Source organism: Streptomyces sp. NPDC079167 (assembly GCF_040686735.1).
GTDB lineage: Bacteria > Actinomycetota > Actinomycetes > Streptomycetales > Streptomycetaceae > Streptomyces.
On the sequence record NZ_JBFBLO010000010.1, the window covers coordinates 57,672 to 286,525 of the forward strand.

At 71.0% G+C, this 228,854-nt stretch carries 202 protein-coding genes, 4 tRNA genes, 1 pseudogene and 1 riboswitch (2 of these 208 cut by a window edge); of the genes and pseudogenes, 84 read left to right on the forward strand and 123 right to left on the reverse strand.

The window, feature by feature from the left end; translation table 11 throughout:
• Positions 1-809, forward strand: partial view of a lipopolysaccharide biosynthesis protein gene (locus AB0P41_RS21605; RefSeq protein WP_365933841.1) — the final stretch only. It extends 1,132 nt beyond the left edge of the window; only the last 809 of its 1,941 coding nucleotides appear in the window; the start codon falls outside the window, past its left edge; it ends in the stop codon at positions 807-809.
• On the opposite strand, the gene AB0P41_RS21610 is transcribed toward AB0P41_RS21605, so the two are convergent.
• From AB0P41_RS21610 to hutU, 10 genes are all read right to left on the reverse strand, one after another.
• Positions 784-1,917, reverse strand: coding sequence for a glycosyl hydrolase (locus AB0P41_RS21610; RefSeq protein ID WP_365933559.1), 1,134 nt, complete (start codon positions 1,915-1,917; stop codon positions 784-786). The genes AB0P41_RS21605 and AB0P41_RS21610 overlap by 26 nt on opposite strands.
• The gene (locus AB0P41_RS21615) at positions 1,914-2,321 is read right to left on the reverse strand and encodes a hypothetical protein (protein ID WP_365933561.1); all 408 of its coding nucleotides are present in this window, start codon (positions 2,319-2,321) and stop codon (positions 1,914-1,916) included. The genes AB0P41_RS21610 and AB0P41_RS21615 overlap by 4 nt, the downstream gene beginning before the upstream one ends.
• A 29-nt stretch (positions 2,322-2,350) precedes the next feature.
• The gene (locus tag AB0P41_RS21620; RefSeq protein ID WP_365933563.1) at positions 2,351-4,270 is read right to left on the reverse strand and encodes a hypothetical protein; all 1,920 of its coding nucleotides are present in this window, start codon (positions 4,268-4,270) and stop codon (positions 2,351-2,353) included.
• 116 nt (positions 4,271-4,386) lie between these two features.
• Positions 4,387-5,211, reverse strand: coding sequence for a polysaccharide deacetylase family protein (locus AB0P41_RS21625; protein ID WP_365933565.1), 825 nt, complete (start codon positions 5,209-5,211; stop codon positions 4,387-4,389).
• Positions 5,208-6,476, reverse strand: a complete 1,269-nt coding sequence (locus AB0P41_RS21630) for a glycosyltransferase family 2 protein (RefSeq protein WP_365933843.1) — start codon at positions 6,474-6,476, stop codon at positions 5,208-5,210. The genes AB0P41_RS21625 and AB0P41_RS21630 overlap by 4 nt, the downstream gene beginning before the upstream one ends.
• Positions 6,477-6,564: 88 nt before the next feature.
• Entirely contained in the window at positions 6,565-7,728 is a 1,164-nt protein-coding gene (locus AB0P41_RS21635) for a GNAT family N-acetyltransferase (RefSeq protein ID WP_365933567.1), read from the reverse strand.
• Positions 7,729-7,848: 120 nt separating this feature from the next.
• Positions 7,849-9,021, reverse strand: a complete 1,173-nt coding sequence (gene hutI, locus AB0P41_RS21640; RefSeq protein ID WP_356709548.1) for an imidazolonepropionase — start codon at positions 9,019-9,021, stop codon at positions 7,849-7,851.
• A gap of 71 nt (positions 9,022-9,092) precedes the next feature.
• Entirely contained in the window at positions 9,093-10,463 is a 1,371-nt protein-coding gene (locus AB0P41_RS21645) for a formimidoylglutamate deiminase (protein ID WP_365933569.1), read from the reverse strand.
• The gene (locus AB0P41_RS21650) at positions 10,454-11,668 is read right to left on the reverse strand and encodes an allantoate amidohydrolase (RefSeq protein WP_365933845.1); all 1,215 of its coding nucleotides are present in this window, start codon (positions 11,666-11,668) and stop codon (positions 10,454-10,456) included. The genes AB0P41_RS21645 and AB0P41_RS21650 overlap by 10 nt, the downstream gene beginning before the upstream one ends.
• A gap of 17 nt (positions 11,669-11,685) precedes the next feature.
• Positions 11,686-13,350 carry a urocanate hydratase gene (gene hutU, locus AB0P41_RS21655; RefSeq protein WP_365933572.1) on the reverse strand — a complete coding sequence of 555 codons (1,665 nt, stop codon included), beginning with the start codon at positions 13,348-13,350 and terminating at the stop codon, positions 11,686-11,688.
• 127 nt (positions 13,351-13,477) lie between these two features.
• On the opposite strand from hutU, the gene AB0P41_RS21660 reads away from it, so the two are divergent.
• The 5 genes from AB0P41_RS21660 (at position 13,478) to AB0P41_RS21680 (ending at position 17,213) form a co-directional block, all read left to right on the forward strand.
• Positions 13,478-14,827 carry an APC family permease gene (locus AB0P41_RS21660; protein WP_365933573.1) on the forward strand — a complete coding sequence of 450 codons (1,350 nt, stop codon included), beginning with the start codon at positions 13,478-13,480 and terminating at the stop codon, positions 14,825-14,827.
• Positions 14,828-15,026: 199 nt separating this feature from the next.
• Positions 15,027-15,431 (forward strand): hypothetical protein, encoded by a 405-nt coding sequence (locus tag AB0P41_RS21665; RefSeq protein ID WP_356709556.1) that lies wholly within the window; start codon positions 15,027-15,029, stop codon positions 15,429-15,431.
• Entirely contained in the window at positions 15,428-16,234 is an 807-nt protein-coding gene (locus AB0P41_RS21670; RefSeq protein WP_356709558.1) for a helix-turn-helix domain-containing protein, read from the forward strand. The genes AB0P41_RS21665 and AB0P41_RS21670 overlap by 4 nt, the downstream gene beginning before the upstream one ends.
• A 38-nt stretch (positions 16,235-16,272) precedes the next feature.
• Positions 16,273-16,740, forward strand: a complete 468-nt coding sequence (locus AB0P41_RS21675; RefSeq protein ID WP_356709562.1) for a roadblock/LC7 domain-containing protein — start codon at positions 16,273-16,275, stop codon at positions 16,738-16,740.
• A gap of 98 nt (positions 16,741-16,838) precedes the next feature.
• A complete protein-coding gene (locus AB0P41_RS21680; protein ID WP_104786472.1) occupies positions 16,839-17,213 on the forward strand; it encodes a hypothetical protein in 375 nt (124 codons plus the stop codon).
• Between the two features lie 10 nt (positions 17,214-17,223).
• Here the strand turns inward: AB0P41_RS21680 and AB0P41_RS21685 are convergent, their stop codons facing one another.
• Together AB0P41_RS21685 and AB0P41_RS21690 are read right to left on the reverse strand one after the other, a co-directional pair.
• Complete coding sequence (locus AB0P41_RS21685; RefSeq protein WP_356709564.1) at positions 17,224-17,793, reverse strand: hypothetical protein; 570 nt, start codon at positions 17,791-17,793, stop codon at positions 17,224-17,226.
• Between the two features lie 107 nt (positions 17,794-17,900).
• Positions 17,901-18,749, reverse strand: a complete 849-nt coding sequence (locus AB0P41_RS21690) for a MurR/RpiR family transcriptional regulator (RefSeq protein WP_356709566.1) — start codon at positions 18,747-18,749, stop codon at positions 17,901-17,903.
• 140 nt (positions 18,750-18,889) lie between these two features.
• On the opposite strand from AB0P41_RS21690, the gene AB0P41_RS21695 reads away from it, so the two are divergent.
• Positions 18,890-19,471, forward strand: coding sequence for a thioredoxin domain-containing protein (locus tag AB0P41_RS21695; protein ID WP_356709568.1), 582 nt, complete (start codon positions 18,890-18,892; stop codon positions 19,469-19,471).
• 28 nt (positions 19,472-19,499) lie between these two features.
• Here AB0P41_RS21695 and AB0P41_RS21700 read toward each other — a convergent pair whose 3' ends face one another.
• Positions 19,500-20,303, reverse strand: coding sequence for a maleylpyruvate isomerase family mycothiol-dependent enzyme (locus AB0P41_RS21700; protein WP_365933577.1), 804 nt, complete (start codon positions 20,301-20,303; stop codon positions 19,500-19,502).
• A 147-nt stretch (positions 20,304-20,450) separates the two neighbouring features.
• On the opposite strand from AB0P41_RS21700, the gene AB0P41_RS21705 reads away from it, so the two are divergent.
• Positions 20,451-20,873: a hypothetical protein gene (locus AB0P41_RS21705; protein ID WP_365933579.1), complete on the forward strand. Its 423-nt coding sequence runs from the start codon at positions 20,451-20,453 to the stop codon at positions 20,871-20,873.
• 308 nt (positions 20,874-21,181) lie between these two features.
• Here AB0P41_RS21705 and AB0P41_RS21710 read toward each other — a convergent pair whose 3' ends face one another.
• Positions 21,182-22,585 (reverse strand): cystathionine beta-synthase, encoded by a 1,404-nt coding sequence (locus tag AB0P41_RS21710; protein ID WP_356709574.1) that lies wholly within the window; start codon positions 22,583-22,585, stop codon positions 21,182-21,184.
• Positions 22,586-22,740: 155 nt separating this feature from the next.
• Here AB0P41_RS21710 and AB0P41_RS21715 point away from each other — a divergent pair, with 155 nt between their 5' ends.
• The 3 genes from AB0P41_RS21715 to AB0P41_RS21725 all read left to right on the forward strand — a co-directional run bounded on the left by AB0P41_RS21715 (position 22,741) and on the right by AB0P41_RS21725 (position 26,327).
• Positions 22,741-23,802: an SGNH/GDSL hydrolase family protein gene (locus tag AB0P41_RS21715; protein WP_356710072.1), complete on the forward strand. Its 1,062-nt coding sequence runs from the start codon at positions 22,741-22,743 to the stop codon at positions 23,800-23,802.
• 119 nt (positions 23,803-23,921) lie between these two features.
• On the forward strand, positions 23,922-25,142 hold the full coding sequence (locus AB0P41_RS21720) for an acetyl-CoA C-acetyltransferase (RefSeq protein WP_356709576.1): 1,221 nt from the start codon (positions 23,922-23,924) through the stop codon (positions 25,140-25,142).
• Positions 25,143-25,487: 345 nt separating this feature from the next.
• Positions 25,488-26,327 (forward strand): hypothetical protein, encoded by an 840-nt coding sequence (locus AB0P41_RS21725; protein ID WP_365933581.1) that lies wholly within the window; start codon positions 25,488-25,490, stop codon positions 26,325-26,327.
• Here the strand turns inward: AB0P41_RS21725 and AB0P41_RS21730 are convergent.
• The 10 genes from AB0P41_RS21730 to AB0P41_RS21775 all read right to left on the reverse strand — a co-directional run bounded on the left by AB0P41_RS21730 (position 26,324) and on the right by AB0P41_RS21775 (position 36,901).
• Entirely contained in the window at positions 26,324-26,644 is a 321-nt protein-coding gene (locus AB0P41_RS21730) for a hypothetical protein (RefSeq protein ID WP_356709580.1), read from the reverse strand. The genes AB0P41_RS21725 and AB0P41_RS21730 overlap by 4 nt on opposite strands.
• A 141-nt stretch (positions 26,645-26,785) precedes the next feature.
• Entirely contained in the window at positions 26,786-27,673 is an 888-nt protein-coding gene (locus tag AB0P41_RS21735; RefSeq protein ID WP_104786490.1) for a Bax inhibitor-1/YccA family protein, read from the reverse strand.
• Between the two features lie 194 nt (positions 27,674-27,867).
• Complete coding sequence (locus AB0P41_RS21740) at positions 27,868-28,356, reverse strand: hypothetical protein (protein ID WP_356709583.1); 489 nt, start codon at positions 28,354-28,356, stop codon at positions 27,868-27,870.
• A gap of 246 nt (positions 28,357-28,602) precedes the next feature.
• A tRNA-Leu gene (locus AB0P41_RS21745) sits at positions 28,603-28,689 on the reverse strand.
• Between the two features lie 249 nt (positions 28,690-28,938).
• A complete protein-coding gene (locus AB0P41_RS21750) occupies positions 28,939-31,347 on the reverse strand; it encodes a glycoside hydrolase family 2 protein (RefSeq protein ID WP_365933584.1) in 2,409 nt (802 codons plus the stop codon).
• Positions 31,344-32,237: an ATP-binding cassette domain-containing protein gene (locus AB0P41_RS21755; RefSeq protein WP_356709587.1), complete on the reverse strand. Its 894-nt coding sequence runs from the start codon at positions 32,235-32,237 to the stop codon at positions 31,344-31,346. Before AB0P41_RS21755 ends, AB0P41_RS21750 begins: the two co-directional genes overlap by 4 nt.
• Positions 32,237-33,181, reverse strand: a complete 945-nt coding sequence (locus AB0P41_RS21760) for an ABC transporter ATP-binding protein (RefSeq protein WP_365933586.1) — start codon at positions 33,179-33,181, stop codon at positions 32,237-32,239. The genes AB0P41_RS21755 and AB0P41_RS21760 overlap by 1 nt, the downstream gene beginning before the upstream one ends.
• A gap of 4 nt (positions 33,182-33,185) precedes the next feature.
• Positions 33,186-34,091 (reverse strand): ABC transporter permease, encoded by a 906-nt coding sequence (locus AB0P41_RS21765; RefSeq protein ID WP_365933588.1) that lies wholly within the window; start codon positions 34,089-34,091, stop codon positions 33,186-33,188.
• Complete coding sequence (locus AB0P41_RS21770) at positions 34,088-35,083, reverse strand: ABC transporter permease (RefSeq protein WP_365933590.1); 996 nt, start codon at positions 35,081-35,083, stop codon at positions 34,088-34,090. The genes AB0P41_RS21765 and AB0P41_RS21770 overlap by 4 nt, the downstream gene beginning before the upstream one ends.
• An 84-nt stretch (positions 35,084-35,167) precedes the next feature.
• Positions 35,168-36,901 carry an ABC transporter substrate-binding protein gene (locus tag AB0P41_RS21775; RefSeq protein WP_365933592.1) on the reverse strand — a complete coding sequence of 578 codons (1,734 nt, stop codon included), beginning with the start codon at positions 36,899-36,901 and terminating at the stop codon, positions 35,168-35,170.
• Between the two features lie 233 nt (positions 36,902-37,134).
• Here AB0P41_RS21775 and AB0P41_RS21780 point away from each other — a divergent pair, with 233 nt between their 5' ends.
• The 3 genes from AB0P41_RS21780 to AB0P41_RS21790 all read left to right on the forward strand — a co-directional run bounded on the left by AB0P41_RS21780 (position 37,135) and on the right by AB0P41_RS21790 (position 41,684).
• Positions 37,135-38,154 carry a LacI family DNA-binding transcriptional regulator gene (locus AB0P41_RS21780; RefSeq protein ID WP_365933594.1) on the forward strand — a complete coding sequence of 340 codons (1,020 nt, stop codon included), beginning with the start codon at positions 37,135-37,137 and terminating at the stop codon, positions 38,152-38,154.
• A gap of 170 nt (positions 38,155-38,324) precedes the next feature.
• The gene (locus AB0P41_RS21785; RefSeq protein ID WP_356709597.1) at positions 38,325-39,092 is read left to right on the forward strand and encodes an ABC transporter ATP-binding protein; all 768 of its coding nucleotides are present in this window, start codon (positions 38,325-38,327) and stop codon (positions 39,090-39,092) included.
• A gap of 60 nt (positions 39,093-39,152) precedes the next feature.
• Complete coding sequence (locus tag AB0P41_RS21790; RefSeq protein ID WP_365933596.1) at positions 39,153-41,684, forward strand: ABC transporter permease; 2,532 nt, start codon at positions 39,153-39,155, stop codon at positions 41,682-41,684.
• A gap of 59 nt (positions 41,685-41,743) precedes the next feature.
• On the opposite strand, the gene AB0P41_RS21795 is transcribed toward AB0P41_RS21790, so the two are convergent.
• The 10 genes and pseudogenes from AB0P41_RS21795 to AB0P41_RS21840 all read right to left on the reverse strand — a co-directional run bounded on the left by AB0P41_RS21795 (position 41,744) and on the right by AB0P41_RS21840 (position 53,691).
• A complete protein-coding gene (locus tag AB0P41_RS21795) occupies positions 41,744-43,048 on the reverse strand; it encodes a cyclopropane-fatty-acyl-phospholipid synthase family protein (protein WP_365933598.1) in 1,305 nt (434 codons plus the stop codon).
• 337 nt (positions 43,049-43,385) lie between these two features.
• Positions 43,386-44,789 carry an NAD(P)/FAD-dependent oxidoreductase gene (locus AB0P41_RS21800; RefSeq protein ID WP_356709603.1) on the reverse strand — a complete coding sequence of 468 codons (1,404 nt, stop codon included), beginning with the start codon at positions 44,787-44,789 and terminating at the stop codon, positions 43,386-43,388.
• Positions 44,790-45,237: 448 nt separating this feature from the next.
• Positions 45,238-46,179 (reverse strand): Ppx/GppA phosphatase family protein, encoded by a 942-nt coding sequence (locus tag AB0P41_RS21805; RefSeq protein WP_365933600.1) that lies wholly within the window; start codon positions 46,177-46,179, stop codon positions 45,238-45,240.
• Between the two features lie 49 nt (positions 46,180-46,228).
• Positions 46,229-46,789, reverse strand: coding sequence for a DUF501 domain-containing protein (locus tag AB0P41_RS21810; RefSeq protein WP_365933847.1), 561 nt, complete (start codon positions 46,787-46,789; stop codon positions 46,229-46,231).
• A gap of 64 nt (positions 46,790-46,853) precedes the next feature.
• Positions 46,854-47,324, reverse strand: coding sequence for a septum formation initiator family protein (locus AB0P41_RS21815; RefSeq protein WP_356709607.1), 471 nt, complete (start codon positions 47,322-47,324; stop codon positions 46,854-46,856).
• Between the two features lie 94 nt (positions 47,325-47,418).
• Positions 47,419-48,705 (reverse strand): phosphopyruvate hydratase, encoded by a 1,287-nt coding sequence (eno, locus tag AB0P41_RS21820; RefSeq protein ID WP_365933602.1) that lies wholly within the window; start codon positions 48,703-48,705, stop codon positions 47,419-47,421.
• Between the two features lie 361 nt (positions 48,706-49,066).
• Positions 49,067-49,765 (reverse strand): transglycosylase family protein, encoded by a 699-nt coding sequence (locus AB0P41_RS21825; protein WP_356709610.1) that lies wholly within the window; start codon positions 49,763-49,765, stop codon positions 49,067-49,069.
• A riboswitch (cyclic di-AMP (ydaO/yuaA leader) is annotated at positions 49,766-49,937 on the reverse strand. It lies immediately after the preceding gene.
• Between the two features lie 290 nt (positions 49,938-50,227).
• Positions 50,228-51,208, reverse strand: a complete 981-nt coding sequence (locus AB0P41_RS21830; RefSeq protein ID WP_356709612.1) for a transglycosylase family protein — start codon at positions 51,206-51,208, stop codon at positions 50,228-50,230.
• A gap of 105 nt (positions 51,209-51,313) precedes the next feature.
• Positions 51,314-51,613: pseudogene (locus tag AB0P41_RS21835) on the reverse strand (cytochrome P450); the annotation flags it as partial.
• A 77-nt stretch (positions 51,614-51,690) separates the two neighbouring features.
• Positions 51,691-53,691: a recombinase family protein gene (locus AB0P41_RS21840; protein ID WP_365933604.1), complete on the reverse strand. Its 2,001-nt coding sequence runs from the start codon at positions 53,689-53,691 to the stop codon at positions 51,691-51,693.
• A 404-nt stretch (positions 53,692-54,095) separates the two neighbouring features.
• On the opposite strand from AB0P41_RS21840, the gene AB0P41_RS21845 reads away from it, so the two are divergent.
• Positions 54,096-55,331, forward strand: a complete 1,236-nt coding sequence (locus tag AB0P41_RS21845) for a cytochrome P450 (protein ID WP_356709616.1) — start codon at positions 54,096-54,098, stop codon at positions 55,329-55,331.
• A 109-nt stretch (positions 55,332-55,440) separates the two neighbouring features.
• On the opposite strand, the gene AB0P41_RS21850 is transcribed toward AB0P41_RS21845, so the two are convergent.
• The 5 genes from AB0P41_RS21850 to AB0P41_RS21870 form a co-directional block, all read right to left on the reverse strand.
• Complete coding sequence (locus tag AB0P41_RS21850; RefSeq protein WP_365933606.1) at positions 55,441-56,436, reverse strand: nucleoside triphosphate pyrophosphohydrolase; 996 nt, start codon at positions 56,434-56,436, stop codon at positions 55,441-55,443.
• Between the two features lie 16 nt (positions 56,437-56,452).
• On the reverse strand, positions 56,453-57,109 hold the full coding sequence (locus tag AB0P41_RS21855) for a SurA N-terminal domain-containing protein (protein ID WP_365933608.1): 657 nt from the start codon (positions 57,107-57,109) through the stop codon (positions 56,453-56,455).
• 170 nt (positions 57,110-57,279) lie between these two features.
• Positions 57,280-58,836 (reverse strand): serine/threonine-protein kinase, encoded by a 1,557-nt coding sequence (locus AB0P41_RS21860; RefSeq protein WP_365933609.1) that lies wholly within the window; start codon positions 58,834-58,836, stop codon positions 57,280-57,282.
• On the reverse strand, positions 58,833-59,513 hold the full coding sequence (locus tag AB0P41_RS21865; RefSeq protein ID WP_365933611.1) for a hypothetical protein: 681 nt from the start codon (positions 59,511-59,513) through the stop codon (positions 58,833-58,835). The genes AB0P41_RS21860 and AB0P41_RS21865 overlap by 4 nt, the downstream gene beginning before the upstream one ends.
• 98 nt (positions 59,514-59,611) lie before the next feature.
• Entirely contained in the window at positions 59,612-61,717 is a 2,106-nt protein-coding gene (locus AB0P41_RS21870; protein ID WP_365933613.1) for an N-6 DNA methylase, read from the reverse strand.
• Between the two features lie 193 nt (positions 61,718-61,910).
• On the opposite strand from AB0P41_RS21870, the gene AB0P41_RS21875 reads away from it, so the two are divergent.
• A complete protein-coding gene (locus AB0P41_RS21875) occupies positions 61,911-62,759 on the forward strand; it encodes a DUF4352 domain-containing protein (RefSeq protein WP_365933615.1) in 849 nt (282 codons plus the stop codon).
• A gap of 73 nt (positions 62,760-62,832) precedes the next feature.
• Here AB0P41_RS21875 and AB0P41_RS21880 read toward each other — a convergent pair whose 3' ends face one another.
• From AB0P41_RS21880 to mfd, 4 genes are all read right to left on the reverse strand, one after another.
• The gene (locus AB0P41_RS21880) at positions 62,833-63,582 is read right to left on the reverse strand and encodes an N-acetyltransferase (RefSeq protein WP_356709630.1); all 750 of its coding nucleotides are present in this window, start codon (positions 63,580-63,582) and stop codon (positions 62,833-62,835) included.
• Between the two features lie 47 nt (positions 63,583-63,629).
• Positions 63,630-63,953, reverse strand: a complete 324-nt coding sequence (locus tag AB0P41_RS21885) for a hypothetical protein (protein WP_356709632.1) — start codon at positions 63,951-63,953, stop codon at positions 63,630-63,632.
• A gap of 34 nt (positions 63,954-63,987) precedes the next feature.
• Positions 63,988-64,629 (reverse strand): HNH endonuclease family protein, encoded by a 642-nt coding sequence (locus tag AB0P41_RS21890; RefSeq protein ID WP_365933849.1) that lies wholly within the window; start codon positions 64,627-64,629, stop codon positions 63,988-63,990.
• 166 nt (positions 64,630-64,795) lie between these two features.
• Entirely contained in the window at positions 64,796-68,326 is a 3,531-nt protein-coding gene (gene mfd, locus AB0P41_RS21895; protein ID WP_356709634.1) for a transcription-repair coupling factor, read from the reverse strand.
• Positions 68,327-68,508: 182 nt separating this feature from the next.
• Between mfd and AB0P41_RS21900 the strand changes: the two genes are divergently transcribed.
• Both AB0P41_RS21900 and AB0P41_RS21905 read left to right on the forward strand, forming a co-directional pair.
• A complete protein-coding gene (locus AB0P41_RS21900; protein WP_365933618.1) occupies positions 68,509-68,748 on the forward strand; it encodes a type II toxin-antitoxin system prevent-host-death family antitoxin in 240 nt (79 codons plus the stop codon).
• The gene (locus AB0P41_RS21905; protein ID WP_356709638.1) at positions 68,748-69,122 is read left to right on the forward strand and encodes a type II toxin-antitoxin system VapC family toxin; all 375 of its coding nucleotides are present in this window, start codon (positions 68,748-68,750) and stop codon (positions 69,120-69,122) included. Before AB0P41_RS21900 ends, AB0P41_RS21905 begins: the two co-directional genes overlap by 1 nt.
• An 83-nt stretch (positions 69,123-69,205) precedes the next feature.
• On the opposite strand, the gene AB0P41_RS21910 is transcribed toward AB0P41_RS21905, so the two are convergent.
• The gene (locus AB0P41_RS21910; protein ID WP_365933619.1) at positions 69,206-71,785 is read right to left on the reverse strand and encodes an FtsX-like permease family protein; all 2,580 of its coding nucleotides are present in this window, start codon (positions 71,783-71,785) and stop codon (positions 69,206-69,208) included.
• Positions 71,782-72,570, reverse strand: a complete 789-nt coding sequence (locus AB0P41_RS21915) for an ABC transporter ATP-binding protein (RefSeq protein WP_356709642.1) — start codon at positions 72,568-72,570, stop codon at positions 71,782-71,784. The genes AB0P41_RS21910 and AB0P41_RS21915 overlap by 4 nt, the downstream gene beginning before the upstream one ends.
• A gap of 392 nt (positions 72,571-72,962) precedes the next feature.
• Here AB0P41_RS21915 and AB0P41_RS21920 point away from each other — a divergent pair, with 392 nt between their 5' ends.
• Positions 72,963-74,552, forward strand: coding sequence for an MFS transporter (locus AB0P41_RS21920; protein WP_365933621.1), 1,590 nt, complete (start codon positions 72,963-72,965; stop codon positions 74,550-74,552).
• Between the two features lie 260 nt (positions 74,553-74,812).
• Positions 74,813-75,112, forward strand: a complete 300-nt coding sequence (locus AB0P41_RS21925) for a WGxxGxxG family protein (protein ID WP_356709644.1) — start codon at positions 74,813-74,815, stop codon at positions 75,110-75,112.
• A gap of 101 nt (positions 75,113-75,213) precedes the next feature.
• On the opposite strand, the gene AB0P41_RS21930 is transcribed toward AB0P41_RS21925, so the two are convergent.
• A complete protein-coding gene (locus AB0P41_RS21930) occupies positions 75,214-76,674 on the reverse strand; it encodes an MFS transporter (RefSeq protein ID WP_356709646.1) in 1,461 nt (486 codons plus the stop codon).
• Between the two features lie 180 nt (positions 76,675-76,854).
• On the opposite strand from AB0P41_RS21930, the gene AB0P41_RS21935 reads away from it, so the two are divergent.
• Positions 76,855-77,310: a MarR family transcriptional regulator gene (locus AB0P41_RS21935; RefSeq protein ID WP_356709648.1), complete on the forward strand. Its 456-nt coding sequence runs from the start codon at positions 76,855-76,857 to the stop codon at positions 77,308-77,310.
• Between the two features lie 27 nt (positions 77,311-77,337).
• Here the strand turns inward: AB0P41_RS21935 and AB0P41_RS21940 are convergent, their stop codons facing one another.
• The 3 genes from AB0P41_RS21940 to AB0P41_RS21950 all read right to left on the reverse strand — a co-directional run bounded on the left by AB0P41_RS21940 (position 77,338) and on the right by AB0P41_RS21950 (position 81,918).
• On the reverse strand, positions 77,338-78,237 hold the full coding sequence (locus tag AB0P41_RS21940) for a cellulose-binding protein (protein WP_365933624.1): 900 nt from the start codon (positions 78,235-78,237) through the stop codon (positions 77,338-77,340).
• Positions 78,238-78,442: 205 nt separating this feature from the next.
• Positions 78,443-80,944, reverse strand: a complete 2,502-nt coding sequence (locus AB0P41_RS21945; RefSeq protein ID WP_365933625.1) for an SUKH-4 family immunity protein — start codon at positions 80,942-80,944, stop codon at positions 78,443-78,445.
• Positions 80,941-81,918: an SMI1/KNR4 family protein gene (locus AB0P41_RS21950; RefSeq protein ID WP_356709654.1), complete on the reverse strand. Its 978-nt coding sequence runs from the start codon at positions 81,916-81,918 to the stop codon at positions 80,941-80,943. Before AB0P41_RS21950 ends, AB0P41_RS21945 begins: the two co-directional genes overlap by 4 nt.
• 237 nt (positions 81,919-82,155) lie before the next feature.
• Between AB0P41_RS21950 and AB0P41_RS21955 the strand changes: the two genes are divergently transcribed.
• Positions 82,156-82,677 (forward strand): YwqJ-related putative deaminase, encoded by a 522-nt coding sequence (locus AB0P41_RS21955; RefSeq protein ID WP_356709655.1) that lies wholly within the window; start codon positions 82,156-82,158, stop codon positions 82,675-82,677.
• Positions 82,678-82,688: 11 nt separating this feature from the next.
• Positions 82,689-83,198 (forward strand): SUKH-3 domain-containing protein, encoded by a 510-nt coding sequence (locus AB0P41_RS21960; protein WP_356709657.1) that lies wholly within the window; start codon positions 82,689-82,691, stop codon positions 83,196-83,198.
• A gap of 5 nt (positions 83,199-83,203) precedes the next feature.
• Here the strand turns inward: AB0P41_RS21960 and AB0P41_RS21965 are convergent, their stop codons facing one another.
• The gene (locus AB0P41_RS21965; protein ID WP_356709659.1) at positions 83,204-84,517 is read right to left on the reverse strand and encodes a histidine kinase; all 1,314 of its coding nucleotides are present in this window, start codon (positions 84,515-84,517) and stop codon (positions 83,204-83,206) included.
• Positions 84,518-84,672: 155 nt separating this feature from the next.
• On the opposite strand from AB0P41_RS21965, the gene AB0P41_RS21970 reads away from it, so the two are divergent.
• The 7 genes from AB0P41_RS21970 to AB0P41_RS22000 all read left to right on the forward strand — a co-directional run bounded on the left by AB0P41_RS21970 (position 84,673) and on the right by AB0P41_RS22000 (position 90,331).
• Complete coding sequence (locus AB0P41_RS21970) at positions 84,673-85,536, forward strand: hypothetical protein (protein WP_356709661.1); 864 nt, start codon at positions 84,673-84,675, stop codon at positions 85,534-85,536.
• Between the two features lie 15 nt (positions 85,537-85,551).
• Positions 85,552-85,623, forward strand: a tRNA-Gln gene (locus tag AB0P41_RS21975).
• Positions 85,624-85,730: 107 nt separating this feature from the next.
• Positions 85,731-87,179, forward strand: coding sequence for a bifunctional UDP-N-acetylglucosamine diphosphorylase/glucosamine-1-phosphate N-acetyltransferase GlmU (gene glmU, locus AB0P41_RS21980; protein WP_365933628.1), 1,449 nt, complete (start codon positions 85,731-85,733; stop codon positions 87,177-87,179).
• A gap of 120 nt (positions 87,180-87,299) precedes the next feature.
• Complete coding sequence (locus AB0P41_RS21985) at positions 87,300-88,277, forward strand: ribose-phosphate diphosphokinase (RefSeq protein WP_033301367.1); 978 nt, start codon at positions 87,300-87,302, stop codon at positions 88,275-88,277.
• Between the two features lie 199 nt (positions 88,278-88,476).
• Positions 88,477-89,055 carry a 50S ribosomal protein L25/general stress protein Ctc gene (locus tag AB0P41_RS21990; RefSeq protein WP_356709665.1) on the forward strand — a complete coding sequence of 193 codons (579 nt, stop codon included), beginning with the start codon at positions 88,477-88,479 and terminating at the stop codon, positions 89,053-89,055.
• 136 nt (positions 89,056-89,191) lie between these two features.
• A complete protein-coding gene (gene pth, locus AB0P41_RS21995) occupies positions 89,192-89,785 on the forward strand; it encodes an aminoacyl-tRNA hydrolase (protein WP_365933631.1) in 594 nt (197 codons plus the stop codon).
• Positions 89,786-89,860: 75 nt separating this feature from the next.
• The gene (locus AB0P41_RS22000; RefSeq protein WP_356709669.1) at positions 89,861-90,331 is read left to right on the forward strand and encodes a hypothetical protein; all 471 of its coding nucleotides are present in this window, start codon (positions 89,861-89,863) and stop codon (positions 90,329-90,331) included.
• Between the two features lie 23 nt (positions 90,332-90,354).
• Here the strand turns inward: AB0P41_RS22000 and ppc are convergent, their stop codons facing one another.
• Positions 90,355-93,084, reverse strand: coding sequence for a phosphoenolpyruvate carboxylase (gene ppc / locus AB0P41_RS22005; RefSeq protein ID WP_356709671.1), 2,730 nt, complete (start codon positions 93,082-93,084; stop codon positions 90,355-90,357).
• Positions 93,085-93,413: 329 nt separating this feature from the next.
• Here ppc and AB0P41_RS22010 point away from each other — a divergent pair, with 329 nt between their 5' ends.
• From AB0P41_RS22010 to AB0P41_RS22020, 3 genes are all read left to right on the forward strand, one after another.
• The gene (locus AB0P41_RS22010) at positions 93,414-94,400 is read left to right on the forward strand and encodes a fatty acid desaturase (protein WP_365933633.1); all 987 of its coding nucleotides are present in this window, start codon (positions 93,414-93,416) and stop codon (positions 94,398-94,400) included.
• Positions 94,397-95,083, forward strand: a complete 687-nt coding sequence (locus tag AB0P41_RS22015) for a TetR/AcrR family transcriptional regulator (protein WP_356709675.1) — start codon at positions 94,397-94,399, stop codon at positions 95,081-95,083. Before AB0P41_RS22010 ends, AB0P41_RS22015 begins: the two co-directional genes overlap by 4 nt.
• Before the next feature lie 91 nt (positions 95,084-95,174).
• Positions 95,175-95,777, forward strand: coding sequence for a Uma2 family endonuclease (locus AB0P41_RS22020; protein WP_365933636.1), 603 nt, complete (start codon positions 95,175-95,177; stop codon positions 95,775-95,777).
• Positions 95,778-95,793: 16 nt separating this feature from the next.
• Here AB0P41_RS22020 and AB0P41_RS22025 read toward each other — a convergent pair whose 3' ends face one another.
• A complete protein-coding gene (locus AB0P41_RS22025; RefSeq protein WP_365933638.1) occupies positions 95,794-96,591 on the reverse strand; it encodes a trans-aconitate 2-methyltransferase in 798 nt (265 codons plus the stop codon).
• Between the two features lie 88 nt (positions 96,592-96,679).
• On the opposite strand from AB0P41_RS22025, the gene AB0P41_RS22030 reads away from it, so the two are divergent.
• Entirely contained in the window at positions 96,680-97,177 is a 498-nt protein-coding gene (locus tag AB0P41_RS22030) for a MarR family transcriptional regulator (protein ID WP_356709682.1), read from the forward strand.
• Here AB0P41_RS22030 and AB0P41_RS22035 read toward each other — a convergent pair.
• From AB0P41_RS22035 to galT, 4 genes are all read right to left on the reverse strand, one after another.
• The gene (locus tag AB0P41_RS22035; RefSeq protein ID WP_356709684.1) at positions 97,136-97,942 is read right to left on the reverse strand and encodes a response regulator transcription factor; all 807 of its coding nucleotides are present in this window, start codon (positions 97,940-97,942) and stop codon (positions 97,136-97,138) included. The two genes, AB0P41_RS22030 and AB0P41_RS22035, sit on opposite strands and share 42 nt — an antisense overlap.
• Positions 97,943-98,251: 309 nt before the next feature.
• Positions 98,252-99,421, reverse strand: a complete 1,170-nt coding sequence (gene galK, locus AB0P41_RS22040; protein ID WP_365933640.1) for a galactokinase — start codon at positions 99,419-99,421, stop codon at positions 98,252-98,254.
• Positions 99,418-100,398: a UDP-glucose 4-epimerase GalE gene (gene galE / locus AB0P41_RS22045; RefSeq protein WP_365933642.1), complete on the reverse strand. Its 981-nt coding sequence runs from the start codon at positions 100,396-100,398 to the stop codon at positions 99,418-99,420. The genes galK and galE overlap by 4 nt, the downstream gene beginning before the upstream one ends.
• On the reverse strand, positions 100,395-101,438 hold the full coding sequence (gene galT, locus AB0P41_RS22050) for a galactose-1-phosphate uridylyltransferase (RefSeq protein ID WP_365933644.1): 1,044 nt from the start codon (positions 101,436-101,438) through the stop codon (positions 100,395-100,397). Before galT ends, galE begins: the two co-directional genes overlap by 4 nt.
• Before the next feature lie 238 nt (positions 101,439-101,676).
• Here galT and AB0P41_RS22055 point away from each other — a divergent pair, with 238 nt between their 5' ends.
• Together AB0P41_RS22055 and AB0P41_RS22060 are read left to right on the forward strand one after the other, a co-directional pair.
• Entirely contained in the window at positions 101,677-103,350 is a 1,674-nt protein-coding gene (locus AB0P41_RS22055) for a sodium:solute symporter family protein (RefSeq protein WP_365933645.1), read from the forward strand.
• 15 nt (positions 103,351-103,365) lie between these two features.
• Positions 103,366-103,653 (forward strand): hypothetical protein, encoded by a 288-nt coding sequence (locus AB0P41_RS22060; protein ID WP_356709694.1) that lies wholly within the window; start codon positions 103,366-103,368, stop codon positions 103,651-103,653.
• 35 nt (positions 103,654-103,688) lie between these two features.
• Here AB0P41_RS22060 and AB0P41_RS22065 read toward each other — a convergent pair whose 3' ends face one another.
• From AB0P41_RS22065 to AB0P41_RS22080, 4 genes are all read right to left on the reverse strand, one after another.
• Positions 103,689-104,384 (reverse strand): LuxR C-terminal-related transcriptional regulator, encoded by a 696-nt coding sequence (locus AB0P41_RS22065; protein ID WP_356710081.1) that lies wholly within the window; start codon positions 104,382-104,384, stop codon positions 103,689-103,691.
• A gap of 245 nt (positions 104,385-104,629) precedes the next feature.
• Positions 104,630-106,507: a PQQ-binding-like beta-propeller repeat protein gene (locus tag AB0P41_RS22070; protein ID WP_365933647.1), complete on the reverse strand. Its 1,878-nt coding sequence runs from the start codon at positions 106,505-106,507 to the stop codon at positions 104,630-104,632.
• Positions 106,508-106,565: 58 nt separating this feature from the next.
• A complete protein-coding gene (locus AB0P41_RS22075; protein WP_365933649.1) occupies positions 106,566-108,416 on the reverse strand; it encodes a PQQ-binding-like beta-propeller repeat protein in 1,851 nt (616 codons plus the stop codon).
• 389 nt (positions 108,417-108,805) lie between these two features.
• Entirely contained in the window at positions 108,806-110,623 is a 1,818-nt protein-coding gene (locus AB0P41_RS22080) for an ABC-F family ATP-binding cassette domain-containing protein (RefSeq protein WP_365933650.1), read from the reverse strand.
• A gap of 147 nt (positions 110,624-110,770) precedes the next feature.
• Between AB0P41_RS22080 and AB0P41_RS22085 the strand changes: the two genes are divergently transcribed.
• Positions 110,771-111,409, forward strand: a complete 639-nt coding sequence (locus AB0P41_RS22085) for a lipoprotein (RefSeq protein WP_365933652.1) — start codon at positions 110,771-110,773, stop codon at positions 111,407-111,409.
• A gap of 56 nt (positions 111,410-111,465) precedes the next feature.
• Here AB0P41_RS22085 and AB0P41_RS22090 read toward each other — a convergent pair whose 3' ends face one another.
• From AB0P41_RS22090 to rsmI, 6 genes are all read right to left on the reverse strand, one after another.
• The gene (locus tag AB0P41_RS22090) at positions 111,466-112,371 is read right to left on the reverse strand and encodes a 4-(cytidine 5'-diphospho)-2-C-methyl-D-erythritol kinase (protein ID WP_365933654.1); all 906 of its coding nucleotides are present in this window, start codon (positions 112,369-112,371) and stop codon (positions 111,466-111,468) included.
• The gene (gene rsmA, locus AB0P41_RS22095; protein WP_356709706.1) at positions 112,368-113,240 is read right to left on the reverse strand and encodes a 16S rRNA (adenine(1518)-N(6)/adenine(1519)-N(6))-dimethyltransferase RsmA; all 873 of its coding nucleotides are present in this window, start codon (positions 113,238-113,240) and stop codon (positions 112,368-112,370) included. The genes AB0P41_RS22090 and rsmA overlap by 4 nt, the downstream gene beginning before the upstream one ends.
• 9 nt (positions 113,241-113,249) lie before the next feature.
• Positions 113,250-113,825 (reverse strand): ubiquitin-like domain-containing protein, encoded by a 576-nt coding sequence (locus AB0P41_RS22100; RefSeq protein WP_365933656.1) that lies wholly within the window; start codon positions 113,823-113,825, stop codon positions 113,250-113,252.
• Positions 113,826-113,953: 128 nt separating this feature from the next.
• Positions 113,954-114,820 (reverse strand): TatD family hydrolase, encoded by an 867-nt coding sequence (locus AB0P41_RS22105; protein WP_356709708.1) that lies wholly within the window; start codon positions 114,818-114,820, stop codon positions 113,954-113,956.
• Between the two features lie 32 nt (positions 114,821-114,852).
• Entirely contained in the window at positions 114,853-115,236 is a 384-nt protein-coding gene (locus tag AB0P41_RS22110; protein WP_365933658.1) for a hypothetical protein, read from the reverse strand.
• A gap of 172 nt (positions 115,237-115,408) precedes the next feature.
• The gene (rsmI, locus tag AB0P41_RS22115) at positions 115,409-116,305 is read right to left on the reverse strand and encodes a 16S rRNA (cytidine(1402)-2'-O)-methyltransferase (protein ID WP_365933659.1); all 897 of its coding nucleotides are present in this window, start codon (positions 116,303-116,305) and stop codon (positions 115,409-115,411) included.
• 53 nt (positions 116,306-116,358) lie between these two features.
• On the opposite strand from rsmI, the gene AB0P41_RS22120 reads away from it, so the two are divergent.
• Together AB0P41_RS22120 and AB0P41_RS22125 are read left to right on the forward strand one after the other, a co-directional pair.
• On the forward strand, positions 116,359-118,125 hold the full coding sequence (locus AB0P41_RS22120; RefSeq protein ID WP_365933661.1) for a phospholipid carrier-dependent glycosyltransferase: 1,767 nt from the start codon (positions 116,359-116,361) through the stop codon (positions 118,123-118,125).
• 121 nt (positions 118,126-118,246) lie between these two features.
• Entirely contained in the window at positions 118,247-119,410 is a 1,164-nt protein-coding gene (locus tag AB0P41_RS22125) for a TetR/AcrR family transcriptional regulator (protein WP_365933664.1), read from the forward strand.
• A 57-nt stretch (positions 119,411-119,467) separates the two neighbouring features.
• On the opposite strand, the gene AB0P41_RS22130 is transcribed toward AB0P41_RS22125, so the two are convergent.
• Positions 119,468-120,676, reverse strand: a complete 1,209-nt coding sequence (locus AB0P41_RS22130; RefSeq protein ID WP_356709717.1) for an oxygenase MpaB family protein — start codon at positions 120,674-120,676, stop codon at positions 119,468-119,470.
• 335 nt (positions 120,677-121,011) lie between these two features.
• Here AB0P41_RS22130 and AB0P41_RS22135 point away from each other — a divergent pair, with 335 nt between their 5' ends.
• The 3 genes from AB0P41_RS22135 to AB0P41_RS22145 all read left to right on the forward strand — a co-directional run bounded on the left by AB0P41_RS22135 (position 121,012) and on the right by AB0P41_RS22145 (position 124,135).
• A complete protein-coding gene (locus tag AB0P41_RS22135) occupies positions 121,012-122,646 on the forward strand; it encodes a penicillin-binding transpeptidase domain-containing protein (protein WP_365933667.1) in 1,635 nt (544 codons plus the stop codon).
• A 131-nt stretch (positions 122,647-122,777) separates the two neighbouring features.
• Positions 122,778-123,287, forward strand: coding sequence for a YbaK/EbsC family protein (locus AB0P41_RS22140; protein WP_356709725.1), 510 nt, complete (start codon positions 122,778-122,780; stop codon positions 123,285-123,287).
• A complete protein-coding gene (locus tag AB0P41_RS22145; RefSeq protein ID WP_356709727.1) occupies positions 123,284-124,135 on the forward strand; it encodes a DMT family transporter in 852 nt (283 codons plus the stop codon). The genes AB0P41_RS22140 and AB0P41_RS22145 overlap by 4 nt, the downstream gene beginning before the upstream one ends.
• A gap of 16 nt (positions 124,136-124,151) precedes the next feature.
• On the opposite strand, the gene AB0P41_RS22150 is transcribed toward AB0P41_RS22145, so the two are convergent.
• The 6 genes from AB0P41_RS22150 to AB0P41_RS22175 all read right to left on the reverse strand — a co-directional run bounded on the left by AB0P41_RS22150 (position 124,152) and on the right by AB0P41_RS22175 (position 129,315).
• Positions 124,152-124,634, reverse strand: a complete 483-nt coding sequence (locus tag AB0P41_RS22150) for a GNAT family N-acetyltransferase (protein WP_356709729.1) — start codon at positions 124,632-124,634, stop codon at positions 124,152-124,154.
• 63 nt (positions 124,635-124,697) lie between these two features.
• On the reverse strand, positions 124,698-125,492 hold the full coding sequence (locus AB0P41_RS22155; protein ID WP_356709731.1) for an SDR family NAD(P)-dependent oxidoreductase: 795 nt from the start codon (positions 125,490-125,492) through the stop codon (positions 124,698-124,700).
• On the reverse strand, positions 125,489-126,649 hold the full coding sequence (locus AB0P41_RS22160) for a serine hydrolase domain-containing protein (RefSeq protein WP_356710084.1): 1,161 nt from the start codon (positions 126,647-126,649) through the stop codon (positions 125,489-125,491). The genes AB0P41_RS22155 and AB0P41_RS22160 overlap by 4 nt, the downstream gene beginning before the upstream one ends.
• 77 nt (positions 126,650-126,726) lie before the next feature.
• Entirely contained in the window at positions 126,727-127,497 is a 771-nt protein-coding gene (locus AB0P41_RS22165; protein WP_365933670.1) for an ABC transporter ATP-binding protein, read from the reverse strand.
• A complete protein-coding gene (cbiQ, locus tag AB0P41_RS22170; protein WP_365933672.1) occupies positions 127,494-128,255 on the reverse strand; it encodes a cobalt ECF transporter T component CbiQ in 762 nt (253 codons plus the stop codon). Before cbiQ ends, AB0P41_RS22165 begins: the two co-directional genes overlap by 4 nt.
• Before the next feature lies 1 nt (position 128,256).
• Entirely contained in the window at positions 128,257-129,315 is a 1,059-nt protein-coding gene (locus AB0P41_RS22175; RefSeq protein WP_365933675.1) for an energy-coupling factor ABC transporter permease, read from the reverse strand.
• 177 nt (positions 129,316-129,492) lie between these two features.
• Between AB0P41_RS22175 and AB0P41_RS22180 the strand changes: the two genes are divergently transcribed.
• Both AB0P41_RS22180 and AB0P41_RS22185 read left to right on the forward strand, forming a co-directional pair.
• Complete coding sequence (locus tag AB0P41_RS22180; protein ID WP_365933677.1) at positions 129,493-129,858, forward strand: SsgA family sporulation/cell division regulator; 366 nt, start codon at positions 129,493-129,495, stop codon at positions 129,856-129,858.
• A 113-nt stretch (positions 129,859-129,971) separates the two neighbouring features.
• Entirely contained in the window at positions 129,972-133,373 is a 3,402-nt protein-coding gene (locus tag AB0P41_RS22185; protein WP_365933679.1) for a S41 family peptidase, read from the forward strand.
• A 191-nt stretch (positions 133,374-133,564) separates the two neighbouring features.
• On the opposite strand, the gene AB0P41_RS22190 is transcribed toward AB0P41_RS22185, so the two are convergent.
• The 4 genes from AB0P41_RS22190 to AB0P41_RS22205 form a co-directional block, all read right to left on the reverse strand.
• The gene (locus AB0P41_RS22190; protein WP_356709745.1) at positions 133,565-133,774 is read right to left on the reverse strand and encodes a hypothetical protein; all 210 of its coding nucleotides are present in this window, start codon (positions 133,772-133,774) and stop codon (positions 133,565-133,567) included.
• Positions 133,775-133,860: 86 nt separating this feature from the next.
• Positions 133,861-134,745, reverse strand: coding sequence for an SDR family oxidoreductase (locus AB0P41_RS22195; protein WP_356709746.1), 885 nt, complete (start codon positions 134,743-134,745; stop codon positions 133,861-133,863).
• Positions 134,742-135,698 carry an alpha/beta fold hydrolase gene (locus AB0P41_RS22200; protein ID WP_356709748.1) on the reverse strand — a complete coding sequence of 319 codons (957 nt, stop codon included), beginning with the start codon at positions 135,696-135,698 and terminating at the stop codon, positions 134,742-134,744. Before AB0P41_RS22200 ends, AB0P41_RS22195 begins: the two co-directional genes overlap by 4 nt.
• Entirely contained in the window at positions 135,695-137,215 is a 1,521-nt protein-coding gene (locus tag AB0P41_RS22205; protein ID WP_365933682.1) for an NAD(P)/FAD-dependent oxidoreductase, read from the reverse strand. Before AB0P41_RS22205 ends, AB0P41_RS22200 begins: the two co-directional genes overlap by 4 nt.
• A gap of 169 nt (positions 137,216-137,384) precedes the next feature.
• Between AB0P41_RS22205 and AB0P41_RS22210 the strand changes: the two genes are divergently transcribed.
• Entirely contained in the window at positions 137,385-138,017 is a 633-nt protein-coding gene (locus AB0P41_RS22210; RefSeq protein WP_365933851.1) for a MerR family transcriptional regulator, read from the forward strand.
• Between the two features lie 60 nt (positions 138,018-138,077).
• On the opposite strand, the gene AB0P41_RS22215 is transcribed toward AB0P41_RS22210, so the two are convergent.
• Positions 138,078-138,893 carry an exodeoxyribonuclease III gene (locus AB0P41_RS22215; RefSeq protein ID WP_356709752.1) on the reverse strand — a complete coding sequence of 272 codons (816 nt, stop codon included), beginning with the start codon at positions 138,891-138,893 and terminating at the stop codon, positions 138,078-138,080.
• A gap of 50 nt (positions 138,894-138,943) precedes the next feature.
• Between AB0P41_RS22215 and AB0P41_RS22220 the strand changes: the two genes are divergently transcribed.
• On the forward strand, positions 138,944-139,432 hold the full coding sequence (locus tag AB0P41_RS22220) for a GNAT family N-acetyltransferase (protein WP_365933684.1): 489 nt from the start codon (positions 138,944-138,946) through the stop codon (positions 139,430-139,432).
• Here the strand turns inward: AB0P41_RS22220 and AB0P41_RS22225 are convergent.
• From AB0P41_RS22225 to galU, 8 genes are all read right to left on the reverse strand, one after another.
• Positions 139,429-140,214, reverse strand: coding sequence for an SAM-dependent methyltransferase (locus AB0P41_RS22225; RefSeq protein ID WP_365933686.1), 786 nt, complete (start codon positions 140,212-140,214; stop codon positions 139,429-139,431). The two genes, AB0P41_RS22220 and AB0P41_RS22225, sit on opposite strands and share 4 nt — an antisense overlap.
• 223 nt (positions 140,215-140,437) lie before the next feature.
• Positions 140,438-140,511: transfer RNA gene (locus AB0P41_RS22230), tRNA-Ala, on the reverse strand.
• Positions 140,512-140,598: 87 nt separating this feature from the next.
• Positions 140,599-141,744, reverse strand: a complete 1,146-nt coding sequence (glpR, locus tag AB0P41_RS22235; protein ID WP_365933687.1) for a gephyrin-like molybdotransferase receptor GlpR — start codon at positions 141,742-141,744, stop codon at positions 140,599-140,601.
• Positions 141,745-141,868: 124 nt separating this feature from the next.
• A complete protein-coding gene (locus AB0P41_RS22240; protein ID WP_356709761.1) occupies positions 141,869-142,498 on the reverse strand; it encodes a GNAT family protein in 630 nt (209 codons plus the stop codon).
• A 17-nt stretch (positions 142,499-142,515) separates the two neighbouring features.
• Positions 142,516-143,040 carry a MogA/MoaB family molybdenum cofactor biosynthesis protein gene (locus tag AB0P41_RS22245; protein WP_365933689.1) on the reverse strand — a complete coding sequence of 175 codons (525 nt, stop codon included), beginning with the start codon at positions 143,038-143,040 and terminating at the stop codon, positions 142,516-142,518.
• Complete coding sequence (gene moaC / locus AB0P41_RS22250; RefSeq protein WP_147963871.1) at positions 143,037-143,537, reverse strand: cyclic pyranopterin monophosphate synthase MoaC; 501 nt, start codon at positions 143,535-143,537, stop codon at positions 143,037-143,039. Before moaC ends, AB0P41_RS22245 begins: the two co-directional genes overlap by 4 nt.
• Before the next feature lie 125 nt (positions 143,538-143,662).
• Positions 143,663-144,973, reverse strand: a complete 1,311-nt coding sequence (gene glp / locus AB0P41_RS22255; RefSeq protein WP_356709766.1) for a gephyrin-like molybdotransferase Glp — start codon at positions 144,971-144,973, stop codon at positions 143,663-143,665.
• Between the two features lie 4 nt (positions 144,974-144,977).
• On the reverse strand, positions 144,978-145,880 hold the full coding sequence (galU, locus tag AB0P41_RS22260) for a UTP--glucose-1-phosphate uridylyltransferase GalU (RefSeq protein WP_356709768.1): 903 nt from the start codon (positions 145,878-145,880) through the stop codon (positions 144,978-144,980).
• Between the two features lie 106 nt (positions 145,881-145,986).
• Here galU and AB0P41_RS22265 point away from each other — a divergent pair, with 106 nt between their 5' ends.
• Positions 145,987-146,580: a 5-formyltetrahydrofolate cyclo-ligase gene (locus AB0P41_RS22265; RefSeq protein WP_365933692.1), complete on the forward strand. Its 594-nt coding sequence runs from the start codon at positions 145,987-145,989 to the stop codon at positions 146,578-146,580.
• Here AB0P41_RS22265 and AB0P41_RS22270 read toward each other — a convergent pair.
• Positions 146,577-149,321, reverse strand: coding sequence for a penicillin acylase family protein (locus AB0P41_RS22270; protein ID WP_365933694.1), 2,745 nt, complete (start codon positions 149,319-149,321; stop codon positions 146,577-146,579). The genes AB0P41_RS22265 and AB0P41_RS22270 overlap by 4 nt on opposite strands.
• A gap of 247 nt (positions 149,322-149,568) precedes the next feature.
• Here AB0P41_RS22270 and AB0P41_RS22275 point away from each other — a divergent pair, with 247 nt between their 5' ends.
• The 5 genes from AB0P41_RS22275 to AB0P41_RS22295 all read left to right on the forward strand — a co-directional run bounded on the left by AB0P41_RS22275 (position 149,569) and on the right by AB0P41_RS22295 (position 154,906).
• Positions 149,569-151,152, forward strand: coding sequence for a potassium/proton antiporter (locus AB0P41_RS22275; RefSeq protein WP_356710088.1), 1,584 nt, complete (start codon positions 149,569-149,571; stop codon positions 151,150-151,152).
• A gap of 312 nt (positions 151,153-151,464) precedes the next feature.
• Positions 151,465-152,745: an MFS transporter gene (locus AB0P41_RS22280; protein WP_356709774.1), complete on the forward strand. Its 1,281-nt coding sequence runs from the start codon at positions 151,465-151,467 to the stop codon at positions 152,743-152,745.
• Between the two features lie 66 nt (positions 152,746-152,811).
• Complete coding sequence (locus AB0P41_RS22285) at positions 152,812-153,159, forward strand: FmdB family zinc ribbon protein (protein ID WP_365933696.1); 348 nt, start codon at positions 152,812-152,814, stop codon at positions 153,157-153,159.
• An 86-nt stretch (positions 153,160-153,245) separates the two neighbouring features.
• The gene (locus AB0P41_RS22290) at positions 153,246-154,094 is read left to right on the forward strand and encodes an S-methyl-5'-thioadenosine phosphorylase (RefSeq protein WP_365933697.1); all 849 of its coding nucleotides are present in this window, start codon (positions 153,246-153,248) and stop codon (positions 154,092-154,094) included.
• Positions 154,095-154,345: 251 nt separating this feature from the next.
• On the forward strand, positions 154,346-154,906 hold the full coding sequence (locus tag AB0P41_RS22295; protein WP_365933699.1) for an RcpC/CpaB family pilus assembly protein: 561 nt from the start codon (positions 154,346-154,348) through the stop codon (positions 154,904-154,906).
• A 49-nt stretch (positions 154,907-154,955) separates the two neighbouring features.
• Here AB0P41_RS22295 and AB0P41_RS22300 read toward each other — a convergent pair whose 3' ends face one another.
• From AB0P41_RS22300 to AB0P41_RS22350, 11 genes are all read right to left on the reverse strand, one after another.
• Positions 154,956-155,183, reverse strand: a complete 228-nt coding sequence (locus AB0P41_RS22300; RefSeq protein ID WP_356709782.1) for a hypothetical protein — start codon at positions 155,181-155,183, stop codon at positions 154,956-154,958.
• Between the two features lie 21 nt (positions 155,184-155,204).
• The gene (locus AB0P41_RS22305; RefSeq protein ID WP_356709784.1) at positions 155,205-155,609 is read right to left on the reverse strand and encodes a hypothetical protein; all 405 of its coding nucleotides are present in this window, start codon (positions 155,607-155,609) and stop codon (positions 155,205-155,207) included.
• A complete protein-coding gene (locus AB0P41_RS22310) occupies positions 155,606-156,301 on the reverse strand; it encodes a Rieske (2Fe-2S) protein (RefSeq protein WP_356709786.1) in 696 nt (231 codons plus the stop codon). The genes AB0P41_RS22305 and AB0P41_RS22310 overlap by 4 nt, the downstream gene beginning before the upstream one ends.
• Positions 156,298-156,900 (reverse strand): 4Fe-4S dicluster domain-containing protein, encoded by a 603-nt coding sequence (locus tag AB0P41_RS22315; RefSeq protein WP_356709788.1) that lies wholly within the window; start codon positions 156,898-156,900, stop codon positions 156,298-156,300. Before AB0P41_RS22315 ends, AB0P41_RS22310 begins: the two co-directional genes overlap by 4 nt.
• Before the next feature lie 7 nt (positions 156,901-156,907).
• On the reverse strand, positions 156,908-159,232 hold the full coding sequence (locus tag AB0P41_RS22320; RefSeq protein WP_365933702.1) for a molybdopterin oxidoreductase family protein: 2,325 nt from the start codon (positions 159,230-159,232) through the stop codon (positions 156,908-156,910).
• Positions 159,229-160,404, reverse strand: coding sequence for an MFS transporter (locus tag AB0P41_RS22325; protein ID WP_356709792.1), 1,176 nt, complete (start codon positions 160,402-160,404; stop codon positions 159,229-159,231). The genes AB0P41_RS22320 and AB0P41_RS22325 overlap by 4 nt, the downstream gene beginning before the upstream one ends.
• A 144-nt stretch (positions 160,405-160,548) precedes the next feature.
• Positions 160,549-161,649, reverse strand: coding sequence for a peptidase C39 family protein (locus tag AB0P41_RS22330; protein WP_365933705.1), 1,101 nt, complete (start codon positions 161,647-161,649; stop codon positions 160,549-160,551).
• A 67-nt stretch (positions 161,650-161,716) separates the two neighbouring features.
• Positions 161,717-163,819, reverse strand: coding sequence for an iron ABC transporter permease (locus AB0P41_RS22335; protein WP_365933706.1), 2,103 nt, complete (start codon positions 163,817-163,819; stop codon positions 161,717-161,719).
• Positions 163,816-164,880: an iron-siderophore ABC transporter substrate-binding protein gene (locus AB0P41_RS22340; RefSeq protein WP_356709798.1), complete on the reverse strand. Its 1,065-nt coding sequence runs from the start codon at positions 164,878-164,880 to the stop codon at positions 163,816-163,818. Before AB0P41_RS22340 ends, AB0P41_RS22335 begins: the two co-directional genes overlap by 4 nt.
• A 71-nt stretch (positions 164,881-164,951) precedes the next feature.
• Complete coding sequence (locus tag AB0P41_RS22345; protein WP_365933707.1) at positions 164,952-165,806, reverse strand: ABC transporter ATP-binding protein; 855 nt, start codon at positions 165,804-165,806, stop codon at positions 164,952-164,954.
• 161 nt (positions 165,807-165,967) lie between these two features.
• A complete protein-coding gene (locus AB0P41_RS22350; protein WP_356709802.1) occupies positions 165,968-166,843 on the reverse strand; it encodes an AraC family transcriptional regulator in 876 nt (291 codons plus the stop codon).
• A gap of 92 nt (positions 166,844-166,935) precedes the next feature.
• Between AB0P41_RS22350 and AB0P41_RS22355 the strand changes: the two genes are divergently transcribed.
• Together AB0P41_RS22355 and AB0P41_RS22360 are read left to right on the forward strand one after the other, a co-directional pair.
• Complete coding sequence (locus AB0P41_RS22355; RefSeq protein WP_365933709.1) at positions 166,936-168,003, forward strand: P1 family peptidase; 1,068 nt, start codon at positions 166,936-166,938, stop codon at positions 168,001-168,003.
• 153 nt (positions 168,004-168,156) lie between these two features.
• Positions 168,157-168,903, forward strand: coding sequence for a DUF6227 family protein (locus AB0P41_RS22360; RefSeq protein WP_356709806.1), 747 nt, complete (start codon positions 168,157-168,159; stop codon positions 168,901-168,903).
• 14 nt (positions 168,904-168,917) lie between these two features.
• Here AB0P41_RS22360 and AB0P41_RS22365 read toward each other — a convergent pair whose 3' ends face one another.
• Positions 168,918-170,492 (reverse strand): MFS transporter, encoded by a 1,575-nt coding sequence (locus tag AB0P41_RS22365; protein ID WP_365933711.1) that lies wholly within the window; start codon positions 170,490-170,492, stop codon positions 168,918-168,920.
• Between the two features lie 61 nt (positions 170,493-170,553).
• Between AB0P41_RS22365 and AB0P41_RS22370 the strand changes: the two genes are divergently transcribed.
• Complete coding sequence (locus AB0P41_RS22370) at positions 170,554-171,534, forward strand: YafY family protein (protein WP_356709811.1); 981 nt, start codon at positions 170,554-170,556, stop codon at positions 171,532-171,534.
• 133 nt (positions 171,535-171,667) lie between these two features.
• Here AB0P41_RS22370 and AB0P41_RS22375 read toward each other — a convergent pair whose 3' ends face one another.
• Positions 171,668-172,669 (reverse strand): sigma-70 family RNA polymerase sigma factor, encoded by a 1,002-nt coding sequence (locus AB0P41_RS22375; RefSeq protein ID WP_365933713.1) that lies wholly within the window; start codon positions 172,667-172,669, stop codon positions 171,668-171,670.
• A 151-nt stretch (positions 172,670-172,820) separates the two neighbouring features.
• Between AB0P41_RS22375 and AB0P41_RS22380 the strand changes: the two genes are divergently transcribed.
• The gene (locus tag AB0P41_RS22380) at positions 172,821-173,399 is read left to right on the forward strand and encodes an N-acetyltransferase family protein (RefSeq protein WP_365933714.1); all 579 of its coding nucleotides are present in this window, start codon (positions 172,821-172,823) and stop codon (positions 173,397-173,399) included.
• On the opposite strand, the gene AB0P41_RS22385 is transcribed toward AB0P41_RS22380, so the two are convergent.
• Positions 173,347-174,129 carry a class III extradiol ring-cleavage dioxygenase gene (locus AB0P41_RS22385; RefSeq protein ID WP_356709815.1) on the reverse strand — a complete coding sequence of 261 codons (783 nt, stop codon included), beginning with the start codon at positions 174,127-174,129 and terminating at the stop codon, positions 173,347-173,349. The two genes, AB0P41_RS22380 and AB0P41_RS22385, sit on opposite strands and share 53 nt — an antisense overlap.
• Before the next feature lie 181 nt (positions 174,130-174,310).
• Here AB0P41_RS22385 and AB0P41_RS22390 point away from each other — a divergent pair, with 181 nt between their 5' ends.
• Positions 174,311-174,823, forward strand: a complete 513-nt coding sequence (locus AB0P41_RS22390; protein ID WP_356709817.1) for a MarR family transcriptional regulator — start codon at positions 174,311-174,313, stop codon at positions 174,821-174,823.
• A 33-nt stretch (positions 174,824-174,856) separates the two neighbouring features.
• Here AB0P41_RS22390 and AB0P41_RS22395 read toward each other — a convergent pair whose 3' ends face one another.
• Together AB0P41_RS22395 and AB0P41_RS22400 are read right to left on the reverse strand one after the other, a co-directional pair.
• Positions 174,857-176,377: an MFS transporter gene (locus tag AB0P41_RS22395; RefSeq protein WP_365933717.1), complete on the reverse strand. Its 1,521-nt coding sequence runs from the start codon at positions 176,375-176,377 to the stop codon at positions 174,857-174,859.
• A 193-nt stretch (positions 176,378-176,570) separates the two neighbouring features.
• Positions 176,571-177,227: a TetR/AcrR family transcriptional regulator gene (locus AB0P41_RS22400; RefSeq protein WP_356709821.1), complete on the reverse strand. Its 657-nt coding sequence runs from the start codon at positions 177,225-177,227 to the stop codon at positions 176,571-176,573.
• A 252-nt stretch (positions 177,228-177,479) separates the two neighbouring features.
• Between AB0P41_RS22400 and AB0P41_RS22405 the strand changes: the two genes are divergently transcribed.
• Complete coding sequence (locus tag AB0P41_RS22405; protein ID WP_365933719.1) at positions 177,480-178,757, forward strand: M6 family metalloprotease domain-containing protein; 1,278 nt, start codon at positions 177,480-177,482, stop codon at positions 178,755-178,757.
• Here the strand turns inward: AB0P41_RS22405 and AB0P41_RS22410 are convergent.
• On the reverse strand, positions 178,744-180,471 hold the full coding sequence (locus AB0P41_RS22410) for a class I adenylate-forming enzyme family protein (protein WP_365933721.1): 1,728 nt from the start codon (positions 180,469-180,471) through the stop codon (positions 178,744-178,746). The genes AB0P41_RS22405 and AB0P41_RS22410 overlap by 14 nt on opposite strands.
• Positions 180,472-180,550: 79 nt before the next feature.
• Positions 180,551-181,396 carry an NAD(P)H-binding protein gene (locus AB0P41_RS22415; RefSeq protein ID WP_365933723.1) on the reverse strand — a complete coding sequence of 282 codons (846 nt, stop codon included), beginning with the start codon at positions 181,394-181,396 and terminating at the stop codon, positions 180,551-180,553.
• A gap of 157 nt (positions 181,397-181,553) precedes the next feature.
• On the opposite strand from AB0P41_RS22415, the gene AB0P41_RS22420 reads away from it, so the two are divergent.
• Entirely contained in the window at positions 181,554-181,991 is a 438-nt protein-coding gene (locus AB0P41_RS22420; protein ID WP_365933725.1) for a helix-turn-helix domain-containing protein, read from the forward strand.
• A gap of 163 nt (positions 181,992-182,154) precedes the next feature.
• Positions 182,155-182,230 (forward strand) — tRNA-Arg (locus AB0P41_RS22425).
• A 413-nt stretch (positions 182,231-182,643) separates the two neighbouring features.
• On the opposite strand, the gene AB0P41_RS22430 is transcribed toward AB0P41_RS22425, so the two are convergent.
• Positions 182,644-183,405, reverse strand: a complete 762-nt coding sequence (locus AB0P41_RS22430; RefSeq protein WP_365933853.1) for a ZIP family zinc transporter — start codon at positions 183,403-183,405, stop codon at positions 182,644-182,646.
• Positions 183,406-183,676: 271 nt separating this feature from the next.
• Between AB0P41_RS22430 and AB0P41_RS22435 the strand changes: the two genes are divergently transcribed.
• The 3 genes from AB0P41_RS22435 (at position 183,677) to AB0P41_RS22445 (ending at position 185,814) form a co-directional block, all read left to right on the forward strand.
• Positions 183,677-184,876 carry a hypothetical protein gene (locus tag AB0P41_RS22435; RefSeq protein WP_356709830.1) on the forward strand — a complete coding sequence of 400 codons (1,200 nt, stop codon included), beginning with the start codon at positions 183,677-183,679 and terminating at the stop codon, positions 184,874-184,876.
• A 10-nt stretch (positions 184,877-184,886) separates the two neighbouring features.
• Positions 184,887-185,474 carry a hemerythrin domain-containing protein gene (locus tag AB0P41_RS22440; RefSeq protein WP_356709832.1) on the forward strand — a complete coding sequence of 196 codons (588 nt, stop codon included), beginning with the start codon at positions 184,887-184,889 and terminating at the stop codon, positions 185,472-185,474.
• A gap of 88 nt (positions 185,475-185,562) precedes the next feature.
• Positions 185,563-185,814, forward strand: coding sequence for a hypothetical protein (locus AB0P41_RS22445; RefSeq protein ID WP_356709834.1), 252 nt, complete (start codon positions 185,563-185,565; stop codon positions 185,812-185,814).
• Positions 185,815-186,118: 304 nt separating this feature from the next.
• Here the strand turns inward: AB0P41_RS22445 and AB0P41_RS22450 are convergent, their stop codons facing one another.
• The gene (locus AB0P41_RS22450) at positions 186,119-186,484 is read right to left on the reverse strand and encodes a metalloregulator ArsR/SmtB family transcription factor (protein WP_365933727.1); all 366 of its coding nucleotides are present in this window, start codon (positions 186,482-186,484) and stop codon (positions 186,119-186,121) included.
• A gap of 104 nt (positions 186,485-186,588) precedes the next feature.
• On the opposite strand from AB0P41_RS22450, the gene AB0P41_RS22455 reads away from it, so the two are divergent.
• From AB0P41_RS22455 to AB0P41_RS22465, 3 genes are all read left to right on the forward strand, one after another.
• Positions 186,589-187,983, forward strand: coding sequence for an NAD(P)-binding domain-containing protein (locus AB0P41_RS22455; RefSeq protein ID WP_365933729.1), 1,395 nt, complete (start codon positions 186,589-186,591; stop codon positions 187,981-187,983).
• A 60-nt stretch (positions 187,984-188,043) separates the two neighbouring features.
• Positions 188,044-188,499, forward strand: a complete 456-nt coding sequence (locus AB0P41_RS22460) for an ArsI/CadI family heavy metal resistance metalloenzyme (RefSeq protein WP_365933732.1) — start codon at positions 188,044-188,046, stop codon at positions 188,497-188,499.
• A 385-nt stretch (positions 188,500-188,884) separates the two neighbouring features.
• Positions 188,885-189,493, forward strand: coding sequence for a hypothetical protein (locus AB0P41_RS22465; protein ID WP_365933734.1), 609 nt, complete (start codon positions 188,885-188,887; stop codon positions 189,491-189,493).
• Between the two features lie 496 nt (positions 189,494-189,989).
• Here AB0P41_RS22465 and AB0P41_RS22470 read toward each other — a convergent pair whose 3' ends face one another.
• Both AB0P41_RS22470 and AB0P41_RS22475 read right to left on the reverse strand, forming a co-directional pair.
• The gene (locus AB0P41_RS22470; protein ID WP_365933736.1) at positions 189,990-191,813 is read right to left on the reverse strand and encodes an MFS transporter; all 1,824 of its coding nucleotides are present in this window, start codon (positions 191,811-191,813) and stop codon (positions 189,990-189,992) included.
• A gap of 213 nt (positions 191,814-192,026) precedes the next feature.
• Positions 192,027-194,822 (reverse strand): D-alanyl-D-alanine carboxypeptidase, encoded by a 2,796-nt coding sequence (locus tag AB0P41_RS22475; protein ID WP_365933738.1) that lies wholly within the window; start codon positions 194,820-194,822, stop codon positions 192,027-192,029.
• Between the two features lie 164 nt (positions 194,823-194,986).
• Here AB0P41_RS22475 and AB0P41_RS22480 point away from each other — a divergent pair, with 164 nt between their 5' ends.
• The 4 genes from AB0P41_RS22480 (at position 194,987) to AB0P41_RS22495 (ending at position 199,393) form a co-directional block, all read left to right on the forward strand.
• A complete protein-coding gene (locus AB0P41_RS22480; protein ID WP_356709848.1) occupies positions 194,987-195,706 on the forward strand; it encodes a GPP34 family phosphoprotein in 720 nt (239 codons plus the stop codon).
• 248 nt (positions 195,707-195,954) lie between these two features.
• On the forward strand, positions 195,955-196,812 hold the full coding sequence (locus AB0P41_RS22485; RefSeq protein ID WP_356709850.1) for a helix-turn-helix transcriptional regulator: 858 nt from the start codon (positions 195,955-195,957) through the stop codon (positions 196,810-196,812).
• A gap of 245 nt (positions 196,813-197,057) precedes the next feature.
• A complete protein-coding gene (locus AB0P41_RS22490) occupies positions 197,058-197,264 on the forward strand; it encodes a DUF397 domain-containing protein (protein ID WP_356709852.1) in 207 nt (68 codons plus the stop codon).
• Between the two features lie 545 nt (positions 197,265-197,809).
• A complete protein-coding gene (locus AB0P41_RS22495) occupies positions 197,810-199,393 on the forward strand; it encodes a sodium:solute symporter family protein (RefSeq protein WP_356709854.1) in 1,584 nt (527 codons plus the stop codon).
• Positions 199,394-199,483: 90 nt separating this feature from the next.
• Here AB0P41_RS22495 and AB0P41_RS22500 read toward each other — a convergent pair whose 3' ends face one another.
• The 3 genes from AB0P41_RS22500 to AB0P41_RS22510 all read right to left on the reverse strand — a co-directional run bounded on the left by AB0P41_RS22500 (position 199,484) and on the right by AB0P41_RS22510 (position 201,659).
• A complete protein-coding gene (locus AB0P41_RS22500; RefSeq protein ID WP_356709856.1) occupies positions 199,484-200,599 on the reverse strand; it encodes an ADP-ribosylglycohydrolase family protein in 1,116 nt (371 codons plus the stop codon).
• Positions 200,600-200,807: 208 nt separating this feature from the next.
• On the reverse strand, positions 200,808-201,281 hold the full coding sequence (locus AB0P41_RS22505; RefSeq protein WP_356709857.1) for a carboxymuconolactone decarboxylase family protein: 474 nt from the start codon (positions 201,279-201,281) through the stop codon (positions 200,808-200,810).
• 102 nt (positions 201,282-201,383) lie between these two features.
• Positions 201,384-201,659, reverse strand: a complete 276-nt coding sequence (locus AB0P41_RS22510) for a hypothetical protein (protein ID WP_365933742.1) — start codon at positions 201,657-201,659, stop codon at positions 201,384-201,386.
• A 131-nt stretch (positions 201,660-201,790) separates the two neighbouring features.
• Between AB0P41_RS22510 and AB0P41_RS22515 the strand changes: the two genes are divergently transcribed.
• Positions 201,791-202,618, forward strand: coding sequence for a helix-turn-helix transcriptional regulator (locus AB0P41_RS22515; RefSeq protein WP_365933744.1), 828 nt, complete (start codon positions 201,791-201,793; stop codon positions 202,616-202,618).
• Positions 202,615-202,833 carry a DUF397 domain-containing protein gene (locus tag AB0P41_RS22520; RefSeq protein ID WP_365933747.1) on the forward strand — a complete coding sequence of 73 codons (219 nt, stop codon included), beginning with the start codon at positions 202,615-202,617 and terminating at the stop codon, positions 202,831-202,833. The genes AB0P41_RS22515 and AB0P41_RS22520 overlap by 4 nt, the downstream gene beginning before the upstream one ends.
• On the opposite strand, the gene AB0P41_RS22525 is transcribed toward AB0P41_RS22520, so the two are convergent.
• Positions 202,806-203,912 carry an alkene reductase gene (locus AB0P41_RS22525; RefSeq protein WP_365933749.1) on the reverse strand — a complete coding sequence of 369 codons (1,107 nt, stop codon included), beginning with the start codon at positions 203,910-203,912 and terminating at the stop codon, positions 202,806-202,808. The two genes, AB0P41_RS22520 and AB0P41_RS22525, sit on opposite strands and share 28 nt — an antisense overlap.
• Before the next feature lie 58 nt (positions 203,913-203,970).
• Between AB0P41_RS22525 and AB0P41_RS22530 the strand changes: the two genes are divergently transcribed.
• A complete protein-coding gene (locus AB0P41_RS22530; protein WP_365933751.1) occupies positions 203,971-204,345 on the forward strand; it encodes a MerR family transcriptional regulator in 375 nt (124 codons plus the stop codon).
• 182 nt (positions 204,346-204,527) lie between these two features.
• Positions 204,528-205,454, forward strand: coding sequence for an SDR family oxidoreductase (locus tag AB0P41_RS22535; RefSeq protein ID WP_365933754.1), 927 nt, complete (start codon positions 204,528-204,530; stop codon positions 205,452-205,454).
• 50 nt (positions 205,455-205,504) lie between these two features.
• Here the strand turns inward: AB0P41_RS22535 and AB0P41_RS22540 are convergent, their stop codons facing one another.
• Positions 205,505-206,389: a hypothetical protein gene (locus AB0P41_RS22540; RefSeq protein ID WP_365933756.1), complete on the reverse strand. Its 885-nt coding sequence runs from the start codon at positions 206,387-206,389 to the stop codon at positions 205,505-205,507.
• A 204-nt stretch (positions 206,390-206,593) separates the two neighbouring features.
• The gene (locus AB0P41_RS22545; RefSeq protein ID WP_365933758.1) at positions 206,594-209,170 is read right to left on the reverse strand and encodes a bifunctional FO biosynthesis protein CofGH; all 2,577 of its coding nucleotides are present in this window, start codon (positions 209,168-209,170) and stop codon (positions 206,594-206,596) included.
• A gap of 120 nt (positions 209,171-209,290) precedes the next feature.
• Here AB0P41_RS22545 and AB0P41_RS22550 point away from each other — a divergent pair, with 120 nt between their 5' ends.
• Positions 209,291-210,067, forward strand: coding sequence for an HAD family hydrolase (locus AB0P41_RS22550; protein WP_365933855.1), 777 nt, complete (start codon positions 209,291-209,293; stop codon positions 210,065-210,067).
• 19 nt (positions 210,068-210,086) lie between these two features.
• Here AB0P41_RS22550 and AB0P41_RS22555 read toward each other — a convergent pair whose 3' ends face one another.
• Positions 210,087-210,827 carry a FadR/GntR family transcriptional regulator gene (locus tag AB0P41_RS22555; protein WP_356709873.1) on the reverse strand — a complete coding sequence of 247 codons (741 nt, stop codon included), beginning with the start codon at positions 210,825-210,827 and terminating at the stop codon, positions 210,087-210,089.
• Between the two features lie 243 nt (positions 210,828-211,070).
• Here AB0P41_RS22555 and AB0P41_RS22560 point away from each other — a divergent pair, with 243 nt between their 5' ends.
• Genes AB0P41_RS22560 through AB0P41_RS22585 form a run of 6 tightly spaced genes read left to right on the forward strand, consistent with a single transcriptional unit; the run spans position 211,071 to position 217,122 of the window.
• Positions 211,071-212,432 carry an MFS transporter gene (locus AB0P41_RS22560; RefSeq protein WP_356709875.1) on the forward strand — a complete coding sequence of 454 codons (1,362 nt, stop codon included), beginning with the start codon at positions 211,071-211,073 and terminating at the stop codon, positions 212,430-212,432.
• Complete coding sequence (locus AB0P41_RS22565) at positions 212,432-214,168, forward strand: dihydroxyacetone kinase family protein (RefSeq protein WP_365933760.1); 1,737 nt, start codon at positions 212,432-212,434, stop codon at positions 214,166-214,168. Before AB0P41_RS22560 ends, AB0P41_RS22565 begins: the two co-directional genes overlap by 1 nt.
• Positions 214,168-214,668 carry a ribose-5-phosphate isomerase gene (locus AB0P41_RS22570; RefSeq protein WP_356709879.1) on the forward strand — a complete coding sequence of 167 codons (501 nt, stop codon included), beginning with the start codon at positions 214,168-214,170 and terminating at the stop codon, positions 214,666-214,668. The genes AB0P41_RS22565 and AB0P41_RS22570 overlap by 1 nt, the downstream gene beginning before the upstream one ends.
• Positions 214,668-215,471 carry a triose-phosphate isomerase family protein gene (locus AB0P41_RS22575; protein WP_356709881.1) on the forward strand — a complete coding sequence of 268 codons (804 nt, stop codon included), beginning with the start codon at positions 214,668-214,670 and terminating at the stop codon, positions 215,469-215,471. Before AB0P41_RS22570 ends, AB0P41_RS22575 begins: the two co-directional genes overlap by 1 nt.
• Entirely contained in the window at positions 215,459-216,253 is a 795-nt protein-coding gene (locus tag AB0P41_RS22580; protein ID WP_365933762.1) for a sugar phosphate isomerase/epimerase family protein, read from the forward strand. The genes AB0P41_RS22575 and AB0P41_RS22580 overlap by 13 nt, the downstream gene beginning before the upstream one ends.
• Positions 216,253-217,122 (forward strand): phosphogluconate dehydrogenase C-terminal domain-containing protein, encoded by an 870-nt coding sequence (locus tag AB0P41_RS22585; RefSeq protein ID WP_356709885.1) that lies wholly within the window; start codon positions 216,253-216,255, stop codon positions 217,120-217,122. The genes AB0P41_RS22580 and AB0P41_RS22585 overlap by 1 nt, the downstream gene beginning before the upstream one ends.
• Before the next feature lie 193 nt (positions 217,123-217,315).
• Here AB0P41_RS22585 and AB0P41_RS22590 read toward each other — a convergent pair whose 3' ends face one another.
• From AB0P41_RS22590 to AB0P41_RS22610, 5 genes are all read right to left on the reverse strand, one after another.
• Positions 217,316-218,800 (reverse strand): penicillin-binding protein 2, encoded by a 1,485-nt coding sequence (locus AB0P41_RS22590; RefSeq protein ID WP_356709887.1) that lies wholly within the window; start codon positions 218,798-218,800, stop codon positions 217,316-217,318.
• A 136-nt stretch (positions 218,801-218,936) separates the two neighbouring features.
• Positions 218,937-219,782, reverse strand: coding sequence for an LLM class F420-dependent oxidoreductase (locus AB0P41_RS22595; RefSeq protein ID WP_356709889.1), 846 nt, complete (start codon positions 219,780-219,782; stop codon positions 218,937-218,939).
• A gap of 78 nt (positions 219,783-219,860) precedes the next feature.
• A complete protein-coding gene (locus AB0P41_RS22600; protein ID WP_365933765.1) occupies positions 219,861-221,429 on the reverse strand; it encodes an APC family permease in 1,569 nt (522 codons plus the stop codon).
• A 359-nt stretch (positions 221,430-221,788) separates the two neighbouring features.
• Positions 221,789-223,711, reverse strand: a complete 1,923-nt coding sequence (locus AB0P41_RS22605; protein WP_365933767.1) for an AMP-dependent synthetase/ligase — start codon at positions 223,709-223,711, stop codon at positions 221,789-221,791.
• A gap of 109 nt (positions 223,712-223,820) precedes the next feature.
• Complete coding sequence (locus AB0P41_RS22610; protein WP_365933856.1) at positions 223,821-225,098, reverse strand: acetyl-CoA C-acetyltransferase; 1,278 nt, start codon at positions 225,096-225,098, stop codon at positions 223,821-223,823.
• Between the two features lie 74 nt (positions 225,099-225,172).
• Between AB0P41_RS22610 and AB0P41_RS22615 the strand changes: the two genes are divergently transcribed.
• Together AB0P41_RS22615 and AB0P41_RS22620 are read left to right on the forward strand one after the other, a co-directional pair.
• The gene (locus AB0P41_RS22615; RefSeq protein ID WP_356709896.1) at positions 225,173-226,495 is read left to right on the forward strand and encodes a 3-oxoacyl-ACP reductase; all 1,323 of its coding nucleotides are present in this window, start codon (positions 225,173-225,175) and stop codon (positions 226,493-226,495) included.
• 4 nt (positions 226,496-226,499) lie between these two features.
• A complete protein-coding gene (locus tag AB0P41_RS22620) occupies positions 226,500-227,345 on the forward strand; it encodes a MaoC/PaaZ C-terminal domain-containing protein (RefSeq protein WP_365933769.1) in 846 nt (281 codons plus the stop codon).
• 13 nt (positions 227,346-227,358) lie between these two features.
• Here the strand turns inward: AB0P41_RS22620 and AB0P41_RS22625 are convergent, their stop codons facing one another.
• The gene (locus AB0P41_RS22625) at positions 227,359-227,979 is read right to left on the reverse strand and encodes a TetR/AcrR family transcriptional regulator (RefSeq protein WP_356710099.1); all 621 of its coding nucleotides are present in this window, start codon (positions 227,977-227,979) and stop codon (positions 227,359-227,361) included.
• Between the two features lie 161 nt (positions 227,980-228,140).
• Complete coding sequence (locus tag AB0P41_RS22630; RefSeq protein ID WP_365933771.1) at positions 228,141-228,344, reverse strand: hypothetical protein; 204 nt, start codon at positions 228,342-228,344, stop codon at positions 228,141-228,143.
• Positions 228,345-228,544: 200 nt separating this feature from the next.
• On the opposite strand from AB0P41_RS22630, the gene AB0P41_RS22635 reads away from it, so the two are divergent.
• Positions 228,545-228,854: the start of an alpha/beta hydrolase gene (locus AB0P41_RS22635; RefSeq protein WP_365933773.1), read on the forward strand. It continues 890 nt past the right edge of the window; the window shows 310 of its 1,200 coding nt (coding positions 1-310); its start codon is at positions 228,545-228,547; its stop codon lies off the right edge, out of view.

Below are 228,854 nucleotides of genomic sequence, written 5' to 3' on the forward strand. Positions count from 1 at the left end.
TCGCCGGCGCCGGCTGGGCGATGCTGATCGCCATGACCGCGGTGGCCGCCGTCTCCGCCCTCGGACTGCGCTCCGCCCTGACCGGACGTACGCCGCGGAGCTCCCGGCGTACGGCGCCGGGTGCCGAGGAGTTCGGGACGGACTGGGCACGGCTCGCGGCGCAGGAGCGGCGGGGGGCGGAAAGGCGGGCGGACGCGGGGCCGGGACGGCGCCAGGTGCTGTGGCTCTGGGGGCTGCTGGTGCTCGCGGCCGGGCTGTTCTGGGTGCCGCTGTCACGCGTGGCGCACTCCGGGCGCACGCGTCCGGCCGGTGCGGAGCTGATCGGCGCGCTGCCACCGGTCACGGTGGCCGCCGGGGTGCTCCTGATCGTCGTCCACACCGCGGCCGTCGCGCTGCACCGCCCCCGGCCCGCGTTGCTGGGCGCCTCGCTGCTGGCGACCGTGGCGGCCCTGCACTCGGCCCCGCTCCTCCTCGGCGTACGGCCGCCCGCCGCCTCACGGGAGTGGCACGGGACGCTCGCCGACGTCCTCGCGGGGGCGCCGGGAGCGGCCACGCCGGAGGCGGTGCTGCGGGTCCTGCCGCTCGCGCTCCAGCTGCTGTGCCTGGCGCCGGCCGTGGTCCTGCTGGTGGCGGCCGGGGCGCACTGGCGGGTCACGGCCGCCGCGGTGTGGGTGCTCGCGGTGGCCGGACGGGTCGCGCAGGACACCTTCGCCGCGGCCGGGCTGCCCGTGTTCTGGGGGCTGTGCGCGGCGGCGGCGGTGGCGTACGGCGTCCGGGTGCGGTTCAGCGGCCGGGCACCGGCTGCTTGAACCAGCCGTCCTGGCCGGCCGTCCGGTAACCCTCCAGGCCCGGCCCCTCGTTGACCGTGAGGTCGCAGCCCTTGCCCGGGACCGCCCGGTTCCAGTGCACCAGCGCCTTGGCGTCGGGCATGGTCCTGGCCACCTCCGGGATCTCCTCGTACCACTCGCGCTGGCGGTCCTCGTCCGCCGGATCGGGCACCGTGGCGAACTCGGCGAACATCAGCGGCTTCTCGGCGCTGATGTGGGTCCGCAGCCACTCGTACGCCGGCCGCTGGCTGCGGTCGAAGTCCTCCCAGTCCGTGGTGTCGTGGCAGGTGAAGTAGTTGTACTGGTCCATGCCGATCCAGTCGACGTAGTCGTCGCCCGGGTAGAGCCGCTCGAAGAGCTTTCCCGAGGGGAGGTAGCCGGAGACCGTCCACACCCAGACCACGTTGTCCACACCGAGCTCCTCGAACCGGTCGTGGAGGTGGCGGTAGGCGGCGACGTACTCCTCGGGCGTGCCCGCGTCGCCGACCCGGGCGTCGACCTCCTGGTCGAAGGAGAAGAACACGCGCTTCCCGTACGCCTTCAGGCGGCGCGCCTGCGGGTCGATGATCTCGCGGTCGTGCTTCCCCGACGCGATGGCCGCCCAGCCGAGCTGGTCCTCGGTCCAGTCGGCGTGATGGGGTTCGCGCCACACCGTGGACTCCCAGGCCAGCATGAGCAGCCGGTCCCGGCCGAGGATCTGTTCGTCGGGGGTCAGGAGCTGTCCGTCGAGGTCGGTGTTCGACATGTCGTGGTAGGTGTACAGGAGGTCGAGCTTCCGGCCGATCTTCTCCTCGAACGCGTACACCGCGTCCTTGAGCGATCCGTTCTCCGCGTGCGGCACATAGGCGCCCCACCAGGCCCCGCACGGCGGGACGAGCGTGGCGGTGGGGGCGCACGTCCCGCCGGGCACCGGGCCGGTGGCGGCGTCGGCCGGGAGGGCTGCGGCGGAGGGCACCCGCTCGTCGCCCGCATCGGAGGAGTCCGTGCCGAACCGGACGGCCAGTCCGGTCAGCAGGGCCACGACGGCGACCAGGGCGAGCACGAGGTACGTACGGGGGCGGCGGTCCTCCCGCGTGCGGTGGCGGGTCACGGGCGCCTCCCGGCACGCTCGACGCCCCGGGTGGCCGCGGGCAGCGGTAGCCCCGGGAGGGCCGCGGCGAGGGTGGTGAACGCGGCGAGGGACACCAGGAACGCGGTCCCCGAGAACCCTTCCACCAGGAACAGCGCGGTGGCGGCGACGACCGCCACGGAGAGCCCGAGGGGCGCGGCGAGCGCGGCTGTTTCGAGGCGGGCGCCCGGCCCGACCGGTCCGGGACGGGGATACAGCAGGGCGAGGCCGGGGCCGAGGCAGACGAAGAGGAGCACGGGGGCCCAGCGCAAGGGCGAGCCCCCCGGCAGCGCGGTCGCGGCGAGCGCCACCCACCCGGAGAGCGCCAGGGCGGCTCTGATCAGGGTCTGCCGGGCGGGGAGCGGCGGTTGCCGGTTCTCGGACACGTGGCTGCCTTCCTGGTCCGGGTCGTGTCTCAGGGGCTGTCGTAGCGCAGGACGACGCCGTGTCCGGTCCGCTCGACCACGTGGAAGAGCGGCGAGGCGGCGAGGTCCCGGGTCAGGGTGTCGAAGCCGCCGGGGGGCAGCAGCCCCTCACCCGCGGTGTAGATGTCCTGGGTGCGCGTGAGGATGACGTAGGCCGTGGTGCCGGGCGGCAGCCGGGTCGAGAGGTAGCCCGCCGGGTCCTTGAGCATCTCGACGTTCTCGGGGAGCTCCTGTTCGGCGAAGAACCAGTGCTCCAGCCGGTCGTAACGGTGCAGCGCCTGCGGGAAGGAGCCGGTGGCGGCCAGGATCAGCGCTCCCTCGGGGGCGCGGTCGATGGTGCGGGTGACGAGCGCCGTCTCGGCGGGCGGGGTGTAGTTCATCTGCTCCTTGCCGTAGTACGACGGCATGAAGCCGGCGAGCAGCGCGGCCAGGGACACCGGCAGCGCGACGGCGCAGATCTTCCGTACGGCCGGCCCGGTCCGGTGCGCCCCGGTGCCCCCGGCGGCCGGGACGAGCGCGGCGGCGGCGAAGAACGCGGCGCCCGGGAGCGCGAACAGGTAGACCCGGAAGAGCATCTCGCCGCCGTAGTCGTTGACCACGAACAGCGGGACGGGCGCGGCGGAGGCCAGCAGCAACGGCAGGGCGCTGTGCGCCAGGCGCCGTCGCAGCAGGAGCGCCGCGCCGGCGAGGACGGCGACGGCCAGCACCATCAGGACGTTGGCCCGCCCCGCGAGCTCGGGTCCGGCCCCGGTGAGCTGTCCGGCGTATCCGGCGCGGGAGTTCTGGGTGAGTTCGCCGAGGGAGTCGCGCAGGGTGCCCAGTGTCTCCATGAAGAGGGGGCGGCCCATGGTGAGGTCCCAGGCCAGCATGATCAGCCCGGCCACGGCGAGGAGCCCGGGGTTGCGGTAGCGGCGGGTGAGGTTGAGCGCGAGCAGGGTGACGCAGAGCATCACCGGGGTCAGCTGGTGCATCGCGTTGACGGCCGCGATCAGGGGCACCAGGACCGCGACGCGGACCGCGCGCTGCCGGGTTCCGGTGGGCTGCGGCACGGCCGCTGCGGCCGGGTCGAGCCAGTCGCGCGAGCCCAGCCGCCCGGCGGAGCCGGGACGCACGAAGTGCCGCCCGGCGGAGCCGGGACGCACGAAGTGCCGTACGACGACCGCGAGTACGGCGAGGTGGAGGAGGAAGGCGAGGCCCTGCGGGGCGAGATAGTCCTGGCCCACCCAGTTGGCGAGCTGGAAGATCCAGACGGCGGCCCACACAAGGCGCCGGTCCTCGCTGAAGGTGCGGTAGATCAGGACCAGGACCGGGATCATCAGCAGGCCGAGGACGACGGGGGCCCAGTTCAGGTAGGCGGTGGCGCCGTCGGTCCCGAAGGCGCGGACGAGCCCGCCGTTGAGCGTGAAGAAGCCGGGCCACTGGTCGTAGGCGGACATGTTGCCCGACAGGCCCTCGTCAGGGCGCAGTTCGCCGTTGGCCAGCAGGTGGTCGATGACCGCGTCGTGCTTGGACGCCCAGGGGTAGCGCTCCGAGTCGTACAGGACGGCGGGGACGCCCTTGAGGGCCATCAGCATTCCGGCGCAGTACAGCGCGGGCCACCACGGGGCGGTGCCCGCCCGGCGGAGGCTGACCAGGAAGCCCGCGGTCAGGACGAGCAGGGAGAGGTAGTAGATGACGGGCAGCCGGTCCAGGAGCCCGTACTCGCCCATCGAGCGGAATCCGATGTACGGCAGCGAGGTGGTCCAGAGTCCCGCCGCCAGGAGTAACGGCAGCCAGGTGAGGACCGCCCAGGGTCTCAGCGCGTCGGGGAGGCCGTGGGGCGCCGCCTCGGGCGACCGTCCGGCAGGAGGCCCCGGCTCGGCGCTCCCCTCCGTGTCCCCCTCGACCGGCGCGGGCACATGCTGTGGCACGGTGCGACTCCCCCCACGGATGTGGTCGCGGCCGTCACGCCGCTGTCCCCTTGAGCGAAGTATAGGAATGAGATTCTGCTTTGTGGCGCTCTCGCCCTTTTTCCTCCGCTCCTACGTCATCCGGCGAACTCCGGCCCCCGCACAGCGGCCCGCCCCCGCCGGTACCACCGCCAGCCCACCGTCGGCAGGGAGTCGCGGAACGGCGCCACGCGCGCGCCCTCGCCCGCCATCCAGCGCTCCACGTCCCGCACGGTGTGGCTCCGCCGCAGGATCAGCCGCGCGATCCGGTACGGCTCGTCCCGGCCGGAGCTCAGCGCGTGCCGGACGGCGACCGCGCTCTCGTAACCGGCGGCGCGGGCGGCACGGCGCACGCGCACGCTGTTGTAACCGTGCGGATAGGCGAGATGAGTCACCTCGTGGCCCAGGACGTCCTCCAGCGCCTTCCTGGAGTCGACGAGTTCCGAGCGCAGGGCCTCGGGGGGCAGGGTGTCCAGCTGGGCGTGGGTCACGGTGTGCCCGCCCACCTCCATGCCGTACTGCTCCAGCAGGGGCGCCTGGGCCAGCCTCATCATCGGCGCGGGCGGCAGCAGGCTGCCCCCGCCCGACCGGGTCAGCGCGCCCGTCGTGAGATACGCGGTGGCCGGCATCGACCGTCCGGCGAGCGCCTCGGCGGTCGGCCCCGGCAGGTCCGCGAAACCGTCGTCGAAGGTCAGGACGACGGGCCGGTCCGGCAGCGGCTCACGCCCCGCGAGATGGGCGACGAGCGCGCCGACCGGGACCGGTGTGCGGCCACAGGCTCCGATCACGTCCAACTGGGCGGCGAACTCCTTCGGCGTGACCGTGAATTCGGCGATCCACCCCGGGGGGTCGTCCATCACCGCGTGGTACAGCAGCACGGGTATCCGGGCCCGTTCGGTCCCTTCGGTTCCGCGCGCCCTCATCTCGTCTCCCAGGGAAGTGACCCGCCACGGACGGCGAACCGCGCGCGTACGTATCCGAGGGGGCCGTACAGCAGACCTCTGCGCTCCAGCCGGGACAGATGTCGGGGCCACGGGTAGGTGTAGGCGCCGTGCGCGCCGGGAACACCGCTCGCCGCGGCGCCGGTGGCACGGGGCGCCGTCATCGTGCGGGCGCGGGCGAGGCCGCGCGGCAGCCGGGCCAGGAGGGACGGCAGCAGGGCGGGCCTGCGGACCAGCAGCGCGGTGAGGCAGGCGGTCAGCCCGGCGCCGTAGCCGTACGCCTGCCCGCAGAGGTCCTCCCAGCGCTCCCGGTGGTGGTGCCAGACGATCGCTTCGGGCGTGTAGTGCAGCGGGTGGCCCTCGGCGAGGAGCCGTACGAACGCGTAGAGGTCGTCGCCGCCCTTGGCCGCGGTGCCGGTCCCGGTGGCGGGGTCGAAACCGCCGACGGCCTTCAACGCATCGCGTCGGAACGCCATGTTGGCGCCGGAGCCGAAGCGCCCCGCGGTGAACGGGAAGAGCGGCTCGTCGGCGGGCGGGTGCGCGGGGTCGTAGCGGCGTGCGGTGAACCCCTTGGCGAATCCGCCGTGGCTCTCCAGCAGGATCTGCGCGGGGGTGCTCAGCCTGGCCGGCAGGATCAGACCCGTGGCGCAGGCGAGCGCGGGATCCTCGCCGAAGGGCCGGGTGAGGGCGCCGAGCCAGTGCGGGTCGGCGACGACGTCGTCGTCGGTGAAGGCGACGATGTCCGCCTTCGCGAGGAGAACCCCTCTGTTGTGCGCGGCTGCCAGGCCGGGCACCGGCTCACAGGCGTAGCTCACCCCCCGGCCGGCGTAGGCGGAGGTGACGAGCTCACGGGTGGCGTCCGTGGCCGGGGCGTTGTCGACGACCACGATCTCGAAGTCCGGATGGTCCTGGGCGAGCAGCGAATCGAGGGCGCGGGCGAGCTGCGCGGGGCGCTCCCGGGTCGCGACGACGACCGTGGCCCTGGGCACCTCCCCGGCCGGAGGCCGCCCCGGGGCGTCCGGGACGTCGATCTCGTCCGCCGCCTGCTCGGCCAGTACGGAGGCCGGGTCGTCGCCCGCTCTGACGCGCCCGACGACCGTGCCGACGGGGCGCCCGCGCAGCCGTACGAGGGCGAAGATCCGCTGCTCCTCACCGGCCGGCGGGCCCAGGGGCGGGCCGCCGGGCGCGGGCCCGATCCGGGCGCCCGTGCCGTCGGCGGCGTCGAGCTCCAGCTCGGCGACGGCCATGCCGGCGAGCCGGCCGATGCCGGGTAACCGCTCCGCGCTCCCCGTCCGTTCGTTCCCGTACGGCATCCGGTCCCCCCGGGTCGTGACGCTATGGACGTTTCGGTTCGCGCAGCCGGCCGGCCCGTTCGAGGCCGCGCTGCGCCAGGCCCGCCAGCCGTGGCCGGTTCCGTACGAAGCCGTGCGCGCGGCGGGCGGGTTCACGGCCGGCCCACTGGAGGGCCGCGCCCAGGCCCGGCCGGACCGAGGCGCCCTCGTACACCGTGAGTTCGCCCGTCTTCAGGGCGTCCTTGTACTCGGCAGCACCGCGCCCCATGTCGAGCATCCCGATGCCGTCGTCCGCCGCGGCCCGCGCCATCCTCAGATGCAGGATCAGGCCCGGGGAGAACTTCGCGAACCCGGGGTCGTACGCCGGGAACCAGCAGGAGAGCACGGTGCGCGAGCGCAGCCCGAAGTGGGCGGCGACGGGCCGGTCACCGGCGTACAGGACGGAGAGCAGGCCCGAACACCCGGGCGCCCGGGTGTGGAAGAGGAACTCCACCAGGTCGCGGATCCACCTCTTCGCGAAGCGGTCGCGGCGTCCGGTCCTGCGGTACTGCGCGGACTTCCACCCCATCAGGGTCCGCAGCACCGCGGGGTCACGCTCGTCGAGGACGAACCGCACCTCCCCGGCGTCGCGGCCGAGCTTGCGCTCCTTGGCCAGGGTGGTCCTGAGGAACTTCGGCGACCGTGCCCGCAGAACCTGCTCGTAGCTCTCGTAACCGTCGCCGACATCGATGACGTACGAGGCGTACGAGCGGGCGGCGTCCGGCCCGAAGAGGCCCTGGCCCTCCTCGAGGTTGTCGAACTCCCACGCGGAGAGCCCGCAGGCCCGCAGCAGCTCCCTCGCGTCCAGCGGAAGGCCGGGACGCAGCACGGCGCCCTGGACGTCGGAGACCCCGAAGCCGATGGCCCGGCCGTGGCCGAACCGGCCCCGCTCGAAGGGGAGGAAACCGGCCGGTCCCACGGATCGCCCGCCGACCGGTCCCACGGATCGCCCGCCGACCGGCCCGGCGGATCGCCCGCCGACCCCGGCTTCCTCGCTGATCAGCGCCACCCGCGCGTGCGGCCGGACCCGGCCGACGGCGAGGGCGAACTCCGGCTCCATGAACGGATGGGCCGGGGCGCCCGACTCGGCCCGGAGCTCCCGCCAGCTCTCGATGTCCCCCGCGCCCAGATCTCCGGGCCTGACCACACGTATGCGCCTGCTGCTCACACGAACCCCCCGGTCCCGCCCCCCTGAGCCACGCTGCCCAGAACGGTACCGGGCGCGGTCACCCGGCGGTAGACAGCCGCGACATCCTGTGACCGACCGGGAATATCGGGTGCGCCGCCGTCACACCGCCCTCTCGCCGCCCCGCCACACGGCCGCCACCAGGGGGACTCCCGGCCGGTAGGCCAGGTGGACATGGCTCGGCGCGTCCAGCATCACCAGGTCGGCACGGGCGCCGGGGGTGATCCGGCCGATGTCGGTGCGGCGCAGGGCGGCGGCGCCTCCGGCGGTGGCGGACCAGACCGCTTCGTCGGGGGTCATGTTCATGTCCCGTACGGCGAGGGCGACGCAGAACGGCATGGAGGAGGTGAACGAGGAGCCCGGGTTGCAGTCCGTGGACAGGGCGACGGTGGCGCCCGCGCCGAGGATGCGGCGGGCGTCGGGCCAGGCCGCCCGGGTGGAGAACTCGGCGCCGGGGAGCAGGGTGGCGACGGTGGAGCCCTGGCCGAGCGCGTCGAGGTCGGCGTCGTCGAGATGGGTGCAGTGGTCGGCGGACGCGGCGTCCAGCTCGACGGCGAGCCGGACGCCGGGGCCGTGGCCGAGCTGGTTGGCGTGGACGCGGGGGTGGAGGCCCCTGGCCTTCCCCGCGGTGAGGACCGTGCGCGCCTGGTCCTCGTCGAAGGCGCCTCGCTCGCAGAAGACGTCGATCCAACGGGCGTACGGGGCGCAGGCGTCCAGCATCGGGCCGGTGACGAGGCCGACGTAACCGTCGGGGTCGTCGGCGTAGTCCGGGGAGACGATGTGGGCGCCGAGGAAGGTGACCTCGTCGGTGTGGCGGGCGGCGACGCGCAGGGCGCGTGCCTCGTCCTCGACGGTGAGGCCGTAGCCGGACTTGGTCTCGAAGGTGGTGGTGCCCTGCCGGAGCGCCTCCGCGAGGTAGCGCGCGACGTTGGCGGAGAGCTCCTCGTCGGAGGCGGCGCGGGTGGCGGCGACGGTCGTGCGGATGCCGCCCGCGGAGTAGGGGCGGCCGGACATACGGGCGTTGAACTCGGCGGTGCGGTCGCCGGCGAACACCAGGTGGGAGTGGGAGTCGACGAACCCGGGGATCACGGCGCGGCCGCCCGCGTCGACGGCGTTGTCGGTGGCGGGTGCTTTGCTGGATTCACCGGTCCAGACGATGCGGTCGCCGTCGATGACGACGGCCGCGTCCTGGATCAGTCCCAGGGGGGTCCCGTCACCGAGGGAGGGGTCGTTGGTGACCAGGTTCGCGATGTGGGTGATGGCGGTCGTCGTCATCCGTGCACAGCTTTCTCTCGGCTCGGGCCTGTTCGCGGCCCGGGTTCACGGTGCGGGGCTCGGCCGTGCGCTCAGGTGTACAGGGCTGCGACGGCCGAGGCGAGCGCTCCGGGCACGTCGTCGACCCGGGTGTGCCGGCCGTCCCGGACGATGTGCCGGCCCGCCACCACGGTGTGCCGCACATCGGCGGCGGTCGCGGCGAATACGGCTGCCTCGGCTGCCAGCCGGGGCACCGGCCCCGCTGTTCTGACGGAGTCCAGCGCGACGGTGGCGAGGTCGGCGGGCGCGCCCGGTTCGAGCACGCCCGCGTCCGGGCGGCCGAGCGCGGCGTGCCCCTCGGCGGAAGCCGCCCTGAGCAGTGCCGCCGCCGTCCAGTGACCCCGGACATGGGTGCGCAGGCGTTCGTTGAGCTCCATCGCCCGAGCCTCCTCGAAGAGGTCGATCACGGCGTGGCTGTCACTGCCCAGCGAGAGGGGGGAGCCCGCGCCCTGGAGGGCGGTGGCCGGGCCGATGCCGTCGGCGAGGTCGCGTTCGGTCGTGGGGCACATGCAGGTGCCCGTCCGGGAGGAGCCCAGGAGGTCGATGTCCTCGGCCGTGAGGTGCGTGTTGTGGATGCCGGTGGTGTGCGGGCCGAGGACCCCGTGGTCGGCGAGGAGCTGAGCGGGGGTGCGGCGGTGGGCGGCGAGGCAGGCGTCGTTCTCCGCGGTCTGCTCGGAGAGGTGGACATGGAGCGGGACCGCCCGCTCCTGCGCCCACTGCGCGACGGTGGAGAGCTGCCCGGCCGGGACGGCGCGCACGGAGTGGATCGCGGCGCCGATCACCACCATGTCGTCGTCACCCTTGAGGAGGGAGGCGCGCTCGGCCCAGGCGTCGGCGGTGGTGTCGGAGAAGCGCAGCTGGTGCCGGCTCGGCTTCTCGCCGAAGCCGGCGGCCAGGTAGGCGGTGTCGAGCAGGGTGATGCGGATCCCTGCGTCGGCCGCCGCCGCGATGAGCGCCTCGCCCATGGCGTTCGGATCGTCGTAGGGCGTGCCTCCGGGCGTGTGGTGCACGTAGTGGAATTCGCCCACCGCGGTGATCCCGGCCAGCGCCATCTCGGCGTACGTGGCACGGGCCAGGTCGTAGTAGGTGTCGGGGGTGAGCCGGGAGGCCGTCCGGTACATGAGTTCGCGCCAGGTCCAGAAGGTGCCGGACCCCACCTGGACGGTGGAGCGCAGCGCGCGGTGGAAGGCGTGCGAGTGGGTGTTGGCCAGTCCCGGGACGGTCAGCCCGTCGAGCACGACGGCGCCGGGCGGCGGTGCGTCGATGCCCGTCCGGACGCCGGCGATGCGTCCGCCGGCCACGTCCAGGAGGACGCCCGGCTCGACATGGGTCCCGAGCCAGGCGTGCGACATCCAGTACGTCGCGGTGACCGGTGTGCCCGTCGGTTGCGTTGTCAGCTGCACGCGAGACCTTCCAGTACGTCGGCGAGTGCCCTCACCCCGGCCACGCAGTCGTCCTCGGCGGCGTGTTCGGCAGGTGAGTGCGAGATCCCGGTGGGGTTCCGTACGAACAGCATGGCGGTCGGCACGGAAGCGGACAAAATACCCGCGTCGTGTCCCGCCCCCGTGCCGAGCACGGGCACGGTGCGGCCACCACCGTCCGGGCCGCGCTTCGCCAGCACCCGGCCGATCTCGTCCCGGAGCGCGTGCTGGAAGTCCACCACCGGCGTGAACGACTCGCGTACGACGTCGAGATCGATCCCGGCCCGCTCGGCGTGCTCCCGGGCGGCCCGCTCGACGCCGCTCACGACGGCGTCGAGAGTGGCCTGGTCGGCGGCGCGTGAGTCGAGCCAGCCCCGCACCAGGGAGGGGATCGCGTTGACTCCGTTCGGCTCGACGGCGATCTTGCCGAAGGTCGCGAGACCTCCGGCGAGCTCCGCCTCGCGCCGGGCCGCGAGCACGGTCTCGGCGTACGGGAGCATCGGGTCGCGGCGGTCGGCGAGGCGTGTCGTACCGGCGTGGTTGGCCTCGCCCCGGAAGTCGAACCTCCAGCGGCCGTGCGGCCAGATGGCCGAGGCGATCCCGACCGGGTCCCCGCTCAGGTCGAGGGCGCGCCCCTGCTCCACATGGAGCTCGACGAACGCGCCGATGCGGGCGAGCCGTTCGGGGTCGGGCCCGATGGCGTCGGGGTCGTACCCCGCGGCCTCCATGGCCTGCGGGAGCGAGACGCCGTCCCCGTCGCGGAGCCGGTGCGCCTGCTCGGCGGTCAGCTGTCCGGCGGCGAGCCGGGAGCCGACGCAGGCCAGCCCGAAGCGGGCCCCCTCCTCGTCACCGAAGTTGGTGATGGCGAAGGGCCGGGTGAAGACCGCTTTCCTGCGGCGGAGTTCGTCCAGGGCGGCGAAGGAGGACACCACGCCCAGAGGTCCGTCGAAGGCGCCGCCGTCGGGCACGGAGTCGAGGTGGGACCCGGTGACCACGGCGTCCCCGGCGAGCGGGTCGCCGAGCCAGGCCCACTGGTTGCCGTTGCGGTCGACCTCGTAGTCGAGCCGGCGCGCCTCGGCCTGCGCCTGGAACCACAGGCGGCACTCGGTGTCGGCGCCGGTCCAGGCGTAGCGGCGGTATCCGCCGGAGGCGTCGCTGCGGCCGACGGGCCGCAGCGAGCGCCACATGGCGTGGAAGGTGTCACTCACGCGGTGCCTTCCTCCCGCATCGGGATGCGCACGCCGCGCTCGTCCGCCACCGACTCCGCGATGTCGTAGCCCGCGTCCACGTGCCGGATGACGCCCATGCCCGGGTCGTTGGTGAGGACGCGGCGGATCTTCTCGCCGGCCAGCTTCGTGCCGTCGGCGACCGAGACCTGGCCCGCGTGGAGGGAGCGGCCCATGCCGACGCCGCCGCCGTGGTGGATGGAGACCCAGGAGGCGCCGGAGGCGACGTTCACCATGGCGTTCAGGAGCGGCCAGTCGGCGATCGCGTCGGAGCCGTCGAGCATGGCCTCCGTCTCGCGGTAGGGGGAGGCCACCGAACCGCAGTCCAGGTGGTCGCGGCCGATCGCGAGCGGGGCGGCGAGGGTGCCGTCGCCGACCATGTCGTTGAACATGTCGCCCGCCTTGTCGCGCTCGCCCTGGCCGAGCCAGCAGATGCGCGCGGGCAGTCCCTGGAAGTGGACCCGCTCCCCGGCCATCCTGATCCAGCGGTGCAGCGACTCGTTCTCCGGGAAGAGGTCCAGGAGCGCCTTGTCGGTCTTGTGGATGTCCGAGGCCTCGCCCGAGAGCGCGGCCCAGCGGAAGGGGCCCTTGCCCTCGCAGAAGAGCGGCCGGATGTAGGCGGGCACGAAGCCCGGGAAGTCGAACGCGCGCGCGTAACCGGCGAGCTGGGCCTCGCCCCGGATCGAGTTGCCGTAGTCGAAGACCTCGGCGCCCGCGTCCATGAAGCCGACCATGGCCTCGACGTGCCTGGCCATCGACTCACGCGCGCGGGTGGTGAAGCCCGCGGGGTCCTTCGCCGCGTACGAGGCCATGTCGTCGAAGCCGACACCGGCGGGGAGGTACGCGAGCGGGTCGTGGGCCGAGGTCTGGTCGGTCACGATGTCGACGGGGGCGCCCTCGGCGAGCATGCGCGGAAGGAGCTCCGCCGCGTTGCCGAGCAGGCCGATGGAGAGCGGACGGCGGGCGTCGCGCGCCTCCACCGCCAGCTGGAGCGCGTGCTCCAGGGAGTCGGCCCTCACGTCCAGGTACTTGTGCTCGATGCGGCGCTCGATGGCGCGCGGGTCGACGTCGACACAGATCGCGACGCCGTCGTTCATCGTCACCGCGAGGGGCTGGGCGCCGCCCATGCCGCCGAGACCGGCGGTCAGGGTGATCGTGCCGGCCAGGGTGCCGCCGAACTTCTTCGCGGCGACCGCGGCGAACGTCTCGTAGGTGCCCTGGAGGATGCCCTGCGTCCCGATGTAGATCCAGGACCCGGCGGTCATCTGCCCGTACATGGTGAGCCCGAGGGCCTCCAGACGGCGGAACTCCTCCCAGTTGGCCCAGTCGCCGACCAGGTTGGAGTTGGCGATCAGGACGCGCGGCGCCCATTCGTGGGTCTGCATGACGCCGACCGGCCGCCCGGACTGGACGAGCATCGTCTCGTCCTGCTTGAGCGTCCGCAGCGTACGGACCATGGCGTCGAAGGACCGCCAGTCGCGGGCCGCCTTGCCCGTGCCGCCGTAGACGACGAGCTTGTCGGGGTGCTCGGCGACCTCGGGGTCGAGGTTGTTCTGCAGCATGCGGAGGGCGGCTTCCTGCTGCCATCCCAGGGCGCTCAGTTCCGTACCGCGCGGTGCCCGTACGGGGCGGGGTCCTGACATGGCGATGCCTCCTCGCGAATGTGACTCTCTTATTCACATCCTGTCCGTCTGAATAGTCCTAGTCAACAGGTGAGGCCGCCGTCTCCCCCGGGCAGGCCTGAACTCATCACTCTCCCGGGGAGGCCCCGTGCCCGCATCGCAGCCCACGACCTCAGCCGGTGAGCCCGCCCTCAAGCGGGCCATCGGCCCCAAGCTCCTCATCCTGTTCGTCATCGGCGACATCCTCGGCACCGGCATCTACGCCACCACCGGAAAGGTCGCGGGCAAGATCGGCGGGGCGCTCTGGCTGCCGTTCCTGATCGGTTTCGTGGTCGCGCTGCTCACAGCGGCCTCGTACGTCGAGCTCGTCGGGAAGTACCCCAAGGCGGCCGGCGCGGCGCTCTACACCCAGAAGGCGTTCAAGGTCCCGTTCCTGACCTTCGTCGTCGCCTTCATGGTGATGTGCTCGGGCCTGTCCTCCGCCAGCGCCGCGGCCCGCGCCTTCAGCGGCGACTACCTCGGCGAGTTCACCGACGCCGTGCCGCCCACACTCGTCGCGATCCTCTTCATCCTGGTGCTGGCGGCGATCAACCTGCGGGGCGTCTCGGAGTCGGTGAAGGCGAACGTCGTCCTGACGCTCGTCGAGCTCAGCGGGCTCGTCGTGATCCTCTCGATCGGCGCCTACGCCGTGTTCGCCGGCGAGGGCGAACCCTCCCGGCTCACCGACCTGGAGACGGGCGGCACGGGATACGCCCTGATCACCGGCGTCCTCGGCGCGACCGCGCTCGGCTTCTTCGCCTTCGTCGGCTTCGAGGACTCGGTGAACATGGCCGAGGAGACCCACGATCCGGCCAGGACCTTCCCGCGTGCCATCTTCGTCGGCGTCGCGGTGACCGGCACCGTCTACGTCCTGGTCGCCCTGGTCTCGTCCCTGCTCGTCGACTCCCGCACCCTGGAGGGATCCAGCGGCCCGCTCCTCGAAGTGGTGAAGGCGGGCGGCGTCGACTTCCCGCCGAAACTCTTCGCCCTCATCGCCCTGTTCGCGGTCACCAACTCGGCACTGATCAACATCATGATGGCCTCACGGCTCTGCTACGGCATGGCCAACGAACGCATCCTGCCCCGCGCGATGGGCAGCGTCCTCGCCGGACGCCGCACCCCCTGGGCCGGCATCCTCTTCGTGACCGTGCTCGCGGTCGGGCTCGTCTCCACCGGCGAGATCGAGGGCCTCGGCGACACCACGTCCTTCCTGCTCCTCTGCGTCTTCGCCGTCGTCAACATCTCCGTACTGGTGCTGCGCAGGGACCGCGTGGACCACCGGCACTTCCGTACGCCGACGGCGCTGCCCGTGCTGGGGGCGATCACGTCCCTGATCCTGGCGAGCCCGCTGGCCGACCGGGCCGGGGACGTCTACATCCGGGCCGGGATCCTCCTCCTGATCGGAATCGGTCTCTGGGTGGTCAACAGGGCGGTGATGCGGGCCCGCGAGAAGGCCTGACGACGGGCGGAGGCGGACCGCCCCGCCACGGAAGGACAGCCGGCCGGACCCGTTCCGGCCGGCTGTCGCGCGTCCACCTGGCTTCCTTTACACGGCCCGCCGCATGTACCTGTGGAAAATGCCAGAACTCCCACCGGGCACACACACGTTGCGTAGCCTCTCCATTACATCCGTACGCCACGTCGGGAGGGATTTCGCGTTGCCCGGGATCGACGAGTGCCTGATCGAAGTCATGAGGCTGCCCGGTGCCCGGGGTGCCTCGGTGGTCGACTGGACGAGCGGGCTCGCGCTCGGCACCATCGGCGAGTCGCCCAACGGGGACCACGAGGCCACGGCCGCCGAGACGGCCGAGGTGGCGAGGATGGCCGCCGAACAGCCGGTCTTCGCCCAGGCGGAGGCACCCGCCGGCTCACCGGGGCCGCCCGCCCCCGCCGTCGAGGACGTCATCGTCACCACCGCCCCCGGCTACCACATCCTCCGTTTCGTCGAGACGGCCTTCGACAGCAGCGTCTTCCTCCACCTCTGGCTGGACCGCGCGGAGGGCAATCTCGCCCTGGCACGCATCCGGCTCGGCGAGATAGCGGAGCGGCTGGTCCTGGCATGAGACCCACCGCCACCGTCCGGCCCGGCGCAGCCGAACGGGCCGCGCCCTCCCCGATGCTGCAGCGGCTCGAGGCGGAGCGCGCCACCGGCGCGCTGATGCGCGACCGCGGCACCCTCTACCTCGCCGACGGCCAGGTCGTCCACGCGGAGAGCCCCGCGACCCCCGGGATCGACGTCCTGCTCACCACGGGCGGGGCCCTGCGCTCCGAGGGCTGGTGGGAGGCGGTCGCCCAGGCGGGCGCCGGACAGCGGGTCGGCCGCTACCTCGTGGACAGCGGCCGGGTCCCCGGCGGCGCGCTGGAGCTCTGCCATCTGGGCGCCCTGTACGACGCGGCGTTCTTCGCCCTGGCCCCCACGCACACACCCGCCCGCTTCCGCTACGGCGTCTCCCACTGGATCGGCCCCGTCCGCCCCGTGCCCGTGCACGCCGTGCAGCGCGAGACGCTCCGGCGCCGGGAACTCCTGGACCGGATCTGGCCGGACGCGCTCACCGACAGCGCGCCGCTCTCCCCCACGGCCCACCCGGTGGACGCCCCGGTCCCGCCACGCCAGCGCCGCGTCCTGGCCCTGGTGAACGGCGAGCGCACGGCCACGGACATCGCCCAGGAGCTGGGCCGCTCGGCCTTCCACATCCTGGTCGACCTGCGCCGGCTCGCCGCCGCCGGCCTGGTCGAAGCGGTCCGCCCCGCCGCAGGGGGCTCCGCACCGGCGTCCGGGCCCGGACGCATCACGCTGCCCGAGGTCACGAACGACCCCGACGTCGCCCTGTTGCGCCGGCTCAGAGACGCATTGGAGGCCTTGTGATACGCGCGCTCAGACAGCGTGCCGGGAGGAGACAGCTGATGGTGCCCGAGGCAGAGGTAAGGGACGTCCTCGACGAGCTCCAGCGGTTACGCGCCCGGGTGCCCCTCCTGACCGGCGCCCTGGCCGCCAGTACGGACGGCATGGTCGTCGCCCAGGACACCCCGGGCATCGAGGCCGAGGGCGTCGCCGCGCTGACCGCCGCCGCACTCGGCGTCTCGATCCGGATGACCGACGCCACCGGACGCGGCGGCTTCCGCGAACTCCTGATCCGTGGCGAGAGCGGCTACATCGCCACCTACGCGGCGGGCTCCTCCGCCGTCCTCACCCTGCTGGCCGAGGACCGCATCAACGTCGGCCGTCTCCACCTGGAGGGCCGCCGCGCCGGGGCACGCATCGGCGAACTGGTCGACGCCTCCCAGGACCGCCCCGACCGCCCCCCGCCGCCCCCACGGCCGCAGCAGTCACGGGCCCTGCCCCGCCGCACCGTCACCCCGGACTCCCCGTGACACCCGCCGCGGCCCGTCACGCACGCGCCACGGACGGAAAGCGCACCACCAAGCAACGGACCGGCCACCGGGCCGGCCAGGGAAAGGAAACGAGCACTATGGCCAACACCGAAGCGTCACTGAAGGATGCGATGGCGTCGATCGAGGGGACCCTCGGTGTCGCACTCGTCGACTACACCAGCGGCATGGCCCTGGGCACCCTCGGCGGTGGCAAGGACTTCAACCTGGAGGTCGCCGCGGCCGGCAACACCGATGTGGTCCGGGCGAAGCTCCGGACGATGGAGCACCTGGGCATCAAGGACGAGATCGAGGACATCCTGATCACCCTCGGCACCCAGTACCACCTGATCCGGCTGCTCAAGACCCGTGGCAGCAACGGCCTCTTCCTCTACCTCGTGCTGGACGGCGGCCGGGCCAACCTCGCGATGGCGCGCCACCAGCTGCGGAAGATCGAGGCGGAGCTGGAGGTCTGAGCCGGCTCTCTCACCGGCGGCGACGCCGCGCCCCACCGGGTGCGGCGTCCCCCGCCACGGGCCCGGTCGTCCGGTAGGCCTTCACGCGCCTGCCCGTGGGCCGTCCGCCCTCCACCCAGTCGGTGCGCACCCAGTACAGGACGTCGTCCCGCCGCTCCCGCTGCCCGATCCGTACGGCCTTCAGCCAGAGGCCGGCGCCGGCCCCGGCCATCACGAGCCCGCCCGCACCGGGCAGCACGTACGCGCTCGCGACCGCCACCAGGAACGCACCGGCCGCCCACCAGCGGCAGCCACGCCGCCGGTTCCGTACGGTCACGTCCCGGTCCTGGAGGAAGTCGCCCCGCCCGGCCCGTGTGGCGCCCTTCACCAGCTCCGCGTACCGCCCGGTGCGCGTGAACGCCACGGCGGCCATGGTCACCAGGAACAGCGCGGCCCCCGCCAGCAGCCCGATCCGCCGGCCGGTGAGCCCCGGGACGAACGCCCCGACGGCCGCCGCCAGCAGCCCCGGCCACCACAGCGGCGCGGCGCCGGCTCTCACGATCACGGCTACCCTCGCCAACGACTGCGCTCCGCGCCCCACGTCCGTACCCCTCTCCCGCCGTCCCCTGTGGACCTTCCGGCGCGGAGATTAGTAGGCACAGATGAGCGACGTCTGAGAAACGGCGGAGGTGCCCGCCCGGGCTCCGGCTACTCGACGAACAGCCCCCGCGCGGCGGCCCGCGCGTCGAACTCCTCCAGCCGGGCCTGCGCCTCGGGCAGGCCGTCGCACATGGCCTCCAGCAGGACCCGCCCCAGCAGCATCGGGGCGCACGCGGTGTCGAATGCCAGCCCGGTCCCCACGGCCGCCGGGATCAGCAGATCGCTGTGGGCGGCGACCGGTGCGAACGCCGAGTCGGCCACGGTCACGACGGTCAGCCCCCGCTCCCGGGCGTACGCCAGCGCGTCCACGACCTCGCGGGGGTGCCGGGGCAGCGCGAAGCACATCAGCGCGCTCGCACCCGCACGCGCCGCGGCGTCGACGCGGTCGTGCAGCATGCTGCCGCCCTCGTCGAGCACCCGCACATCAGGGTGCACCTTGGCGGCGAAGTACCCGAACCCCCTGGCCTGCGAGGACGCGGCCCGCAGTCCGAGCACGAGCAGCGGCCTGGAGCCGGCGAGCAGCCGCCCCGCCCGCTCCACGGGGGCCGGATCGGCGAGCAGTTCGGACAGCTGCCGCAGGTTCTCGATCTCCGCGCGCACCGCCTGCTGGTACTCGTTGAAGCTCTCCTCCACCTCGCCCCCACCGGCCGCCCCCTCCGGGGTGACCTCCCTCAGGTGCCTGCGCAGCGCGGGGTACCCGTCGAAGCCGAGCGCGACGGCGAAGCGGGTGACGGACGGCTGGCTGACCCCGGCCAGTTCGGCGAGCTCCACGCTCGACAGGAACGGGGCGTCGGCCGCCCGTCGCACCATGGAGTGCGCGATCCGCCGCTGGGTGGGCGTGAGCCGCTGCCCCTCGAAGAGCCGCTGCAACCGTGCAGCCGGGCTGCTCCCGCTCATGCTGTCCCCTCCAGAGTTCCGGCGCGCCGGTCCGGCACCGAGGAATCCATTCAGCCAGCAAGCGATCTGAATGTCCATATACAGCCCCTGGCCCGGCCGCTCGCATTGCGGGACCGCCGTCCCCTGCCGACCCTGGGATCATGATCCCAGCCAATACGAGAGGGCCGGGCGGCGTCATCGTCCGCTACGGCGATGCCGAGGCCGAGCACGTACTGAGCGTCTACGCCGACCTGCGCTGCCCCTACTGCAAGCGCATGGAGCTCGACCTCGGAGCCGTGATGGAGCGGGCCGCGGACGAGGGCCGGTTCGCGGTGGACCACCATTTCGCCACGTTCATCGACGACTCCGCGGGCGGCAGCGGCTCCATGGAGGCGCTGGCCGCGCTGGGAGCCGCCGCGGACGAGGGACAGAAGCCGTTCATGCTCTACCTGCGGGCGCTGTACGCCGATCAGCCCAGCGAGGAGGTGGACGCCTTCGCCGACCGGGACACCCTGCTGCGGCTGGCCGACGGGGTCGAGGCGCTGCACACCGACGCCTTCCGGCAGAAGGTGGGTGAGCGCACCTATCTGCCCTGGGCGGCGCAGGTGTCGGCCGCCTTCGGGACGAGCGGCGTCCGGTCCACCCCGACGGTGCTGATCGACGACGCGCCGGTCCCGGTCATCAACTCCATGGGGTACGCGGTCACGCCCGAGGCCTTCCTCGCCGAGGTGACCTCCCGCTGAGCATCCGGGCCGCGCGCACCGCACGGGGTCAGAACACGACGCGGGCCGCGGTCAGCGCGGCCCGCGCACCGGGATCACCCTCCAGCTCCAGAGGGCCGCGCACCGGGCGCCCCGAGACATACCGGGCGAAGTCGACCGCCCCGGCGCGGAGCGTCGCCGCCGGGCTGCCGATACCCAGCAGACGGCGCCCTCCCGCGGGCCCGGCGAGGTCGATCTCCACCGCCGGGCCCGTCCAGGCGAGGGCCAGGTCGAGCACCACCTGGTCCACGATCTCCCGGTCGTGCCCGTCGAGGACCGGCTCGGCCCCGAGGGCGTCGCAGAGGTCCACCCGGTGCATCCAGGTGTCACGGGCCACGAGGACGTTGCCGAGATAGTCCACCGAGTCGTCGGGCAGCGCCTTCGCCTCCGGGTAGAGCAGGCTCAGCCTGACCCTGCGGCGCAGCGGTGCGGGCATGCGGCGCAGGGCGATGAGGGCCTGGGGTGCGAAGTGGGCGAGGGCGCCGATGAGCTCGCGGCCCGGAACGGCCTTCCTGTCCTCGATCTGGGCCTCGTTGTGCCCGTCGAGCCGGCCGAGGAGCGGATGGGTCCGCGCGGCCCGCCGGATCCGGCGGGCCGCGACCCAGGGGCGCGGTACCTCCTCGTACTGGCCGACGGTGTGCGCCAGCATGTCCCGGACGTTCCAGCCGGTACAGACGGTCGGGCGCCGCCAGTCCTCGTCGGAGAGCTCACGGAACGTGGAGAGCGTCGCGCGGAGCTCGGCCTCGTTGACCAGGCGGGCCCGCGTCCCGGATGTCCGGGGGATGGCCCGGGCGGAGGATGTCGTGGTGGCCATGGGCGCGCCTCCCGTCTCCCGTCCTGCGGCACCAACGCTACGCCGACGGGCCCCGGCCCGCCCTGTGTGACGGGCCGCCGAAACAGGGGGACAAACAGGGGGGCTAACCCCACTGACCCCGGCGCCTCCGCTTCGTACCGTGAACGCATGGAAGCCCGTGACCCTGAGCTCAGGCGAGAGCTCGACGCCACCCTGCAGGCCCGCGGCGAGCTGGGGCCGGAGTACGAGTCCGCACTCATCGACTCGTTCCTGGAGAAGGTCGAGCAGCGGCTCGCCGGCACGAACGACCTGCGGGCCAGGCGCCACCTCGCCGAGCAGCAGATGGCCGCCGCCCGGGGCGCCGCCCGCCCCGCCACGCCGGCCGTCGGCACCTTCGGGGAGCGCTTCGGCTTCGGGGCCGTCTCCCTGGTCCTGGCCGTCCCCCTGTCCGCGATCGGCGTCGCCAACGCCGGGATCGAGGGGCTCGTCGTGGCCTGGCTGGGCATCTTCGGCGTGAACGCCGTGCACTCCGCCCGTGCGTGGCCGTGGGGCCGGGGGCAGCGGCGTACCTCGTCCGACTGGGACGGCTGAGGGATGAGACGGGGAAAAGATAGTCGTGGGGACCGCCGCACCCCCGGTCGCCCGGGGGGCGGGACGACGGCGGTCCCCACGAGGGACACGGTCCCGGGTCAGGGCCGGGGGCCGCGTCCTGGCGACGGTGGAGGTCCGGGAGCCGCTCCGTAGTCCGTGTCGCCGTATGTGGTGCCGGCGGGTTTCCCCGCCGACACCCATTACTGTGCCGGAGCCGTGTTAAGCCGGTGCTGCGTCGACGTGTCGCGCTCGTACCGTTTTCGCGAACCCGAGAAACCCGGGCCCGGCACGGCCTTGACGGCAGACCCTCACGCCTTGGGCGCCGCGTCCTTCGCCAGGAACGCCAGCAGGTCCTGCCTGCTCACGACGCCGGTCGGCTTGCCCTCGACGAGGACGATCGCCGCGTCGGCACCCTCCGCACCGCTGAGCACGGCCATGAGGTCCTCGACCGGCTCGCCCGAGCCGACCTGGGGCAGCGGGGCCGACATGTGCTTCTCCAGGGAGTCGGACAGCGTGGCCCGCTGGGTGAACAGCGCGTCCAGGAGCTCGCGCTCCACGACGGAGCCGATGACCTCGGCGGCCATCACGTCCGGGTGTCCCGCGCCCGGCTTCACGATCGGCATCTGGGAGACGCCGTACTCCCGGAGGACGTCGATGGCCTCCCCGACCGTCTCCTCGGGGTGCATGTGGACGAGAGAGGGGAGCGGCCCCTCCTTGAAGTCGAGCACCGCCCCGACCCGGGCGGAGGGGCCGGCGTCCTCCAGGAAGCCGTAGTCGGCCATCCACTCGTCGTTGAAGATCTTGCTCATGTAGCCACGGCCGCTGTCCGGCAGCAGGACGACGACCACGTCCTCCGGGCCGAGACGCCTCGCGACCTCCAGGGCCGCGACGACCGCCATGCCGCAGGAGCCGCCCACGAGCAGGCCCTCCTCCTTGGCGAGCCGGCGGGTCATCTGGAAGGAGTCCTTGTCCGAGACCGCGACGATCTCGTCCGTGACCGTACGGTCGTAGGCGCTCGGCCAGAAGTCCTCACCGACGCCCTCCACGAGGTAGGGGCGCCCCGAGCCGCCGGAGTAGACGGAGCCCTCCGGGTCGGCGCCGACGACCCGCACGCCGTTCTCGCTGATCTCCTTGAGATAGCGGCCGGTACCGGTGATCGTGCCGCCGGTGCCGACGCCCGCGACGAAGTGGGTGATCCGTCCCTCCGTCTGCTCCCAGAGCTCCGGACCCGTGGTCTCGTAGTGCGAGCGCGGGTTGTTGGGGTTGGAGTACTGATCGGGCTTCCAGGCCCCCGGAGTCTCCCTGACCAGGCGGTCGGAGACGTTGTAGTACGAGTCCGGGTGGTCGGGGTCGACGGCCGTCGGGCAGACGACGACCTCCGCCCCGTAGGCCCGCAGCACGTTGATCTTGTCCGTGGACACCTTGTCCGGGCAGACGAAGACGCACTTGTAGCCCTTCTGCTGGGCGACGATGGCCAGGCCCACGCCCGTGTTGCCGCTGGTCGGCTCCACGATCGTGCCACCGGGCTTCAGCTCACCGCTCTGCTCGGCGGCCTCGATCATGCGCAGCGCGATGCGGTCCTTCACCGATCCGCCGGGATTGAAGTACTCGACCTTGGCCAGGACCGTCGCCTGAATGCCTGCCGACACATTGCGCAGCCTGACCAGCGGGGTGTTGCCGACAAGACTGATCATCGAATCGTGGAATTGCACCGTGTACTCCGGGATCTCCGTAATGGTCAGGCAAGAGTATGCGTACGGGCAGGAGATCGGGCCGAGCGATTGAGCTACGCCCTCCACGGGGCAGGTAGTGCTGTGTACGGCTGTACGGCACGGAGGAGGTGGACCGGACTGTGTCGAGAGCGAGGGTGGCGCGGCGGATCGCAGCGGGTGCGGCCTATGGGGGCGGCAGTGTAGGGCTGCTCGGCGCGGCGACGGTGGGGCTGGTGCTGGCCGAGGTCCAGCTGGCGAAACGGCAGGTGGGCGGGGGCAAGGCGCCGGTCCCGCCGAGTGCGGACGGGCGGTACGGGGTGGCGTTCGCCGGCCCCTCCGATCCGTTGCGCTTCGTCCTGCTGGGTGACTCGACGGCGGCCGGCCAGGGTGTACGGAGAGCCGGCCAGACCCCGGGGGCGCTGCTGGCGTCCGGGCTGGCGGCGGTGGCCGAACGACCGGTGGATCTCCGGAACGTGGCCCTGCCGGGGGCCCGGTCGGACGATCTGGAGCGGCAGGTGTCCCTGGTGCTGGCCGATCCGTCGGGGGTGCCGGACGTCTGCGCGATCATGATCGGCGCGAACGACGTGACCCACCGGATGCCGGCGACACAGTCGGTGCGCTGTCTGAGCACGGCCGTACGGCGGCTGCGCACGGCCGGTGCGGAGGTCGTCGTGGGCACCTGCCCGGACCTGGGCACGATCGAGCCGGTCTACCAGCCGTTGCGGTGGCTGGCCCGGCGGGTGAGCCGGCAGCTGGCGGCGGCCCAGACGATCGGCGCGGTGGAACAGGGCGGGCGGACCGTCTCGCTGGGCGACCTGCTCGGTCCGGAGTTCGAGGCGAACCCCCGGGAGCTCTTCGGTCCCGACAACTACCACCCCTCGGCCGAGGGGTACGCGACCGCTTCGATGGCGATGCTGCCGACCCTGTGCGCGGCTCTCGGGCTGTGGCCGGAGTCCGACCACCTGGACGGTTCGCGCCGTGAGGGGATGCTGCCGGTCGCCAAGGCGGCCTCCCGCGCCGCACGGGAGGCCGGCACCGAGGTGACGGCGGCGCGCGCGCCCTGGGCCCTGCTCAAGCACCGCAGGCGCCGGCGCCTGCCCGCCCACACGGACCCGGTGCCGCACGACGGCGCGGGGACGGACGCGGACGGTGGGCCGATGCCGGAGCGCGGGTCGGGTGCGACATGGCGCCGGCCCGGGAACATTCCGGGAAACTGAGCGGTTGCTTAGAAAAGAGGTCCGCATCACATCGCCTGTTGGGTGACCTCAGCTATACGTCCGGGTAACTTCCAAGGCAGTCCAGCCTTCCTGCCTTCCAGCCCTCATGGAGCCGCGTGATGCCCGAAGCCGTGATCGTCTCTGCTGCCCGCTCGCCCATCGGCCGGGCCTTCAAGGGGTCCCTCAAGGATCTGCGCGCGGACGACCTGACCGCGACCGTCATCCGGACGGCGCTGGCCAAGGTCCCCGAGCTGGACCCGAAGGACATCGACGACCTGATGCTCGGCTGCGGCCTTCCCGGCGGCGAGCAGGGCAACAACCTGGGCCGCATCATCGCCGTACAGATGGGGATGGACCACCTCCCCGGCTGCACGGTCACCCGCTACTGCTCGTCCTCGCTCCAGACCAGCCGCATGGCACTGCACGCCATCAAGGCAGGCGAGGGCGACGTCTTCATCTCCGCCGGCGTCGAGATGGTGTCCCGCTTCGCCAAGGGCAACTCCGACAGCCTGCCGGACACGCACAACCCGTTCTTCGCCGACGCCGAGGCACGCACCGCCGCCCGCGCCGAGCAGGAGGGCACGAGCTGGACCGACCCGCGCGAGGAGGGCCTCGTCCCGGACGCGTACATCGCGATGGGGCAGACCGCCGAGAACCTGGCCCGGATCAAGGGCGTCACCCGCCAGGACATGGACGAGTTCGGCGTGCGGTCGCAGAACCTCGCCGAGGAAGCCATCAAGAACGGCTTCTGGGAGCGCGAGATCACCCCCGTGACGACGCCGGACGGCACGGTCGTCTCGAAGGACGACGGCCCCCGCGCCGGCGTCACCCTGGAGGGCGTGCAGGGCCTGAAGCCGGTGTTCCGCCCCGACGGGCTCGTCACCGCCGCCAACTGCTGCCCGCTCAACGACGGCGCCGCCGCACTGGTGATCATGTCCGACACCAAGGCGCGCGAGCTGGGCCTGACCCCGCTGGCCCGCATCGTCTCGACGGGCGTCTCCGGCCTGTCCCCCGAGATCATGGGCTACGGCCCCGTCGAGGCCAGCAAGCAGGCGCTCAAGCGCGCGGGGCTGACCATCGACGACATCGACCTGGCCGAGATCAACGAGGCGTTCGCCGCCCAGGTCATCCCCTCCTACCGTGACCTCGGCCTGCCGCTGGACAAGGTCAACGTCAACGGCGGCGCGATCGCCGTCGGCCACCCCTTCGGCATGACCGGCGCCCGCATCACCGGCACGCTGATCAACAGCCTGCAGTTCCACGACAAGCAGTTCGGCCTGGAGACGATGTGCGTGGGTGGCGGCCAGGGCATGGCCATGGTCATCGAGCGGCTGAGCTGAGCCGCCGCTGAGGGTAGGGGTGGCCTGAGGAACGAAGGCGGCACCTGCCCGCAGCGGAGGCGAAGCGAACGCGACCAGCAATGCGAGCGACTGAGCTGAGCCGCCGCTGAGGGGCCCCGTTGAATCGAGCCGAGCTCCTATCGTGACCGAATCTCCCCCAGGATGTGATCTGTGTCCCGGGGGAGAGTCGTTTCTGCAGGTCACACCAGCCACAGAGCTAAACACCAGGCCCAAAGACCTGTCCAATTCGTGACGTAATGCACTGACAGCAGGCATCGGTACAGGACAAGCTGATGTAGGAAGTCGGGGGTGTCGATTGAAACCGGGAGTATGTCAGTGAGCGCCATGCCGTTTGCCCTGTTGCTGACCACCGCCGCTGCCACGGCCGTCGGCGCCGCCGCTCTGCACGCTGCTCACGGGCTGCGCAAGCAGGTCACGGCCCTGCGCACGGAGCTGGCGGAGGGACGCGGCCCGCACGCGTCCGTGCCCGAGCAGCTGAACCGGAGCGCCGGCACATCCGCCGAGGAGATACGCGCGGCGGTCGCCGACGCGCTCGCCGAGGAGCGGGAGCGGGAGCTCGCCGAGGCCCGTGCCTTCTGGGCGGCCCAGGAAGCACGCGACGCCGCCGATGCCCCGTCCCTGCTGGGCGGGCTCGGTGAGGACGTCCCGTTCTTCATGCCCCGCCAGACCGACTTCGCGGGCCTGGAGGCGATGGACCTGGAAGCGGGTGACGCCCTGGACGAGCTCGCCGAGCTGGCGGAGCTCACCGACATGCCCGAGGTCATCGAATACGCGGAGTACGCCGAGGACTCCCCCGAACTGGCCGCGGCCCGTCGCCGCCACCCGTCACACCCGGACTTCGTCCCCGTACAGACACCCGTCGTCACCGACCATGAGCGTACCGTGAACCGGCTGGAACGGCTCGCGGACACCGGTACGGAGCTCACCGACGTGCGGCCGGGTCCCCTCGGGACGCTCGACGTGTACGTCTTCGCCGACGGCACCACGCTCTGCATGACCCCGGGCCACCGGGAGACCGCCGAGCGGCTCGCCGACTCGCTGCGCTCCGGTGAGCAGCCGGTGCTGCTGGGCGGTTCGGGAGTCTCCGGCGCCTACGCGCTGACCTTCTCGTGCGGCGAGGAGAACGTCTACATCCTCGCCGACCGCGTCATCGCCTCGTTCTAGGGCCTGAACGCCCGCTCCGCCGCCTCCTCGACACACCGCACGGCCTCGTCCAGCTCCTGGGACGAGGCCGTTTCCAGTGCCACGGCCAGGTCCCGCCCGGCGACGGCGAGCTGGTCGCCGACCGCGAATATCCCGGCGTCGGGCATGGTCCTCGGCTCCCGGTCCGGGGCCTCGGCCCGCTGGGCCCGGGCGGACAGCTCCCTCGCCGTCGCCAGGGCCTCGGCGGCCGTACCGCGCTGCAGCCGGCTCTGCGGGGTACTCCGCAGCCGGTCGGCGAAACGGTCCACGGCGGTGATCAGAGGCGTCGTATCAAGCACGCCGTGACCCTACGCGCCCCCGCGGGACGGTTGCCAACGCGCCGGTGCCCGGGCACGGTGCCGGGAACCCCGCGACGACGAAACGGGACGGCCCGCAGGCGATGAGCCTGCGGGCCGTCCCGTCGTCGTCGTGCCTACGGGTCAGTCGTTCCCGTTGAGGATGGAGAGCAGACGCAGCATCTCCAGGTAGATCCACACCAGGGTCAGGGTGAGGCCGAAGGCCGCCAGCCAGGACTCCTCGCGCGGTGCGCCGTAGTTGATGCCGTCCTCGACCTGCTTGAAGTCCAGGGCCAGGAAGCACGCGCCGAGGATGACGCCGATGACTCCGAAGAGGATGCCCAGACCACCGCTGCGGAAGCCGAGGCCGTCACCGCCGCCGAACACGCTGAACAGCAGGTTGACCATCATCAGGAGCACGAAGCCCACGGCCGCGGCCATCACGAAGCCGTAGAAGCGGCGGGTGACGCGGATCCAGCGCATCTTGTACGCGATGAGGACACCGGCGAAGACACACATGGTGCCCATCACCGCCTGCATCACCGTGCCGGGGCTGATGTAGGTGCTGACCGTGCTGGAGATCACTCCGAGGAAGACACCCTCGAAGGCCGCGTAGGCAAGGATCAGCGCCGGCGCGGGCTTGCGCTTGAAGGACTGGATGATCGCGAAGACGAACGCGATCAGGGCCGCGCCGATGGCGATGCCGTAGGACTTGCCGAGATTGGCCTCGTCGACCGGCAGCAGGGCCCAGGAGAGCGCGGCGGTGAGCACCACGGTGCCCAGCGTCATGGCCGTACGCGTGACGACGTCGTCGATCGTCATCGCGCCGGAGCGCGCGGGCGCCTGCGGGGCGCCGTACTGGGTGTCCTGCTGGGCGTAGGGGTTCGTGGCGTACGGGTTCGCGGCGGTGCCCTGCGCGTACGGGTTGGCACCCGCTGCGGGGGCCCCGGCCTGCGGCGCCGCGTTGAAGCCCGCGTAGCCGTTGTCGCGGCTGAACCCCCGTCGCGAGAAGACCGGGTTGCTGCTCCTCATTTCACTCCTCCATGGCCACCTCGCGCGGCCTTGCGTCAAGAGTAATGGGTAGGCAAAAGAATCACCCTAGTACCGGAGGAGGATCTTCATGGGAGCCGGTGGCCGTGATCCCTCCGGTGCGGTACGGAAACACTCGTACCCTCCGGGTGAATCCGCAAAAGGGCGGCGCGGGCTGCGGCCACGCGTGCCGGCTGTCAGCGCTGTCCGTGCACGGCCTTGATGAGGTCCGCGATGGTGGACCGGGCCTCGCCGTCACGCTCCTCGTCGATCGCTTCGAGAGCGGCGGCGGCCGCCTCCCGGACATGGTGCGGAAGCCCTTCGGCCGCCGTGAGGCGGTAGGCGGCCTCACGGCGCGCCGTGCGCTCGGCGGGGTCCACCGCGTCGGGGCCGGCCAGCGGGAAGACGGATGCCCCGTAGGCGGAGATCCCCAGCACCACGGCGTCGCCGATCCCGTCGGCGTACCCGCGCGCGGCGGCCCTCCCCTGGCCCTCCCGAATGCTCGCGATCATGCGCCGGCGGAACAGGACCGCCCCCAGGGCGGCGCCGCCTCCCACGGACAGGGCGCACGCGAAGGCCAGGAACGGACCGTCCCAGGCGAATCCGGTGAACGCCCCCAGACCTGTGAGCGCGACCGTCCATCCGATCGCCGTCCGAGTGCTCATGTGCTCGGGTGTGGTGTCCATGACCGGAGTGTCCCAGCCGGCCGCCCACGCCCCGGCGGGGGGTGCGCGCGTACGCGCACTCGTCTCCGACCGCCGACGAGGCGACCGGGGCAACCGGGGCAACCGGGGCAACCGGGGCAACCGGGGCAACCGACCGGCTACGTACCGTGACGGTACGGAGGGTGTCGCGCCCAGCATGCAATGCGAGGGCCTGGAAGTTGACAGCTGAAGTACCGTGCGGCCGCCCGGGCTCCACCGACCGTGCGGTGGTGCCCGGAGCCGGACTCGAACCGGCACGCCCCCGAGGAGGCAGCGAGGTTTAAGCTCGCCGTGTCTGCATTCCACCACCCGGGCGTGGGCGCGCGGCTCCGCTTTGGCACAAGACCCTATCCGGGGGCGTCCCTCGAACAGCGGAACATCCACTCGATGTTGTCTTATTTTATTGACCGTGTGAGGGACCGTCAGACACCGGGCACCGCATCAGCACACGCCCCGCCCGGTCGGGGGGTACGAACCCCGGCAAACGGGAATGACGGAAAGTCGCCGCACCCGCACGGCCCAATACGCCATGGGCCGCGCCACCGTTCGCCAGGGCCCGCCACCTCAGCGGTCGACGGTGTCGTTGACGCACCGGAGGACCGGCCGCGAGCCCAGCGCCTCCGGGTCCTCCAGCACCGCGCCCGTGACATGGAACACGGCACTCTCACCGGGCAGCAGAGTGACGAGCATGTCGTCCACCTCCGCCGCCGGATCCAGCCGGTCGGGGAAGAGCGCGAGATCGCGCAGCAGGGTCCGCGCCGTCACCGTGACCCGGTAACCGATGCCCGATTCGTCACCCTGGGTGACCGTGGCGTGATACCGCGCCGGCGGCAGCGCGAGCCGGGTGTCCTCCTCGTAGAACTCCACCAGCCGCTGTCCGCCCAGCTCCGCCACCAGCACCTCGCGGGCGCTGTCGTCCGGGTCGGCGACCGCGGACGGCAGGGGCACACGGGTGACGCCCCGGGCCGCCGTGTCCACTTCGACCACCTCCTCGGCCAGGACCTCGCCCTCCAGTGAGCGCCGGGTCAGCCGCAGCGTGCCCTCCCACGGGCGGGCGGAGTCGTTGACCAGGTGCAGTGCCCCGTCCCGTACGGCCATCAGCCGGTCCGCGTACACCGCGCGCAGGGCGTACCAGAGCGGCTTGCGGCGGCCGTCCCCGTCGACGGCCGCCCAGGAAACGACCGGCCAGCAGTCGTTGAGCTGCCACACGACCGAGCCCATGCAGTACGGGCTGTGCGAGCGGAAGTGGCGGATGCCGAAGGCGACCGCGCGGGCCTGGTTCAGCTGGGTGAGCCAGTGCCAGTCGTCGAAGCCGGACGGCTGCGGGAGATGGTCCCCCAGGCCCCGCGACAGCTTGGCGTCGCCGTCCTCCGCCTTCTGGTGGTGGGCGAGCAGCGGGGCGTCCGGGGCGAGCGGGCCGCTGACGGCGCGGCGCAGCGTGGCGTACGCGGGCGGGCCCTGGAAGCCGAACTCGGCGACGAAACGGTGGGCGGTGTCGGCGTAGTGCCGGTAGTCGACCCGGTTCCACACCTCCCAGAGGTGGACCGTCCCCCGGGCCGGGTCGTTCGGGGGCAGCTCCGGGGATCCGGAGTAGGGCGACCCCGGCCAGTACGGACGGGAGGGGTCGGTCTCGGCACAGAGGGCCGGCAGCAGCTCGTGGTAGTAACCGTGGCCCCAGGTGCGGCCCTCCAGCTTCTCCTGCCACCCCCAGTCCGCGTGGCCCTCCAGGTTCTCGTTGTTCCCGCACCACAGCACCAGCGAGGGGTGCGGGGCGAGCCGGACGAGGTTCTCGCGTACCTCCGCGGCCACCTCGTCGTACAGCGGCTGCTCCTCCGGGTAGGCCGCGCAGGCGAACGGGAAGTCCTGCCAGACGAGCAGCCCCTTCTCGTCGCACAACTCGTAGAAGTCGTCGCTCTCGTAGAGGCCGCCGCCCCAGACTCGGATGAGGTTGACGCCTGCGGCGACCGCCTGGTCGAGACGGTCCGAGACCCGCTGCCGGGTGATCCGGGCGGGGAAGCAGTCGTCGGGGATCCAGTTCACCCCGCGTACGAAGACGGGCTCGCCGTTGACGGAGATGCGGAACGCCTCACGTTCCAGGGTGACTCCACGGAAGCCGGTCCTGCCGGTCCAGGCGACCTCCTCGCCCAGGCGGACGGTGACGTCGTACAGGGGCTGCTCGCCGTGGCTGTGCGGCCACCAGAGCTCGGCGTCGGGGACCGGGAGGGTGACCGTGACACGGTGCTCGTCGTCCGAGGCGATGAAGGCGGCGGACGCGCCGACCACCTCGACCGAGCCCGACAGCGCCGCGCGGCCGTCGTGCTCCACCTCCAGGGTGACCGCCAGGCGCGGCACCCCGTCCCCGTCCAGGTCGCCGATGACCTTCACCCCGGCGATGCGCGGGCCGGTCCAGGACTCCAGCGCGACCGGCCGCCAGATGCCGGAGGTGACGAGGGTCGGCCCCCAGTCCCAGCCGAAGTTGCAGGCCATCTTGCGGATGAAGGCGTACGGCTCGGCATACGCGCCGGGCCGGTCGCCCAGCTTCTCGCGCATCGCCTCGGCGTAGGTGTACGGGGCGGTGAAGCGTACGGCGAGGGTGTTGGTGCCCTCGCGCAGCAGCGGCCGGACGGGGAAGCGGTAGCCGCGGTGCTGGTTGGCGGTCGAGCCGACCTCGGTGCCGTTGAGCAGGACCGTGGCGACGGTGTCGAGGCCGTCGAAGCACAGGTCGGTGAACTCGTGGCCGTCGGCTGACCACTCGAACGCGGTGCGGTACGTCCAGTCGGTGCGGCCGATCCAGCCGAGCCGGCTCTCGTTGTCGTCCAGGTAGGGGTCGTCGATCAGCCCCGCGGCCAGCAGGTCGGTGTGGACGCAGCCGGGGACGGTCGCCGGGACGCCTCCTGCGGGGAGCCCCACGGGCACGGGGCCGTCGGCGACGAGGGTCCAGCCGTCGTGCAGGGGGAGGTGGCGGGGCATCACGCGGACGTCCTTCCGCAGTCGGGGAGCCCGGCGCAGGCGACGAAGTGGCCCGGCTCGGTCTCGTACAGGTCGCTGTCCCCCGCGCCCCCTTCGTGGAAGGCGCAGGCCCCCACGGGTTCGGCGGACGTCCAGGGCTGGTTCAGCCGTGGCACCGCGGCCAGGAGTGTGCGGGTGTAGGGGTGGAGGGGGTTGCCGAACACCTTCTGTGTGTCGCCGCGTTCGACGACGCGGCCGTTCCTCAGGACCACCGTCCTCTCGGCGAGGTAGGTGCCGAGCGAGAGGTCGTGGGTGATGTAGAGGACGCCCAGGCCGCGTTCCTTCAGTCCGGCGAGGAGGTTGAGGACGTCGATGCGGGTGGAGGCGTCGAGCATGCTGGTGATCTCGTCGGCGACCAGGAAGCGCAGATCGAGCAGGAGCGCGCGGGCGATGAGCAGGCGCTGCAGCTGGCCGCCGCTGAGCTGGTGCGGGTAGCGGCCGAGCACCTGCCCGGGGTCCAGGCGCACGTCCCGTACCGCCTTCTCCACGCGGTCGGACCACTCCTTGTCGGAGACACCCGGGTGGTAGGCGCGGCGGACGAGGGCGAAGACGCGGTCGGCCTTGAAGACGGGGTTGTAGCAGCTGAAGGGGTCCTGGAAGACGCCCTGGACCCGGCGGTAGAAGTCCTTGCCGGGCCTGACCTGTTCGCCGTCCAGGGTGAGGCTGCCGGAGCTGACCTGGGTGAGGCCCAGCACCATGCGGCCGATGGTGGACTTGCCGCTGCCGCTCTCGCCGATGAGGGAGACCAGTTCGCCTGGTGCCGCCGAGAAGGACACCTGGTCGACGGCGGTGGTGGAGCCGCCTCCGAAGGCGCCGGCCCGGAAGGTCTTGGTGACACGGTCGAGGGTCAGCATCAGGCCGCCTTCCAGCATGCGACGGTGTGGCGGGGAGCTACCTCGACGACCGGGGGTTCCTCGGCGCACCCGCTGTCGGCGAGCGGGCAGCGGGCGCGGAAACGGCAGCCGGCGGGCGGATTCAGCAGCGAGGGCGGGGAGCCCTCGATGCCGCTGAGCGGCTTGTCCTTGTACCGGGCGCCCACCTGCGGCAGCGAACCGATCAGCATCTTCGTGTACGGGTGGCGGGGCGCGGTCGTCAGCGCCTTCGTGGGGGCCTTCTCGGCGAGCTTGCCCGCGTACATCACCATGATCGAGTCGGCGATGTGCGAGGTCAGCCCGAGGTCATGGGTCACGAAGATCATGCTGGTGACCAGGCCCCTGTCACGGAGACCCGTGAGGGCTCCCACCACCGCCTGCTGGTTGGAGACGTCCAGGGCCGAGGTGACCTCGTCGGCGATGAGGACGGACGGGTCGAGCAGCGTGGAGATCACCATGACGGCGCGCTGCTTCATGCCTCCGGACAGCTCGATCGGATAGCGGTCCAGGACGTCCCGCTCCAGACCGACCAGGGCGAGCCGGCGGTGGAGTTCGTCCGTGTCCACGCTCACTCCGCGCGAGGCGAGGAGCTCGCGGATCATGCGGCCGATGCGGCGGGTCGGGTTGAGCGCGCTCATCGAGTACTGGGGGACGAGCGAGATCTTGTGGAAGCGGTAGGCGTTCATCGCCCGGTCGTCGGCCAGCGGCAGTTCGTCGCCGTCCAGCGTCACCGTGCCGCCCACGTGCCGCATCCGGCCGTCGAGCCGGATGAGGGACTTGCCCAGGGTGGTCTTGCCGCAGCCGGACTCGCCCGCCAGGCCCAGGATCTCGCCGTCCGCCAGGTCGAAACCGACGCCGTCCAGGGCCCGGACCTCGCCACGCAGCGTGCGGTAGTGGACCCGCAGATCGTTGACGGTCAGGGTCATGAGCTCAGGACTCCCTCAGCTTCGGGTTGAAGACCTCGTCGAGGCCCACGTTGGCGACATAGAGCGCTCCGACGATCGCGGTGATCCCGGCGCCCGGCGGAACGAACCACCACCACATGCCGAGTTGGAGCGCGCTCCACTGCTGGGCGCTCTGCAGCATCAGGCCGAGCGAGACGCCCTCGGTCGGGCCGAGCCCGATGAAGTCCAGCGAGGAGGCGATGAGGATGGACCCGCCGAAGAGCAGGATGAACGTCATGAAGAGGTACGAGCTCATGTTGGGCGCGATCTCGCGGAACACGATCCGCCAGGTGCCGCTCCCGCTGAGCCGGGCCAGGTCGACGAACTCCCGGGTGCGCAGCGAGAACGTCTGCGCCCTGATCGCCCTGGCCGCCCAGGGCCATGAGGTCAGTCCGATGAACAGGCCCTGCACGGCGACGCTGCGCACCCCCATGTAGGCGTTGATGATCAACAGGACGGCGAGGGCGGGGATCACCAGCACGACGTTGGTGACCATGTTGAGGATCTCGTCGACGACACCGCCCCGGTAGCCGGCGAGGAAGCCGACGACCATGGCGATGACGGCGGCGATGGCCCCGCCGACGACGCCCACCAGGAAGGTGGCGCGCAGCCCGTGCACGAACTGGGCGTACACGTCCTGGCCGAAGGTGGTGGTGCCCATCCAGTACGTGCCGTCCGGCGCGGACGCCTGCGGGCCCACGTACTCGTTGGGGTTGCCGTTGTCGAGCAGCATCGGGCCCACGACGCCGATCGCGAGCAGGATGACGACGAGGGTCACGCCGATGATCAGCTTGGGGTTGCGCACCGCGTAGTGCAGCGACTCGCGGCCCGGCTTGGCCACGGGTGCCCCGGCCGAGGCGGCCTCGGGTGCCGGGTCGGGCAGTGTGCTCATGACGTGCCTCCTGCCATGCCCGTACGGGTGCGGGGGTCGACGACGACGTACACGATGTCGATGAGGAAGTTGGCGATCAGGACGCCGATGACGATGAACAGGAACGCGCCCTGGAGCAGGAAGAAGTCCTGGTTCTGGATCGCCGCCAGGATCAGTGAGCCGAGCCCCGGATAGGCGAAGACGATCTCGGTGACGAGCGCCCCCGCGACCAGCACACCGAGCTGGAGCGCCAGGCCGGTGACCTGGGGCAGGACGGCGTTGCGGAAGGCGTAGCGGCGGATGAGCCGCTGAGGGGCGCCGAGGGCGGAGAGGTAGGAGGAGTAGTCGGACTCCAGCTCGTAGATGATCATGTTGCGCATGCCGATGGCCCAGCCGCCCAGTGCGACGAGGAAGAGCGACAGGAACGGCAGCACCCAGTGGTGCAGCGCGTCGATGACGAAGCCGCCGTTCCAGCCGGGCTGGATGTCCAGGCTGTAGCCCCCCGATATGGGGAACCAGCCGGCCTTCGCCCCCAGCGCCCAGGCGAGGATGACGGCGATCCACATGTACGGCATGGCGGTCAGCAGATAGCCGGCCGGCAGCACGGTGTTGTCGAGGACCTTGCGGCGGGCGGAGAGCGCGCCGATCCAGTTGCCCACGAACCAGCTGAGCAGGACGGCCGGGATCATCAGGCCGAGCGTGTACGGGAGCGCGTCGAGCAGGACGTCTCCGACGGGCGTGGGGAAGACGAAGACGGAGATACCGAAGTCGCCCTGGAGCAGCGCACCCCAGAAGTGGAGGTACTGCTGCCACAGCGGCTCGTCGAAGCCGAACAGGTTGTTGTAATAGGTGCGCATCGCCTCGGCGGCCTCCGGCTGCGAGACACGGGCGCGGGCGACCATGGCGGAGACCGGGTCACCGGGCATGAAGCGCGGGATCATCCAGTTGACGGTGACGGCGACGACGAACGTCAGTGCGTAGATGAGAAGTTTGCGGGCGAAATAGCGGCGCAAGGGTGCTCCCCTGGTGGAGAGCCCCGCCGTACGCGCGCGGTCAGGTGCGCGCGCACGGCGGGGCGGTCATGGAGTCGGTCCCTCTTACTTGGCGGGCTTCAGCTGCGTGAGCGTCTCGAAGCCGCCCATCTCCAGCCAGTTGCGCCACAGGGCCGGCGCGGTCCTGGGAGCTCCCTCGGCGTCCGAGGGCCAGTTCGTCCAGGTGCCGGTGGTGGACTGCGACCAGAGGCCGTTGTACCAGAGCGGGATGATGGGCATCTCGGTCAGCTGGATGTCCTGGATCTTCGACACGGCGGCCTTCATGCCCGCCGTGTCGTCGGTCTTGACCCCGCCGAGTTCCTGCACCAGCTTCCAGGCCTCCTCGTTCTCGTAGCGACCGAAGTTCACCGTGTTCTGCTGCTTCTGGACCGGCAGCTGGAAGATGTAGTCGTAGTACGTCCACGGGGTGTTGGACAGCTGGCGCTCGTTGTTGATCACGAGGTCGAAGTCGCCCTTGCCGCGCCGCTCGTTGAGGGCGTTCTGGTCGGGGAACTCGGTGGTGACCTTGATGCCCGCGTCCTTGGCCCCGGCGGCGATGACCTTGGCCGCCTCCATCCAGTCGGTCCAGCCGGAGGGCACGGCCAGCTTCAGGCTGAGGGCCTTGCCGTCCTTGTTCTCGACGAAGCCGTCGCCGTCCTCGTCCCGGTAGCCGGCCTCCGCGAGCTCCTTCTTCGCCGCGGCGGCGTCGTGCGTGAAGCCCTTCTCCGCGATGAGGGCCTTGTCGTCGAACTGCTCCCACTGCGGCAGCAGGCCGGTCGGGGAGGCCGGCTTGACCAGGTCGCCGTACACACCCTTGACGATCTTCCCGGTGTCGACGGACGCGGCGAGCGCCCGGCGGAAGGCCGCGTCGTCCATCGGCTTCTTGGTCGTGTTGGGCACCAGCCAGGCGGTGTTGGCCGAGAGCATGTACGGGGCCTTGTCGTAGTACGACACGACCTTCTTGCTCTTGATCAGCGAGGACGCGCCGGGCAGGAAGTTGTTGCTGAGGTCAAGCTGGCCCTGACCCAGCTGACCGATCACCACTTCGTTGCTCGGGTTGGAGACGTCGACGATGTAGCGGGGCGCAGGCGTCATGCTCAGCGCCTCGGTGCCCCACCAGTCCTCGCGCCGCTCCCAGACGACCCGGTCCTGGGACTTGCTCTTCAGCTTGTACGCCCCGGTGCCGACCGGCTTGTCGTTGACGCCGTTGAGAATGTCCTCGTCGGTGCGCGAACCCCAGACGTGCTCCGGGACGATCGGCTGGCCGTAGAGGGTGTAGTCCCACTCCTGGTAGCGGGCCTCCTCGAAGGTGAAGCGGACCGTGGAGTCGTCCACCGCCTTCGCGTCGGACAGCCAGCTCCACAGCGAGTGGAAGGCGGCGGCCTCGATCTTGCCCAGCCCGTAGGAGTACGCCACGTCCTTGGCGGTGAGCGGCTTGCCGTCGGCCCAGGTGATGCCCTGGCGCAGCTTCACCTCGTACGTCTTGTCGCCGGTCCAGCTGCCGGACTCGGCGAGCCAGGGCGTCAGCTTCCCCTCGTTCGGGTCGAAGTGGAACAAGGTCTCGTAGACCAGTCCCTTGGTGCCGGTCGCGTGGTCCCAGTTGCGCAGCGGGTTGTAGTTGGCCGGAGGCCCCCACTGGGTGCCGGTCGTGTAGAGCGTCTCGTTGCGCGGCAGCGAGCCGCCCTTGCCGACCGCCCCGCCGGTGCCGCCCGCCCCCGAACCGCCCCCCGTGCATGCGGTCGCGGCGAGCGTGAACACGGCGAGCGCGGTGGTGACCCGCAGCCGGGTACGCGTACCCATAGCCCCTCCTTTTCCCCCGCCGTCCCTGCTGAGCGGAGTCACTGAACCGGGTAAGTGCCGTGAAGGTATGGGGGCGCCGGACCGGTGTCAAGAGTGCGGGAGCGCTCCCATTCGAGCAATTCCACCGCAGTCCTGGAGTGGTCTGGACCGCGCGGGGGAAGACCCAGGTCAGGGGTGTGCGGCAGGCCGGTCCGAGATGCACACCCGGGAGCGAACCGGTTAAGCTGGGCCACATGTCCAAACTCCGCCCCACGATCGCCGACATCGCACGCCGCGCCGGGGTGTCGAAGGTCGCGGTGTCGTACGCCCTGAACGACCGCCCCGGGGTCTCCCCCGCGACCCGCGCGTCCATCAAGGCCATCGCGAAGGAGATCGGCTGGCGCCCCAACAGCGCGGCCCGCGCGCTCACCCGTGCCCGCGCCGACACCGTGGGGCTCGCGCTGTCCCGGCCCGCCCGGATGCTGGGGGTGGAGCCGTTCTTCATGGAGCTGATAAGCGGCATCGAGACGGAGCTGTCCGCGCGTGGCCGCGCACTGCTCCTCCAGGTCGTCGCCGACCCTGTGCAGGAGCTGGAGGTGTACCGCCGCTGGTGGGGCGAGGGCCGGGTGGACGGGGTGTTCCTCGCCGATGTGCGCTCCCCCGACCCCCGCATCGAGGGCGTCGCCGAGCTGGGCATGCCCGCGGTCGTGATCGGCCACCCCTCGGCGGCCGGCTCCCTCACCCCCGTCTGGTCGGACGACTCGGCGGCCCTGCGGGAGACCCTGGCGTATCTGTCCGCGCTCGGCCACCGCTCCGTCGCCCGGGTGGCCGGGCTGCCCGAGCTGATCCACACCCAGCTGCGCGACCGTGCCCAGCGCGAGATCAGCGCCGAACTCGGTCTGGACGATCCGGTGGTGGTGCACACCGACTACTCAGGCGACGAGAGCGCACGCGCCACCCGCGGACTCATCAGCTCGTCCGCGCGGCCGACCGCCGTCATCTACGACAACGACATCATGGCCGTCGCCGGGCTGTCGGTCGCGCAGGAGATGGGGCTGGACGTCCCCGCCGACCTCTCGCTCGTCGCCTGGGACGACTCCCAGCTCTCCCGCGTCGTGCGTCCCCCGCTGACCGCGCTGAGCAGGGACATCCCCGCATACGGAACCCACGCGGCCCGTACGCTGCTGGCGCTGGTGGCCGACGGCTCCGCCCCCGGTTTCGAGGACGCGGCGGCCCGCCTGGTGCCCCGCGGGTCGACCGCCCCGCCCCGCTGAGCGGCCCGGGGACTCAGGGGCGCTCTCCTACCTCAGGACTACGCCACCGCCCGGCGGGTGCGACTCAAGGGGGCCCCGGGAACGGGCACGGGGGCTGACGACCCGGCGCCCGACGGCGGCGAGGATGGAGAAGTCCCCGTGAAGCTGTCGCACGAACCAGGAGTACCCCTGTGACCACCACCACCGTTCACCGCACCACCGCGGTCGCCGCCCGCGCCACGGAGCTGTCGAAGGTCTACGGCGCGGGTGAGACCCAGGTGATCGCCCTCGACCGGGTGAGCGTGGACTTCCCGCAGGGTGAGTTCACCGCGATCATGGGCCCGTCAGGGTCCGGGAAGTCCACGCTCATGCACTGCGTGGCCGGTCTCGACAGCTTCAGCAGCGGCTCCGTGCGCATCGGCGAGACCGAGCTCGGGACGCTGAAGGACAAGCAGCTCACGCAGCTGCGCCGGGACAAGATCGGCTTCATCTTCCAGGCCTTCAACCTGCTGCCTACGCTGACCGCCCTGGAGAACATCACCCTGCCGATGGACATCGCCGGCCGGAAGCCCGACGCCGCCTGGCTCCAGAAGGTCATCGACATGGTGGGCCTCTCCGAGCGGCTGAAGCACCGCCCCACGGAGCTCTCCGGCGGCCAGCAGCAGCGTGTCGCGGTCGCCCGCGCCCTGGCCTCGCAGCCGGAGATCATCTTCGGTGACGAGCCGACCGGAAACCTCGACTCCCGCTCCGGCGCCGAGGTCCTCGGCTTCCTGCGCAACTCGGTGCGCGAGCTCGGCCAGACCGTGGTGATGGTGACCCACGACCCGGTGGCCGCCTCCTACGCCGACCGCGTGGTGTTCCTGGCGGACGGCGCGGTCGTCGACCAGATGCTGAACCCCACCGCCGACGGGGTCCTCGACCGGATGAAGGCGTTCGACGCGAAGGGCCGCACCAGCTGACGTCCCAGAGGCTGTCGCCCCACCCTTCCGCACTCCGAACTCCCTCCAGGAATTGACGACATGTTCCGTACCGCCGTGCGCAACGTCCTTGCGCACAAGGCCAGGCTGCTGATGACCGTGCTCGCCGTGATGCTCGGCGTCGCCTTCGTCTCCGGCACCCTGGTCTTCACCGACACCCTCGGCAACGCCTTCCGCAACCAGTCGGCCAAGAACTACGACAAGGTGGCCGTCGCCGTCACCACCTGGGCCGAGCGCGGCGACGAGGAGACCCCCGCCGTCGACGAGGCCACACTCGGCAAGATCCGGAAGCTGGACGGCGTGGCCGAGGCCACGGGGCGGGTCTCCGGATTCGCCGGCGTCGCCGACACCGACGGCAAGCTCATCGGCAACGGCTGGTCCAACACCGGTTCCAACTTCTCCCCGGGAACGGACGGCAAGGACAGCCAGTACACGTTCACCGAGGGCACCGGCCCGGTCGAGGCCGGGCAGATCGCCCTCGACAGGGCCTCCGCGGACAAGGGTGACTACCGCGTCGGCGAGAAGGTGCGGGTCGCCACGAACGGGCCGGTGAAGGAGTACACCCTCTCCGGGATCTTCACCACGGAGGACGGCGCCGTGAACGCGGGCGGCAGCCTGGTCCTCTTCGACACGGAGATCGCCCAGCAGCTCTACCTGCGGCCCGGCGAGTTCAAGGACGTCACCGTGACCGCCGCGGCAGGCGCGTCCGACCAGCAGCTGCTGGACGCCGTCAAGCCCCTCCTCCCCGAGGACGCCGAGGCCAAGACGGGAGCGGCCCTCGCGGACGAGGAGGCCGAGATGACCGAGTCCGGCCTCAAGAGCCTCAACTCGATGCTGCTGGCCTTCGCGGGCATCGCGCTCTTCGTCGGTGTGTTCCTGATCGCCAACACGTTCACCATGCTCATCGCCCAGCGCACCAAGGAACTCGCCCTGATGCGCGCCGTCGGCGCCTCCCGCCGGCAGGTCAAGCGGGCCATCCTGCTCGAGGCGGGTGTGGTCGGCGTGATCGCCTCGGTGATCGGCTTCGTCCTGGGCGTCGGGCTCGCGACGGCGCTGCGCTCCGCGATGGGCATGTTCGGCGGTAAGATCCCGGCCGGTCCACTGGTCGTCTCCCCCACCGCGGTCGTCTCCGCCTTCGCCGTGGGCGTGCTGATCACCGTGTTCGCCGCCTGGCTGCCCGCCCGTCGCGCCGCCAAGATCCCGCCGGTGGCGGCGATGAGCAGCGTGCACGCGGTGGCCACCACCAAGTCGCTGGTCGTGCGCAACTCGTTCGGCGCGGTCATCACCCTCGCCGGATCCGCGCTGATCATCGCCGGTGCCGCCCAGGGTGACGAGAACGGCCGGTGGCTCATCGGCGGCGGGGCATTCCTCGCCCTCGTCGGTGTCATCGTGCTCATCCCGCTGCTCTCGCGGCCTGTCATCGCGCTCGCGCGTCCGCTGCTGGGGGGCGTGTTCGGGGTCTCCGGGAAGCTGGCCGCGCAGAACGCGGTCCGCAATCCGCGGCGTACCGGGGCCACCGCCTCCGCCCTCGCGATCGGACTCACCCTGGTCACCGGCATCTCCGTGCTCGGCGTCACGCTCGGCCAGGCCATCGACAAGATGACGACGGACAACATCCGGGCCGACTACATGGTCTCCATGGCCAGCGGCGACGCGCTCGACGAGTCGGCCCTCACCGCCCTGCGCAAGGCTGACGGCGTCACGGCGGCCACCCCCCAGCGGGCCGTCTGGCTCACCGTCGGCGACGAAGAGGGCGTCTCGGCCTCCGGAGTCACCCCGGGCGACGTGGAGAAGGTCTTCGACCTGAAGACGGTCTCCGGCTCGCTGTCGTCACTCAAGGACGGCGAGATCGCCGTCGACCGCAAGACCGCGAAGTCGCACGGCTGGAAGACCGGCGACAGCGTCCCGGTGACGTTCCAGGACGAGAAGAAGGAGACCCTGAAGGTCGGGGCGCTCTACGAGGGCAACGAGTTCCTCTCCCCCGTCCTGATCCCCGAGGACGTCGTCGACCCGCACGAGACCCTCGCCGACTTCCGCGAGGTCTGGCTGACCATGGACGGCGGCCAGAGCGAGGCCAACGAGAAGGCCGTGGTCGACGCGCTCGGCGACAACCCGGCGATGAGCGTCGTGGACCGCCAGGGCATCCGGGACATGTTCGGCGGGTTCATCAACACCGCGCTGAACATCATGTACGCGCTGCTGGCCATGGCCCTGGTCATCGCCGTACTCGGAGTCGTCAACACGCTGGCCATGTCGGTCTTCGAACGCCAGCAGGAGATCGGCATGCTGCGGGCCATCGGTCTCGACCGGCGCAGGGTCAAGCGCATGATCCGGCTGGAGGCCGTCGTCATCTCGCTCTTCGGAGCCGTGGTCGGGGTGGGCCTCGGTACGTTCCTCGGCTGGGCGATCGGCAAGAGCCTGTCCGCCTCGATCCCGGGCTACGCCCTGGTCATCCCGTGGGACCGGCTCGCGGTCTTCCTGGTGCTGGCAGGGCTCGTGGGTGTGCTGGCCTCGCTGTGGCCGGCCCGGAGCGGCGCGAAGCTGAACATGCTGACCGCGATCAAGACGGAGTAGGCGTACGCGTGAGGGCCGGTACCCGCAGCCGCGGGTACCGGCCCTTCGGCGTTCCCGGATCAGGCGTCCGCCGACGCCGTCCAGTCGCGGGCGCGCAGCGGCATGGCCGAACCGCCGCCGTCCCGCGGCCGGACCGCGAGGATCTGGTTGACGCCGATCTTGTTGTGCTCGAAGGAGAGCGCCGAGGCGGCCATGTAGAGCCGCCACACCCTGGCCCGTCCGGGGGAGGTCGCCCGGACGGCCTCCTTCCAGTGCTTCTCCAGGTTGGCCACCCACTGACGCAGGGTCAGCGCGTAGTGCTCCCGGATCGCCTCGACGTCCCGGGCCTCGAAGCCGGCCTCCTCCAGGGTGGCGACGGTGCGGCCCACCGGGGCGAGCTCCCCGTCGGGGAAGACGTAGGAGTCGATGAACTCGTCGATGCGGTAGGCCGACTCGTCCTTCTCGGGCCGGCGGGCGATCTGGTGGTTGAGCAGCCGGCCGCCGGGCCTGAGGAGTGCGTAGAGGTCGTCGGCGTACTCACGGAAGCGGACCGAGCCCACGTGCTCGGCCATGCCGATCGAGGAGATGGCGTCGTAGGGGCCGTCCCTGACGTCCCGGTAGTCCTGGACCCGGATCTCGATCCGGTCGGTGAGGCCCTCCTCGGCGATGCGCTTGCGGGCGAAGGCGGCCTGTTCGGTGGAGAGGGTCACTCCGGTGACCCGGGCACCGTACTCACGGGCGGCGTGGATGGCCATGGAGCCCCAGCCGCAGCCGACGTCGAGGAGGCGGTCGTCCTCCTTGAGCGCGAGCTTGCGGCAGACGAGGTCGAGCTTGTCGCGCTGGGCGTCCTCCAGGGTGGAGCCCTCCTGCCAGTAGGCGCAGGAGTAGACCATGGAGGGGCCGAGGACCATCGCGTAGAAGTCGTTGCCCACGTCGTAGTGGTGGCTGATGGCTTCCTTGTCCCGGCGCTTGGTGTGCAGCGGCCCGGTGCGGCGCCGCACCTCCTCGGCGGGCGGGGGCGGCGGCGGATACGGGCCCGCCAGCTGGACGAGGCCGAGGGCGAAGGCCCGCACCCTGGGGTCGCGGACCGGGTGGACGGAGTCCTTCGCGTCGGCGCCCCGTTCCCAGAGCAGCGAGGCCAGGGCGTCCAGGGTCGCGTAGAGGTCACCGTCGACGTCGATCTCGCCGGCCACCCAGGCGCGGGCGAGACCCAACTCGCCCGGCTTCCACAGCAGTCGGCGCAGGGCGCGGCGGTGGCTCAGGACCAGGGCGGGGGCACCCGGCGGCCCGGATTCACTGCCGTCCCAGGCCCGGATCCGGACAGGCAGGGGTTCTCCCAGCAACTCTTCGGCAAGAGCGGTCAGCCGCGATGCGGCGTCGGCCATGGTGCACACCTCCGTGGTGGTGTTTCCGAACGTGCCTAAATTCGCATATACGCACCCGAACCGGGCCGCGACACCTCGGGGCCGCGGCGAGGTACACCAGCGTCAACGTCTTCCCGCGACCGCGCCATCCCATTCCCGGGCAATGGAAAGGCAAAATAGCTGCATTGGCCATCTAGTTGACGGAGGCCCGGAAAACGCCGGAGGGCCGCCCGCACCACGGACGGCCGGCCCGGAAAACGCCGGAGGGCCGCCCGCACCACGGACGGCCGGCCCGGAAAACGCCGGAGGGCCGCCCGCACCACGGATGGCGGACGACCCCTTCGGTTCCGTACAGGCGCTAGGAGGCCTTGGCCTTTTCGCCGGTCGTGCTCTTGTCGCCGTCGGCCTTGGCCGCGACGGGAGCGGGACTCGGCTTGGCGGCCTCGTAGAACTCCTCGCGCGGAGTCTCCATGGCGCCGAGCGAGACGACCTCGCGCTTCAGGAACATCGCAAGCGTCCAGTCCGCGAAGATCCGGATCTTACGGTTCCAGGTCGGCATGGCCATGCCGTGGTAGCCGCGGTGCATGTACCAGGCGAGACGGCCCTTTACCTTGATCTTCACCTTGCCCATGACGATCATCGCGACGCCCTTGTGCAGGCCGAGACCGGCGACCGCACCCTTGTTGGCGTGGCTGTACTCCTTCTGCGGGAAGCCCCGCATGCCGGAGATGACGTTGTCGCCGAGGACCTTCGCCTGGCGCAACGCGTGCTGGGCGTTCGGCGGGCACCAGGCGTTCGGGTTGCCGGCGCGGCGGCCGACCATGTCCGGCACCTGGGCGTTGTCGCCCGCGGCCCAGATGTAGTCGGTGCCCTGCACCTGGAGCTTCTCGGAGGTGTCCACGTGACCACGCGGGCCGAGCGGCAGACCGAAGCGGGCCAGCGCCGGGTTCGGCTTCACGCCGGCCGTCCACACGATCGTGCTGGAGTCGACCTCGAGGCCGTTCTTCAGCACCACGTGACCGTCGACGCAGGAGTCCATGGAGGTCGAGAGGTAGACCTCGACACCGCGGCTCTCCAGGTGCTCCTTGCCGTACGCGCCCAGCTTCGGGCCGACCTCGGGAAGGATCTTGTCGGCGGCGTCGACCAGGATGAAGCGCATGTCCTCGCGCTTCACGCTCGTGTAGTACTTCGCCGCGTCGCGCGCCATGTCCTCGACCTCGCCGATGGTCTCCGCACCGGCGAAGCCGCCGCCCACGAAGACGAACGTCAGCGCCTTGCGGCGGACGTCCTCATCGGTCGTCGAGTCGGCCTTGTCCAGCTGCTCGAGGACGTGGTTGCGCAGACCGATGGACTCCTCGATGCCCTTCATGCCGATGCCCTGCTCGGCGAGGCCGGGGATCGGGAAGGTGCGGGAGACCGCGCCCATCGCGATGACCAGGTAGTCGAAGGGCAGCTCGTAGGCCTCGCCGACGAGCGGCGCGACCGTGGCGACCTTGCGGTCCTGATCGATGGTCGTGACACGGCCGGTGAGAACCTCTGCCTTCGGCAGGACGCGTCGCAGCGGGACGACGACATGCCGAGGCGAGATGCTGCCGGCAGCAGCTTCGGGGAGGAAGGGCTGGTACGTCATGTACGAGCGCGGGTCGACGACCGTGACGGTCGCCTCCCCATACCGCATCTTCTTCAGAATGCGACGAGCTGCGTACAGGCCTACGTACCCACCGCCTACAACGAGGATCCTGGGACGCTCCGTGGTGCTCATGCCATCGAGTATCCACCCCCCTCGGGGGGCATGCTCGTGAGCCCCTTCACAAGGTATGCGCCACCCTCTGCTACACTTCGCCGCCCACGTGACCCAGGTCATGGTGCGGACGGGGAACCACGACGTTCCGGCGAACGTTGTTCACCACCTGTGAGCTGGCCCTTGAGCCCTGCGGCACGGTGAACCATCCGCCGGGGACACCCCGTCGCCACACCCCCGAAACGCTCCCGCAGCACATCCGCACGGGCCTCCGGGCGGCCCGCACGGCCCTCCGGGAGCAGAACTTCGCCCGGCAGGGCCGAATTCCTTGTGAAGAAGTTCACGAAGTTTGTCGGGGCGCCTCGCGAAAGCCCCCTCCGTACGAGGCCGGAGAGGGCTCCGCGAGCTCAAAGGTGCAGGCCGGAAAGCGTTTGAGCACCGCCTCACCGCGCCGGTGCCCCCGCTGTGATCAGGCCGCCGACCAGGCGATCCCGTCGAGGATGTCGTGCTCGCTGACGACGACCTCCCGCGCACCGGCCCGCTCCATCACCGCGAGCAGGACGAGCGCCCCCGAGGCGATCACATCGACCCGGCCCGGATGCATCGCGGGGATCGCCGCACGCTCCTCATGCGTCGAGGCGAGCAGCCGCGCGGTGATCTCCCGGACCTGCGCGAGCGGGACCCGGGAGTGATGGATCGCCTCCGAGTCGTACTCCTCGAGCCCGAGCGCCATGGCGGCGACGGTGGTGACCGTCCCCGCGAGGCCGACGAGCGTCGCGGCCGAGGAGACCGGCACGGTCTCCTCCGCCAGGTCCAGGGCGGCGCCGACGTCCGCGCGGATCGCAGCGATCGCCTCGGGCGTGGGCGGGTCCACCACCGCCCCGTCCAGCACCAGGTGACGCTCGGTCATGCGTACGCAGCCGATGTCCACGGACCGGGCCGCGCGGACCCGGTCGTCCCCGACCACGAACTCGGTGGAGCCACCGCCGATGTCCACGACGAGATAGGGCTTCTCCAGGTGGTCGCCGCCCACCAGCTCCTTGGTGGCGCCGTCGAAGGAGAGCTGCGCCTCCTCGTCCCCCGTGACGACCTCCGGCTCGACCCCCAGGATGTCCCGGACCCCGCGGACGAACGTGTCGCTGTTCTCCGCGTCGCGGGAGGCCGACGTGGCGACGAACCGGATCCGCTCGGCACCGAGCTCCTCGATCGCGGCCGCGTACTCGCGGCAGGCGCCGAAGGTGCGCTCCAGCGCCTCGGGAGCCAGCCGGCCGGTCCGGTCGACGCCCTGGCCGAGCCGGACGATCCGCATCCGGCGGTCGAGCTCGGTGAACTCTCCGGTGACGGGGTCCACGTCGGCGACGAGCAGCCGGATGGAGTTGGTACCGCAGTCGATGGCGGCAACGCGGGTCATGGGGCTCCTGTGGTCGTACGTGTACCGCGGAGAATCGGGAAGCGGCGCATCAGGAGGCGGCGGGTCCGGAAGCGTCGGCTCCGGCGTCCCCGGAGCCGCACGGCGTGACGCACGGCCCCTTCGCCCACCACTCCGGCAGCATCGCGATCGCCTCGTCGCCCAGCGGGTTGACCCCGGGGCCCGCCGCCAGCGAGTGGCCGACCAGGACGTGCAGGCACTTCACCCGGTCCGGCATGCCGCCCGCGCTCGGGAAGCCCTCCAGGACCTCGATGGCGTCACGGCGCGCGATGTAGTCCTCGTGCGCGGCCCGGTAGGCGGCGGCCAGCTCCGGGTCCGTCGTCAGCCGCTCGGTCATCTCCTTCATGACCCCGTTGGCCTCCAGCGTGCCGATCGCCGACGCGGCACGCGGACAGGTCAGGTAATACGTCGTCGGGAACGGCGTGCCGTCCTCCAGACGGGGCCGCGTCTCGACCACGTCCGGGTTGCCGCAGGGGCAGCGGTGCGCGATGGCGCGCAGCCCGCGCGGCGGCCGGCCGAGCTGGAGCTCGAACGCGGCGATGTCCGCGGCGGTGGGCGTGGTGGATTCGGTCTGCGGAGGGGGCGTGTCCATGCCTGCCTTGAATGTCATCGGTCGGACTGTATGAATCGGTACGTACACGGGGAGGGGCCGGCGCTCATTCGCGGTCCGCGCTGTCGACGCCGTCCCAGAGGTTCGAGTGCCAGGGCCGCCCCGTCGCCCCCGGCTCCCCCCGGCGCACCTCGGCCGCGTCCGGGTCGACCACCGTATAACCGGTCTCGCCGGGCAGCACGTAGTGCAGGTGCTGGCGCGCGAGACGGCGGATGTACGCGTCGTCCTTGAGCCGCGCCTTCTCGTCACGCAGCTCCTCGGTCCGCTCGCGCGCCTCCCGCGAGAGCCTCTCCTGATCGGCGATCTGGTCGCGCTGGGAGATGTACTGCCGCATGGGATAGGCGAGGGCGACCACCAGGGAGCAGACGATCAGCGCCAGGAACGCGGCCCGCCCGGTGAGCCTGGAGCGGCGGGCCTGGCGGCGGTTCTGGGACCGGTAGACGCGGGCCGCCGTCTGCTCACCGAGCAGCCGCAGCCTGGTCGCGGTGGAGAACCGGTCGCGGTCCTTCCCGGCCATGTCTCACGCCTCCCCGTTACGCACGTCCGTCCCCGCACACGGTACGGGACCGGATGCGGGGACGGACGGAGGCTGGTGCTCCGGACTCGGGCTGTCAGCCCTCGAAGCGGAACCGCGGGAACGCCGAACGACCGGCGTACACCGCGGCGTCGTCGAGGATCTCCTCGATGCGCAGCAGCTGGTTGTACTTGGCGACGCGGTCCGAGCGGGCCGGGGCACCGGTCTTGATCTGGCCGCAGTTCACCGCGACGGCGAGGTCGGCGATGGTGACGTCCTCGGTCTCACCGGAGCGGTGGGACATCATGCACTTGAAACCATTGCGCTGGGCCAGCTCGACGGCGTCCAGGGTCTCGGTCAGCGAACCGATCTGGTTGACCTTGACGAGCAGGGCGTTGGCCGAGCCCTCCTCGATGCCGCGGGCGAGGCGCTCGGGGTTGGTGACGAACAGGTCGTCGCCGACGATCTGCACCCTGGAGCCGAGCTTGTCGGTGATGACCTTCCAGCCCGCCCAGTCGTCCTCGTACAGCGGGTCCTCGATGGAGACCAGCGGGTACGCGGAGACGAGCTCCTCGTAGTACTCGGTCATCTCGGCGGCCGAGCGGGACTTGCCCTCGAACTCGTAGACGCCGTCCTTGTAGAACTCGGACGCGGCGACGTCGAGCGCGAGCGCGATGTCGCGGCCCGGGACGTAACCGGCCTCCTTGACGGCCTCGAGGATGAGGTCGAGGGCGGCACGGTTGGACTCGAGGTTGGGGGCGAAGCCGCCCTCGTCACCGAGACCGGTGGACAGGCCCTTGGTCTTCAGGACCTTCTTCAGCGTGTGGTAGATCTCCGCACCCCAGCGCAGGGCCTCGGAGAAGGACTCGGCGCCGATCGGCGCGATCATGAACTCCTGGATGTCCACGTTGGAGTCGGCGTGCGAGCCGCCGTTCAGGATGTTCATCATCGGAACGGGCAGCAGGTGCGCGTTCGGGCCGCCGAGGTAGCGGAACAGCGGGAGGTCGGAGGCCTCGGACGCGGCGTGCGCCACGGCCAGCGAGACACCGAGGATGGCGTTGGCGCCGAGGGAGCCCTTGTTCTCGGTCGCGTCCAGGTCGAACATCGCCTGGTCGATGAGGCGCTGCTCGGTGGCGTCGTAACCGACGAGCTCCGGGCCGATCTGCTCGATCACGGCGAGGACGGCCTTCTCGACGCCCTTGCCCTGGTAGCGGTTGGGGTCACCGTCGCGAAGCTCGATGGCCTCGAACGCACCGGTGGAGGCGCCGGACGGAACAGCAGCACGTCCCGTGCTGCCGTCGTCGAGGCCAACCTCGACCTCGACCGTGGGGTTGCCCCGGGAGTCGAGGATTTCCCTGGCTACGACGACGTCGATGGACGGCACGAGGCATCTCCTTCTGGGATCTGACACTGGTTGTGCAGGGTCACTGTGGCCTTGCGCCACGAGCCTAACCGGCTCGGCGCGCTCCGTCGGCCGTCCGCCCGTCCCCTGGGACGAAAAAGGACCCAAGGGCCTGCATTCCGGGCAAAGCTCCAGAATTCTACTGACGAGTAACCACAACAGTTGAACACTCACTCTTACGGGGAGCCCGAGCCGGCACCCCGTCAGGGGTCCGGACACGGCCCCGGCCCGGCGCGCGGGGGGTCTGCGCGCCGGGCCGGGCTCCGGGGCAGGAGGAAGACCCCGGTTCACTACGACTGCTCCAGGCACCGACCGCTTCAGGTGCCGGCCACCCGGATGCCGGTTACTTCAGGTGGAGCTGCTGACCCGGGAAGATCAGGTCGGCCTCGTCGACGATGTCGTCGTTCAGCTTGAACAGCTTCTGCCAGCCGCCCTTGACCTTCTCCGCGTCGGCGATCTTGCTGAGGGTGTCGCCGGACTTCACCTTGTACTCGCCGTCACCCTTCTCGACCTTCTCGCCGGTCGGGGTGGTGACGGTCTTCGCCGGGGCCTCACGCTTCTCGCTGCGCGTGGTGGGCTGCTCGGCCTTGCGCTCCGGCGCGGCCTGCGGGGCCGTGTCGCCGTTCTTCCCGGAGCCGGAGCCGGTGTCGACGCCCGGGTCCACACCGTCGTTCGTCAGGCCGCCGGCGCCGGCGCAGGCCCAGGCACCCGGGCCCTGGAGGTCGAGGAGCTTCTCGGCCGCGGCTATCTGCTGGTCCTTGGTGGCCAGGTCGGCGCGGGAGGCGTACTGGGTGCCGCCGGCTGCGGCCCAGCTGGACTGCGAGAACTGCAGGCCGCCGTAGTAGCCGTTGCCGGTGTTGATGGACCAGTTGCCGCCCGACTCGCACTGGGCGACGGCGTCCCAGGTGGCGACGGAGGCGGCGGAGGCGCCGGTCGCGCCCATCAGCGGTACGGCGACGGCGGCACCGGCGACACCGGCCAGGGTCGCGACACGGACGGCCTTGGACGGGCGACGGTGCTTGCCCTTGCTGGAAAGCAGCATGGTTCTCCTCACCGACGCCTACGAGGTGAGCTGTCGGGTTCGGGCCTGTGAGTTGCCCGGTCGCCCGCACTCTCGGACGACTTCACCCCCAGCCGGGTCTCCGCCCGTCTTCCGACGGCCGGGTCCGGCACTTACCTGGGTCCCCCGCTCCTGCCTACGGCGCTTTACGCGTCGGTTCCCTTCGGCCGACGGCAGGATTCGGCGTGACGGTCGAAGGTGCCCGCGGTGCGAGCGGCTCCGACCGTAAACACACGCAACCCCCACATTCAAAGATGGACATAACGGCTAATCAGCCCGTAACGGCTCGATGGCGAGTGCCGTTTTCGCAGGTCGGAGCCAATATGGACGGAGCGGACGGGCCGGGCGCGCCAGTTGAAGCAAAGAGACCCATGTCTCACTTACGCATAAGTGGACATAGGCCTCTGAACTGCCCCCGTTTTCGGGGTGTTTTCACGCTTTTGATCAGTTGGCGGCGGCGGTCTCCGCCTCGCTGCCCCGCGCTTCCTGCCCGAGGTCGAGGGTCTGGCCGGGAAGGATCAGATCCGGGTCGGAGCCCAGCTCGTCCTTGTTGTCCGCGTAGAGCGCGGTCCAGCCGCCGGGAAGCTCCTGCGCGTCGGCGATCGCCCAGAGGCTGTCGCCCTCGCGCACGGTGTACGCCCCCTCCGCGCCCTGACGCGCGTCGGATTCACCGCGCGAGGCGTGGCGGCCGGACTCGCGCCCGTCGGCCTCGCCCGGCTCGGCGCTCGCCTCGGGGGCCGGCGTGCCGCGGTGCTTGCCGCCCTTCGCCCCTTCGTCGTCCGTGGCGCCGGACGCCTCGGGGGCCTCGGGGGACGGAGTGGCGGACGGCGTCGCGCCACCCTCTTCGCCCTTGTCCGACCTACCGTCGGACGCGTCCTGGCCGGCCTCGCCCTTCGCGTCGGAGTCCTGCGAGCCGGCGGCGTCGTCCGAGCCGTCCGCCGGGTCCGTCGCCTCGGAGGAAGGCGTCCCGGACGGCGTCGCGGAATCCGAGGGCTCGGCGGAGGGCTCGGCGGACTCCTCACCGCCCGGGTCCACGCCGGGCAGTCCCTCGTCCAGGGAGAGCCCGGAGATCACCGAGCAGCTGGCCCACGCCTGCGGCCCCTTGTCGTCCAGCACCTTCTCCGCGACCGCGATCTGCTGCGAGCGGCTGGCGAGGTCGGCGCGCGGCGCGTACGCCGTGCCGCCGTAGGCCGACCAGGTGTCCTCGGAGAGCTGCAGGCCGCCGTAGTAGCCGTTGCCGAGGTCGGCACTCCACATGCCGCCGCTCTCGCACTCGGCGACCCGGTCCCAGGTCGACGCGTCAGCGGCCTGGGCGCCGCCCGCGCTGAGCAGCGGGATGGCAATGGCCGATCCGGTGACGCCTGCGGCGACGACGATGGCGGGTGCCTGGCGAGGGCGACGGTGTCTGCCGGTCGCGGAGCCCATGGGATTGCCTTCCGTGTGACTGACATGTGACGGGTGAGTCGAACGGTGAACCTAGCCCTACTCGAACGTGTGTCACAAGTCGATGCAGCGGAGATCACGTGAAAGTCACAGAGTTGACAGACTGTCACCTCTTTCGGCCGGGCTCCCTGGATCGAACTCCACGGGAAGTGTGCGCAGTCCGCGCATGATGAGCCCGCCGCGCCAGCGCAAATCGGCAGGTTCCGCGGCAAGCCGCAGGTCGGGAAGGCGCCTGAGCAGTGTCGCCAACGCCACCTGACCCTCCAGCCGGGCCAGCGGCGCCCCCAGGCAGTAGTGGATGCCGTGCCCGTATCCGAGGTGCTGATTGTCACTGCGTGCGAGATCCAGACTGTCCGCATCCTGGAACCGCTCCGGGTGCCGGTCGGCGCAGTGCATCAGCCCCTCGATGCCACGACACGATCGGGCCGACATCGGAGAGAAGGAGGTGACGCAGGGGTATCCGCCTAGACCAGCTCGGGCACAGCGCTCACGGTCCGGCCCTCGCCGGTCCGCACCACCGCCAGCACCCCGGGCCGAAGCTGACCGATGACAGCGAGCTGAGGCAGCGTCGGTCGCCGGTATGCCACCACTCCCCTCTTGTCTGCGCCGAGGGACTCCATGACCTCAGGCCAGGCACCCTTCTGCCACCACTTGAGCTGGCGCGACCTCATGGGGTCAATCGGCCCCCAGGTGAGGGGCATGTCCTTCCAGGCCAGGCCGAGCCGGAGACGGTGAAGCATGCCGCAGAGTTGGGCACGAATGTCGTGCTTCGTCATGAAGTGCTTTTTGGCTCTGGCGTCGAAGTACGTGTGCAGGATCGCGAGGACTGCCTCCCACTCCTCGTCGGTCGGGTCCGGCGGAACAAGCGTCCCCGTCTCCCAGTGCCACTGGCTCACCGCGCACTTGACACCCGGTTTGGCGCTGCCCTCCATCGCACCTGGCACGACTCTGATGTCGAACATCTCGAAGACCTCCCTGCGCTCCTCCAACGTCATGCTGTCGGGGCCGCGACGAGTCCAGTCCGCAATTTCGATGAGGTCGCGCGCATGACGCTCGTCAGCGGCGCACTCCTCCAGCCAGTGCTCCGCGAAGGTCTTCTGCCTGCGGTATTCCTCCAGCTCCTGTTGCAGCTCTCTCACGGATGCCTTGAGCACGACCGGGTCCACACCGGCCTTGACGTACTCAGGAACCCTTTGGTCGATGAGGTCCTGCTGCGCCGAGATCCTGCCGGCCAACTCGGTAACGCGCCCCTCGTACTTCTCCTTGTCACCAGGCACGCCGCTCACCCGCTCGGCCGCCATCGCCCGTAGACCCGCTCCGTCCTTCATGAGCTTGGACAACTCGGCCCAGACCACATCCTCGATCTCAGCGGCGTTGAAGGACGGTTCACCGCACGGCTCACCCCCGTTGATCATTCCTCTGCACCGATAGGCGCGTGCATCCTCACCGCGGCGGCCGGCGCCGGTGTAAACCTCGCCGCACACACTCTTGATGCGTCCGCTCAAGGGATAGACCTGGTCGCCGATACGACCGTTCTGGAAGCCAAGCTTCTTCAGCGCCGCCATAAGGCACCGGGCGCGATCCTCGCTGAAGATGGCGGGCACGCCGATCTTCAGCTGGTCGCCATGGACAGGAGTGCCGTCGTCGTGGCGCAGCGTCGTGTTCCTTCCGCTGCCTCGGTCAGTCTTGCGGTAGACCACGTATCCGTTGTGAATGGTCTCGCTGTAAAGGCGGTTGCGTAGGTTTCCGACTGTCCAGGGCACTCCGCTACGGGTGAAGAGCTTGCGCTTGTTGAGCTCGTCGCAGGCCTTGGTGAGGCTCGCGCCTTGGTCGGTGATGAGCTCGACAGCGACGGCGAGCACCATGGACTCGTGCTCGTCGGTGACGAGGACGCTGAACTCCTTCCGGCGCCTCCCGACCCAGGAGGTGTCCTTGGCGCTCGTGTAGCCGTAAGGCGCGGGGCCGCCGGGCCAGCCCCCGTAGCTGATCTTCAGTTCACGGCCGGCCGAGGTGCGCTGCGCGATGCGTCGCCACTCCCGCTCGGAGAAGGTGACGTACTGCGTGAACTGGGACCAGCCGGAGTCCGTACTGGTATCGATGCCTTCGTCCACGGAGATGAAGTGGATGCCGAGGTCGGCCATGCTCCACGCCCACTGGTAAGCAGCGCGGGCCGTGCGGCCGATGCGGTCGATCCTGGGGACGAGGATGCGGTTGAAGCACTGCTGGCGGGCATCGCGAACGAGTCGCCCCATCTCCGGGCGGGTCTCCAAGGCACCGGATTCCCCTTCGTCAACATACTCGTCGTACACAGTGACGTCCGGGCGGCGATCGAGCCACCCGTTGGAAATTCTGTCCTGGTCTTCGAGGCCGAAGCCGTCAACTTGCTCCGGGGCGGAAACGCGGGTGTACTTCGCAACCACGATCGCAGCGGGCGCATGCAGGTACGGGCGTGCCACAATGGGCATGTTCAGTCCTCCCAGACTGTTCCGTCCCCGGGGTGTTGGGTCACCGCCGGGAAGGTCCCGGCCTCATCGCGCTCAGCCAAGCGCTTTGGGGCCGGTGCATTTTTATGGGGAGCGTACCTCAGTCGGCGATTCACAGAGGAGGCGAAAGGATCGCCAGCACCTTTCGTGGGAATATGAAGACATCACCCTCCGGAACGCATACAAGATAATCATCAAATCCTCCTATTGTTTCGCGATTTCTCGCCTTCTGACAAAGGTCGCGCAAAAAGGCCCCCGCACAAGGCGAGGGCCGGTACGGCTGCAGAGTGGAGAACGGCGGGGCGCCCAGGGATGGGCGCCCCTCGTGGTCGGGCAGAGCCAGGGCGGGGGGTGGCACGAATGCGCCCGCCGGATACCGTCGTCAGGTGAACCACACCCCGTCGCCGGAACTCTTCACATGGGAGTTCGCCACCGACCCGTATCCCGCGTACGCCTCGCTCCGCGAGCACAGCCCCGTGCACCGCACCACGCTGCCCAGCGGTGTCGAGGCCTGGTTGGTGACCCGCTACGCGGATGCCCGGCAGGCCCTCGCCGACAGCCGCCTTTCGAAGAACCCGGCACACCACGCCGAAGACGCACAGGGGAAGAGCAAGACCGGCATCCCCGGGGAACGCAGCGCCAACCTCATGACGCACCTGCTGAACATCGACCCCCCCGATCACACCCGGCTGCGCCGACTCGTGTCCAAGGCGTTCACCCCACGCCGAGTCGCCGAGTTCGCACCGCGCGTGCAGGAGCTGACAGACCGCCTCATCGACGGCTTCGCCGACCGGGGAGAGGCGGACCTCATCCACGATTTCGCGTTCCCGTTGCCCATCTATGCGATCTGCGATCTGCTCGGAGTCCCGAGCGAGGACCAGGACGAATTCAGGGACTGGGCAGGAATGATGATCCGGCACGGTGGCGGCCCTCGCGGCGGCGTAGCCCGGTCGGTGAAGAAGATCCGCAGCTATCTCGCCGAACTGATCCACCGGAAGAGGAAGAATCCCGGCGACGACCTGATCTCCGACCTGATCCGGGCGAGCGACCACGGCGAGCACCTCACGGAGAACGAGGCCGCTGCCATGTGCTTCGTCATCCTCTTTGCGGGTTTCGAGACAACCATCAACTTGATCGGAAACAGCGCACACGCGTTCTTCCACAACCCCGCGCAGCGCTCCGTTTTCCAGAATGCTGTCGCCCGAGGTGACGACGCCCTCCTGGACACCGCGATCGAAGAGCTGCTGCGTTTCGACGGCCCGGTGGAAATTGCCACCTGGCGCTACGCCACCGAGGCACTCGAAATCGGCGGACAGCAGATTCACGAGGGCGATCCGGTCCTGGTCGTACTCGCTGCGGCTGACCGCGATCCGGCCCGCTTCAAGGAGCCCGACACCCTCGACCTCTCCCGCCGCGACAACCAGCACCTCGGGTACGGGCACGGCATCCACTACTGCCTGGGAGCTCCGCTCGCCCGGCTGGAGGGCCGCACCGCGCTGGCGACCCTGTTCCGTCGTCTACCGGACCTTCAGCTGGCCACGAGCCCCGACGACCTGCGATGGCGGGGTGGCCTCATCATGCGCGGCCTACGCACGCTGCCGGTGGAGTTCACTCCTGAGTGACGGCCCGGAGGCGAGCCTGCGAGGGCCCCCGGCCGCACGGGCCCGGCGAACTCCCAGGTGAAGAGTTCGGGCGCCGCGTCGGGCGTGGGAGTCGTCCCGGGGCTGTCGTTCACTCCTCGACGCCGTCCGGAGCGGTCCCGGGCCCTCCGAGGCCCTCCGCCGACCGGATCGCGTCCCGGTAGGCGCGGGCGGCGGCCCGCAGGGCGGCCTCCGGGTCGGTGCCGTCCTGTTCGGCGCGCACGGCGAGGGCGAGCAGCCGGTAGCCGATCCCGTCGCCCTCGGGGAGCGCGGCGTCGAGGCCCGCCGCACGGGCCCTGCCGCCGAGCTTGGCGGCCAGCGCCAGGCCGGGCTGGCCGAGCGGCACCCCGTCGGTGACCGACTCGCGCTGCTTCTCGATCGCCTTCGTACGGAGCCAGTGCGCGTGGACGTCCTCCGGAGTCTCGGCGGTCTCGTCGCCGAACACATGCGGATGACGGTGGATCAGCTTCTCGACGATCGTGGCCGCGACGTCGTCGATGCCGAACGGTTCCTCCGGGTCCTCCTGGGCGATCCGGGCGTGGAAGACGACCTGGAGCAGTACGTCACCGAGCTCCTCGCGCAGCTCCTCGCGGTCGCCGTCCTCGATGGCCTCGACCAGTTCGTACGCCTCCTCGATGGCGTACTTCGCGAGGCCCTCGTGTGTCTTCTGCGAGGTCCACGGGCATTCGAGCCTGATCCGGTCCATGACCTGGACCAGGTCCAGGAGCCGCGCGCCGGGCAGGTCGTACGAACCCGGCAGCAGCTCCAGGTCCGGCATCTGCACCCGGCCCGAACCGCCGAGCCGGGCCAGGCCGTCGGTGAGCGGCTGGTTTCCCTCGCCGCCCACCAGCACCACCACGGTCCGGCCGCCCGCGCAGTCGTCCACCAGCTCCTCGGCCGAGGGAGCGGTGTGTTCCACGGCCACGCCCGCCTCCCGCAGATACGGCAGCTGCGGATGGCCTGACTCGGCGCACAGCACGCGGTCCGCCGCGTGCAGCGTCTGCCAGGCGGGCCAGGACAGCAGACCGGGGGCGACCCGGTGGCTGGCGGTGAGCAGGACGATACGGCCGGGGTCTTCAGCGTTCACACCCCGAACCTACCGGTCAGGCGCCGGCCTCCGGTTCCTGGCCCTGGACGGGCGTGACCTGATTGATCCAGGGGGCCTTGTAGGTGCTGAGCTGGACCTTCTGGTTGTCCCAGCTGCCGTAGCGCGGGTTGACGTCGATCCGCAGCGCCTTCGACGCCTTGGTGAGGCTCTCGCCGACCGCCTGCACCCCGGTGGGGTTCTGCAGATCGGCTCCCAGTGACTGGGCCAGCTTCTGGAGCTGGACCTCCTGGCGCAGACTCGCCTCGATCTGGCCGGGCGCCACCCAGCGCTGTTCCAGCATCAGCGTCCGCACCCCCTCGTCCCCGCCGGACTGCGCGGCTGCGGCGCTGCGGATCTGCTGGATCTCCTTACGGCTGACGCTCACCCCGGCGTCCTTCGCGGCGCGGTCCAGGACCCGTCCGAAGATCAGGCCGGACAGCTTGACCCGGGTCAGCTGCCCCGACTTCGTCACCAGCTCCTCGGACCGTTCGGAGTCCTGCTGCGCGGTGCGCACGTCGGCCGCCTGCGCCTGGACCGTGGCCACGTCGATCCGGTCCCCGCCGACCACGGCCGCGGCACCGGGATGGGCCTCACTGCCACAGGCGGTCAGGAGCGGCGCCGCGACGAGCGTTGCGGCGGTGAGGGCGAGCGCGGTGCGACGACGGCGGTGCAAAGGAGCCTCCCGGGGAGAGTTTGTGCATCAGTGCACAAAGCCTTGCGGTGATCGATGTTAGGCAGTGGACGTGATTCGGGCCACTGCTTCGACCAACGATTTCCGGACCGGTCAGTGTGGGGTCACGGACGAAATCCCTTCGGGCAGGCGTCTTCCGGCCGTCCGCCGCCTCACCCGGAGCCGCGTACGTCCTGGTGGTGGGTCAGTTGCCGGCGGAGCTCGGTGGGGAGCGGGTGGTGCGGTCCGTAGGCGCGTTCGGTGTCGTACAGCAGGGCCTGGAGCTGGGCGCGGCCCGCCGTGTGGTCGCCCATGCCGAGCAGGAGGTGGCCGATCCGGTGGCGGATGTCGAAGGCCCGGCCGGGGCCGGAGGACGTCATGTGGCCGTTCTCGTAGGAGGGGAGGACGGCGCGGTACTCGGCGAGTGCCGCTGCCGTCTCGCCGAGCTGCTCCAGGCACTGCGCGGCGTCGTAACGGAACTGGAGGACCTGGGTGTCCGCGGGGCCCGCCTCCGCCGCGCGGTCGTCGGCGAGGCGGCGGAGCTCCGGGAGGGCCCGGCGGTACTGGCCGTCGTCCATCAGCGTCGCCGCGTACTGCTTGCGCAGGATCCGGACGACCGGTGAGTGTTCGCCGTGCTCCAGGGCGGCGGCCGGCAGGATCCCCCCGAGGATGTCGACGGCCTGGGTGATGCGGCCCTCCCCGAGCAGCCGTTTCACGTCGTCGACGGCCTGTGCCACGTCGGGCCGGGCCGGCGGCGTCCGGGGCGGGGCGGGTGCCTGCCGGTCGGGGGCGGGCGCCGTCGCGGGGACGGCCGCCCGGTCCGGCCAGGGGGCGTGCGGGCGGAGGAAGGGGCGGGTCGGGTCGAGGGGGCCGGCCGGTGTGCCGCCGGCGGGCAGCAGGGGCCGCAGGGACTCGTAGACCTCCTGGGCGGAGGCAGGGCGGTCCTGCGGGTCCTTGGAGAGCAGCCGCAGGACGAGTGCTTCGAGCGCCTCGGGGACCTCGGGCCGGATGTGCCTGACCGGGAGCGGGGGCTCGTAGAGGTGGCGGTGCAGGACACCGAGGGCGGTGGAGCCCGCGAACGGCACGTCACCGCTGAGGAGTTCGTGCAGGAGCACCCCGAGGGCGTAGAGGTCGGTGTACGGGCCGACGGCGCCGCCCATCGCCTGCTCGGGGGCCATGTAGGCCGGGGAGCCGATCGGTGAGCCCGTGTGCGTCAGCCGGGTGGTGTCGGTGTCCATGACGGAGGCGATGCCCAGGTCGAGGACCGTGAGGGTGCCGTCGGGCTTCACCATCGCGTTGCGGGGCTTGAGGTCGCGGTGGACGATCGGCACGGCGTGCACCGCGGAGAGCACCGCGCACAGCTGGGCGGCGATCGCGACGGCCCAGGGCCAGGGGTAGGGGTCGTGCTCGGCGAGGTGGTCGGCGAGGTCGGCGCCCTCGACGTACTGCATGACGAGGAAGAGGTCCTCGCCGTCGCTGCCCGCGTCATGGACGGTCACCAGACCGGGGTGGTCCACCTGTGCGGTGACCCGGCACTCCCGGACGAACCTGCGGCGCAGATCGTCGGCGGCCTCGCTGCCGGTGGGGCCGGCCACCCGGTCGGGGCGCAGCAGCTTCACGGCGACCCTGCGGTCGAGGCGCTGGTCGTACGCCGTCCAGACCTGGCCCATGCCGCCTTGGCCGAGAAGGGTCGCCAGCTGGTAACGGCCGGCGATGACACGGCCGTTCACCGGCTGTCGCCCTCCTTGCGGAGGTAGTCGCTCAGCTCGTCGAGTTCGGCGCGCACCTGGTCGAGGCGCTGGGGAGCGGCGGGCCTCGGGGTGTCGGACGGTGCGGCGGGCGGGGGCGGTGCGGGGCTCTGCCGTGGTGCGGGCGGGGGCGGCGTCGGGCTCTGCCGTGGTGCGGGCGGGTAGCCGTAGGCCGGGAATGGCGGTGTCTGCCGTGGTCCGGATCCGGCGGGCGGGAACGCGGGCCCTCCCGGGTGCGGGGCGCCGTACGGGGCGGCGTACGGACCGGGGTGGGCCAGCGCGTACGGGCCGGCCGGCGGACCGCCGTACGGGCCGAAGTGCCGTATGTCCGTGTACAGGTAGTAGGTGACCGTGCCGACGAAGACCACCAGCATCCAGGACAGGGTGAGGAGGGCCTGTCCGTCCGTCATCACCTCTTCCTCCGTGGGCAACGACCCGAGGTACACGACGAGTCCGGCGTTCAGCGCCAGCACGAGGCCGAACAGCCACCAGTCGCGCTGCTTACGGGTGACGATCGCCAGCCGCAGCATGGCCGCCCAGGCGAGGAGTCCACAGCTCAGCAGCGCCAGTGCAACGAAGACCACGCGCAGCGTCACGAGCGTGGCCGAGGACGGAGAACGCTTCGGCTGCTGCTCCGGCGGATAGCCGTAGCCGTGCATGTGCTGCTCCCGGAGGGCGTGGATCGGACGTGTTCAGTGAGCGTATACACCGACACGGACAACCCGTCCCTGGTTGTGCACAACCGTTGTGGTTCGCGTCACTCCGGGGCGATCGTGCCGTCCGCGAGCCCGTCGTACATCCCCTGCACCAGTTGCCCGCCGAGCCGGCCCGCCGTGCGCAGCGCGTCCTCGAACGCGGCGAGGGCGCTGAACTGTTCGCCGTACGAGCGCTGTTCGGCCAGCGGCAGGCGCGGCACCTGGAGGCGGCGGGCGTCGAGCCGGGTCGCGGTGGAGGCGTAGCTGCTGGCCTGCCGGTTGTTGGCGGTGCCTCGGAGGAAGCCGGCGAGGAACCAGGGGTCCAGGGCGGCCGGATCGGGGCGCAGGAGCTGGAGGTTGCGGCCGAGCGCGGCTCCGGCGGTGGCTTCGTCGACGACCCGGGCGACCGCTCCTCCACCGAGTACGGGCACGACGACGTCTCCGGGTTCCAGCAGGAGCGGCTCGTCCTCAGGTGACGCGGCCGGTGCGGTGGGCGTGCCGCTGGGTGCCGCCCCGGAGAGTACGTCGTGCTCGGTGAGGACCGGCTCCGTGCCGCTGCCGGCTCCGGTGCCGGTGCGCAGGTGCAGGGCGCCCGCGCGGGCCAGTTCACCGACCGTGGTGAGGGGCCGCCGGGCCGGTTCGCAGGGGGCGGCGGGCGGTGGGGTGAGCCGGGCTGCCAGCTTCAGGGTGTCGTCCAGGCGTTCCCGTACGCGTACGAGTTCCGCCGCACCGCCGCCTGCGGCCGGGGGTGGGAGATGGCGGGCGGGGGCCAGGTCCACGTCGTCGTCGAGGAGTTCGATGACGGGGACGGCCCGGCTGGTGCCGGGGCGTTCCTCGACGGGCTCGCTGCGTCCCGGCACGTCGAAGGGGGTCCAGGCGTCGAGCACGGCGGCGCGCACCGCGGGCCAGTCCAGCCGGTCCCGGCCGGACGGCGCACCGGCGGGCTCGGGTTCCGCCGCGTCGACGACGAGGAGTTCGGGGGCGGGGGGCTGTCCGGTACCCGGCTTGCGGAGGACCCAGACGTGGAGGGGGATGCCGTACGGGGGCGCGGCGCCCGCCGGGAGCGCGATGACGGCGCGGAGGGCTCCGCGGCGGAGCAGGTCGGCGCGGATGCGGCGCCCCGAACGGCGGGAGGCGGCGGCCGGGGGCATGAGCACCACGGCGGTGCCGCCCTCGCGGAGGTGGGCGAGGGCGTGCTGGACCCAGGCGAGTTCGGACTCGGTGCGGGCGGGGAGGCCGTACTCCCAGCGGGGGTCGTAGGCCAGGTCGTCGTGGCCCCAGTTGCGCTCGTTGAACGGGGGGTGGCAGAGGACCGCGTCCACGGCGAGGCCGGGGAACGCGTCGGTGCGCAGGGTGTCGCCGGCCCGTACGGCGAGCGCGGGTCCGGCGGCCTTGTCACCCGCGTGGAGCGCGAGCCGGAGCGCGGTGAGCGCCGCCAGGTCGGGGTCGGCCTCCTGCGCGTGGAGCGCCGTCGGCCGGCCCACGGCGCACAGGAGGGCGCCGGTTCCGGCGGCGGGGTCGAGGACCGTACGGGAGCCCTTCCCGCCGCTGCGCCGGGCGGCGTCCCCCGTCGGCGTCGCGAGGTCGGCCATCAGCTCGGCGAGGCCGGGGGGCGTGAGGGTGTACTGCCGGGGGTTGGCGTCCAGTTGGCGTCCGAAGAGGAAGTCGAATGCCTGCCGGGCGCCGCTCTCCGCCGCCAGTTCGGCCGCGGCGCGCAGCAGGGGGACGGACGGGAGGAGTGCGGACGCGGTGGGTGTGGGGACCGCCCGTTCCGTTCCGAAGCGGTCGGCGAGCACATGGTCCAGCGCGCCCGGCAGCACGCCCGCCATCCGGGCGTCCGAGACGGCGGTGATCTCCAGCCAGGCGGTGGGTCTGTCCCGGACGAGCAGGAGGGCGCACCCCGTGTGGACGAGCGCGGTGACGGCGCCGTCGGGGTGGCCCGTCAGCTGCTGCCAGACCCGCTCGCGCAGCGGCACCTCGGCGAGCTTGCCCTGGTCGCGCAGCCACTGTTCGACCTCGCTCAGCGCGAAGGAGGGGCTGGCCTCGGTTCCTCCGACGGGCTTCGGGAAACCGGCGTGCCGTCGGCGCCAGTTGCTGACGGCGGCGCGGCCCACGCCCGCGAGTCTGGCGATTCCGGCCGCGGTCACCTCGGTCGAGTTATCCGGCACTGGCCTGTCTCCCGTTCCGCGCACGTCGGTGTCCCTGCTGTGTGTGGGTGAGCATACCGACACCGTGGAGCGGGCAGTTCACACGAATTACCTTGTTCACTCGGTTCACAGTCGATGGTCTTATTGACCCGCCGCACACCACTGCGGCGTATCTCTCCGCTCACAGCCCCGTTTCCACCGGAAGGGCACAGCCATGTCCCAGTACACGCAGCCGCAGCACCCCCAGCAGCCGTACGCCCCCGCACAGACGCCGGGCACGCGCCCCGCCCGCAACGGCCTGGGCACCGCCGCCCTCGTGCTGGGCATCATCGGGACGGTCTCGGGGCTGATCCCGTTCTTCTTCTGGCTCGCGGGAATCCTCGGCCTGATCGCCCTGATCCTGGGGCTCGCCGGGCGGGGCCGCGCCAAGCGCGGAGAGGCCACCAACAAGGGCGTGACGACGTTCGGCGCGGTCCTCGGCCTCGTCTCGCTGATCCTGTCGGTCGTCGGAGCGGTCCTGACGTTCAAGGCCGTGGACGACGTGGTGACCGACATCAACAAGGCGGTCGAGGAGAGTTCGGCGTCCGCGAAGCCGGCCGCAGGCGGAGGGGCGGCCGGTGACGGAGCGAAGGCCGGTGACGGAGCGAAGGCCGGTGGCACCGAGGGCAAGGACGACACCCTGCGGCAGGGGGACTCCGCGGCGTACGACGACGGCCTGGAGATCACCGTGAACGCACCGGCCCCCTACACCGCCGACGAGTCCGCGATCGGCCACACCAAGGGCAACAGCGCCTACACGGTCTCAGTCGTCATCGAGAACAAGGGCAAGGAGAAGTTCGACGCGGCACTCGTCAGCGTCGACGCCCGCGCCGGCGAGGACGGTGTGAACGCCGAGCAGATCTTCGACGGCAAGGTCGGCGAGGGCTTCAGCGGCACCGTCCTGCCGGGCAAGAAGATCACGGCGAAGTACGCCTTCGACGCCCCGGCCGACGCCAAGAACCTGACCGTCGAGGTCGGCCCCGGCTTCGAGTGGGACGCGAGCCAGTGGGAGCTGAAACTCTGACGGGCGGAACGCCCCGTCCGCGCGGCACCTTCGGGGCCGGCCACCCCCCTGCGGGCAGGCCGGCCCTGTGGCCTCAGCCCGTCCGGTGCCGCACCCAGACGTTCGGCTCGACGTAGACGGCGTACCCGTGGGCGAGCGAGCAGTGCACCGGTACCAGGGCGCCCTCCACCTCCACCGGCCCCTCCGTGTCGAAGGGCAGCCCGGTCCAGGCCCGCCACCGGTCCAGGGACCCGCTCACCGTCATCGACACCGGGGCCACGGCCTCGATGACCCCGCCCGCCCGCACATGCACCCGCAGCCAGGGGTCGTACGGCAGCCCGTCCTCGTCCCGCACGCGGCGGGCGTACTCCTCCATCGGCGCCGCGGCCTCCGCGTGCTTGCCGCTCGGCCTGACCGGGGCGACGAGTTCCCGGAACCCGAGGCGACGGGCGTTCTCGCGCATCGCGGCCACCATGTGCCCGGAGATCCCCTGCCCGAGCCGCCCCGTCGTCACCGTGATCTCGATCGCGCTGACGGTGTCCGGAGTGCGGCCGTGCCGCAGGTCCGAGAAGGCCCACAACAGCACCTGGTCCCAGCCGCCTTCCGGCAGCGTCCCCCGTCCCGGCGCACCGAGGGCGAACGGCACGCTGTAGCCCCGGGCCACCACCGCACCCCCGGGATCGGTGGCGACGAGCACGAACTCAGGGAACTCGGCGGCTATGCGCGGGAAGTTGGCCCAGCCGACCAGGTCCTCCAGCACGAACTCGGGCCACGTGTCGGGCATCTCCTCGATCGCGCCGGCGAGTTCCGGGCGCTCGGCAAGCGTCGTGATCTTCAGGTCCATGCGGCCAAGATAGGCAGCATCCGGGCCCCGGCCAACACGTTTCCGGGTCACACCGAGCCGGCGACGAGCACCCCGGTCGGCACAAGGGTGAGCAGCGCACAAGCCGTCCAGTACGCACCCGGCGACAGCGAGGCACGGCGCCCCACCCAGTCGTTGGCGAGCCACCAGATGATCCCGAAGACCGCCGCCACGGGCACGACGATCACCAGCCACAGCGTCATCCCGTCGTTCTCCGTCGGCTCGCGGGAGGTCCATCCGGCGTCGGCGAGCGGCCCGTTCGACAGGTAGTACCAGACCAGCCAGACCGGCACGACGCCCGGCACCCCGAGCAGCAGATTCATCCCCGCGGCCGTCAGCCGCCACTTCCACATGGGCACAGTATTCACAACGGCGGCTCGGGCGCCCTCAGCGCCTGGGAGCCTCGGTCGGACTGCCACCCGTGGGCAGCTTCTCGGCGGGACAGGAGGACAGCACCTTCCGCATGGCGTCCCGCTCCGCCTCGGTCACCCACAGCCCGTACTTGCTCTTCACCGACACCTGCCCCGCCACATACGTGCAGCGGTACGCCTTGTTGGGCGGCAGCCAGGTCGCGGTGTCCCCGTCGCCCTTGCGGCGGTTGGTGGACGAGTCGGCCGCCACCAGGTTGAGCGGATCGTTCGCGAACGCCCGCCGTTTGCCGTCGCTCCACTGCTGGGCGCCCTTCTGCCACGCGTCGGACAGGGCGACGAGGTGGTCTATGTCCACCTTGCTGCGCCCGCGTTCGAACGCGATGCGGCCCCCCGTGTACGGATCGGGGTCGAGGACGCCGCTGAGCACCTTGCAGCCGTCGGCGTCCCGCTCGACACCGGACAGCTGGTGCGCGAGTACGTCGTCCCGGGTACCGCAGCCGTTGCGGTCGGTGTCCACCCAGGCGGACCCGAACGCGTCACGGTCGTACCCGGTCTTCGGCGCGCGGCCCTTCACGCTCAGCCCGTCGACGGCGCGCAGCGCCGACCCCCCGGGGGCCGGGGAGGTGGCGGCCGGCTCGGGGACGCCGAGGTCGCTCACGGCGTCGCAGCCGGTCAGGACCGCCGCGCCCACCAACGCCGACGTGGCACAGGCGAGGAGTCGGTGTCGGCGGGGCACGGCGCGAAGAGGGGTCACAGCGCACCAGGTTAGGCGCGCCGGACTCCGGGCGTGAAGGCGGCGTCCCCGCCGCGGTCCCTGCCGGGGGTCACGACCCCAGGATCGTCGTAAGGAACTCCCCGGTCCACGACAGGAGTTCGCGCCCCACCACCGGCTTCCCGCCGATCCGGCCCGCCGTCGGCCGCGGCACCAGGATCTGGCGCGTGGCCGGCTTGAAGATCGTCTTCGGGTGCAGCCGCTTCAGCCGCAGCTCCTGCGACTCCCGAAGCTCCACCGGCGCGAAGCGGATGTTCGGCCCCTGCAGCACGATCTCGCCCACCCCGCAGGCCCGGGCCAGCATCCGCAGACCCGCCACCAGCAGAAGGTTCTCCACCGGCTCCGGCAGCTTGCCGTAACGGTCGGTGAGCTCCTCACGCACCGCCCTGATGTCCTCCTCCGAATTCGCGGAGGCGATCGAGCGGTACGCCTGCAGGCGCAGCCGCTCACCCGGCGCGTAGTCGTGCGGGACGTGCGCGTCGACCGGGAGCTCGATCTTGACCTCCAGCGGCGGCTCCTCCTCGACCCCGCCGTCCACGGCCGCCCGGTAGTCCGCCACCGCCTCGCCGACCATCCGGATGTACAGGTCGAAGCCGACCCCCGCGATGTGACCGGACTGCTCGCCGCCCAGCAGGTTTCCCGCTCCGCGGATCTCCAGGTCCTTCATCGCCACGTACATGCCGGCGCCCATCTCGGTGTGCTGGGCGATCGTCGCCAGCCGCTCGTGCGCGGTCTCGGTCAGCGGCTTCTCCGGCGGGTACAGGAAGTAGGAGTAACCCCGGTCCCGGCCACGGCCCACACGGCCGCGCAGCTGGTGCAGCTGGGAGAGCCCGAAGTTGTCACCGCGCTCCACGATCAGCGTGTTCGCGTTGGAGATGTCGATGCCGGACTCGACGATCGTCGTCGAGACCAGGACGTCGAACCGCTTCTCCCAGAAGTCGACGACGACCTGCTCCAGCTGGCTCTCGCCCATCTGCCCGTGCGCCGTCGCGATCCGCGCCTCGGGCACGATCTCCCGCAGCCGCGCCGCCGCCCGGTCGATGGACTCGACCCGGTTGTGGATGTAGAACACCTGGCCCTCACGCAGGAGTTCACGGCGCACCGCCGCGCCGATCTGCTTCTCCTCGTAGGGCCCGACGAAGGTGAGGACCGGGTGCCGCTCCTCGGGGGGCGTCGTGATCGTCGACATCTCGCGGATGCCCGTCACCGCCATCTCGAGCGTACGGGGGATGGGCGTCGCCGACATCGTGAGCACGTCGACGTTGGCCCGCAGCTTCTTCAGCTGCTCCTTGTGCTCGACGCCGAAGCGCTGCTCCTCGTCGACGATGACCAGACCCAGGTCCTTGAACTTCGTCTCCGACGAGAACAGCCGGTGCGTCCCGATGACCAGGTCCACCGACCCGTCCTTCAGCCCCTCCAGCGTCGCCTTCGACTCGGTGTCCGACTGGAAGCGGCTCAGCGCCCGTACGTTGACGGGGAACTGCGCGTACCGCTCGGTGAACGTGCCGAAGTGCTGCTGGACCAGGAGCGTCGTGGGCACCAGGACGGCGACCTGCTTGCCGTCCTGGACGGCCTTGAAGGCCGCGCGCACCGCGATCTCCGTCTTGCCGTACCCGACGTCGCCGCAGATCAGCCGGTCCATCGGGACGGACTTCTCCATGTCCTCCTTGACCTCGGCGATCGTGGACAGCTGGTCGGGCGTCTCCGCGTACGGGAACGCGTCCTCCAGCTCGCGCTGCCACGGGGTGTCCGGGGCGAACGCGTGGCCGGGGGCCGCCATCCGCGCCGAGTACAGCTTGATCAGGTCTGCGGCGATCTCCTTGACCGCCTTCTTGGCCCGCTGCTTCGTCTTCGTCCAGTCGGCGCCGCCGAGCCGGTGCAGCGTCGGGGCCTCGCCGCCGACGTACTTCGTGACCTGCTCCAGCTGGTCGGTGGGGATGTAGAGGCGGTCCCCGGGCTGGCCGCGCTTGGCGGGGGCGTACTCGACGAGGAGGTACTCGCGGGTCGCGCCCTGCACGGTGCGCTGCACCATCTCGATGTAGCGCCCGACCCCGTGCTGCTCGTGCACGATGTAGTCGTTCGCCTGGAGGGTCAGCGGGTCGATGGACTTACGGCGGCGGGCCGGCATCCGCCCCAGGTCCTTGCTGGCGGTGCGCTGTCCGGTCAGATCCGTCTCCGTCAGCACGGCCAGCTTCAGCGCCGGGTCCACGAAGCCGTTCTCGATCGCTCCGCACGAGACGTGCACGAGCGACGGCGTGATCTCGGCCAGGTCCTGGTCGAGGCGGGCCGCGATGCCCTCGCCGCCGAGCACCTCGACCGTACGGGAGGCGGGGCCCTGCCCCTCGGTGACGTACACCGTGCGCCAGCCCTCGGCCAGCCACCCCTTGGTGTCGGCGAGCGCCCGGGCGGTGTCGCCCCGGTACGTCTCCGGGGCGTGCATCCCCAGCTTCAGGGAGTCCCCGTCGAGCTCCTCGTCGGCGGCGAACGGGGAGGTCGACCACCACATCATCGACAGCTCACGCGCCCGGTCCCGGACGTCCGCGATGCCCCACAGGGAGGCCGCGCCGACATCGATCGGGGCCTCGCCGCCGCCCGCGGTGGCCGCCCAGGACGCCTGGAGGAACTCCTGGCTCGTCGCGACGAGGTCGGCCGCCCTGGTCCGCACCCGCTCCGGGTCGCAGACCAGTGCCATCGAGCCCTTCGGCAGGACGTCGAGCAGCAGCTCCATCTCGTCGACGAGGACCGGGGCGAGGGACTCCATCCCCTCGACGGCGATCCCCTCCGCGATCTTCCCCAGCAGTTCGCCCAGCTCCGGGTGCGCCTCGGCGAGGGCCGCGGCCCGGGTGCGTACCTCCTCGGTGAGCAGCAGCTCACGGCAGGGCGGGGCCCACAGGCCGTGCTCGGCGACCTCAAGGGACCGCTGGTCGGCGATCTTGAAGTAGCGGATCTCCTCGACGTCGTCGCCCCAGAACTCCACCCGCAGGGGGTGCTCCTCGGTCGGCGGGAAGACGTCCAGGATGCCGCCGCGCACGGCGAACTCGCCGCGCTTCTCGACCAGCTCGACACGGGCGTACGCCGCCGCCGCGAGCGCGTCCACGACCTCGCCCAGATCCGCGGTCTGCCCGCTGCTCAGCGCGACGGGCTCCAGGTCGCCGAGCCCCTTGACCTGCGGCTGGAGCACGGAGCGGACCGGCGCGACGACCACGCTGACCGGGCCGGTCTCCGGGTCGTCCTGCCGGGGGTGCGCGAGGCGGCGGAGCACGGCGAGGCGGCGGCCCACGGTGTCCGAGCGGGGCGAGAGCCGCTCGTGGGGCAGGGTCTCCCAGGACGGGAACTCCGCCACGGTGTCGGGCGGCAGCAGGGTCCGCAGCGCGGCCGCCAGGTCCTCGGCCTCCCGGCCGGTCGCGGTGACGGCGAGCACCGTACGCCCGGCGTCGCGGGCCAGCGCGGCCACGGCGAAGGGCCGCGCGGCGGGCGGGCCGACCAGGTCGACATGGGCCCGGTGGCCGTCGGAGGCGGCCTTCACCGCTTCGGAGAGCGCCGGGTCGGTGACGACGACATCCAGCAGACCGTGCAGGCTCATGAAGGTTCCGTCCGGTGTGGCGAGTGAGCAACGCGAAGGACCCGACACGTGGCACGGGCCGGGGGTCTCCAGCGTACGACGCCGGTGTGTCACTCGCGCGAGGGAACGCCGTTGTCCGTACGGCGGCAGCGGGGCTAGCCTTAGTCCGGTAGCTAGTCCACTTCTGGCCCGAGCGAGGCGTCATGGAAGCCCGGCAGTACAACGTGCACGAGGCCAAGACCCACTTCTCCCGGATACTGCAACAGGTCGAGACCGGCGAGGAGGTCGTGATCAGCCGGGCCGGGGAGCCGATCGCCAAGGTCGTACCGCTGCATCCGAAGGTGCGACGGACCGGCCGCGGTTCGCTCCGGGGGCAGATTCACATCCCCGACGACTTCGACGAGCTCCCGGACGACATCGCCGAAGCCTTCGGGATGCGCTGATGCGTCTGCTGCTCGACACTCATATCGCTCTCTGGTGGCTCGACGACTCCCCCGAGCTGTCCGAGGAGGTGAAGGACCTGATCGACACGGAGCCCGCGGTGTTCCTCAGCGCCGCGACGCCCTGGGAAATCGCCATCAAGCAGTCTGCCGGCAAGCTCGCAGGACCCGACGACCTGGCTGAGCGGGTCCGTGACTGCCAGCTGACGAGCCTCGCGATCACCGCGGGACACGGGGTCAAGGCCGGCCGCCTCCCCCCGCTCCACCGCGACCCCTTCGACCGCGTCCTCGTCGCCCAGGCCCAGACGGAGGGGCTGACGATCGTCACCCGCGACAAGTGGATCCCCCAGTACGACGTGCCGGTCCTGCACGCCTGACGGAGGCAACGGGACACGAACCGGCCCCGGGGCGTTTGGAGGAACGCCCCGGGGCCGGATCAGTCATCCTACGGCGGGCTCCGTCACCCGTCCGTGGCGATCGCGTTCAGGACGTTCATCCGGCCTGCCCGGAAGGCCGGGACCAGGGCGGCGAACAGTCCGACGAAGGCCGAGGCGACGAACACGGTGATGATCGTCGGCCACGGGATCTCCAGGACCCCGAGCCCCTCCAGGGCCAGCAGCTTCTGGGCCGAGGTTCCCCAGCCCATGCCCAGGCCCAGTCCGAGCAGCGCGCCGAACAGGGCGATGACCACGGACTCCAGCCGGATCATGCGCCGCAGCTGACGGCGGGAGAGGCCGATCGCCCGCATCAGGCCGATCTCGCGGGTCCGCTCGACCACCGACAGGGCCAGGGTGTTCACCACACCGAGCACCGCGACGATGATCGCCAGGGCGAGCAGGCCGTACACGATGTTCAGCAGCTGGCCGATCTGGTCCTTCAGGTCCTGCTTGAAGTCGGCCTGGTTCTGCACCTTGTACTGCGGGTAGGCGGCGAGCGAGCTCTTGATGGCCGCGTAGGCCTCCTTCTCCTTGCCGTCCTCCGCCGCGGCGAACATGATCATGTTCTCGGGCATCCGGTCGGCGGCGACGTGACGTTCGGCCGTGGTGACGTTGATGTACATCGCCCCCTGGTCGACGGACGTGTCGTCCGAGGTGATCGCGGCGACCTTCAGCTTCGCGGTGTCGCCGGCCTTGAAGGCGACGGTGAGCTCGTCACCCACCTCGATCCTGTGCAGGGCGGCGTAGTCCGACCCGACCGACATGGAGTCCGCGCCGTACGCCTTCGCCAGGTCACCGGCGACGGTCTCGCGCCGCAGGTCCTGCGGGTACGTCGGGTCGGCGGCGGTGACGTGCTCGTCCGCCGTCGATCCGTCGGGGTTGGTGAGCTTCGCGGCGAGCACCTTGTAGTTCGTCACGTGCTCGATGCCGGGCACCTTCTCGATGGCGTCCGCCGCCTGCGGCACGATCAGCTGGCCGGTGCTCGACTGGACGATGAAGTCCGTGCCGACCGACTTGTCCAGCTCGTCGGTGGCGGAGGCGACCATGGACGAGCCGACGACCGACAGGCACGCCACCAGGGCAAGCCCGATCATCAGGGCCGCGCCGGTCGCTCCCGTACGCCGGGGGTTGCGCAGCGCGTTGCGCTCCGCCAGCCGCCCGACCGGGCCGAACAGCCGCAGGACGACGAGGCCGAGCACCCGCACGACCGCACCGGCGAGCAGCGGGCCGATCACGATGAAACCGATGAGGGTGAGGACCACTCCCAGGCCGAGGTAGAGCGAGCCCTCGCTCGCCTCGTCCACCCGGGTCGTCGCCCACAGGCCGGCGGCGCCGGCCCCGGTGAGGACCAGGCCGATGCCGGCACGGACCCAGCCGGACCTGGCGTCCGCCGGCGTCCCGGCGTCCCGCAGGGCGGCCATCGGGGAGACCTTGCCGGCCCGGCGGGCCGGGATGTACGCGGCGAGGACGGTGACGACGATGCCGAGCGCCAGCCCGGTCACCGGTGTCGTCCAGGCGATGGTGAGGTCCCCGGTGGACAGCTCCATGCCGACGGCGCCCATGGCCTTCATCAGCCCGACGGCGAGGCCGATGCCGGCGGCGACTCCCAGGACCGATCCGACGATGCCCAGGAGGACCGCCTCGACGAGCACGGACCGGTTGACCTGCTTGCGGCTGGAGCCGATGGCCCGCATCAGGCCGATCTCACGGGTGCGCTGGGCGACCAGCATCGAGAAGGTGTTGACGATCAGGAAGATGCCGACGAGGAAGGCGATCCCGGCGAAGCCGAGCATCGCGTACTTCATGACGTCCAGGAAGGAGCCCATGGAGTCCTTGTTGGCGTCGGCGGCCTCCTTCTGGGTCTGCAGCTTGTACGTGCCCGCGTCGCCCAGAGCCGCGGCGACGTCCTTCTTCAACCGGGTGTCGCCGACACCCGGTTCGGCGGTGACGGAGATGTGGGTGAACACATCGGACGCGCCCAGCAGCTTCTGCTGCGCGGTGGCGGTGTCGAGGTAGACGACGGCCGCACCGGGGTTGGTCACGGTGAACGAGGCGATACCGGAGATCTTCGCCCTGATGTCACCGGTGACGGCGATGGTGCGCACCTCGTCGCCGACGTTCAGGTGGTGCTTCTCGGCGGTGTCGGCGTCGATCATGGCCTCGGTCGGCCCGCGCGGGGCGTGGCCGGAGGTGATCTCCATGGACCGCAGGTCGTTGTCGGTCCAGTTGCCCGCGATCGTCGGGGCACCGGTGTCGGAACCCAGGTTCTTGTTGTTGCTGTCGACGAGGGTGACGGCCATGCTGCTGACCGCCCCCTCCGCCTTCTTCACCCCGTCCACCGCGGCGACCTCGGCGACGACGGACGCGGGGAGCGCATCGGGCTTGCCGCTCTCCGGGACGTCGTCGGTCCCGGCCTTCTTCGGGCTGACCGTCACGTCGGCGGACGTCGCCGCGAAGAGCTTGTCGAAGGTGGTGTTCATCGTGTCGGTGAAGACGAGCGTGCCGCACACGAACGCCACCGACAGCAGGACGGCAACGGCCGAGAGCGCCATCCGCCCCTTGTGCGCGAGGAAGTTGCGCATCGAGGTCTTCCAGACGGTCATGACGTCCGCCCGCGTGCGTCGAAGTCCTTCATCCGGTCCAGGACCTGCTCGGCCGTGGGGTTCTTCATCTCGTCGACGATGGAGCCGTCCGCGAGATAGAGGACCCGGTCCGCGTAGGAGGCGGCCACCGGGTCGTGGGTGACCATGACGATGGTCTGGCCGAGCTCGTCGACCGACTTGCGCAGGAAGGACAGCACCTCGGCGCCTGCCCGCGAGTCCAGGTTCCCCGTGGGCTCGTCACCGAAGATGATCTCGGGGCGGGCGGCGAGCGCACGTGCCACCGCGACACGCTGCTGCTGACCGCCGGAGAGCTCCGTGGGCCGGTGCTTGAGCCGCTCGGACAGCCCGACGGTCTCCACGACCTGCCTCAGCCAGCCGGCGTCGGGCTTACGGCCCGCGATGTCCATCGGCAGCGTGATGTTCTCGATCGCGTTGAGCGTCGGAAGCAGGTTGAACGCCTGGAAGATGAAGCCGATGCGGTCCCGGCGCAGCTGGGTCAGCTTCTTGTCCTTGAGCCCCGTGATCTCGGTGTCGGCGAGGTGGATCTGCCCCGAGGTCACCGTGTCCAGACCCGCCAGGCAGTGCATCAGGGTCGACTTGCCCGACCCGGACGGGCCCATGATCGCCGTGAACTGCCCGCGGACGATGTCCACGTCGACGTGGTCGAGTGCCACCACCCGGGTCTCCCCCGCCCCGTACGCCTTGACGACCTGTCGCGCTCGCGCAGCAACGGCCGTACGCCCTCCAGTGTCCCCGTGCCTGGGAATGGTTACAGCCGTTGTCACGTTTTTTCTCCTATGCCGGTCGATGCGCGGACGTCTCTGTGTACGTTCCGAGTCTCGGGTGAAGAGGTGCTCCGGCGCGCTGGTGCCCGGCGCAGTCTTCGAGGGGGGTTTTCCCCACCCCGCCCCCTGCGGCCGGCCGCATCCACGGCGCCGTACCGGCCGCCCCCCACGTGTCGGCCGGTATAAGAACACGCTAAGGAACGGGACACCCGCCTCTCGTCCTCCGGCGGGAGGAACGGCCCCCGGGCACAACTCCGGTGCTCCCCCTAGGGGTCCGGGCCGCGGGTGCGGGACCTGAGTAGGGGTCCCGGTGTCCGGCCTGCGGCTCCCGTACGGCGCCGGGCGGTGAGACAGTGTCCACCGGCAAGTAGATGCATAGGGAAGGGACCCCTGTGGGCGGCACGGACGGCACCGGCGGCACGGACAGCCCGGAAGCGGTACGCGGGACCGCCGCCCCCGGGTCCCCACCGGACACCCCGCGGAGCCGCCGCCCCGTCGCGGCGGCCCTCATGCTGGGCATGGGGCTCGCCGCCATCGACGGCACCATCGTCGCGACGGCCGTGCCGCAGATCGTCGGTGACCTCGGCGGGTTCTCCGTCTTCTCCTGGCTCTTCTCCGGTTATCTGCTCGCCGTGACCGTCACCCTGCCGGTGTACGGGAAGCTCTCCGACACCTTCGGCCGCAAGCCCGTCCTGATCGCCGGGATCATCCTCTTCCTGGCCGGCTCCCTGCTCTGCGCCGCCGCCTGGAACATGGCCGCCCTCATCGCCTTCCGCGTCGTCCAGGGTCTCGGCGGCGGCGCCCTCCAGGGCACGGTGCAGACCATCGCCGCCGACCTGTACCCGCTCAAGGAACGGCCGAAGATCCAGGCGAAACTGTCCACCGTCTGGGCCACTTCGGCCGTGGCGGGGCCCGCGGTCGGCGGGCTCCTCGCCGCGTACGCCGACTGGCGCTGGATCTTCCTGATCAACCTGCCGGTCGGCGCCGTCGCCCTCTGGCTGGTCGTCCGTCACCTCCACGAACCCGCCAGGCCGCGCCCCGCGACCCGTCCCCGTACCGACTGGGCGGGCGCCCTCGCGGTCTTCGCCACCGGCGCGCTGCTGCTGACCGCGCTCGTCCAGGGCGGTGTCGCGTGGCCCTGGCTCTCCGCCCCTTCGCTCGGGCTGCTGGGTGCGAGCGCCGCGCTGGCCGCCCTGACCGTCCTCATCGAACGCCGCGCCGCGGAACCCGTCATACCCGGCTGGGTCTGGCGTCGCCGCACCATCGCCTCGGTCAATCTCGCCCTCGGCGCGATGGGGCTGCTCATGGTCGCGCCGACCGTCTTCCTGCCGACCTACGCCCAGTCCGTCCTCGGACTGGGCCCGATCGCCGCCGGGTTCGTCCTCTCCGTGATGACCCTGAGCTGGCCCGTCTCCGCCGCCCTCTCCGACCGGGTCTACAACCGCATCGGCTTCCGCCGCACCGCGATCACCGGCATGTCCGGGGCTTTGCTGGTGCTGCTCTGCTTCCCGCTGCTGCCCTACCCCGGCAGCGCCTGGCAGCCCGCCCTGCTCATGCTGCTGCTCGGCGCGACCCTCGGCCTCTTCCAACTCCCCCTGATCGTCGGGGTCCAGTCCACGGTCGGCTGGGCCGAGCGGGGCACGACGACGGCGTCCGTGCTCTTCTGCCGCCAGGTCGGCCAGAGCCTCGGTGCCGCGCTGTTCGGCGCCGTCGCCAACGGCGTGCTCGCCTCCCGGCTGGCCGCTGCCCCCGTCCCGGGCCTGCCCGGCGACCTGGACGCGGTGTCGCACGCCCTCGAGGACCCGGCCGCCCTCTCCGCCGCGGCGACGGACTATCTGCGGCGGGCCGTCGACACCGCCGTCGACCACGTGTTCACCGGCGCCGCGGTCGCAGCCGCTCTCGCCCTGCTGGTCCTCGTCTTCCTGGCCCCGCGCCGCTTCCCCGTCCTGGACGAGCACGAGAGCACCGAGCCGACGAGGTGACCTCGCGGCCTGACTCCGGGTGGGCGTCCTCCGTTCGGCAGGCATGACTCCGGCAGCCGTCGCGGCATGTCCGCAGGTGGCGGGGGTGAAGTCGGCCGGAGAGGCTGCGGCTGCGGTTGCGGGGCCGGACCGGACGGGGGGTGATGGCCGGGATGCATCCGGACCCCGCAGGTGCGCTCGGAGCGCTGCTCCCCGCATTTTGACGGTGACCGGTCAGCGAGCACCCAGCGACGATTCACCGGAAGAAGAGGATCGACACGATGCGACACACCTCCGCCACCCTGGCCCTCACCGCCGCGCTTCTCCTCGCCCCCGCGGCACCGGCCCTCGCCCAGGCTCCCGGGGGGCAGGTGGCAGCCACCGCCGCGGTCTCCCCCGTCGCCGCGAACGACGACAAGGATGACGACAGCAGTGGCGGCTGGGGGCTGTGGGGGCTCGTCGGACTCCTCGGCCTGGCGGGCCTGATCCCGCGCAAGAAGAAGGACCACGACGTACCGCGGCGCAACACTCCCGGTGGCGGCCCCACCACCGGCTCCCACCCGACGGACCCGCGCATCTGAGGCGGCCCGCCCCGGCGCCCGGCCCTCGACGCCGAAGTGCCCGGTCTCGCCCCGGTGGGGTCGAGGCCGGGCACTTCGGCGTACGGAAGCTCGCGCCGGGGTCAGCCCTTGGCGGCGGCCACCTCGGGCGCTGCGCTGGCGTCGGCCTGCTCGCCGGGACCGGCGGCGGGACGGCGGAGGGCCGGGATGAACGCCGAGATCACCACGGCGACCAGCGCGACACCGCAGCCGAGCGCCAGGCCGGTACGGAACCCGGCCTCGGAGGTGAAGCTGTAGCCGGCCGTCTCCGTGGTCATCTGGGCGAGGACCGCGCCGATCACCGCGGCACCGATCGAGGTGCCGAGGGCGCGCATGAGGGTGTTGAACCCGTTGGCGGCGGCCGTCTCGGACACCGGGACCGAGCTCATGATCAGGGCGGGCATCGCACCGTAGGCGAGTCCGACGCCACTGCTGCTGACCATGAGGAACAGCATCAGACCCCAGGCGGAGCCCATCAGGAGGATCCCCAGCCCGTAGGCGCCCGCGATCACCAGCACACCGCAGATCAGCGTGAACTTCGGGCCGCGGGAGTCGGTGAGCTTCCCGCCGAGCGGGGAGATGACCATCATCATCAGGCCCCCGGGGGCCATCCACAGACCCGCCGCGAGCATCGACTGGCCCAGGCCGTAGCCGGTGGCCTCGGGGAACTGCAGGAGCTGCGGCGCGATCAGCATGCCGGCGTACATGCCGAAGCCGACGAAGAGCGACGCCAGGTTGGTGATCAGCACCCGGGGACGGGCCGTGGTGCGCAGGTCGACCAGCGGGTCCTTGGTCCGCAGCTCCCAGAATCCCCAGACCAGCAGCACCACGACGGAGGCGACGAACAGGCCGATGGTCGTCGTGGAGGCCCAGCCCCACTCGGCGCCCTTGGAGACGGCGAGAAGCAGACAGACCAGACCGACGGCCAGGCCGAGGGCACCGGGCATGTCGAAACGCTGCCCCTTGGCGGCGGCCGGGACGTCCGGGACCAGGAACCAGATCAGGGCGAAGATGATGAGGGCCAGCACGGCGGAGCCCCAGAACAGCACGCGCCAGTTCGCGTACTGGGCGACCGCCGAGGCGATCGGCAGGCCGAGGGCGCCGCCGATGCCGAGGGAGGCGCTGACCAGGGCGATGGAGGAGCTCATCTTCTCCTTCGGCACCACGTCACGCAGCAGGGCGATGCCGAGCGGCACCATGCCCATGCCCATCCCCTGCAGACCGCGCCCGATGATCATCGGGACGACTGAGGACGCGAGCGCGCAGACCACCGACCCGACGACCAGCGGCACCGCGCACACGAGGAGCATCCGGCGCTTGCCCAGCAGGTCGCCCAGCCGCCCGGAGACCGGCACACACACGGCCGAGACCAGCAGGGTGACGGTGATCACCCAGGCGGCGTTGGAGGACGTGGTGTCGAGGAGCTTCGGCAGCTCCGCGATGAGCGGGGTGACCAGGGTCTGCATGACCGCCGCCACGGTGCCCGCGAAAGCGAGCGTGGCGATCACACCGCCTGATCCGGCTGTCGGCTGGGGGGCATCCATGAGGTCGGTACTCCTTGGGGTCGGTCGTCTCGATCAACAGTATGCATCGTACATGCCCAATGTATCGTACATGTTGAATGTGTCATGCATGTTATGTGTCCAGTACACGTCTTGTGAGAGCATGAAACCGCCCGCGACCAACACGCGACCGACCCGGGACAGGAGAAGGAGGCGACAGAAATGGCCGGACCCACGGACGACGTGGAGTACGAACAGATGCTCCTCTGGCGCCACGACCTCGCCTACCACCGGGGCGGACGCCACCGGAACGCCCTCCTGGAACGCAGCGCCTACGTACTCCTCAGCCGCATACGCGTCCAGGGACCGATGTCCATCGGCGAACTCAGCGACGCCTTCGGCCTCGACGCCTCCACCCTCAACCGCCAGACCGCCGCCGCCACACGCGCCGGACTGACCGAACGCATCGCCGACCCCGAGGGCGGCATGGCCCGCAAATTCCGCATCACCGACAAGGGCGCCCACCTCCTCGACGAAGAACGCGAACGCGTCGTACGCGCCCTGGACCAGGTCATGCACGACTGGCCGGACCAGGACATAGCCGCCTACGCCGCCTACCTCAAACGCTTCAACACCGGCATCGAGCGCCTCTCCGAACGCCCCTGGCCACGCCCCTGACCCGGCCGGCCGGCGCCAGGCACCCCGTCACTCCCCCACGGACCCCGACACCGCACGCCCCGTGAGCGCCGCCAGCGAATGACGCACATGCGCCATGTGCGCCTGCACCTCCTCACGACCCTCCTCGTGCTCCCGCAGGACCCGCTCCGTCTCCCGCACCACACGCTCCTCCGCCACCCTGGCCCCCGCCAGCAGCTCCGCCGCACGCGCCTCCGCGTCCTCCTGACCGTGCCGGGCCGCCTCCTCCGCCTCCGCGAGCTCCCGCCGCGCCCGGTCGAGCAGCGCCTCCCCACGAGCCGTCAGCTCCGCCTCACGCTCCGCCGCAGCCACCTCGGCACCGGCGATCTCACCCTCCGCCGCCTTGCCCCGCTCGGCATGCTCCTGCTCCTGATGCGCCAGCACCCCCGCCGTACGACGACGCGTGCTGTCCATCTCCGCCTCCGCGGCCCCACGCACCTCACCCGCCTCGTGGCGCGCCTCCTCCAGCAGCGCACCGGCGCTCTCCCGCGCCTCGGCCAGCACCCCCTCCGCACAGGCGTCCGCCTCCGCCCGCACAACCCCAGCCCGCTCACGCGCCGCCTCACGGATCTCCCGGCCCGCCACATCCGCCGCGTCCCGCAGCGCCTGCGCCTCCTCCGACGCCGCCCCCCGCGCCGCCTCCGCCTCGGCCTCCGCCAGAGCCAGGATCTGCTGCGCCCTCTCCCCCAGCGACCGGTACGTCTGCGGAGCGAGCGAGGCCACCACCTCACCCAGCCGCACCGCCTCCGCCGCCAACTCCTCGGCCCGCCCCGTCAGCAGGGCAAGCCGCTCCAGAGCCCCGTCCCGCTCCGCCGACAGCGAGGCCACCACACGGTCCACCTGCTCAGGACGGTAACCACGCCCCCGACCACCGACAAAACCGTGCGCGGACACCGGTCCACCACTCATCCCTGAAGCCCTCTTTCCCGCTCTCCGACTCCCCGACCATGAAGCAATACGTCAAGGATGCGGTAATTGGCCCGGAAGTCGGAATCGATCAGCTGCATTCAGGACGGAAGCGACCCGCATCACAGACACCCCGCACAAAAGGCGCCCGCCCCATCACAGGACGAACGCCTCTCGCACACAACAGATCAGATCCGACCGGCCCGCGTCACAGCAGCCCGTCCCACATCTGCTCCAGCAACACCGACCACCAGCCCTCCGGCGACGCCAGAGCAGCCGCATCGATCGCCACCAGCTGCGCCTGGAAATCGACCGTCCAACGACCCGCCTGCTCAGGATTCAACCCGAACCGCAACCGCCACATCCGGCCCAGCAACGCCATCGACCGCACGAACTCCGGCAGCCCCGTGTTCACGAACTGCGGCGGAACCGGCTGACCCCCCGGACCCGCCTCCACCGGAACAGCCACGATGTTCGCCGTCCCGTACTGCACACAGATCGCCCGGCCGAAGTCCGAACCCATCACCAGATACGAACCCGCGTCCGACGCGGGCTGCACCTGACGCTGCCCCGCCAGCTCCGCCAGCGTCGGCACCACAGGATGACCCGGCTGCGCCCAGAAGAACGGCCCGAAATCAGCAGGCAGCCCCGCCCACACCAGCGTCCGCGCCACCACCTCGGGCACACCCTGACGGGACACCGCCCGCTGATCGAAACGCAGCACACCCTGAGGACCGAAAGCCCCCAGCATCTCCTCCGCCAACGCCTCCGGAGGCACCGCCGGCGCAGGCGGCACCTGCGGCAACGGCGCCCGCACCGGAGCCGGCCGCGCCGGCCCGTCCGCCACCTGATGCAACTCACCCTGATGCGTCAGCAGATGCTGCATCCCCTGCTGCCGGCTCGCATGATCCGTCCCGTACGGCGCGACACTCGTGATCCGGACCTGCGGCCACGTCTCCCGGATCATCCGCGCACAGTAACCACCCGGAAGCTCGCACGACTCCAGCTCCGTATGCAGCTCGATCACCTGCTGCGGCGGCACACCCATCCCCCGCAGCTCATGCAGCATCTGCCACTCCGGATGCGGAGTACCCGGCGCCGAACGCCGGATCAGCTGCTGCTCACTGCCGTCGGCCGCACGGAAACGCAGCACGGCCTGATACCCCGGACCGACCGTCGGCAGGCCCACCGGCTGCTGCGGATAGCCGTACGCCCCAGGAGGCGGCGGCGTGTGCTGACCCGGCGCCCCGGAAGGACCAGGAGGCGGCGGCATGTGCTGCCCCGGCGCCCCGGGAGGACCAGGAGGCCCCGGAGGACCGGGCGGCTGCGGCGCACCCGCACCGGCCTGCCCCGGACCCGCCAGCATCGTCGCGGCATGGTGCACCCCGCCACCCGGAGGCGGCGGCGGAGGACCGGGCGGCGGCGTGGAGCCGGCAGGCGGCGGAGGAGGCGGCGGCGCACCCGGAGCCCCCGGAGGACCCGGAGGAGCAGGAGGACCCGGCGGGCCCGGAGGACGTGGCGCGTTCGGACCACCGATGCTCGCATCGGCGAACATCGTCGCCGCATGATGCAGCCCGCCGCCCGGAGGCGGCGTGGAACCAGGAGGCCCCGGAGGACCAGGCGGCTGCACACCCGGAGGCGGCGTCTGCGAGACCAACTGCGTCGGCACATAGCCACCCGCCGGCGCACCCGGCACACCCGGCCCGGAAGGCGGCGGAACCGCCCCCGGCCGCGCCCCCGGCACCCCGGGCGCCCCGGGCGGCGGCGGAGTCGTCGACACCGACCCCCGAGCACTCCGCGGCGGCACGACGGCCTTGCTCGTCGCCGCGTCCGCGATGTCCCCCGCCCCGCGCCCCGAGCCGGCAGAAGGCGGCCCGGCAGGCGCCGGAGCCGAAGGAGCCGGAGCAGGAGGGACGAAAGGAGCAGCGGGCGCAGGAGGCCCCGGAGGCGGCGCCTGCGGATCCAGCCCCGGCACCACCGCCGTCGGCGGCAGCTGACTGCCACCCGACATCAACGCCGTGGGCGCCTCCGCCGAAACCACCGGCGGCGGAGCCCCGTCGTCGTCCGACCCCGAAAGCGGCGGCGCGAACACCGTCGCGGGCAACGGCACACCGCCCTCGTCGGAACCCGCGTTCGTGTCCGTACCCGCCCAAGGCGTCGCCCCGGCCGGCACCCCGTCGTTCGCCGTCGGCTCATGATCCGGCTGCCCACCGGCAGCCGGCCACGCCGACCCCGAACCACCAGCCGGCGCGGGAACAGAAGGAGAAGGCGCCTCAGGTGCCGGCACAGGAGCCGGAGACGGCGCTTCCCCCTCCGCACGCCGATCCGGAATCCCCAGCTTGTCCGCCGCCTCCTGCAACCACTCCGGCGGCGTCAACAAGAACGACGTCTGATTCAGATCAATACGCTGCGGCGGCTCCGGAGCAGCCTCCACCTCCGCGGAAACCCCGTAATCCTCCTCGTACCGCCGTATCACCTCACCCACCGGCAACCCCGGCCACAACGTCGCCTCACCACTGTCCCGGGCGATCACCAGCCGCTGACGGCCCCCGTCCGAAACAGGACCCTCCGCACGGTCCTCCGCCCACACCACAAAACCCAGCTCGAACTCACGGACCCGGACCTCACGGTGCTGATACGCGGGCACATCACCGTTGACCCACTCATCCGCCCGCTCCTGCGCCTGCGCGAACGTCACCACCGCGCTCACCCCTCCACCGGGACGGCCCGCGCGAAGCCACCGTCCACCATCAGGTTCGCCACCGTCTCCAACTCCGGCGGATTACCCGCCAGACGCTGGAGGAACGCATCGAAGTCCTCACCGCACGGCAACAGCAGCCGGTCCACCCGCTCCTGCACACCCCAGCCGTCCTGATCCCGCGCATCGTCATACGCGCAGAACCACACCGACCCCACACCACCACCACGCACCTTCACCGCCAGGATCCCGCCCTGGACAAAACCCACACCCAGGAAATCCTTCGTGAAGTGATCACGCAGACACTTGTTCACATAAACCAGGTCATTCACAGCCGCTTCCTCACGCACCGTGAAAAACGGCTGATCCACCAGCAGACCCAACTCCGCGTCCAACGCCGCACCCACCGGAGCCGAACCACCGGCCGCCTTCAGGAACGACCTGTACGCACCCGGAAGGCGATACCCCAAATCCTCCTCGACACCCAGGACCTGCTGCTCACCCACCGCCACAGAACCCTTCGGCAAACGGAAATGAGCAGGCCGCGTCTCCTGCAACGGCCGCGTACCACGACGGCCCTGATCCACCGAAGTCGTCGCCAGACCACCGTGATGACGCAACAACGCCTTCACCTCGACCGGCACCAGCTCCATCCGCCGGCCACCCGCCACGTGATGCCACGTCCACCCGTGCGGAGTCGCCACCGCCGGAATCGTGTCCCACAACTCATGACCACTCGCCGCCAACGCCGCGTTCGCCGACACGTAATCCGTCAGCCGCAACTCGTCGATACCGAACCCCGGAGGCGGATCCGCGATCTCCGCCGCCGCACGCGCGTACGGCGAAAGCACCGGAAAGCCGTTCCCGTCCACACGCACACCCCTCGGGTGGCGGGACGCCCGGACAGGATCCGGGAAATGCACGACCTGCCCGGCATAGGCCGCATTCGGTGGCGCGGCTTGCTGCCCGAGCCGACCTGTCGTCATGGCGGTTGCCCCCTGCTGCGTCTGGTGTTGCGCACAGCCTATGCCGTGACGCAACAACGCCCCCCGCCCCCGCCACCCCACTCACCCAACGTCACCAACGCGTGACGGACACGCGACAACCGAACCACCGACCCACGACACGCAGACACGTTTCCCCCACCCAGCTTCCCCACCACCCTGCATATTTGGCAGGCTGTCCCCGCAACTCGGGGGATTGCAGGGAGGGACACCAGCACCATGCACACAGCACAAACAGTCACATCCGGAGACCCACGACTCAGCTGGAGCACCACCGAAACCAACACAGCACCCCACCTCCACCACCGCCGCGACGGCATCCTGCCCGCGGTGGCCGCAGCCCTGTCCGTACGCGGAGAAACACTCACCTGCACCGCAGGCAAAGGCGACCAGCCACCCGTCCTCCACCCCCTCGTACAGGACTTCCTCGACACCCTCACCAGCAACCAACGCGAACGCTTCACCGGACGCTGCCCCGAAGCCATACTCCTCTCACGCCAGCTCACCGCAGCCGACAGCAGCCGCTCCAAACGAGCCCAGCGCAAACCCCTCACCAACGGCGAAGCCCGCCGCGCACTCAAACACGCCCGCCTCACCGCCCGCCGCATCCGCGAGGACGGCGACCCCCTCCACGGCAGCTACGCACCCCCCTGCCGCTCCTGCACCGAAATGCTCGCCCACTTCGGCGTACGCCCCGTCGACCTCACCACCGGTGCGGCGACCACCGCCGAGAAGGGCTGAACCCACCACCCATGCGCGACGTACCCGGCCAACAAGCCCGCAACTCCACCACCCGCTTCCCCGTCGCCCTCGACGCCGCACTCCGCGACGCCGGCTGGCAACCCGGCCGCTGGGACATCCGACAAGCCGAGGAATGGGCCGACGCCCTCCGCTCCCACGCCTCCCCCGCCGGCCACCAGCACGCCGTCTTCCCCGCAGCCGTCGAAGCCTGGGCCGAATTCGGCGGACTCCACATCACCTCCACCGCACCCGGCCGCCACATCGCCACCACCACCGTGCACATCGACCCGCTCAGCGGACTCCACCTCGCACGCACACTCGGCGACCTCGGACGCGCACTCGACACCGAAGTCGCCCCCCTCGGCCAGGAAGGCGACGCACAAGCAGTCCTCGCCATCGACAACGAAGGACGCGTCTACTCCATCGACCACACCGGCGACTGGTACCTCGGCTCCGACATCGACCGCGCCCTCGAAACCCTCATCACCGGCGTACAGCCCACCCGCCTCACCTCAAGCTGACACCCCTACACCGACCCCGCATCCGGCAACACCGCCGACACCCGGAAACCACCCGCATCCGTCGGCCCCGACACGAACACACCCCCCAGCCCCAACACCCGCTCCCGCATCCCCACCAAACCGTTCCCCCCACTCGGCAGCCCCGCATCCGCCGTCACACCATCCGTCGGACCGTTCTCCACCTGCATCGCCACCTCCACACCCCGATACGCCAACCGCACCCACGTCCGCGCACCCGCCGCATGCTTGTGCACGTTCGTCAACGCCTCCTGCACCACCCGGTACGCCGTCTGCTCCACCTCCGGCGCATACGGACGCAACTCCCCCTCCACCGACAACTCCACCGTCATCCCCGCCTCACGGGACTGCGCCACCAACGCCTCCACCTCCCGCAACCGCGGCCCGTCCTCAGCCACCACCACAACCGCCGCCGCAGCCACCCGCCCCACCGAAGCCAACGGCACCTGCCCCGCCGGAGGAGCCACCAGAGCATCCCCGCTCCGCAACACCCCGAGCATCTCCCGCAACTCCGTCAACGCCTGCCGGCCCATATCCCCCACCAACGCAGCGTTACGCACCGCCTTCGCCGGATCCTTCGGAGCCACCGCCTGCAACGCCGCCGCGTGCACCACCATCAGACTCACCCGGTGCGCCACCACGTCATGCATCTCCCGCGCGATCCGCCCCCGCTCCTCCGTACGCGCCCACTCGGCCCGCTCCTCCGCCCGGTCCGCCAGCAGCGACAGCTCCCGCTCCAGCGAATCCGCACGCTCCCGCAGACTCTCCATCAGCCTGCGCCGCGCCCCGATGTAGAGCCCGAAGAACACCGAGGGCGCCGTCAGCCCCAGCGACATGAAGAGCGATATCACCAGGACGTACCAGAGCGGCCCGAGATCGGCGTGCTCACTCACGCTCTGCCGCAGCCGCACGTACGACACGATGAACGCGCCGACCAGCGTCATCCCCGTCAGCACCACCGTGATCCGGCGCGGCACATCGGAAGCCGCCAGGGTGTACAGCCCGACGATCGCCATCAGGAAGCCCATCTCGGCCGGCGTCGTCGCAATCGACACCAGCACCACGGCGATCGGCCAGCGCCTGCGCAGCACCAGCACCGCCCCCGCCAGCAGCCCGAACAGCATCCCCAGCGGCACCGGCAGCCCGGTCTCCCCGGCGAACGCCACCCCCTCCAGCGCACACTCCAACGCCGAAACCAGCGCCAGTCCCACGTCCAGGGCGACACTGCGCCGCCGCTCCCACCACCAGTAGCCGCGGGTGGTCGGACCCGCCGCTTCCCGGTCTGCCCCCGTTGCGGTCATGGCATCCAGCCTACGGGCGGACGCATCCCAATTTCCGGCGAGTCCGTCAGCACAGAAAGTGACCGGTCATACCGCAAAGGCGGGTAGATCGCACGATCCGGTGAACCGAGCACCCTTTCGACCCGGACGTCCGCATTCCGGACGACGCTGCTCGTATGACACATGCCACTGGCAAGTACGCGGACTTCGAGGGACTACGGAAGCAGGCGATCGCGCTGCGGAGGGAGGGACTGAGCCGACGCCAGATCCGCGACCGGCTGTACGTCGACAACAACGACATCCTGAACCGCCTCCTGCAAGGCGAACCCGCCCCGGAGTGGACGAAGCGCCCGAACGCCAAGGACGACCTGCGGGCGAAGGCCCGGGAGCTGCGGCTCCAGGGCATGACCTACGACCAGATCCAGGTGAAGCTGGGGTGCTCGAAGGGGTCGATCTCGCTGTGGGTGCGGGACCTCCCGAAGCCCGTCCCCAGCCGCAGCGCCGTCGAGCAAGCCCGACTAGCAGGGCGCATGCGCTGGGATCACGAACTGGCCGTGCGCGACGAAGAGCGGCAGCGGACGAAGGCCGCCGCGAAGGCGGAGATCGGCGACCTCACGGACCGGGAGCTTCTCCTCATCGGCGTGGGGCTCTACTGGTCCGAGGGGACGAAGGACAAACCGTACGACCGCCGGGAGAACCTGACGTTCGTCAATAGCGACCCGGGCATGATCGAGACCTATCTGGCCTGGCTGGCCGTAGTGGGGGTCACGCCCGACCGCATCTGCTTCCGGGTCATGATCCACGAGACAGCGGACGTCGAGGCCGCCGAACGCTACTGGGCGGAGCTTGTGGGCATCGATGCCTCCGCCCTCCAGAAGACGACACTGAAGAAGCACAACCCCAAGACGTCACGGAAGAACACCGGCGAGACCTATCGCGGCTGCCTGGTGATCCGTGTCGCGCAAGGTGCCGAGTTGTATCGTCGAGTCGAGGGCTGGTGGCGCGGAATCGTGGATCAGGCCCAACTCCACCTCAGGTAGGGTCTGACGCAGTGATCCGCCGTGGGGTAGCGGCATCCCGCAGGCCTTTGGAGCCTTGAGACGCTGGTTCGAATCCAGCCGGCGGAGCCCACGCATCGGGCCCCGACCTCACGGTCGGGGCCCGCGCCAGTTTCGGGCACATACGCCCCCGGTATCCTGCGGATGTCCACCACCCGAAGCCGAAGGGCAATTCCGTGAGCGTCCACCACCCGGCCGCCGTCGTCGTCCTCGCAGCGGGTGAGGGCACCCGCATGAAGTCGAAGACCCCCAAGGTCCTGCACGAGATCTCCGGGCGCTCGCTCGTCGGACATGTCGTCGCCGCCTCCCGTGAGCTCGCCCCCCAGCACCTCGTCGTCGTGGTCGGCCACGCGAGCGAGCAGGTCACCGCGCACCTCTCCGCCGGGGACACCCCCGTACGTACGGCGTACCAGGCCGAGCAGAACGGCACCGGTCACGCGGTCCGGATGGGTCTGGAGGAGCTCGGCGGCACCGTGGACGGCACCGTCGTCGTCGTGTGCGGGGACACCCCGCTGCTCTCCGGCGAGACGCTGTCCGCGTTGGCCGCCACCCACACGGCCGACGGGAACGCCGTCACCGTGCTGACCGCCGAGGTCCCGGACTCCACCGGTTACGGCCGGATCGTCCGCGACGCGGCCACCGGCGCGGTCACGGAGATCGTCGAGCACAAGGACGCCACCGTCGCGCAGCGTGGCATCCGGGAGATCAACTCCGGGGTCTTCGCGTTCGACGGCCGGCTGCTGAGCGAGGCGCTCGGCAAGGTGCGTACGGACAACAGCCAGGGCGAGGAGTACCTCACCGATGTGCTGTCGATCCTGCGCGAGGCGGGTCACCGTGTCGGCGCCTCGGTCGCCGGTGACCACCGGGAGATCCTGGGCATCAACAACCGGCTCCAGCTGGCCGAGGCCAGGCGTCTGCTCAACGAGCGGCTCCTGGAGCGCGCGATGCTGGCGGGTGTGACGGTGGTGGACCCGGCGTCGACGCTGATCGACGCGACGGTGACGTACGAGCGTGACGCGGTCGTGCATCCGGGGACGCAGCTGCTGGGTGCGACGCATCTCGCCGAGGACGCCGAGGTGGGCCCGAACTCGCGGCTGAAGGACACGGTGGTCCACGCGGGCGCCCGTGTGGACAACACGGTCTCGGACGGCGCCGAGGTGGGCCCTGGTGCGTCGGTGGGGCCGTTCGCGTATCTGCGGCCGGGGACGAGGCTGGGCGCGAAGGCCAAGGCGGGTACGTACGTCGAGATGAAGAACGCGACGATCGGTGAGGGCACGAAGGTGCCGCACCTGAGCTATGTCGGGGACGCGACGATCGGTGATCACACCAACATCGGTGCGGCGAGCGTGTTTGTGAACTACGACGGCGTGTCCAAGCACCACACGACGATCGGGTCTCATTGCCGGACCGGGTCGGACAATATGTTTGTGGCGCCTGTCACGGTCGGGGACGGCGTTTACACGGCTGCGGGTTCGGTCATCACGAAGGATGTGCCGGCGGGTTCGCTGGCCGTCGCGCGGGGCCAGCAGCGGAATATCGAGGGCTGGGTCGCCCGGAAGCGGCCCGGGAGTGCGGCGGCTCAGGCCGCTCAGGCGGCCTCGCAGGAGTCCGACGGCGAAAGCTGACCGGAAACAGGTGCGCCAAAGGCGGCGTACCGTGATACGTGCTCACCCATTTCGGCTGGCTCGTCGCACATCGGGACACATGCTGCGCGGTGCCAGATACACGTCTGAGGAGACTGTGCTGTGACCGGGATCAAGACGACCGGCGAGAAGAAACTGATGTTCTTCTCCGGCCGCGCCCACCCCGAGCTGGCCGAGGAGGTCGCGCATCAACTGGGTGTCGGCCTCGTGCCGACGAAGGCCTTCGATTTCGCCAACGGTGAGATCTACGTACGTTTCCAGGAGTCCGCCCGTGGCGCCGACTGCTTCCTGATCCAGAGCCACACGGCTCCGATCAACAAGTGGATCATGGAGCAGCTGATCATGCTGGACGCGCTGAAGCGCGCGTCGGCGCGGTCGATCACGGTGATCGTGCCGTTCTACGGTTATGCCCGTCAGGACAAGAAGCACCGTGGCCGTGAGCCGATCTCGGCCCGTATGGTCGCGGATCTGATGAAGACGGCGGGTGCGGACCGCATCCTCACCGTGGATCTGCACACGGACCAGATCCAGGGGTTCTTCGACGGTCCGGTGGACCACCTGTTCGCGCTGCCGATCCTGGCGGACTACGTGGGTGCGAAGGTCGACCGTTCGAAGCTGACGATCGTCTCTCCGGACGCCGGCCGGGTGCGTGTGGCCGACCGTTGGTGCGACCGGCTGGACGCTCCGCTGGCGATCGTGCACAAGCGTCGTGACAAGGACGTGCCGAACCAGGTCAGCGTCCACGAGGTCGTCGGTAATGTCGAGGGCCGGGTGTGTGTGCTGGTCGACGACATGATCGACACGGGTGGCACGATCTGTGCGGCCGCTGACGCCCTGTTCGCGCATGGTGCCGAGGACGTCATAGTGACGGCTACGCACGGTGTGCTGTCGGGTCCGGCCGCGGACCGGCTGAAGAACTCGAAGGTGTCGGAGTTCGTGTTCACGGACACGCTGCCGACCCCGGGTGAGCTGGAGATCGACAAGATCACGGTGCTTTCGATCGCGCCGACGATCGCGCGTGCGGTGCGTGAGGTGTTCGAGGACGGTTCGGTGACGAGCCTCTTCGAGGAGCAGGAGTGATCACCTGCGGGTGATCGACTTGGGGGGCGGCCTCTCCGCCGGGTAGACTGGACAAGTTGCTCGGCGAGGGAGGCCGTTCTCATGCGTAGGCGTGGGGTCGGTTGTCCGTTATCGACGCGCTCTTCGTAGCAGGCCTGTCGTGGGCCGGGTGACCATCGGTTTTTCGTCACCTTTCGAGTCACCCTACGAGGAGTGCAGCATGGCTGAGATCAAGCTCGACGCAACGGTCCGTACGGAGTTCGGCAAGGGCGCTGCCCGTCGTACGCGTCGTGCCAACCTGGTTCCCGGGGTCGTCTACGGCCACGGTGCTGAGCCGGTTCACATCAACCTTCCGGGCCATGACCTGCTTCTGGCTCTGCGTACGGCCAACGTCCTGATCGGTCTGGAGATCGACGGCAAGGACGCGCTGGTGATTCCGAAGGCCGTGCAGCGTAACGCCATCAAGGGCAACATCGAGCACGTCGACCTCCTCACGGTGAAGCGTGGCGAGAAGGTCGAGGTCGAGGTCGCGGTGCACGTCGAGGGTGACCTGGCGCCGGGCGGCAACCTTCTCGAGTACGTGCAGAACACCCTGCTCGTCGAGGCCGAGGCGACGCACATCCCCGAGTCCGTCACGGTCTCGATCGCGGGTCTGGATGCCGGTGACTCGATCCTGGCGAAGAACATCCCGCTGCCGAAGGGCTCCGTGCTCGCCGGTGACGAGGACGCCGTCGTGCTCCAGGTCGTCACGGCGCAGGTCGAGGAGGCCCCCGCCGAGGAGGCTTCCGCCGAGGCCTGATCCCTCGCCGTACCTGCTTGACTGACGGGGTGGTGGTTCCCTTTTCGGGGGTTCCGCCGCCCCGTCGGCCTGTGTGGGCTTCCCTGTATCGAGTTGTCGACGTGTTCCGTGCGCACTGCGAGGAGACCGAGTTCTGATGTCCGACGTCACCGACCCCTGGCTGATCGTGGGTCTCGGTAATCCGGGTCCTGATTATGCGGCGAACCGGCACAATGTGGGCTTCATGGTGGCTGATCTGCTGGCGGAGCGGATCGGTGGGAAGTTCAAGCGGGCGCAGAAGGCGCAGGCGCAGGTGGTGGAGGGGCGGATCGGTCCGCCGGGTCCGGGGAGCCGGCGGGTGGTGCTGGCGAAGCCGATGTCGTACATGAATCTGTCGGGGGGTCCGGTCACCGCGCTGCGGGATTTCTACAAGGTGCCCATGGATCGCGTCGTGGCTGTGCATGACGAGTTGGACATCGATTTCGGCATGTTGCGCCTGAAGTTGGGTGGTGGTGACAACGGGCACAACGGGTTGAAGTCGATGACGAAGGCGATGGGTCCGGGTTATCACCGGGTGCGGTTCGGGATCGGCCGGCCGCCGGGGCGGATGCAGGTCGCTGATTTTGTGCTGAAGGATTTTTCGTCGGCGGAGCGCAAGGAGCTTGCGTATCTGGTGGACCGGTCGGCGGATGCGGTGGAGTCGTTGTTGGCGGAGGGGTTGGAGCGGGCTCAGTCCGCGTACAACTCCTGACATTCCTGTTGCTTCTTGGGTGTTTTTCGGCCATGGGTTGACCGGTGGTGGGGCGCTGCCCAAGGATCGGCGCCCATGAAGCGGAGTTCTTCCCACCGGCTGGTGGCTCATGGCCGTTCGTTCGTCGCGGGGTGTGTCGTCCTGTTGTTGCTGGTGGCGGGTGTGTGGTCGTCGTGGGAGAGCGCGCATCACGTCGTCCTGGCGAAGGGGCGTGAGCACGGGACGATGTCGGTGACGGTGTGCGGGGAGGATGTCTGCACGGGGTCGTTCTCGCCGGACGCGGTTTCGCGGGAGCGGTCGGAGGTGCGGATCGAGCGGTCCGTGGCGGCGGAGAAGGGGGCTCGTTTCCCTGTTGTGGTGAAGCCCGGTACCGGTGAGGTCGTACGCACCGGGACGCCGGGCTTTCTGCATGCGTGGGTGCCGTTGGGTGGTGCGCTGGTGCTGGCCGCGCTGGTGATCGGTGGGGGTATGCGGCTGACGCGGACGGCGTGGGGTACGGGGGTGGCGGGTGCGGTCCTGTTGTTGGCGACGTTCGTCGCTCTCTGACAGGACCGCACCCGTTCACGGGGTCAGCCGGTGTTGCGGAGGCCTGCGGCTACGCCGTTGACGGTGAGGAGCAGGGCCCGTGCGAGCAGCGGGTCGGGTTCCTCGCCGCGTTCGAGTGCTTGGCGCTGGCGGGCGAGGAGGGAGACCTGGAGGTAGGAGATGGGGTCGAGGTAGGCGTCGCGGATGGCGAAGGTCTGCTGGAGCACCGGGCTGGTGCCGAGGAGTTCCTTGCTGCCGGTGACCTTGAGGACTTCCTGCACGGTGAGTTCGTGCTCGGCTTGGATGGCGTCGAAGACGTGCTTGAGTTCGTCGGGGACGAGGGTGTCGACGTAGTGCCGGGCGATGCGCAGGTCGGTCTTGGCGAGGGTCATCTCGACGTTGGAGAGGAAGTTCTGGAAGAAGTGCCACTGGTCGTGCATTTCTTCGAGGACGGTGCCGAGGCCGGCTTCGCGCAGGGCCTTGAGGCCGGAGCCGACGCCGTACCAGCCGGGGACGATCTGGCGGGACTGGGTCCAGCCGAAGACCCAGGGGATGGCGCGCAGGCCGTCGAGCGAGACTCCGGAGCCGGGGCGGCGGGAGGGTCGCGAGCCCAGGTGGAGGTCGGCGAGCTGGTCCACGGGGGTGGAGGCGAGGAAGTACGTGGGCAGGTCGGGGTCCTCGACCAGCTTGCGGTAGGCGGCGTGGGCGGCGTCGGAGACGGTGTCCATGGCCGCGTCCCAGCGGGCGAGGGCTTCGTCGGACTGGCGGGGTGCGGTGTGGAGTGCGGAGGCCTGGAGGGTGGCCGCGACGGTCAGTTCCAGGTTTTCGCGGGCGAGGGCGGGGATGAGGTACTTGTCGGAGATGACTTCGCCCTGCTCGGTGACCTTGATCTCGCCTTCGAGGGTGCCCCAGGGCTGGGCGAGGATGGCGTCGTGGGAGGGGCCGCCGCCGCGGCCGACGGTGCCGCCGCGGCCGTGGAAGAGGCGGAGGCGTACGCCGTAGCGGTGGGCTACGTCGCGGAGTCGGCGCTGGGCGCGGTGGATTTCCCACTGGGAGGTGGTGATGCCGCCGAACTTGGAGGAGTCGGAGTAGCCGAGCATGACCTCCTGGACGTCGCCGCGGAGTGAGACGAGGCGGCGGTAGGAGGGGTCGGCGAGCATTTCGTCGAGGATGACGTCGGCGGCCTTGAGTTCGTCGGTGGTCTCCAGGAGCGGGACGATGCCGATCTTGGCCCAGCCGCCGTGGAGGTCGATGAGTCCGGCTTCGCGGGCGAGGACGGCGGCGGCGAAGACGTCGTCGGCGCCCTGGCACATCGAGATGATGTAGGACTCGATGACTTCGGGGCCGAAGCGTTCGAAGGCTTCCTTGATGGTGTGGAAGACGCCGAGGGTCTTCTCTCCGGCTGCGTCGAGGGGGGCGGGAGTGGGTGCGAGGGGGCGGCGGGAGCGGAGTTCCTTGGCGAGGAGCTTCTGCCGGTACTCGCGGGGCATGTCGGTGTAGCGCCAGGATTCTTCGCCGAGGCGGTCGAAGAGCTGTCCGAGGGTGTGGTGGTGGGCGTCGGCGTGTTCGCGTACGTCCATGGTGGCGAGTTGCAGGCCGAAGGCGGTCAGCGTGCGGATGGTGCGGTCCATGCGGCCGTCGGCGACGATGCCGCCCTTGTGGGCGCGCAGTGATGTCTGGATGAGTGCGAGGTCGGCGATGAGTTCGGCGGTGCCGAGGTAGTCGCAGCCGGGGCGGTGCGGGGTGCCGTTGGCGAGGCGTTCGCGGGTGTTGACGAGCTTCTGGCGGACGCAGGTGGCCTTGAGGCGGTAGGGCTCCTCGGCGTTCAGCCGCTTGTAGCGGGGGCTGATCTCGGGGAGGCGCTCCAGGTCGGTCTGGAGGCTGGTGAGGAGCTCGTCGGTGGCTCCGGTGTAGCGGATGGAGTTGGAGAGGAGTCCGCGCAGTTGGTCGACGAGTTCGAGGGCGTCGGTGATGCCGTGTTCGTGCTGGAGGATGAGTACGTCCCAGGTGACGGCGGGTGTCACGTTGGGGTTGCCGTCGCGGTCTCCGCCGATCCAGGTGCCGAAGGTGAGGGGGCGTGTGCCGGCGGGCAGTTCGACGCCGACGCGCTCCAGCTCGGCTGCGAGGTCCTCGAGGACGTCGCCGACGGCGTTGGCGTGGAGTTCGTCGAGGTAGTAGATGGCGTTGCGGGCTTCGTCGGCGGGCTCGGGGCGGACGACGCGGAGTTCGTCGGTCTGCCAGATGAGGTCGATGTTCTCGGCGAGCCGTACGTCCTGGCGGCGGCGGTCGGCCTCGATGACGGGGGTGTCCAGGAGCTCGGCGATGCGGCGGAGCTTGTTGAGGACGGAGCGGCGTGCGGCTTCGGTGGGGTGTGCGGTGAAGACGGGCCGGACGTTGAGGTTCTTGACCGTCTCGCGCAGGTGTTCGGGGTCGGCGTCCTTGAGGCGGTCGGCGGTGCGGGCGAGGAGCCCGCCTTCGGCGGACCGGCGGTCGCGCATCTCGTGGGCGCGGTGGACCTGCTCGGTGACGTTGGCGAGGTGGAAGTAGGTGGAGAAGGCGCGCACGAGCTGTGCGGCGGTCTCCAGGTCCGTGTCGCCGAGGAGCTCGGCTGCTGCCTCGCCGTCGGTGCGGGTCAGGGCGCGGACGCGTTCGACGAGGTCGAGGAGGTCTTGGCCCTCCTGTCGTACGAGGGTCTCGCCCAGGAGGTCGCCGAGGCGGCGGATGTCGGCCCGCAGTTCGGTGTTGGCGGCAGGGGTCTGGTCGGCACTGCTCACAGTGTGCGGCTCCTTGCAGTGGTTGAGCACGTCTGTCAGGGGGGCCGGGGCGCTCGCGGTGCTGACGGGGTCACCCCGGTTGTTGCAGAGTGCGGACCGCGCTGTCCGACGCTCCCAGGATAGGTGTCCGGGGGTTCGGTGTGCTCGCTGCCCTGCTGGGTGGTCCCGTTCGGGGGTACACGAAGGGCGGAGGCCGGTTCGCACAAGGGTGGCCACGGTGGTGTCCTCGTGTTGCGGGCCTCTTCGCTGCCATACTTACGTTGCCGTAGGTTACGGAAGCGTAGCCCGCTCATACCGTCATATTTCCTCACCTCACGGGGGACTCCCCAATGCCCACCAGCCCCGATGTGATCGACGACGGCCTGCCGACCGCGGCAGGCGAATCCGCACCCTCCTCCGCCACGCTCGGCGGCGACAAGAAGCGTTCGGTCGAGCAGATCGCGCTGCTGCTCTTCATCGTGGTGCCGTTCGCGGCCCTGGTCGCGGCGGTGCCGCTGGCCTGGGGGCGTGGCGTCAGCTGGCTCGACCTGGCTCTGCTGGTCGTCATGTACTACTGGGGCTGCCACGGCGTGACGATCGGTTTCCACCGCTACTTCACGCACGGCTCGTTCAAGGCGAAGCGCCCGCTGCGTATCGTCCTGGCCGTCGCGGGTTCGATGGCGGTGGAGGGCCCGCTGGTGCGCTGGGTGGCCGACCACCGCAAGCACCACCGGTTCTCCGACGCGGAGGGCGACCCGCATTCGCCGTGGCGGTTCGGTGAGAACTTCCCGGCGCTGCTGAAGGGCCTGTGGTGGGCCCATATCGGCTGGATGTTCAACGAGGAGCAGACGCCGCAGCAGAAGTACGCCCCGGACCTGGTCAGGGACCCGGCGATCCGTGCGATCTCCCGTCATTTCCTCAGCTTCACGGTGCTCTCGCTGGCGATTCCGCCGCTGGTCGGCGGTCTGGTCACGATGTCGTGGTGGGATGCGTTCACCGCCTTCTTCTGGGGTTCGCTGGTCCGCGTGGCGCTGCTGCACCATGTGACGTGGTCGATCAACTCGATCTGTCACGCGGTCGGGAAGCGGCCCTTCAAGTCCCGCGACAGGTCGGGGAACGTGTGGTGGCTGGCGGTGCTCTCGTGCGGTGAGTCGTGGCACAACCTGCACCACGCGGACCCGACGAGCGCGCGGCACGGGGTGATGCGGGGCCAGATCGATTCGAGTGCGCGGCTGATCCGCTGGTTCGAGAAGCTGGGCTGGGCGCACGACGTCCGGTGGCCGGATGCGTCGCGTATCGCCTCCCGGCGCAAGCCCGCGGCCGCCGACCCGGCATGATTGACGACGTGGCGACCGACGGAAGTACCAGCGGCGAGAAGAGCAGGCAGGCCCCGACGAGAAGAGCCCGGCGGGTCCGGATGACGGGCAAGGAGCGCCGCGAGCAGCTCCTGGACATCGGCCGCACCCTGTTCGCCGACAAGGGCTTCGAGGGCACGTCGGTGGAGGAGATCGCGGCGCGTGCCGGGGTCTCCAAGCCGGTGGTGTACGAGCACTTCGGCGGCAAGGAGGGCCTGTACGCCGTCGTGGTCGACCGTGAGATGCGCCAGTTGCTGGACCTGGTGACGGGGGCGCTCACGGCGGGCCATCCGCGTGAGCTGCTGGAGCAGGCGGCGTTCGCGCTGCTCGACTACATCGAGACGTACACGGACGGTTTCCGGATCCTGGTCCGTGACTCGCCGGTCGCGCAGTCCACGGGCACCTTCGCGTCGCTGATCAGTGACATCGCGACGCAGGTCGAGGACATCCTGGGCCTGGAGTTCAAGGCCCGGGGCTTCGATCCGAAGCTGGCCCCGCTGTACGCGCAGGCGCTGGTGGGGATGGTGGCGCTGACCGGGCAGTGGTGGCTGGACGTGCGGAAGCCGAAGAAGGCGGAGGTCGCGGCCCATCTGGTGAATCTCGCGTGGCACGGGCTGGAGAACCTGGAGTCGAAGCCGCGGCTGATAGGCCACCGGAAGAACTGAGCCCCGGCACGTCACCCGTTGTGATGACGCCTGCGGATTCCCGGCCGTAGTGTGGTCGGCAGGGCACAGAATCCCGCCTATGGGAGGAACCATGACCGCCGAGCCGATCACGGGGCACAGCAGCCGCTGGCCGGTGCCCCCGCAGGACGGATACACCGTGGACGACCTGTTCACGCTGCCCGATCTCCCGCCGCACACGGAATTGCTCGACGGGAGCCTGATTTTTGTGAGTCCACAGCGAGATTTCCACAGCACGATGATCGACCTTCTGGTGACCGGGCTCCGTCACAGCGCGCCGTCGGAACTGAAGGCGCGCCGCGAGATGACCGTGGTCCTCGACCGGCGCAACGCCCCGGAGCCGGATGTCTGCGTCGTCCGGGCGGAAGCGGTGACCGGCCGGGAGCAGACCCGCTTCGAGGCAGCCGACGTGCTCCTCGCCGTCGAGGTGGTCTCCCCGGACTCCGAGGCGCGGGACCGTGACACCAAGCCGCAGAAGTACGCGGCGGCCGGCATCCCGAACTTCTGGCTGGTCGAGATGGCCGGGAGCGACAGGCACCCGGTCGTGCGGGTGTACGAGCTGGACCCGGTGAACAAGGCGTACGCCCTGACGGGCATCCACCATGACCGGCTCAAGACCGGGGTTCCGTTCCCCGTCGACCTCGACGTCTCGGCGGAGGCGCTCGACGCCCTCTGACCCTTGGTGCGTACGGTCACCCGGCCGTGCGTGCCACCGCGAAGATCCGGCGGAACGGGAAGACCGTGCCGTGCGGGCCGGCCGGGTAGGCGGTGCGCAGCAGGTCGCGGTATTCGGTGAGGAACGCGTCGCGGGCGTCGGGGTCGTCGGCGAGGGCGTCGAGGAGGGGGCGCAGGCCGGTGCCCTTGACCCAGTCGAGGACGGGGTCCTCGCCTTGGAGGAGGTGCAGGTAGGTGGTCTCCCAGACGTCGACGGTCCGGCCGGGTGCGGTGAGATGTTCCAGGTAGTCGGCGGGGGTGTGTACGGCGTCCGAGTGGCGCAGGAGGCCGTCGAGGCGGTCGTGCCAGCGGGGTGAGCCGGCGAGTTCGCGCATGAGGGTGTGGCTGGGGGCGTCGAAGTTGCCGGGGACCTGGAAGGCGAGGGTGCCGCCGGGGGTGAGGGCGTCCAGCCAGTGGGGGAAGCGGGCGGTGTGGCCGGGGATCCACTGGAGCAGGGCGTTGGAGACGATGAGGTCGTACGTCTCGGTGGGCTCCCAGGTCGCGGCGTCGGCCTCGGTGAAGTCGAGGTGGGGTCCGGCGTGGGTGCGGGCTCGTTCGAGCATCTGGGGTGAGCTGTCGTAGCCGGTGATGCGGGCGCCGGGCCAGCGGTCCGCGAGGAGGGCGGTGACGTTGCCCGCTCCGCAGCCGAGGTCGGCGATCCGGGGTGCGGGTTCGTGCGGGAGTGGTCCGGTCCGGGCCAGGAGGTCGTGGAAGGGGCGGGTGCGGTGGTCGGCGTGGCGGAGGTACTGCCGGGGGTCCCAGGTGGGTGCTGTCATGGGGTCAGGATCACCAGGCAACTCTCTTGATGTCAAGACACTTGAATTCAAGAGACTTCATGTCGAGGGACCCTCTACACTGATCGACATGGAGGACGAGGTCGACCGACTGGTCGCTGCATGGCGCCGTGAGCGCCCCGACCTCGACGTGGAACCACTCGAGGTCCTGAGCCGCGTCTCCCGCCTGGCCAGGCATCTTGACCGGGCCCGCAGGATCGCCTTCGCCGAGCACCAGCTGGAGCCCTGGGAATTCGACGTACTGACGTCCCTGCGCCGCGCCGGCGCCCCGTACCAGCTCTCCCCCGGCCAGCTGCTGACCCAGACCCTGGTCACCTCGGGCACGATGACGAACCGCATCGACCGGCTGACCAAGAAGAATCTCGTGGAGCGGCTGCCCGACCCGAGCGACCGCCGTGGTGTCCTCGTCCGGCTGACCGACCTCGGCCGCGACAAGGCCGACCAGTCGCTGGCCGGGCTGCTCGAACAGGAGCGGGCCATCCTGGGTGAGCTCTCCCGCCAGCAGCGTTCCGAACTGGCCGGACTGCTACGCCAGTTGACCGCCCCGTTCGACAACATCCCCGGTTAGCGCGGCCGGGCCCACCCCGGCCCGCCGGGCCAGCGCCACGGCCGCCAGCGTCGAGTGCACGCCCAGCTTCCCCAGCACGTTCTGCATGTGCGTACGCACCGTGTGCGGCGAGAGGAAGAGCCGCTCCGCGACCGCCTTGCGGCCCAGGCCGGCCACCATGCAGCGCAGCACCTCGCGCTCGCGCGGCGTCAGCGACTCGACGAGCTGCTCGCTCTCCGTGCGGTGCTTGCGGTCCGCGGTCAGCTCCCGCAGGACACCGGTCAGCAGCGCGGCCGGCAGATGCGTCTCGTCGCGCAGCACGCCCCGTATGACTGTCAGCAGCCGTTGCAGCGAGCAGTCCTTGGCGACCCAGCCCGAGGCGCCGGCCTGCAGCGCCATCGCGGCCCGGCGCGGTTCGTCCTTCTCGGCGAGCACCACCGTACGGATCCGGGGCCGGCCCGAACGCACCTCCGCCACCAGCGATATGCCGTCCACCGGCCCGGCGGCGGGCATACCGGCGGGCGCGCCGTCAGGTGCGCCGCGCGGGGCGGGAACGGTGTGGGTGGCGCCGGTGGCGAGGACGCCCAGTTCGGCGTCGACCAGCATCACGTCGTAGCGGCGGCCCTCGGCGGCCGCGCGCTCCAGACACCGCAGCGCGGCGGGGCCGCTGCCCGCCGCGGAGACGTCGACGTCCGGTTCGGCCGCGAGGGCCGCCGCGAGGGACTCGGCAAAGATGCGGTGGTCGTCGACCACCAGAACCCGGATACGAGCCACAGACACCCCCATGCTGTGTGAGCTCCTGGGGCGTCCCGTTCGTGGCCGGCCCCGACGGGGAAGGACCACGGCGGATACGGCGCCCGGAGCACTCCGGTGGACCCTCCGGCGCACGGCCGCCGCCGTGTGCCGGCCGGCCACCCGCTCCGGGCGCCGTACCCGACTGTCTCGTCCCCTGAAACGGCACCGGCCCCCACCGGTGCTGCGCATCAGCCTACGGCGGGCGGGGGGTGGCGGAAGGCGATTCGCAGAACTGACCGCCCCGGGTGTTCGGGGTGTTGTCCATGTGCCGTCTTGGGACCGAAGTAGACAGAGATCGTCTTATTCTGTGATCCGTCGGCCTCCCGCCGAGGGAACCGCGGGGAAGATTCCGGGGGCGGCGTGACCGGCCGCGGTGAAGGCCTCGGAGACGGCCTTGGCGACGGTGTCCTCCATCGCCTCCTCCACCAGCACGATCGCCGATCCGCCGAAGCCGCCCCCGGTCATCCTGGCCCCGAGTGCCCCGGCCTCGTTCGCCGCGGAGACCACGAGGTCCAGCTCCGGGCAGGAGACCCGCAGGTCGTCGCGGAGCGAGACATGACCCGCGTTGAGGACCGGGCCCGCCGCGCGCACCTCACCGGCGTCGAGCAGCGCGATGACCTGCTCCACCCGGTGGTTGTCGCTCACCACGTGGCGGACGTAGCGGACGACCGACTCGTCCTCGCCGGCCGCCGCGAGGGTCTCCAGCGCGGCGTCCAGGTCCTCGTACGGGAGGTCGCGGAGGGTGCCGATGCCGAGTGCCCGGGCTCCCGCCTCGCAGCCGGCCCGGCGTTCCGCGTAGGCGCCGTCGCCCAGGGCGTGCTTGACGCGGGTGTCGACGACCAGCAGCTTCAGCCCGTGCGCGGCCAGGTCGAAGGGGACCTGGCGCAGGGTGAGGTCGCGGGTGTCGAGGTGCAGCGCGTGGCCCTCGGTGCAGCACGCGGAGGCCATCTGGTCCATGACGCCGCAGGGCACACCGACGAACGCGTTCTCGGCCCGCTGGCCGAGGACGGCGACCTCGGGGGCGCTGAGGCCCAGCTGGAAGAGGTCGTTCAGGGCGAGCGCGGTGACAACCTCCAGGGCGGCCGAGGAGGAGAGGCCGGCGCCGACCGGGACGGTGGAGGTGAGCTGTATGTCCGCGCCGGTGACGTCGTGGCCTGCCTCGCGGAGCGCCCAGACGACGCCGGCGGGGTAGGCGGCCCAGCCGTGGCCGGAGTGCGGGGTCAGCTCGTCGACGCGCAGGGAGACGACTCCGCCCGGTACGTCGGTGGAGTGCAGGCGCAGCTGTCCGTCGGTGCGGCGGGCGACGGCGGCGCGTGCGGTGTGCGGGAGGGCGAGCGGCATGACGAAGCCGTCGTTGAAGTCGGTGTACTCACCGATCAGGTTCACCCGTCCGGGTGCGGCCCAGATCCCTTCGGGCGTGGTCCCGTAGAGCGCGGTGAAGGAGGCGGTGAGCTCGGCGTTGTCGGTCATGGTGCGGTGGGCTCCTCTCGGCGGGCGAACGTCCAGGCGTCGGTGACGATGGCAGCCAGGTCGGCGCGCGACGGCTGCCAGCCGAGCCGCTCCCTGGCAGTGGCGGCTGAGGCGACGAGGACGGCCGGGTCGCCGCCGCGCCGGGGTGCGGCGGTCTCCGGGACGGGGTGGCCGGTGACCTGGCGGACGGTCTCGATCACTTCGCGTACGGAGAAGCCGTTGCCGTTGCCGAGGTTGCAGATGAGGTGGTCGCCCGCGGTGGCCGCTCCGAGGGCCAGCAGGTGGGCCTCGGCGAGGTCGGCGACGTGGATGTAGTCGCGTACGCAGGTGCCGTCGGGGGTCGGGTAGTCCTCGCCGTAGACCGAGATGGACTCGCGCTGTCCGAGGGCGACCTGGAGGACCAGCGGGATGAGGTGCGACTCCGGGTCGTGGCGTTCGCCGTGGCTGCCGTAGGCCCCGGCGACGTTGAAGTAACGCAGGGAGACCGCTGCCAGGCCGTGTGCGGCGGCCTCACCGGTGATCATGTGGTCGACGGCGAGCTTCGAGGCGCCGTACGGGTTGGTGGGCGCGGTGGGGTCCGACTCGGTGATGGGGCTGGAGACGGGCTCCCCGTACGTCGCCGCTGTGGAGGAGAAGACGAGGGTGCGCACCCCGGCGTCGCGCATGGCGGCGAGGAGGGCGGTGGTGCCGCCGACGTTGTTGACCCAGTACTTCTCGGGGTCGGCGACCGACTCGCCGACCTGGGAGAACGCCGCGAAGTGGAGCACTCCGTCGTAGCTGGCGTCCAGCCACTTCGCGGCGTCCTGGATGCGGCCCTCGATGAACTCGGCGCCGGCGGGGACGCCCTCGCGGAAGCCGGTCGACAGGTCGTCGAGGACGGTCACGGTGTGACCGGCCTCCAGCAGGTGTGCGGCGACGACACCGCCGACGTATCCCGCGCCGCCCGTCACCAGGTACTTCTTGCCGGTGTTGCTCACTCGCTCGCTACCTCTCGCAGTCGCTGGGCCGCGGCCTCCGGCGGCACGTCGTTGATGAAGACGCCCATGCCCGACTCGGAGCCCGCGAGGAACTTCAGCTTGCCGGTGGTCCGCCTGATGGTGAAAAGCTCGAGGTGCAGCCCGAACTCCTCGCGCCCGGGGACCCTGAAGGGTGCCTGGTGCCAGGCCGAGATGTACGGGGTCGGCGGCTCGCCGGGGCCGAAGATCCGGTCGAATCGCCTCAAGAGTTCCAGATAGACCTGTGGGAACTCCGTGCGTGCGCCCTCGTCGAGTTCGCGCAGGTCGGGGACGCGCCGGCGCGGGTGGAGGTGGACCTCGTACGGCCAGTGCGCGGCGTAGGGCACGAAGGCGACCCAGTGCTCGCCCTCCAGGACGATCCGGTCGCCGTCGGCCAGTTCGCGGGCGACGACGTCGTCGAAGAGGTTGCGGCCGGTCCCGGCGCGGTGGGTCTCCATCGAGCGGAGCATCTGCTCGGTGCGCGGGGTGACGAAGGGGTAGCCGTAGATCTGGCCGTGGGGGTGGCCGAGGGTGACGCCGATCTCGGCGCCCCGGTTCTCGAAGCAGAAGACCTGGGTGACCTGCGGGAGCTCGGCGAGGTCGGCGGTGCGGTCGGTCCAGGCCTCCAGGACCAGGGCGGCCTGGTCCTCGGTGAGGCCGGCGAAGGAGACGTCGTGGTCGGAGGTGAAGCAGACGACCTCGCACCGGCCGGAGTCGCCGGCGAGGGAGGGGAAGCGGTTCTCGAAGACGGCGACGTCGTAGCCGCTGTCGGGGATCTCGCTGAGCCGGCCCTCCCGGGAGGGGCAGAGCGGGCACTCGTCGGCCGGCGGGTGGTAGGTGCGCCCCTGCCGGTGCGAGGCGATGGCGACCGAGTCGCCGAGCAGCGGGTCGTGGCGGATCTCCGAGGACGTCGAGACGGCATCCAGCGGCCGCAGGTCGACGGCGTCGCGGACGGTGTCGTCCGCGGAGTCGTAGTAGATCAGCTCACGGCCGTCGGCGAGGGTCGTAACCGTCTTCTTCACCAGGCTCCTCCATGTAACGCCCTCCAAACATAACCGCACATAACAAATCACAACTCAACACGACAGTCAATGCGGACGAGTCCTGTGGACACCCTGTGCACAGGGCCAGTCGAAACCAGGACATTTCATCCCGCGCGATCACGATCAAACAAAGAACGTCATGTGACCTGTTCATTTTCTGAACACATAGGCGTAGGTTCCGACGGGTTCAGTTCGCGCAACGAAGCGAGTACCCCCCATGCAATATCTGGCCGAAGGGCTCCGGCTCCCCACGAACGGGCTCGATTACACAATTCTGGCGATCTACTTCGTCGTGGTGCTCGGCATCGGCTTCGCCGCCCGGGCCAGTGTGAAGACGAGCCTCGACTTCTTCCTGTCCGGACGGTCCCTGCCCGCGTGGGTGACCGGCCTGGCCTTCGTCGCGGCGAATCTCGGGGCGACCGAGATCCTCGGCATGGCGGCGACCGGCGCGCAGTACGGCGTCGCGGTCGTCCACTGGTACTGGATCGGCGCCATCCCCGCCATGGTCTTCCTCGGCCTGGTGATGATGCCCTTCTACTACCGGTCGAAGGTCCGCTCCGTACCGGAGTTCCTGCTCCAGCGCTTCGACAGGTCCGCGCACCTGCTGAGCTCCGTGCTCTTCGCCTTCGCGGCGATCCTGATCGCGGGCGTGAACCTCTACGCCCTGTCGATCGTCGTGGAGGCCCTGCTGGGCTGGGACCGCTGGGTCGCGATCGTCGTGGCCGGCGTGTTCGTGCTGCTGTACATCACCATCGGCGGTCTCTCGTCCGCGATCTACAACGAGGTGCTGCAGTTCTTCGTCATCCTCGCGGCGCTGATCCCGATCACCCTGCTGGGCCTGAAGCGTGTCGGCGGCTGGGACGGGCTCAGCGGATCGCTGGAGAAGGAACACGGCACGGACTTCATGTCCGCCTGGGGCGGTACCGGCATCGGTGACGCCAACCCGCTCGGCGCCAACTGGCTGACGATCATCCTCGGCCTCGGCTTCGTGCTCGGCTTCGGCTACTGGACGACCAACTTCGCCGAGGTCCAGCGCGCCCTGTCCGCGAAGAACCTCTCCGCCGCGAAGCGCACCCCGCTGATCGCCGCGTTCCCGAAGATGTTCATCGTGTTCCTGGTGATGATCCCGGGCCTGGTCGCGGCGGTCGTCGTGCCCAGCATCGGCGCCGGGGGCAAGAACGACCCGAGCTACAACGACGCCATTCCGCTGCTGATGCGGGAACTGCTGCCCAACGGTGTGCTCGGCATCGCGGTGACCGGCCTGCTCGCCGCGTTCATGGCCGGCATGGCGGCCAACGTCTCCTCGTTCAACACGGTGTTCACCACGGACATCTGGGCGCGGTACGTGAAGAAGGACCAGTCCGACGCCTACTACCTGCGCTTCGGCCGGCTGATCACGGCGATCGGTGTGCTGGCGTCCATAGGCACGGCGTTCATCGCAGCCAGCTTCTCCAACATCATGACGTACCTGCAGACCCTGTTCTCGTTCTTCAACGTTCCGATGTTCGTCGTCTTCATCATCGGCATGTTCTGGAAGCGCGCCTCGATGAAGTCGGGTGTCTGGGGCCTCGCCGCGGGCACCACGGCCGCGATGGTCAACTACTTCGTCATCTACAAGCAGGGCATCATCGACATCCCGACCGACCAGGGCGCCAACTTCGTCTCCGCGATCGTCGGGTTCGTCGCGGGCGCGGTCGTCATGGTCGTCGTCACCCTCTTCACGGCCCCCAAGCCGGCGGCCGAACTGGCCGGTCTGGTCTACGGGACGGAGTCCCCGGACACCGACGAGGCGCCCGGCGACGGCGACGACGCCTGGTACCGCAAGCCCGCCCTGCTCGGCTGGGGCGCGGTCGTACTCGCCGCCGCCTGCTACCTGCCCTACTCGCTCTGATCGGAGGCACTCACCATGTCCGACCTGCACAAGGAAGTCTCCGAGCTGGAGCGCAAGTCCGCGACCGCGGCCCGGCTCTTCGACATCCGGCGGATCATCGGCGGTCTCTTCGTGGTCTACGGAGTGATCGTCACCATCGCCGGCATCAACCCGTCCGACGCCGACCTGAAGAAGGCCGAGGGCGTCCACATCAACCTGTGGACCGGCCTCGCCATGCTGGCGCTCGGGCTCTTCTTCCTGATCTGGATGAAGCTGCGCCCGGCCCAGGTGCCCGACGAGGCCCCCGGCACACCGGAGAGCTGACCCCGGCACCCCGCGGGGGCCGGACGATCACGCGTTCACGCGAGGCCGTCCGGCCCCTGCGGCGTTCCCGCCGCGGCCCGGTCGAGCAGCCCCGTACGGGCCGCGAGCGCGGCGGCCTCCAGCCGGGACCCGACACCGAGCTTCATCAGCACCCGCTGCACATGGGTCCGCGCGGTACTCGGAGCGATCCCCATACCGGCCGCGATCAGCCGGGTGTCCTCCCCCTCGGCCACCCGCACCAGCACCTCGATCTCGCGCGGGGTCAGCATCCGCAGCAGCCGCTGGCCCTCGTCGTCCGGCTGCGCCGCCGGGTGCAGCAGCTCCGCGAAGGCGCCCCGCAGCAGCTGGGGTGCGACCGCCACCTCGCCCGCCCGGGCCTTGATCATGGCGCGCTCGACGCCCTCTATCCGCTCGTCGTGCCGGACGTAACCGGCCGCTCCCGCCGCGAAGGCCGCGGCGATCCCCCGCGGGCTCGGCACCGGGCCCAGCACCACCACGGCCACCTGCGGACGCTCCCGTCCGATGCGTACGATCGGGTCGAAGGCCCCGGGTTCGGCGGGCGCCGCCGTACCGAACAGGCAGACCTCCGGCGCCCTGCTGACCACCAGGTCGGCGGCCCCGGACGTCGGAGCGGCTGCCGCGAGCACGCGGTGTCCTCGCAGTTTCAGTGCCGAGGCGAGTGCCTCGGCGAGCAGTCGGTGGTCGTCGACCACCATGAGCCGCACGCCCATCGGAAAAGCCCCCATGTGTGCAGCGCACTACCGCTGCGTAACCCTGAACAGGCCCCCCGGCCCCTCTGACCCGGCAAGTTACACGCTTGTTCGACGCCGCGCGCCCTCTACCGGGCAGAAGCCCCCCGGAATGCCGAATTCTGCGTCGTTCAGGATCGCTTCGCCGTCGGAAAACGACCGGCCCTGCCGGTCGGGTGATCAACCGGCAGGGCCGTTGCCGCCGGCCCGCGAACGGGCCGGGCGCGTCAGTTGGTGCTGAAGGAGACGACGAGGTACTGCTTGTCGTCCAGCGAGCTGGACTTGCTGGGCTCACTGACCATCTGCTCGGAGATGAACAGCCGGCCCTTCTCGTAGTGGAACTCGGCGTAGTCGACGGAGAAGCTCGTCTCCGCGTCGCGGACCGACTTCTCGTCCGGGTTGACCATCAGCACGGTCTGCTCGAAGGTCGAGCCGTTGATGGAGACGATCTGGCCGCCCTTGTCGTAGGGGGGCTCCTTGTACGCGATGACGTTGGAGCCGTCCATGCGCAGCGGGGTCAGCGAATAGCGGTCACCCGCGTCCGCCCTGCCGCCGACGAGCTTTCCGGTGGTGAGGTCGAAGGCGACGATCTCGTTGGTCTCGCCGTACTCGCCGCCGCCCTCGTGCCTCTCGGTCGGCACGTAGAGCTTGTTGTTGCCGACGGCCAGGGCGGTGCACTCCTCGACCTCGGTGGAGCCGCAGTCCCCCGCGTACTTGTCGGCGTCGGCGGAGATCCGGACGATGAGCTTGCCGGTGGCCGCGTCGATGGAGAAGAAGTCCGAGATGCTGCTGCCGTCGCCGGCGGTGTCGCCGACGTCGGCCGCGACGACGAGCGGCTTGGTGGAGACGATGCTCGCGTACTCGACGCCGGCCGGCATGTTGTACGAGGAGAGCGGTGCGCCCGTGGCCGGGTTCAGGGCCTGGATGGTCAGCTGCGGTTCGTCGTAACTGCCGCACTTGCGGACCACGGCGAGGGCCTCGCCGCCGCCGTAGCCCATGTCGTAGCAGTTGTTGGTGTCGGCCTTCGGCTTCCAGAGCTCGGCGCCGTTCGCCAGGTTGAAGGCGGCGCCGCCGCTGGTGCCGCCCGCGGCGACCGTGGACCCGCTGAGCGTGACCTCGTTGAACCTGACGGCGTCGTCACCGCTGGACGCGGAGGTGACGGACTTGCTCCACATCAGCTTGCCGGTGGCCAGGTCGAGCGCGCCGATCTGGGTGCAGGAGGGGTACTTGTCCGCGGCGCTCGGCTTGCCCTCCTCGAAGGCGATGGCCGTCCTGTAGTCCTTGCTCATGTGCCGGGACGCGGCGCAGAGCTGACCGGTCAGCGGGATCGTCCAGAGCTTGGTGCCCTTGGCGAGGTCGTAGCCGACGACCTCGTACACGCCCGTCTTCACGTACACCTTGTCGGTCACCCAGGAGCCGGCGACGTTCGTGGTGTCGGTGACCTTCGGGTGCGGGAGCTGGAAGCCGACCTTGGACTTGGTGTCGGCCGGGGCCTTCTCGGTGCCGCCGGCGAGGCCGCCGTCCTTGCCCTCGCCGCCCTTGCCCTCGCCGCCGTCCTTGCCTTCGGTTCCGGCCGAGGCGACGTCGTCCTTGCCGCTGTCGTCACTGCCGCTGGAGGCGTAGAAGATCCCGCCACCGACGATGAGGACGATGGCCACGGCCGCCGCGACGATGATCTGCATCTGGGTGGTGAACTTCTTGCCGCCGCCCGGCTGGGGTGCGACGTACTGCGGCTGCATCGGGGCGGTCGGGTAGCCGTATCCCTGTTGCGGGGGCATGCCGGGCTGTCCGGGCGGGGGCCCCTGCGGGAAGCCGTAGCCGGGCTGGGCCGGCGGCTGGCCGGGGGGCGGCGCCTGCGGGTAGCCGTACGCTGGATTCGGCGGCGGCTGCTGCCCGGGCGGGGGCGGCGGCGGGCTGCCGTAGCCGCCGGCGGGCGGGGTGGGCGGGCTGCCGTAACCACCGGCGGGCGGAGTGGGCGGCGCGGACGGGGGCTGCTTGCCGAACGGGTCGGCGGGCGGCGGGGTGGGCGCCCCGAATCCGCCGGGCGGCGGGTCCTGCGGGGCACCGAACCCGCCCTGGGGCGGTTCGTCGGTCGGCTGCGTCATGGCGTGCGTACCTCTGCGGGGTCTGAGAAGGAAGGGCTGGGGCTGCCGTCGTCGGCCGTCACTTGCCGAAGGCCATGATGGTCGTCTCGCCCTCCGAGTCGTCGTTGCCGCTGACACGGTCGCTGACGACGAAGGAACGGCCGCCCGCGTAGACGGTCTTGGAGGAGTAGAAGTTCTCGATCTGCGCGGTCGAGTCCAGGTGCTGGAGCAGCACCTTCGGCGCGCCTCCGGTGGGTGCGATCGTCGCGATCGCCCCGCCCTCCTCGTACGAGGGCTCCACGTAGACGAGGACGTCACCGCCCTCCATGCGGAGCGGCTTCATGGTGCGCTCGGCGGGGGCGGGGGCCTTCCACTTGATCTTGCCGGTGTTCAGGTCGAACGCGACGACCTTGTTGGTACGGGCGGCGCCGCTGGTGTCGTCCCCGGTCATCATGTAGAAGGTGTTGGCGTCGGCAGCCAGGCCGCCACAGCCTTCGAGCGTGTCGGCGAAGTCGATGAGGCCGCCACCGCACTCGACGCTGATCTTGTCCTCGTCGTCACCGGCCAGCTGGGAGCGGAGGGTTCCGTTCTCCTTGAGCGCGACGATGCCCCACTTCTTCTCCTCCTGCTGCCGCAGCGAGACGACCAGAGGGCTCACCGAGTAGACCTTGTCGACCTCCCAGCCACGCTTGACCTGGTACGTCCACTTGGCCTTGCCGGTGGTCGCGTCGAGCTCCTGGACCTGCTGCTGCGGGTTCTCCACGTCGCCGGTGCTGCAGTTGAGCGCGGCGATCAGCTTGGGTCCACCGGCGAACGAGTACGGCTTGCAGTTGCCCGACGGGTTGCCGAACAGTTCCTTGCCGTCGCTGACCCGGTAGGCGCTGGAGTAGCTCGTACGGCCGACGGTCACGGTGTCACCGCTGATCGCGAGCCCGATGTTGGACAGCAGGTCCCAGATGCCCTTCTTCGTGACCGTCTTCTTCCATCCGGCCTTGCCGGTGTTGAGGTCGATCATCTGGAGTACGGAGCAGTCGGCCTTGTCCGTGGTGCCGCTCATCACGCCGACGACGATCTTGCCGTCCGCGGTGGCCGTCGCGGGTGCCGCGCAGATGTCCGCGGGCAGCGGGAGGCTCCACTTCTGCTTGCCGTCGCCCACCGAAAGGCCGACGACCGAGCGGTACATTCCCTTGACGAGGGTGTCCCCGACGATCCACGGGCCGTACACGTCCGCGCCGTTGCGCGGCAGGTCGATGTCGTTCGCGGTGGTCCAGAGGACCTTCGCCTCGCCGTCCTTGCGGCCGGCGTTCAGGTCGTCGTTCGCCTCACGCCCGTCGCCCTTGCCGTCGCCCTGGTCGACGTCGGTCGAGCCGCTCGGGGCCGGGGCGCCGCTGCTGGTCTTCGCCACGGGCTTCTTCTCGTCGTCGCCACCGCTCGTGGCCAGGAAGACACCGCCGCCGACGACGAGGAGCGCGGCGAGCGCCGCACCGATGATGACGGCGGGCTTGCCCTTGAAGGGACTGCCGCCGGAGCCGCCGGGCGTGGGCGCGGGAGCGCCGGGGTACTGCTGCTGCGGGTAGCCGTAACCGGGCTGCTGACCGTACGGGCCCGGCTGCTGCGCGTACGGGCCGGAGGAGGCGCCGTAGGGTCCGGGCTGCTGGGCGTACGGGCCGGGTGCCTGGGCGTAGGGGCCGGGTGCCTGACCGGGTGCCTGCGGGTAGCCGTGGCCGGGCTGCGCCCCGGGTGCCTGCGGGTAGCCGTAGCCGGGCTGCGCGGGCGGGGGCGTCTGCGGTGCCCCCGGCGGCGGGGTCTGCGGCGGTGCGGGCGGCATCTGCGGCGGGGCTGCCGGTGGCGGCGGCTGAGGAGTGCCCTGCGGATCCTGCGGAGCCCCGAAGCCCCCCTGCGGCGGTTGCTGGCTGGGCGGCTGGGTCATCAGCACGTCCCCCTTCGTGCGGTCCGGTGCCCGGTCCGGTCTCCCCCGCGATTCCGCTGGGCTCAGAGGATCAGATGCGAGAAATCTCTGAATTCCCCCCGGAAAGGAGCGAATCGGGCATGGCTTCCGCGGCGTTACGACAGTCGAGCGGGGCTTCTTTGTACCACCCGCACCACGCCCGGCACCGGATCGGTCCATCCCCTGTTCCCAAGGGAGAACCGGGTCGTGATGCCGCCGTTACGCGCCCGCCGCGCCGGCCGCGTCACGCATTCCCCGACGCTCCGTCAACTGCGCGCAGGAGGTGACACTTTCACCGGATTCGACGCCGCCGACCGTGTCGGCCGGCCCGGATGCGCTCTCCGGGCCGGCCGGGCACCTCAGGCGTTCTCTCAGGCGTCCTCGGCCAGTTCCAGCCAGCGCATCTCCAGGACGTCCCGCTCCGCGACCAGTTCACGCAGTTCGGCGTCGAGCGCGGCGACCTTCTCGAAGTCGGTGGCGTTGTCGGCGATCTGCGCGTGCAGCGTCGTCTCCCTGGTCGACATCTTGTCGAGCTGCCGCTCGACCTTCTGGAGCTCCTTCTTCGCGGCACGCGCGGCCTGCGGCGAGACGGCCTCGGCCGGCGCGGCCTTGGGCGCCGACGCCCCGGCGGCGGACGCGGGTGTCGCCGTCTCCTCCATGCGCTGCCTGCGCTCGATGTACTCGTCGATGCCGCGCGGCAGCATCCGCAGCGCGCGGTCGCCGAGGAGCGCCATCACCTTGTCCGTGGTCCGCTCGATGAAGAACCGGTCGTGGGAGATCACGATCATCGACCCGGGCCAGCCGTCGAGGAGGTCCTCCAGCTGGGTGAGCGTCTCGATGTCCAGGTCGTTGGTGGGCTCGTCGAGGAAGAGGACGTTGGGCTCGTCCATCAGCAGCCGCAGGATCTGCAGTCGCCGCCGCTCGCCGCCGGACAGGTCTCCGACGGGCGTCCACTGCTTCTCCTTGGCGAAGCCGAACTGCTCGCAGAGCTGGCCGGCCGTCATCTCGCGGCCCTTGCCGAGGTCGACCCGGTCGCGCACCTGCTGGACGGCTTCGAGCACGCGCAGCTTCGGGTCGAGCTCGGCGACCTCCTGGGAGAGGTAGGCGAGCTTGACGGTCTTGCCGACGACGACCTTCCCGGCCGCGGGCTGTACGTCGCCCTGGCTGCGGGCCGCCTCCGCGAGCGCCCGCAGCAGCGAGGTCTTGCCCGCGCCGTTCACGCCGACCAGGCCGATGCGGTCACCGGGGCCGAGCTGCCAGGTGAGGTGGGTGAGCAGCGTCTTGGGTCCGGCCTGGACGGTCACGTCCTCCAGGTCGAAGACGGTCTTGCCGAGGCGGGCGTTGGCGAACTTCATCAGCTCGCTGGTGTCACGCGGCGGCGGCACGTCGGCGATCAGCTCGTTGGCGGCCTCGATGCGGTAGCGCGGCTTGGACGTACGGGCGGGGGCGCCGCGTCGCAGCCAGGCCAGCTCCTTGCGCATCAGGTTCTGCCGCTTGGACTCCTCGGTCGCGGCGATCCGCTCCCGCTCGGCCCGTGCGAAGACGTAGTCGCTGTACCCGCCCTCGTACTCGTGGACGGCTCCCCGCTGGACGTCCCACATGCGGGTGCAGACCTGGTCCAGGAACCACCGGTCGTGGGTGACGCAGACGAGCGCGGAACGCCGGGTGCGCAGGTGTCCGGCGAGCCAGGAGATGCCCTCGACGTCGAGGTGGTTGGTGGGCTCGTCGAGGACGACCAGGTCCTGTTCGGCGATGAGCAGCTTCGCCAGCGCGATGCGGCGCCGCTCGCCGCCGGAGAGCGGGGCGATGACGGTGTCCAGGCCGTGTTCGAAGCCGGGGAGCGCGAGGCCGCCGAAAAGCCCGGTCAGGACGTCGCGGATCTTGGCGCTGCCGGCCCACTCGTGGTCCTCGAGATCGCCGATCACCTCGTGCCGGATGGTGGCCGCGGGGTCCAGCGAGTCGTGCTGGGTGAGGACACCGAGGCGGAGCCCGCCGTTGTGGGTGACCCGGCCGGTGTCCGCCTCCTCGAGCTTGGCGAGCATCCGGATGAGCGTCGTCTTGCCGTCGCCGTTGCGGCCGACGACGCCGATCCGGTCGCCCTCGGACACCCCGAGGGATACACCGTCGAGCAGGGCACGGGTGCCGTACACCTTGCTGACCTGCTCGACATTGACCAGATTGACGGCCATTTCACTCCTGCCTCGGGGGTCCTCGCGTCGGGGACCGCTCGACGTCCCAGAGTAGTCGCCGCGCGGGGTGCGATAGCGTGCGGCGATCGATCATGGGGAGTAACCCCAGGTCGGAGCGGTTCGGAACATCTCTGGGGTGGGGACTTCATGATGCGTGGCGCGGGGCGGGCCCTGGTTTCGGCGGTCGTGGTGACGGCGGCGGTGGCGGGTTGTTCGTCGTCGCCGGGCGGCGGTGACACGGGGAAGAACGGGGACCACGTCCCCGCGGAGGCCGCGGGGAGCACCGCTGCGGCGAAGGGCGCCACGCTGGGCGCCCCCGGCTCGGCCTGCGAGCTGCCGGTGACGTTCGCCCTGGCGGCGGAGTGGAAGCCGGAGGCGGTGGAGGTGGACCCGGACTCCGAGCTCGCGGAACTGGGACAGCAGGGCTCGGTGACGATGGTCTGCGAGATCGACGCGAAGCCTGCGGGGAACATCGGCTACCTCAGGGTGTGGCAGGGCAAACCGTCCGACGACGCCCCCCGCGCGGTGCTGGAGGCCTTCGTGACGGCCGATCCGAACGCGGGCAAGGCCACGTACACCGATTTCCGTGCGGGCTCACTGGCCGGGACCGAGGTCGGCTACACCGTGGACGGCGAGCTGCTGGACGAGCCGAAGACCGAGCGCGCCTTCGCCGTCGCGACACCGGACGGCCCGGTCGTGGTGCACCTGGGCGGGCTGGACTCCCAGGAGCACGGGGAGATGCTCCCGGCGTACGAGCTGGCGAAGAGGACTCTGGAGCTGGGCTGACAGGGCGTACGGCCCCGAATGAAGCTCGTACGGCACGAGGTCTCGTGCCGCTACCACTACGGTCGCTGAACCGTCGCGCCCGCCGCCGGGGACGCGGCCACGCGGGCGTCGCGGCAGGTGCCGGACGCCAGCAGTGCGTCGGCCACCTTCCGCGCGGACTCCTCGTCGGCGGTGAGGAACGCGGTGGTCGGCCCGGATCCCGAGACCAGTGCGGCCAGGGCGCCGGCGGCGGTGCCCGCCGCGAGGGTGTCGGCCAGCGAGGGGCGCAGGGAGAGGGCGGCGGCCTGGAGGTCGTTGCCGAGGGCGCCCGCGAGTGCGGTGGTGTCCCCCTTGCGCAGGGCGGCCAGGAGCGCGGGGGAGGCGGCCGGCTCCGGCACGTCGGTGCCGGCGGTGAGCCGGTCGAACTCGCCGTAGACCGCGGGGGTGGAGAGTCCGCCGTCGGCGACGGCGAAGACCCAGTGGAAGCTTCCGCCGACCTCGACGGGCGTCAGCTGCTCACCGCGTCCGACGCCGAGTGCCGCCCCGCCGACCAGGCTGAACGGCACGTCGCTGCCGAGCTCGGCGCAGATCGCCAGGAGCTCCTCCTGGGTGGCGCCCGTGCCCCAGAGCGCGTCGCAGGCCAGCAGGGCGGCGGCGCCGTCGGCGCTGCCGCCCGCCATGCCGCCGGCGACGGGGATGTCCTTGGCGATGTGGATGTGCACATCGGGGGCGATGCCGTGCCGGGCGCCCAGCGCGATCGCGGCGCGGGCCGCGAGGTTCGTGGCGTCCAGCGGGACCCGGCCGGCGTCCGGGCCTGAGCAGGTGACGCGCAGGGTGTCGGCGGGGGTGACGGTGACCTCGTCGTAGAGGCCGACGGCGAGGAACACGTTGGCCAGGTCGTGGAAGCCGTCGGGACGGGGGGCGCCCACGGCGAGCTGCGCGTTGACCTTGGCGGGTACGCGGACGGTGACGCTGCGGCTCATGCGGAGGGCTCCGGCTTGTTCTCGGCGATGGCGGCGAACTCCTCGACGGTCAGCGCCTCGCCGCGGGCCTGCGGCGAGATCCCCGCGGCGGTCAGGGCGGCCTCGGCGGCCGGCGCGGAGCCCGCCCAGCCCGCCAGTGCCGCGCGCAGCGTCTTGCGGCGCTGGGCGAAGGCGGCGTCCACGACGGCGAAGACCTCGGTCCTGCTCGCTGTGGTACGGATCGGTTCCGTGCGGCGGACCAGGGACACCAGGCCCGAGTCGACGTTGGGCGCGGGCCAGAACACGGTGCGGCCGATCGACCCGGCGCGCTTGACGTCGGCGTACCAGTTGGCCTTGACCGACGGCACACCGTAGACCTTGTTGCCGGGCCGGGCGGCCAGCCGGTCGGCGACCTCGGCCTGCACCATCACGAGCGTCCGCTCGATGGTGGGGAAGCGCTCCAGCATGGTGAGCAGGACCGGCACCGCGACGTTGTACGGCAGGTTGGCGACGAGCGCGGTCGGCGCGGGGCCGGGCAGCTCCTTGACCAGCATCGCGTCCGAGTGGACCAGGGCGAAGCGGTCGGTGCGCTCGGGCAGCCGTGCGGCGACCGTGGCCGGCAGGGCGCCCGCGAGCACGTCGTCGATCTCCACGGCGACGACCCGGTCGGCCGCCTCCAGCAGGGCCAGGGTCAGCGAACCCAGACCGGGCCCGACCTCGACCACCACGTCGTCGGGCCGCACCTCGGCGGTCCGTACGATCCTGCGGACCGTGTTGGCGTCGATGACGAAGTTCTGGCCGCGCTGCTTGGTGGGGCGTACGCCCAGCGCTGCGGCCAGCTCGCGGATGTCTGCGGGGCCCAGGAGGGCGTCGGGCTCTGTGGTGCTCACCCGTTAAGCCTACGGCCGCAGCCAGGAGGCGCCGCCCGGCACCGGGCCGAACCCGCGTGCCTCCCGGAGGACGACGACCTCGTCGCCGTTGTCCAGGGCCGTGGCGGGGGCGGGGGCGACGGTGTCGCGGGCGCCGACCGTGACGCCTTCGGCCTCCAGGAGCTCCCCCACGTCGTCCGCGAAGGTGTGCAGGGTGCGTGATGTCCCGTCGACGTCGACGCGGACGGCCTTGTCCTGGGCGAGGAACCCGGCGGTGCCGCCCGCCAGGACGGCGACGACCAGGGCGCGGGGGACGATCCGCCGCAGGGCTTCCGGTGCGCCGGCGCCCGCGGCACGCCGGTGGCGCCGGGCCGCCCGGTGTCCGCCGGTCTCCCCCCGCGGGGCCGGATGACGGGGCACCAGCGGGGTGTCCAGCACGGTCGGGTCGTGGACCGGCAGGGGGCCGGGCCGGAGCCCGGCGACGATCGTCCGCTCCTCGTGGAGGGAGCGCGCCGGCGCCGGGGGCGGGGCGGGGGGCCTGGCCGGGGCCTGCCTCGTACGCCGACTGCCGCGCGCCGCGCGGTGACTGCCCTGTGAATGGCCCACGACGCTCCAGACGTTCGGCCTGCCGTCCCCGTTGCGCGGGCACGATAGCGGACCCCGCGTAACCGTACAAAGCCGTACGATTACCCTACGTGCCGCCCGGAGCGTGCGGCAGTCCTCGGAAACAGCCCTCAGAAGTCGAACGCGCGCGCGGTGTTGTCGTAGACGGCGGCGGCCAGGGTGTCCTCGTCGGTGCCCCTCACCTCGGCCATGGCACGGAGCGTGACCGGAATCAGATAGGGCGCGTTGGGCCGTCCGCGGTACGGCGCCGGGGTGAGGAAGGGGGCGTCCGTCTCGACGAGCACGAGCTCGGCGGGGGCGACGGCCAGCGCGTCGCGGAGCGGCTGCGCGTTCTTGAAGGTGACGTTGCCCGCGAAGGACATGAAGTAGCCGGCCGCCGCGCAGATCCGGGCCATGTCGGCGTCCCCGGAGTAGCAGTGGAAGACGGTCCGCTCCGGCGCCCCGGCGTCGGCGAGGATCCGCAGCACGTCCGCGTGGGCCTCGCGGTCGTGGATGACCAGGGCCTTGCCGTGCCGCTTGGCGATCTCGATGTGGGCGCGGAAGGACTCCTCCTGTGCGGCCACGCCCTCGGGACCCGTACGGAAGTGGTCCAGGCCGGTCTCGCCGACCGCGCGTACGTGGGCGAGGGCTGCCAGCGCGTCGATCTCGGCCAGCGCCTCGTCGAGGGCCGCCTTCCCGCCCGGCTCCCTGACCCCCTGCCGTGCGGAGCCCTCCGGGTCCCCGTGCACGATGCGCGGGGCCTCGTTGGGGTGCAGCGCGACGGAGGCGTGCACGGAAGGGTGTGCGGCGGCGGTCTCGGCTGCCCAGTGGGAGCCCTTCACGTCGCAGCCGACCTGGACGACGGTGGTGACGTTGACCGCCGCGGCCCGGGCCAGCCCCTCCTCGACGGTTCCGTCCTGCATGTCGAGGTGGGTGTGCGAATCTGCGACCGGGACCCTGAGGGGTTCGGGGAGCGGCGGGGCTTCGGTACGGCTCATGCCCCCGACTCTACGAGGGCCTGAGCTCTCTCTCACCGCCGGTGGAAGGGGCGGAGCAGATCGGACAGCTGCCAGTGGTGCGATCCGGAGCCGGCCGCCGGGGCTGCGGTGGCCACTGACATCTCCGCGGGGGCCTCCTGGCGCCCGGCCGTGGTCTGCGGGGGCCTGAGCAGCTGCTGGACGGTGGAGACCCGGCCGGCGCGCATGATCCGCACCACGTGGCCGCCGCAGTTCGCGCAGGCCGGGGTGGACAGCGGCGACGGCACGCGCTCCCCGTCCGCCTTGTACACCACGAACGCGTTGCCCGAGCCGTCGACGTGGTGCTCTATCTCGTAGGCCTGTTCCCAGCCGTGCCCGCACCTCATGCACGCGAAGGCGTACGCCTCGTGCGCGGTGCCTGCTGCGATCTCACTCATGCCTGCTCCTCTTGTCCGGTGGACAAGCACTCCGGACAAGCACTCCGGATGGTGCGTTCCACCCTCAAGTGGACGCCTTCGCCGACGGCGGTGCACCAGGTCTGCCGAGTGTTGGAACGCTTTTGGCCGTTTCGTGGCCGAACGGCCCGGTACGCGGCTCAGGCTTTACCTTTCAGATTAGTCCTTTGCCCTGCTCCTGGCCGGGCCGAGCCGCGTTCTTTGCCGCGACCACCGCATCGAACACCTCGCGCTTGGGCAGCCCCGCCTCGGCGGCGACCGCGGCGATGGCCTCCTTGCGCCGCTCCCCCGCCTCCTCGCGCACCTGCACCCTGCGCACCAGCTCGGCGGCGTCCAGTCCCTCGACACCGGAGTCCGTGGCGCCCTCGACCACGACGGTGATCTCGCCGCGCACCCCCTCGGCGGCCCAGACCGCCAGCTCGCCCAGCGGCCCGCGCTTCACTTCCTCGTACGTCTTGGTCAGCTCCCGGCACACGGCGGCCCTGCGGTCCGCCCCGAACGCCTCGGCCATCGCGGCCAGCGTGTCGTCCAGCCGGTGCGGGGCCTCGAAGAAGACCATCGTGCGGCGCTCGTCCGCGACCTCGCGCAGCTTCCCCAGCCGCTCGCCGGCCTTGCGCGGCAGGAAGCCCTCGAAGCAGAAGCGGTCCACCGGCAGCCCGGACAGCGCGAGCGCGGTCAGCACGGCCGACGGACCCGGTACGGCGGTGACCTTGATGTCCTGTTCCACGGCGGCGGCGACGAGCCGGTAGCCGGGGTCGGAGACGGACGGCATCCCGGCGTCCGTGACCAGCAGGACACGCGCGCCGCCGGCGAGGGCCTCGACGAGTTCGGGCGTGCGCGCCGACTCGTTGCCCTCGAAGTAGGACACGACACGCCCCGTCGTGCGGATACCGAGCGCCTGAGTGAGCCGGCGCAGCCGCCGGGTGTCCTCGGCGGCCACGACATCGGCCGTCTCCAGCTCGGCGGCAAGCCGTGGCGGGGCGTCCGCCACGTCGCCGATGGGGGTCCCTGCGAGTACGAGCGTTCCAGTCGTTCCAGTCACATCGGCCATCCTCCCAGCACGGGCGGCACCCCACGCACAGATGCGTTCCCTACGATGGCGCGGTGACGAGTACTGCGCCCGAGGCCCAGCAGGGCAACGACGCCGGGGATCACACCGGCGACCAGCCGCCTTCCTGGCAGCAGCGGCTGCGCCGCTTCGGCCATTCCCCACGGCCGGAGACGGGGCTGCGCGAGCGCCTCGACCCGCCCTACGCCCGCCCCGGCCGCCAGTTCTGGAAGGTGCTCGCCGTGCCGCCGGTCCTCGCCGGCCACCTGGTGCGCTGGTCCGCCTGGGGCGGGCCGCTGCTGGTCGCCCTGGTCGCCGGGGTGCTCCGGTTCTGGAACCTGGGCAGCCCGAAGGCGGTGATATTCGACGAGACGTACTACGCCAAGGACGCCTGGGCACTGGTCAACCAGGGCTACGAGGGTTCCTGGCCCAAGGACGTCGACAAGCTGATCCTGCGGGACCCGTCCTCGGTGGACATCCCGGTGGACCCGGGTTACGTCGTCCATCCGCCGGTCGGGAAGTGGATCATCGGGTTCGGCGAGCAGATGTTCGGGTTCACCCCGTTCGGCTGGCGCTTCATGGTGGCGCTGCTCGGCACCCTCTCGGTCCTGATGCTGTGCCGCATCGGCCGCCGGCTGTTCCGCTCGACGTTCCTGGGCTGCCTGGCGGGCACCCTGCTGGCCGTGGACGGGCTGCACTTCGTGATGAGCCGCACCGCGCTGCTCGACCTGGTGCTGATGTTCTTCGTGCTGGCGGCCTTCGGCTGCCTGCTCATCGACCGCGACCGGTCCCGCCGCAAGCTGGCCTCGGCGCTCCCGGTGGACGAGGACGGGGTCCTGCGGCCGGACGCCCACATCGCCGAATCGCTCCGCCTCGGATGGCGCCCGTGGCGGATCATGGCCGGCCTGATGCTCGGTCTGGCCTTCGCCACGAAGTGGAACGGGCTCTACATCCTGGCCGCGTTCGGCGTGATGGCGGTGCTCTGGGACGTCGGCGCGCGGCGCACGGCGGGCGCCGTGCAGCCGTACAAGGCCGTCGTCCTGCGGGACCTGCTGCCGGCGTTCGTCTCCACGGTGCCGGTCGCGATCGGCACGTACCTCGTCTCGTGGACCGGCTGGATCGTCACGGACAAGGGGTACTACCGCAACTGGGCGGCCACCGAGGGCAAGGGCGGCAGCTGGACATGGCTGCCGGACTGGCTGCGCAGCCTCTGGCACTACGAGAACCAGGTCTACGACTTCCATGTCGGCCTGACCTCCGGCCACACCTACCAGTCCAATCCGTGGAGCTGGATCGTGCTGGGCCGCCCCGTCTCGTACTTCTACGAGGAGAAGACGGGCTGCCTGGAGTCCACCAGCGGCAAGTGCGCCCGCGAGGTCCTGGCTCTTGGCACCCCGCTGCTCTGGTGGGCGGCGTGCGTGGCGCTGCTGTACGTGCTGTGGCGCTGGGCCTTCCGCCGGGACTGGCGGGCCGGCGCGATCGCGTGCGGGGTGGCGGCGGGCTGGGTGCCCTGGTTCTTCTACCAGGAGCGGACGATCTTCCTCTTCTACGCGGTCGTGTTCGTGCCGTTCCTGTGTCTGGCGGTCACGATGATGATCGGCGCACTCCTGGGCCCTGCGGCCGGCACGGGCACCCGGCACCGTCTCGGCATGGACACCGCCGATCCCACGGGTGAGCGCAGACGGACCCTGGGCGCGATCGCGGCGGGCGTCCTGGTGCTGCTGATCGTCTGGAACTTCATCTACTTCTGGCCGATCTACACGGGCACGTCGATCCCGGAGGACGCCTGGCGCGACCGGATGTGGCTGGACACCTGGGTGTAGCGGGGAAGTTGCGGGGTGCGGGCCAGGGTCCCGCAGCGCGCACCGAGGGAGCCCCGGTCCCCCGTGTGCGCGTGTGATTGACTCCTGGCATGGCCCTGTATCCGCTTCCGCCGGTGCGGCCGTGACCGATCCGGCCGCGGCCACCCGGCCCCGCAACCGCAGGCAGCTCATCGTCGAGGCGGCCGGCCGGGTATTCAGCGAGCACGGGTACCACGCGGCGTCCATGGAGAAGATCGCGGCCGGCGTGGGTATCACCGCGGCGGCCCTGTACCGGCACTTCCCGAACAAGTACGCGCTGTTCGCCGAGTGCGCCGACGTCACGGCGGAGCGGCTCGTCGCGGCGCTCGACGAGGTGCCGTCCGGGGCCCCCTTGGCGGAGGTCGTCGACGCCGTCACCCGCGTCACCGTCGCCCATCGCGCGTCGGGCGGGGTGTACCGGTGGGAGGCCAGGTACCTCGGGGCCGAGGACCGCCGGCGTCTCATGACGAAGTTCGGGCACGTCGTCGGGCGGGTCGACGAGGCGGTGCGGTGCGCGTACCCGCTGCCCGGCGGGCGCCTGCGGGCCATGGCGGCTCTCGGGGCGATCGCGTCCATCACGATGCATCACACCTCGATCGCCCAGCGCCGGGCCGAGGACCTGCTGTCGGCGTCCGCGCTGCGTGTCGCCGCGACCGACACCGCGAAGGCCCGCAGGAGCGGCGCGCACCCCGTCGAGCTGCCCGCCCGGACGGTGCCGCGCACGCGCCGTGCGGAGATCCTCGCGGCCGCCGTCCCGCTGTTCGCACGGGACGGCTTCGCCAGCGTCACGAACGGGCAGATCGCGGAGGCGGTGGGGCTGGCGCCGTCGGCGCTCTACCGTCACTACGACGGCAAGGTCGGCATCCTGGCGGCCGCGTGCCTCCAGGCGGCGGGACTTCTGGCCCAGGGTGTGGAGCAGAGCCTGCACGGGGTCGCCGGCCCGCACGACGCGGTGGCCGCGCTGGCGGCGACGTACGTGGCCTACAGCTTCGAATACACGGCGCTCAACAGCGTCGCCGAGGCCGAACTCGTCGGCCTGCCGGGAGAGCTGCGACGGTCGTTGGTCCTCGCACAGCGTGAACACATCGCCGTCTGGGAGCAGCAGTTGCGGCTCGCCCGTCCGGAGCTGGACCCTCGCCAGGCCCGGGTGCTGGTGCACGCGGGGTTCGGGGTGGCGGTCGAGGCCGGACGCGCACTGCGGTGGCGGGACGGCCAGGACCGCCGTGACGCCGTGACCGCGCTGGTCGTGGCGGCCCTGGGCGTCTGAGGGGGCATCGGTGGGCGCTCCCGGGCGCCCACCGATGTCCCCCGGGGCGGGGGCGGTTCAGCTCGTCGGCCTGTTCCCGGTCGGGATCGTGATCGGGGTGGTGGTCCCCGATCCGCCCTTGTTGAGGAACAGCATGGCCAGGGCGCGCACGAACTGGTCGAGCATGTAGAAGGCGCCGGGCATGACCGGTGACAGCCCCTCGCGGAACAGGATGAAGGCCGGCCACGCGGTGCGGACCAGGGCCGCCGCCGCGTAGTCGCGCGGGAGTTTCAGCCAGTCGCCGACCTCGTTGCTCAGGGCGTAGCGCACGAACTCGTTCAGGAAGCCGCGCGTCACACCGAGGTCGATCTCCGCGGTCAGGCCGAGCAGCACCTCCGCCAGGTCGAGGCCCTCGGGCGTCGGGGCGAGGATCGGGGTGAGCACCTGTGCCGACTGCGCTTCCGCGGCCGCCCAGGTCTTCGGGATGTACTCGGTCGGCACCCCGAGCAGGTAGATGGCGACCTGCCAGGAGTGCAGGAACGCCTCCTCGTCCGCGGCCGACATCGGGATCTTCCAGTCACGCATCTTCCTGTGCACGTAGGTGCCCAGGCTGTGGAAGGTGACCAGGATGTCGGCGACGCTGATCGGGATGGTCTGGTCGGCGCCGTTCTTCCAGTGCGGCGACTGCGGAAGCAGATGACGTACCGCTCCGTGGACCAGCCGTGTCTTGTTGGCGGTGACGATGAACTGCCCCGACGGCTCGAAGGCGCGCAGCTCGGACAGGTCGTAGCCGAAGGTGAACGTCTTGGCCGCGCGGTCCTTCATGTCGGCGCCGCCGAAGGACCAGTAGACGCTTCTGGCCTCCCGCGGGATCACGGTGCTCATGATTCCGCTGCCGAGGCCGTAGAGCATGAACAGGTAGGTGTCCTTGCGCCGGTTGAAGTCGGCGGCGCGGGTCAGCTTCGCGGTGTCGGCCCAGGGGGGCAGCTTGTTGAAGGTCCGCAGATGCGCGGTGAGGGCGGCCGGCAGTCCGCTGGGGAGCGGATCACCGTTGTTCACCCACTTCTCCATCGCGGTGTTGACCGAGGGGATCTGGCCGCTCTCGAGCAGCGACGCCATGAGGGGGTCCGTCGCGCTGTCCCAGACGTACTCCGGATCGGCTCCCGAGCCGGTTCCGGCCAGTGAGTCCGCCGAGGTCCACGCCCATGCCTTGGCGGGGGCCGCCACCCCCACGAGGCCGAGCGCGGCACCGAGGGACAGGATGCTTCGCCTGTTGAGATCGTGCATTTACTTACCCACTTCCCTGCTGGACCAGACGGCGCTGGACGCCTTTTCTGGCTTGCGAGTTACGCTGCCGCCATGTTCGGGATAGTGCCGAGTAATGTGATTCTTGATTAACATAGCGAGGCGCGCCACCGTCGGCAATGCTCGTGACCGACCCCGTGCGGACGAGCCTCGGCGACGAGCGTCCCCACCGAGGTCAGGGCGTCGGAGGGAGGCGTCCGGGGGCATCCCGGTCCGGTAACAACTCCCTCCGGGTTCACCCCCGTCCCGTAAAGTGCCGAGTGAGCGGCCTTCTTGAACATGTTCAAGAAGGCATCCTGGGGAGGGGGACTGCACAGATGCGCAGTGGAGCGAAGGTCGCCGTGATAGGCGGAGTGTTCGTACTGGTGGCCGGAGGACTCGGCTACGGCGTGTACGAGGTCGTGCTCGGAGGGGACGGGTCCGGGGGCATGGGGACCGCCTCCGAGTCCTCCGAGGTGAAGACGGGGCCGCCGGGCAAGGAGGAGATCGAGGAGACCGCCAAGGGCTTCCTCGACGCATGGGCGTCGGGTGACGCGTCGGCCGCCGCCCTGCTCACCAACAACGAGTCCGCCGCCGAGCCGTTGCTGGCCGGTTACGCCGACGAGGCCCACGTCACGAAGGCGGTGATCACGCCGGGTGCCGCCGTCGGCACGAAGGTGCCGTACACGGTCAAGGCGACCGTCTCCTACGAGGGGAAGACCAAGCCCTGGTCGTACTCCTCCGAGCTGACCGTGGTGCGCGGCCTGACCACCGGGAAGGCGCTCGTCGACTGGGAGCCCACGGTGATCCATCCGCAGCTGACCGAGGGGGCGTCGCTGACGACCGGCGAGTCCTCCTCGGCGGCGATCGAGGCCGTCGACCACAACGGCAAGGTGCTCGACAAGGAGACGTACCCGTCGCTCGGGCCGATCCTGGACTCCCTGCGCGAGAAGTACGGCGACAAGGCGGGCGGTTCACCGGGGATCGAGACCTGGATCGAGCCCGCCGACGAGCAGCTGCCGGACACCACGCTGCTGACGCTCGCCAAAGGGAAGCCCGGCAAGCTGCAGACGACGCTCGACGCGGACGCCCAGGCGGCGGCGGAGAAGGCGGTCAAGCAGTTCAGCGGAGCGTCGGTGGTCGCCGTGAAGCCGTCCACGGGCTCCATCCGCGCCGTCGCCAACAACCCGGCGACCGGCTTCAACGCGGCGATGCAGGGCAAGCAGGCGCCCGGCTCCACACTGAAGATCATGACCGCCGCGATGCTCCTGGAGAAGGGCCTGGTCACGGCAGGCGGCGCGGCGGAGTGCCCCAAGGACGTGCTGTACCAGGGCCGCTCCTTCCACAACCTGGACAACTTCACCCTGCCCGCCTCCAGCAGCTTCACCACGAGCTTCGCCCGCTCGTGCAACACCGCCTTCATCAAGAAGATCGATGACACCAAGGACGACGCCGCGCTCGCCAAGGAGGCCCGGGACGTCTTCGGGATAGGCCTGAACTGGCAGACCGGCGTGGTCTCCTACGACGGCAGCGTGCCCGAGGAGACCGGCGGTGAGGCGGCGGCGCAGTACATAGGCCAGGGCACCGTCCAGATGAACGCGCTCAACATCGCGTCCATCACGGCGACCGCCCGCACAGGAACGTTCCACCAGCCCGTGATCGTCCCGCAGTCCCTGGACGACCGTCAGCTCGCCACCGCGTCCCGTTCGCTCTCGCAGAACGTCACCGGTCAGCTGAACGACATGATGCGGGCCACCGCCTCCTGGGGCACCGGCAAGGAGGCCATGGCATCGGTCGGCGGCGACAAGGGTGCCAAGACGGGCTCCGCCGAGGTCGACGGGCAGGGTACGTCCAACAGCTGGTTCACCGGCTTCAGCGACGACCTCGCGGCGGCGGCGGTCGTCCAGTCCGGCGGCCACGGCGGCGACGCGGCCGGCCCGGTGGTGGCGGCGGTGCTGCGCGCGGGGTCCTGAACCGGCGGATCCCCGGGGGCGCTGACCGCGCCCCCGGGGAGTCCGACTCAGGACCCCGGCACGGGTGAGGGCCGGCACAGCCGGGGGAAGCGCTGTGGTCCGCTCCCGGGACCGTTGAGTAGCGTGCGTCCATGAGCACTTCCGGGACCACCCCCTCCACGGCCTCGTCCGATGCCCACCCCCGGTTCGCCGAAGCCCTGCGGGAGCTGGGCCTCGACGTCGAGGTACGCCGCTTCCCCGACGCCACGCGCACCGCTGTCGAGGCCGCCACGGCGGTCGGCTGCGAGCTCAGCCAGATCGTCAAGTCCCTGATCTTCGAGGCGGACGGTGTGCCCGTCCTGGTCCTGATGGACGGCTCGTCCCGGGTGGACGTCGAGCGCGTGCGGGCCGAGCTCGGCGCCGGGAAGGTCGAGCGGGCCGGAGCCGCTCTGGTCCGGGAGACCACCGGGTACGCGATCGGCGGGGTCCCGCCCTTCGGGCACCGTACGAAGACCCGCGTGCTGGCCGACCGGGGGCTGCTCGGCCACACGACGGTGTGGGCGGCCGCCGGCACCCCGCACACGGTCTTCGCGCTCGCCCCCGGGAGCCTGGTCGAACTCTCGGGCGGCACAGTGGTGGACGTGCGGGAGGACACGGCGTGACGCCCCTGGTGGCGTCGGCCGTCCTGGCCGCCGCGATCACGCACGCCAGCTGGAACGCCATCGCCCACGCCATACGTGACCAGCTGGTGTCCTTCACCCTGATCTCCGGCGGCGGGGCGCTGATCGGGCTCGTGCTGGCCTGCTTCGCCCCGCTCCCGGCCGCCGGCGCCTGGCCGTACCTGCTCGTCTCCGCCGGTCTGCACGTGGCGTACATGCTGTTGCTGATGCGCTCGTTCACCCTGGGCGACTTCGGCCAGATGTATCCGATCGCCCGGGGCACGGCCCCCCTCGTCGTGACGGTCCTGGCCGCCGTGTTCGTCGGGGAGCGCCCGGACGGCTGGGCGACGGCGGGCGTCGCCGTGGCCTCGGCGGGGCTCGTCGGGCTGGCCCTGTGGGGCATCCGGGGTTCCGGCAAGCGCCCCCACTGGCCCGCGATCCTGGCGGCCCTCGCCACGGGTCTGGCCATCGCCGGCTACACGACGGTCGACGGTGTGGGGGTGCGTGCCTCGGGGACACCGATCGGCTACATCGCCTGGCTGATGATCCTGGAGGGGATCGCCATCCCCGCTTACGCGTTCTGGCGCCGCCGGGGCGAACTGGTGCCCCAGCTCTCCCCGTTCGCCGTGCGCGGGCTGCTGGGCGCGGCCCTGTCGGTCGCCGCCTACGGTCTCGTCCTCTGGGCGCAGACGAAGGCGGCACTCGCTCCGATCGCCGCGCTCCGGGAATCCTCGATCATCGTGGGCGCCGCGATAGGCACCCTCTTCTTCAAGGAGCGGTTCGGGGCCCCGCGGATCGCCGCGGCCGGGCTGATGGTGGTCGGCATCGGCCTGATGCTGCACACGAGTTGAGCGGGCCGGGCCTTCGTCACCGTGCGGCCGACGCCGCCAGCTCCACGACCACCTCGCCGTCCTCCTCCTCGCCCGTGGGCCGGAAGCCGAGCGAGGTGTAGAGGTGTCCGGCCGTCGTGTTGACCGGATCGTAGGAGAGCCGGAGCACCTCGCACCCCTCCTGCTGCGCCAGCCAGCCGGCCAGCGTGCGTACGGCGGCGCGGCCGACGCCCCTGCCCTGTTCGGGGCCGTCGACGAGCATCCCGCCGATCCAGTACGAGCCGTCGTCGTCCCTGGCCCACATCACATGGCCGGTCACGGTGTCGTCCCCGTACACCGCGAGCGAGTGCCAGGTGTCCTCGCGGAGCGACAGCAGCAGGTATCGGGCGGCCAGTGCGGGAGCGTGGGCGCGCTGGCCGTCCAGCGGCGCGATGTCGGCGACGGCGCGCCAGTTGGCATCGTCGACCGGGCGCAGGCTGATGCGCCGGCCGGCCCGGTCCGTTAGTCCGTGGTCGATCATCCGGGCAGGGTAGGCAGCGGGCCGCCGGTCCGGCTACCGGGTTTCCGGACCCTCGTCACCCGGCTACCCGGCTTTCGGGTCCCCGTTCATCGCCGCGCTGAAGGCCGTGTTGACGGCGAGCAGGCCGCCGTCGACCCGCAGCGTGGTGCCGGTGATCCAGGCCGCGTCCCGGGAGGCGAGGAAGGCGACGGCGGCCGCGATGTCGTCCGGTTCGCCGATGCGCCCGAGCGGGTAGAGCGCGGCGGCCCGCTCCAGTTCGGCGTCGCGGCCCTCCCAGGCTTCCGTACGGATCGTGCCGGGCGCCACGAGGTTGACGCGGACGCCGCGCGGTCCGGCGTGGCCGGCGAGGGTGCGGGTCAGGCTGGCCAGACCCGCCTTCGCGGCGCTGTAGGCATGGCCCCCGAAGGCCGCTTCGCCGTTGACCGAGCCGATGGTGACGACGGCGCCCCGCCCGGAGGCCGCCAGGTGCGGCATCGCGGCACGTGAGCAGCGGTAGGGGCCGCTCAGGGTGATGTCGAGGGTGTGGGCCCAGTCGTCGTCCGCCTCGTCCTCGAAGAGGGGGGCGTCCTCGTGGTTGGCGTAGGCGTTGTTCACCAGGACGTCGAGCCGTCCGAAGGCGGCGACCGCGTGGGCCACCGCCGCCTCGACCGCCGCCCGGTCGCCCACGTCGCAGGCCAGGGCTTCGGCGGTGCCACCCGTGTCGCGGATCCCGGCCGCCGTGCGCTCGGCGCGGCCGGCGTCCAGGTCGGTGACGAGGACGGCCGCCCCCTCGGAGGCGAGCCGGCGGGCGGTGGCCGCCCCGATGCCCTGTCCCGCACCGGTGAGGAGGGCGGCGTATCCGTCGAGGCGAGGAGTCATAGCGCCGACCGTACTGCGCGGACCAGGGCCTGGGCACGGGGATCGGCGGTAACTCCCTTCTGCAGACCGTTCGTCACATAGCCGAGTGCTATGCCCGTTTCGGGGTCGGCGAAGCCCAGCGAACCACCGCGGCCGGGGTGCCCGAACGACCCCGGTCCGAGCAGCGGGGCCGCCGGGCCGTGCAGCATGTAGCCGAGGCCGAAGCGGGTGCTGACCACCAGCACACGGTCCGGCCCCGCGGACTCCTCGGTGCGGGCCAGGGTGAGGGTGGCGGGCGCGAACAGCCGCTCTCCGTCGACCTGGCCGATCATCGCGGCGTAACAGCGGGCGAGGCCGCGCGCGGTGGCGACACCGTTGGACGCGGGGAGTTCCGCCGCGCGGTAGTCCGGGGCGTTCTCGTCGGGGAAGGGGTCGATCGCTCCGAAGGCGCGGCGGGTCAGCGAAGCCGGATCGGCGTAGGCGTCGACGACGGAACGCTTGGGGCGCACGCGCAGGGCGCCGCTGCCCTCGACCGGTGGGGGCTCGACGGGGCCGATCCGCCCGATGCGGTGCGCCTCGTCGGCCGGGAGCCCGAACCAGAAGTCCAGGCCGAGCGGGCGCCCGATCTCCTCCGCGACCCAGCGGCCGATGGTCCGCCCGGTGACCCTGCGCACCAGTTCGCCGACGAGCCAGCTGTAGGTCTGGGCGTGGTAGCCGTGGTCGGTGCCGGGCTCCCACTGCGGCCGCTGTGCGGCGACGGCCGCGGCTCCGGTGGTGCCGTCCGCCGCCTCCTGGGGTGTCAGCGCCCGGTCGAGGGCGGCCAGCCCGGCCCGGTGGGCCAGGAGGTGGCGTACGAGGACGCGTTCCTTGCCGTTCGCCTTGAACTCCGGCCAGTACGTGCCTACGGGGGCGTCGAGGTCGACCTGTCCGCGCTGGTGCAGCAGCAGCGGCACGGCGGCGGCGATGCCCTTCCCGGCGGAGCGGACGATCTGGACGGTGTCCACGGCCCAGGGCTCGGTGCCGTCGACGTCTCTCGTACCGGCCCACAGGTCCACGACCTTGCGGCCGTGGTGGTAGAGGGCGACGGCCGCTCCCCGTTCGCCGCGCTGTTCGAAGTTACGGACGAAAGCGTCCCGTACCGCCTCGAATCCCGGTGCCACCGTGCCCCGTACGTCCACACCTGCTACCGCGCTCCCGCTCATCCCCCCATGGTGCATCGCGCCGCAGGTGGAACGGGTGGCGGGTCACCTCCTGTTCACGAACGCGGTACGGACACGGAACGCGGGTCGAAGCCGAAGGGCAGCTCCAGCCGGTGCCTGCGCATGAGGTCTTCGTCGCACAGGAGGTCGTGCGTGCGGTCGTCGGCGGCGATCACCCCGTCGCTGAGGATGACGGCTCGGGGGCAGAGTTCGAGGGCGTACGGCAGGTCGTGGGTGACCATCAGCACGGTGACGTCCAGGGCGCGCAGGATGTCGGCGAGTTCCCGCCGGGAGGCCGGGTCCAGGTTGGAGGACGGCTCGTCGAGGACGAGGATCTCCGGCTCCATGGCGAGGACGGTGGCGACGGCGACCCGGCGGCGCTGGCCGAAGGAGAGGTGGTGCGGCGGCCGCGCGGCGTACTCCTCCATGCCGACCTGCTTGAGCGCGGTCATGATCCGGTCCTCCAGCTCGGGTCCGCGCAGTCCGGCCGAGGCGGGCCCGAACGCGACGTCCTCGCGGACGGTCGGCATGAAGAGCTGGTCGTCGGGGTCCTGGAAGACGATGCCGACGCGGCGGCGGATCTCGGCGAGGTGCCGCTTCTCCACCGGCAGCCCGGCGACCCGGACGGTGCCGGCACCCGCGTCGAGGATGCCGTTGAGGTGGAGGACGAGGGTGGTCTTGCCCGCGCCGTTGGGGCCGAGCAGCGCCACGCGTTCACCGCGGGCCACGGTCAGATCGACGCCGAAGAGGGCCTGGTGGCCGTCGGGGTAGGCGTAGGCGAGGCCGCTGACCTCGAGGGACGGCGCGGAGGCGGTGGGCAGGCTCATACGGTCCATCCCAGCAGACATACGACGAGGGCGAGCACGGGGAGCGCCGCGGCGTGCCCCCACTGGGTGCGGGAGGCGGTCACCTCGTCGATCACCGGCATGGTGCCGGTGTAGCCGCGGCTGACCATCGCGAGGTGGACGCGCTCACCACGCTCGTAGGACCGGATGAAGAGGGCGCCCGCCGTCTTGGCGAGGACGCTCCAGTGCCGTACCCCCCTGGCCTCGAAGCCCCGGGAGCGCCGGGCGATCGACATCCGGCGCAGCTCGTCGGTGATGACGTCGCCGTACCGGATCATGAAGGACGCGATCTGGACGAGCAGCGGCGGCAGCCGGAGCCGCTGGAGGCCGAGCAGCAGGGAGCGCAGCTCGGTGGTCGAGGCGAGGATCACCGAGGCCGCCACGCCGAGGGTGCCCTTCGCGAGGACGTTCCAGGCGCCCCAGAGGCCGGGGACGCTGACGGGGACGCCGAGCAGTTCGGTCTGCTCCCCGGGCACGACGAACGGCATGAGCAGCGCGAACGCCACGAACGGCACCTCGATGACCAGCCGCTTCAGCAGGAACCCGGCGGGGATCCGGGCCAGAGCGGCGACGGCGGCGAGCAGCAGCGCGTACAGCCCGAAGGCCCAGACGGCTTCGCGCGGGGTGGAGACGACGGCCACGACGAAGCAGAGGACGGCGGCGAGCTTGCAGTGCGGCGGCAGGGCGTGGACCGGTGAGTGCCCGTGCCGGTAGAGCTTGTGCGCGTGGCCGGCGCCCATGTCAGACGGACTCGGTGGTGTGGGCCTCGGGGGTCTCCGGCGCCCGGCGCCGACGCACGGCCCAGAAGACGCCGCTGCCGACGGCGACGGTGACGCCGACGCCGATCACTCCGGCGAGTCCTCCGGAGACGCGGGCGTTGCCGATGTCCTTGACGCCGTAGTCGGCGAGCGGGGAGCCGGCCGCGTCGTGTTCCTGGACCTTCTCGTCGATGCCCTTGTCGGCGGCGACCTTCTCCAGACCGTCGGGGTTGGCGGAGGCGTAGAAGGAGACGAAGCCCGCGAGGACGAGGGCGGCGGCCAGACCGGCGGCCCAGACCCTACGGGTGGAGCGGGCGGCCGCGGGAACGGGGGAGGAGGCCGGTGCGGCCGGCGCGTCGACGAGTTCGCCGTCGACACGGAGCTTGAGCGGGGCGGCGAGTCCACGCGCCCCGTGGACCAGGTCGGGGCGCACCGCGATCACGGCGCCGACGGTCAGCGCGGTGATCACGGCCTCCCCGAGGCCGATCAGGACGTGGACGCCGACCATCGCGGTGAGCACCTTGCCGATGGGTACGTCGGTGGTGCCGCCGATCGCGTAGATCAGGGTGAACGCGACGGCTGCTGCCGGCACGGAGACGAGCGCGGCCACGAAGGCGGCGGCGGTCGTCGAGCGGCGGGTGCGGGGCAGCACGCGGGTCAGCCCGCGGAAGAGCGCGTAGGCGACGAGGGTGGTGACGAGCCCCATCACCGTGATGTTCACGCCGAGCGCGGTGAGGCCGCCGTCGGCGAAGAGGATGCCCTGCATCAGCAGTACGACCGCTATGCAGAGCAGCCCTGTGTAGGGGCCGACCAGGATCGCTGCCAGGGCCCCGCCCAGGAGGTGTCCGCTGGTGCCCGCCGCGACCGGGAAGTTCAGCATCTGCACGGCGAAGATGAACGCGGCGACGAGCCCGGCCAGCGGCGCGGTCCTCTCGTCCAACTCATGCCGCGCGCCGCGGAGGCCCACGGCGACCGCGCCCGCGGCGACCACACCTGCGACAGCGGAGACGGGTGCGTTGATGAAACCGTCGGGTACATGCATGGAGTGGCTCCGCTTCGGGCGTTACTGCTGGCGGGGTCGGGAAACGCTCCATGATAGAGCCCTGTTGCAAATAGTTCGCAAGAGCGCAGGGATGACAACTACGCCCACCCCCAACATGCCCAAATGGGAATATATGGGACATTAGGGGGAGAGATTTTCACACAGGAGGAGCCGGCCATGTCCCTCGTGATCCAAGAACACGCCCGCGCCCGGCTCATCACCGACGGTCCGGACCCCAGGCCGGTCCCCGTCGAACTGCGCTGCGACCCGGAGGAGCCGGGGACCGTCCAGGTCCGCCTCCCCGGAGGCGCCGACCGGTCCTTCGGCCTCGACCTCCTGGAACGCGGACTGCGCTCCCCCGTTACCCGCGGCGACATACGGATATGGCCGTGCGGCCGGGCCCAGCTGATCCTGGAACTGCACTCCACGGACGGTGTCACCGTCTTCCAGTTCGACGTCGCACCCGTCATCCGCTTCCTGGCGCGGACCCGCGCGCTGACGGCGCAGCGCCCGCCGGCCGTCGCCCCCGTCACCCCCGCCTGAGCAGGGATGAGCCCCCGTGCCGCGCGCACGGGGGCTCATCGTCGCCCCGGTCCCCCGGCTTGTGTCCTGCACCACAAGTTGCCGCTGGCCCTCCACACGGAAAGCATTGGAGAGTGAGTGACGACGTCGCGTATCTCCGTTTCCCGCACCTCCACAAGGACTTGCTCTGCTTCGCGGCGGAGGACGACCTCTGGGTCGCCCCTCTCGCCCCGGCGGGGCAGCGGCCCGGCCGGGCGTGGCGGCTGACTGTCGACCGGACCAGGGTCAGTCATCCGCGCTTCTCGCCCGACGGGGGCCGTATCGCCTACACGACCTGGCGCACGCTCGATCCAGAGATCCACCTCGCCCCCGTCGACGGCGGGCCCGCCCGCAGACTCACCTACTGGGGGTCGACCGACGCCCGGGTCTGCGGCTGGAGCCCCGATCCGGGTAACTCGTCCCAGATCCTCGCCGTGTCCTCGCACAACCAGCCGTTCTCGTACTTCTCCTGGGCGTACAGCGTCCCCACCGACGGCAGCCCCGGCGGCAAGCTCCCCTGGGGGCCCGTCTCCGACATCGCGGTCGCCGACATCGACGGCGAGCGCCGCACCCTCCTGCTCACCGGGAAGCCGCCGCACGAGCCGGCGGCCTGGAAGCGCTACCGGGGCGGCGCCACCGGCCGGCTCTGGCTCCACGGCGAGCGGCTGCTGCCGGACATCGGCGGGCACCTGGACGCACCGATGTTCGTCGGGCGCCGGATCGCCTTCCTCTCCGACCACGAGGGCGTCGGCAACCTCTACTCCTGCCTGATGGACGGCAGCGATCTGCGCCGGCACACGGACCACGACGCGTTCTACGCCCGGCACGCCTCCAGTGACGGCAGCAGGGTCGTCTACCAGTGCGCCGGCGATCTGTGGCTGGTCGAGGATCTGGAGTCGCCGGACGCGGTGCCCCGGAAGCTGGAGGTGCGGCTCGGAGGCCCCCGGACGGGCCGGCGTACGTACCAGGTGCCGGCGTCCAGCCATGTCGACTCGCTGGCCGTCGACGAGACGGGACGGGCCAGCGCCGTGTCCGTGCGCGGCAGCCTGTACTGGCTCACCCACCGCGACGGTCCCGCCCGGACGATCGCCGACACCCCGGGGGTGAGGGTCCGGCTGCCGGAGATGCTCGGCAGCAGCGGCCAGGTCGCGTACGTCACGGACGCGGAGGGGGAGGACGCGGTCGAGATCGCCTATCTCCCCCGGGCCAGCGGCGACCGCCCGCCGCGCCGGCTGGCCGCCGGGCGGCTGGGCAGGGTCCACGAGCTGATCTCCGACCCGGAGGGCGAGCGGCTGGCCATCGCTTCGCACGACGGACGGCTGCTGCTGCTGGACACGGCGGAGGAGGCGGAGACCGGGATCGTCGTCGAGGTCATCGAGGACCTGGAGAGCGGGCGCGTCGAAGGCAGCCTCGTGGAGGCCGAGGCCGCGGACGTGGGGGCCGCGGGCACGGGGGTGGCGGACACGGGGGCGGCGGTCACCGAACTCATCCGCTCCGTGAACGGCCCCGTCCGCGATCTGGCGTTCTCCCCCGACGGACACTGGCTGACCTGGTCGCACCCCGGTGTCGGCCGGTCGCTGCGGCAGATCAAACTCGCCCGGATCACCGGCCCGGACGCCCCGGTGACAGTCGATGTCACCAACGGCCGTTTCGAGGACGAGAACCCCGTCTTCACGGGCGACGGCCGCTACCTCGCCTTCCTCTCCTGGCGCGGCTTCGACCCGGTGTACGACGTCCACACCGGCGACCTCTCGTTCCCGCTGGGCTGCCGCCCGTATCTGGTCCCCCTCACCTCGGCGACCCCCTCCCCCTTCGCTCTGCTCCCGGACGGCAGGCCCGCGGCGGGCGGCCTGGACCCGGTGGACATCCCCGAGGGCACGGTCGAGGGGCCGACGGTCATGGTGGAGTTCGAGGGTCTGGAGAACAGGGTGACCCCGTTCCCGGTCTCCGCGTCGAAGTACTCGGGGCTCCAGCCGGTCAGCGGCGGCGGCCTCGTCTGGCTGCGCTGGCCGATCTCCGGCGCGCTGGGCGAGACCTTCGCGAACCCGGCGGACATGTCGGGCCGTCCCACCCTGGAGCACTTCAACATCGCCAAGGCCCGCAAGACCGAACTGGTCGGCCACCTCGACTGGTTCGCGGTCAGCGGGGACGCCACGCGGCTGGTCGTCATGGACGACGGCGAGCTGCGCGCCGTACCGTCCAACGAGCCCGGCGACAACGACAGCACGGTCTTCCTCGACCTGCGTCGCATCCTGCACGACGTCGACCCGGCGGCCGAGTGGCGCCAGGCGTACGGGGAGGCGGGGCGCATCATCCGGTCCTACTTCTGGGAACCGGACATGTGCGGCATCGACTGGGAGGGCGTACTGGAGCAGTACCGTCCGCTGGTCGAACGGGTGGCCTCCCCCGACGAGTTCGCCGATCTGCTGCGCGAGGTCCTGGGCGAGCTGGGCACCTCCCACGCATACGTCTCCCCCGCCCGCCGCAACGAGGGCCCCCCGCACTACCAGCGCGCGATCGGGCTGCTGGGCGCCAACCTCGTGTGCCGGGACGGCGACTGGACCGTGCAGCGGGTCCTGCCCGGCGACTCCTCCGACTCCAAGGCCCGTTCGCCGCTGGCCGGTACGGGGATCCGGGAGGGCGCCGTACTCACCCATGTCGACGGCCGGCCGGTCGACCCGGTGGCGGGGCCGTACCCGCTGCTGACGGCTGCGGGCGGCACCACGGTGGAGCTGACGTTCCGCCCGTCCGGAGGTGAGTGCGGCGGCCGGTCCCGGCGCGTCGCGATCGTCCCCCTGGTCGACGAACGCCCGCTGCGCTACCAGGACTGGGTGGCCAAACGCCGCGAGGTCGTACGGGAGTTGAGTCACGGCAAGTGCGGATACCTGCACATCCCCGACATGGGCGGCTCCGGCTGGGCCCAGTTCAACCGCGATCTGCGGCTCGAGGTGTCGCGCCCGGCCCTGATCGTGGACGTACGGGGCAACGCGGGCGGCCACATCAGCGAGCTCGTCGTCGAGAAGCTCACCCGCACGATCCTCGGCTGGGACCTGACCCGCAACGCCCAGGCGGTCAGTTACGCCTCCAACGCCCCCCGGGGCCCGGTCGTCGCACTGGCCGACGAAGCCACCTCCTCCGACGGGGACATGATCACGGCCGCGTTCCGGCTGCTGAAAACGGGGCCCGTGGTGGGCCAGCGCACCTGGGGCGGCGTGGTCGGGATGACCGGCCGGCACAAGCTCGGCGACGGCACGGTGATCACGGTGCCGATGAACGCGGCCTGGTTCGACACCTACGGCTGGTCCGTCGAGAACTACGGCGTCGAGCCCGACCTGGAGGCGCTGCGCACGCCCCTCGACTGGGCGGAGGGCCGCCACGCGGTCCTGGACGACGCGGTCAGGGTCGCCCTGGACCTCCTGGCCGCCCACCCGGCGTCCACACCCCCCTCCTACGACACAGCCCCGAACCTGCGCAGGCCGCCACTCCCCCCGAGGTGACGGGCCCCACCCAGGAGCTCAGCCCAGCCAAGCCCCTTGGGGGTCCCCCCGGACGAAGTCCGGGGGAGATCGAGGAGCGGGGTCCGGGGCGGAACCCCGAAAACCCCGCACCGCGCGAGCCTGCACGCGGAAGGGGCGTACCCGGAACCCGGGTACGCCCCAACAGACCGCGGACGCAGACGCGTCGGCCGTCAGCGCTCGAAACGCTCGCGCGTCTGGTCCGCCGCGTCCTGCGCCCGGTCCCGGGCGCCGGGCCGACGGCCCTGCGCCTGCTCCGAGGCACGGTCCTGGCGGTCCGAGGAACGCTCACGCGCCTCGTCCCGCTTGCCGCCCGCCTTCTGCTGCTTGGCCTGGTCGGCAAGCTCCTGCGCCTTGTCCTTGAACTGGTCTGCGATGCCCATGCCGTTCACTCCTATGTGGGTGCGTGGGGTCGGCCCCGGTGGGACCTCGCTCAGACTTACACACCCGGACATTCATCGCATTTCGATCATCCGCGCCCCACTCGGGCCTTCTGGTCGGCCTCGCCACCGGCCCCCACGAGCCCCTTGCCGACACCGTCCAGCCGGGACCCGAAGCGCTTCATCTCGCGCTGCCCGACGTTTCCTATCACCGCCGGCAGATAACCCCGGATCGACTGCATTCCCCGCAGCCACCACTGCGCGTACACATGCGCGGAGCGCCGTTCGATCCCGGCCACGATCCGGTCGACCGCCGGACCGAGGGGGTAGGTGCGGTTCGTCGGCCACGGCAGCCGCTGCCTCAACTCCCGCATGACGTCGTCCTCGTCGGCACCGCGCACCATGTCCGTGTCGGTCCAGGACAGATAGCCGACCCCGACCTTCACGCCCCGGTGGCCGACCTCGCCGCGCAGGCAGTGCGCGAACGCCTCCACGCCCGACTTGGACGCGCAGTACGCGCTCATCATCGGCGCCGGGGTGATCGCCGCCAGCGACGCTATCTGGAGGAAGTAGCCACGGCTCTCCATGAGCACCGGCAGGAACGCCCGCGCCGTCACCGCGCCGCCTATCAGGTTCACCTCGATGACCCTGCGCCACGCCTCCGGGTCCGAGTCCACGAGCGGACCTCCCGTGGCGACGCCCGCGTTGGCGACGACGACGTCGATCTTCCCGAAGCGCGCCTTGACCTCCTCGGCGACCCGGCTCATCGCCTCGTGGTCGGTGACGTCCGCGTGCCAGTGGTCGCTGTCCGAGTGCAGCCGCTCCGAGACCTTCTTCAGCTCTTCCGGCTCCAGGCCGACGAGCGCCAGCGTGGCGCCCCGCGCCGACAGCTTGCGGGCCAGCAGCTCTCCCACGCCCCGCGCCGCCCCCGTGACGACGACGACCTGTCCTTCGAGACTCCGACTGCCGCTCATGCGACCTCCTCCTCGCTCACGGCTTCCGCCGTACTGCCCGCACCGTCCACAGTGACGTACGAGGTCACCAGCTCGCGTAGCTTCGCCGTGACCGCCTCCGGCGCCTCGACGGGCGTCATGTGGCCCATGCCCGCCAGCTCGGTGAGCCCGAGGCTCTGCGGCAGCGCCGCCTCGATGGCCCTCGCGTGCACGGGCGGCGTCAACCGGTCCTCCGTGCCCGCGATCACCGCGGTCGGGAGCCGCAGTTCCCGCAGACGCGCCTCGAGGTCGAGCTCCGCGAGCACGTGGCCCCAGGCGACGCGTGCACCGCGAGGACACGCATGGACGATCCTGGCACAGGTATCCACCCGTTCCGGGGCAGAACCACGCCCCATGGTGGCGTACTTGAGGATCGCCTTCGACACCGCGTTGACCGGGCCGAGCGGCGCGCGCGCACCGAGGACCGCCGCGGTCATCCGGGTCCGGAGGGCGCCGGCCCGGAGCGGGAGCACCAGCGACTCCGCGGTCAGGCGCGAGCTTCCGGTGCTGCACAGCAGCACCGCCGCCCCGTGCTCCCGTACGGCGGCGCGGCCGGCCGCCGCCATCAGCGTCATCCCGCCCATGGAGTGTCCGCCGAGCACCGCTTTCTGCCCCGGGGCGAGCGTGGCCCTCAGCACCGCCTCCAGGTCGTCGGCCAGCGCCCGCGTGCTGTATCCGCCGGGACCGGCCGCGGGCGTACGCCCATGACCCCGCTGGTCGTAGACGACGACCCGGTGGTCCACCGCGAGGTCCCGCACCTGGGCGTCCCAGAAGCGGGTGTTGCAGGTCCAGCCGTGCGCCAGGACCACGGCCGGCGCACCCTCGGGACCGTGCAGTTCGACGTGGATGCGCGAGCCGTCGGCGGAGACGACGACCGGTTCGCGTACGGGCACGGGTATGAGCGGGGTCTCCGCCCGCTGGGTCAGCCTGCTCATCGTGCGGCCTCCTCGGTCACGGCCTGCGCCGCGGAGTGGACGGCGGGAGGACGGATGACGTCGTACTCCCCCAGGTCGACCGAGCGGGTGGCCCGCCGGAATTCGGCCGTGGTGCCCGGCCAGACCGTGGTGTTGCGCCCGTTGGCGTCGAGGTACCAGCTGGTGCAGCCGCCGGTGTTCCAGACGGTCCGCTTCATCCGTTCCTGGACCCGGTGGTTCCAGGCGCCCACGGCGGCGGGCCGCGCGTCGAGTGCGACGCGTCCGCCCAGGACGTGCAGTTGGCGCAGGTAGTCGGCCATGTAGTTCAGCTGGGACTCGATCATGAGGATCATCGAGGAGTTCCCCAGCCCCGTGTTGGGCCCGATGATCGTCATCCAGTTCGGGAAGCCGGCGGCGGTCGCACCCCGCAGCGCCTGCATCTCGTCCTTCCAGGACTCGGCGAGGGTGATGCCGTCGGCGCCGACGACCCGGTTCGCGATCGGCATGTCCGTCACATGGAAGCCGGTGCCGAGGATGATCACGTCGGCCTCGGTCTCCGTGCCGTCCGACCCGACGAGGGTGGAACCCCGCACCTCGGAGAGGCCGGAGTCGACCACGTCCACATTGGGCTGTGCGAGCGCCGGGTAGTAGGCGTTGGAGAGCAGGATGCGCTTGCAGCCGATGCGGTACGAGGGGGTCAGCTTGGCCCGCAGCGCGGGGTCCTTGATGGCCCGCGCCATGTTCGACTTGGCTATCGTCTCGACCAGCCCGAGCTGGTCGGGGTGCTTGGTGAAGGCGCCCACCTGCAACTCCCGGATTCCCCAGAGGAGTCCGCGCCGCGCCGTGGCCGTGAACGGGAGCGCCCGGTGCAGCCATTTCTCGGCGCCGCTGATCGCGCGGTCCATGCGGGGCATGACCCAGGGCGGGGTCCGCTGGAAGAGGGTGAGCCGGCCGGCCTTCGGCTGGATCTCCGGGACGATCTGGATCGCGGAGGCACCGGTGCCGACCACGGCGACGCGCTTGCCGCTCAGGTCGTAGTCGTGGTCCCACTGCGCCGAGTGGAAGACCTTGCCGGGGAATTCGGCCAGCCCCGGTATGTCCGGCAGCTTCGGATCGGAGAGCGGGCCGGTGGCGGACACGACGGCGTCGGCCGTGACCGTGGCGCCGTTCGCCGCCTCGATCACCCAGTGGAGCTCGTCGTTGTCCCAGCGCATGACCGTGACTTCGTGGTCCAGCCTGATGTGGGGGCGCAGCCCGAAGGTGTCGGCCACGTGCTCCAGGTAGGCGCGGATGTGCTGCTGCCCGGAGAAGGTGCGCGGCCAGTCGGGGTTGGGCGCGAAGGAGAACGAGTAGAGGTGGGACGGCACGTCGCAGGCGCAGCCCGGGTAGCTGTTGTCCCGCCAGGTGCCGCCGACGGCGCCGGCGCGTTCGAGGACCAGGAAGTCGGTGATGCCTTCGCGGCGGAGCCGGACCGCCGCGCCGAGGCCCCCGAATCCGGATCCGATCACCGCCACTCGTACGTGCTCGTGCTGGGCCATGCTGCCGCCTCCCCGCGGTACGTGCCACGACTCTGCCAGCAATCACTGGCACTGTTGGGAGAGTAGGGCAGCTCCGTACCGATGGGTAGGGGGCGGACCGAGGAAAGTTACCGGCGGTACAACATAGGGTGCGGGGGTGGCTGAAGGACGCGAGCACCGCGAGTACCGCATGGAGGAACTGGCCGCGGAGGCCGGCATCACCGTGCGCACCCTGCGCTTCTACCGGGAGCGCGGCCTGATCCAGCCACCTCGCCGCGAGGGCCGCATCGCCTGGTACGACGACCACCACCTGGCCCGGCTGCGCACCATCACGGGCCTGCTGGAGCGGGGCCACACGCTCAACGGCATCGCCGACCTCGCCACCACGTTCGACAGCGGACGCGACGTCGCCGAGGTGCTGGGCCTGGGCGAACCGACCGAGGAGACCCCGGTCCGGCTCACGCCCGAGCAGCTCGCCGACTACTTCCAGGACCAGGCCACGGCGGAGAACCTCTCCGCCGCCATGGAGCTGGGCTATCTCGGCATCGACGGCGACGAGATCGTCCACATCAGCCGCCGGCTGCTGGAGGCGTCCTCCGAACTGGTGCGGGCCGGGGTACCGCTCGACGCCGTGCTCACGGCGGGCCGCCAGGTCCGCGAGCACGCCGACGCCCTCGCCGACCTCTTCGTACGTGTCCTGCGCACCCACACATCGCAGACCGGGCCTGAGCAACTGCGCACGCTCGCCCAGGCGGTGGTGGACGCCGAGCTGTCGATGGCCCTGGACCGACGGCTACGAAGCGAGGACGGTCAGCACCCGTAGCCGGCGGCCACCGGCGCGAGGACCGTCACCACCTGCGGCCCGACGGCTTCACGTGGACGGTCAGCGCTCGTAGGTGACCGTCACCGGCGCGTGGTCGCTCCACCGCTCGCCGTGCGTGGCGGCGCGCTCCACCCACGCCTTCACCGCGCGCCCGGCGAGACCGGGGGTCGCCACCTGGTAGTCGATGCGCCATCCCGCATCGTTGTCGAAGGCCCTGCCCCGGTAGGACCACCAGGAGTACGGCCCCTCCTCCTCCGGGTGCAGCGCGCGCACCACGTCGACGTACGCGGCCTCGTCGAAGACCCGGGTCAGCCACTCCCGCTCCTCGGGGAGGAAACCGGAGTTCTTCTTGTTGGACTTCCAGTTCTTGAGGTCGGCCTCGCGGTGGGCGATGTTCCAGTCGCCGCACACGACCACCTCGCGCCCCTCCGCCGCCGCCCGCGCCTTCAGGCCCTGGAGATAGGGGAGGAAAGCCGCCATGAAGCGCTCCTTCTCCTCCTGCCTCTCCGTGCCGACCTCGCCGGACGGCAGATAGAGGCTGGCGACCGTCACCCCCGGCAGGTCCACCTCGACGTAGCGGCCGGAAGTGTCGAATTCCTCACACCCCGGGACGCCGGACCCGCCGAACCCGATCTGGACGCGCTCCGGCGCGTGCCGGGTGTAGACGGCGACCCCCGCACGCCCCTTGGCCGCGGCCGGGGCGAACACGACGTGCCAACCCTCGGGCTCACGCACCTCTTCAGGGAGCTGCTGCGCTTCGGCGCGGACTTCCTGGAGGCAGATCACATCGGCCTCGGTCTGCCCCAGCCACTCGACGAAGCCCTTCTTCGCGGCGGCACGGAGCCCGTTCACGTTCACGGTGGTAACAGTCAGCATCCAGGTACAGTACCTACACGCAGGCGCTGCATACATGTACTATTGCGCGCATGAATATCCACCCTCGGCCCTTCGACCACCCCGACGCCGTGAAACTCAACGACCAGGTGCAGCTCGAATACGCCGAGCGCTACGGCGACGAGGGCGACATCACACCGCTCGACGCCACCATGTTCGATCCGCCTCGCGGACTGTATCTGCTCGCCTACGACGAGCAGAACCGTCCCGTGGCCACCGGCGGCTGGCGCAGCCAGGAGCGGAACGACGAGGGTTACTCCGACGGCGACGCCGAGATCAAGCGGATGTTCGTCGTCCCCGAGGGCCGGGGCCGGGGGCTCGCGCGCCGTATCCTCGCCGCCCTGGAGGACGACGCCCGCGCGGCCGGCCGCACACGCATGGTCCTGGAGACCGGCGACCAGCAGCCCGAGGCCATAGCGCTGTACACGTCCAGCGGTTACGCGCTCTGCGAGAAGTTCGGGCACTACCGCACGTACGACAGCAGCATCTGCATGGCCAAGCCGCTGGGCCGGCCCTCCTAGGGAACCCGCGCCACACCCACGTAGAACCCGCTCCGCTCGTACGCCGGCGCGGGCTCCTCCTGGTACCACTCGGGAGCCGTGACCAGCCCCGGCTCGACGAGTTCCAGCCCCTCGAAGAACGGCTCGACCTCCGCGCGGGAACGCATGCGCAGTGCGATCGCGCCCTTCCTGTACGCGGACTCCGTCTCCTGCTTGAGCTCAGGATGCTGATCGGCGGTCCCGTGCGACAGCACGAGGAAGCTGCCCGGAGCCAGCGCCCCGGCCAGCGTGCGGGTGATGGCGTACGGATCCTGCTCGTCGGGCAGGAAGTGCATCAGCGCGATGAGGGACAGCGCCACGGGCTTCGCGAAGTCGAGTGACCTGGCCGCCTGTTCGAGAATCGCCTCGGGCTGCCGCACATCCCCGTGGATGTAGTCGGTCGCACCGTCGGGGTGGCTCACCAGCAGCGCTTCCGCGTGACGCAGCACGATGGGGTCGTTGTCCACGTAGACGACCCTGGCGCCCGGGGTGACGGCCTGGACGATCTGATGGAGGTTCGGCGAGGTGGGGATGCCGGTCCCGATGTCCAGGAACTGACCGACACCCTGCCGGGCCAGCCACTCGGAGGCGCGGTGCATGAAAGCCCGGTTCCGCGCCGCGTTGGCCCGCGCCTCGGCGGGCAGCTTCTCGGCGACCTCCTGGTCGACCGGGTAGTTGTCCTTCCCGCCGAGCAGCCAGTCGTAGACCCGTGCCGGGTGCGGCTTGCTGGTGTCGATGCGGGAGCTGGGTATGCCGGCTGTCACAGTGCGCCCTCCTACGGAACCACGAACAGGCCCCCGCCATCTGGCCGCGCGGCCCCCCGACAACGTTCACCGGAAGGGCGGGTGAGCGAGGAACGCCCAGGCTACCGGCTGGCCAACCGGGCGCGCGCCGGCCCGGCGCGCTGCGGCAGCCCTTCTGAACACCGCCGGGAAACGACGAAGATCCCGCCCGATCTTGTGATCGGACGGGATCTCGTGTGTGCGGTGGACCTGTGGGGATTTGAACCCCAGACCCCCTCGATGCGAACGAGGTGCGCTACCAGACTGCGCCACAGGCCCTTGCAACGAGTGAAACTCTAGCACCCTCATCGGGGTGCTCGGAAATCCGTATCCCGGCAGGTCACCGAGTCGGGTTCGCCGCCGGGCTCACTCGTTGGCCGCGCGCGGCCGGTCCTCGTCGTCGTACTGGTCGAAGAGGGGCGTACGGCCACGGTCACGGGTGCGCCTGGCCGGGTTGGGGCGGCGGCGCGGGGCGGGTTCGGCTTCGGGCGTGGCGGACTCCTGCGTGCCCGTCCGGGTCGGCTCCGCCGGGCTGGAGCGGGCCGCGCTCCAGGTCTCCGGGTCGCCGACCTCGACGCCGCCCGTGGCGCGCGGGGCGACCGGGGCGGTGACGTAGGTCGGCAGCGGGACCGGTACCGGCTCCCAGCTGTCGCCCTGGGCCGGCCCGCGTTCGCGCTGCTGGTCGACCCACTCGGCGTGGTCCGTCTGCTCGACGAGGGCGCGGCGCCCCGCCTCCTGGGGGGAGACCGTGGGCACGGGGACGGCCGCTTCGGGCTCCTCGTCGGCCTCGGCGGGAGCCGAGGACGCGGGCTGGTGCCTGCGGGGCCGGTTCTCGCGCAGCCGCTGCGCGGCCACCTCGGCCCTGCGCCGGTCCATGGTGAAGACGAACCGCCGGCGCTCCTGGGCCCGCAGATGCACGATGTACGAGCTCAGCAGCACGGCCGGCACGGCCGGCGCCCAGAGGAAGCGGAGCCCGCCCACCGCCGCGACGACCGCGCCGAGCGTGAACGCCATGAACAGGATCGTGGTGGTACGCCGGCGGCGCGCCAGGACCTGGGAGCGCCGTCGGCGCTCGCGTTCGGTCTCGGCGCCGGACGGACGCGAGCGCCGCGCGGGCTCCGGACGGGAGGCCCGCTCCTGCGGGCGCTCCTGTTCCGGCCGACTGGGGGCCGGGAGGCGCAACCGCGCTTCCGTACGGTCCGGGGGCGCGGAAAAGGCCCGGACGTCGACGGACTCCAATCGGTCCGTGACGGCATCCGGGTCCACGTCGCCAGGCGCCTCCTCGGCATCCCGCTCCCGCAGCTCCTTGGCGTAACGGCGCTCCATGGCCGCCCGTCCGGACAGCAGCCGGATGGCGGTGCTGAAGCGTTCCGTCGGACGGGCTTCATTGAGCTCGTCCTGCCTGCGGAGCCACATCGGCACCAAGTAGGCGGCCCATGCACCGACGATGACTGCGTAGATGAGGCCGCTGCTGCTCACGCTCACACCGTAGAGGGGTTTGCACGGCGGCATCCGCCAATTGGCCCGGTGTGTCGCACGATCCGGCTGATATGACGGACTTTTTTTGCGACTGTTCGGGTCAACAGTCGCCGAAAGTGAGGTTCATTACCGTCAGAGAGCGATCAAATTCGAACACCTATTTTATTTCCCCCGGCGTGCGCGGCGTTCCCGGGGTACCCGGCCGCATCCTGCGCCAACGCCGCAGCAGCCCGTCGGGCACTTCCTCGGCGGTGAGGGCGAAGATCAGATGATCCCGCCACGCACCGTCGATGTGCAGATATCGTGGACGTAGTCCTTCCGCACGGAATCCGAGTTTCTCCACGACCCGTCGGCTGGGGGCGTTCTCGGGCCGAATGCACACCTCGATCCGGTGCAGTCCGACCGTACGGAAACAGTGGTCGACGGCGAGCGCCACCGCGGTCGGCATCACCCCGCGGCCCGCCACGTCCTGGTCGACCCAGTAGCCGACATGGCCCGAGCACATCGATCCCCAGGTGATGCCCGCCACCGTCAACTGCCCGACGAGACGCCCCTCGTACTCGATGGCGAAGGGCAGCATGCGTCCGGCGTTCGCCTCGGCACGCAGGTGGCGGATCATCTGACGGTAGGTGGGGCGCTGGGCCACCGGGCCGCCGGGGGCGGGCGGCGGGACGGTCGCCTCCCAGGGGCGCAGCCAGTCGCGGTTACGGCGGTTGACCTCACGCCAGATGCTCTGGTCACGCAGCTTTATCGGGCGCAGGGTGACGGCGCCGTCGGTCAGGATCACCGGCCAGGTCCGGACGTTCAGCTCGGGCTCCCCGGTCGGGGGTGATCGCCGCCGCGCAGCTGGTCGACGGCGTGCACCAGGAGCCTGCTCAGGACCGCGAGCCCGTCGCGTACGCCACCGGTCGAACCGGGCAGGTTCACGACGAGTGTGCGGTCCGCGACGCCCGCGAGGCCGCGGGAGAGCGCGGCGGTCGGGACCTTGTCGCGGCCCTCCGCGCGGATCGCCTCCGCGATGCCCGGGATCTCGCGGTCCAGGACGCGGCGGGTGGCCTCGGGCGTGCGGTCGGTGGGCGAGATGCCCGTACCGCCGGTGGTGACGATCACGTCGTAACCCGCGGCCGTCCCGGCCCGGAGGGCCGCTTCCACCGGATCTCCGTCGGGCACGACCTGGGGGCCGTCGACGGCGAACCCGAGAGCGGTGAGCGCCTCGGCGATGACGGGGCCGCCCTTGTCGGCGTAGACGCCTGCGGAGGCACGGTTGGACGCGGTCACGACGAGAGCGCGGTATCCGCCGGTGGCAGGGTCACTGCCGGGCGTGGTCATGCGTCCGCCCCCTCCGGTGCGGGGCGCCGGTAGTCGCCGGACTTGCCGCCCGATTTCGCCTCGACCCGTACGTCCGTGATGACCGCGTTCTTGTCGACCGCCTTGATCATGTCGATCACCGTGAGCGCGGCGACCGACACGGCGGTCAGGGCCTCCATCTCGACGCCCGTGCGGTCCGTGGTCTTCACGGTGGCCAGGATCTCCACCGCGTCGTCGGCCACGCTCAGGTCGACCTTCACACCGGAGACGGCGAGCGGGTGGCAGAGCGGGATCAGGTCCGGGGTGCGCTTGGCCCCCATGATCCCGGCGATGCGCGCGGTGGCGAGCGCGTCGCCCTTGGGGACGCCTTCGCCCCTGAGCAGTTCCACGACACGCGGTGACACGAGGACCCGGCCGCTCGCCCGGGCGACACGTGCCGTGACGTCCTTCTCCGACACGTCGACCATGCGGGCGGCGCCCGCCTCGTCGATGTGCGTCAGCCTGTTCTGCGTACTCAACTCACTCCGCCTAGCGGTAGGGCGCCGGTTGCCCGCCCGCCCGCACCGTGGCGCGGGCCGAGGGGACCGGGGGGCTTCCCCCGGTAAGGCACAGCGCCAGATACCGTACCGCCACCGCGCCGAAGTCAGCGGAGGAGGATCACCTCGGCCTCCGTGCCGGGCTCGGCGGAGGTGACGTCCTCGGGCAGCACGATCAGCGCGTCCGCCTGGGCGAGGGCGGCGATCAGATGCGATCCGGGCCCCCCGACCGGGGTGACGGTGCCCGCCTCGGCGTCGTAGGTCCCGCGCAGGAACTGGCGCTTGCCGGACGGCGAGGCGAGCGCCTTGTCGGTGCTGAGCGTGGCCCGCACCTTCGGGCGGTGGACGTCCACGAGGCCCATCAGCGTCAGGATCGCCGGCCGGACGAACAACTCGAACGAGACGTACGAGGAGACCGGATTGCCGGGCAGCGCCAGCAGCGGCGTGTGGTCGGGGCCGATCGAGCCGAAGCCCTGGGGCTTGCCCGGCTGCATGGCGAGCTTGCGGAAGTCGACGCCCCCGCCGGCCTCGTCCCCGGCGCCCACGGAGGACAGGGCCTCCTTGACCACGTCGTACGCACCGACGCTCACACCGCCCGTCGTGACGACGATGTCGGCGCGGATCAGCTGGTCCTCGATCGTGGCCCGCAGCGTCTCGGCATCGTCGGCGACCGCCGGCACGCGGTAGGCGATGGCGCCCGCGTCCCGGGCCGCGGCGGTCAGCGCGAAGCTGTTGGAGTCGTAGATCCGGCCGCCGGTCAGCTCCTCGCCCGGCTGCGCCAGTTCGCTGCCGGTGGACAGCACGACGACGCGCGGACGGGGCCGCACCCGCACGGTCGAGCGGCCGATCGCGGCGAGCAGCCCGATCTGCGGCGGCCCGACGACCGAGCCCGCCCGCAGCGCCAAGTCACCCGGCCGTACGTCGCTGCCCTTGGCCCGGACATGGGCGCGCGGCTCGACGGGGCGGTGGACGCGGACCTCACCGCTCGCCCCCTCCGGGGCGTCGCTGTGGGCGCGCATGGCGGAGGCGGGGCCGCCGCCCGTGCCGCCGTCGGTCCACTCGACCGGGACGACCGCCTCGGCGCCCGCGGGCAGCGGGGCGCCGGTCATGATGCGGGCGGCCTCTCCCGGACCGACGGACCGGCCGTCGGCCAGGCCGCCGTCGCCGGCGGCCACGTCGCCGATGACGGTGAGGACGGCGGGGAACTCCTCGGTGGCGCCCTCGACATCGGAGATCCGGACGGCGTATCCGTCCATCGAGCTGTTGTCGAAGGGCGGCAGCGCGACATCCACCACGACGTCCTCGACCAGGACGCAGCCCTGGGCGTCCGGCAGTTGCAGCTCGATGGGTTCGAGCGGCTTCACCGCGGCGAGGATGTCGTCCAGGTGCTCGTCCACCGACCAGATCGTGCTGCTCAAGCTGTTACAACTCCTCGTCGACGTAACTGCGCAGCCAGGTCCGGAAGTCCGGGCCCAGGTCTTCACGTTCGCACGCGAGTCTGACAATGGCACGCAGATAGTCACCGCGGTCACCGGTGTCGTAGCGGCGGCCCTTGAAGACGACACCGTGGACCGGGCCGCCGATCTCCTCGTCCTCGGCCAGCAGCTGGAGCGCGTCGGTGAGCTGGATCTCGCCGCCTCGGCCGGGCTCGGTCCGGCGCAGTATGCCGAAGACCGCGGGGTCCAGGACGTAGCGGCCGATAACGGCGAGGTTGCTGGGCGCCTCGGCCGGGTCGGGCTTCTCCACGAGCCCGGTGACCCGGACGACGTCGCTGTCGTTGGTCACCTCGGTGGCCGCACAGCCGTACATGTGGATCTGCGACGGGTCGACCTCCATCAGGGCGACGACACTGCCGCCCTCGCGCTCCTGGATCTCGACCATCCTGGCGAGAAGGGGGTCGCGCGGGTCGATGAGGTCGTCACCGAGGAGCACGGCGAACGGCTGGTCGCCGACGTGGGGGGCGGCGCAGAGGACGGCGTGACCGAGTCCGCGCGGGTCTCCCTGGCGCACGTAGTGCATGGTGGCCAGGTCGCTGGACTCCTGGACCTTGGAGAGGCGTTCGGCGTCTCCCTTGCGGGTCAGCGCGGACTCCAGCTCGTAGTTCCGGTCGAAGTGGTCCTCCAGGGGACGCTTGTTGCGACCAGTGATCATCAGTACGTCGGAGAGGCCTGCGGCGACGGCCTCCTCGACGACATACTGGATGGCGGGCTTGTCGACGACAGGCAGCATCTCTTTGGGAGTGGCCTTGGTGGCCGGCAGGAACCGGGTGCCGAGACCTGCAGCTGGAATGACAGCTTTGCTGATCCTGGGGTGCGACTGAGTCATGCGCTGAACTCTAACCGGTGCGTATGGGCGGAAGATGAGCCTCCGGTTAACTTCGTTCTCATACATCCACATAAAAGAACTATGTGAGCACCCGTTGAACCATGACATGTCCAGAAAGACGACCCTGCGCCGTGAACTGCTCGCCGCGCGGAGGCTCCTCACCTCGGAAGACGTCAGAAGGACCGCCGCGGTTCTCGCCTCGGCCGCCGCGGAGCTTCCGGAGCTGACCGACGCCCGGACCGTCGCGGCCTATGTGTCCGTGGGGCGCGAACCGGGAACGCACCCGCTCCTGGACGCCCTGCGGGCGCGGGGCGTACGCGTACTGCTCCCGGTTCTCCTGGCGGACAACAACCTGGACTGGGCCGTGTTCGAGGGAGCGGAGCATCTCGTGCCCGCCGGCCGCGGCCTGCTGGAGCCGGACGGCGCGCCTCTCGGCCCGCAGGCGGTCCTGGACGCGGATGCGGTCCTGCTGCCCGGCCTGGCCGTGGACGGGCGCGGGATGCGGCTGGGGCGGGGCGGGGGAAGCTACGACCGGGTACTGGCCCGGCTCGCGTCGGCCGGGGCGCACCCCGCCCTGATCGTCCTGCTGTACGACGACGAGGTGGTCGCGCGGGTTCCTGACGAACCGCACGACCACCCCGTGGATGCCGTGGTCACGCCTGCCGGAGCTCGGCGCTTCCCGCCCGGAGGCCGGGACTAGGGTTTCTTGAGCGTCAGGCTGTCGACGGTGGACTGCTTCACGGCGTCCGCCCCGAAGGACCAGTCGAGCAGTTCGCCCTCGACCCACTTGTCGGTCTGATCGGTGTAGTGCGCGCTGAAGGCGTGCCCTGACGAGCCGGTGAGGTTGATCCACCGGGACTTGTCCCAGTCGCCGACGTTGACGACCATCCGCATCGACGGGACCCAGATGACCTCGTAGCCGCCCGCCGCGTTCCAGCCGGTCGCGTTGACCGCCGCCTCGCCGCCTCCGAGGTCCCAGGGGCCCCGGTTGAGCGCCCGCTGCAGAAGGTCGGGGCCCTCCTTGCCGAGCGTCTGGTTGCGCAGGGTGAGCTGGTGCAGCCTGCCCCAGCTCCAGGTGGACATGTCCTTGCCGAGCTCCGCCGTCAGCTCCCAGCGCGCGTCCTCCATGGCACGGGCGAAGAGCTCGTCACGGCTGTCGATGGCCTCTTCGCGCCCCTTGGCCGGGACCTTCCACCACTCGTTGTCCTGGTCGTCCAGGATGCTCTCGACCACCTCGTACCAGCGGTCGCCGCCGTCCGGCTGCGCCGCGTCCGGGGCGCGCCGGCCGCATTCGCGTACGAGCTTGTCCTGCTCGTCCACGGGCCCGGTCCCGGGGACCGGCTTCACATAGACGCAGTCGCCCTCGGCCCGCATCTCCTTGGGGAGTTTGTCGCCGAACGCCAGCTTGAGGATGTTGCGCCAGACGCCGTTGAAGTACGCGGCGGCGGCCGAGTCGGGCTCCTGGGTGTAGTCCCAGCCCTCCAGCAGCTTCTGCGCCTCGCGGACGCTCTTGTCCTTGATGCCGATCTTCTTCAGCTCGGGCACCAGCTTCGCGGCGATCGCGCTCTGGTTGTCCATCTGCATCGTCTGCATGTCGTCGGTGGAGATCTTCTCGCCACCGTCGATCTTCTTCTGGATCAGGTCGTTGATCCGCTGGCTGCGGGTGCCGTAACCCCAGTCCTTGGTGAGCATGTGCTCGTAGTCGTCGCCGATGACGGCCTGGTTGGCGGTGACGATGTAGCCGCGGTCCGGGTCGTACTCGTACGGCAGCTCGTCGAACGGGACGGGTTCCTTCTCCCAGCCGTAGGCGGCGGACCAGCCGGGGCTCGGGGTCGTGCCGTCACCCTTGAGGCGGACCGGGATCTTGCCGGGCGCCTGGTAGCCGATGTGCCCTTCGGTGTCCGCGTAGATGAGGTTCTGCGACGGCACCTCGAAGTGCTCGGCCGCCTTGCGGAAACTCGCGAAGTCCTTGGCCCGGTTGAGCTCGAAGACCGCGTCCATGGACTTCCCCGGCTCCAGCGCCGTCCACTTCAGGGAGACGCCGTACCCGTCGCCGCGGTCCGGCGCCGAGGTCGTGACGGGTGCCTTCTTGCCGACCTTCTCCAGCTCACCGTTGCGGTCGGAGACCAGCGGGCCGTTGTTGGTCTCGCGGACGGTGATCGTCCTGCTCTTCCCGCCCGCGACCTTGATGGTCTCCTCGCGGGTGATGAAGGGCTCGGTCTTTCCGTCGTACTGGTAGCCGTCGGCGGAGACCTTCTCCAGGAAGAGGTCGGTGACGTCCGCGCCGAGGTTGGTGAAGCCCCAGGCGATGTCCTGGTTGTGGCCGATGATCACACCGGGCATCCCGGAGAAGGTGTAGCCGGCCGTGTCGTACTGGCACGACTCCGAGAGCTGACGGCAGTGCAGCCCCATCTGGTACCAGAGCGAGGGCAGCTGCGGCGCCAGGTGCGGGTCGTTGGCCAGCAGCGGCTTGCCGGTGGTCGTGTACTCGCCGGAGACGACCCAGGAGTTCGATCCGATGCCGTTGCCGTTGGGTCCGAGCAGCGCCGGGATCTCGTCGAGGCTGTCGGAGAGCGCGGAGAGCTGGGTGTTCAGGCCCTCGGTCGCGCCCTCGACGGTCTGCGAGCCGATCTCACCCGTCGGCTCGGCCTCGGGGTCGTACTTGCCGGTGACCGAGGAGACCGCGCCCTGCTCGACGATCGGCTTGTTCTTCTCGTACGGGTAGTCCGGGTAGAGGTCCTTGATCTGCTTCGCGTTGAGCCGGCTGGTCATCAGCGAGCGGTCGATCTCGTCCTGCATGTTCCCGCGCAGGTCCCAGGCCATCGCCTTCAGCCAGGCGACCGAGTCGACCGGGGTCCACTCGGTGGGCTTGTAGTCGTTGGTCAGGCCGAGCGCCGCGTACTCGACGGAGATGTCCTTGCCGTCCTTGCCGTCCAGATACGCGTTCACCCCCTCCGCGTAAGCCTGGAGGTTCTTCTTGGTCTCCTCGTCCAGGACCTCGTCGTACTCCTGCTGCGCGACCTTGCGCCAGCCGAGCGTGCGCAGGAAGGAGTCGGTCCCGACCTGGCCGGCTCCGAACATCTCGGAGAGCCGCCCCGAGGTCATGTGACGGCGTACGTCCATCTCCCAGAAGCGGTCCTGGGCCTGGACGAAGCCCTGGGCACGGAACAGGTCGCTGTCGGTGTCCGCGTAGATCTGCGGGATCCCGTAGTCGTCGCGCTTGACGTCGACGTCACCGGAAAGGCCCTTGAGTTCGAGCGAACCGGTGGTCTGCGGGTATGAGGCCCGGACCGTGGAAACGGACCAGTACGCGCCGTATCCGACACCCGCGACAAGCGCCAGCACCAGGACGATCACGATCAGGCGGGCGCGTCGCCCCTTCTTCCTGCCGGTCTTCTTCGCAGCGGAAGACCCGGAAGGGGCGGTTGTGTTGGCGGGCATCGCTGTCCTTCGAGGGGCAGGGTGGTCCTGGGAGTGCAGGAGCAACCATAGGCGCCCCGCCGAAGCCACTCGGACGCGGTATGGGGATGCATCCATTTGCGCACCGGTTCGCACGAACACTCGAAGGCGTCAAGAAAACGTTAAAGATTAGGTAAGGTAACGAAGTACTGGCCGCCGGAGGACGATCCGGAAGGCGTACGCACCAGGGAAGGAACGGACCCTGACTGTCCACGCGCTCAACGAACTTCTGCTCGTCTGCTCACTCGTCCTGCTGGTCGCCGTCGCGGCCGTACGCATTTCGTCCCGCAGCGGGCTCCCCAGCCTGCTCCTGTACCTCGGCATCGGCATCGCCATGGGGCAGGACGGCATCTTCGACGTCAAGTTCGACAACGCCGAGCTGACCCAGGTGATCGGCTACGCCGCCCTGGTCGTCATCCTGGCCGAGGGCGGCCTGGGCACGAAGTGGAAAGAAGTCAAACCCGCGCTGCCGGCGGCAGCCATGATGTCGACCATCGGCGTGGGCATCAGCGTGGGAGTCACCGCGAGCGCGGCGCACTATCTCGTCGGCCTCGACTGGCGGCAGGCCCTCATCGTCGGAGCCGTCGTCTCCTCCACCGACGCCGCGGCCGTCTTCTCCGTCCTGCGCAAGGTCCCGCTGCCTTCCCGCATCACCGGTGTCCTGGAGGCCGAGTCCGGCTTCAACGACGCCCCCGTGGTGATCCTCGTGGTGGCGTTCTCCGCCGTCGGCCCCGTGGAGCACTGGTACGTGCTGGTCGGTGAGATAGCCCTGGAGCTGGCCATCGGTGCCGCGATCGGCCTCGCGGTGGGCTGGCTGGGCGCCTACGGGATCCGCCATGTGGCCCTGCCCGCGTCCGGCCTCTACCCGATCGCCGTGATGGCCATCGCGGTGTCGGCGTACGCGGCGGGCGCCATGGCCCACGGCAGCGGCTTCCTGGCCGTCTACCTGGCCGCGATGGTCCTCGGCAACTCCAAGCTCCCGCACTGGCCGGCGACCCGGGGCTTCGCCGACGGGCTCGGCTGGCTGGCGCAGATCGGCATGTTCGTCCTGCTCGGTCTGCTGGTCACCCCGCACGACCTGATCGACGACTTCTGGCCCGCCGTGGTCGTGGGGCTGGTCCTCACCGCCGTCGCCCGGCCGCTGTCCGTCTTCATCAGCCTGGCGCCGTTCCGGCTGCCACGGCGCGAGAAGGCGCTGATGTCCTGGGCGGGCCTGCGTGGCGCCGTCCCCATCATCCTGGCGACCATCCCCATGGTGTCCGGGATCGAGGGGAGCACCCGGGTCTTCAACATCGTCTTCGTGCTCGTCATCGTCTACACCCTGATCCAGGGACCGACCCTGCCCTGGCTGGCGAAGACCCTGAAGATCTCCGACGACCCGTCCGAGACCGCCGACCTGGGCATCGAGTCGGCACCCCTGGAGCGCCTGCGCGGCCATCTGCTGTCCGTCGCGGTCCCCGGCAAGTCCAAGATGCACGGCGTGGAGGTCGCGGAGCTGCGGCTGCCCGCCGGGGCCGCTGTCACCCTCGTCGTACGGGACGGCAAGAGCTTCGTCCCCGCGCCCTCGACCGTGCTGCGCCGCGGGGACGAGCTGCTGGTCGTCGCGACCGATCCGGTGCGCGACGCGGCGGAGGCCCGGCTGCGGGCGGTCGGGCAGGGCGGCAAGCTGGCCGGCTGGCTGGGGACGGGCGGGAAGGACCGGCTGGACGAGGCCACCGTGGACATGCCGCACCTCGCGAAACTGGCCCGGAAGCTGGGCAGGCGCGGCGAGAGCCTTCCGGCGGACAAGGCGGGCAGCGGCCACCCTCACTGACCGGAGAGTGGCGAGAGACGTCCGCGCACAATCGCAGGTGTGCCGGGGCCAAGGCCTGTAAGATGAAGGACCGGATCTTCTGATCCACACGATGTGAACGTGATCGACCAACCCTGATCGACCAACTCTGTCTGATGCAGAGCTGGCGCGACCGTATGGCGGTCGTGGCGTCCTTCGCCTCTGCAGCGAGCGCCCGGCATCTACCGCAGTCCCGCGCGAAGAGGACAGCTCTCGGCAGTTCCCGCACGCTCCCCGCACCTCGGGGGAGACGTCCCGGGGGCACGGCCACCAGGCGGCAGAAAGGCATGGACCGTGGCGTCCACGGTCTCCGACCGCCCCGGTTACGGGCAGTTGCTGCGCACCCCGGGTGCGTGGACCTTCCTCCTTCCGGGCTTCGCGGCCCGGCAGCCCTTCGCGATGCTGACCATCGGGATCGTGCTCCTGGTTCAGCACACCACCGGCTCGTACGGCAGTGCGGGCGCCGTGGCCGCCGTCTCCGGCGTCTCCATGGCGCTGTTCGCACCGCAGAGCGGCAGGCTCGCCGACCGGTTCGGCCAGCGGGCCGTGCTCCTGCCCGGCGTCCTCCTGCACGCCGTCTCCGTCGGGGGCCTCACGGCGCTCGCCCTGGCGGACGCGCCGCTGTGGGCCCTGTTCCTGGCGGCCGTACCCACCGGGGCCTCCATCCCGCAGATCGGGCCGATGGTCCGGGCGCGCTGGGCGGCCCGGCTGGGCGCCGCCCCGGGGCGTCCGGCCTCCCCGTTGATGTCCACGGCCGCCGCCTTCGAGTCCGTGACGGACGAGTTCACCTTCGTCGTCGGGCCCGTGCTCGCGACCGCGCTGTGCACCGGCGTGCACCCCGCGGCCGGACTGATCGCGGAGGCGGCGCTCACGTTGCTGGGCGGCATCCTGTTCGCCGCCCAGCGCTCGACCCAGCCGGCGCTCCGTGGCACCGCCACTGCGGACGCACCGCACCGCTCGGCGCTCTCCGTGCCGGGGGTGCGCGTCCTCGCGGTCACCTTCCTGGGCATCGGCACCGTCTTCGGCGGCATGCAGGTCTCCCTGACGGCGTTCTCCGAGGAGATCGGCCGGCCGGGCGTGAACGGGCTGCTGTACGGGGTCTTCGCGGCCGGCAACATGCTGGCGGGTATCGCCTGCGGGGCCATCGCGTGGAAGAGCAGCCCGCGCCGCCGGCTGATCGTCGGCTATGTGGCCCTGACCCTGACCGCGTCCGGTCTCTGGGCGGTGCACTCCGTACCGCTGCTGGCGGGGCTCGGACTGCTGGTCGGACTGTGCATCGCACCCGCGCTGATCAGCGGATACACCCTGGTCGAAGCCCTGGTGCCCGCGTCCGCCAGGACCGAGGCCTTCACCTGGCTGACGGGCGCCGTGGCGCTGGGTCAGGCAGGGGCCGTCACGGTGGCCGGACAGCTCGCGGACGCCCATGGTGCGAGCACGGGTTTCGTGGTCCCGCTGGCCGGCACGGCACTGGCCCTGGTGACCCTGCTCGCCCTGCGCTCACGGCTTGCGCCGAAGGCCGAAGGACGGACGGTGGCACGTGGGATCGGTCACCGCGAGCCGGTCACGGTGGACTGATCGCTCGGAATAGGTCACTATGGAGCGTCGTTAGCACTCATTGAGTGAGAGTGCCAGGAGGAGCAAGTGCCGACCTATCAGTACCAGTGCACCGAATGCGGCGAGGGCCTCGAAGCGGTGCAGAAGTTCACCGATGATGCCCTGACCGTGTGCCCGAACTGCGAAGGACGCCTCAAGAAGGTGTTCTCGGCCGTCGGCATCGTCTTCAAGGGATCCGGTTTCTACCGGAACGACAGCCGTGGCTCCTCGTCGAGCAGCACACCGGCCACGTCGTCCGCCAAGACGTCCGATTCCTCCGCCGGGTCGGCCTCCGGGTCCTCCTCGGCCAAGTCGGACGCGAAGCCGGCCGCCTCGGCCGCGTCCTCGACCTCCTCCTCGGCTTCTTCGTCGTCGAGCGGTACGTCGGCCGCCTGAGGCACCCGCACACCACACGTTGGTCCAGGACCCCGCTGATCGACTCGGCGGGGTCCTGGACGTGTGCGCCCGGTTAGTGTGACCGCATGGTGAACGCAGAAACGGCTACAGCGGAAATCGGTGTCATCGGCGGATCGGGCTTCTACTCCTTCCTGGAGGACGTCACCGAGGTCCAGGTGGACACGCCGTACGGAGCGCCGAGCGACTCCCTGTTCCTGGGCGAACTCGCGGGCCGCCGGGTGGCCTTCCTCCCGCGGCACGGCCGCGGCCACCACCTCCCGCCGCACCGGATCAACTACCGCGCCAACCTCTGGGCCCTGCGTTCCGTCGGCGTACGCCAGGTGCTCGGCCCGTGCGCGGTCGGCGGTCTGCGTCCGGAGTACGGCCCCGGCACCCTGCTCGTACCGGACCAGATGGTCGACCGTACGAAGACCCGCACGCAGACCTTCTACGACGGTGAACCCCTGGCCGACGGCACCGAACCGAACGTGGTGCACCTCGGCTTCGCCGACCCGTACTGCCCGGAGGGCCGCAAGGCTGCCCTGGCGGCGGCGCGGGGCCGGGACTGGGAGCCGGTGGACGGCGGGACCCTGGTCGTGGTCGAGGGCCCGCGCTTCTCGACCCGTGCCGAGTCGCGCTGGCACGCCGCGATGGGCTGGTCGGTCGTCGGGATGACGGGGCACCCGGAGGCGGTGCTCGCCCGCGAACTGAACCTCTGCTACACGACGATGACGCTGGTGACGGACCTCGACGCGGGGGCCGAGGCCGGCGAGGGCGTCAATCACGCCGAGGTGCTGGAGGTGTTCGCGGCCAATGTGGACCGGCTGCGGTCGGTGCTCTTCGACGCGGTGGCCGCTCTGCCGGCGAACGAGGGCCGTGACTGCGTGTGCGCGCACGCGCTGGACGGGATCGACACGGGGATCGAGCTGCCGTAGCGCGGCACGTCAGGGGCACCGGGGCCGGCCCGGCGTCACGGGCCCGGGGGGCCTGGACGCCGGGGATCACGGGCACGGGGGCACGGGCGCCGGGGTCCCGAGCCGTCCGCTTGGGACCCGTGGGGGTGACCGGGTTATCCACAATGTGGGGGCTGTCCACAGGGCCGGGCGGGATTTCCGCGGAGGGTGGATCGTGAGGGTGTCCGGCGGGGCTTCCCCTCGGACTCCTCTCTCGCCAGGTGGTGTTGGCCATGTTCCCTTCGGTGCCCGATACACGTCCCGCGCCTCCCGCCCCGTGCGGGGTCCCGTCCTTCGGTCCCCTGCGCGTGCGGGGTGGCGGCGGGCGCCGTCTCCGGCGGGTGCTGCGGGGGCAGCGCCGGGCGCTGGCCGCGGGGTTCGCCCTGGCCTCCGCCGTGCTCGCCGCATCGGGGCTGGGCGGTGAGAGAGGGGCGGCCGCCGCCGGCGGGGACGGGCCACCGGGGCCCGACCGGCGGCCCGTACGTCTGGTGTCCGCTCCGGTGCGGATCGCCGACGCTGCGACGGTGCGGCTGCTGCGACCGGGCGACCGCGTCGATGTGATCGCCGCGGCCGACGGGGAGCCCCGGGCACGAGTGGTGGCACGGGACGTGCGGGTGGCAGAGGTCCCGCGTGGTGCGGGCGACGTGGAGGCACCGTTCCCCGCGGCCGACGGCGGGACCGGCGTGGGACACGGGGCCTTGGTCGTCCTGTCCGTGGAGCGGGACACCGCGGCGGCTCTGGCGGGCGCCGGTGCGTCGGGGCGTCTCGCGGTGGCGGTGTCCCATGCCGAATAGGACGGACATCGCGTCAACCCGGCCGTGGGGCCCGCTGACGGCCAGGCCGTCAGATGTGGTGGGGCGGCTTCTCGTCGAGGAAGCGGGCCAGGTCGGCCGCGCCGCCGCCGGCCGGAGCCCGCTCGCCCCACCCCTGGTCCGTGTCGTCCGCGGACTGCCGGTCCAGCGGATCGTCGAAGACCAGAGCCGACGGCTTTGGCCCGGACTCCTGCGGGGGCCGCTGCTGGGGCTGCGGCGGCTTCGACTCTCGCGGTCCGGGGGCGGGGGCGGTACTCATGCCTCCAGGGTACGGCCGGGCTCAGCGATCCTTCGGATCGAGCAGCCACAGCCCCAGCACGACGAGGAACGACAGACACAGAAATCCGGCTCCCCACCAGGCCGTGCCCGTGTCGCCTTCCATCCACACGTTGACGACCTCCGTCAGTGCCCACAGCTGGCCGATGACGACGCTCATCGCCAGGACCAGCCTGGCCGTCAGCTTCGCGGAGCGCTCGGGTTCCTGCTCGGAGCCCGCTCCCGGCCCCGGGCCGGTGTGGCGGACCCGGGGGTCGGCGTAGCCACTGGTGGGCCGGATCTGGGGGTAGCGCTCGTGGAGGGGGCGGTTCAGCTCGGCCCGCTCGCTGCCGGGGTGATAGTCGGGGTACAAGGTGCCGGCGGGGCTGGGGGGCCGCGGCGGCTCGATCGGGTCCAGGGGTTCGGTCATGACCGCCTCCCCGGGGCGGCGGCGTCGGACGGGGCCGGCGCGGGTGGCGCCTCCGCGCCGCCTCCGGTGCCGGGGCAGCCGATGCGTGCGGCGAGATCGGGGCGGTCCTCGGCGAGCTGGCGGCACAGCCCCGCTTCGGCGCTCTCCCCGGACCGGGTGGTCCCGACGGCCCAGATACTGCCGTCCTCCAGCTCGGTCAGCACCACCTTGGGCAGCCCGCGGGGCGGCGGGCCGGCGGTGACCGCACCGGTGCGCGCGTCGAAGACTCCCTCGTGGCAGGGGCAGTACAGCTCACCGTCCGTGCCGCGGTCCTTGCGCCAGAGCACGCCGCAGGCCAGATGGGTGCAGACGGCGGAGTAGCCGACGAGGGTGCCGTCGTCCATCCGCACGGCGACCGCCCGGTCCTCGTCGCCGGGGTAACGGAATGCGAGGGACTCACCCGGTGGCAGCTGTGCGGCGATCCGCTTCGGGGACGGCGCCTTCCCGTCCTCCGTCTCACCGTGCCGGTGGAGGATGCCGCCCGCCACGGCCAGACCGCCCACGGCGAGGCCGCCGGACACGGTGGTGACGATCCGGAGGTAGTCGCGGCGGGTGGTCAGCGAATCGGCGGCGATCCGGTCGTGCAGGGCCTCACGGGGGTCGCTCCCGGGGCCGTGGTCGGGGCCCGGCTGCTGCTGTTCGGTGACGCTCATCGGCGGACGTCCTTCCCGTTGATCTCGACGACGGGAAGTCCGCCGGGTACCGGCCACTGGACCCGCTCCGCGGGCACGACCATGGCCACACCGGTGCGCACCTCGCTCTCGCCGAAGACGAACGTGTCGGCGACCTGCACCCCGGGGCGCTCCGCCTGGAGTTCCTCGAGGGTGCCGTAGTAGAGGGCGCCGGTGGGGCAGACGGTGGCGCACATGGGGGCGAGCCCGTAGGCGGTGCGGTCGTAGCAGAGGTTGCACTTCATCTGCAGCTTCGCCTGGAGGTCGATCTTCGGAACACCGAAGGGGCAGGCGTTGACGCAGTTGGCGCAGCCGATGCAGCGGGTGGTGTCGGCCTGCTGCACGACTCCGTCGGCGGTGACCAGGATCGCGTCGGCCGGGCAGACCTCGGCGCAGGGGGCCACCGGGTCCTCGCAGTGCATGCAGACCGTGGGGAGGGAGGCGACGGATGAACCCTCGTCGGTGTAGTCGAGGTGGATCATCGACTTGCCCCGGTGCGAGTCGCATTCCCGGCAGGCCGATACACAGGCCTGACAGCCGATGCAGCGCCCCGGGTCGATGAACATCGTTCTGCCCATCATCCGGGCATCAGCTCCTTTCCGAGGTGCCGCGGCCCTGTGGGGCCGTGGGTGGCAGCGGGTCGGTGCGGGAGACCTGGGTCTCGGGATAGGCGACGTGGCCGGGGGCGACAGGAGGTGCGGGGACCTCGTCGATCGCTGCGGCGTGCTCGATGCGGCAGGCGCAGACCTTGTACTCGGGGATCTTGGAGCGGGGGTCGAGGGCGTCGATGGTCAGGGCATTGGCGGCGGTGGGGACGGGCCAGTGGTAGGGGATGAACACCGTGTCGGGCCGGATCGCCTCGGTGACCAGCGCCGGAAAGACCTCGCTGCCGCGCCGGGTGACGACGCGGACGGGTTCGCCGTTGTGGAAGCCGTGGGAGGGGTGGACCTCGGCCCAGGGCCGCGGGGTCTGCTCCACGAGGGCGCCCAGCCGGCGGGTCTGGTTACCGGAGAGGAAGTGGGCGACGGTGCGTCCGGTGGTCAGCGTCATCGGGTGCTCGGCGTCGTACGGGTCCGCCGGGGGGTGCCACTCGACGACCTGCATGTGGATCCTGCCGTCTTCGTGGTAGGTCGTGCCGTCCTCGAACAGCCGGGGGGTGCCGGGGTGATCGGTGGACGGGCAGGGCCAGGAGATTCCGCCGGTCTCCTCGAGCCGTTCGTAGGTGATGCCGGAGTAGTCGATGACCGTGCCGGCGGAGGCCCTGCGCAGCTCGTCGAAGACCTCGCGGGAACTGCCGAAGGCGAATCTGTCGCCTTCTCCTAGGCGGCGGGCGATCTCGCACATCACCCAGGTGTCGGTCCGCACACCGGACGGCGGTTCCTGCGCCTTGTTGTGCTTGACGACGCGTGCCTCCGCGTTGGCCATCACCCCTTCGTCCTCGGCCCAGATGGTGACGGGGAAGACGACGTGCGCGTTGGCGGCGGTCTCGGAGAGGAAGAAGTCGAACTGGGCGTGGAATTCGGTGGTGTCGTACCCCTCCTTGACCACGGCGTAGTTGGGGAGCGACACGAAGGGGTTGTTGCAGATGCCGATGAGACCGCGGATCTCCTGGCGCTGCATCTGCCAGACCATTTCCATCATCGAGGTCCCGGCGGCCGGAAGTTCGGATTCCTCGATACCCCAGATCTCGCAGATCTGCCGGCGGTGCTCCTCGTTGAGGATCGAGCGGCCGCCGGGGAGGAGGTCGGCCTTCTGACCGTGCTCGCGGCCGCCCTGGCCGTTCCCCTGTCCGGTGAGGGTGCCGTATCCGGCGCCGGGTTTGCCGATGTGGCCGGTGGCGGTGCAGAGGTTGATCACGCTGAGGCAGTTCTCGACGCCCTGCGTGTGGTGTTCGATGCCCCGGGCGTGGAAGGCCATGGCCTTGGGCGCACGCGCGAAGGCGCGGGCGACCTGGACGACCTGCTCGGCAGGGATTCCGCAGATCTCGGCGGCGCGGGACGGGGGGTACTGGGCGACGTTGGCCTTGACCTCTTCCCAGCCGGTGGCGTGGGCCGCGAGGTAGGCCTCGTCGGTGAGCCCCTCCTCGATGACCACGTTCAGCACGGCGTTGAAGAAGGCCGAGTCGGTGCCCGACTTGAGGGCGACATGGATGTCGGCGGTGCGCGCGACCGCCGTCTCGCGCGGGTCGACCACGATCAGGGTGGCGCCGCGGTCCCGGGCCCCCCAGACGTACTGGGTCAGTACGGGGAAGCACTCACCGACGTTGGCCCCGGCGAGCAGGAGGCAGTCGGTGAGCAGGATGTCGGAGAAGGGGTTGCCGGCCCGGTCGATGTTGAAGGCGAGCTTGTTGGCACCCGCGGCGCTCACCATGCAGAGCCGGCCGTTGTAGTCGACGTGCTTGGTCTTCAGCGCCACCCGGGCGAATTTGCCCACCAGATACGTCTTCTCGGAGAAGAGGCTGGCCCCGCCGAGGACACCGAAGGCGTCCCGTCCGTGCTCCTGCTGGATGCGCCTGATCTCGGAAACGGTGAAGTCGAGCGCCTCGTCCCAGGAGACCTCGCGCAGTTCCTCGTCACGGGAACGGCGCATGAGGGGCGCGGTGAGCCGGTCCGGATGGTTGACCTGCTGGTAGGCGTTGATGCCCTTGGGGCAGAGCCGCATGCGGTTGATGTCGTGGTTGCGGGGCTCCACGCCGAAGACCTTGCCGCCGCGGTCCACGCGGAGATACATCCCGCACTGGACACCGCAGAAGCAGCAGTGGGTGGGGACGAGCGTCTCGCCGTTCTGGTCGGCGTGCCACTGGTCGGCCGGGATGCCGCCCGCGTCGCGGAAGCCGCGGGTGCCGGGCGGGGCGAGGGAGGGGTCGAGAGGGACGGTCGTACGGCCGTCGGCTGCGCGTGGGTCCGCGGTCACTGGAAACCCTTCTTGACCTGGGTGAGATAGGCGTTGCCGCGCAGTACCCGCTTGCAGCGCGGGCAGTATTCGGCCCATTCGTCGAAGCCGAGTTCGAGGTCACGCATGGTGCCGCGCAGGTTCTCGACGTACGGGCCGGTGTCGATGGCCTCTCCGCAGCGGCGGCAGGCGAAGATCTCGTCGTCCTGGCGCCCGGTGTATTTGAAGAGCTGCATGCCGACCGCTGCCGGGCGCTGCACGATGTGGAAGAACTTCCCGAACGGGATGTAGATGAGGGTGAAGACCACCGAGACCATGTGGAGGATCGCCAGGAACTCGTAGCCTCCGCCGTGCAGGAAGATCGAGGAGAAGGTGAGCAGCAGGCCGGTCACGGAGATGATGATCAGGGCGAGCAGCGGCACCATGTCGTAGGCGAACCGCTGTCCGGTGATGGCACCCCGGTCCTTCATACGGCGCCAGAGGAAGTACCCCGCGCCGGGGATGACGAGCACCGCGGCGATGTCCAGGCCGTGGAACATCAGCCAGCCGATGATGTTCAGCGAGTCGAAGCCGAGGATCTTGACGCCCCAGATGCGCATCTCGTATCCGGGCCCCGAGCCGGTGTCGGAGGTGAAGGTGAACCAGCCCCAGGTCAGCGGGAAGGTGATCAGCGCGGCGAGGACGCAGCCCCAGAAGATCAGCTGGTGGGCTGCCCAGCGGGCGTGGGAGCGGGCGCCGAGGAATTTCTGGAAGCCCAGGTAGGTCGCGATCATCTTCGGCAGGGCGGTGGGTGCCTTGCGGAAGTTCTCGGTGGAGAACAGGCTGCGCCAGCCGTTCCTGAAGAGCCGTCGGGCGCCGGGGGCGGACACCCAGACCGTGTAGCGGTAGGTGACCCCGAAGGCGAGGAAGACGGTGGCGACGGCGTACGGGAGCAGCGCCGAGTCGAAGTCGCGCAGCAGACGGCTGCCGAACACGATCGCGAGGATCAGCAGGCAGGAGACCACGGCTCCGGCCAGGGCCGCGCGGCCGGAGACGGATCGCGGAAGGTTCCGGGCCGCCCTCGCGGCGACGGAGGGCCCCTTGCCGGGTGGCCGGCCGTCCGTGCCGCCGTGGCCGTCCGTCCCACCGGACGTGGCGGTGCGGACACCGGTCTCGGGCTGCTCGGCTGCGGCGGGTTCTGGTGGCTCGGTCACCCGGCCACCGTAGGGCCGCGATGGGCGTTTGGTCCCGTTATATGCCTCGACCGTGTGAGCGCGTCGCCCAGGTGGCCCGAACCCGGCCTCGTCCCGTGCCCCTGCGCGAGCGGGGCACCGGAGGCAACTCGGCAGCCGAGGGGGCTACTCGCCGGCCGGTTCGTCCACGGACACCTCGCGCTGCCGCGCGCGTCCGATGGCCACCGCACCGCGGAACCGGTCCGCCGAGAGGACGGACATGGCATCGAGCGACGGGTCGGGGACCGGCAGCAGGTGGGCGTCGACCCAGGTGTCCCCCGCGGCCGCCTGGGCCCACGGGTCCTCGATCACGACGGCGCCGGGCACGGTGCCGTGGCAGAGCACCCAGTGCGGCACGTCGAACCCCTGCATCCCGGCGAGCGAGACCAGGAGGAGCACGTGCTCACGTCTGCCGATCGCGCTCCGGATCGCGGCCAGGGAGAGATGGCCCGGGTCGACCGGGACGCCGGTCCGCCCGGCCTCCGTGCGCGACGTGCGCTGGAGCAGGGCGCGCCACTCCTGTTCCTTCTCCGTGTAGTGGTCGAGCATGACGGGCCGGTCCGTGTCGAGGTGGACCGTGACGGGGGACGACGGCCACGCCCGGCGCACGGCGACGCCCAGTCCGACCGGCTCGCACGCGGGGAAGTTGGTGGCGTCGCGCCACAGGGTCAGCTCCGCCTCGCGGTCGAGTGCCTCCCGGGGCAGCGTCCCCCCGTGCACCTGCGCGACCAGAGCGGTGACGGCCCCGCACGAGAAGTGCGTGGTCTGCCCGTAGTACGGGGGCTCGTCCCCCGGGCCGTCGCACAGCCAGCGCACGTAACCCGTGTCGGGCCCCGCCCCGTCCTCCACCGGTGAGAGGGGCGGACGCAGCGGGACGAAGCCGGCGGCAGCGGCGGCCTCCGGACTCGCCGTCCATCCTTCCCACTTGACCTGTACGAGCCCGCGGTCCCGCGCGTGCGCGACGACGGCCTCGACGGCTGCCGGCACGTCACCGACCGCGTCGACGATCTTGAGGTAGGCCGTGTGCGGGCGTGCCGTCACCAGCGCGGCGGCGACCGGGCCCGTACCGTCCTCCCCCGGCACGGCCACGATGTGGGGTGCGTGGGCGGAGCGGTCGACCGTGCGCCAGCGCTCCGGGATGTCGAGGCTTCCCAGCGGGCTCGGGGACGCGTCGGGCTCGAAGGGGACCACGGCACTCTTCGCGGGCGCTCCCTGCGGGGACGGCATTCCGGCACTCCTTGGCGGGTCGGGGAGGTGAAGGGCGGATTCTCGGACACGGGGGTCCGGCCCGGCGTCAGGCACGGGACCTCCGGAGCACCCAGACGAAGTACGGGGCGCCGACCAGGGCGATCATGAGGCCGGCCGGTACCTGGGCCGGTACGACGACCGTGCGGCCGAGCGCGTCGGCCACACAGACCAGCAGGGCTCCGAGCAGCATCGCGACCGGGATCGACCGCCCGTGCCGGGCGCCCACCAGCGACCGGGCGAGGTGCGGGGCGACGAGCCCCACGAAGCCGACGACACCGACCGCGATCACGCTGAGCGCCGCCAGCACCGCGGCGATGCCCAGTGCGGCGAAGCGCGTGCGTTCCGGCTTGACGCCGACGACGCGCGGGGTGTCCTCGTCGACGGCGAGCAGGTCGAGATGGCCGCGCATGGCGAGCAGCACGGGAAGCGCGAGCGCCAGGGCCACCGCGACCGGTACGACGTCGGGGAACGTACGCCCGTAGGTCGTGCCGGAGAGCCAGGTGAAGATCCGCGGGGTGTTCCACGGGTCGGCGCGCAGCAGGAGGAAGGTGGTGACGGAGCTGATGCCGTACCCGCAGCCGATGCCGATCAGCACGAACCGGTCGGGCAGGAAGCCCCCGCGCCAGGACAGCACGGCGATCAGCCCGAAGGTGGCGAGTCCCGTCACGACCGCGGCCGCGATGAGCACCGGCCGTCCCCCGGGCAGGCCCGAGGTGACGACGGCGACCGCTCCCAGACCGGCGCCCGCCGTGATGCCGAGCACGCCCGGCTCCGCCAGCGGATTTCGTACCGCACCCTGGACGACGCATCCGGCCAGTCCGAGGGCCGCTCCGGCGAGGATCGCGGCGAGCACCCGCGGGACCCGGTCGTCGAGCGCCTGCCCGACGAGGCCGGGGGCGGTTCCCTGGACCCAGAGCGCGATGTCCCCCGTCCGGAGCCAGAGGCTGCCCGCCAGAACCGCGATGAGGGCCGCAGCGGCCAGGAGTGCCACCGCCCCGAACACGACGAAGAGGAAGGCGCGGCGCGACCGTGCGGCGACCCGTGCGTGCGGCGGCTGACGGAGCCGGCCCGTGTCGCGGAGGCGGAGCGCCAGGATCACGATGACGACGGAGCCGAGCAGCGCGGTCGGCACGCCGGTGGGTATGGAGGCCGCCCCGTCCGCGCCCTGCAGCGCGCGCAGCGACGCGTCCGCGAGCAGGATGAGCAGCGCGCCGAGCAGCCCGGCCGCGGGCACCAGGAAGATGTGCCGCCGCAGCGCCCGGACCCGACCGGCGATCAGCCGGGCGAACACGGGGGCGCCGAGGCCGACGAAGGCGATCGGGCCCGCGAGCGTCACCGCCGTGCTGGACATGACCACCGCGCAGATCACGGCGATCACACGGGTGCTCCGGATCGGCACCCCGAGGGTGGACGCGGCGTCGTCGCCGAGGTTCATCACATCGAGCCTGCGGGACAGCGCCAGGGCGGCGCAGAGCCCCATGGCCACGAGGGGGAAGGCGCGCACCGACGCGTCGATGTTGATCTGGGCGAGCGAACCGCTCCCCCAGGCGAAGAGACCGGTCGTGTTCTGCTTGAACAGGATGAGGACCATGGCGGTCGCCGCGTCCAGGGCCAACGCCATCGCCGAGCCGGCGAGGATCAGACGGGTGCCGGTGGTGCCCGCGGCCCGGCCCGCGAGGAGCAGCACGAGCACCGCCGCGGCCAGCCCGCCGGCGAACGCGACGGCGCCCGAGGCCCAGAGCGGGACGGCGAGACCGAGCGCCGCGACGAGCGAGAGCGTGAAGTAGGCCCCGGCCGTGACCGCGAGGGTGTCGGGGGAGGCGAGGGCGTTGTGCGTGACGGACTGGAGCAGCGCCCCGGCCACACCGAGGGCGATGCCCACCGCCACGCCCGCGAACAGACGCGGCAGGCGCGAGCCGGTGAGGACGTCCCCGACGTAAGCCCCGCCGGTGCTGTCCCGTTCCCCGCCGATGTACCGCACCAGGTCGGTGACGCCGATACCCGAGGTCCCCTGGGTCAGGTGCCACATCCCCACGAGGACGGTCACGACGAGGAGGAGCACGAGGACGGCCACCCCGGTGGGGCCGCTGCCGCGCTCGGCGCGCGGCAGCGCTTCCCCCCGGGGTGCCGCTGTCTGTGTCGCGGTCACTTCTTGTCGAGTACGTCGACGTAGGCGTCGATCGCCTGCGCGCAGGAACGCGGACCGCCGGCGCCCCACACCCGGGCCGGGAAGGCGTGCGAGCGGCCCTCCTTCACGGCCGGCATGGACTTCCAGAGCGGGTTCTTCTCCAGTGCGGCGACGTACCCACCGGCTCCTTCGTCGTTGGCGTAGAAGAGGTTGGCGTTCCCCACCGAGGTCAGTCCCTCGACATCGGTCTGCGCGAGACCGTACGAGGCGTCGACGCCCCCGTCGCCGTGTGCCTTGTTGACGTCGTCGGTCCACGCGGGCTTCAGGCCGAGCTCCTTGCCGATCTCGGTGAACAGCGCGCCGTCACTGTAGGGGCGGACGGTGAGGTTGCCGCCCTCCAGCCAGCCGTCGAAGAACAGGAAGTCCTTCGTCGGCAGATCGGCGTCGGTGACCTGCTTCTTCGCCGTCGCGAGGTGCGCGTCGAACTCCTTGAGCACCTGGTCGGCCCGTTCGGTGCGCCCGGTGGCCTTGCCGATCATGCTGAAGACCTCCCGCATGTTCCCGATCGGGTCCTTCGGGTCCGCGCCCCGCGTGGCCATCACGGGGACGCCTCGCTTCTCCAGCTTCGCGATGGTCTCGTCGTCGGCGTCGAACGCCTCCACCACGATGAGGTCGGGCTTCGCCGCGTAGAGGGTGTCGAGGTCGGGCTCCTCACGGGTACCGATGTCGGTCACCCCGCCGGGCAGCTTCTCCGCGCTGACCCAGGTGCTGTACCCCTTGGCGTCGGAGACGGCGGTGGGGGTGACGCACAGCGTCAGGGCGTCCTCGACCTGCTGCCACTCCAGGACCGCGATCCGTTCGGCGGGCTTGTCGAGCTTCACCTGACGGCCCACGCCGTCCTTGAAGGAGACAGGCTTCGTCGAGGTGGTCGTGGTGTCCTGCGCGCAGCTCTCCGAGGCGGGCGCCGCGTCGGCGCTGCTCTTGGCGCCGGCCTTGTCGACGGCGGTCGTGCCGCAGGCCGTTGCGGCGAGGACTATGAGCCCCGCGGAGGCTGACGCCGCCAGGCGACGGGCACGGTTCATTACGGATCCTCTTTCTTGCGATGAGTTCGCGGCGGCGGATGTGCCGCTTCGGGGGGTGGCGTCCGGCCGCTTCAGCCGGGACGGCGCCCGATCGGGTCGATGCGGAGACGGCCCGTGCGGGGGTCGACGCCGACCTCGACACGGATGTCGTAGACCTCGCCGATGTTCTGCGCCGTCAGGACGTCGACGGGTGCGCCCGCCGCGTGCACCCGGCCGGAGCGCATCAGGATTAGCGTGTCGGCGACGCGGGACGCCTGGTCGAGGTCGTGCAGCACGATCCCGACCGCGATGCCGTGGTCCTCGACGAGATCGCGCACCAGGTCGAGCGTCTCGATCTGGTAGCGCAGGTCCAGGTGGTTGGTCGGTTCGTCCAGCAGTACGACGCCGGTGTCCTGCGCCAGGCAGGCGGCGAGCCAGACCCGTTGCATCTCCCCGCCGGAGAGCTCCCCGACCGGCCGGCCTGCCATGTCCCGTACGCCGGTCACGCCCATGGCACGGTCGACGGCGCTCCGGTCCTCGGCGGTCGGTCCGGCGAAGCCACGCCGGTAGGGGTGGCGGCCGAACGCCACGACCTCCGCGACCGTCAGCCCTTGGGGCGCCGGCCTCGACTGGGAGAACAGCGTGACCTCTCGGGCGAACTGCCGGGCGCTGAGCAGCGCCGCGTCGCGCTCGGACGGTCCGCCGGGGGCGCCGAGCGTCACACGGCCGTCGTCCACCCGGTGCAGGCGCGACAGTGCGCGCAGCACCGTGGACTTCCCGCTGCCGTTCGGTCCCACCAGGGCCGTCGCACGTCCGGGTTCCAGGGCCAGCGAGACACCGTGGACGACCTGTGTGCCGCTGTACCGCAGCACCAGGTCGTGCCCGTTGAGGGCGGCCGCCGGTGTGGCGGCGTCGGCCGCGGGGCGACGGGAGGGGCTCGTGAACATGGGTGGGTCCGGACGCTCGGAGGGACGGGGACGGCACCCTCCGTCCGGCTTTCGCCGGCCGGGCAGCGGACGCTCCCACGCACGGAAGCACCGCGCGCGGCGAGCAAGAACTTAGGGTCGCCTAACTCCTGAAGGGTATGTTCCGCCTGCCGCGTCGGCAATCAGGAGTTTTGGACAGGCAATACGGGATTCCGGACATCCCCGGACGAGCTGCCGCCCGCGTCGAAGTAGGCGCCCGGCGTGGTGCCCATGACCCGCCGGAACGAGGCGATGAAGGTGCTGGGCTGCGCGTAGCCGAGCGACTCCGAGACGGTCGCCACGTCGAGCCCCTCGGAGAGGAGCGTCAGCGCCCGGTGCACCCGCAGCACCTGCCGCCACTGCGCGAAGGACAGGCCCGTCGCGTGGCGGAACGCGCGGGTGACCGTACGGTCGCTGATCCCCAGCCGCCGGGCCCACTCCTCCAGCGAGCGTGGGTCCGCGGGATCCTCCAGCAGCGCTTCGGCGATCGCGTCGATCCGCGGGTCACCGGGCAACTGCAGCACCAGCTGTCGCTCCGACGGCTGGAGCACGTCGAACACGACGGACTCCGCACGCGCCCTGGCCCCCGCGTCGAGATCCGTACGGGACAGATGGGTCAGCAGCGACTCCAGCAGCGGCGTCATCGCGATCGCCTGCGGCCCCTCGAACGCGAACGGCGCACGGTCGGGGGCGAAGAAGGCCTCGTAGAACCTGGCACCCGCCGTCGCCCTGCCGCCGTGGACCAGCCCGGCGGGCATCCACAGCCCCTGCCCCTCGGACACGGTGAAGACACGGTCCGCCACCCGGGACGTCAGCGTTCCGCCGCGTACCCAGACCAGCTCGTGGAGGGAGTGCGAGTGGGGCGCCCACTCCGTGGGAACGGAAGGTATCCGCAGCCCGGCGATGATGGCGAACGGGGCCGGCGCCTGCACGTGGAGCGGCGCTACCCGGCGCACGACGGTGCCCGCCTCGCGCCGCCACATCCCGGGACGCGCGTCGCCAGAGGACGGTTGGAACATGAGTACGACTCTATCCGGCCCTCCTCCGCTCCCCCGCCCGCCGCCTGTACGTTCGCCCCTGCACGGTGACCCGCACTCACGAGGAGCTCTCCATGACCGAGGAACTGCCCGGCCGGGGCCCGCTGGACGCGCTGACGGACGTGGCCGGTATCCGCGTCGGGCACGCCGGGGTACCGGGCGAGGGCGCACTGAGCGGGACCACCGTCGTCCTGGCCCCCGAAGGGGGAGCCGTGGCGGCCGTCGACGTACGCGGCGGCGGCCCCGGTACCAGGGAGACGGACGCCCTCGATCCGCGCAATCTGGTGCAGCGGATCGACGCGGTCGTCCTGACCGGCGGAAGCGCGTACGGGCTCGACGCCGCGTCCGGCGTGACGGCCTGGCTGGAAGAGCAGGGACGCGGTGTCCGGGTCGGCCCGGACCCCTCCCAGGTGGTCCCGGTGGTGCCGGCGGCCTGCCTCTTCGACCTGGGGCGGGGCGGTGAGTGGCGGGCCCGCCCCGACGCGTCGACCGGCCGCGCCGCCGTGGAGGCCGCCGCCGCCTCCGAGCCGGGTGCGCGGGTGCCCGAGGGCTCGGTGGGAGCGGGCACGGGAGCGGTGGCCGGGCAGCTCAAGGGCGGTGTCGGAACGGCGAGCGTGCGCCTGCCCTCCGGGGCCACGGTCGCCGCGCTCGCCGTGGTCAACGCCGCGGGCTCCGTCGTGGATCCACGGACGGGGGTGCTGTACGGGGAGTACGGCGCGGGAGAACCGCCCGCGCACCCCGCGCCCGCCGTGCACGAAGCCGCGCTCCGGCGGCTGGCGGAGATCCGGGACGCGCGAACCGACCGGGCGGCCGGGGGCGCCTTCAACACCACGATCGCCGTCGTCGCGACCGATGCCGCCCTCACCCGGGCCCAGGCGCAGAAGCTCGCGGGAACGGCGCACGACGGGCTGGCGCGCGCCGTCCGGCCGGTCCACCTGCTCACCGACGGGGACACCGTCTTCGCCCTCGCCACCGGCCGCATGCCGTTGCCCGAGGAACCCGTCGCCGAGCTCGACGCCGTCCTGGCGGCGGGGGCGGACGCCCTGGCCCGCGCCATCGTGAAGGCCGTCAGGGCGGCCCGGGGTGCCGACGGCCCCGGGGGCACCTTCCCCTCGTACAGCGAGCTCTACGGCCCCTCCTGAAGCGGCCGGGAAACTCTCGCACACCCTCCCGAACAGGCGGGAACTTTCTGCGTGCGCGGTACGTTTTTTGCGAACCCCGGTCACGATGTCAGACCCAGGGACTACGTTATGCACGCATCGGGTAACACGCGGCGACGGCCTGGAGACAGCACCTTGAGCGATCCGTACGAGACAACCGAGCAGCACCTCGAGCGACTCCTGCGATGCGCCCTCAACTCCTTCGACCTGTCCGACACGACGGTCGACCGGCTCGGGACGGCACTGGCGCACAGCAGCGCCCTGCACTCGTCCCACCACAGTTCCGTACTGCACCGCGAGACCTACCGGCACACGTATCTGCTCTCCGACGGCACCACGCTCACCCTGTGGGAGCTGGTCCACGGCGGCGGCAGGGACGTCCCGGCCCCTCTCTCCCACGAGCTGTACGACGACGAGGGCGACGCCCAGGTCGCCGCCGCGCGCCTCGCCGGCAGCTTCTGGGACACCCCCGCCCTCGGCGACGACAGCCTGCGGGAGGACCTGGAGGCGCTCACCCTGCTCATGAGCGTCCCCCCGGCCCCCCTGCCCCGCGTGTACGCCCCGGACAATTCGGCGGACCACGCCCGCCGCGTCCTGCGCCGCGCGGAGAACGGCGACCGGCCGGGCGCCGCGAAGGCCGGACTCCTCCGCGCCGCCTTCGCCCACCACATCACCCAGGTCTTCGGCCGCCAGTGCCACGTCGGCGGACGCGACGCCGGTTTCACGCTCTACGAGCACGCCTTCCTCCTCCTGGACGGCAGCGAGACGAGCCTGTGGGAGGTCGAGCACACGGCCACACCCGACGGCCGGCACATGTGCGAGGTGTACGACGACGAGCAGAGCGCCCGCATGGCCATGGAGAACCGCACCCGGATCTGCTGACCCGGCCGTCCGGTTCAGCTCGTCAGCACGGGCTCCTGGCGGACCTCTGCGTCCTGAGGCTCCCCGGGGCCCGTGTCCTCGTCGGTGCCGCCCTCCAGATGCACCTGGGGCCTGGCAGGCAGGGCGAACATCACGAGAAAGATCACCGCGAGCACCCCGGCCACCCACCACAGCGACTGCTGGAACGCGTCCACGAACGCCGCACCCATCGCCTCCGGCGGCAGCCGGTCGCTGATCGAGCCGAAGAAGACGACCGAGACGAGGCCGAGCCCGAGCGCCGTGCCCATCTGCTGCAGGGTGTTGATCAGCCCGGACGCCGAGCCGGAGTGCTCCTTCGGCACTCCGGAGAGCACCACGTCCGTCAGCGGGGCCACGATCAGTCCCATGCCGACGCCCATGACCACCAGCGGGAGTGCCATCTGCCAGGGGCTGATGGCCAGGCCGTAGCGCCCGGCCTCCCAGATGTAGAGCAGCAGCCCGGTGATCATCAGCAGGGCGCCGGCCTGCAGCACCTTACGGCCGAAGCGAGGCACCAGCTTCTGCACGGAGATCCCCGCCGCGGCCGAGACGGCGACCGAGAACGGGATCCCGGTCGAACCGGCCCGCAGGGCGCTCCAGCCGAGCCCCATCTGCAGGTAGAGCGTCCAGACCAGGAAGAAGATGCCCAGGGCGATCCCGAAGGTCAGCTGCACGGCGGTGCCCGCGGCGAAACTCTTCACCCGGAACAGCGAGAGTTCGATGAGCGGCGAGCCGTCCCGGTCCGCCTTCCGGCGCTCGAACACGATGAGCGCCGCGAACACCAGGAGGCTGGCGGCCATCGACACATGGCCCCACACCGGCCAGCCCAGCTCACGTCCCCGCGTCAGCGGGTAGAGCAGCATGAGGAGGCCGAGCGTCACCAGGGCGACGCCGGTCAGGTCCAGCCGGAGCGCCTTCGGCGCCTTGGACTCGCTGATGAACTTCCGCCCGAGCACCAGTCCGGCGATGCCGACGGGCAGGTTGATCAGGAAGATCGGCCGCCACTCGAGGCCGAAGAAGTTCCACTCGGTGAGCAGGGCGCCCAGCAGCGGTCCGGACACCGCGCCCAGCCCCACGATCGCGCCGAACAGCCCGAAGACCTTGCCGCGCTCGTGCGCCGGGAAGGTGGCGTGCACGATCGACAGCACCTGCGGCACCATCAGCGCGGCCATACCTCCCTGCAGGATGCGCGAGGCGACCAGCATCTCCGGGTTCACGGCGAAACCGCAGAGGGCCGAGGCGATCGTGAAACCCCCTATGCCGACGAGGAACAGCCGCTTGCGGCCGTAGATGTCACCGAGCCGGCCGCCCGTGATCAGACCGGCCGCGAAGGCCAGGGCGTATCCGGCGGTGATCCACTGGATCGACGTGAACGAGGCGCCGGTGTCCCGCGTGATGCTCGGGATGGCGATGTTGACGATCGTGACGTCGACCAGGTCCATGAAGGCCGCGGTCATCACGATCGCGAGCGCGAACCAGCGGCGCCGGTCCGCCGGGTCCTGCGGCGTGGCCGGCTTTGTCGGCGCCGTGCGGGCGGCTGCCGTGGCCGGCGAGGATTCGGATGAAGTCATGGGAGGAAGCTAGGAGCCCAACAGGTCGGACCGTGACCTAATGGGTGGGCATGCTGAACCCATGACCGACACCCCGGCACGACTGCTGAAACTGCTGTCGCTCCTCCAGACACCTCGCGAGTGGCCGGGCAGCGAACTGGCCGAGCGGCTCGACGTCACCGCGCGCACCATCCGCCGCGACATCGACCGGCTCCGCGACCTCGGCTATCCGGTCGAGGCGTCGCGGGGCTCGGTCGGCGGTTACCGCCTGGTCGCGGGCACCGCCATGCCGCCGCTCCTCCTGGACGACGAGGAGGCGGTGGCCATCGCGGTGGGCCTGCGGGCCGGGGCCGGTCACGCCATCGAGGGCGTCGACGAGGCATCCGTACGGGCGCTTGCCAAGTTGGAGCAGGTGCTCCCGTCCCGGCTGCGCCACCGTGTCTCCTCCCTGCAGAACGCCACCGTGCCGCTCACCCGCGGCGACGGTTCGACCATCGACCCCCGCACCCTCACGGCGATCGCCTCGGCCGTCACCGGGCGGGAACGGCTGCGCTTCGCCTACCGCTCCGGGGACGGCACCGCCTCCAAGCGCCAGGCCGAGCCGTACCGGCTGGTGAGCACGGGCAGCCGCTGGTATCTCGTGGCGTACGACATGGACCGGGAGGACTGGCGCACCTTCCGGGTGGACCGGGTGAGCGAGCCGTTCGCCACCGGCTCCCGTTTCACCCCGCGCGAGCTGCCCACCGAGAGCGGGGACGCCGCGGAGTTCTTCGCGCGGTCGATGTCTCGTACCCAGCCCGAGCTGCGTCTCGATGTGGTCTTCCGGGCCCCGGCGGGCTTCGTGACGGCACGGCTGCCCTCGACGCTCGGGCCGGTGGAGCCGACGGGAGAGCGGAGCTGCCGGCTGCGCACGGTGTCCTCCGACTCGCTGGAGTGGGTGGCGCTGCGGCTGGCGCTCGTGGACTGCGAGTTCGAGGTGCAGGGGCCGCCGGAGCTGGTGGAGCACCTGAGCGGCCTGGGCGCCCGGCTGACCCGGGCCGCGTCACCCCGGCAGCCGACGTGAACGGAGGGCGGACATGAATGAGCCCCGGCGCCGGGGGGGGGTGGGCGCCGGGACTCAGCTCAGGGGACCGGCAAGGAGACCGGTCGTCGGGCCGGTGCGAACCGGCTTGACGGTGAGATTACGGGTTATCGGCTCACGCCGCAGCGTCAAAGCCCGTGTCGTGAGCCATTCGCTTCAATTCGAGCAATGCGTGCTTCTCGATCTGGCGGATCCGCTCCCGCGTCAGACCGTGCTGCTTGCCCACCTCGGTGAGGGTCCGCTCGCGGCCGTCCTCGATGCCGTACCGCATCTTGATGATGGAGGCGGTGCGGTTGTCGAGCTTGGAGATCAGCTCCTCGAGCTCCTCGCTGCGCAGCAGAGTCATCACGGACTGCTCGGGCGACACGGCGGAGGTGTCCTCCAGCAGGTCTCCGAACTGCGTGTCGCCGTCGTCGTCCACGGACATGTTCAGGCTGACCGGGTCACGGGCCCAGTCCAGGACGTTGCCCACACGCTCGGTGTTGGAGTCGAGCTCGGCGGCGATCTCCGCGTGCTCCGGGTCGCGCCCGTGCTCACGGTTGAACTCACGCTGCACACGCCGGATCCTGCCGAGCTCCTCCACGAGGTGGACGGGGAGCCGGATCGTACGGGACTGGTCGGCGATGGAGCGCGTGATGGCCTGCCGGATCCACCACGTGGCGTACGTCGAGAACTTGAAGCCCTTGGCGTAGTCGAACTTCTCGACCGCGCGCACCAGGCCGGCGTTCCCTTCCTGGATCAGGTCGAGCAGGGGCAGACCCGCCCTTGGGTAGCGCCTGGCCACGGCAACGACGAGCCGCAGGTTGGAGCGGATGAATATGTCCTTGGCGCGCTCGCTCTCGGCGACCAGCGCCTCCAGCTCCTCACGCTTCGCTCCGCCGGCCTCGCTCTCCACCACCCCGTCGAGGATCTGCTGGGCGAAGACGCCCGCCTCGATCGTCTGCGAGAGCTCGACCTCCTTGGCGGCGTCGAGCAGCGGTGTGCGAGCGATCTCGTCCAGGTACATGCCGACCAGGTCGCGATCGGCGATCTCCCCGCCCACGGCGCGAACACTGCTTGCCCGGTCGGTCCCGCCGGTGCTGGCGGACGAACGACGGGCGACGGCACGGGTTGCCATGCGTGCTCCCTTGCTGAGTAGGTCGCGACACCCTCCCGGGTGCCCTGCATCCGATGGAAACAACGACTGGAATCCGGACAGAATTCCCATGGGGCCCATTCACTTTCGAGATCATGCAGTACCCTGTCGCCCCCGAACATGAGGACACAAGGTGCAGATACCCACAGAAGTGCAGGTCAGGCCCGGTGTGGAAGCCGACCTGGACGCCCTGACGGACATCTACAACCATTACGTCCGTGAGACGGCGCTCACTTTCGACACGGCTGCCTTCACCCCGCAGGAGCGCCTGCCGTGGTTGCGTTCCCATCCGGAAGACGGCCCCTACCGGCTCCTGGTTGCTCTGGACCCGAGTACCCGGCACAACGCTCCGCATGTCCTCGGCTATGCCACCAGCAGCCCCTTCCGCCCCAAGGCCGCCTACGGCACCTCGGTCGAGGTGAGCGTGTACTGCGCCCCCGGGGCCACGGGCCGCGGCGTCGGCACCCTCCTGTACAAGGCGCTGTTCGAGGCGCTGACCGGCGAGGACATCCACCGCGCGTACGCCGGCATCGCGCAGCCGAACGAGGCGTCGGTCCGGCTGCACCACGCCTTCGGTTTCCGGCACATCGGCACCTACACGGAGGTGGGCCGGAAGTTCGGCCGGTACTGGGACGTGGCCTGGTACGAGAAGCCGATGCTCAGCCGAACTGCACCGAGCGCTTCGCCAGACCCATCCAGAAGCCGTCGATGACACTGCGCCCCTGATCGAGGTCGCCCTCGGCCGCGCCGAGGGTGACGAACAGCGGCGCGAAGTGCTCCGTGCGGGGGTGGGCCAGCCGGCCGGCCGGTGACGCGTGCTCGAAGTCCAGGAGGGAGTCGACGTCCTGCGCCTGGAGCGCCCGGTGCCCCCAGTCGTCGAACTCCGCCGACCAGCCGGGCGTGGAGCCCCCGGAGTGCCGCAGCGCCGCCAGGTTGTGCGTGAAGAAGCCGCTCCCGACGATCAGCACACCCTCGTCGCGCAGCGGGGCGAGCTTGCGCCCGACGGCCATCAGCTTCTGCGGGTCGAGCGTCGGCATCGAGATCTGGAGAACGGGGATGTCGGCACCCGGGAACATCTCGACCAGCGGCACGTACGCCCCGTGGTCGAGGCCCCGGTCGGGGATGTCCTGGACCGGGGTCCCTGCGCCGCGCAGCAGCTTGCGGACGTCGTCCGCGAGCTTCGGGGCCCCCGGGGCGGCGTATTCCACCTGGTAGTAGCGCTCGGGAAAGCCCCAGAAGTCGTGGACGAGTGGCACGGTCCCGGTGGCGCCGAGGGCGAGCGGGGCCTCCTCCCAGTGCGCGGAGACCATCAGGATCGCCTTGGGCCGGGGCAGCCCCGCCGACCAGGCGGCGAGCTCGCCGGGCCAGACCGGGTCGTCGGCGAGGGGCGGCGCGCCGTGGGAGAGATAGAGGGCGGGCATACGTTCCGCGGCGGCTGTCATGACACTCCCGTTCCTCTGCCGATCAAGGTATGTGTGTTCAATACAGGTACCGGGAACCGGCATCTGCGCGAGCACCGCTGATTCGCGACCGGCCCTTCGGACCCAGGTCTTTGAATCTTCAAGTTCCAACTACCAGAGACCTTAGCTCTATCTAGTTCAACTTTCAAGAAAAGGTCGTACAGTGGAGTACATGACCACGGCATCACCCGGCGAGCCCCGGTGGCTCACCGACGAAGAGCAGAGCGTGTGGCGCGCCTACCTCCACGCCACCACGCTCATGGAGGACCATCTCGACCGCCAGCTGCAGCGCGACGCCGGCATGCCGCACGTCTACTACGGGCTGCTCGTCAGCCTCTCCCAGGCCCCCCGGCGGCGGAAGCGCATGACCGAGCTGGCCAAGGACGCCAAGATCACCCGGTCCCGCCTCTCGCACGCCGTCGCCCGGCTGGAGAAGAACGGGTGGGTCCGCCGCGAGGACTGCCCCTCCGACAAGCGCGGCCAGAACGCGATCCTCACGGACGAGGGCTACGCCATGCTGGCGCGGTCCGCACCGGGGCACGTCGAAGCCGTACGCCAGGCGATGTTCGCCCGGCTCAGCCCTCAGCAGGTGCAGAGCCTCGGCGAGATCATGCAGGTCATCGCCACCGGCCTGCAGCCGGAGGGCACGGACGCGGATCTGCCCTGGCTCCGCTGAGCGGAACCAGGGCAGACGTACCGAACCGTGCGCTCAGTGCGCGACGACCGGGATCCTGAACTCGTCCTCGACCCCGTCCGCCAGGTCCCCCGAGCCGCTCGCGGCGCCGGTGCCCGGACGTCCGGTGTTGATCAGGGTCACCGCGATCGCCGAGGCGGCGACCAGGATGCCGACCGCCCACCAGATGGCGCTGGAGAAGCCGGCGACCATGGCCTGCAGCTCCAGCAGCTTCGGGTCGCTCGCACCGGCCGCGTGATCGGCGACGTACGCGGTGGTGGCACCGGCGGCGATGGTGTTGAGCAGCGCGGTGCCGATGGCCCCGCCGACCTGCTGCGAGGTGTTCACCATCGCGGAGGCCACTCCCGCGTCACGCGGCTCGATGCCGTGCGTGGCCAGTGACATGGCCGGCATGAACGCCGTACCCATACCCAGGCCGAGCAGCAGCTGGCCCGGCAGGATGACCGCCGTGTACGAGGTGTTGATGTCCAGCTGGGTCAGCAGCAGCATGCCGACGGCCGCCACCAGGAACCCGGGGCCCATCAGCAGCCTCGGCGGGACCCGGGTCATCAGCCGGGCGCCGATCTGCGTGGAACCGGTGATCATGCCGACGATCATCGGCATGAACGCGAAGCCGGTCTTGACCGGCGAGTAGCCCTGGACCACCTGCAGGTAGTACGTCAGGAAGAGGAAGAGCCCGAACATCGCGATGATGGCGAGGCCCAGCGAGAGGTAGACCCCTCCACGGTTGCGCTCCATCAGCACGCGCAGCGGCAGCAGCGGCGACTTCACACGCGCCTCGGTGGCCACGAAGGCCGCCAGCAGCACCGCGGCCGCGACGAACATGCCGATGGTCAGCGAGTCCGACCAGCCGGCCGACTCGGCGCGGGTGAAGCCATACACCAGCGCGACCAGACCGAGGGTGGACAGGACGACACCGGGGATGTCGAGGGGCGAGCGGTTGCGGCTGCCGGCCGGTTCACGGATGACGAAGTAGGCGCCGGCTGCGGCGATGATCGCGAACGGGATGTTGACGAAGAAGGTCCAGCGCCAGTTCAGGTACTCGGTCAGGAAGCCGCCCAGGATCAGGCCGACCGCGCCACCGCCGCCGGCGATGGCCCCGTAGATTCCGAAGGCCTTGGCGCGCTCCTTGGCGTCCGTGAACATCACGGCGAGCAGGGAGAGGGCCGCCGGGGCGAGCAGGGCGCCGAAGACACCCTGAAGGGCGCGGGAGCCGAACATCATGGCCTCACCCGTCGCCGCGCCGCCGAGCGCGGAGGCCGCGGCGAAGCCGAGCAGGCCCACGACGAAGGTGCGCTTACGGCCCCACAGGTCGGCGATGCGCCCGCCGAAGAGGAGGAGACCGCCGAACGCGAGGGCGTAGGCGGTGATGACCCACTGCTTGTTCCCCTCGGAGATGCCCAGGTCGGTCTGGGCGGAGGGCAGGGCGATGTTCACGATGGTCGCGTCGAGCACGACCATCAGCTGGGCGAGGGCGATGAAGGCCAGCGCTTTCCAGCGGCTGGGATCCGGAAGGGTGCCGGCTGTTTTCGACATGGGAGTAGCCACCTAAGGACACGAGGAGTCACGGATCCGGCGCACGGGCCGCGGACGGGCTCGTGTGCGGAACCGGAAAAGGGCGAACGGTGCCGACGGCCGGACACATCAGGTCCGGGCCGGCTTTCAGGGCTGGTGCGGCCGCCGAGGGCTGCTTACTGAGGGCTGGGGGTCGGTTTCCGGTGCACGGGCGTCAGAGCCCGCTGCGCAGGTCCTCCAAGGTCGCCGCCGATCCGGGCAGCTCGGAGCGGGCCGGGGCTTCCAGACCGTCCAGGAACAGCTGGAGATGGCGGTGGGTGAACCGGTCGATGTCCAGGCAGGCGATGCCGGGCAGCGGCCGGGTGAGCTGGGAGAGGGCGACGAGTACGTCACCGACGGCGATGTCGGTGCGCAGCCTCCCTGCGGACATGGCACGCTCCACGAGCCCTCCGACGGCCTCTTCGAGGCGTCGGCGCTCGGCGAGCAGTTCGGGATGGTCGGTGTCGAAGCCGCCGGACAGCATCGGGCACAGGGCGCCGATCCGTTCGTCGGCCGCCGCGTGCACGAAGCGGCTGAGGGCGGCGAAGGGGTCGGACTCGGCCTCGACGGCCTCCTCCAGCCGGTCGGTGGTACGGGAGGTGACGGCCAGGACGACCTCGTGGATCAGGGCCGCCCGGTCGGGGAAGTTGCGGTAGAGCGTGGCGTTGCCGACTCCCGCCCGCCGCGCGACCTCGTCGAGCGGCACATCCGGGCCGAACTCGACGAACATCTCGCGCGCGGCCCCCACGATCCGCTCCCGGTTACGCAACGCGTCGGCCCGCGGACGGGACGTACGGCGCTGTGCGGCGCAGGTGGCGACGGAGGACTTCACGGCTTCCCTTCCCGTTCGGTGACCGGCCCTGGCTCCAACCGGGGACCGCGTCCCCGTTTCGCGGGGACACAGGTGCAAACGGGGAGCGGGTCCCCGCTTATTTCCCACCCCCATGTGTCCCGCGTCACACCATCTCGGGCCAGAAACCCTCCATCGGCGCACCCAGCGAGCGGTCCCCCACGACCCGGCGGAGGCTGATCGCCAGAGTGCAGTCAGGGCCGGCCGACTGCCGCGGACCAAAGGCGACGCCCTATGCCGCAGCCCCGCCACCGGATACGCGGACACCGCCGCCCCCTCGCGCTCGCCGGAGCGACAGCCCTGGTCATCGCCACGATGGCATCGGCCAGCTCCACCCTCCCCCTCGCCAGCCGCGCCTCCGCCGGACCGGCGGCCACCCCCCGGGGCACCGGCCTCGCACCGTGCCGAATACCCACGGCCATGGGCGTACAGATGTCGGAGGGCATGCCGACGCCCCCCGGCTACGCACGCTCCACCGGCCGCGTCAAAGCACTCAACCTGATGATCGACTTCCCCGACGCGCAGGCGACGGAACCGGCCGGGGACCGGCTCGCGGAATTCTTCCCGCAGACCTCCGACTGGTTCCGCACCAGCTCCTACGGCCGGCTCACCTACCTCCCCGAAACACCCGTGAAGGACTGGCTGCGGATGCCGCTGCCCTTCTCCGAGTACGGGATCGAGCGCGGCTCACCGTACGAACCGGGCTACCGCGAGATGGTCAAGGACCTGGTGGCCGTCGCCGATCCGAAGGTCGACTTCTCGGCCTACGACCTGGTCAATGTGCTGGTCACCCCGAACGCCGGCCCCTCGGCACTGGACACGGTCCTCTCGGTGACCTTCTCCGGCAACGACGACGCCCCGTTCGCCGACGGCACCCCGCTCGCCAACACGTCCTTCGTCTACAGCCGCCAGGACGACGGCTCGGGCTCGTACGCGGAGACCGGCTACCGGGTGCTGCCCCACGAGAACGGCCACGTCTTCGGGCTGCCCGACCTCTACACGATGGAGGGCGGCGGCTCCGTGGGGCACTGGGACATCATGTCCGAGGACTGGGGGGCCAACAACGACCTCCTGGGCTGGCACAAGTGGAAGCTCGGCTGGCTGACCGACGACCAGGTCAGCTGCGCCGCCATGCCCGGCACCAGCGAGCACGTCCTCGGACCGCTGGCCACGAAGGGCGGACCCAAGCTGGCCTTCGTGCCGGTGAGCGCGGAGTCCGGCTACGCGGTGGAGGTACGGACCGCGGAGGGCAACGACGAAGCGGTCTGCCGGCCCGGCGTCCTCATCTACAAGGTGAGCTCCGACGTCGACACCGGCCAGGGACCGGTCTCCGTCGAGGACAGCACCGAGGACAGCGGCGGCTGCACCCGGCGGCCCAATGTCCACGCCGAGCTTTCGGACGCCCCGTTCGAGCCGGGCGAGACCTTCACCGACCGGGCCGACGGCATACGCATATCCGTACGGGAGAAGGACGCCGACGGGAACTACCGGGTACGGATCACCCGGCCGTAGAGCCCTGGGAACCCTGCCGCGCGTACGCCTGGACCATGCCGCGCAGCTCCCGCTTGAGGATCTTCCCGGTGGCGTTCCGCGGCAGCGACTCCCTGGTCACCAGCACATGGGCGGGGACCTTGAACGCCGCCAGGCCCCGGCCCACGTGCTCCCGCAGCGCCCCCGCCGTGACGGTGGAGCCCGGGCCCACCAGGACCACCGCCGCGACCTCCTCGCCCAGCACCGGGTGCGGGACGCCGAGCACCGCAGCGTCCTCGACGTCGGGGTGGCCGTGCAGCGCGGCCTCGACCTCCACGCAGTACACGTTCTCGCCGCCCCGGACCACCATGTCCTTGATCCGGTCCACGACGGACACCCGCCCGTCCCGGACGACGGCGAGGTCCCCCGTACGGAACCAGCCGCCGGTGAACGCCTCGGCCGTCGCCGCCTCGTCACGCCAGTAGCCGCGCACCAGGGACTGGCCGCGCAGCCACAGCTCGCCGGTTTCTCCGTCGGGGAGCGCCTCGCCCCCGGGTCCGGCGATCCGCACCTCGGTGACCGGCGTAGGGGTGCCGACGGAGTCCGGGTGCGCCCGGTAGGCGGCGCCGAAGGCGGCCAGCACCCCGCCGCTGGTCTCGGTCAGGCCGTAGCCGTTGCGCGGCTCGATCCGCTCGCCGTGCCGGGCCGTGAGCCGGGCGACCAGGTCAGGCGGGGCCACGGCTCCTCCGGTGTTCAGCCCCCTCAGGCTCTCCAGGCCGTCACCCGCACGCTCCGCCGCCGCGAGCAGCTGGAGCGCGGTGGCCGGGACACCCGCGTAGTGGGTGACCCCGTGCCGCCGGATCAGCCGCAGGGCCTCCTCGGCGTCCCACTTCTCCATCAGGACGAGGGTGCCGCCCGCCGCCATCGCCGCGTACAGGCCGGTGAACGCGGCGACGTGGAAGAACGGGAACGTCATCAGCGTGACCGGCGCCGGCCCCTGCCCCGGGACCACTCCACGCCGAAGCGCCGAGACCGCCGCCTGGAAGCGCGGGTTGAGGGCCGCGCCCGCCTGCGCGAGATGCGTGGCCACGGCTCCCTTGGGCCGCCCCGTCGTACCGGAGGTGTAGATGATCGTGGAGTCGTCCTCGGGCCTGATCTCCACCTCGGGCGGCGCGGCGTACGGATCCGGCTCCGGCAGGTCGGCGTACCGCTCGGCCCCGGGCGGCAGCTCCCCCTCACCGTGAAAGACGACGAGGCGCGCCCCGGTCCTCCGGCTCCGGTCCGCCACCTTCGGCAACTGCTCCCCGTCGACCAGCAGCACCGCCGGCTCGCAGTCGTCGAGGGCGTGACCGAACTCCGCCTCGGTCCACCAGCAGTTGAGCGGTACGGCGACGAGACCGGCGAGCTGGGCCGCCCAGAACGCGATCTGCCATTCGGGGCGGTTCCGCATCGCCACCACGGCCCTGTCACCCGGGCGGAGCCCGTACGTCCCGGTGAGCCGCCGGGCGAGCGAGGAGGCGGCCGCGAAGAACTCGCCGTACGAGCAGGTCCGTCCGCCCGAGATCAGGAACGGCTGGTCGCCGAAGGCCCAGGTTGTCTCACCGAACTCCCGCAGGGTGCGCGGTCCGTTCGCGTAGACGAGGGGCCCGTGCTCGGCGCGCACCACGGCGAACGGCGCCCCGGGACCGGTCAACGACGCCTCGATACGGGCGGGGGCTGCGAGCTCGGGCGAACTGCTGGGTTCGGCGTGCGGCACGGACGGCCTCTCGATGCACTGCGGACTGGCTCAGCGACCCGGCGACGCTATGCCCGCACCCCGCACCCGTCAACCGGCCCTACCGGAAGGCGGGCAGGGAGCGCTCCGCCCACGCGGTGAAGGGGGCGGCGGGGCGGCCGAGGACCTTCTCGACGTCCGGGCTGACCAGACGCTCGGCGGGAAGCGGCAGCCCCAGGATGTCCAGGGTCCCGTCGACGACGGCCTCCGGCATGAACTGCACCATGTGGGCGAAGGCGGCCTCTCGGGTCAGCTCGACGAAAGCCACCTCCTCACCCAGGAGTTCCGCGAGGGCCGCGGCCTGCTCGCGCGGAGTGACAGCGGTCGGTCCGGTCAGCTCGTAGGCCCGGCCGGCATGACCGTCCTCCCGCAGGACGACCGCGGCGACCTCGGCGATGTCCGCGGGGTCGACGACCGGCAGCGCGACATCACCGAACGGTGCGAGCACGGTGCGCCCGGTGCGCACCGAACCGGCCCACGCGAACGCGTTGGAGGCGAATCCGCCGGGCCGCAGAATCGTCCACTCCAGGCCCGAGCCGCGGACGGCGTGCTCGAACTCCCGCAGCCGGCTGTGCGAAACCGCCTCCGGGCGGGTCGCCGTGATCTGCGAGGAGAGCAGGACGACCTTGCGTACCCCCTCCTCCTCGGCGACACCCAGCAGGGTCGCGGCGCTCTCGCCGCCGACCAGCATCTCCCCGGCCGGCAGGACGAACAGCGCGTCGGCACCCTTCAGTACACCGCGGAGGCTCTCCGCCACCCCCGGATCGGCCTGGACGTGGCGGGCGCCTTCGGGCAGCTGGGCGGTGAGCGGCCGACGCGAGACGGCGGCCACCTCCTCGCCCTGGGCGGTGAGGGCGGCGACCAGCGTGCGGCCCACGTTTCCGGTGGCTCCGGTGACAACGATCATGAGACTGCTCCTCGACGGGGGACGGGAGAACCGCCGGCAGCCGGCGCCGGGACCTCGGCGTTCTGCGGCTTCTTTGCGGCTTTTCGGCTTCTTCCGGGAAGCTAGCATCCTGAATAAAGTAGGTACCTAGAGGAAAGCGACTACCCGAAGGGTTCGTATGAGGGTTCGTGAGACGACCAGCACCGCACGGCCGGGCACCTGGACCACCCCCGCACAGGGTGTGCCCCCGGAACAGGCATGCCCGATCGCCCCGGTGCTCGACATCGTCTTCAGCCGATGGACGACGCCGATCCTCTGGACGCTCCACACGTACGGGCGCCAGCGCTTCGTCGTACTGCAGCGCAACATCGGCACCATCACCCCGAAGGTGCTCACCCAGCGCCTGCGGCAGATGGAGCGGGACGGCCTGGTGCTGCGGACGTACCACCCGGAGGTGCCGCCCAGGGTGGAGTACGAGATCACCGAGCTCGGACGCAGCCTGGCACCACTCTTCGCCCACCTCGCGGAGTGGTCCGCGGACAACCTGCCGCGCGTCGAGCGGGCACGGCAGGAGTTCGACACGACGGAGGAGACAACTCCGGGCCGCAGCCACTGAACGGCGGACGGCCCCGAAGGCCCCGGCAGCCCCGGACGCCCCCATCACGGGACGCGCCCACCCGCTACACTGATCCCGGTGCGGGGCCACGCCTTCGCACCGCACGGCTCAAGGAACCGAGTGCCGGGGTCCCACCGGGACCCGATACCCGCTCCTGGGCCGCGCCTTCGTAGCTCAGGGGATAGAGCACCGCTCTCCTAAAGCGGGTGTCGCAGGTTCGAATCCTGCCGGGGGCACCAGGGGAAAGGCCCGGACCGATCATGGTCCGGGCCTTTTTGACGGCATCGTTCGACGGAAGACGTGTCTTGATGTCGAGCAGGCCGCGTCACCTCTCGGACTTCATCACGTGCCCCAATGCGACAAGGCCGATGCCGATCACCAGCAGCGACGGCGATCCTTGGTTCCAGCTCACCACCATGAGCAGGGCCCCGCTCCCCCACACCCTGGGCTGTCGTACCAGCCGGGAGAGCCGGCGTCCAGGCATCCGGCCGAGAAGCAGTGCATGTAATCCGAGGACGGCCCACGCGACGGCCATAGCCATCACCAGCAACAGGGCACCCACCACTGTCATCCCGAACATTCCCACCCCTGGGCTCGCCGCGATTCCGCCACAGTCTCTCAGGCGGTCGGCGCCGAGGGCCGGGGCCTCCGGTCAGGCGTGGGACAGCGCGAAGGAGACCAGGAAGCCGCTGACGGTGACCAGGCCGATCGCCAAAGGCGCGTCCTGGAACGCCTCGGGGATCATCGTGTCCGCGACCATCGCCAGGATCGCGCCCGCGGCTACGGCCGTTACCGCGGCGACCACCGCCACCGGCAGGCCGCCGACCACGGTGTAGCCGAGCACCGCGGAGACCGCGCTCGCCGCGGCGATCGATCCCCACACACCGAAGACGTAACCCTTGCCGCGCCCGGCGCGCTTCATCCCGGCCGAGCTGGACAGTCCCTCCGGGATGTTGCTGATGAACACCGCCGCCACCGTGACCATGCTGACCGCGCCGCCTTCGAGCATGCTGACGCCGATCACGGCCGACTCGGGCACACCGTCCAGCAGGGCTCCCAGGGCCAGCGCCAGGCCCGAGCCGCTCTGCCCCTGCTCGGAGGTCTGCGACTGATCCCTGTTGTGGCCCGAGCGTTTGCGGTGGTGGGCGCCACGCCGGGCCAGCCACATGTTGCCCACGGTGTAGGCCACCGCCCCGGCCAGTGTCCCCAGAGCCGCCGGGCCGAGACCGCCCTGCTCGTAGGCCTCACCGACCAGCTCGAACGAGACGGCGGACAGCAGCACGCCGGCGCCGAAGGCCATCACCCAGGCGATGACCTTCTGCGGCACGCGCAGCGCATAGCCGCACGCCGCTCCCAGCAGCAGGGCGCAGCCCGCCAGCAATCCCCAACCACCCGCTTGCACCACTTCCGGCATTGGTTCCATGTACCCACACGAGCGATCTTTGATCAGCGGGACGTCCCGTCGGAGTCAGGACGCGGACGCGGAGACGCACTGCGCGCAGGGGACGGCACCCACCGGTCCGGTTGGCCCACCAGAGGGAACTCCGCGGCCCCCGGGCATGAGCAGTGACTCAAAAGCGCGCATGGTGAACAGACTGGGGAGCTGGTCCGTGCTCGTCGCCCGAAACGCGGTACCCCGGCGGCGCGTGAGTCCCCCGCTCGTCGGCCCCCAGGAGGCAACGCACATGACATTCAATCCGTTGGAGCAGCGGGGTATCCCGCTGGACCGCCAGCTCCGTAACTGGCGTGAGCTGAACGTGGAGCCGATCGACCCGGACCACGGTGACCCGTACACCCGCTGCCGGATCATCACGATGAACGGCATCGAGGTGGAGGCGATCATGTTCAGCCACCAGCTCGCCCGCCACACGGTCGACCCCGAGATCAAGCGGCAGCTGGCGCGGGTGCGCTACATCGAGGCGCAGCAGCAGAAGGTCGTGAACTGGCTGCTGCCGGGTGTCTCCTCGGTGCTGGAGACGACGATCGCCTACGAGCAGGTCGCGGTGGACCTGACGGCGTGGGTGGCGCGGATGGAGCCCGACCCGTACCTGAAGCAGGCGTACCAGTTCGGCGTGCTGGAGGACTTCGACCACCTGTACCGGTACGCGAACCTGTACGAGATGATCGAGCACCGCAAGGCGGAGTCGATCGTCGACGGTCTGACCGAGGTCATGCCCGGCCGGCCCACCAGGCTCCACCACCGCGACCCGGTCGACAACGTCCGCGACCCCTACACCAAGGACCGGACGGACCCGCTCTCCAAGCTGCACGCCCTGACGGTCATGTCGGCGGAGCAGCAGACCATGAACTTCTACATGAACACCGGCCCCACCTACATGGAGCCGATCGCCCGTCAGCTCTACCAGGAGATCGGGCTGATCGAGGAGGAACACGTCACGCACTACGAGTCCCTGGTGGACCCGGGTGAGACGTGGTGGGAGCAGCTCGTCAACCACGAGTACAACGAGTGCTACCTCTACCACTCCTTCATGGAGCAGGAGAGCGACCCCAAGGTCAAGGCCATCTGGGAGCTGCACCTGAACATGGAGCTGGAGCACCTGCACGCCGCCTGCGACCTGATGCGCCGCCACGACGGCCGCGACCCCGCCTCCGTGCTGGCCCCCGAGCTGCCCAACGTGCTCACCTTCGAGCCCAACAAGGGGTATCTGCGTGAACTGCTCGACACGCAGATGGACCTGACCACGCTCGGTGCCGGCTACGTGCGCGAGGCGCACGAGCGGTTCGAGAAGATGCAGGAGCAGATCCACGGCGGCGAGGCACCGCCGAGCGACCGGGTGATGACCCAGCACGACGAGATGTTCGGCCGTGAGTACCGCGTCCAGTCCGAGGGCGAGCACCCCGACCCCACCCAGCGCGAGAAGTAGGGAGGCCGAGATGTCCGAGCTGAGGACCCCGCACGCCGGGGACGACATGGCCGAGGACGACGACGTCGTCGCCCTGCTGATGCGCCAGCACGGTGACATCCGCAACCTCTTCGACGAGGTCGAGGCCACCAAGGGCGAGGAACGCCGCGACGCCTTCCACCGTCTCGTGCGGTTGCTGGCCGTCCATGAAACAGCCGAGGAAGAGGTCGTCCACCCCTTCGCCCGGAAAGGGTTCCCCGGCGGCGAACAGGTCGTGAAGGACCGCCTCGCCGAGGAGAAGGCGGCCAAGGAGACCCTGGCCACCCTCGACGAGCTGGACACCGACGACCCGAAGTTCATGCCCCAGCTGCTCAAGCTGCGCAAGGACGTCCAGGCACACGCGCGGGCCGAGGAACGCTACGAGTTCACCCACATCCGCCGCAGCACCGACGCCACCGGCCTCGCCGCGATGGCCAAGGCGATCAAGGCCGCCGAGGCCATGGCTCCCACCCGGCCCCACCCGGGCGTCGAGTCCGGGGGGAAGAACATGGCCCTCGGTCCGGTCGCCGCCCTCATGGACCGCACCAAGGACACCGTCCGCAAAGCCATGGGCAAGTAGAGCCGGAGCGGCCCCGCCCGGGGCCGGGCTCATGGCCCGGCCCCGGGACGCGCGGTCCGCAGACGGCACACCGTCAAGGGAAATCCGTATGAAGATCGACGAGTCGCTGGTGAGGAAGCTCCTGGACGCTGCCACGGACGACGCCGTCCTGGTGCTCCTGGAGGGCCGTGCTCAGGTAGTCGTGCAGGCTGACCTCGACAGTGAGCAGTACCGGGGAGCGGCCGTGCTGATGTCCCGCGCAGAGCTCGTGGAAAGGCTCGGCACATCTTCGCCCGCCGAGGAGGAGGTCGCCCGCCTGGCTGCCTCACTTCAGGACGCCGTCGACAAACTCGGCGCCTGACACCGACCCGCACCGACCCGCACCGACCCGCACCGACCCAGCCTGCCCGGACTGCCGTGCCGGCAGATCGGGCGCACTCGGAACGCGCCCAGCACACCCGAGACCGGGGAACCCAGTGGACGCGTGAGAACTGCGGAGGACCGTTTCCCCAGGACAGGAGCCCTGCGATCACCGCTCCCGCAGGTCACAGCCCCGCCCAGGGAGACCCCTGAAGCGGGTGTCGCAGGTTCGAATCCCGCCGGGGGCACAACTCAGCAGTCCGCCGACTTGATGCCCCGCCCCAGGCGCTTCACTCGGCCGAACGTCAGCCGCGCAGGTCGAGCATGGCGGCCATGGCCGCCACGACTGACGGGGCGACCCGGTAGTAGACCCAGGTCCCGCGTCGCTCCGAGGTCAGCAGGCCGGCCTCGCGCAGCTTCTTCAGGTGGTGGGACACGGTCGGCTGGGAGACGCCGACGTCCTGGATGTCGCACACGCACGCCTCGCCCCCGGGATGCGAGGCCACCCTGGAGAACAGCCGAAGCCGGACCGGGTCGGACAGCGCCTTGAACATCACGGCCATCCGCTCCGCGTCGTCCTGCGACAGCTCTCCCGCAGTGATCGGCGGGCAGCACGGCACCGCCGTTCCGGGGTCCAGAACCGGCAGCTCCCCTACCTCTGACTTCGACATGCGTCTATGTTGACACTCATCAATGCGAGTGGCAAGCTTCGAATATAGACAGAGATCGAAACAGCGACCGGGTGCGGTCGCCCATCCCGGAGGACATCACCGCCATGACCACCACTGCAGACCTTCCGGTCGTCGTCATCGGCACCGGCCCCGCCGGGCTGGCAGCCGCCGCGCACCTCGTCGAGCGAGGCATCGAACCGCTGGTCCTGGAAGCCGGACCCAGCGCGGCCACCGCGGTGCGCGACTGGTCGCACGTACGGCTCTTCTCCACCTGGAGCGAGCTGACCGACCCCGCCGCCGAGAAGCTCCTGGCACCGGCCGGCTGGACCAAGCCCGCCGCGGACACCTACCCCACAGGCGGAGACTGGGCCGAGCAGTACCTCCAGCCGCTCGCCGATGCCCTCGGGGACAAGGTCCGCTACGGCGCCACCGTCACCGGCGTCTCCCGCCTCGGCCGCGACCGGATCGTCGACGCCGACCGGGAGCAGCAGCCCTTCACCATCCGCATCGAGCTCGCCGACGGCGCCGAGGAACGAATCCTGGGCCGTGCCGTGATCGACGCGTCCGGTACCTGGTCCACCCCCGGCCCGATCGGCGCCGACGGACTCCCCGCCCTGGGCGAACACGCCACCTCCGCCCACATCTCCTACCGCATCCCCGACCTCAAGGACCCCGCGGTCCGGGCCCGGTACGCGGGAAGGCGCACCGCCGTCATCGGTTCCGGGGCCTCCGCGTTCACCGCGCTGGCCACCCTCGCCGAACTCGCAAAGAACGAACCGGGTACGCACTCCGTGTGGATCCTGCGCCGTGGCATCAGCGGCTCCACCTTCGGCGGCGGAAGCGCCGACCAGCTCCCCGCCCGCGGCGCCCTGGGCCTGGCCGCCAAGGCCGCCGTCGACGACGGGCACGCCGACGCCGTCACCGGCTTCCGTACCGAAGTCATCGAGCCCGCCGACGGCGACCGTCTGACCCTCGTCGGTGAGGACGGCCGGCGCCTCGACCCCGTGGACGAGATCATCGTCCTGACCGGACTGCGCCCCGACCTGTCCTTCCTGTCCGAACTCCGCCTCGCCCTGGACGAACGCCTCCAGGCACCGGTGGAGCTCGCCCCGCTCATCGACCCCAACCAGCACTCGTGCGGGACGGTCTACCCGCACGGCCACCGCGAGCTGTCCCACCCGGAGCAAGGCGTCTACCTGGTCGGCATGAAGTCCTACGGCCGTGCCCCCACCTTCCTCGCGATGACCGGTTACGAGCAGGTCCGCTCCGTCACCGCCGCCATCGCCGGCGACACCGAGTCCGCCGACCGCGTCGAACTCACCCTCCCCGAAACCGGAGTCTGCGGCGGCGCCGGACTCTTCGACGACCCCACCGCCGGCCAGGCCGACGAGGGCGGCTGCTGCGCTCCGGCAGCCGCCCTCGTACAGATCGGCACCGGCATCTCCGTGCCGGTCGCAGCCGCCGAGGAGACGCCGTCCGGTGGGTGCTGCGGGTCCTGAACCACAGTGCGCCGGCCACCCCTGGCCGGGGCGCTTCCGCTCCACGTCAGGAGGAACGTCGTGTCACGCGTACAACTCGCCTTGCGCGTCCCCGACCTCCACGCATCGATCGCCTTCTACAGCAAGCTCTTCGGCACCGAGCCGGCCAAACTCCGCGACGGGTACGCCAACTTCGCCATCGCCGATCCACCGCTCAAGCTTGTCCTCATCCAAGGCACAGCGGACACGGACACGCGGATGGACCACCTCGGCGTCGAAGTCGCCACCACCGAAGAAGTCCACTCCGCCACTTCCCGCCTCCAGGACGAAGGCCTGTCGACCGACGTCGAGACCGACACCACCTGCTGTTACGCCCTCCAGGACAAGGTCTGGGTCCACGGCCCCGGCGAGGAGCCGTGGGAGGTCTACGCCGTCAAGGCGGACGCCGACTCGATGGCCAGGCAGAAGAACAACACGAGTCCCGTCACCGAAGCAGGCTCGCCGGCGCCCGTCGAGGCTGGTGGCTGCTGCCCGTGACCAAGCTCGACATCCGCGGGCCGCGACCGGAAGAGGGGACCGGTCGCGGCCCCGCACCGTACTTTCCGCTCTGGGCGCCCGACAGTTCACCAGCTGGGGCATCATCTACCGCGCCTTCCCCGCCCTGAACCCGGCCGTCACCGCCGACACCGGCCGGCCCACCGGCGCGCCGACAGTCGCGTTCCCCACAGCCCGCGGAGAGGCCCAGCGGTAGTCGGCGGACGGCGCTCACCACGCCACCGCCCAGTCGCACTTCCTGCCCGCGCAGGGGCGGAGGCGTCGTCGGAGTCCTCGCTTCACTCGGCGGAGTGGAGTCGGCCGCCCCTGGGGGAGTTTCGGCCTCGCCATGCGCCGGTCCAGTGGTGGTCTGCCGAACGATGAGCGCATGTCACTGAACAGTCTGCGCTCGCTGGCCCGCCGCGTGGTTCCCGCGCTGCTGGTCGCCCAAGCCGCCCTCCTCCCGCTCCAGACCGCCTCTGCCGCCGAGCCCGCGTCACGCCCGTGTCTGTCATCCGCCAGTTGCGGTTCGGTCATCGTCGCCCCCGTCTCCCAGGCGGCCCCGGACCACGGCGACTGCACCAGTCCGGAGCCGGTCGTGTGCCTGATCCGGAGCGAGACTCCTGAGGAGCGTGAGGTCGCCCGCGATCAGCGGATGCGCTACCACGATCTCCTCGAGGACATGGAACGCAAGGAGTGCGCCATGCGCGCCGAAGGGCGCTCGGAGGAGGACATCGCCCGCACCCTGGTCCAGATGCGCAACGACGCCAAGGACACCGTCCGCGCCGGCATGACCCCGGAACAGGTCGCGGAGCTGGAGGCACGCAACCAGAAGAAGTACGGCAACCCGCTCGGCCCGACAGCGGACCAGCTCTACCTGAAGTACGGCTCCTGGGAGAAGGTCACCGACGCCGCCACGCGTTCGAGCGCGGCCGTGGACCACGAACTCGGCCTGGAGTTCCGCCACTGCCCTTGCGCGGTGCTTCAGGCGGCATGACTCGTTCCCACGTGGCCTCATCGGCGTGGTCCGGAGCGCTCCTGCCCGCTGACCGATACCGCCCGGGCCGGCGGCTGAGTACGACGTCCGGTGCGCGGTCCGGGTCGGAGGCGTAGCAGCGGCGCCGGTCCTGCCGCACACCTGGCGGAACGCGACATCCCGTTCGTCCGGTGAACCGGGTCAGCGGCAGGAGGCATTCAGCTGAACCGCCGAGTGGTGCTCGCCCACCAGCCCCGCGTCGCCCCAGCCCCGGCCCCGGTCGACCATCCGCACCGCGAAGGTGCCCCCGCTTGACCGGGTAGCCGTACGTCGACGGCGGTGCTCCGGCTGGTGCACGGTGAAGCCCGTACAGGCCGAGACCGTGTCGTGCGTCGCACGGACCGCCCTCGAAGCCGCCCGCCTCACATCGCACCGGGGACAGACCATGCCCGGCAGCGGACCACCCCAGGGCGGAGCACCCCGCCGGTGGGGACGCCCGGAGGGGGAGTTCCGGCAGTCATCGGCTCAGTTCCTCCGGGCAGGGTGTGCCCGGCTGGAGCTGGTACGGCGCAGCCAGGCGGTAGACCCCGGGGCGGGGTGCGAGGAGCTCGGTCCACTCGTCGCCGTCCCCGTCCTCCTCCACCTTCGTCAGACAGCCGTGGTCGTTGGTGAAGTCCTTGGGAGCGTCCTCGTCCTCCGCCGAACGCTTCTTGGACGCCTCGGTCTCCTGCGGCCGCTCCACGCTCTTGCCCTCGTCGTCCACGACGGCGAGCCACCGGGAGTACGGGATCCGGATCAGGACACGGCCCGCCGACCGCACGCGGATCGTCAGCTTGTCGTCACCGGCCCGCTCCACCGTCGCGGGCGGGTCGGCGAGCGGCACCGGGTCCAGGACCCGGAACAGCTTCCAGTTGCTGTCGCTCCAGACCGCCTTCAGATACGGCTGTCCCTTCTCGACGAGCGCCGCCTCCTGCTCTCCCCCGGAGTCCGGCTTCCCGTTCGGCAGCACCACGTAGTGCACCGCCCAGCGGTCCAGCCACTCGCGGTAGTTCATCGAGTTGAGGGTGTCGTCGTAGAAGAGCGGGTTGCGCTTCATGTCGGCCTGCCGGTTCCAGCCGCGCGCCAGATTCACGTACGGCGCGAGCGCCGAGGCCTCGCGGTGGCTGCTGGCGGGTACGACCTCGACGCGGCCCCGCTCCGCCCCGGCCTTCTGGAGCTGGTTGACCAGCGGCGCCAGCTCGCGGTTCCAGGACGCGGTGGGGGCGGTGCGCACGATGTCGTCGACGCCCTTGAAGCCGATCCAGAAGTTCAGCCCCGCGAACACGATGACCAGCGCGTACCAGCGCCGGGTGCGCGGCGCCGTGTACGGGAGTGCGGCGAGCAGGACGACACCGGCGAACAGCATCGCCATGCGCGACACGTTCGAGCCGATCTGCGAGTCGACCACATAGGTCAGCAGCGTCCCGGCGCCGTAGACCGCGGCGGCCGTCCGCACCGTGTGCCAGTCGCGGGGCACCAGGAAGAAGACGAACACCGAGTACAGGAAGGGCAGCGACAGGGTGCCCAGCGCCATCGGCTGGGTGCCCGAGAACGGGAACAGCCACGCGGACAGGACCACCACCGCGACGGGGGCCAGGCCCAGCGCGTACGCCCCGGGGCGGCGTTTGTTCAGGAAGAGCGCCGCGGCGACCACCCCGAGGAAGAGCCCGGCGACCGGGCTGCCCGCCGTGGCGAGCCCGGCCAGCGGCGCGGCGACGCCGGCCTTCGCCCACCGCTTGTAGCGCCAGCGGTGGGGCCAGCAGAAGACGGCGGCGACGGCACCGAGCGCGAACATCATGCCGAGCCCGAACGTCACCCGGCCGGAGAGGGCGTTGCACAGGTACGCGAAGACCCCGGCGAGCGCGCACGCGACGGGGTTACGGACCGCGGGAACCCGCACCAGGATCAGGGCCGTGAGCGCCGAGGACACCGTGCCGGCGATCATCATCGTCGAACGGACGCCGAGCACCGACATCAGGTAGGGCGAGACCACGCTGTACGAGACCGGGTGCATGCCCCCGTACCAGGCGAGGTTGTACGCCGTTCCGGGGTGTCGGCCGACGAACTCGGCCCAGGCGTCCTGGGCTGCGATGTCGCCGCCGCTGTTCGCGAAGAAGAAGAACCAGAGGAGGTGCGCGGCCGCGGCGACCGCGGTGGTCAGCAGGACGGGGTGGCGCAGGAGCCGACTCCGTATCGAGCTGCCTGTGCCGTCGTCGCCACCGGTGGCCTGGGCCGGAATCCTGACCGGGGTGCTCCCGGCGGAGGGGCCGGTGTCGGCACGTGTCGGCTCAGCGGTGGTCACTGCGACTCTCCCCGTCCTCGCCCGGGCCTGCCGAACCGTCCATGTACTGCACGGGCCTCATCCGTACTCGGAGGGACGCGTCCCGGCGTCCGACCGTTTCCTTCGGGACGCTAGCACGCGGCATTTTCGCCGCGCCGCCCTATCCGGGACACGGGACACGGGGACACGGGGACACCCCCCTGTCCCCGCGCGGGCGGGGACAGGGGGTGTCCGTCAGGTGATGCGGGTGAGCTTGTCGCCGAAGCCCGGTTCCGTCATCTCGCTCTGCAGGGCGACCGGCGCGGAGACCTTGCCCGTCCCCGTACCGACCGTCACCTCGCCGACGACGGTGCCCGCCTCCGCCGTGTGTGCGGGCACCTTGCCGCCGTCGGTCAGCTTGAGATCCACCTCGAGCCCGCCCCAGCCGACGGCCTTGAGGTCCTTGGTCGCTACCACGGGTGTCTGCCCGCCGAAGCCGTTGTCGACGTAACCGACGACCTGGCCCTTCTTGACGACGGTGGCGGAGTCGACGCCCTCCTGGGCGGTCTGGATCAGCGCCAGACTGCTCTGCAGGGCACGCTGCAGCTTGGCGTCCAGCGTCCCGTCGACGTCGGCACCCATCACCGCGCCGATGATCCTGCGTGTCTTGCCGTCGATGACCGTGTCGGCCGTCCAGATGAGGTTGCCGCCTGCGGGGGTCGACGAGCCGGTCTTGATACCGCTGACACCGGGCTCCAGCAGGATGTTGTTGTTGTTGTAGATCATCTTGTCGATGCCCGGGATCTCGGCCTGCGGCATGTTCACGATCTCGCGGAAGACGTCGTTCTGCATGACCGCCTTGGCCAGCTTGAGCTGGTCGGCCGGGGTGGACCGGGTGGTGGCCTCGAGACCGCTGGGGTCCGTGTACACCGAGTTCGTCATCCCGAGGTCCTCGGCCGCCGCGTTCATCTTGTCGACGAACGCCTTCTCGGTGTCGGCGTCCCAGCGGGCCAGCAGCCGCGCCACGTTGTTGCCGGAGGGGATCATCAGGAGCTGGAGCATCTGACGCTCCGTGTACTTCTGGCCCTCCTTGATGGGCGCCGTCGACTCGTCCGGCCGGTTCGCCTCCTCACCGGCCTTGGCGTCGACCACGATCTGGTCGCCCGCCTCCTTGCCGGTGATCGGGTGACCCTGAAGGATCACGTACGCCGTCATGATCTTCGCGACGCTCGCGATCGGCGCGGACTTCTCCTTGCCGTACGTGCCGATGGTGCCGACGCCCTCGACCTCGACTGCACCCTGCCCCTCCTCCGGCCACGGCATGTCCAGCTTCCCGCCGGCGAAGGTGTACGTGGGGTTCGCGGACAGGGTCAGCGTGGGGTCGGGCAGCGGACGCACGGCCTGCGCGATCGCAAAGATGATCAGGACGAGCAGGAGGAGCGGCGTCCAGATCTTCACCCGCCTGACCGCGGTGCGGACCGGGGTCTCCGGGGGCGGCGGGGTGTTCGTCAGTTCGGCGAGCAGGTCGAGCGGCGGCCTGGGCGGCATGGGCTGCTGCCTGGTCCGCTCGGCCTCGGGGATACCCGCCCCGGGGCTCGCGGGGGTGCCGGGTGCGGCCGTGACGTCCGGGGTGACCGTGGGACCGACCACGGGTGCGGGGCGTACGTCGTCCGAGCGCAGCGGCACGAACGTGCTGGTCCGCTCGGCGGGAACCTCCGGGGTCCCGGGGGCTCCGGACGGCTTGGCGGCCCAGGAGGCCGGCTTCCGTGCGGCGGCCTTCTCCTTGGGCGGGAGCTTGAGCGCGGTCGTCGGGTGGTCGATCTGATCGGCCCGCGGCGCCTTGAAGACGGCCGTCGGATGATCGATTCCTCGCCCGTCGCGCGCGGCGTCCGCCTCCTCCGCCGGGGACGCCTCCTCGCGGGTCCTGGGGACCCGCGGGGTGTCGCCGGAGGCGCGGGTGGCCGGTGCGTCGTCCTCGGCATCGGCGGGCCCGGCGGATTCAGCGGGCTCAGCGGTCTCGGCTGACTCCGCGGTGCCGTCGGATGCCACGGCCTCTGCCGGCTCGGCCTCTGCCTCTGCCTCTGCGGGCTTCTCGGGCTCTTCGGCGTCGTCGGACGCCTCGGTGTCCTTGCCGGCCGGGGTCACGTCGGCGTCCGCCGGGGGCACATCGCCGGAGGTCTCCGTCTTGTCGCCGGTGCCGGCCGGGCCGTCGCCGCTGCTGTCGGACACCTTCGACACCTTGTCGTCGCCCTCGGACGGCTTGTCCACGCCCTCGCCCGCACCGCTCGGACCTGCGGCTTCCTCGTCGGGTCCGGTCGCCACCCATGCCGCGACGACGGCACGCAGCCGGGCGTCGGCGGGCGGCGCTCCGGCCCCGGAACCGGCCTCCGAACCGGTCTCGGACTCGGCGTCCGAAGCGGAGCCGCCGACGTCCGAAGCGGAGTCGTCGGCGTCCGAAGCGGAGTCGTCGGCGTCGGTCCTCGACGCCGCTTCCGGCGCGGACCGAGCCTCCGGAGCAGGCTCGGCGACCTCCTCGCGCTCCCGCTCGGAGCCCGAGTCCGCCGCGCCGTCGGAACGGCTGGACCCGGACTCGGCCCCGGCACCACCCTCGGCCTCGGTTTCCGGTCGCGCCTCCTCCGAGGAAGCCGAAGATGCCGACGAGGACACCACAGGCGCCGCCGCGGCCTCTCCGGCCGCGTCCTCCGCCTTCTCCGCCTCCCCGGCCGCCTCACGGGTCATGGAGGCCGTCTCAGGGCCCTCTGCGCCCCCCGAGGCGCCGGAGGCGCCCCCAGGGACGCCGGAGGCGCCTGCCGAGGCGTCAGCATCCGGAGAGTGCGGCAGGCGGAAGACAGCCGTCTCGCTGTCCTTCGCGGTGCCTGTCGCCCCGTCCGTCGTGCTCCCGGCCGCCGCGGCGGCCGGTTCACGGAACACGGCGAGACGCGGATCGCGTTCCTCAGCCGTCCCCGAAGTCGTCCCCGACGACTTCCGCTGCTCCGACATGTCGGGGGACTCGCCCGCCACCGATACCTCCTTGATGAGCCGCGGGGACATGCCCGCACTGTCCGAACCATCTACCAGTGTCCTGTGTGAACCTTTGACCGAGCCGCTAGACGAGAACGACATACCTAACGGTTCCCTCACAAAGCACCCAGGCACCCTCGACAGACCAATGTGAGAGGGGTCACCCTGTCATTCATCCACGCGGGGAGGCATGGATGGGCAGGAGCCGCAGAACAATTCCGGAGGAGCTTCTGCTGCTCGCTCTGGACCCGACCACGGGTACCACAGCGCAGCCGCAGTCGCTCGACCTCGGCCTGGCCGGGGCACAGCTAGTGGAGCTGGCTCTGGCAGGACGGATAGCCCCTGACGGGGATCGTATCGCCGTGGTGATGCCACGGCCGACAGGAGATCCGACTCTGGACTCCGCACTGGAACTGCTGCGCCGTCGTGGCAGTCCGGTCCGGGCAGTCCACTGGATCGGCGGACCCCGGCTGGGACTTCGCCAGATCTACCTCGCTCATCTGGAGCGGTGCGGCATGGTTCACGCCGTGGCGGGCCAGATGTGCGGAGTGCTGCCGACGACTCGCTACCAGGCGACGGACACGGCAATCAGCCGGGACATCAGAGCCCGGCTGGACAACGCGATCCGCACCGGCGTACCGCCGGACCCGCGGACCGCGGCGCTCGCCGCACTGGCCCACGCGGTCGGACTCGGCAAGCACCTGTACCCCGGGAACGAGGGGCGCTCGTCGCGCTCCCGGCTCCGGGACCTGATCAGACACGACCCGATGGGCGGTCTCGTGGCGCATGCCGTGATGGACGTCCAGAACGGCGTGGCCGTCCAGCCACGCCGTAACCAGCAGACGGCCGGCGTGCCGTTGCAGCCGCAAGCACAAGCGCGTCGCGGCAGCATGGCGCACACCTCCGTCCACTGACAGCACGACCGCGCGGACACTTGGCGCGGAGTACCGAATACCGCCATACCGCCGCACCGACGTCCCCATGACCCGGTTCGGGAGCCGCACCAGGCGCGGGGCAGCCGGATCCACCGGCTGCCCCGCGCTCTTGCGCGCGCTGATCGCGTGTGGCCATTTCCCAGCGCGGCCGGTCCCCCGGGTGGCAATCTGCTGAGCAAGCAGATACGCACAGCTACAACAGCTGCATAGCCGGAGGTGCCGTTCCCGTGCCGACCAACGTCAATCCCACTGTCAGGCGACGCCGGCTGGGCCAGGAACTGCGCCGCCTCCGCGAGATCAAGGGCATGACGGCCGAGGAGGTGGCGGAGCGGCTGCTGGTCTCGCAGTCGAAGATCAGCCGGCTGGAGAACGGCCGCCGCTCGATCAGCCAGCGCGACGTACGTGATCTCTGCGGGGTCTACGAGGTCGAGGACCACCGCATCGTCGACTCGCTGATGCAGATGGCCAAGGACTCCCGCCAGCAGGGCTGGTGGCACGCCTTCGGTGACATCCCGTACAGCGTGTACATCGGACTGGAGACCGACGCCGAGTCCCTCCGGGTGTACGAACCCCAGGTGGTCCCGGGGCTGTTGCAGACCCGGGGGTACGCGGAGGCCCTCATCAACGGCGCCCTGCCCGAGACCCCGCCGTCCGACATCGAGAAGCGGGTGAACGTCCGGGCCCGCCGTCAGGACCGCGTCAACGCCCCCGAACACCCCCTGCGCCTGTGGGCCGTCATCGACGAGTCCGCCCTCCGCCGGCTCGTCGGCGGCAAGCAGGTCATGATCCAGCAGTTGGAGCACCTCATCGAGCAGTCCCAGCTGCCCCATGTGACCGTGCAGGTGCTTCCCTTCGACATGGGGGCGCACCCCGGCATCAACGGGCAGTACGCCATCCTGGAGTTCCCCGACGCGGCGGACTCCAGCGTCGTGTACATCGAGGGGGTCACCAGCGACCTGTACCTGGAGAAGGCGAACGACGTGCAGCGCTACAGCGTCATGTACGAGCACCTGAGGGCGCAGGCGCTGAACGTGGACCAGACCCGCCAGTTCATCGGCGACATCGCCAAGAGCTACACCCGCTGAGCGCCGTTCCGGCCTGCCGAACACGCCTGCCCGACAGGCCCGTTTGCACCGGAAATGCTGCGATGTAAGTGAGGTGGGGGCGGGACGATACACCGCCACCACCTCACAGCGGAAGAGCCCTATGGAATATGCCATCCGGTCGAGTGAACGGCCCCACCACCACGCGATGTTGGCGAGTAGCGTCGATCACGCCAACAGGAACGAAGTTGGTGCCACTCACATCAACTCTCTGAACCGGAGTGAACATGGCCATTCTTCAGGGTGCTACGGACAACTGGACGAAGTCGACGTACTCGGGCGGCAACGGCGCGTGCGTCGAAGTGAAGTCGCCCGTCACGCAGGCCATCGCCGTGCGCGACTCGAAGGCGCCCGAAGGCCCCTCGCTCTCCTTCGTGTCCGGAGCGTGGAACACCTTCGTGCGCGACGTCGCGTCGGGTTCGATCAACGCCTGACCGGTACGCCGGTCCTCACGCGCCGCACCATGGCCGGTCACGGAACACGACCGCCAGGAGCCCTCTCGACTGGCCCGCCGTCCTGGCCGAGGGGGCTCGACCCGCCATCGGAACCGGCGCCGTCGATGGACGTACCGCACACATCGTTACCTCAGCATTCGGCACCGACAGCACACCGCGTGCCATCGGTGCGCAAGCGTCACGTACAGCTTTCCCCCTTCTCCGGCCGCACGGGACCCGCATCCCGTGCGGTCGTTCTGCGTTCTCGGGCGTTCCTGCCTTGCGTCGATCTCTGCACAGCCTGACGAAGTGCCCGCTTATCGTGTGGCCGCGGTCACGTTCACGACAACGCTTCGATAGGTCAAGAACAAGTAAAATCGTTCGCCTTGCTGATCCGCGTTCACATCCCTGATCGAGAAACCTTGACCGAGGACCCGGACAGGCGGTTCAATCCCCGAAGTCCCCGTTCCCGCACGGGGCCCCGCTGAACGGCCGTACTGACGAAGTGCGTTCCCGTTCACAAGGCGGACCCCTGGAGGGGGCACATGAACAGTCTCGACTGGGCCGTGCTCATCGGCTACTTCGGTGTGATGGTCGCGATCGGACTCTGGTCGCACAAGCGCGTGGACAATGTCAGCGACTTCTTCACCGCCGGCGGCAAGATGCCGTGGTGGCTGTCGGGCATCTCGCACCACATGTCCGGTTACAGCGCGGTGATGTTCACCGGTTACGCGGGTATCGCGTACCAGTACGGGGTCACGTCCTTCGTGACCTGGTCGCTGCCGATCGCGATCGGTATCGGCATCGGCGCCAAGCTCTTCGCGCCCCGGCTCAACCGGCTGCGTTCGCGGCTGCACGTGGCCTCGCCGCTCGAATATCTCAAGGACCGCTACAACGTCCCGACCCAGCAGGCCCTGGCCTGGTCCGGCCTGCTGCTGAAGATCGTGGACGTCGGTGCCAAGTGGGCCGCCATCGCCACCCTGCTCTCCGTCTTCACCGGTATCACCCTCACCCAGGGCATCTTCATCACCGGCATCATCACGGCCGTCTACTGCACGGTCGGCGGGCTGTGGGCCGACGCGCTCACCGAGCTCGGGCAGTTCATCATCCAGCTCTTCGCCGGTGTGGCCATGCTGGTGATCGTCATGAGCAAGCTCGGCGGCTTCAGTTCGCTGTGGACGGTCTGGGACAAGCTGCCCGAGGGTCACACGGAGCCGACGGCCGGCCCGTACACGGTGACCTTCCTGCTGGCGTATCTCTTCATCAAGACCTTCGAGTACAACGGCGGCATGTGGAACCAGGCCCAGCGCTACATGGCCACGGACTCCGCACGCTCCGCGACCCGTTCGGCCTACCTGTCCGCCGTCCTGTGGCTGGTCTGGCCGGTCGTGCTCTTCTTCCCGATGTGGGTGGCACCGCTGCTCGTCGAGGCCAAGAAGCCGGACGCCTCGGACAGTTACGCCCTGATGACCGAGCAACTGCTGCCTCACGGGCTCCTGGGTCTGGTCGTCGTCGGGTTCTTCTCGCACACGATGGCCATGTGCTCCTCCGACGCCAACGCCATCTCGGCGGTCTTCACCCGTGACATCGCGCCGGTCTTCTCCAAGGCGGCCCGCACCTGGAGCAACCGCAGCGGCCTCATGGCCGCGCGGCTGTCCACACTCGCCTTCCTCGGCCTGTCCATGGCGCTGGCGACGCAGATCAACTCGCCGACGTTCAAGGACATCATCTCGGTCGTCATCAAGTGGGTGGCAGGGCTGATGGGCCCGATCGCCATCCCGTTCATGCTGGGCATGCTGCGCAGGTTCCGCCGGTCCGGCCCGACGGCGGCGCTCACCAGCTGGGCGGCCGGGCTGCTCGCCTTCTTCTTCACCAACTACAACCTCGACGGTTCGGTGAAGACGGACGTCGCCCTGCAGTACCAGGTGGCCCTGCCACTGGCGATATCCCTCGTGCTCTACATCGTCATCGGGTTCGTCAAGCCCGAGGACACCCCGGAGCGCGACGCCCTCATCGAGACGATCAACACGGAGGGCGGTGGCCCCCGCTCCACCGCCGCCGCGGCGGCCGTACCGGCGCAGAAGCCCGGCCCGGAGAGCACGGGGGTCCCGGAGGGCGTGAAGGACTGACCACCCCTCAGACGAGGGGCACCTGAACGGTGGGCGGGCGCGGCGGCGCCCGCCCACTTCTGTCCTCCCGGAGGACCCTGGAGCCTGCGCTCAGTCCCGCGGGTAACGGGCCAGCCAGCCCGGGGCGACCGCGGCCGGGCTGTGCAGGGCGGGCCCCTGGGTCATCTCCATCGCGAAGTCGTCGGAGAGCTGGAGGAGCGTCGAGCGCCCCTCCAGCTCCGCCAGCCAGGCCGGCGGCAGCGCGGTCTCCCCGTGCAGCGCCCCGAGGAGGGCCCCGCAGACCGCCCCGGTGGCCGCGGACGGCCCGGAGTGGTTCACGGCGAGGCGCAAGCCATGGCGTACGTCCTCGCCCACCAGTGCGCAGTACAGCGCCACAGCGAGGACCTCCTCCGCGGAGTCGGTGTCTCCCAGCGCCTCGATGAGGGCCGGCCCTGGTATCCCCTGGCGTACGGAGCCGAGGGCCTGCCGGAGCGCCTCGGTCACCTGCTCGTTGCCCGGGCGCTCGGCGAGCAGGGCGAGCGCGTGCTGGACCGAGCCGTCCAGGGTCTCGCCCCGGGCCAGCCCGTGCACGATGACGGCGAGGGCTCCGGCGGCGAGCTGCGCGGTGGCGTGGCCGTGGGTGTGGGCGGCGCACTCGACGGCCAGTTGGAGGACGAGCTGGGGATCCCACCCGACGAGCAGCCCGAAGGGCGCTGAGCGGGTCAGCGCGGCCGAGTCCCGTGCCGCGGGGTTCTTGGGGACGGCGAGGGTGCCCATCGTGGCGTCACCGAAGCCGACGAGGCACTCCCGGGTCGGGGCCCGGCGGGTGTACAGCCACTCCTCCATGGCCAGCCAGCCGTTGTCCTTGCGGCGTTCGTCGGGCCCCCAGGCGCTCTGGGTGGCCGCCCAGCGCAGATGGGCGCGGTGCACGTCGGTCGGCGGATGCCAGGCGCCGGTGTCGCGGCGGACCTGGGCGCGTATGAGTCCGTCGACGGTGAAGAGGGTGAGCTGGGTGACCGCGGTAACGGCGCCGCGTCTGCCGTGCGCGGGGACGAAGTCGGCCACCCCGTCCACACCGTGTGCGGCGCGTATCGCCTCCAGGGTGAGCCCCGAGACACCCGCCCCGAGCGCGTCCCCGATGGCCCCGCCGAGCAGGGATCCCCGCACCCGGCCGCGGAAGTCCTGCTGCTGGGCACGGCCCCAGACAGCTGTGGTCCCTGTGCTCACCGTGCCCCTTCCGTCCGCCCTGCCGCCTGCGACTGCGCAAGCACTGTAATCGAACGGGAAGGAGCGGTTCAGGGGCGGAACGGAATGTACGGACTGGTACGCGAGAGCTCTTCCGCGCGGCATTCCTCATGGTTTCCGGCCCCTGTCCCGGGGCCCGGGAGAGCTGTCGCCCGCGGCCGGGACGGCTGCCCGGCCGCGGGTGGCGGGGTCAGCCGAACATGCCGGGCCGGTAGTCGCCCGCGGGCTGCTGCACGAGGACGTTCAGCCGGTTGTACGCGTTGATGACGGCGATCAGGGCGACCAGGGCGAGGAGCTGCTCCTCGTCGTAGTACTCGGCGGCGTTCGCCCACACGTCGTCCGGCACACCGCCGGCCGCGTCGGCGATGCGGGTCCCCTGCTCCGCCAGCTCCAGGGCGGCACGCTCGGCGTCGGTGAAGACGGTGGCCTCGCGCCACACCGCGATCAGGTTGAGCCGGAGCGCCGTCTCACCCGCCTCGGTGGCGTCCTTGGTGTGCATGTCGGTGCAGAAGCCGCACCCGTTGATCTGGCTGGCCCGGATCTTGACCAGTTCCTGGGTCGTGGCGGGCAGCCCCAGGTCCGTGACCACCTTCCCGGCCGAGTTGAGGTGCTTCAGGAAGGTGGCGGCGGCCTTGTTGCCGAAGACGTCGATACGAGCGTTCATCGTGAGCTCCTGAGGTGTGGCCGGTGCTTGCTTACACTCCCTCGACGGATCGGCCCCGCGGAACGTGACACGGCTACGTGTGACCTGGGTCTCACGCGGACGTCACCCCCGGCGCTCCCTGCACTCCGCGACCCGCAGAACGTCCCGCAGCGACTCCGTGGTCCGCACCAGCGCGAACCGCACGGCCCGCTCCCCCGCCGCCCGGTCCGCGAGCACGGATTCGGCCCCGCCGAGCACGTCCCGCCCGCAGGCGATCAGCTCGGCCTCCACCTCGTCGGCGAGCCGGGACAGCCTGCTGTCCGGGTCGTCCGTGCACAGATAGCAGGGCCTGCCCTCGGGAGAGTTCCAGGGCAGCAGACGAAGAGGGGAATCGGCCATGTTCGCGCCTCGCAGGTGTGAGTGTCTTCGATCGGGTGATGCTCACCGTTGGTACACCGATGGTCACCCTCCGCCCGTAGCCTCGTAAGAGGTGCCTGATTGCCGGTGCACAGGACAACGGGAGGACCGCGATGACCCAGGCGTCGGCCGAGGTGGACGAGGAGTCGGGGCGCGCCGCGCTGGGCCGGGCCCTGCGGTATCTCAGGGAGCGGTCGGGGAAGTCGCTCGGCCAGCTCGCGGCGGAGACCCGGTACGACAAGAGCTATCTGTACCGCCTGGAGACGGGCCAGCGGCTGTCCAAACTGGCGGTGATGGAGGACCTGGACCGGCACTACGAGACCGGCGGCCTGCTGGTGCAGCTGTGGAAGGTCGCCCGCCGGGAGGTCTTCAAGGACCGGTACAAGGAGTTCATGCGGCTGGAGCCGACGGCGCGGATCATGCACGTGTTCACACTCGGAGTACCGGGCCTTCTCCAAACGGAAGAAGTAGCGCGCGAGTCGTTGTCCGGTGCCCAGGAAGTCCCGGAAGACACCGAGCTGGTGGAGGAGCAGGTGGTGGCACGCATGGGCCGGCAGCAGCTGCTGCACCGCAAGCCCGCCCCGTCGGTCCGGATCATCATCGACGAGTACGCGCTGCGCCGCCCCGTCGCGGACGCCAAGATGTGGGACGAACAGCTGACGCATCTGATCGACGCAGCGGAACTTCCGTCGGTGGTCCTCCAGGTGCTCCCCTTCTCAGTGGGTTCGCATCACCTCATGGACGGCTCCCTGACCCTGCTCTGGCAGGAAGACGGAACCTCGATTGCCTACACGGAGGGCAACGGGTGTGCCGAGCTCATCGAAGAACCGGCGGCAGTGACGCGTTACCGGCTGTCCTACGATCGGCTACGGGACCGGGCGCTGCCCCCGCCGGAGTCCATCGGGTTCATCAGGGGCGTCCTGGAGGAGCACAGATCATGAGCCGTATCCCCGACCTCGGAACCGTGGTGTGGCGCAAGTCCAGCTACAGCGACGGCGGAGCGAACAACTGCCTCGAAGTAGCCGACGGCTTCCCCGACCTGGTGCCCGTCCGAGACAGCAAGGCCCCCACCGGCCCCGCCCTCACCATCACCGCGCCCGCCTGGACCGCGTTCGTCGCCTACGCGGCTCATCCCACGGCGTCCAGCGTCGGATAGTCCGTGTAACCCGTCGCCCCGCCCACGTACATCAGGTACGCGTCCCGGACCTGGTTCACCGGCGCCCCCGTGCGCATCCGGCGGATCAGGTCCGGGTTGGCGAGGAAGGGGCGGCCCAGCGCGATCACGTCCGCTCCGGCAGCCAGCAGCCGCTCGGCGTGGGCGATGCCGCCGTCCTCCGGGATGCGGTCCTTCGGCAGGACGGGGTTGGCCATCAGCATGCCCTGCCAGTCCTTACGGATCCGCTGGAAGACGGGGTCCTCCGGATCGGCGTATCCCACGTGCAGATAGGCGAGGCCCGCCCCCGCCAGGGCCGCGAGGAGCGCCGGGTAGATCTCCTCGGTGTCGCCCTCCACCATCCCGTTGACCGTGCTCCACGGCGATACGCGCAGACCGACCCGCTCGGGACCGATCGCCGCCGCCACGGCCTCCACCACCTCCACGACGAAGCGGACGCGGTGGTCCACGGACCCGCCGTAGGCATCGGTGCGACGGTTGGTCCCCTGGCCCAGGAACTGGTGGAGCAGGTGGCCGTTGGCACTGTGCACCTCGACGCCTTCGAAGCCCGCCTCGATGGCGTTGCGGGCCGCCGAGGCGAAGTCGGCGACGGTGGAGGCGATGTCCTCGGTGGTCATCTCGCGGGGCACGACCGAGGGCACGCGCCCGGCCGGGGTGTGGATCGTCTCCGGCAGCGCGATCGGCGAGGGGGCGACCGGCGTCAGTCCGCTGGTGTCGGGATGGCCGGCGCGCCCGCCGTGCTGGATCTGGAGGAACATCCGCCCGCCCTCCGCACGGACCGCGACGGTGACCCGCCGCCACCCGGCGACGTGGGCCGGGCTGTGGATCGCGGTGATGTTCGGGTACGTCTGCCCCACGGCGTTCGGCGTGGACGCCTCCGCGATGATCAGCCCCGCCGAGGCGCGCTGCGCGTAGTACGTCGCCATGAGCGGGGTCGGGACGCCGTCCGCGGTGGCGCGGTTCCGGGTCAGCGGAGCCATCACGAGGCGGTGGGGAAGGGTGAGGGGACCGAGTTCGACGGTCTCGAAGAGCTTCGCGGGAGAAGTGGCTGCGTTCGTCATGCCGGAACGGTAAGAATTGACACCGGTGTCAGGTTCAAGTCCCGGAGGCGAGAAAACGATGCGGATCGGCGAGCTGGCCACACGTACGGGCGTGAGCGAGCGCTCCCTGCGCTACTACGAGACCCAGAACCTCCTGACGGCCGACCGCACCCCCGGAGGCCACCGCGACTACGCCGAGAGCGCGGTGGACCGCGTGATCCGCATCCAGGAGTTCTACGCCGCCGGGCTGTGCAGCTCGAAGATCGCCGAGCTGCTGCCCTGCGTACGGGACGCGGACGGCGGCCCGTCCGAGATCGCCACCCCGCGCCTGGTCAGCGACCTCTCCGTGGAGCGCGAACGCATCGACCGGAAGATCGACGAGCTGCGGCGCTCCCGGGAGGTGCTGGACGACGTGATCGCCACGGCGGCGGGCGGGACCCCGAGCGAACGCTGAGCTAAGCGCTCCTCCCGTCCCCCGGCGTCATCATCGGCTCGTCGGAAGGACGGACCGGGTCGCGAGTCCGCCGAAAAAGGGGACACAGGGTGTCGGGTATGACGCCGAGCATGGTTTCACCGGTCGTCGGCGACGACATTCATGGACCGGGGAGTACAGCAGGCCAGGACTCGAGGAGATTCATGCCCGACACTTCCACACCCGCACTCCACGGAAAGACCGCCCTGGTCGCAGGCGCCACCCGGGGCGCCGGGCGCGGTATCGCCGTTCAGCTCGGCGCGGCGGGTGCGACCGTGTACGTCACCGGGCGCACGACCCGGGAGCAGCGATCGGAGTACGACCGGCCCGAGACGATCGAGGAGACCGCGGAGCTCGTCACCGCCGCGGGCGGTACGGGCATCGCGGTTCCGACCGACCACCTGGTGCCCGAGCAGGTCCGTGCGCTGGCCGGGCGCATCGATGCCGAGCAGGGGCGGCTCGACGTACTCGTCAACGACGTCTGGGGCGGCGAGCGGCTGTTCGCCTTCGACAAGCCGGTGTGGGAACACGACCTCGACGACGGACTGCGGCTGCTCAGGCTGGGTGTGGAGACGCATGCGATCACCAGCCACTTCCTGCTGCCCCTGCTGGTGCGGCGGCCGGGCGGGCTCGTGGTCGAGATGACCGACGGAACAGCCGCGTACAACGCGGCGAACTACCGAAACTCCTACTTCTACGACCTGGTCAAGAACAGCGTGCTCCGCATGGCGTTCGTCCTCGCCCACGAGCTGGAGCCGCACGGCGGGACCGCTGTGGCCCTCACCCCGGGCTGGCTCCGCTCGGAGATGATGCTCGACACCTTCGGCGTGGCGGAGGAGAACTGGCGCGACGCGCTGACCGAGGTGCCGCATTTCTGCATCTCGGAAAGCCCGGCGTACGTGGGCCGCGGGGTCGCCGCTCTGGCCGGGGACACGGACCTGGCCCGCCGGAACGGGCAGTCACTGTCCAGCGGGCAGCTCGCCCAGGAGTACAGCTTCACCGACCTCGACGGTTCCCGCCCCGACTCCTGGCGCTATCTCGTCGAGGTCGCCGACGCCGGGAAGCCGGCCGACGCGTCGGGGTATCGCTGACGGTCAGGCCGGGGGGCGTTGGTCGCTTCTCGGCTGAGGAACCGAGCCGCCTACTCCTCGGCGAAGACGTCCTCGGCCGACCGGGCGGTGGGGGCCCGCAGGAGCCAGCGGTGCAGGGTGTCGAGATCGCCGCAGGTGGTGATCCGCTCACGCGCCTCGTCCGATACGTCGACGCCCGCTTGCGCGAGGAAGAGCAGGATGCCCTGAGCAATGCCTTCCGTCCGGCCCTCGTTCCGGCCCTCGTCCCGGATTTCCTCTGCCATGAAGGACTTGTAGAAAGAGAGGTCCACGGCCACCAGGTTCCTCCACTGTTGTGCGGCCGGGCGGTTGCCCAGGCCTTGCGCGGTGAGTTCGACAAGGGGATCGGCGATGATTTCCGGTACGTCCCGCAGAGCGGTGGACAGCGTTTTCAGTATGGCACCGATGTCCGGATCGGCGGCATGTGTGATCGCCGCAAGCGTGGTGAGTGCCAGATCCTTGCGGGCCTCGGCGACATCGGTGATCACCGGCATGTTGTGCGGGCCCGCGACGAGGGGCCGCAGGGTGAGCGCGGGCCACTGGCGGGGGCCGATGGAGACGGGAGCGGAGGCCCATTCCGCCGTCGCACGGTCCTGGCAGACGACCAGCAGCAGCGGCGGGAGCCGGTATTTCGTGTGGAGATAGGACAGGTAATAGGCCCAGCTCGCCGGCTTGTCCGTGTCCTTCTTTCCTTGGGCCTCGATGGCCAGGAGAAGCGGCTCGTCGTGCTCCGTCTCCAGCCGAAGCAGGGTGTCCACCCGCCGCTCCAGGGGCCGGTTCTCGGTCAGGTCGGTAGGCATCACGGTGACCGAGACGGGTGGGGCGATCGTGATCCCCAGCACTTCCGAGACGCGGGAGAACAGGCCCGGGTGCTCCTGGAAGATGCGGTGCATCGCCTCGTGGGGCGAACTGACCATGCAGGGCTCCTGCGAGTGGCGTGATGCTCGAAGCGCCCCCGAGCACAGGTTGGTTCTTGCCAGGAGCATATGTTCGCACTGCCGCCCAGACCCGCCCCAAAGAGACGTATCACCCATGTGAGTGACGCACTCCGTGCGTCAGTCGCGAGCAGCCGCTTCCGGAGCCCCGTCGTGCGGCTCCGGAAGCGGCGGCCAGGGCTTCCCCTACTGCGGCAGCACCGGCAGCAGCTCCGGCAGGTGCCCGTCCGACGCCGCCGCGGCCTTGACGCGTTCCTCCGGGACCTCGCCGTACAGCGTCGTGCGCGGCTTCGCCGGGCGGCCTGCCAGGTCGGCGATGGCCACGAGGTCCTGGATCGAGCGGTACGAGCCGTAACTGGAGCCCGCCATGCGGGAGATGGTCTCCTCCATCAGCGTCCCGCCGAGGTCGTTCGCGCCCGAGCGCAGCATTTCGGCTGCACCCTCCGCGCCGAGCTTCACCCAGCTGGTCTGGATGTTGGTGATGTGCGGGTGGAGCAGCAGGCGGGCCATCGCGGTGACGGCCCGGTTGTCGCGGTCGGTGGGGCCCGGGCGGGCGATGCCCGCCAGGTAGACCGGGGCGTTGGTGTGGATGAACGGCAGCGTCACGAACTCCGTGAAGCCGCCCGTCTCCTGCTGGAGGCGGGCCAGCGTCCGGAAGTGGCCGAGCCAGTGGCGGGGCTGGTCGACATGGCCGTACATCATCGTGGACGAGGAGCGCAGGCCCGTCTCGTGGGCCGTCCTGATGACCTCCAGCCAGTCGGCCGTCGGCAGCTTGCCCTTGGTGAGGATCCAGCGGACCTCGTCGTCGAGGATCTCCGCCGCGGTGCCTGGGATCGAGCCGAGGCCGGCTTCCTTCGCGGCCGTCAGCCAGTCGCGGATGGACATGCCGGTGCGGGTCGCGCCGTTGACGACCTCCATCGGCGAGAAGGCGTGGACGTGCATGCCCGGTACGCGTTCCTTCACCGCTCGCGCGATGTCGAAGTACGCGGTGCCGGGCAGGTCCGGGTGGATGCCGCCCTGCATGCAGACCTCGACCGCGCCGACGTCCCATGCCTGCGCCGCGCGGTCGGCGACCTGGTCCAGGGACAGGGTGTAGGCGTCGGCGTCCGTACGTCGCTGGGCGAAGGCGCAGAAGCGGCAGCCGGTGTAGCAGACGTTGGTGAAGTTGATGTTCCTGGTGACGATGTAGGTGACCTCGTCACCGACCACGTCCCGGCGCAGGGTGTCAGCGATCTTGCACAGCTCGTCCAGCGCAGGCCCGTCGGCGTGGAGCAGGGCGAGGGCCTGGTCGTCGGTGAGCTTGGTGGGGTCGTCGGCGGCCTGGCTCAGGGCCTCGCGTACGTCGGTGTCGATGCGGGACGGCACCATGCCGGGGGCGGCGGCCTCGCGCAGGGCCTCCCAGTCGCCGTACACCTCGTCGAAGTCGTCGCGGCGGTCGCCGGTGCGGCCCTCGGTGTCGATGGTGCGGTGCAGGTCGGTGCGGCCGGACGAGCCGAACTCCTCGTCGGGCTCCTGCCAGGGCAGCCCGGCCGGAATCACGCCCTCCCTCGCGAGACCCGTCTCCGGGTCGGCGAGCGCGCGGACGTGCGGGAGGAGGCGGGGGTCCAGCCAGGGCTCGCCGCGCTGGATGAACTCCGGGTAGATGGTGAGGCGTTCGCGCAGCTGGAAGCCGGACTCGGCGGTGCGGGCCGCGAGTTCGTCGACGTGCGGCCAGGGGCGCTCGGGGTTCACATGGTCCGGGGTGAGGGGCGAGACACCGCCCCAGTCGTCGATGCCCGCGCCGATCAGCAGCGCGTACTCGGCGTCGACGAGATTCGGCGGGGCCTGGATGCGGGCCGAGGGGCCGAGGATGTGGCGGGCGACGGCGATCGCGGCGGCCAGCTCCTCCAGTTCGGCGTCCGGCATCCCGCGCATCGCAGTGTCGGGCTTGGCGCGGAAGTTCTGGACGATGACTTCCTGGATGCCGTGGTAGGCACGGGCCGTCTTGCGCAGCTCGAAGAGGGAGTCGGCCCGCTCCTCGTACGACTCACCGATCCCGATCAGGATGCCCGTGGTGAACGGCACGTTGGACCGTCCCGCGTCCTCCAGCACCCGCAGCCGGACGGCCGGCTCCTTGTCCGGGGACCCGTGGTGCGGTCCGCCCTTCTCCGACCACAGCCGGGTCGCCGTCGTCTCCAGCATCATGCCCATGGACGGCGCGACGGGCTTCAGCCGCTGAAGGTCCGTCCACGTCATCACCCCGGGGTTCAGGTGCGGCAGCAGCCCCGTCTCCTCCAGCACCCGCACCGCCATGGCCCGCACATACGCCAGGGTGTCGTCGTAACCCTCGGCCTCCAGCCACTCCCGCGCCTCGGGCCATCGGTCCTCGGGCCGGTCGCCGAGCGTGAACAGGGCTTCCTTGCAGCCCATTCCGGCGCCCTTACGGGCGATGTCGAGGATCTCGTCCGGCGACAGGAACATCCCGTGGCCCGCGCGCCTGAGCTTCCCGGGCACGGTGACGAAGGTGCAGTAGTGGCAGGTGTCCCGGCAGAGCCGGGTCAGCGGGATGAAGACCTTTCGGGAGTACGTGATCACTCCCGGCCGGCCCGCGGCTTCGAGACCCGCGTCCCGGACCCGGGCGGCGGACGCGGCGAGATCGGTCAGGTCGTCCCCCCGCGCCTGGAGCAGGACGGCGGCCTCTGCCACGTCGAGGGCGACACCGTCGCGGGCCCGCCGGAGGGCACGCCGCATGGCGTTGGTCGTGGGGCGCTGAGGAACGGTCATGATCCGAGCATACGAGCGCGTCACTCCTTCCGGACCAGGGCCTCTTCCCCGCGTAACCGCCGTTCGACCACTGGCGCCTTGGCCGTTATGTCCCGCTTGCCCCGTAGGCTCGGGGAGGTGATGGAAACGATCGTCTTCGACATCGGAGAGACCCTCGTCCGCGACGACCGCCACTGGGCCTCGTGGGCCGACTGGCTCGGGGTCCCGCCGCACACCGTCAGCGCCCTGGTCGGCGCCGCCGTCGCACAGGGCCGCGACGGCACCGACGCGTTGCGCATCCTGCGTCCCGGCATGGACGTCGGGGAGGCGTACCACGCCCGGGCGGCGGCCGGGCGCGGTGAGCACCTGGACGAGAGGGACCTCTATCCCGACGTCCGCCCGGCGCTGGCCGAACTGCGCGCGCTCGGCCTTCGGGTCGTCGTGGCGGGCGACCGGACGGCGCGGGCGGGAGCGCTGCTGCGGGCCCTGGACCTGCCGGCCGACCTGGTCGTCACCTCGGAGGAGTGGGGCGTCACCAAACCGGACCGGGAGTTCTTCGCCCGCGTGCTGGAGGTGTCGGGCGCCGCGCCGGAGGCCACCCTGTACGTGGGGGACCACCCCGCCGACGACCTCTTCCCGGCGAAGTCGTCCGGACTGCGGGCGGCCCACATCCGCCGTGGCCCGTACGGACATTGGTGGGCGGACCATCCGGACGTGCTGGAGACGGCGGACTGGCACATCAGCGCCCTGACCGAACTGCCGGGTCTGCTGGGCGGAGCCGCGCGGCGGAGGCCGGCCCCGGACCGGCCCGAGGAGCCGGTGCCGCGCGAGGAGCCGGTGCCAGGCGAGGGGCCGGAGCTAAGCGAGGGGCCCACCCCGCCCGAGGATTCAGCCCCGTCCGAGCACGTACGGGCCTGAGTCCCGCGCCCCTGCGCTCCTACTCGTCGGACCCCCGCAGCGACAGCCGCAGCCGGTCGCTGGCCAGCCTCATGTGCTCGGCCATCGCCGCGTCCGCGCCCTCCGGGTCGCCCGCCCGGATCGCGTCGAGCACGGCCCCGTGCTCGTGCAGCGTCCCGCTGACCGTGCCCTCGATGTCTCCCGCCCGCTCCATCCACACCTGGAGCAACGCCCGGATGGAGTGCAGGATGTCGCTGAGCACCGTGTTGCGGGCGATGTTCGCGGTCTCCAGGTGGAAGGCGATATCGGCGTCGATGAACGCCTTGACGTCCGTCCCCGCCTCCCGCATCCGCTCCAGGTGCTCCTCCAGCCGCTCGACGTCGGCCTCGGACGCCCGGTCCGCGGCCAGCCGCGCCGACATGCCCTCCATGAAGGTGCGGACCTCGACCAGGTCCTGCGTGCGGCGCTGACCGAGCATCAGGCCCCAGTTGATGGCCCGCGGCAGGAACTCCGAGGTCCCCTCACGGACGTACGAGCCCGAGCCGGGCCTGATCTCGATGATGCCCAGGACGTCCAGCGCGGAGAGCGCCCCGCGCACGCTGGACCGCGCGACGCCGAGGGCGTCGGCGAGCTGGCGCTCGGCGGGCAGGCGCGTGCCCGGCTTCAGGTTCCCCTCGGACAGGTGATCAAGGAGCCGCTTGGCCACCTCACTGACCGAGGACTCCCGCACGACGGGGCGCAGGAGAGACGTGAAATCGGGCGCTTCGGGCTGCGTGGACACGCTGACCAGTACATCAGACGGGGCGGCGGAACCCCGGAGCGGGCGGACGATAACGCGCTCATCGGCCCAGGAGAAGAGCTCAGGGGAGCGACCTACGTCACTTTGGTAAATTGGTGACCAATTTAGGATCCAGGGCTAGCTTGGAGTTGTTCACCGGCCGGAAACACAACCTTCCACGGTTCGCCTTCGCCTGCCGGAGCAGACACGGAATCGGACAAAGCGGTCCGCAAGCGAGGAGTCTCCATGGGCGCCACTGCGCATTCAGCGATCGAGAGATCAGCGATCAAGAAGGTCTCGGTCCGGCTCGTCCCCTTCGTGGCCCTGATGTTCTTCGTGAACTACCTGGACCGGACGGCCGTCTCCTTCGCCGAGCCCAACGGCATGGGGCAGGACCTCGCCCTCACCGCCGCGCAGTTCGGCTTCGCCTCCGGGGTCTTCTTCATCGGCTACATCATTCTCGAAGTGCCCAGCAACATGGCGCTGCACAAGTTCGGCGCCCGGCGCTGGCTGGCCAGGATCATGGTGAGCTGGGGCATCGTCGCCCTCCTCTTCACCTGGGTGCAGAACAGCGAGCAGCTGTACACGCTCCGCTTCCTGCTCGGTGTCGCGGAGGCGGGCTTCTTCCCCGGCGCGATCCTCTTCCTCAGCCAGTGGGTGCCCTCCCGGCACCGTACGAAGGTGCTCGGCCTCTTCTACCTGGCGCAGCCCCTGACCACCGTCATCGGCGCCCCGCTGGCCGGCTGGTTCATCAACCAGCACGGGCTCTTCGGCCTCGAGGGCTGGCGCGTGATGTTCCTCGGCGTGTCCATCCCGGCGATCCTGCTGGGTGTCATCGCCTGGTTCTACCTGATCGACAAGCCGGCCGACGCGAAGTGGCTGACCGCCGAGGAGCGGGACTGGCTGACCGCGGAGCTCGCCGCCGAGAACGCCGGCAAGACCGGCGCGGGTGAGAAGGCCGCCCACGGCAAGGAAGCCCTGAAGGCCGCCTTCACCAACAGCCGCGTCTGGATCCTCGCCCTCATCTACTTCGGCTTCATCTACGGCCTGTACGCCCTCGCCTTCTTCCTGCCGACGATCATCAACGGCTTCCAGGAGCAGTTCGGCACGACGTTCAGCGTGATGGACAAGGCCCTGATCACGGCCATCCCGTATCTTCCGGCCGCGATCGTCCTCTACTTCTGGTCCCGCCACGCCACCAGGCACGGCGTCCACACCTGGCACATCGCGGGCCCGGCCGTCGTCGGCGGGATCTCCATCCCGGTCGCCCTCTACATGGGCTCACCGGCCGCCACGGTCGCCGTCATCACCGTCACCGCCTGTGCGATCTTCGCCGCGCTGCCGGTCTTCTGGTCCGTCCCCTCGCAGTTCCTGACCGGCGCGACAGCCGCGGCCGGTATCGCCCTGATCAACACCGCGGGCAACGTGGCCGGCTTCGCCGCCGGTTACGTCACCGGCTGGCTGAAGGACTTCAGCGGTGCCTACTACCTGCCGCTGTTCCTCGTCGGGGCTTTCATGCTCATGTCCGCCGCGCTGATGCTGTGGCTCGCCAACCGGTCGAAGGGCCGGGGAGCGAACCAGGGCCGGCCCCTCGCAGAGGTCCGCTGATGACCCGCCTGTCCAACGACCCCGCCGCCTTCGCCGACGAGGCACTCGAAGGCTTCGTCGCCGCCCACCCCCGCAGGGTCCGCCAGGTCCCCGGCGGTGTGGTCCGGGCCACCCGCACCGCCCCCGGCCAGGTCGCCGTGGTGGTCGGCGGCGGCTCCGGCCACTACCCGGCCTTCTCCGGGCTGGTCGGCCAGGGCCTCGCCCACGGCGCGGCCGTCGGCAACGTCTTCGCCTCCCCCTCCGCCCACCAGGTGCGCCAGGTCGCGCGAGCCGCCGAGACCGGCGGCGGCGTCCTCCTCGCGTACGGGAACTACGCCGGCGACGTCCTGCACTTCGGCCAGGCCGCCTCCCGGCTCACCGCGGAGGGCATACCCACCCGCACGCTGGGCGTCACGGACGACATGTCCAGCGCATCCCCCGCCGAGGCCCACAAGCGCCGCGGTGTCGCCGGTGACCTGGTCGTCTTCAAGGCGGCCTCGGCCGCTGCCGAGGCCGGACTGCCGCTGGACGAGGTGACCAGGATCGCCGAGCTGGCGAACGCCCGTACCCGGTCCTTCGGTGTCGCGTTCTCCGGCTGCACCCTGCCGGGCGCCGACCACCCCCTGTTCAGCGTCCCCGAGGGCCGGATGGCCGTCGGCCTGGGCATCCACGGCGAGCCCGGAATGGGCGAGCAGCCCGTACCGACCGCGGACGAGGCGGCCGAACTCCTGGTCTCCACCGTGCTCGGCGAACTCCCCGAGGGCGTCGACTCGCCACACGGGCAGCGTGCGGCGGTGATCCTCAACGGCCTCGGCTCGGTGAAGTACGAGGAGCTGTTCGTCGTCTACCGCCGGATCGCCCAGCTCCTCGCCGAAGCCGGTGTGGAGGCCGTCGACCCCGAGGTCGGCGAGCTCGTCACCAGCTTCGACATGGCCGGAGTCTCGCTCACCCTGTGCTGGCTCACCGACGAGCTGGAGCCCCTGTGGACGGCCCCGGCCGACGCCCCCGCCTACCGCAAGGGCACCGTCGAGGCGGCGGACCTCTTCGTACCCGACCCGGCGGCGGAGACCGCCGAGGAGTCCGTCCCGCCCGCCACAGACGCCTCCCGCGAGGCCGCCCGCACGGCTCTCGCCGCCCTGCGCGTCCTCAAGGAGACCGTCGACGTCCACGCCGATGAGCTCGGCCGGATCGACGCGGTCGCGGGCGACGGCGACCACGGCATCGGCATGCAGCGCGGCTCCACCGGGGCGTACGAGGCGGCTGCCCGCGCCGAAGCGCTCGGCGCCGGTGCAGAAACGCTTCTGCACCGGGCCGCCGACGCCTGGGCGGACCGGGCCGGCGGCACCTCCGGCGCACTGTGGGGCGTCATGCTCCGGGCGCTCGGCACCGCGCTCGGCGACACCGAGCGGCCCACGGCCCCCGCCGTCGCCACCGGGGTCGCCCGGGCCGCGGCGGGCGTGATGGAGCTGGGGAAGGCGGAGGTCGGTGACAAGACCATGGTCGACGTCCTCGTCCCCTTCTCCTACGCGCTCACCGCCGCCGCCGAGGCGGGGCAGCCCCTGGCCACCGCCTGGGACACCGCCGCGCACTCCGCGTCCGCCGCCGCCGAGGCCACTGCGGACCTGCTTCCGCGCATGGGTCGCGCCCGCCCGCACGCCGAGAAGAGCCTCGGCACCCCGGATGCCGGAGCCCACTCGCTCGCCCTGATCGTCCGTGCCGTGCACGGCGTGTTCGTACCCACACTGGAGAACCACTGATGTCCGAGAAGCGGTCCGAGAAGCCGTCCGAGAAGCTCCGTGTCGTCGTCGGCTGCGACGACGCCGGTTACGCGTACAAGGAAGCCCTCAAGAAGGACCTGGAGGCCAGCGGGCTCGTCGAAGCCGTCACCGATGTCGGCGTCGACGCGGACGGGCACACCGCCTACCCGAAGGTCGCCATCGCCGCCGCCGAGATGGTCGCGCGCGGCGAGGCCGACCGCGCCCTGCTGGTCTGCGGCACGGGCCTCGGCGTGGCCATCGCCGCCAACAAGGTCAAGGGGATCCGGGCCGTCACCGCCCACGACTCCTTCTCCGTCGAGCGCGCGGTCCTCTCCAACAACGCCCAGGTCCTCACCTTCGGACAGCGCGTCGTCGGCCTGGAGCTGGCCCGCCGGCTGGCCTCCGAGTGGCTGACGTACCGCTTCGACGAGGCATCGGCGTCCGCAGCCAAGGTCGCACTGATGGACGACTACGAGAACAAGCAGGAAGCCGCAGCCTGATGTCCCCCGCGCAGAACCCCCAGGGCCCCCGGGTCACGATCGGGGTGAGCCTGAAGATGTACTTCGGCCACCACGAGACCCTCAACTGGGCCCGCAGCATCGCGGATCTGGCCGCCCGGCACCCCGCCGTCACCGGCGGTACGGCCGAGCTGTTCGTGCTGCCCGCCTTCCCCGCACTCGTCCCGGTCACCGGCATCCTCGCGGGCACCCGGGTGCGGACCGGGGCGCAGGACCTGGCGACCGAGGACTCCGGCCCGTACACCGGCGAGGTCAGCGGCGCGCATCTGCACGAGATCGGCGCCCGCTACGCCGAGGTCGGGCACGCCGAGCGCCGCCGCCTCTTCGGCGAGGGCGACACCGTCGTCGCCGCCAAGACGGCCGCCGCCCTGCGCAACGGGCTGACCCCGGTGCTCTGCGTCGGCGAACTCGACCAGGTGTCCCCCGACGAGGCGGCCGCCCGCACGGTCGCCGAGGCCGAGCGCGTCCTGGCCACGGCGGCCCACGACGGCCCCCTCGCCCCGGTCGTCCTCGCCTACGAACCGCAGTGGGCCATCGGCGCCCCCCGGCCCGCCTCGCCCGAGCACATCCGTACGGTCTGCGAGGCCCTCACGGCCTGGCTCGCCACCCAGCCCTCGCTGTCCGGCAGCCGCGTCATCTACGGCGGCAGCGCGGGCCCGGGCCTGCTGACCGAGCTGGGCCAGTGTGTCGACGGCCTGTTCCTCGGCCGCTTCGCCCACGACCCGGCAGCCGTGGAACGCATCCTCGACGAGGCACGGGAAGGAGCCGCCACGTGTACGGCCTGAGCACCTACGCCTTCTTCTGGCGCATCTCGGACAGGTCCCCCCGGCCCCTCACCCTCGACGAGATGCTCGCCGGGACCCGTGAACTGGGCGGCGAGGTCTTCCAGATCTGCGACTACCCGCTGATCGAGTCGTACGACGACGAACAGCTCGACGCCCTGCGCGCCACCGCCGCCGGCCTCGGCATCACGCTGGAGCTGGGCACCAGGGGCGTACGCACGGAACACCTCGCCACCTACCTCCGCATCGCGCGGCGCCTGGGCGTCACCCTGGTCCGCTCCATGCTGAACACGGCGGAGCACCGCCCGACGGTCGCGGAGGCCACGACGCTCCTGCGCGAAGCCGTCCCCGCCTACGCGGCGGCAGGCGTCACGCTCGGCCTGGAGACCTACGAACAGGTCTCCACCGACGACCTGTTGTCCGTCGTACGCGGTGTAAACAGCCCGAACCTCGGCGTCGTCCTCGACCCGGGCAACAGCGTCGCCCGGCTGGAGCGCCCGGTGGACGTCGTCGACGCCACCGCCCCCTACGTGGTGAACATCCACGTCAAGGACTTCTCGTTCTCCCGCCGCGACGGCTGGGTCGGCTTCACCTACGCCGGCTGCCTTCTCGGCGAGGGCCTCCTCGACTACGACCACATGATCCGTGAGGTCGGTCCCGACGAGCGAGGCATCAACCAGATCGTGGAGCACTGGCTCCCCTGGCAGGGCGATTTCGAGGAAACCGCCCGCCTGGAGGACCAGTGGACCCGGCACAGCATCAACACCCTTCTGAGGAGCAAGTAATGGCCACCGGATCCAGGACCGTCGCCGTCATCGGGGCCGCAGGCAAGATGGGCCAGCGCGTCTCGAACAACCTGGTCAAGAGCGACTTCACCACCCTCTTCGCCGAGAACTCCCCCAAGGGCCAGGAGCTGATCCGCGAGCTCGGCCGCGAGCTGACGGACAGCGCCGACGCCGCCGCGCAGGCCGACGTCGTGATCCTCGCCGTCCCGGACGTCGTCCTCGGCACGGTCTCCGAGCAGCTCGTCCCGGTCATGAAGCCCGGCGCGATCCTGCTGACCCTTGACCCGGCCGCCGCGTACGCCGGCCTGCTGACCCGCCGCGCGGACGTGCACAATGCCGTCGCGCACCCCTGCCACCCGTCGGTGTTCCTGGAGCGGACGACGAAGGAGGAGTGGGCGGACACCTTCGGTGGCATCGCCGCCCCGCAGGAGGTCGTCGCCTCCTTCGAGCCCGCCGCCGAGTCCGCCGACCCGGCGGCGCAGGAGCTGGCGGAGGCCGTCATCTCCACCATGTACGCCCCGGTCGTCGAGGTGCACTGGGTGACGGTCAAGCAGCTCGCGGTCCTGGAGCCGACCCTCGTCGAGACGATCGCCTGCATGGTCGGCGCCCTGCTGACCGAGGCCCTGCACGAGACGGTCCACACGGTGGGCGTCCCGGAGAAGGCGGCCCGCGCGATGCTGCTCGGCCACACCCAGGTCGCGCTCGCCAACACGCTCAAGGGCTCGAACCCGTTCTCCGACGCGTGCCTGATCGCGATGGACTACGGCCGCGAGTCGATCGTCCGCGACGACTGGAAGAACGTCTTCAAGGACGACGAGCTCGACAAGGTCATCACGCGGATGCTCAAGATCAAGGAGATCAAGCGCTGACCCGGTCCTGACGCGGGCACACCGCACAGGCCCCACACGAACCGGCCGGGCTCTCCATCAGGGGTGGAGAGCCCGGCCTTTCCGCGCGTCTTCTCCCACCTCACACCCGGCCGCCCCATAACCGTCATTGGGAAGCTGCGGACACCGAAACCGGGCACAGCGCCCGCATTTCGGTCCGCAACCTCCCAGCGACCTACTTGCCCAGGACCGCCTGCATGACGTCCTTGGCGATCGGGCCTCCCAGGCCGCCGCCGGAGATGTCCGAACGGGAGATGTCCATCGCCGTCGGGTCGATGAACACCGCGACCGCCACCGACCGGCCGTCGGAGTTCTTGCCGTACGAGACGAACCAGCCGTACGGGACTTCCTTGCTGACGTCGTCGCCGCGCTGGGCCGTACCCGTCTTGCCGCCCACCGTCACACCGTCGATCAGGGCGCGCTTCGCGCTGCCCTCCTTGGCGGTGAACTCCATCATCTCCTGGACCTTCTTGGCCGTCTCCTCGGAGACCGCCTCGCTCTTAAGCTGCGGCTCGTGCTCCTCAAGCGTGGAGAGGTCCGGGCCGTCCAGCTTGTCCACGATGTACGGCTGCATCAGCTTGCCGTCGTTGGCGAGGGCCGCCGTGACCATGGCCATCTGCATCGGGGTGCTCGTGAGGCTGCCCTGGCCCATGCCGGTGAGGGCGGTGCCGGGCTTGTCGAGCTTCTCGGGGTAGAGGCTCTTGGTGGCGAGCATGTCGCCGAAGGCCTCGGAGTAGACGTCCTCGTTGAAGCCGAACTTCTCGGCGGTCTCGCGCATGCCCTGGTCGCCCACCTTGAGGGCGGCGTCCAGGAAGACGTTGTTGCAGGAGTACTGCATGGCCGTCTTCATCGACGCCTTGTTGCAGACCGCGTCGCCGGCCTCACTGCTGATCGTCCTCGACGACAGCGGCAGCTTGTACGGGGAGGCCGCGTCGGTGCGGGCGTCGATGTCCGTGACGACGCCGTGTTCCAGGGCGGCGGCGGCCGTGAGGATCTTGAAGGTGGAGCCGGGCGGGAAGGTCTCGCGCAGCGGCCGGTTGGCCAGCGGCTTGCCCTTGTCGTCGACCAGGGCCTGGAACTTGTCGCCCTCCTTGAAGGAGTTCCCGGCGAAGACCGAGGGGTCGTACGAGGGTGTCGAGACCAGGGCGAGGACCTTGCCGGTCGACGGCTCGATGGCGACGACCGCACCCCGCGCGTCCAGGTCGGTCAGGCCCTTGTAGCCCGCCTCCTGCGCCTTCGGGTCGATGGTGGTGACCACGTTGCCGCCGCGCCGCTTCTCACCGGTGAGGATGTCCTTGGCCTGCTGGAAGGCGAAGCGCTCGTCCTGGCCGCTGAGGACGCTGTCGTACGTGTTCTCCAGGAGGGACATGCCCTGCGCCTGGGAGGCGTAGCCGGTGACAGGGGCGTACATCGGCCCCTGCTTGAACGTCCGCTGGTACTTGAAGTCGGTCCCCTCGACCGCCTTCGACCCCGTGATCGCCTTGCCGCCCACGATGATGTCCCCACGGGGGGTGGCGAACTGGGTGATCTTGACCCGCCGGTTGTGCTCGTGGGTGGCCAGCTCCTCGCTCTGCGCGTACTGGAGCCAGTTGGTCCGTATCAGCAGAGCAAGCATCAGCAGCCCGCAGAAAATGGCTATGTGCCGCAACGGCCTGTTCATCGTGCTCCCGCTCCCAGGCAGCCGAGCACACACGCACACGGGCCGCACCATCGATGTCCGGAGGTGATAGATGCGATTTTAGCGTCGATGGTTGCACGGGAAGGTCACGGCCCATGGCCACCGGGCAACAGTCGCCTCACAAATGGGTGGCGTACGCGTCCAGGGCGCGCAGCACCTCCGCCTCCCCGGCCGGGGGCAGCTGGAGGACGACCTCGTCGACACCGAGGTCCGCGTAGTACGCCAGCTTTCCCGGCGAGGGCCGGACGGCGTAGGGCACCACCTGGAGCTGTTCCGGGTCGCGGCCGGCCTCCTCCCAGGCGGCGCGCAGCTTCGGCACGGACTCCGAGAGGCCGCGCCCGCCGATCGGCAGCCAGCCGTCCGCGTCCCGGGCGATCTGCGCGAACAGCTTCGGTCCCGCACCGCCGCCGATGAGGGTGCGCGGGCCGTTCACCCGGCCGCGCGGCGCCTGCACCGGCTTCGGGTGGGCGTGGCTCGCGCGTACGGATCCGAACTCACCCTCGTACGCCGTCGGTTCCGCGGCCCAGAGGGCACGCATCAGGGCCAGCCGGTCGCTGCCGAGGGCCCGCCGGGTCGACCACTCCACGCCGTGGTCGGCGGCCTCCTCCACATTCCAGCCGAAGCCGATGCCGAGCGTGAACCGGCCGCCGGAGAGGTGGTCGAGCGTGGCGGCCTGCTTCGCCAGGTCGATGGGGTCGTGCTGGGCGATCAGCGTGATGCCGGTGCCGAGGGCCAGCCGCTCGGTGACTGCGGCGGCCTGCCCCAGGGCGACGAAGGGTTCGAGGGTGCGGCCGTACTCGGGCGGCAGTTCGCCGCCCGCCGGGTACGGGCTCTCCCGGCTCACCGGGATGTGGGTGTGCTCGGGCAGATAGAGCCCGGCGAACCCGCGCTGTTCCAGCTCGCGAGCGAGCCGGACCGGTGTGATCGTCTCGTCGGTGAGGAAGATCGTTGTGGCGATCCGCATGCGAGGCACCTCCGTCGTCGTCCGTGGCCGTCCCAACGTATGCCGTGCGGCGGGTGAACCGGAGCCCCGGCCGGTGATTCAGTCCCGCACGACCAGCGCGGGGGTCTCCTTCGTCAGCACCTCACCCCGGAAGAACGCCGGGCCCCGGCGCCGCATGGCCTCCATCAGCACCACGCCGAGCAGCAGCAGCCCGACGCCGATGACGAAGACGGAGCCGACGCCGAACACGGACGAACCGGAGCCGTAGGCCGGGTCCCACATGTCGTACAGGGTCTTGCCGAAGACCGCCGTGAGCAGGATGCCGCCGACGACCGGGAACAGGCCCTTGAAGACGAGGTCGCGGGCGGAGCGGGTGAGGTCGGCGCGGAAGTACCAGGCGCAGGCGAAGGCCGTGAGCGCGTAGTAGAAGCAGATCATCAGGCCGAGCGCGTAGATCGTGTCGACGAGGACGTGCTCGCTGACCAGGGTCATCACCGTGTAGAACACCCCGGTCGCGACACCCGCGACGACCGTGGCCCTGCCGGGCGTACGGAAGCGGGGGTGGACCTTGGCGTACGAGGCGGGCAGGGCCTCGTACGCCGCCATCGCCAGGACCGTGCGCGCCACCGGGATGAAGGTGGTCTGCAGGCTCGCGGCGGCCGAGGCGAGCACCGCGACGAAGAGCAGGATGCCGAGGCCGGGGCCCATGACCGGGCCGGCCAGAGCGGCGAAGACGTTGTCGGAGGTGTCCGGGTTGGCGAGGCCGAGGCCCGAGCCGCCGGTGCCGACGGCCATCTGGGCGGCGATGCCGGTGGCGAGGTAGGAGCCGACCAGGACGACCATCGCGATGAGTGCGGCGCGGCCGGGGGTCTTGTCGCTGCCGGTGGTCTCCTCGTTGGCGGTGAGGCAGGTGTCCCAGCCCCAGAACATGAAGATGGAGAGGGACAGCCCCGCCGTGAAGGCGGCGAAGGACTGGACGGCGAACGGGTTCAGCCAGGACCAGGAGAAGTCCGTCGAGGTCGCGGCGAAGTCACCGCTGCCCGCCTTCTGCACGGCCATCGCGACGAACACCGCGAGGACCACGAGCTGGAGGGCCACGAGGGTGTACTGGATGCCCTTGGTGGCCGTCATCCCCCGGTAGCTGATGGCCGTCGCCACGGCGATCAGGAGGAGGCACGTGAGGATGTGGACCGGCTTGCTGTCGTCCAGGGCGGCCACCGAGTCGCTGCCGGTGATCTCTCCGGCCAGCAGCCAGAAGTAGGAGGTGGCCACGCCCGCGAGGTTCGACAGGACGATGATCGTGGCGATCACCAGCCCCCAGCCGCACATCCAGCCCAGGCGCGGCCCGAAGGCCTTCACCGTCCAGGTGAACGAGGTGCCGCAGTCCGGCACGGCCTTGTTGAGCTCCCGGTACGCGAAGGCCACCAGCAGCATCGGAAGGAACCCGGCCAGGAACACGGCGGGCATCTGCGCGCCGACCTCACCGGCGGTGGAGCCGAGGGTGGAGGTCAGGCAGTACACCGGGGCGACGGTGGAGATGCCGAGGACGGCGCTGCCCATCAGGCCGACGGAGTTCCCGCCGAGCCCCTTCTCGCGTACGCCACCGTCGGCCGGGGCGCTTCCCCGTACCGTGTCTCCGGCCTGTGGCCGCGCGTCCAGCTCAGTCATGGAGAGGACGCTATGCGCTGCGTTTTCCACATCCGGAGGATGAGACTCCGACGTCTCACCCTTGTTTAGCCATGCCAGGGCGGGAGTTCAGCTCATGAATTGAAAGCGTCAGATGAACATAACCTTTCATTCAATGAGCCACAGAGGGGCACGCAGGCGTACGGGAATCGCACCACCGCCCCTTTTGTGGTGATTCAAAATTTGTCCGTCGCCTGCCCCCGGCTGGAGGGCACCCCCGTTGGCGCGGCGCGAGGCGCAGGACGACAGATCGCCCGGTGCCTCGCGCACCGCCGGTGACGACAGCCGTCCCGCCCTTGAGCACTGCCATGGCTCCTCCGCTCCGCGGGTGTTCCGCCTCGCTACCGCCTGCGGTACAGCTCCTCGATCTCCGCGTCGAAGTCCCGGATGATCGCGTCGCGCTTCAGCTTCAGCGACGGCGTGAGGTGACCGCTCTCCTCCGTGAAGTCCTCGGGCAGGATCGTGAACCTACGGATGGACTCCGCGCGCGAGACCAGCCGGTTGGCCTCGTCCACCGCGCGCTGCAGCGCCGCGCGCAGCTCCTCGTCCTCGACGAGCTCGCGCAGGGGGATGCCCTCCTTCTTCCGCATCCGGCGCCAGTGCGCGAGGCCGTCGGGCTCCAGGGTGATCAGGGCGCTGATGAACGACCGGTTGTCCCCCACGACCATGCACTGGCTGACCAGCGGGTGGGCGCGCAGCCAGTCCTCCAGCGGGGCGGGGGTGACGTTCTTGCCGCCGGACGTGATGATGATGTCCTTCTTGCGGCCGGTGATCGTGAGGTAGCCGTCCTCGTCCAGGGCCCCCAGGTCGCCCGTCGCGAACCAGCCGTCCTCCGGAGGCGGCGTGGCCTCGCCGCGCTCGGTGTCCCAGTAGCCCCGGAAGACCTGGCCCCCGCTGAGCAGCACCTCCCCGTCGTCCGCGATCCGCACGGCGGTGCCCGGCAGCGGCCAGCCCACCGTGCCCAGGCGGGGCTTGAGCGGCGGGGTGACCGTGGCGGCGGCGGTGGTCTCGGTCAGGCCGTAGCCCTCGAAGATCTGCATGCCCGCGCCCGCGTAGAACGCGGCGAGCCTGCGTCCCAGCGGGGAGCCGCCGCAGATCGCGTACCGGACGTGGCCGCCCAGCGCGGCCCGGATGCGCCGGTAGACCAGCGGGTCGTAGAGGGCGCGGGCGGCGCGGAGCCCCAGGCCCGGGCCGGGGCCCGTGCCGTGTTCGGCGGCCTCGACCGCCTCGCCGTAACGCCGCGCGATCCGGGCCGCACGGTCGAAGGACGAGGCACGGCCCATCTTCTCGGCGGTGGCCCGGCCGGTGTTGAAGACCTTCTCCAGTACGTACGGGATGGCCAGCAGGAACGACGGCTTGAAGCCGGCCAGATCCGCGAGCAGGTCCTCCGTCCGGATGGACGGCGCGTGCCCGAGGCGGACCCGCGCGCGCAGGCAGCCGATCGCGACCATCCGGCCGAAGACGTGCGAGAGGGGAAGGAACAGGAGGGTGGAGGCGGGGTACTTGGAGACGGACTTGAAGACCGGGTGGAGCAGTTCGATGGCGTTGTCGACCTCGGCGAAGAAGTTCCCGTGGGTCAGGACGCAGCCCTTGGGGCGGCCCGTGGTGCCGGAGGTGTAGATGAGAGTGGCGGGGCTGTCCGGTTCCAGGGCGCTCCGCCGGGCGGTGACGGCCGCGTCGGGCAGGTCCTTGCCGAGCGTCTTCAGCCGGCCGATCGCACCCGTGTCGAACTGCCACAGATGGGCGAGGTCCCCGAGCTGCTGCCGCTCCTGGCTGACCAGCCGCCCCTGCTCCTTGCTCTCCACCGCGCAGGCGACGGCGCCGGAGTCCTGGAGGATCCAGCGCGTCTGGAAGGCCGAGGAGGTGGGGTATATGGGCACGGTGACCAGCCCGGCCGCCCAGGAAGCGAAGTCGAGCAGCGTCCACTCGTAGGTCGTACGGGCCATGATCGCGACCCGGTCACCGCTCTGGAGGCCCTCCGCCACCAGGCCCTTGGCGACGGCCAGGACCTCGGCGGCGAACTCCGCGGCGGTCACGTCCTGCCAGCTGTCGTCGGCCTGCTTACGGCTGAGTACCGCCTCGGACGGGGCCTCCCGGGCGTTGTCGAAGGGGATCTCGGCGAGCGAGCCGCGTCGCACGGCCGGCGCGAGCGGCGGCACGGAGACTTCCCGTACGGAGCCGTCGGCCGCCCTGACCTTGGTCGGCTCGACCAGGACCGGAACGGCGGGCGCGGCGGGTACGGCGGCGGGGGCGGGCGTGGTCATGAGCGGCTCCTCGACATGGGGTCCGGCGCCGGCCCGTCCCTGGGGTCCGGCGCCGAGGCGGCTGCTGGGTGCGCGGGGTCGTTCACGTACGGATGGCGGCAGACGGGGTTCAGGGGCGTTCCAGGACGGCGGTGACCCCCTGGCCGCCCGCCGCGCAGATCGAGATCAGGCCCCGGCCGGGTGCCTCACGTTCGCCGAGGAGCTTGGCCAGGGTCGCCACGATCCGGGCGCCGGTCGCGGCGAAGGGGTGGCCGGTGGCGAGGGACGATCCGACCACATTCAGCTTGTCCCTGTCGACGGGCGCGAGTCCCTGCTCCTCCCAGGACGCCAGAGTGGCGAGAACCTGGGAGGCGAAGGCCTCGTGGATCTCGAAGAGGTCGAAGTCCTCGATGGTGAGCCCGGCGCGCTCCAGCATGCGCGGCACGGCGTACGCGGGCGCCATCAGCAGCCCGTCCTCGCCGTTCACGTGGTCCACGGCGGCGGTCTCGTACAGCGACAGATATGCCAGCGGTTCGAGGTTGTGCGCCTCGGCCCACTCGTCACTCGCCAGCAGGACGGTGGCCGCGCCGTCGGTGAGCGGGGTCGAATTGCCCGCGGTCATCGTCGCGTCGGGGTGGTCCGCGCCGAACACCGGCTTCAGCGTGGCGAGTTTCTCCACCGTGGAGCCGGGACGCAGGTTCTGGTCGCGGTCCAGGCCGAGATACGGGACGACGAGGTCGTCCAGGAAGCCGCGTTCGTACGCGGCGGCGAGCCGCTGGTGGCTGGTGGCTGCCAGCAGGTCCTGGTCCTGGCGGGCCACCCCCCACTTCCGGGCCGTGAGAGCCGCGTGCTCGCCCATCGAAAGGCCGGTGCGGGGCTCGGAGTTGCGGGGGATGTCCGGGACGAGGTGCCCGGGACGTACGGCGGCGAGCGCCTTGATCCTGGCGGCCGTGGACTTGGCCCGGCGCGCCTCCAGCAGGATCCTGCGCAGCCGGTCGTTGACCCCGAGGGGCGCGTCGCTCGTGGTGTCCGCCCCGCCCGCGATCGCCGAGTCGACCGCGCCGAGCGCGATCTTGTTGGCGGCGGCGACGACGGCCTGCAGCCCGGTGCCGCACGCCTGCTGGATGTCGTACGCGGGCGTGCGCGGGTCCAGGGCGGATCCCAGGACCGTCTCGCGGGCCAGGTTGAAGTCCCGGCTGTGTTTGAGGACCGCGCCGGCGACGAACTCGCCGACCTGCTGTCCCCGCAGGCCGAAGCGCCCGACGAGTCCGTCCAGCGCGGCGGTCAGCATGTCCTGGTTCGACGCCTGCGCGTACGGGCCGTCGGAGCGTGCGAACGGGATACGACTGCCACCGATGACCGCCACCCGGCGCGGCTGCGGAAGTGCGAGGGGAATCAACTCGACCAGCTCATCTCGACAACTCCTGACCCTTGAGTAACCTTACTCTGGAGTAAATCTACGACCGAGCAGGAGTCCAGACAATGGCCGACCGCTATCTGCACTTCACCGGCACGGCACCCGGCCGCTTCCTGACCCGCAGGCTCGGCCTGCCGCAGCCCGCCCCGCTGCGCCGCTGGACACTGGAAACCCCGTCCCTCGACGGGCCGTTGCTCCACCTCACCGCAGGCAGCTCCGACCGCTCCGGCACGCTCGGCCCGGTGCTCGCCGCGACCGGCCTGAAGGTCACCGACCGGTCCGGACGCCCGGCCGCCGTGGTCCTGGACGCCACCGGCGTCACCACTGCCGCGGGACTCGCCGGCGTACACGCCGCCCTCCACCCCGTCGTACGGTCACTCGCCGGCGGCGGCCGGGTCGTCGTCCTCGGCACCACGCCGTCCCCCGACGACCACCACCAGGCGGCGGCGCAGCAGGCCCTCGAAGGGTTCGTACGCTCACTCGGCAAGGAGATCGGCCGGGGCGCCACGGCGCAGCTGGTGCGGCTCGCGCCCGGGGCGGACGCCGCCTCGGCCGAGTCCACCCTCCGCTTCCTGCTCTCCCCCCGCTCCGCCTACGTCAGCGGCCAGGTCGTCGAGCTGACCGCCGACGCGCCCGGCGAGGTCGCCGACTGGGCGGCGCCGCTGTCCGGGCGCACCGCACTGGTCACCGGGTCGGCGCGCGGCATCGGCGCGTCCGTCGCCTCCGTCCTCGCCCGGGACGGCGCCCAGGTGATCTGTCTGGACGTCCCGCAGGCCGAGGAGGAGCTCGTCCGCACCGCGGACCGCCTCGGCGCCACCGCCCTGCCGCTGGACATCACCGCACCGGATGCCGCCGGCCTGATCGCCGCCGCCGTCCCCGACGGCCTCGACATCCTCGTCCACAACGCGGGCATCACCCGCGACCGCAGGCTCGCCAACATGCCGGCCGACCGCTGGGCCTCCGTCATCGACGTCAACCTCGACAGCGTCCTGCGCACCACGGACGCCCTCATCGGATCGGGCACCCTGCGCCGCGGCGGCCGTATCGTCGCCACCGCGTCCATCGCCGGGATCGCGGGCAACAACGGCCAGACCAACTACGCGGCCAGCAAGGCAGGAATCATCGGCCTGGTCCGCTCCCTGGCCCCGCGCGCCGCCGCCGAGCACGGCATCACCGTCAACGCCGTCGCGCCGGGCTTCATCGAGACGAAGATGACGGCCGCCGTGCCCCTCTTCATCCGGGAGGCCGGGCGCCGGATGAACTCCCTGTCCCAGGGCGGCCTTCCGGTCGACGTCGCGGAGACCACCGCCTGGTTCGCCCAGCCCGCCTCCGGAGCGGTCAACGGCCAGGTCGTGCGGGTCTGCGGCCAGAGCCTGCTGGGGGCCTGACGCCATGACCGGCCTGAGCCTCTCGCTCGTCCGCGGAGCCGTCACCTCCCCCTTCAAGCGGGCGGGGCGCCCCGGCGCCACCCTGCCCCCGGCCCGCGAGGTGATCCCGCCCCGACGCACGGCCCCCGGCCCCCTCACCGCGTACAGCAGGGTCTGCGGATTCGCCGAACAGGGCCCCCTGCCGCTCACCTACCCGCACGTCCTGGGCTTCCCCCCGGCCATGCGGCTGATGACGGACCGGAGCTTCCCCCTGCCGGTGCTCGGACTGGTCCACACCTGGATCGAGATCACCGGACACCGGGTGCTGCACCCGTCGGACGAGCTCGAACTCACGGTGTACGCCGCCGGACTGACACCCCACCGGCGCGGCACGGAGGTCACGATGGTCACCGAGGCGCGGCTCGCGGGCGAGCTCGTCTGGGAGTCACGCAGCGGCTACCTCTCCCGGCATGCGACCGGAGCACCGGCGTCCCCGTCCAAGGCGCCGCCGGAGACGCCACCGGAGGCGCCGCCGGAGCTGCCCGCCGTGGCCGATTGGCGGCTGCCCGCCGACCTCGGGCGGCGGTACGGGGCCGCGTCGGGTGACCGGAACCCCATCCACCTCCACCCCCTGACAGCACGGCTCTTCGGCTTCCCCCGGCACATCGCGCACGGCATGTGGACCGTCGCCCGCTGCCTGGCGGAGGCCGGGGACGGGAGCGACGCGGGCCGAGGGGGCCGGATCAGCTCCGTGCGGGCGGACTTCAGGGCACCGGTCCTGCTGCCCTCCACCGTCACGTACGCCTCCGACGGCACCGCCTTCCAGGTGCGCGGAGGCAGCCGGGTCCACCTCACCGGGACGGCTGCGTAGCGTCCGGGCGCGCTCAGTCCCCCCGGGACTGCCAGCCGCGCCCGTGCATGAGGTTCTCCAGGCCCGCCCACGAGAAGTTCATCAGGGTGGAGGCGGCCTCCTTGGCCGAGACACCGGGCGTGGCGTTCGCCCACCCGGCCAGCGCCTCCGCCGCCCCCACCAGCGCCTGCGCGAGCCCCGCCACATCCCGGTCGGGCAGCGCGGGATCACTGTGCGCCTCACGTGCCGCCGCACCGATCAGACCCGTCACGAACGCAACGATCTCCTCACGCAGCGCCCCGACCTCGCTGACGAACGGCTCCCCGTGCGAGCTCGCCTGCTGGTGGAGCACCGCCCATCCGTCCGGGTTCTCCGCAGTGTGCGTGAAGAACCCACGGAGCCCCGACCACAGTTGCCGGTCAGCCGCAATCCCCGGCTCCACCGCCGCCTGCACGGCCTCCACCAGCGCTTTCGACTCGCGGCGGATGCACGCGGTGAAGAGCTCCTCCTTGGAATTCAGGTACAGATAGACCAAGGGCTTGGACACACCGGCCAGTTCCGCGATCTCGTCCATCGACGCGGCCCGGTAACCGCGCTGGGCGAAGGTCCGCACGGCCGCGTCCATCATCTGCTGCTCGCGCACCGCGCGCGGCATCCGTTTGCTCTTCACTGCACTCACGTCAGACGTCCCTCCCGCCCCCACTGCGCTACTCCTCGGTAAGAGTACGGCGCGGCACCGCCCGCCGTCGTACGGGCGGAACGGAGTCCGGCCACGATGGCCGGTACTCGTCCCACCGGGCCGGCGGGGGACGGCCCTCAGCCCGCGAGGAGAGGACGCCCGGAGCCCGGGGCCTGCCGCCGCTGGAGGTGGACGGCCGGCCCCTGCCGGGCGGCCGGGCGGGCGAGTGCCCGGCGCATCGCCCGGTACTGCAGACAGGAGTCGCTCAGGGCCTTACGGAGCTGGTCGACCTCTGCCGCCAGCTCCTGCTCCCGTACGGCGGTGGGGACGGGGGCCGCCACCTTCAGCCGCCCCGCCTGACAACACCACCCGGGTGCGGGGCGGTTGACCGCACCGCACCCGGGCACAGGACCGACAGCCCGGCCACGGCGGCCGGTTGTCGTCCCATACCTCCGGAGGAGCAGCGCGTACGCCCCGGGTAGCCACAGGATCACTCCAGGGTCCGATGCCCTGCCCCGCTCCGCCGCCTAACGTCCCTGGCATGACGCTGAGACTCCGCAGACGAACGGCCGTCGCCGCCCTGTCGGCCACGCTCCTGCTGACCACGCCCGTCGCCACCGCGCAGGCCCTGTCCGGGCCGGCAACGGCCGCGACCGCCGCCGACACCACGCTCGAACTGCCCCGCCCCACCGGCCGGTACACCGTCGGCACCGAGGTGCTGCACCTCACCGACCACAGCCGCACCGACCCCTGGGTGCCCGAGGCCGGGGACCGCGAGCTGATGGTGTCCCTGTACTACCCCGCCCGCCCCGGCAGGCCGGGCACCACCGCTCCGTACATGAGCACGCGGG

Coding starts and splice junctions, on each gene's coding strand:
- AB0P41_RS21625 (WP_365933565.1), bottom strand. CDS start 5,211: ATGAGGGCGCGCGGAACCGAAGGGACCGAACGGGCCCGGATACCCGTG.
- AB0P41_RS21630 (WP_365933843.1), bottom strand. CDS start 6,476: ATGGCCGTCGCCGAGCTGGAGCTCGACGCCGCCGACGGCACGGGCGCC.
- hutI (WP_356709548.1), bottom strand. CDS start 9,021: ATGACGACGACCGCCATCACCCACATCGCGAACCTGGTCACCAACGAC.
- AB0P41_RS21650 (WP_365933845.1), bottom strand. CDS start 11,668: ATGTGGCGCTCGCTGCGGCCCGTCGGCCGCAGCGACGCCTCCGGCGGA.
- hutU (WP_365933572.1), bottom strand. CDS start 13,350: ATGTCAGGACCCCGCCCCGTACGGGCACCGCGCGGTACGGAACTGAGC.
- AB0P41_RS21670 (WP_356709558.1), top strand. CDS start 15,428: ATGAGACCCACCGCCACCGTCCGGCCCGGCGCAGCCGAACGGGCCGCG.
- AB0P41_RS21675 (WP_356709562.1), top strand. CDS start 16,273: ATGGTGCCCGAGGCAGAGGTAAGGGACGTCCTCGACGAGCTCCAGCGG.
- AB0P41_RS21680 (WP_104786472.1), top strand. CDS start 16,839: ATGGCCAACACCGAAGCGTCACTGAAGGATGCGATGGCGTCGATCGAG.
- AB0P41_RS21690 (WP_356709566.1), bottom strand. CDS start 18,749: ATGAGCGGGAGCAGCCCGGCTGCACGGTTGCAGCGGCTCTTCGAGGGG.
- AB0P41_RS21695 (WP_356709568.1), top strand. CDS start 18,890: ATGATCCCAGCCAATACGAGAGGGCCGGGCGGCGTCATCGTCCGCTAC.
- AB0P41_RS21700 (WP_365933577.1), bottom strand. CDS start 20,303: ATGGCCACCACGACATCCTCCGCCCGGGCCATCCCCCGGACATCCGGG.
- AB0P41_RS21705 (WP_365933579.1), top strand. CDS start 20,451: ATGGAAGCCCGTGACCCTGAGCTCAGGCGAGAGCTCGACGCCACCCTG.
- AB0P41_RS21720 (WP_356709576.1), top strand. CDS start 23,922: ATGCCCGAAGCCGTGATCGTCTCTGCTGCCCGCTCGCCCATCGGCCGG.
- AB0P41_RS21725 (WP_365933581.1), top strand. CDS start 25,488: ATGCCGTTTGCCCTGTTGCTGACCACCGCCGCTGCCACGGCCGTCGGC.
- AB0P41_RS21735 (WP_104786490.1), bottom strand. CDS start 27,673: ATGAGGAGCAGCAACCCGGTCTTCTCGCGACGGGGGTTCAGCCGCGAC.
- AB0P41_RS21740 (WP_356709583.1), bottom strand. CDS start 28,356: ATGGACACCACACCCGAGCACATGAGCACTCGGACGGCGATCGGATGG.
- AB0P41_RS21755 (WP_356709587.1), bottom strand. CDS start 32,237: ATGCTGACCCTCGACCGTGTCACCAAGACCTTCCGGGCCGGCGCCTTC.
- AB0P41_RS21760 (WP_365933586.1), bottom strand. CDS start 33,181: ATGACCCTGACCGTCAACGATCTGCGGGTCCACTACCGCACGCTGCGT.
- AB0P41_RS21765 (WP_365933588.1), bottom strand. CDS start 34,091: ATGAGCACACTGCCCGACCCGGCACCCGAGGCCGCCTCGGCCGGGGCA.
- AB0P41_RS21775 (WP_365933592.1), bottom strand. CDS start 36,901: ATGGGTACGCGTACCCGGCTGCGGGTCACCACCGCGCTCGCCGTGTTC.
- AB0P41_RS21780 (WP_365933594.1), top strand. CDS start 37,135: ATGTCCAAACTCCGCCCCACGATCGCCGACATCGCACGCCGCGCCGGG.
- AB0P41_RS21790 (WP_365933596.1), top strand. CDS start 39,153: ATGTTCCGTACCGCCGTGCGCAACGTCCTTGCGCACAAGGCCAGGCTG.
- AB0P41_RS21795 (WP_365933598.1), bottom strand. CDS start 43,048: ATGGCCGACGCCGCATCGCGGCTGACCGCTCTTGCCGAAGAGTTGCTG.
- AB0P41_RS21800 (WP_356709603.1), bottom strand. CDS start 44,789: ATGAGCACCACGGAGCGTCCCAGGATCCTCGTTGTAGGCGGTGGGTAC.
- AB0P41_RS21805 (WP_365933600.1), bottom strand. CDS start 46,179: ATGACCCGCGTTGCCGCCATCGACTGCGGTACCAACTCCATCCGGCTG.
- AB0P41_RS21810 (WP_365933847.1), bottom strand. CDS start 46,789: ATGGACACGCCCCCTCCGCAGACCGAATCCACCACGCCCACCGCCGCG.
- AB0P41_RS21815 (WP_356709607.1), bottom strand. CDS start 47,324: ATGGCCGGGAAGGACCGCGACCGGTTCTCCACCGCGACCAGGCTGCGG.
- AB0P41_RS21825 (WP_356709610.1), bottom strand. CDS start 49,765: ATGCTGCTTTCCAGCAAGGGCAAGCACCGTCGCCCGTCCAAGGCCGTC.
- AB0P41_RS21830 (WP_356709612.1), bottom strand. CDS start 51,208: ATGGGCTCCGCGACCGGCAGACACCGTCGCCCTCGCCAGGCACCCGCC.
- AB0P41_RS21840 (WP_365933604.1), bottom strand. CDS start 53,691: ATGCCCATTGTGGCACGCCCGTACCTGCATGCGCCCGCTGCGATCGTG.
- AB0P41_RS21865 (WP_365933611.1), bottom strand. CDS start 59,513: ATGCACGGCTACGGCTATCCGCCGGAGCAGCAGCCGAAGCGTTCTCCG.
- AB0P41_RS21875 (WP_365933615.1), top strand. CDS start 61,911: ATGTCCCAGTACACGCAGCCGCAGCACCCCCAGCAGCCGTACGCCCCC.
- AB0P41_RS21880 (WP_356709630.1), bottom strand. CDS start 63,582: ATGGACCTGAAGATCACGACGCTTGCCGAGCGCCCGGAACTCGCCGGC.
- AB0P41_RS21885 (WP_356709632.1), bottom strand. CDS start 63,953: ATGTGGAAGTGGCGGCTGACGGCCGCGGGGATGAATCTGCTGCTCGGG.
- mfd (WP_356709634.1), bottom strand. CDS start 68,326: ATGAGCCTGCACGGTCTGCTGGATGTCGTCGTCACCGACCCGGCGCTC.
- AB0P41_RS21900 (WP_365933618.1), top strand. CDS start 68,509: ATGGAAGCCCGGCAGTACAACGTGCACGAGGCCAAGACCCACTTCTCC.
- AB0P41_RS21905 (WP_356709638.1), top strand. CDS start 68,748: ATGCGTCTGCTGCTCGACACTCATATCGCTCTCTGGTGGCTCGACGAC.
- AB0P41_RS21910 (WP_365933619.1), bottom strand. CDS start 71,785: ATGACCGTCTGGAAGACCTCGATGCGCAACTTCCTCGCGCACAAGGGG.
- AB0P41_RS21925 (WP_356709644.1), top strand. CDS start 74,813: ATGCGACACACCTCCGCCACCCTGGCCCTCACCGCCGCGCTTCTCCTC.
- AB0P41_RS21930 (WP_356709646.1), bottom strand. CDS start 76,674: ATGGATGCCCCCCAGCCGACAGCCGGATCAGGCGGTGTGATCGCCACG.
- AB0P41_RS21935 (WP_356709648.1), top strand. CDS start 76,855: ATGGCCGGACCCACGGACGACGTGGAGTACGAACAGATGCTCCTCTGG.
- AB0P41_RS21940 (WP_365933624.1), bottom strand. CDS start 78,237: ATGAGTGGTGGACCGGTGTCCGCGCACGGTTTTGTCGGTGGTCGGGGG.
- AB0P41_RS21950 (WP_356709654.1), bottom strand. CDS start 81,918: ATGACGACAGGTCGGCTCGGGCAGCAAGCCGCGCCACCGAATGCGGCC.
- AB0P41_RS21955 (WP_356709655.1), top strand. CDS start 82,156: ATGCACACAGCACAAACAGTCACATCCGGAGACCCACGACTCAGCTGG.
- AB0P41_RS21960 (WP_356709657.1), top strand. CDS start 82,689: ATGCGCGACGTACCCGGCCAACAAGCCCGCAACTCCACCACCCGCTTC.
- AB0P41_RS21965 (WP_356709659.1), bottom strand. CDS start 84,517: ATGACCGCAACGGGGGCAGACCGGGAAGCGGCGGGTCCGACCACCCGC.
- AB0P41_RS21970 (WP_356709661.1), top strand. CDS start 84,673: ATGACACATGCCACTGGCAAGTACGCGGACTTCGAGGGACTACGGAAG.
- AB0P41_RS21990 (WP_356709665.1), top strand. CDS start 88,477: ATGGCTGAGATCAAGCTCGACGCAACGGTCCGTACGGAGTTCGGCAAG.
- pth (WP_365933631.1), top strand. CDS start 89,192: ATGTCCGACGTCACCGACCCCTGGCTGATCGTGGGTCTCGGTAATCCG.
- AB0P41_RS22000 (WP_356709669.1), top strand. CDS start 89,861: ATGAAGCGGAGTTCTTCCCACCGGCTGGTGGCTCATGGCCGTTCGTTC.
- AB0P41_RS22010 (WP_365933633.1), top strand. CDS start 93,414: ATGCCCACCAGCCCCGATGTGATCGACGACGGCCTGCCGACCGCGGCA.
- AB0P41_RS22015 (WP_356709675.1), top strand. CDS start 94,397: ATGATTGACGACGTGGCGACCGACGGAAGTACCAGCGGCGAGAAGAGC.
- AB0P41_RS22020 (WP_365933636.1), top strand. CDS start 95,175: ATGACCGCCGAGCCGATCACGGGGCACAGCAGCCGCTGGCCGGTGCCC.
- AB0P41_RS22025 (WP_365933638.1), bottom strand. CDS start 96,591: ATGACAGCACCCACCTGGGACCCCCGGCAGTACCTCCGCCACGCCGAC.
- AB0P41_RS22030 (WP_356709682.1), top strand. CDS start 96,680: ATGGAGGACGAGGTCGACCGACTGGTCGCTGCATGGCGCCGTGAGCGC.
- AB0P41_RS22035 (WP_356709684.1), bottom strand. CDS start 97,942: ATGGGGGTGTCTGTGGCTCGTATCCGGGTTCTGGTGGTCGACGACCAC.
- galK (WP_365933640.1), bottom strand. CDS start 99,421: ATGACCGACAACGCCGAGCTCACCGCCTCCTTCACCGCGCTCTACGGG.
- AB0P41_RS22055 (WP_365933645.1), top strand. CDS start 101,677: ATGCAATATCTGGCCGAAGGGCTCCGGCTCCCCACGAACGGGCTCGAT.
- AB0P41_RS22060 (WP_356709694.1), top strand. CDS start 103,366: ATGTCCGACCTGCACAAGGAAGTCTCCGAGCTGGAGCGCAAGTCCGCG.
- AB0P41_RS22065 (WP_356710081.1), bottom strand. CDS start 104,384: ATGGGCGTGCGGCTCATGGTGGTCGACGACCACCGACTGCTCGCCGAG.
- AB0P41_RS22070 (WP_365933647.1), bottom strand. CDS start 106,507: ATGACGCAGCCGACCGACGAACCGCCCCAGGGCGGGTTCGGTGCCCCG.
- AB0P41_RS22075 (WP_365933649.1), bottom strand. CDS start 108,416: ATGACCCAGCCGCCCAGCCAGCAACCGCCGCAGGGGGGCTTCGGGGCT.
- AB0P41_RS22080 (WP_365933650.1), bottom strand. CDS start 110,623: ATGGCCGTCAATCTGGTCAATGTCGAGCAGGTCAGCAAGGTGTACGGC.
- AB0P41_RS22085 (WP_365933652.1), top strand. CDS start 110,771: ATGATGCGTGGCGCGGGGCGGGCCCTGGTTTCGGCGGTCGTGGTGACG.
- AB0P41_RS22090 (WP_365933654.1), bottom strand. CDS start 112,371: ATGAGCCGCAGCGTCACCGTCCGCGTACCCGCCAAGGTCAACGCGCAG.
- AB0P41_RS22105 (WP_356709708.1), bottom strand. CDS start 114,820: ATGAGCCGTACCGAAGCCCCGCCGCTCCCCGAACCCCTCAGGGTCCCG.
- AB0P41_RS22110 (WP_365933658.1), bottom strand. CDS start 115,236: ATGAGTGAGATCGCAGCAGGCACCGCGCACGAGGCGTACGCCTTCGCG.
- rsmI (WP_365933659.1), bottom strand. CDS start 116,305: ATGGCCGATGTGACTGGAACGACTGGAACGCTCGTACTCGCAGGGACC.
- AB0P41_RS22130 (WP_356709717.1), bottom strand. CDS start 120,676: ATGCACGATCTCAACAGGCGAAGCATCCTGTCCCTCGGTGCCGCGCTC.
- AB0P41_RS22135 (WP_365933667.1), top strand. CDS start 121,012: ATGCGCAGTGGAGCGAAGGTCGCCGTGATAGGCGGAGTGTTCGTACTG.
- AB0P41_RS22140 (WP_356709725.1), top strand. CDS start 122,778: ATGAGCACTTCCGGGACCACCCCCTCCACGGCCTCGTCCGATGCCCAC.
- AB0P41_RS22150 (WP_356709729.1), bottom strand. CDS start 124,634: ATGATCGACCACGGACTAACGGACCGGGCCGGCCGGCGCATCAGCCTG.
- AB0P41_RS22155 (WP_356709731.1), bottom strand. CDS start 125,492: ATGACTCCTCGCCTCGACGGATACGCCGCCCTCCTCACCGGTGCGGGA.
- AB0P41_RS22165 (WP_365933670.1), bottom strand. CDS start 127,497: ATGAGCCTGCCCACCGCCTCCGCGCCGTCCCTCGAGGTCAGCGGCCTC.
- cbiQ (WP_365933672.1), bottom strand. CDS start 128,255: ATGGGCGCCGGCCACGCGCACAAGCTCTACCGGCACGGGCACTCACCG.
- AB0P41_RS22175 (WP_365933675.1), bottom strand. CDS start 129,315: ATGCATGTACCCGACGGTTTCATCAACGCACCCGTCTCCGCTGTCGCA.
- AB0P41_RS22180 (WP_365933677.1), top strand. CDS start 129,493: ATGTCCCTCGTGATCCAAGAACACGCCCGCGCCCGGCTCATCACCGAC.
- AB0P41_RS22190 (WP_356709745.1), bottom strand. CDS start 133,774: ATGGGCATCGCAGACCAGTTCAAGGACAAGGCGCAGGAGCTTGCCGAC.
- AB0P41_RS22195 (WP_356709746.1), bottom strand. CDS start 134,745: ATGAGCGGCAGTCGGAGTCTCGAAGGACAGGTCGTCGTCGTCACGGGG.
- AB0P41_RS22200 (WP_356709748.1), bottom strand. CDS start 135,698: ATGAGCAGGCTGACCCAGCGGGCGGAGACCCCGCTCATACCCGTGCCC.
- AB0P41_RS22205 (WP_365933682.1), bottom strand. CDS start 137,215: ATGGCCCAGCACGAGCACGTACGAGTGGCGGTGATCGGATCCGGATTC.
- AB0P41_RS22210 (WP_365933851.1), top strand. CDS start 137,385: ATGGAGGAACTGGCCGCGGAGGCCGGCATCACCGTGCGCACCCTGCGC.
- AB0P41_RS22215 (WP_356709752.1), bottom strand. CDS start 138,893: ATGCTGACTGTTACCACCGTGAACGTGAACGGGCTCCGTGCCGCCGCG.
- AB0P41_RS22220 (WP_365933684.1), top strand. CDS start 138,944: ATGAATATCCACCCTCGGCCCTTCGACCACCCCGACGCCGTGAAACTC.
- glpR (WP_365933687.1), bottom strand. CDS start 141,744: ATGCCGCCGTGCAAACCCCTCTACGGTGTGAGCGTGAGCAGCAGCGGC.
- AB0P41_RS22245 (WP_365933689.1), bottom strand. CDS start 143,040: ATGACCACGCCCGGCAGTGACCCTGCCACCGGCGGATACCGCGCTCTC.
- galU (WP_356709768.1), bottom strand. CDS start 145,880: ATGACTCAGTCGCACCCCAGGATCAGCAAAGCTGTCATTCCAGCTGCA.
- AB0P41_RS22265 (WP_365933692.1), top strand. CDS start 145,987: ATGTCCAGAAAGACGACCCTGCGCCGTGAACTGCTCGCCGCGCGGAGG.
- AB0P41_RS22270 (WP_365933694.1), bottom strand. CDS start 149,321: ATGCCCGCCAACACAACCGCCCCTTCCGGGTCTTCCGCTGCGAAGAAG.
- AB0P41_RS22290 (WP_365933697.1), top strand. CDS start 153,246: ATGGTGAACGCAGAAACGGCTACAGCGGAAATCGGTGTCATCGGCGGA.
- AB0P41_RS22295 (WP_365933699.1), top strand. CDS start 154,346: ATGTTCCCTTCGGTGCCCGATACACGTCCCGCGCCTCCCGCCCCGTGC.
- AB0P41_RS22300 (WP_356709782.1), bottom strand. CDS start 155,183: ATGAGTACCGCCCCCGCCCCCGGACCGCGAGAGTCGAAGCCGCCGCAG.
- AB0P41_RS22305 (WP_356709784.1), bottom strand. CDS start 155,609: ATGACCGAACCCCTGGACCCGATCGAGCCGCCGCGGCCCCCCAGCCCC.
- AB0P41_RS22310 (WP_356709786.1), bottom strand. CDS start 156,301: ATGAGCGTCACCGAACAGCAGCAGCCGGGCCCCGACCACGGCCCCGGG.
- AB0P41_RS22315 (WP_356709788.1), bottom strand. CDS start 156,900: ATGATGGGCAGAACGATGTTCATCGACCCGGGGCGCTGCATCGGCTGT.
- AB0P41_RS22330 (WP_365933705.1), bottom strand. CDS start 161,649: ATGCCGTCCCCGCAGGGAGCGCCCGCGAAGAGTGCCGTGGTCCCCTTC.
- AB0P41_RS22340 (WP_356709798.1), bottom strand. CDS start 164,880: ATGAACCGTGCCCGTCGCCTGGCGGCGTCAGCCTCCGCGGGGCTCATA.
- AB0P41_RS22345 (WP_365933707.1), bottom strand. CDS start 165,806: ATGTTCACGAGCCCCTCCCGTCGCCCCGCGGCCGACGCCGCCACACCG.
- AB0P41_RS22350 (WP_356709802.1), bottom strand. CDS start 166,843: ATGTTCCAACCGTCCTCTGGCGACGCGCGTCCCGGGATGTGGCGGCGC.
- AB0P41_RS22355 (WP_365933709.1), top strand. CDS start 166,936: ATGACCGAGGAACTGCCCGGCCGGGGCCCGCTGGACGCGCTGACGGAC.
- AB0P41_RS22365 (WP_365933711.1), bottom strand. CDS start 170,492: ATGACTTCATCCGAATCCTCGCCGGCCACGGCAGCCGCCCGCACGGCG.
- AB0P41_RS22370 (WP_356709811.1), top strand. CDS start 170,554: ATGACCGACACCCCGGCACGACTGCTGAAACTGCTGTCGCTCCTCCAG.
- AB0P41_RS22375 (WP_365933713.1), bottom strand. CDS start 172,669: ATGGCAACCCGTGCCGTCGCCCGTCGTTCGTCCGCCAGCACCGGCGGG.
- AB0P41_RS22385 (WP_356709815.1), bottom strand. CDS start 174,129: ATGACAGCCGCCGCGGAACGTATGCCCGCCCTCTATCTCTCCCACGGC.
- AB0P41_RS22395 (WP_365933717.1), bottom strand. CDS start 176,377: ATGTCGAAAACAGCCGGCACCCTTCCGGATCCCAGCCGCTGGAAAGCG.
- AB0P41_RS22405 (WP_365933719.1), top strand. CDS start 177,480: ATGCCGCAGCCCCGCCACCGGATACGCGGACACCGCCGCCCCCTCGCG.
- AB0P41_RS22415 (WP_365933723.1), bottom strand. CDS start 181,396: ATGATCGTTGTCACCGGAGCCACCGGAAACGTGGGCCGCACGCTGGTC.
- AB0P41_RS22420 (WP_365933725.1), top strand. CDS start 181,554: ATGAGGGTTCGTGAGACGACCAGCACCGCACGGCCGGGCACCTGGACC.
- AB0P41_RS22430 (WP_365933853.1), bottom strand. CDS start 183,405: ATGCCGGAAGTGGTGCAAGCGGGTGGTTGGGGATTGCTGGCGGGCTGC.
- AB0P41_RS22435 (WP_356709830.1), top strand. CDS start 183,677: ATGACATTCAATCCGTTGGAGCAGCGGGGTATCCCGCTGGACCGCCAG.
- AB0P41_RS22440 (WP_356709832.1), top strand. CDS start 184,887: ATGTCCGAGCTGAGGACCCCGCACGCCGGGGACGACATGGCCGAGGAC.
- AB0P41_RS22445 (WP_356709834.1), top strand. CDS start 185,563: ATGAAGATCGACGAGTCGCTGGTGAGGAAGCTCCTGGACGCTGCCACG.
- AB0P41_RS22450 (WP_365933727.1), bottom strand. CDS start 186,484: ATGTCGAAGTCAGAGGTAGGGGAGCTGCCGGTTCTGGACCCCGGAACG.
- AB0P41_RS22455 (WP_365933729.1), top strand. CDS start 186,589: ATGACCACCACTGCAGACCTTCCGGTCGTCGTCATCGGCACCGGCCCC.
- AB0P41_RS22465 (WP_365933734.1), top strand. CDS start 188,885: ATGTCACTGAACAGTCTGCGCTCGCTGGCCCGCCGCGTGGTTCCCGCG.
- AB0P41_RS22475 (WP_365933738.1), bottom strand. CDS start 194,822: ATGTCCCCGCGGCTCATCAAGGAGGTATCGGTGGCGGGCGAGTCCCCC.
- AB0P41_RS22480 (WP_356709848.1), top strand. CDS start 194,987: ATGGGCAGGAGCCGCAGAACAATTCCGGAGGAGCTTCTGCTGCTCGCT.
- AB0P41_RS22490 (WP_356709852.1), top strand. CDS start 197,058: ATGGCCATTCTTCAGGGTGCTACGGACAACTGGACGAAGTCGACGTAC.
- AB0P41_RS22495 (WP_356709854.1), top strand. CDS start 197,810: ATGAACAGTCTCGACTGGGCCGTGCTCATCGGCTACTTCGGTGTGATG.
- AB0P41_RS22505 (WP_356709857.1), bottom strand. CDS start 201,281: ATGAACGCTCGTATCGACGTCTTCGGCAACAAGGCCGCCGCCACCTTC.
- AB0P41_RS22510 (WP_365933742.1), bottom strand. CDS start 201,659: ATGGCCGATTCCCCTCTTCGTCTGCTGCCCTGGAACTCTCCCGAGGGC.
- AB0P41_RS22515 (WP_365933744.1), top strand. CDS start 201,791: ATGACCCAGGCGTCGGCCGAGGTGGACGAGGAGTCGGGGCGCGCCGCG.
- AB0P41_RS22520 (WP_365933747.1), top strand. CDS start 202,615: ATGAGCCGTATCCCCGACCTCGGAACCGTGGTGTGGCGCAAGTCCAGC.
- AB0P41_RS22525 (WP_365933749.1), bottom strand. CDS start 203,912: ATGACGAACGCAGCCACTTCTCCCGCGAAGCTCTTCGAGACCGTCGAA.
- AB0P41_RS22530 (WP_365933751.1), top strand. CDS start 203,971: ATGCGGATCGGCGAGCTGGCCACACGTACGGGCGTGAGCGAGCGCTCC.
- AB0P41_RS22535 (WP_365933754.1), top strand. CDS start 204,528: ATGCCCGACACTTCCACACCCGCACTCCACGGAAAGACCGCCCTGGTC.
- AB0P41_RS22540 (WP_365933756.1), bottom strand. CDS start 206,389: ATGGTCAGTTCGCCCCACGAGGCGATGCACCGCATCTTCCAGGAGCAC.
- AB0P41_RS22545 (WP_365933758.1), bottom strand. CDS start 209,170: ATGACCGTTCCTCAGCGCCCCACGACCAACGCCATGCGGCGTGCCCTC.
- AB0P41_RS22550 (WP_365933855.1), top strand. CDS start 209,291: ATGGAAACGATCGTCTTCGACATCGGAGAGACCCTCGTCCGCGACGAC.
- AB0P41_RS22560 (WP_356709875.1), top strand. CDS start 211,071: ATGGGCGCCACTGCGCATTCAGCGATCGAGAGATCAGCGATCAAGAAG.
- AB0P41_RS22565 (WP_365933760.1), top strand. CDS start 212,432: ATGACCCGCCTGTCCAACGACCCCGCCGCCTTCGCCGACGAGGCACTC.
- AB0P41_RS22570 (WP_356709879.1), top strand. CDS start 214,168: ATGTCCGAGAAGCGGTCCGAGAAGCCGTCCGAGAAGCTCCGTGTCGTC.
- AB0P41_RS22575 (WP_356709881.1), top strand. CDS start 214,668: ATGTCCCCCGCGCAGAACCCCCAGGGCCCCCGGGTCACGATCGGGGTG.
- AB0P41_RS22585 (WP_356709885.1), top strand. CDS start 216,253: ATGGCCACCGGATCCAGGACCGTCGCCGTCATCGGGGCCGCAGGCAAG.
- AB0P41_RS22590 (WP_356709887.1), bottom strand. CDS start 218,800: ATGAACAGGCCGTTGCGGCACATAGCCATTTTCTGCGGGCTGCTGATG.
- AB0P41_RS22595 (WP_356709889.1), bottom strand. CDS start 219,782: ATGCGGATCGCCACAACGATCTTCCTCACCGACGAGACGATCACACCG.
- AB0P41_RS22600 (WP_365933765.1), bottom strand. CDS start 221,429: ATGACTGAGCTGGACGCGCGGCCACAGGCCGGAGACACGGTACGGGGA.
- AB0P41_RS22605 (WP_365933767.1), bottom strand. CDS start 223,711: ATGACCACGCCCGCCCCCGCCGCCGTACCCGCCGCGCCCGCCGTTCCG.
- AB0P41_RS22615 (WP_356709896.1), top strand. CDS start 225,173: ATGGCCGACCGCTATCTGCACTTCACCGGCACGGCACCCGGCCGCTTC.
- AB0P41_RS22620 (WP_365933769.1), top strand. CDS start 226,500: ATGACCGGCCTGAGCCTCTCGCTCGTCCGCGGAGCCGTCACCTCCCCC.
- AB0P41_RS22625 (WP_356710099.1), bottom strand. CDS start 227,979: ATGCCGCGCGCGGTGCGCGAGCAGCAGATGATGGACGCGGCCGTGCGG.